The organism is Peijinzhouia sedimentorum, assembly GCF_049340005.1.
Classification (GTDB): Bacteria; Bacteroidota; Bacteroidia; order Cytophagales; family Cyclobacteriaceae; genus CAXBDP01.
Genome location: NZ_JBMPIY010000005.1, coordinates 1 through 230686 on the forward strand (window position 1 = coordinate 1; position 230686 = coordinate 230686).

General features: G+C 37.4%; 179 protein-coding genes and 1 tRNA gene (1 of these 180 cut by a window edge). 85 read left to right on the forward strand and 95 right to left on the reverse strand.

The window, feature by feature from the left end; translation table 11 throughout:
• Positions 1-907 precede the first annotated feature (907 nt).
• The 4 genes from ACOXY8_RS08815 (at position 908) to ACOXY8_RS08830 (ending at position 3494) form a co-directional block, all read left to right on the forward strand.
• Positions 908-2044, forward strand: coding sequence for a DUF4221 family protein (locus ACOXY8_RS08815; RefSeq protein WP_458331209.1), 1137 nt, complete (start codon positions 908-910; stop codon positions 2042-2044).
• Positions 1980-2438: a hypothetical protein gene (locus tag ACOXY8_RS08820; RefSeq protein WP_458331210.1), complete on the forward strand. Its 459-nt coding sequence runs from the start codon at positions 1980-1982 to the stop codon at positions 2436-2438. The genes ACOXY8_RS08815 and ACOXY8_RS08820 overlap by 65 nt, the downstream gene beginning before the upstream one ends.
• Before the next feature lie 338 nt (positions 2439-2776).
• The gene (locus ACOXY8_RS08825) at positions 2777-3112 is read left to right on the forward strand and encodes a type II toxin-antitoxin system HicA family toxin (RefSeq protein WP_458331211.1); all 336 of its coding nucleotides are present in this window, start codon (positions 2777-2779) and stop codon (positions 3110-3112) included.
• Positions 3113-3152: 40 nt separating this feature from the next.
• Complete coding sequence (locus tag ACOXY8_RS08830; RefSeq protein ID WP_458331212.1) at positions 3153-3494, forward strand: type II toxin-antitoxin system HicB family antitoxin; 342 nt, start codon at positions 3153-3155, stop codon at positions 3492-3494.
• 33 nt (positions 3495-3527) lie between these two features.
• On the opposite strand, the gene ACOXY8_RS08835 is transcribed toward ACOXY8_RS08830, so the two are convergent.
• Together ACOXY8_RS08835 and ACOXY8_RS08840 are read right to left on the reverse strand one after the other, a co-directional pair.
• Positions 3528-3902, reverse strand: a complete 375-nt coding sequence (locus ACOXY8_RS08835) for a hypothetical protein (RefSeq protein WP_458331213.1) — start codon at positions 3900-3902, stop codon at positions 3528-3530.
• Between the two features lie 5 nt (positions 3903-3907).
• Entirely contained in the window at positions 3908-6340 is a 2433-nt protein-coding gene (locus tag ACOXY8_RS08840) for a penicillin acylase family protein (protein ID WP_458331214.1), read from the reverse strand.
• A 187-nt stretch (positions 6341-6527) separates the two neighbouring features.
• Here ACOXY8_RS08840 and pseB point away from each other — a divergent pair, with 187 nt between their 5' ends.
• The 10 genes from pseB (at position 6528) to ACOXY8_RS08890 (ending at position 17569) form a co-directional block, all read left to right on the forward strand.
• On the forward strand, positions 6528-7535 hold the full coding sequence (pseB, locus tag ACOXY8_RS08845) for a UDP-N-acetylglucosamine 4,6-dehydratase (inverting) (RefSeq protein WP_458331215.1): 1008 nt from the start codon (positions 6528-6530) through the stop codon (positions 7533-7535).
• Between the two features lies 1 nt (position 7536).
• Positions 7537-8694: a UDP-4-amino-4,6-dideoxy-N-acetyl-beta-L-altrosamine transaminase gene (gene pseC / locus ACOXY8_RS08850; protein WP_458331216.1), complete on the forward strand. Its 1158-nt coding sequence runs from the start codon at positions 7537-7539 to the stop codon at positions 8692-8694.
• 95 nt (positions 8695-8789) lie between these two features.
• Complete coding sequence (pseF, locus tag ACOXY8_RS08855; RefSeq protein WP_458331217.1) at positions 8790-9482, forward strand: pseudaminic acid cytidylyltransferase; 693 nt, start codon at positions 8790-8792, stop codon at positions 9480-9482.
• A gap of 6 nt (positions 9483-9488) precedes the next feature.
• On the forward strand, positions 9489-10118 hold the full coding sequence (locus ACOXY8_RS08860; protein WP_458331218.1) for a pseudaminic acid biosynthesis-associated methylase: 630 nt from the start codon (positions 9489-9491) through the stop codon (positions 10116-10118).
• Positions 10115-11527, forward strand: coding sequence for a UDP-2,4-diacetamido-2,4,6-trideoxy-beta-L-altropyranose hydrolase (pseG, locus tag ACOXY8_RS08865; protein ID WP_458331219.1), 1413 nt, complete (start codon positions 10115-10117; stop codon positions 11525-11527). Before ACOXY8_RS08860 ends, pseG begins: the two co-directional genes overlap by 4 nt.
• Positions 11528-11599: 72 nt before the next feature.
• Positions 11600-12658 carry a pseudaminic acid synthase gene (pseI, locus tag ACOXY8_RS08870; protein ID WP_458331220.1) on the forward strand — a complete coding sequence of 353 codons (1059 nt, stop codon included), beginning with the start codon at positions 11600-11602 and terminating at the stop codon, positions 12656-12658.
• A 133-nt stretch (positions 12659-12791) separates the two neighbouring features.
• The gene (locus tag ACOXY8_RS08875; RefSeq protein ID WP_458331221.1) at positions 12792-13361 is read left to right on the forward strand and encodes a KdsC family phosphatase; all 570 of its coding nucleotides are present in this window, start codon (positions 12792-12794) and stop codon (positions 13359-13361) included.
• Positions 13342-14190, forward strand: a complete 849-nt coding sequence (gene kdsA, locus ACOXY8_RS08880; RefSeq protein WP_458331222.1) for a 3-deoxy-8-phosphooctulonate synthase — start codon at positions 13342-13344, stop codon at positions 14188-14190. The genes ACOXY8_RS08875 and kdsA overlap by 20 nt, the downstream gene beginning before the upstream one ends.
• Positions 14191-14246: 56 nt before the next feature.
• Positions 14247-15092, forward strand: a complete 846-nt coding sequence (locus ACOXY8_RS08885) for a polysaccharide biosynthesis/export family protein (protein ID WP_458331223.1) — start codon at positions 14247-14249, stop codon at positions 15090-15092.
• 5 nt (positions 15093-15097) lie between these two features.
• Positions 15098-17569: a GumC family protein gene (locus tag ACOXY8_RS08890; RefSeq protein WP_458331224.1), complete on the forward strand. Its 2472-nt coding sequence runs from the start codon at positions 15098-15100 to the stop codon at positions 17567-17569.
• Positions 17570-17666: 97 nt separating this feature from the next.
• On the opposite strand, the gene ACOXY8_RS08895 is transcribed toward ACOXY8_RS08890, so the two are convergent.
• Positions 17667-20078, reverse strand: coding sequence for a TonB-dependent receptor (locus ACOXY8_RS08895; RefSeq protein WP_458331225.1), 2412 nt, complete (start codon positions 20076-20078; stop codon positions 17667-17669).
• Positions 20079-20278: 200 nt separating this feature from the next.
• Entirely contained in the window at positions 20279-20728 is a 450-nt protein-coding gene (locus tag ACOXY8_RS08900; protein WP_458331226.1) for a hypothetical protein, read from the reverse strand.
• A 410-nt stretch (positions 20729-21138) separates the two neighbouring features.
• Between ACOXY8_RS08900 and ACOXY8_RS08905 the strand changes: the two genes are divergently transcribed.
• Together ACOXY8_RS08905 and ACOXY8_RS08910 are read left to right on the forward strand one after the other, a co-directional pair.
• The gene (locus ACOXY8_RS08905) at positions 21139-22227 is read left to right on the forward strand and encodes a site-2 protease family protein (RefSeq protein ID WP_458331227.1); all 1089 of its coding nucleotides are present in this window, start codon (positions 21139-21141) and stop codon (positions 22225-22227) included.
• A 101-nt stretch (positions 22228-22328) separates the two neighbouring features.
• Entirely contained in the window at positions 22329-24350 is a 2022-nt protein-coding gene (locus ACOXY8_RS08910) for a cation:proton antiporter domain-containing protein (RefSeq protein WP_458331228.1), read from the forward strand.
• Between the two features lie 262 nt (positions 24351-24612).
• Here ACOXY8_RS08910 and ACOXY8_RS08915 read toward each other — a convergent pair whose 3' ends face one another.
• Together ACOXY8_RS08915 and ACOXY8_RS08920 are read right to left on the reverse strand one after the other, a co-directional pair.
• Positions 24613-25320: a LytR/AlgR family response regulator transcription factor gene (locus ACOXY8_RS08915; protein WP_458331229.1), complete on the reverse strand. Its 708-nt coding sequence runs from the start codon at positions 25318-25320 to the stop codon at positions 24613-24615.
• On the reverse strand, positions 25317-26357 hold the full coding sequence (locus ACOXY8_RS08920; RefSeq protein ID WP_458331230.1) for a sensor histidine kinase: 1041 nt from the start codon (positions 26355-26357) through the stop codon (positions 25317-25319). Before ACOXY8_RS08920 ends, ACOXY8_RS08915 begins: the two co-directional genes overlap by 4 nt.
• 139 nt (positions 26358-26496) lie before the next feature.
• On the opposite strand from ACOXY8_RS08920, the gene ACOXY8_RS08925 reads away from it, so the two are divergent.
• The 4 genes from ACOXY8_RS08925 to ACOXY8_RS08940 all read left to right on the forward strand — a co-directional run bounded on the left by ACOXY8_RS08925 (position 26497) and on the right by ACOXY8_RS08940 (position 30007).
• The gene (locus tag ACOXY8_RS08925) at positions 26497-27321 is read left to right on the forward strand and encodes a DUF5694 domain-containing protein (RefSeq protein WP_458331231.1); all 825 of its coding nucleotides are present in this window, start codon (positions 26497-26499) and stop codon (positions 27319-27321) included.
• 228 nt (positions 27322-27549) lie between these two features.
• On the forward strand, positions 27550-27801 hold the full coding sequence (locus ACOXY8_RS08930) for a hypothetical protein (protein ID WP_458331232.1): 252 nt from the start codon (positions 27550-27552) through the stop codon (positions 27799-27801).
• Between the two features lie 265 nt (positions 27802-28066).
• Positions 28067-29281 (forward strand): PKD domain-containing protein, encoded by a 1215-nt coding sequence (locus ACOXY8_RS08935; protein WP_458331233.1) that lies wholly within the window; start codon positions 28067-28069, stop codon positions 29279-29281.
• A gap of 441 nt (positions 29282-29722) precedes the next feature.
• A complete protein-coding gene (locus ACOXY8_RS08940; protein ID WP_458331234.1) occupies positions 29723-30007 on the forward strand; it encodes a hypothetical protein in 285 nt (94 codons plus the stop codon).
• Positions 30008-30348: 341 nt separating this feature from the next.
• Here ACOXY8_RS08940 and ACOXY8_RS08945 read toward each other — a convergent pair whose 3' ends face one another.
• Both ACOXY8_RS08945 and ACOXY8_RS08950 read right to left on the reverse strand, forming a co-directional pair.
• Entirely contained in the window at positions 30349-31065 is a 717-nt protein-coding gene (locus ACOXY8_RS08945; RefSeq protein ID WP_458331235.1) for a DUF3307 domain-containing protein, read from the reverse strand.
• Positions 31062-31706: a hypothetical protein gene (locus tag ACOXY8_RS08950; RefSeq protein ID WP_458331236.1), complete on the reverse strand. Its 645-nt coding sequence runs from the start codon at positions 31704-31706 to the stop codon at positions 31062-31064. Before ACOXY8_RS08950 ends, ACOXY8_RS08945 begins: the two co-directional genes overlap by 4 nt.
• A gap of 289 nt (positions 31707-31995) precedes the next feature.
• On the opposite strand from ACOXY8_RS08950, the gene ACOXY8_RS08955 reads away from it, so the two are divergent.
• Positions 31996-32535: a hypothetical protein gene (locus tag ACOXY8_RS08955; RefSeq protein WP_458331237.1), complete on the forward strand. Its 540-nt coding sequence runs from the start codon at positions 31996-31998 to the stop codon at positions 32533-32535.
• An 86-nt stretch (positions 32536-32621) separates the two neighbouring features.
• On the opposite strand, the gene hutI is transcribed toward ACOXY8_RS08955, so the two are convergent.
• Positions 32622-33857, reverse strand: a complete 1236-nt coding sequence (hutI, locus tag ACOXY8_RS08960; RefSeq protein ID WP_458331238.1) for an imidazolonepropionase — start codon at positions 33855-33857, stop codon at positions 32622-32624.
• 63 nt (positions 33858-33920) lie between these two features.
• Between hutI and ACOXY8_RS08965 the strand changes: the two genes are divergently transcribed.
• Entirely contained in the window at positions 33921-35039 is a 1119-nt protein-coding gene (locus ACOXY8_RS08965; RefSeq protein ID WP_458331239.1) for a DUF3667 domain-containing protein, read from the forward strand.
• Positions 35040-35065: 26 nt separating this feature from the next.
• On the opposite strand, the gene ACOXY8_RS08970 is transcribed toward ACOXY8_RS08965, so the two are convergent.
• The 6 genes from ACOXY8_RS08970 to ACOXY8_RS08995 form a co-directional block, all read right to left on the reverse strand.
• Positions 35066-36127, reverse strand: coding sequence for an ABC transporter ATP-binding protein (locus ACOXY8_RS08970; RefSeq protein ID WP_458331240.1), 1062 nt, complete (start codon positions 36125-36127; stop codon positions 35066-35068).
• 19 nt (positions 36128-36146) lie between these two features.
• Positions 36147-37781 (reverse strand): ABC transporter permease, encoded by a 1635-nt coding sequence (locus tag ACOXY8_RS08975; protein ID WP_458331241.1) that lies wholly within the window; start codon positions 37779-37781, stop codon positions 36147-36149.
• Positions 37782-37805: 24 nt separating this feature from the next.
• Positions 37806-38843: a Fe(3+) ABC transporter substrate-binding protein gene (locus ACOXY8_RS08980; protein WP_458331242.1), complete on the reverse strand. Its 1038-nt coding sequence runs from the start codon at positions 38841-38843 to the stop codon at positions 37806-37808.
• Positions 38844-39095: 252 nt separating this feature from the next.
• On the reverse strand, positions 39096-39812 hold the full coding sequence (locus ACOXY8_RS08985; RefSeq protein WP_458331243.1) for a hypothetical protein: 717 nt from the start codon (positions 39810-39812) through the stop codon (positions 39096-39098).
• 260 nt (positions 39813-40072) lie between these two features.
• Positions 40073-40435, reverse strand: coding sequence for a DoxX family protein (locus ACOXY8_RS08990; RefSeq protein ID WP_458331244.1), 363 nt, complete (start codon positions 40433-40435; stop codon positions 40073-40075).
• Between the two features lie 98 nt (positions 40436-40533).
• Complete coding sequence (locus ACOXY8_RS08995; protein ID WP_458331245.1) at positions 40534-42126, reverse strand: M1 family metallopeptidase; 1593 nt, start codon at positions 42124-42126, stop codon at positions 40534-40536.
• Between the two features lie 123 nt (positions 42127-42249).
• Between ACOXY8_RS08995 and ACOXY8_RS09000 the strand changes: the two genes are divergently transcribed.
• On the forward strand, positions 42250-46017 hold the full coding sequence (locus ACOXY8_RS09000; protein ID WP_458331246.1) for a hydantoinase B/oxoprolinase family protein: 3768 nt from the start codon (positions 42250-42252) through the stop codon (positions 46015-46017).
• On the opposite strand, the gene ACOXY8_RS09005 is transcribed toward ACOXY8_RS09000, so the two are convergent.
• The 5 genes from ACOXY8_RS09005 to hisS form a co-directional block, all read right to left on the reverse strand.
• Complete coding sequence (locus ACOXY8_RS09005; RefSeq protein ID WP_458331247.1) at positions 46014-47033, reverse strand: glycosyltransferase family 2 protein; 1020 nt, start codon at positions 47031-47033, stop codon at positions 46014-46016. The two genes, ACOXY8_RS09000 and ACOXY8_RS09005, sit on opposite strands and share 4 nt — an antisense overlap.
• A complete protein-coding gene (locus ACOXY8_RS09010) occupies positions 47034-47366 on the reverse strand; it encodes a YbaB/EbfC family nucleoid-associated protein (RefSeq protein ID WP_458331248.1) in 333 nt (110 codons plus the stop codon).
• Between the two features lie 71 nt (positions 47367-47437).
• Positions 47438-50089 (reverse strand): T9SS type B sorting domain-containing protein, encoded by a 2652-nt coding sequence (locus ACOXY8_RS09015; RefSeq protein WP_458331249.1) that lies wholly within the window; start codon positions 50087-50089, stop codon positions 47438-47440.
• An 8-nt stretch (positions 50090-50097) separates the two neighbouring features.
• A complete protein-coding gene (gene hutH / locus ACOXY8_RS09020) occupies positions 50098-51579 on the reverse strand; it encodes a histidine ammonia-lyase (RefSeq protein WP_458331250.1) in 1482 nt (493 codons plus the stop codon).
• Entirely contained in the window at positions 51572-52933 is a 1362-nt protein-coding gene (gene hisS, locus ACOXY8_RS09025) for a histidine--tRNA ligase (protein ID WP_458331251.1), read from the reverse strand. Before hisS ends, hutH begins: the two co-directional genes overlap by 8 nt.
• Before the next feature lie 158 nt (positions 52934-53091).
• Between hisS and ACOXY8_RS09030 the strand changes: the two genes are divergently transcribed.
• A complete protein-coding gene (locus ACOXY8_RS09030; protein WP_458331252.1) occupies positions 53092-53247 on the forward strand; it encodes a hypothetical protein in 156 nt (51 codons plus the stop codon).
• 206 nt (positions 53248-53453) lie between these two features.
• On the opposite strand, the gene ACOXY8_RS09035 is transcribed toward ACOXY8_RS09030, so the two are convergent.
• The 3 genes from ACOXY8_RS09035 to ACOXY8_RS09045 form a co-directional block, all read right to left on the reverse strand.
• Complete coding sequence (locus ACOXY8_RS09035; protein WP_458331253.1) at positions 53454-54035, reverse strand: nitroreductase family protein; 582 nt, start codon at positions 54033-54035, stop codon at positions 53454-53456.
• A gap of 1 nt (position 54036) precedes the next feature.
• Positions 54037-54762, reverse strand: coding sequence for a pirin family protein (locus tag ACOXY8_RS09040; RefSeq protein WP_458331254.1), 726 nt, complete (start codon positions 54760-54762; stop codon positions 54037-54039).
• Between the two features lie 215 nt (positions 54763-54977).
• Complete coding sequence (locus tag ACOXY8_RS09045; protein WP_458331255.1) at positions 54978-55457, reverse strand: Mpo1 family 2-hydroxy fatty acid dioxygenase; 480 nt, start codon at positions 55455-55457, stop codon at positions 54978-54980.
• Positions 55458-55698: 241 nt separating this feature from the next.
• On the opposite strand from ACOXY8_RS09045, the gene arsB reads away from it, so the two are divergent.
• The 8 genes from arsB (at position 55699) to ACOXY8_RS09085 (ending at position 64475) form a co-directional block, all read left to right on the forward strand.
• On the forward strand, positions 55699-56739 hold the full coding sequence (gene arsB, locus ACOXY8_RS09050; protein WP_458331256.1) for an ACR3 family arsenite efflux transporter: 1041 nt from the start codon (positions 55699-55701) through the stop codon (positions 56737-56739).
• A gap of 434 nt (positions 56740-57173) precedes the next feature.
• On the forward strand, positions 57174-58325 hold the full coding sequence (locus tag ACOXY8_RS09055) for a glycosyltransferase family 4 protein (RefSeq protein ID WP_458331257.1): 1152 nt from the start codon (positions 57174-57176) through the stop codon (positions 58323-58325).
• Positions 58322-60190: a carbamoyltransferase family protein gene (locus tag ACOXY8_RS09060; RefSeq protein ID WP_458331258.1), complete on the forward strand. Its 1869-nt coding sequence runs from the start codon at positions 58322-58324 to the stop codon at positions 60188-60190. Before ACOXY8_RS09055 ends, ACOXY8_RS09060 begins: the two co-directional genes overlap by 4 nt.
• 1 nt (position 60191) lies before the next feature.
• The gene (locus ACOXY8_RS09065) at positions 60192-61442 is read left to right on the forward strand and encodes a hypothetical protein (protein ID WP_458331259.1); all 1251 of its coding nucleotides are present in this window, start codon (positions 60192-60194) and stop codon (positions 61440-61442) included.
• A 3-nt stretch (positions 61443-61445) separates the two neighbouring features.
• Positions 61446-61595, forward strand: a complete 150-nt coding sequence (locus ACOXY8_RS09070; protein ID WP_458331260.1) for a DUF5989 family protein — start codon at positions 61446-61448, stop codon at positions 61593-61595.
• Positions 61595-61960, forward strand: coding sequence for an SxtJ family membrane protein (locus tag ACOXY8_RS09075; RefSeq protein ID WP_458331261.1), 366 nt, complete (start codon positions 61595-61597; stop codon positions 61958-61960). Before ACOXY8_RS09070 ends, ACOXY8_RS09075 begins: the two co-directional genes overlap by 1 nt.
• Positions 61961-61963: 3 nt before the next feature.
• Entirely contained in the window at positions 61964-63688 is a 1725-nt protein-coding gene (locus ACOXY8_RS09080; protein WP_458331262.1) for a carbamoyltransferase family protein, read from the forward strand.
• A 52-nt stretch (positions 63689-63740) separates the two neighbouring features.
• A complete protein-coding gene (locus tag ACOXY8_RS09085) occupies positions 63741-64475 on the forward strand; it encodes a glycosyltransferase family 2 protein (RefSeq protein WP_458331263.1) in 735 nt (244 codons plus the stop codon).
• A 281-nt stretch (positions 64476-64756) separates the two neighbouring features.
• Here ACOXY8_RS09085 and ACOXY8_RS09090 read toward each other — a convergent pair whose 3' ends face one another.
• Both ACOXY8_RS09090 and ACOXY8_RS09095 read right to left on the reverse strand, forming a co-directional pair.
• Positions 64757-65884 (reverse strand): glycosyltransferase family 4 protein, encoded by a 1128-nt coding sequence (locus ACOXY8_RS09090; protein ID WP_458331264.1) that lies wholly within the window; start codon positions 65882-65884, stop codon positions 64757-64759.
• Entirely contained in the window at positions 65850-66788 is a 939-nt protein-coding gene (locus ACOXY8_RS09095) for an NAD-dependent epimerase/dehydratase family protein (RefSeq protein ID WP_458331265.1), read from the reverse strand. The genes ACOXY8_RS09090 and ACOXY8_RS09095 overlap by 35 nt, the downstream gene beginning before the upstream one ends.
• A gap of 212 nt (positions 66789-67000) precedes the next feature.
• On the opposite strand from ACOXY8_RS09095, the gene ACOXY8_RS09100 reads away from it, so the two are divergent.
• Together ACOXY8_RS09100 and ACOXY8_RS09105 are read left to right on the forward strand one after the other, a co-directional pair.
• The gene (locus tag ACOXY8_RS09100; RefSeq protein WP_458331266.1) at positions 67001-67942 is read left to right on the forward strand and encodes a UDP-GlcNAc--UDP-phosphate GlcNAc-1-phosphate transferase; all 942 of its coding nucleotides are present in this window, start codon (positions 67001-67003) and stop codon (positions 67940-67942) included.
• A gap of 146 nt (positions 67943-68088) precedes the next feature.
• Positions 68089-70011, forward strand: a complete 1923-nt coding sequence (locus ACOXY8_RS09105; RefSeq protein ID WP_458331267.1) for a polysaccharide biosynthesis protein — start codon at positions 68089-68091, stop codon at positions 70009-70011.
• 814 nt (positions 70012-70825) lie between these two features.
• Here ACOXY8_RS09105 and ACOXY8_RS09110 read toward each other — a convergent pair.
• Both ACOXY8_RS09110 and sucC read right to left on the reverse strand, forming a co-directional pair.
• Positions 70826-71668 carry a DUF6089 family protein gene (locus ACOXY8_RS09110; RefSeq protein WP_458331268.1) on the reverse strand — a complete coding sequence of 281 codons (843 nt, stop codon included), beginning with the start codon at positions 71666-71668 and terminating at the stop codon, positions 70826-70828.
• Between the two features lie 181 nt (positions 71669-71849).
• On the reverse strand, positions 71850-73058 hold the full coding sequence (sucC, locus tag ACOXY8_RS09115; RefSeq protein ID WP_458331269.1) for an ADP-forming succinate--CoA ligase subunit beta: 1209 nt from the start codon (positions 73056-73058) through the stop codon (positions 71850-71852).
• A 145-nt stretch (positions 73059-73203) separates the two neighbouring features.
• Here sucC and ACOXY8_RS09120 point away from each other — a divergent pair, with 145 nt between their 5' ends.
• Positions 73204-73863 carry an ABC transporter ATP-binding protein gene (locus tag ACOXY8_RS09120; protein WP_458331390.1) on the forward strand — a complete coding sequence of 220 codons (660 nt, stop codon included), beginning with the start codon at positions 73204-73206 and terminating at the stop codon, positions 73861-73863.
• Between the two features lie 5 nt (positions 73864-73868).
• On the opposite strand, the gene ACOXY8_RS09125 is transcribed toward ACOXY8_RS09120, so the two are convergent.
• From ACOXY8_RS09125 to ACOXY8_RS09135, 3 genes are all read right to left on the reverse strand, one after another.
• Positions 73869-74744 carry a DUF6089 family protein gene (locus ACOXY8_RS09125; RefSeq protein ID WP_458331270.1) on the reverse strand — a complete coding sequence of 292 codons (876 nt, stop codon included), beginning with the start codon at positions 74742-74744 and terminating at the stop codon, positions 73869-73871.
• A 63-nt stretch (positions 74745-74807) separates the two neighbouring features.
• Positions 74808-75770: a hypothetical protein gene (locus ACOXY8_RS09130; protein ID WP_458331271.1), complete on the reverse strand. Its 963-nt coding sequence runs from the start codon at positions 75768-75770 to the stop codon at positions 74808-74810.
• Positions 75771-75955: 185 nt separating this feature from the next.
• A complete protein-coding gene (locus tag ACOXY8_RS09135) occupies positions 75956-76405 on the reverse strand; it encodes a peroxiredoxin (protein WP_458331272.1) in 450 nt (149 codons plus the stop codon).
• A 121-nt stretch (positions 76406-76526) separates the two neighbouring features.
• Between ACOXY8_RS09135 and ACOXY8_RS09140 the strand changes: the two genes are divergently transcribed.
• From ACOXY8_RS09140 to ACOXY8_RS09165, 6 genes are read left to right on the forward strand one after another with little or no spacing between them, the layout of a single operon-like run.
• On the forward strand, positions 76527-77408 hold the full coding sequence (locus ACOXY8_RS09140; RefSeq protein WP_458331273.1) for a DMT family transporter: 882 nt from the start codon (positions 76527-76529) through the stop codon (positions 77406-77408).
• Positions 77392-78141: a YebC/PmpR family DNA-binding transcriptional regulator gene (locus ACOXY8_RS09145; RefSeq protein WP_458331274.1), complete on the forward strand. Its 750-nt coding sequence runs from the start codon at positions 77392-77394 to the stop codon at positions 78139-78141. The genes ACOXY8_RS09140 and ACOXY8_RS09145 overlap by 17 nt, the downstream gene beginning before the upstream one ends.
• 11 nt (positions 78142-78152) lie before the next feature.
• Positions 78153-79646, forward strand: coding sequence for a nicotinate phosphoribosyltransferase (locus tag ACOXY8_RS09150; protein ID WP_458331275.1), 1494 nt, complete (start codon positions 78153-78155; stop codon positions 79644-79646).
• On the forward strand, positions 79646-80149 hold the full coding sequence (locus tag ACOXY8_RS09155; protein WP_458331276.1) for an NUDIX domain-containing protein: 504 nt from the start codon (positions 79646-79648) through the stop codon (positions 80147-80149). The genes ACOXY8_RS09150 and ACOXY8_RS09155 overlap by 1 nt, the downstream gene beginning before the upstream one ends.
• 4 nt (positions 80150-80153) lie before the next feature.
• Positions 80154-80789 carry a bifunctional nicotinamidase/pyrazinamidase gene (pncA, locus tag ACOXY8_RS09160; RefSeq protein WP_458331277.1) on the forward strand — a complete coding sequence of 212 codons (636 nt, stop codon included), beginning with the start codon at positions 80154-80156 and terminating at the stop codon, positions 80787-80789.
• 46 nt (positions 80790-80835) lie between these two features.
• Complete coding sequence (locus tag ACOXY8_RS09165; protein ID WP_458331278.1) at positions 80836-81624, forward strand: PhzF family phenazine biosynthesis protein; 789 nt, start codon at positions 80836-80838, stop codon at positions 81622-81624.
• A gap of 84 nt (positions 81625-81708) precedes the next feature.
• On the opposite strand, the gene gap is transcribed toward ACOXY8_RS09165, so the two are convergent.
• Complete coding sequence (gene gap / locus ACOXY8_RS09170) at positions 81709-82707, reverse strand: type I glyceraldehyde-3-phosphate dehydrogenase (protein WP_458331279.1); 999 nt, start codon at positions 82705-82707, stop codon at positions 81709-81711.
• 196 nt (positions 82708-82903) lie between these two features.
• Between gap and ACOXY8_RS09175 the strand changes: the two genes are divergently transcribed.
• Positions 82904-82978 (forward strand) — tRNA-Glu (locus tag ACOXY8_RS09175).
• Positions 82979-83802: 824 nt separating this feature from the next.
• Here the strand turns inward: ACOXY8_RS09175 and ACOXY8_RS09180 are convergent.
• From ACOXY8_RS09180 to ACOXY8_RS09245, 14 genes are all read right to left on the reverse strand, one after another.
• Positions 83803-84339 (reverse strand): hypothetical protein, encoded by a 537-nt coding sequence (locus ACOXY8_RS09180; protein WP_458331280.1) that lies wholly within the window; start codon positions 84337-84339, stop codon positions 83803-83805.
• A 694-nt stretch (positions 84340-85033) separates the two neighbouring features.
• Positions 85034-87355 (reverse strand): AIPR family protein, encoded by a 2322-nt coding sequence (locus ACOXY8_RS09185; protein WP_458331281.1) that lies wholly within the window; start codon positions 87353-87355, stop codon positions 85034-85036.
• A 6-nt stretch (positions 87356-87361) separates the two neighbouring features.
• Complete coding sequence (locus tag ACOXY8_RS09190; RefSeq protein ID WP_458331282.1) at positions 87362-88357, reverse strand: PD-(D/E)XK motif protein; 996 nt, start codon at positions 88355-88357, stop codon at positions 87362-87364.
• Positions 88344-91058, reverse strand: a complete 2715-nt coding sequence (locus tag ACOXY8_RS09195; RefSeq protein ID WP_458331283.1) for a Z1 domain-containing protein — start codon at positions 91056-91058, stop codon at positions 88344-88346. Before ACOXY8_RS09195 ends, ACOXY8_RS09190 begins: the two co-directional genes overlap by 14 nt.
• Entirely contained in the window at positions 91051-92532 is a 1482-nt protein-coding gene (locus ACOXY8_RS09200) for an ATP-binding protein (protein WP_458331284.1), read from the reverse strand. Before ACOXY8_RS09200 ends, ACOXY8_RS09195 begins: the two co-directional genes overlap by 8 nt.
• Positions 92533-92534: 2 nt before the next feature.
• A complete protein-coding gene (locus ACOXY8_RS09205; RefSeq protein WP_458331285.1) occupies positions 92535-93824 on the reverse strand; it encodes a hypothetical protein in 1290 nt (429 codons plus the stop codon).
• Positions 93821-96049 (reverse strand): ATP-binding protein, encoded by a 2229-nt coding sequence (locus ACOXY8_RS09210; protein WP_458331286.1) that lies wholly within the window; start codon positions 96047-96049, stop codon positions 93821-93823. The genes ACOXY8_RS09205 and ACOXY8_RS09210 overlap by 4 nt, the downstream gene beginning before the upstream one ends.
• Positions 96043-97296, reverse strand: coding sequence for a DNA cytosine methyltransferase (locus ACOXY8_RS09215; protein ID WP_458331287.1), 1254 nt, complete (start codon positions 97294-97296; stop codon positions 96043-96045). The genes ACOXY8_RS09210 and ACOXY8_RS09215 overlap by 7 nt, the downstream gene beginning before the upstream one ends.
• Positions 97297-97807: 511 nt before the next feature.
• Positions 97808-99142: a DUF6371 domain-containing protein gene (locus ACOXY8_RS09220; protein WP_458331288.1), complete on the reverse strand. Its 1335-nt coding sequence runs from the start codon at positions 99140-99142 to the stop codon at positions 97808-97810.
• Positions 99143-99262: 120 nt separating this feature from the next.
• Positions 99263-100453: a hypothetical protein gene (locus tag ACOXY8_RS09225; protein WP_458331289.1), complete on the reverse strand. Its 1191-nt coding sequence runs from the start codon at positions 100451-100453 to the stop codon at positions 99263-99265.
• A 168-nt stretch (positions 100454-100621) separates the two neighbouring features.
• On the reverse strand, positions 100622-100912 hold the full coding sequence (locus ACOXY8_RS09230) for a helix-turn-helix domain-containing protein (protein ID WP_458331290.1): 291 nt from the start codon (positions 100910-100912) through the stop codon (positions 100622-100624).
• A gap of 122 nt (positions 100913-101034) precedes the next feature.
• A complete protein-coding gene (locus ACOXY8_RS09235; RefSeq protein ID WP_458331291.1) occupies positions 101035-102171 on the reverse strand; it encodes a hypothetical protein in 1137 nt (378 codons plus the stop codon).
• Positions 102172-102895: 724 nt separating this feature from the next.
• Positions 102896-103198: a hypothetical protein gene (locus ACOXY8_RS09240; protein WP_458331292.1), complete on the reverse strand. Its 303-nt coding sequence runs from the start codon at positions 103196-103198 to the stop codon at positions 102896-102898.
• A 12-nt stretch (positions 103199-103210) separates the two neighbouring features.
• The gene (locus ACOXY8_RS09245; RefSeq protein WP_458331293.1) at positions 103211-103516 is read right to left on the reverse strand and encodes a hypothetical protein; all 306 of its coding nucleotides are present in this window, start codon (positions 103514-103516) and stop codon (positions 103211-103213) included.
• 396 nt (positions 103517-103912) lie between these two features.
• On the opposite strand from ACOXY8_RS09245, the gene ACOXY8_RS09250 reads away from it, so the two are divergent.
• Positions 103913-104833 carry an IS256 family transposase, variant Zn-binding type gene (locus ACOXY8_RS09250; protein ID WP_458331391.1) on the forward strand — a complete coding sequence of 307 codons (921 nt, stop codon included), beginning with the start codon at positions 103913-103915 and terminating at the stop codon, positions 104831-104833.
• Positions 104834-105347: 514 nt separating this feature from the next.
• Here the strand turns inward: ACOXY8_RS09250 and ACOXY8_RS09255 are convergent.
• The 5 genes from ACOXY8_RS09255 to ACOXY8_RS09275 form a co-directional block, all read right to left on the reverse strand.
• On the reverse strand, positions 105348-105701 hold the full coding sequence (locus tag ACOXY8_RS09255) for a hypothetical protein (RefSeq protein ID WP_458331294.1): 354 nt from the start codon (positions 105699-105701) through the stop codon (positions 105348-105350).
• A gap of 98 nt (positions 105702-105799) precedes the next feature.
• Positions 105800-107083, reverse strand: coding sequence for a phage integrase SAM-like domain-containing protein (locus tag ACOXY8_RS09260; RefSeq protein ID WP_458331295.1), 1284 nt, complete (start codon positions 107081-107083; stop codon positions 105800-105802).
• 398 nt (positions 107084-107481) lie between these two features.
• Positions 107482-108522: a nucleotidyl transferase AbiEii/AbiGii toxin family protein gene (locus ACOXY8_RS09265; protein WP_458331296.1), complete on the reverse strand. Its 1041-nt coding sequence runs from the start codon at positions 108520-108522 to the stop codon at positions 107482-107484.
• Positions 108515-109129 carry a DUF6088 family protein gene (locus ACOXY8_RS09270; RefSeq protein ID WP_458331297.1) on the reverse strand — a complete coding sequence of 205 codons (615 nt, stop codon included), beginning with the start codon at positions 109127-109129 and terminating at the stop codon, positions 108515-108517. The genes ACOXY8_RS09265 and ACOXY8_RS09270 overlap by 8 nt, the downstream gene beginning before the upstream one ends.
• A gap of 504 nt (positions 109130-109633) precedes the next feature.
• Complete coding sequence (locus tag ACOXY8_RS09275; RefSeq protein ID WP_458331298.1) at positions 109634-111895, reverse strand: TonB-dependent receptor; 2262 nt, start codon at positions 111893-111895, stop codon at positions 109634-109636.
• Positions 111896-112204: 309 nt separating this feature from the next.
• Between ACOXY8_RS09275 and ACOXY8_RS09280 the strand changes: the two genes are divergently transcribed.
• Positions 112205-113059 carry a PIG-L family deacetylase gene (locus ACOXY8_RS09280; protein WP_458331299.1) on the forward strand — a complete coding sequence of 285 codons (855 nt, stop codon included), beginning with the start codon at positions 112205-112207 and terminating at the stop codon, positions 113057-113059.
• 58 nt (positions 113060-113117) lie between these two features.
• Here the strand turns inward: ACOXY8_RS09280 and ACOXY8_RS09285 are convergent, their stop codons facing one another.
• The 10 genes from ACOXY8_RS09285 to pdeM form a co-directional block, all read right to left on the reverse strand.
• On the reverse strand, positions 113118-116102 hold the full coding sequence (locus tag ACOXY8_RS09285) for a TonB-dependent receptor (RefSeq protein ID WP_458331300.1): 2985 nt from the start codon (positions 116100-116102) through the stop codon (positions 113118-113120).
• A gap of 198 nt (positions 116103-116300) precedes the next feature.
• Positions 116301-116642 (reverse strand): gliding motility protein GldC, encoded by a 342-nt coding sequence (gene gldC / locus ACOXY8_RS09290; RefSeq protein ID WP_458331301.1) that lies wholly within the window; start codon positions 116640-116642, stop codon positions 116301-116303.
• 152 nt (positions 116643-116794) lie between these two features.
• Positions 116795-117454, reverse strand: a complete 660-nt coding sequence (locus tag ACOXY8_RS09295) for a 3-oxoacid CoA-transferase subunit B (RefSeq protein ID WP_458331302.1) — start codon at positions 117452-117454, stop codon at positions 116795-116797.
• Positions 117455-117490: 36 nt separating this feature from the next.
• Positions 117491-118186, reverse strand: coding sequence for a CoA transferase subunit A (locus ACOXY8_RS09300; RefSeq protein WP_458331303.1), 696 nt, complete (start codon positions 118184-118186; stop codon positions 117491-117493).
• 24 nt (positions 118187-118210) lie between these two features.
• Entirely contained in the window at positions 118211-119146 is a 936-nt protein-coding gene (locus ACOXY8_RS09305; protein ID WP_458331304.1) for a bifunctional riboflavin kinase/FAD synthetase, read from the reverse strand.
• Positions 119143-119832 (reverse strand): tRNA pseudouridine(55) synthase TruB, encoded by a 690-nt coding sequence (gene truB / locus ACOXY8_RS09310; protein WP_458331305.1) that lies wholly within the window; start codon positions 119830-119832, stop codon positions 119143-119145. Before truB ends, ACOXY8_RS09305 begins: the two co-directional genes overlap by 4 nt.
• The gene (locus tag ACOXY8_RS09315) at positions 119829-120614 is read right to left on the reverse strand and encodes an undecaprenyl-diphosphate phosphatase (RefSeq protein ID WP_458331306.1); all 786 of its coding nucleotides are present in this window, start codon (positions 120612-120614) and stop codon (positions 119829-119831) included. Before ACOXY8_RS09315 ends, truB begins: the two co-directional genes overlap by 4 nt.
• Positions 120611-120826 (reverse strand): DUF3098 domain-containing protein, encoded by a 216-nt coding sequence (locus ACOXY8_RS09320; RefSeq protein WP_458331307.1) that lies wholly within the window; start codon positions 120824-120826, stop codon positions 120611-120613. Before ACOXY8_RS09320 ends, ACOXY8_RS09315 begins: the two co-directional genes overlap by 4 nt.
• 56 nt (positions 120827-120882) lie before the next feature.
• Positions 120883-121776 carry a cell division protein FtsX gene (locus ACOXY8_RS09325; RefSeq protein ID WP_458331308.1) on the reverse strand — a complete coding sequence of 298 codons (894 nt, stop codon included), beginning with the start codon at positions 121774-121776 and terminating at the stop codon, positions 120883-120885.
• Positions 121773-122468, reverse strand: a complete 696-nt coding sequence (pdeM, locus tag ACOXY8_RS09330; protein WP_458331309.1) for a ligase-associated DNA damage response endonuclease PdeM — start codon at positions 122466-122468, stop codon at positions 121773-121775. The genes ACOXY8_RS09325 and pdeM overlap by 4 nt, the downstream gene beginning before the upstream one ends.
• Before the next feature lie 100 nt (positions 122469-122568).
• Between pdeM and ACOXY8_RS09335 the strand changes: the two genes are divergently transcribed.
• The 5 genes from ACOXY8_RS09335 to ACOXY8_RS09355 all read left to right on the forward strand — a co-directional run bounded on the left by ACOXY8_RS09335 (position 122569) and on the right by ACOXY8_RS09355 (position 130241).
• Entirely contained in the window at positions 122569-124086 is a 1518-nt protein-coding gene (locus ACOXY8_RS09335; RefSeq protein ID WP_458331310.1) for a sodium:solute symporter family transporter, read from the forward strand.
• A 30-nt stretch (positions 124087-124116) separates the two neighbouring features.
• Positions 124117-125067, forward strand: coding sequence for an alpha/beta fold hydrolase (locus tag ACOXY8_RS09340; RefSeq protein WP_458331311.1), 951 nt, complete (start codon positions 124117-124119; stop codon positions 125065-125067).
• 458 nt (positions 125068-125525) lie between these two features.
• Positions 125526-128039, forward strand: coding sequence for a TonB-dependent receptor (locus tag ACOXY8_RS09345; protein ID WP_458331312.1), 2514 nt, complete (start codon positions 125526-125528; stop codon positions 128037-128039).
• Positions 128040-128171: 132 nt separating this feature from the next.
• Positions 128172-129014, forward strand: a complete 843-nt coding sequence (locus ACOXY8_RS09350; RefSeq protein ID WP_458331313.1) for an alpha/beta fold hydrolase — start codon at positions 128172-128174, stop codon at positions 129012-129014.
• Between the two features lie 33 nt (positions 129015-129047).
• Positions 129048-130241, forward strand: a complete 1194-nt coding sequence (locus ACOXY8_RS09355; protein ID WP_458331314.1) for a thiolase C-terminal domain-containing protein — start codon at positions 129048-129050, stop codon at positions 130239-130241.
• Positions 130242-130340: 99 nt separating this feature from the next.
• Here the strand turns inward: ACOXY8_RS09355 and ACOXY8_RS09360 are convergent, their stop codons facing one another.
• On the reverse strand, positions 130341-131885 hold the full coding sequence (locus ACOXY8_RS09360; protein ID WP_458331315.1) for a GNAT family N-acetyltransferase: 1545 nt from the start codon (positions 131883-131885) through the stop codon (positions 130341-130343).
• Between the two features lie 270 nt (positions 131886-132155).
• Between ACOXY8_RS09360 and ACOXY8_RS09365 the strand changes: the two genes are divergently transcribed.
• A complete protein-coding gene (locus tag ACOXY8_RS09365) occupies positions 132156-132593 on the forward strand; it encodes a hypothetical protein (RefSeq protein WP_458331316.1) in 438 nt (145 codons plus the stop codon).
• Here the strand turns inward: ACOXY8_RS09365 and ACOXY8_RS09370 are convergent.
• Both ACOXY8_RS09370 and ACOXY8_RS09375 read right to left on the reverse strand, forming a co-directional pair.
• A complete protein-coding gene (locus tag ACOXY8_RS09370) occupies positions 132590-133966 on the reverse strand; it encodes a GntP family permease (RefSeq protein ID WP_458331317.1) in 1377 nt (458 codons plus the stop codon). The two genes, ACOXY8_RS09365 and ACOXY8_RS09370, sit on opposite strands and share 4 nt — an antisense overlap.
• Positions 133967-133981: 15 nt before the next feature.
• Positions 133982-134749 (reverse strand): 3-hydroxybutyrate dehydrogenase, encoded by a 768-nt coding sequence (locus tag ACOXY8_RS09375; RefSeq protein WP_458331318.1) that lies wholly within the window; start codon positions 134747-134749, stop codon positions 133982-133984.
• A gap of 157 nt (positions 134750-134906) precedes the next feature.
• Here ACOXY8_RS09375 and ACOXY8_RS09380 point away from each other — a divergent pair, with 157 nt between their 5' ends.
• Positions 134907-135341 carry a DUF2147 domain-containing protein gene (locus ACOXY8_RS09380; RefSeq protein WP_458331319.1) on the forward strand — a complete coding sequence of 145 codons (435 nt, stop codon included), beginning with the start codon at positions 134907-134909 and terminating at the stop codon, positions 135339-135341.
• Between the two features lie 17 nt (positions 135342-135358).
• Here the strand turns inward: ACOXY8_RS09380 and ACOXY8_RS09385 are convergent, their stop codons facing one another.
• The 4 genes from ACOXY8_RS09385 to ACOXY8_RS09400 form a co-directional block, all read right to left on the reverse strand.
• Positions 135359-136282, reverse strand: a complete 924-nt coding sequence (locus ACOXY8_RS09385) for an endonuclease/exonuclease/phosphatase family protein (protein WP_458331320.1) — start codon at positions 136280-136282, stop codon at positions 135359-135361.
• Between the two features lie 21 nt (positions 136283-136303).
• Positions 136304-137377 (reverse strand): alpha/beta fold hydrolase, encoded by a 1074-nt coding sequence (locus ACOXY8_RS09390; RefSeq protein WP_458331321.1) that lies wholly within the window; start codon positions 137375-137377, stop codon positions 136304-136306.
• Positions 137378-137535: 158 nt separating this feature from the next.
• On the reverse strand, positions 137536-140604 hold the full coding sequence (locus ACOXY8_RS09395) for an efflux RND transporter permease subunit (protein WP_458331322.1): 3069 nt from the start codon (positions 140602-140604) through the stop codon (positions 137536-137538).
• A gap of 12 nt (positions 140605-140616) precedes the next feature.
• Positions 140617-141681, reverse strand: a complete 1065-nt coding sequence (locus tag ACOXY8_RS09400; RefSeq protein WP_458331323.1) for an efflux RND transporter periplasmic adaptor subunit — start codon at positions 141679-141681, stop codon at positions 140617-140619.
• Positions 141682-141898: 217 nt separating this feature from the next.
• Here ACOXY8_RS09400 and ACOXY8_RS09405 point away from each other — a divergent pair, with 217 nt between their 5' ends.
• The 3 genes from ACOXY8_RS09405 to ACOXY8_RS09415 all read left to right on the forward strand — a co-directional run bounded on the left by ACOXY8_RS09405 (position 141899) and on the right by ACOXY8_RS09415 (position 146175).
• A complete protein-coding gene (locus tag ACOXY8_RS09405; protein ID WP_458331324.1) occupies positions 141899-145060 on the forward strand; it encodes an efflux RND transporter permease subunit in 3162 nt (1053 codons plus the stop codon).
• Positions 145060-145479 (forward strand): hypothetical protein, encoded by a 420-nt coding sequence (locus ACOXY8_RS09410; protein ID WP_458331325.1) that lies wholly within the window; start codon positions 145060-145062, stop codon positions 145477-145479. The genes ACOXY8_RS09405 and ACOXY8_RS09410 overlap by 1 nt, the downstream gene beginning before the upstream one ends.
• Positions 145480-145854: 375 nt before the next feature.
• Positions 145855-146175 carry a DUF4221 family protein gene (locus tag ACOXY8_RS09415; RefSeq protein ID WP_458331326.1) on the forward strand — a complete coding sequence of 107 codons (321 nt, stop codon included), beginning with the start codon at positions 145855-145857 and terminating at the stop codon, positions 146173-146175.
• Between the two features lie 45 nt (positions 146176-146220).
• On the opposite strand, the gene ACOXY8_RS09420 is transcribed toward ACOXY8_RS09415, so the two are convergent.
• The 3 genes from ACOXY8_RS09420 to mtaB form a co-directional block, all read right to left on the reverse strand.
• On the reverse strand, positions 146221-146949 hold the full coding sequence (locus ACOXY8_RS09420; RefSeq protein ID WP_458331327.1) for a hypothetical protein: 729 nt from the start codon (positions 146947-146949) through the stop codon (positions 146221-146223).
• Between the two features lie 61 nt (positions 146950-147010).
• Positions 147011-148369: an amidohydrolase family protein gene (locus ACOXY8_RS09425; protein WP_458331328.1), complete on the reverse strand. Its 1359-nt coding sequence runs from the start codon at positions 148367-148369 to the stop codon at positions 147011-147013.
• A 64-nt stretch (positions 148370-148433) separates the two neighbouring features.
• Positions 148434-149750, reverse strand: a complete 1317-nt coding sequence (gene mtaB, locus ACOXY8_RS09430; RefSeq protein WP_458331329.1) for a tRNA (N(6)-L-threonylcarbamoyladenosine(37)-C(2))-methylthiotransferase MtaB — start codon at positions 149748-149750, stop codon at positions 148434-148436.
• 215 nt (positions 149751-149965) lie between these two features.
• On the opposite strand from mtaB, the gene ACOXY8_RS09435 reads away from it, so the two are divergent.
• The 7 genes from ACOXY8_RS09435 (at position 149966) to ACOXY8_RS09465 (ending at position 168555) form a co-directional block, all read left to right on the forward strand.
• Positions 149966-152128, forward strand: a complete 2163-nt coding sequence (locus tag ACOXY8_RS09435; RefSeq protein WP_458331330.1) for a glutamine synthetase III family protein — start codon at positions 149966-149968, stop codon at positions 152126-152128.
• A gap of 626 nt (positions 152129-152754) precedes the next feature.
• Positions 152755-153471, forward strand: a complete 717-nt coding sequence (locus ACOXY8_RS09440; protein ID WP_458331331.1) for a DNA alkylation repair protein — start codon at positions 152755-152757, stop codon at positions 153469-153471.
• 386 nt (positions 153472-153857) lie between these two features.
• Positions 153858-154019 (forward strand): DUF4372 domain-containing protein, encoded by a 162-nt coding sequence (locus ACOXY8_RS09445; RefSeq protein ID WP_458331392.1) that lies wholly within the window; start codon positions 153858-153860, stop codon positions 154017-154019.
• A gap of 350 nt (positions 154020-154369) precedes the next feature.
• Positions 154370-163054, forward strand: coding sequence for a GH36-type glycosyl hydrolase domain-containing protein (locus ACOXY8_RS09450; RefSeq protein ID WP_458331332.1), 8685 nt, complete (start codon positions 154370-154372; stop codon positions 163052-163054).
• 932 nt (positions 163055-163986) lie between these two features.
• Positions 163987-167463 (forward strand): chemotaxis protein CheB, encoded by a 3477-nt coding sequence (locus ACOXY8_RS09455; protein ID WP_458331333.1) that lies wholly within the window; start codon positions 163987-163989, stop codon positions 167461-167463.
• 12 nt (positions 167464-167475) lie between these two features.
• Entirely contained in the window at positions 167476-167922 is a 447-nt protein-coding gene (locus ACOXY8_RS09460) for a response regulator (protein WP_458331334.1), read from the forward strand.
• Between the two features lie 126 nt (positions 167923-168048).
• Positions 168049-168555, forward strand: coding sequence for a hypothetical protein (locus ACOXY8_RS09465; protein WP_458331335.1), 507 nt, complete (start codon positions 168049-168051; stop codon positions 168553-168555).
• Between the two features lie 45 nt (positions 168556-168600).
• On the opposite strand, the gene ACOXY8_RS09470 is transcribed toward ACOXY8_RS09465, so the two are convergent.
• The 5 genes from ACOXY8_RS09470 to ACOXY8_RS09490 all read right to left on the reverse strand — a co-directional run bounded on the left by ACOXY8_RS09470 (position 168601) and on the right by ACOXY8_RS09490 (position 172322).
• Positions 168601-170076, reverse strand: a complete 1476-nt coding sequence (locus ACOXY8_RS09470; RefSeq protein ID WP_458331336.1) for an NFACT RNA binding domain-containing protein — start codon at positions 170074-170076, stop codon at positions 168601-168603.
• 78 nt (positions 170077-170154) lie between these two features.
• Positions 170155-170916 carry an MBL fold metallo-hydrolase gene (locus ACOXY8_RS09475; RefSeq protein WP_458331337.1) on the reverse strand — a complete coding sequence of 254 codons (762 nt, stop codon included), beginning with the start codon at positions 170914-170916 and terminating at the stop codon, positions 170155-170157.
• Complete coding sequence (locus ACOXY8_RS09480) at positions 170913-171188, reverse strand: hypothetical protein (protein ID WP_458331338.1); 276 nt, start codon at positions 171186-171188, stop codon at positions 170913-170915. The genes ACOXY8_RS09475 and ACOXY8_RS09480 overlap by 4 nt, the downstream gene beginning before the upstream one ends.
• A gap of 2 nt (positions 171189-171190) precedes the next feature.
• Positions 171191-171571 (reverse strand): response regulator, encoded by a 381-nt coding sequence (locus ACOXY8_RS09485; RefSeq protein WP_458331339.1) that lies wholly within the window; start codon positions 171569-171571, stop codon positions 171191-171193.
• Between the two features lie 13 nt (positions 171572-171584).
• On the reverse strand, positions 171585-172322 hold the full coding sequence (locus ACOXY8_RS09490) for a response regulator (protein WP_458331340.1): 738 nt from the start codon (positions 172320-172322) through the stop codon (positions 171585-171587).
• A 71-nt stretch (positions 172323-172393) separates the two neighbouring features.
• On the opposite strand from ACOXY8_RS09490, the gene miaA reads away from it, so the two are divergent.
• Positions 172394-173326 (forward strand): tRNA (adenosine(37)-N6)-dimethylallyltransferase MiaA, encoded by a 933-nt coding sequence (gene miaA, locus ACOXY8_RS09495; protein WP_458331341.1) that lies wholly within the window; start codon positions 172394-172396, stop codon positions 173324-173326.
• Here miaA and ACOXY8_RS09500 read toward each other — a convergent pair.
• The 6 genes from ACOXY8_RS09500 to ACOXY8_RS09525 form a co-directional block, all read right to left on the reverse strand.
• Positions 173306-173548 (reverse strand): hypothetical protein, encoded by a 243-nt coding sequence (locus ACOXY8_RS09500; RefSeq protein ID WP_458331342.1) that lies wholly within the window; start codon positions 173546-173548, stop codon positions 173306-173308. The genes miaA and ACOXY8_RS09500 overlap by 21 nt on opposite strands.
• A gap of 79 nt (positions 173549-173627) precedes the next feature.
• On the reverse strand, positions 173628-174602 hold the full coding sequence (gene pfkA / locus ACOXY8_RS09505) for a 6-phosphofructokinase (RefSeq protein ID WP_458331343.1): 975 nt from the start codon (positions 174600-174602) through the stop codon (positions 173628-173630).
• A gap of 110 nt (positions 174603-174712) precedes the next feature.
• A complete protein-coding gene (locus ACOXY8_RS09510) occupies positions 174713-176209 on the reverse strand; it encodes a lipopolysaccharide biosynthesis protein (RefSeq protein WP_458331344.1) in 1497 nt (498 codons plus the stop codon).
• 22 nt (positions 176210-176231) lie between these two features.
• Complete coding sequence (locus ACOXY8_RS09515; protein ID WP_458331345.1) at positions 176232-177002, reverse strand: hypothetical protein; 771 nt, start codon at positions 177000-177002, stop codon at positions 176232-176234.
• Between the two features lie 102 nt (positions 177003-177104).
• On the reverse strand, positions 177105-179567 hold the full coding sequence (locus tag ACOXY8_RS09520) for a YfhO family protein (protein WP_458331346.1): 2463 nt from the start codon (positions 179565-179567) through the stop codon (positions 177105-177107).
• Positions 179568-179660: 93 nt separating this feature from the next.
• A complete protein-coding gene (locus ACOXY8_RS09525) occupies positions 179661-180398 on the reverse strand; it encodes a murein L,D-transpeptidase catalytic domain family protein (RefSeq protein WP_458331347.1) in 738 nt (245 codons plus the stop codon).
• A gap of 548 nt (positions 180399-180946) precedes the next feature.
• Between ACOXY8_RS09525 and ACOXY8_RS09530 the strand changes: the two genes are divergently transcribed.
• Positions 180947-182089: a 6-bladed beta-propeller gene (locus ACOXY8_RS09530; protein WP_458331348.1), complete on the forward strand. Its 1143-nt coding sequence runs from the start codon at positions 180947-180949 to the stop codon at positions 182087-182089.
• 48 nt (positions 182090-182137) lie between these two features.
• Here ACOXY8_RS09530 and ACOXY8_RS09535 read toward each other — a convergent pair whose 3' ends face one another.
• The gene (locus ACOXY8_RS09535) at positions 182138-183016 is read right to left on the reverse strand and encodes a sterol desaturase family protein (protein WP_458331349.1); all 879 of its coding nucleotides are present in this window, start codon (positions 183014-183016) and stop codon (positions 182138-182140) included.
• Positions 183017-183118: 102 nt separating this feature from the next.
• Here ACOXY8_RS09535 and ACOXY8_RS09540 point away from each other — a divergent pair, with 102 nt between their 5' ends.
• Together ACOXY8_RS09540 and ffh are read left to right on the forward strand one after the other, a co-directional pair.
• Entirely contained in the window at positions 183119-185884 is a 2766-nt protein-coding gene (locus ACOXY8_RS09540; RefSeq protein ID WP_458331350.1) for a PAS domain-containing protein, read from the forward strand.
• 77 nt (positions 185885-185961) lie between these two features.
• Positions 185962-187296 (forward strand): signal recognition particle protein, encoded by a 1335-nt coding sequence (ffh, locus tag ACOXY8_RS09545; protein WP_458331351.1) that lies wholly within the window; start codon positions 185962-185964, stop codon positions 187294-187296.
• A gap of 96 nt (positions 187297-187392) precedes the next feature.
• On the opposite strand, the gene ACOXY8_RS09550 is transcribed toward ffh, so the two are convergent.
• From ACOXY8_RS09550 to ACOXY8_RS09560, 3 genes are all read right to left on the reverse strand, one after another.
• Positions 187393-189855: a ligase-associated DNA damage response DEXH box helicase gene (locus ACOXY8_RS09550; RefSeq protein WP_458331352.1), complete on the reverse strand. Its 2463-nt coding sequence runs from the start codon at positions 189853-189855 to the stop codon at positions 187393-187395.
• 80 nt (positions 189856-189935) lie between these two features.
• Positions 189936-192470 carry a M1 family metallopeptidase gene (locus tag ACOXY8_RS09555; protein ID WP_458331353.1) on the reverse strand — a complete coding sequence of 845 codons (2535 nt, stop codon included), beginning with the start codon at positions 192468-192470 and terminating at the stop codon, positions 189936-189938.
• A gap of 77 nt (positions 192471-192547) precedes the next feature.
• Positions 192548-194143, reverse strand: coding sequence for an ATP-dependent DNA ligase (locus tag ACOXY8_RS09560; protein WP_458331354.1), 1596 nt, complete (start codon positions 194141-194143; stop codon positions 192548-192550).
• Positions 194144-194227: 84 nt separating this feature from the next.
• Here ACOXY8_RS09560 and ACOXY8_RS09565 point away from each other — a divergent pair, with 84 nt between their 5' ends.
• On the forward strand, positions 194228-194830 hold the full coding sequence (locus tag ACOXY8_RS09565) for a trimeric intracellular cation channel family protein (RefSeq protein ID WP_458331355.1): 603 nt from the start codon (positions 194228-194230) through the stop codon (positions 194828-194830).
• Positions 194831-195013: 183 nt separating this feature from the next.
• Positions 195014-195715 carry a hypothetical protein gene (locus ACOXY8_RS09570; protein WP_458331356.1) on the forward strand — a complete coding sequence of 234 codons (702 nt, stop codon included), beginning with the start codon at positions 195014-195016 and terminating at the stop codon, positions 195713-195715.
• A gap of 66 nt (positions 195716-195781) precedes the next feature.
• Here the strand turns inward: ACOXY8_RS09570 and ACOXY8_RS09575 are convergent, their stop codons facing one another.
• Positions 195782-196891, reverse strand: a complete 1110-nt coding sequence (locus tag ACOXY8_RS09575; RefSeq protein ID WP_458331357.1) for a phosphotransferase enzyme family protein — start codon at positions 196889-196891, stop codon at positions 195782-195784.
• A complete protein-coding gene (locus ACOXY8_RS09580) occupies positions 196878-198245 on the reverse strand; it encodes a Gfo/Idh/MocA family protein (protein WP_458331358.1) in 1368 nt (455 codons plus the stop codon). Before ACOXY8_RS09580 ends, ACOXY8_RS09575 begins: the two co-directional genes overlap by 14 nt.
• 293 nt (positions 198246-198538) lie before the next feature.
• On the opposite strand from ACOXY8_RS09580, the gene ACOXY8_RS09585 reads away from it, so the two are divergent.
• From ACOXY8_RS09585 to ACOXY8_RS09600, 4 genes are all read left to right on the forward strand, one after another.
• Positions 198539-199465 carry a ribose-phosphate pyrophosphokinase gene (locus tag ACOXY8_RS09585; protein WP_458331359.1) on the forward strand — a complete coding sequence of 309 codons (927 nt, stop codon included), beginning with the start codon at positions 198539-198541 and terminating at the stop codon, positions 199463-199465.
• 28 nt (positions 199466-199493) lie between these two features.
• Complete coding sequence (locus ACOXY8_RS09590; RefSeq protein WP_458331360.1) at positions 199494-200069, forward strand: 50S ribosomal protein L25/general stress protein Ctc; 576 nt, start codon at positions 199494-199496, stop codon at positions 200067-200069.
• 128 nt (positions 200070-200197) lie between these two features.
• The gene (pth, locus tag ACOXY8_RS09595) at positions 200198-200758 is read left to right on the forward strand and encodes an aminoacyl-tRNA hydrolase (protein WP_458331361.1); all 561 of its coding nucleotides are present in this window, start codon (positions 200198-200200) and stop codon (positions 200756-200758) included.
• 4 nt (positions 200759-200762) lie between these two features.
• Positions 200763-201056, forward strand: coding sequence for a thiamine-binding protein (locus ACOXY8_RS09600; protein ID WP_458331362.1), 294 nt, complete (start codon positions 200763-200765; stop codon positions 201054-201056).
• 8 nt (positions 201057-201064) lie between these two features.
• Here ACOXY8_RS09600 and metG read toward each other — a convergent pair whose 3' ends face one another.
• Positions 201065-203119 (reverse strand): methionine--tRNA ligase, encoded by a 2055-nt coding sequence (metG, locus tag ACOXY8_RS09605; RefSeq protein ID WP_458331363.1) that lies wholly within the window; start codon positions 203117-203119, stop codon positions 201065-201067.
• Positions 203120-203358: 239 nt separating this feature from the next.
• Between metG and ACOXY8_RS09610 the strand changes: the two genes are divergently transcribed.
• The 4 genes from ACOXY8_RS09610 (at position 203359) to ACOXY8_RS09625 (ending at position 206706) form a co-directional block, all read left to right on the forward strand.
• Complete coding sequence (locus tag ACOXY8_RS09610; protein ID WP_458331364.1) at positions 203359-203934, forward strand: NUMOD4 domain-containing protein; 576 nt, start codon at positions 203359-203361, stop codon at positions 203932-203934.
• 12 nt (positions 203935-203946) lie between these two features.
• Positions 203947-204624, forward strand: coding sequence for a DUF4159 domain-containing protein (locus ACOXY8_RS09615; protein WP_458331365.1), 678 nt, complete (start codon positions 203947-203949; stop codon positions 204622-204624).
• A 94-nt stretch (positions 204625-204718) separates the two neighbouring features.
• Positions 204719-205081, forward strand: coding sequence for a BlaI/MecI/CopY family transcriptional regulator (locus ACOXY8_RS09620; protein ID WP_458331366.1), 363 nt, complete (start codon positions 204719-204721; stop codon positions 205079-205081).
• Positions 205082-205299: 218 nt separating this feature from the next.
• Positions 205300-206706: a TonB family protein gene (locus ACOXY8_RS09625; protein WP_458331367.1), complete on the forward strand. Its 1407-nt coding sequence runs from the start codon at positions 205300-205302 to the stop codon at positions 206704-206706.
• Between the two features lie 549 nt (positions 206707-207255).
• Here ACOXY8_RS09625 and ACOXY8_RS09630 read toward each other — a convergent pair.
• The 4 genes from ACOXY8_RS09630 to ACOXY8_RS09645 form a co-directional block, all read right to left on the reverse strand.
• Positions 207256-207543 (reverse strand): DUF6520 family protein, encoded by a 288-nt coding sequence (locus tag ACOXY8_RS09630; RefSeq protein WP_458331368.1) that lies wholly within the window; start codon positions 207541-207543, stop codon positions 207256-207258.
• A gap of 98 nt (positions 207544-207641) precedes the next feature.
• Positions 207642-208091, reverse strand: a complete 450-nt coding sequence (locus ACOXY8_RS09635; protein WP_458331369.1) for a MauE/DoxX family redox-associated membrane protein — start codon at positions 208089-208091, stop codon at positions 207642-207644.
• A gap of 438 nt (positions 208092-208529) precedes the next feature.
• Entirely contained in the window at positions 208530-209726 is a 1197-nt protein-coding gene (locus ACOXY8_RS09640; RefSeq protein WP_458331370.1) for a hypothetical protein, read from the reverse strand.
• A 560-nt stretch (positions 209727-210286) separates the two neighbouring features.
• Entirely contained in the window at positions 210287-210514 is a 228-nt protein-coding gene (locus ACOXY8_RS09645) for a helix-turn-helix domain-containing protein (protein WP_458331371.1), read from the reverse strand.
• A 499-nt stretch (positions 210515-211013) separates the two neighbouring features.
• Between ACOXY8_RS09645 and ACOXY8_RS09650 the strand changes: the two genes are divergently transcribed.
• The 4 genes from ACOXY8_RS09650 to ACOXY8_RS09665 are packed head-to-tail and all read left to right on the forward strand — an operon-like array spanning position 211014 to position 218366.
• Entirely contained in the window at positions 211014-212357 is a 1344-nt protein-coding gene (locus ACOXY8_RS09650; protein WP_458331372.1) for a TlpA family protein disulfide reductase, read from the forward strand.
• A gap of 26 nt (positions 212358-212383) precedes the next feature.
• Positions 212384-213724, forward strand: coding sequence for a TlpA family protein disulfide reductase (locus ACOXY8_RS09655; RefSeq protein WP_458331373.1), 1341 nt, complete (start codon positions 212384-212386; stop codon positions 213722-213724).
• 26 nt (positions 213725-213750) lie between these two features.
• Complete coding sequence (locus ACOXY8_RS09660; protein ID WP_458331374.1) at positions 213751-216951, forward strand: SusC/RagA family TonB-linked outer membrane protein; 3201 nt, start codon at positions 213751-213753, stop codon at positions 216949-216951.
• A gap of 11 nt (positions 216952-216962) precedes the next feature.
• On the forward strand, positions 216963-218366 hold the full coding sequence (locus tag ACOXY8_RS09665) for a RagB/SusD family nutrient uptake outer membrane protein (RefSeq protein WP_458331375.1): 1404 nt from the start codon (positions 216963-216965) through the stop codon (positions 218364-218366).
• A gap of 484 nt (positions 218367-218850) precedes the next feature.
• Here ACOXY8_RS09665 and ACOXY8_RS09670 read toward each other — a convergent pair whose 3' ends face one another.
• Positions 218851-219744 (reverse strand): S24 family peptidase, encoded by an 894-nt coding sequence (locus ACOXY8_RS09670; RefSeq protein ID WP_458331376.1) that lies wholly within the window; start codon positions 219742-219744, stop codon positions 218851-218853.
• 386 nt (positions 219745-220130) lie between these two features.
• On the opposite strand from ACOXY8_RS09670, the gene ACOXY8_RS09675 reads away from it, so the two are divergent.
• The 5 genes from ACOXY8_RS09675 (at position 220131) to ACOXY8_RS09695 (ending at position 226248) form a co-directional block, all read left to right on the forward strand.
• Positions 220131-220388: a hypothetical protein gene (locus ACOXY8_RS09675; protein WP_458331377.1), complete on the forward strand. Its 258-nt coding sequence runs from the start codon at positions 220131-220133 to the stop codon at positions 220386-220388.
• Positions 220389-220559: 171 nt separating this feature from the next.
• Positions 220560-220931, forward strand: a complete 372-nt coding sequence (locus tag ACOXY8_RS09680) for a CoA-binding protein (protein ID WP_458331378.1) — start codon at positions 220560-220562, stop codon at positions 220929-220931.
• A 209-nt stretch (positions 220932-221140) separates the two neighbouring features.
• Positions 221141-223096 carry a DNA topoisomerase (ATP-hydrolyzing) subunit B gene (gyrB, locus tag ACOXY8_RS09685; RefSeq protein ID WP_458331379.1) on the forward strand — a complete coding sequence of 652 codons (1956 nt, stop codon included), beginning with the start codon at positions 221141-221143 and terminating at the stop codon, positions 223094-223096.
• Between the two features lie 141 nt (positions 223097-223237).
• On the forward strand, positions 223238-225421 hold the full coding sequence (gene ppk1, locus ACOXY8_RS09690) for a polyphosphate kinase 1 (RefSeq protein ID WP_458331380.1): 2184 nt from the start codon (positions 223238-223240) through the stop codon (positions 225419-225421).
• Between the two features lie 113 nt (positions 225422-225534).
• Positions 225535-226248: a PmeII family type II restriction endonuclease gene (locus ACOXY8_RS09695; protein WP_458331381.1), complete on the forward strand. Its 714-nt coding sequence runs from the start codon at positions 225535-225537 to the stop codon at positions 226246-226248.
• Here ACOXY8_RS09695 and dcm read toward each other — a convergent pair.
• Both dcm and ACOXY8_RS09705 read right to left on the reverse strand, forming a co-directional pair.
• Positions 226220-227470, reverse strand: a complete 1251-nt coding sequence (gene dcm / locus ACOXY8_RS09700) for a DNA (cytosine-5-)-methyltransferase (RefSeq protein ID WP_458331382.1) — start codon at positions 227468-227470, stop codon at positions 226220-226222. The genes ACOXY8_RS09695 and dcm overlap by 29 nt on opposite strands.
• A 127-nt stretch (positions 227471-227597) precedes the next feature.
• Positions 227598-228764, reverse strand: coding sequence for a trans-sulfuration enzyme family protein (locus ACOXY8_RS09705; protein ID WP_458331383.1), 1167 nt, complete (start codon positions 228762-228764; stop codon positions 227598-227600).
• Positions 228765-228954: 190 nt separating this feature from the next.
• Here ACOXY8_RS09705 and ACOXY8_RS09710 point away from each other — a divergent pair, with 190 nt between their 5' ends.
• Positions 228955-230686 carry the 5' portion of a site-specific recombinase gene (locus tag ACOXY8_RS09710; protein ID WP_458331384.1) on the forward strand. It continues 299 nt past the right edge of the window, so 1732 of the gene's 2031 nt are visible here — the first part of the coding sequence; the start codon lies at positions 228955-228957; its stop codon lies off the right edge, out of view.

The window sequence follows — 230686 nt, forward strand, 5'->3', positions numbered from 1 at the left end:
TAACAGGATTATTTTAAATTTGTAAATCTATTCTAGGACTTCATTTCAAACCTGTAAACTTATTTCAGGACGACACATTGAAAAAAATCATAGCCTATCAATTAATCATAAAAATCATAGTTCAGACAATTGCGATGGCTGTGGATGATTTGCTGGAAGATACCATCGGATTACAAATCCGATTTATCTGGAGCTCGACATTTCAAATGTCGAACAGTAGGTTTGATGGAGACCCCATTGGGATAGTTTTGTAAAGCTTTCCAATTTATTTTCCTTATCTATATAAGTGATGATGCAATTAGCCTAATAAAACTTTCTCTTTTTTTCGTTTCTATGGGCCTCTGAATTACAAATTCTAAAATTAAGATCTGCAAGCTTTACAAAAGCACGCTAGGAGATGGAAAACATTTAGGAAAGCCATAATCTCAATAATAAAAAGTCAAGTAAAAAGCGATAAAATGAAAGCTCATTTTAGTTAACCAGTAGAACTGGGTTCAATAATCTAGAATAGTAGAATTTTTTAACAGACTCTAAATAAATTCATTTAATTTTAAATTATTATTTTTTTTATTAAATTGTATTCTTATTGATGTTGTTTTTAAATGAATGTCTAATTTTAAATTGTTTATTTCTATGAAAACACTTAAAAAAAGATTGTTTGCTTTATCTATTGTATTGACTTTTATGTCTGTTGGGGCGAGTGGTCAATTCATAGGAAATTGTATCTGGGATGAGTATTTTCCAGGTAATTTGGGTTATTGTAACCATGAGGATAATGGGTGGTCTTGTATTTATGATGAGCAAGTATTTGATTGTCCATGGACAGATAATTATACTCCAAGGACTATCTTTCCCTAGTCATTTTAAAACGGCATCCTAAAAGATGTCGTTTTTAATTTTGCAGTATATGAAAGCATTTTTATCTATTGTCTTATTCCTTTTGGGGTTTGTCTCATGTAATACTAGCTTAACAAACCAAAGAATTGTCTTGGATATTGGAGAGGATGTAGTATTTGCTATTGATGATAGTACCTCTAATTATTCTTTTGCAGCTCAATATTTTGTTGACAGTCTTGGAAATCCTTATGTCTTTTCCATCAACTCTAATCTCAATCATTTAGATAAATTTGATTTTAAAAACAAATCATTAGTTCAAAAATTAGTATTGTCTCCAGATAATACCAAAGGCATTATAAGTAATCCAACTAAAGGCTTTAAAGTTATTTCTGAGGATCATTTTATGATTTTCTCAATGAATGCTCAAACTATTTATGAGATGGACTCATTATATAATTTCACCCAATTTTATAAGGGGGATGATCTTTCAAGATCATATTTAAATGTAAATGGTACGCAGCATATACAACTAGCAGAAAATGGGTTTGTATTTCCAAAGTATAGTTCACATACAACTTATAAGATGAATGTCTCTACATCAGTAGAAGTAGTTGATTTTAATGGTGAATTGCTTTACTCCATTAAATATCCTTCAAAGTATAATCAAGGTGTTTGGGGAATATTTAATAGTTATAGGTCATATCCTTTATTACTTTTAGATGGAGCTTTATTGGTAAGTTATGGGGTAACCGACTCAATTTTTAGATACTCTATTGATATGGATAATAAATATGGGAGGCCTTATTTAGCGAAAAGCGATTTACTCGAATTTAACAAAAGTGTTACAAGATCGTCCAGAAGGAGTATCCCCGAATTGCAATCGTATGAAATGCAGAATGGATGGTATGGACAAGTACTACAGGATCCTATCAATGAAAACATTATTAGGTTTGTTCATTATCCAATCGAAAAGCAGGCAATTAGAAATGGAGATTTTTCCTCTCAGAAAGTTGGTGTAATACTTTTGGATAAGAATTTTAATGTTTTAGGTGAGGGTGATTTTCCTGATGAATTAGGATTTTTTAGCTATTTTATTACACCGCAGGGAATTTATTTTTACAATAAGGAAAAAAGTATGAGTAATGAAAGGGAAATGGTTTTTAGTAAACTTTTGCTTGATAGTATTTCTGTCGGCATGCCAAAATAAAGAACAGGAATTATATAATGAAGTCCTTAGAGTATCTATAGATCAAATTATTTCTGATAGAACTTCTAATTTGGAATATATCATTTTGGTTCCTGAATCAGGGTGTCCAGCATGTTTAAAGTATGCTAGGGATTTTATGGAAGGTAATTCTAATAATGAAAAGTATGTTTTTATATTGTATAATATTAATGATTTAAAATCTCAACAAATAAAATTTAAATCAATTTTATATGAGGGTTCTCAATTTTTAATTGATAGAGATAATAAAATCGCTAAACTAGGTTATAATTTATCCTACCCAACAGTACTAAAAATTGATAATGCCGGAAAACTATTATGGTATGAGATAGCTTCTAGTGATAATTTTATTATTTGGGAGAAAATTAAATTGTAATTTATATAACTAGAAATTCTATTAGTCCTTAAATCAAAAAAATCCCTTCCCTCCCTTTAGGTGAGATAGTTCAGATAATTGCGATAGTGGTCATTGACTCAAAAAATAAAGAAAGTTGAGGAGATAGGGTGTTCGGCAGACAATGATTGATATCTTACCCTAATTTTTTACCGACTGTGCGGGAGGATAATTTGTACAATTCCATTATCCCACGGTTGAAACCGCGGACTATGGATGTTACGCTCCGATGGAGCTCGAACTAATGATTTTCTTTGAAATTGTCCAAATCCTAAAATCATCAAATCCTAAAAATCTTAATTCAGACAATTGCGATGGAGGTGAATGATTTGCTTTTGATTGATTATCGGATTGCAAATCCTCTTTATCAGGAGTGCGACATTGCAAATGTCGAACAGTTGGTTAGAGTGGATTTAATTGATTTGGAAAATGCAACTAAATGCAGTTACTTTGAGTTTATGTCTAGGAGGGAAAAACTAATTGCTAGGTTTTTAGGCATGCCATCCGATTTTCATTATGATGAGATGGTAAAACTGCTAGGTTATTTTGGTTTTGAGGAAGTGAAAAAAGGCAAGACCTCTGGTTCGAGGGTGAAATTTGAGAATGTAGAAGGCGTTCCTATTAGCTCCACAAACCACATCCAAGCGGAATCATGAAGCAATACCAATCAAAACAAATTAGGGAAATATTGGAGTTATGAAATATCTTGAATACAAAGGTTATACAGGCAGTATTGAGTATAGCCCTAAGGATAGCCTCCTTTATGGTAAAGTTCTGGGAATTAGAGGTCTGATCTCCTACGAAGGAGAAACCGGAAAACTTTTAGAGCAAGATTTTAAAGAAGCTGTTGACAGCTATTTAGCCGAGTGTAAGGCAGAGGGAAAATCTCCTGAAAAACCGTTTAAAGGGAGTTTTAATGTGAGAATACCAGCATCCTTGCACCAATTGGCGGCTCTACTTGCAATGGAAGACAAAGTCTCATTGAACAATTTTGTTGCAGAAGCCATCAGACACAGGGTCAGTAAAGAATCTGTTTGATTTTTCTAATACAGTTGTTGAGAACAAATATGCTTACTTATAATACCCGCCCGATCTACGTTTTTGCTCGAAAATTTGGCGGAGGGTTGTGCCTGTCAGTGCGCCAAATCCTCCCGCTATTCCACCAACTAGGCCAGTAACTAACACCAATAAAAGTGGTGCTGAGAGCTGGAAAATGGCAGCAACTTTTTTCGTTAATAAGGAACCTGATTCAAAATCTATCAACCAAGCCAAAGTGAACCACAATAATCCGATCGCTAAAAATCCGCTAACAAAAGAAACTAATCCTGAAGTACGAATAAGTAAGGAGCCAAGAAATGCAGCAATTACTACCGAATACCAAGGAAAGGATTGGCTGGCAAAGTAGGCTATGGCGGCAATAATGATTGTTTTTACTAAAAATTTCATAAGTCTTATTCGTTGCGAGGATCAATGATTTGTGTGAAGAGGATATTTTCTTGTTGCATCTCTGCAATCGGCAATGCTTTCAAATTCAGGTATTCACCTTTAGCCCAAATCTCAATCATATTATCATAAAATTTGGAACCTGGATTGCCCGATTGTCCGCCAGGATAAACGCCAAAAGCAGATGGCTTAGAGCCTAGCTCTACCACCATGCGCCATGATGCTCCGTGACGTGGTCCAGTAGCATTGATGATGCTTCGGTTGCCACCAACTTGCACACCGGAAACAGTGAATGGTGTAAGAGGTGGTAATAAATGCTGTACAGTTGTGTTTTTGAAATTCGCCCAAGCGTATTCTTTACCATCATTGGCAGCAGACCAGTTTTGCAATGAGTCGATTGCACTTAACAATGCTTGTTGCACTATCTCCTTAGCTGTTTCTTTTTGAGAAGTTTCTGGCAAATCGAAAATTTCATCCTCAGGATATTCAGCCAGCAATTCTTGAAATCTTCTTTCCCCTACAAGCTTTAGCGGTTTTGATGCAGTTCTAAATTTCTCATTAGACATTCTTCTAATCTTATCCCACCATATTTCCCAAACAGATGCTCCCTTAGAATCTACATCGTTGAAGAAATCCCAGTTTCTTGCAAGATCTAAGATATCACTTTGCTCGATATTCAAATTCATTCCTTCCGTCATTTGAATTAAAAGCGGGAGGGTTTCAGAGGCTTTTAAATTGAAGTTGTCATTTTGCAGTGCCATTATCTCCGACACTGAAATATTATTCATTTCAGTAAGTCTACTGTTGATTCGTCTATTTCTCCACGCTTCGAAATTGCTATCGAAACTCCAATATGGATAAGTAGTGTCGTGAGGGTGTTGGTTTGCCGAGCTTACAAATCCGCGTTCAGGATTAAGTACATGGGCATTTTGCTCCATTGGAATAAAGCCTTGCCAATCGTGATCGAGTTGTGTTCCATCCATCAGAAATTTGCCTTGACCTTCCCATTTGATTGGGAATTTGCCTTGTACCCATAGAGCGATGTCTCCTTGGTTGGATGCAAATACAAAGTTCTGAGCTGGGCTGCCATAATTCTTAAGTGCCTCAGTATATTCTGTGTAGTTTTTGGCTCTATTGAGTTGATGAAATGCAATTACTTCTTTAGAGCCTTGATGAGCAATCCAGCGCATTGCATAGCCAGTTAATTGCTCTTTTTGGTTGAAAGTATGATCATAAACCACCGGGCCATGATGGGTGTAAATTACCGTGTCAACATAAGCTTCTCCACCTAATACCTTCACTTCTTCAATTCTCATTTGGGTTTTGAGCCAAGTGTTGTTGAAGAAATATTCTTGACGAGATTCATCTCTAAACTGAATCTTATACCAATCTACCGCATCTCTTTGGGCATTGGTTACACTCCAAGCGATATTGTCATTGAAGCCAATGATAACGCCCGGTGCTCCCGGCAAACCAGCGCCCATCACATTGACACCTGGAGCATTTAAGTGCAAAGAGTACCAAATGGAAGGTAAGTTCAAACCTAAGTGAGGATCGCCTGCCAATATTGGATTTCCGCTTCTTGTTTTGGAGCCGGCAACGGCCCAGTTATTACTGCCGTTTAGTGGATCAGGCTTTTCATATATTTCATCTGTATTCGACCAAGGAAAGCCCTTTACAAGTGGCTCCTTCACTTCGATTGGTTCAAAATCGTAAACAGTAGAACTTGGGATAATTGGATCAGGATTGTCAAATACTTCAGGGAAAAGGAAGTCGTATCGCTCCTTGCCGAATAACTCAACAAAATTGGTGTTTTCCAGATCAGTCTCACTTGCTGAAAGCATATCGGCCATGTATTTCAGGAATAACGCCGATTTGTAAGGCGACCATTCCTCTGGCTCGTAGCCTAATAGTTTGTATTCAATCGGTAAATTTGCGTAGTCAAGGCTATTGATGTAATGATTTGCTCCATCAGAATAAGCTTGCATGATGGAGGTAAACTGCCCATCATTTTCTCCCTCTCTCAGAGAATTCTCAGCAGCGAATCCCATTCCCTTTCTTCTTTGTAGTCGGTCAAATTCAATGGCGTCCGGGCCGATTATTTCTGATAGACGACCCGCTGCGGCTCTGGTTTGGAATTCCATTTGCCAAAGACGGAATTGCGCCATTACATAGCCTTGAGCAAAGTAAAGGTCATAATCGTTGTTGGCATAAATATGCGGAATTAGGTTTTCGTCAAAAAGGATTTGCACCTGCTCATTTACTCCGGCTCCAATGCCAATATCGATAAATTGGTTTTCAGTTTTTTCAGCATTTTGCCAAAAACCACCCACAGGATTTAGGAACTTTCCTAATGGCGGAACCGAACCAAACTTGGTTTCAAGTACAAAAACTAAGGCAGCAGTAAGAGCTAGGGAGAGGAGAAATTTGAATAACTTCATAGAATTGATTTACCGAAAATCTATTTGAGTGTCAAAGATAATGGAAGGTAATTAAAATAAATTTTTTCAGACTAGCTTTAATTTTTTTCTTTCGATTGCAAATTTGGCCAATGCGTATGCTCAATGATGCATTTAAGCATCAATTTATCTATATATATATTACCTTCGTGTTCTTAGATTTTAGACTATGCTTGACGGAAAAAAGATTTTAATTACGGGTGGTACAGGCTCATTTGGGAAGCAATTTGTGAAAACGGTACTTCAAAAATATCCTGGTATTAAGCGCCTTGTAGTATTCTCTAGAGATGAATTGAAGCAATTTGAAATGGCTCAAGACTATGATCTCAATAAATATAAGCAGCTGCGGTTTTTTATTGGTGATGTCCGTGATAAAGATCGAATAAAAAGAGCCTGTGAAGGGATAGACATTATTGTTCATGCTGCCGCTCTCAAGCAAGTCCCTACTGCGGAATACAATCCGATGGAATGTATTATGACGAATATAATGGGTGCTGAGAATGTGATAAATGCGGCAATGGATTGCGGTGTAAAAGATGTTGTCGCACTTTCTACAGACAAAGCTGCTGCGCCGATAAATTTATATGGAGCAACAAAATTGTGTTCTGATAAGCTATTTGTAGCGGCTAATAATATACGAGGAACGAGAGATTTGAAGTACTCTGTCGTGCGATATGGAAACGTAATGGGCTCGCGAGGTTCTGTGATTCCATTCTTTATGAAAAAGAAACGGGAGGGTGAATTACCGATTACCGACCCACGCATGACTCGCTTCAATATCACTTTGCAAGAAGGAGTTGATATGGTGCTTTGGGCATTGGAAAATCATTGGGGAGGAGAGATCCTAGTTCCTAAAATACCGTCTTACAGAATTACAGATGTAGCAACAGCAATTGCACCAGAAGCTACCCAAAAGATTGTGGGAATTCGTCCAGGTGAAAAGGTTCATGAAGAAATGATCACCGAAGCGGATTCATATACTACATACGATTTGGGCAAATACTACAGTATCCTCCCGCAACAGCCGAATTTCAATTTAGAAAAATATATTAGCCATTTCGAAGCGCAATCTGTTGCGGAAGGCTTCAATTATAATTCGGGTAAGAACCCAGATTTTCTTTCAGTAGAGCAAATTCGTGAACTTATCCAAACAGATCTTCAATCAGAATTAGCCTAATATGCATATAATTCCTCATGGCAAGCATCACATTACCGATGCAGATAAGCAGGCAGTAATCGAAGCCTTGGAAGGCGAATTTATCACCCAAGGTCCTCGAATTGCCGAATTTGAAAATGCCTTTGCCGAATATGTAGGAGCCAAATATGCTATTGCTGTGGCAAATGGGACTGCTGCTTTGCATTTATGCGCTATGGCATTGGATGTGAAACCTGGCCAAAGAGTGATTACCAGTCCGCTTACCTTCGTAGCCTCCGCCAATTGCGTGAGATACTGTGGAGGAGAAGTGATTTTTGCAGATGTGGATCCTGAAACCTACACAATTGATCCAAAAAAGGTGAGGGAAATCCTTGAAGCAGATGCTGAAAATATTGTCGGAATTATTCCGGTGGATTTAACAGGCCGCCCGGCTGATTTGCCAGCATTGCGCGAAATCGCAGATGAATATGGTCTGTGGATAATCGAAGATGCTTGTCATGCCCCAGGCGGATTTTTCCATGATGCAGAAGGAAAGCACTACCAATGTGGAGATGGAAATTTGGCTGAGATGGCCATATTTTCATTTCATCCGGTAAAGCATATTGCTTGTGGTGAAGGAGGGATGATCACCACAAACGATCCTGAATTGGCTCGAAAGGCGAGATTATATCGAACGCATGGAATTATCAAAGATCCGGCAGAAATGAGCCAAAATGATGGTGGATGGTATTACGAAATGCAAGAGCTAGGCTACAATTATAGATTTACTGATTTTCAAGCTGCCTTAGGTACTAGCCAATTGCAAAGAGCTGTACCCAATTTGCAAAAACGTAGAGAAATCGCAGAAAAGTATGCTAATGCCTTTGCTGATGTCAAAGAGATAAAACATCAATCGGGCAACGTAGAAGGCCATGCATATCACTTATATGTGATCCAAGTAGAGAAGCGAAAGGAGCTTTATGACTTCTTGCGAGCGCATGGAATTCTCACACAGATTCACTATATCCCAGTGCATTTACAGCCTTATTATAAGCAGTTTGGCTGGAAGACGGGCGATTTTCCAAATGCCGAAAGTTATTACAGCCAATGCATCAGTTTACCAATGTTCCCAACCTTGACCGAAGCGGAGCAGGATTTTGTGATAGAGAAGGTTATTGAATGCTTAAAGTCATTCGCTTAATGATCTTTTGAGAGTATAGCTTTTTTGGATTAACCTAAATCAAAAGTGTCAATTCAATATTTTACCATAAATTTGAGAAACATCATTTCAAGCCTGTGAAGAATTTAGCCATCATTCCGGCGCGAGGAGGAAGCAAGCGAATACCCGGCAAAAACATCAAAGCATTTCTAGGGAAGCCGATCATTGCTTACTCAATTGAGGTTGCGTTAAAATCAGGGCTTTTTGACGAAGTGATGGTTTCTACAGACGATGACGCAATAGCTGAAATGGCTAAAAAATATGGAGCGAAAGTGCCCTTTTTTAGATCGCCAAAAAATGCTGATGATTTTGCCACGACCGCCGAAGTATTGGTAGAGGTGATTGACGAATATAAACGAATTGACAAGCGCTTTGCGATGGCTTGCTGCTTGTATCCAACAGCTCCGTTTGTTACTCCATTGCAATTGCAAAATGCTCATTCCAGAATGATTGACGAGGAATTGGATAGTATCTATCCGGTGGTTCCATTTTCGTATCCCATCCAAAGAGCACTAAGAATAAATGATGGCAGATTGGGCTTTGTTAATCCAGAATTTTCAACAGTTCGCTCGCAAGATTTACAAAAAGCCTATATGGATGCAGGGCAATTTTACTTCTTTCAAGTAGATGCATTTCTAAAATCAAAAAGCTTACTAATGCCTAAAACTGGCGCAATGATTATTTCTGAACTGACCGCTCAAGATATTGATAATGAAGTGGATTGGAAGCTTGCGGAAATGAAGTATTCCTTGATAAACAAACAAGATTAAATTCGAATGAACAAATCATATAGAACAGAGCAAGAAGAATTTTGGGCGGGTAGTTTTGGTGAGGAATATATCAAACGCAACCAAAGCAAGGAATTGCTAGCGTCAAATTTGGCACTATTTACCAAAATGCTAAAAACCGCCAAACCTGCTTCTATTATTGAGTTTGGAGCAAATATTGGGATGAACCTGCAAGCGCTAGAAACGCTGCTTCCAAATGCGACTTTATCGGCGATTGAAATCAACAAAACGGCTAGCGAGCAATTACAGAATTTGATGCCGGAGGTTGCGGTTCACAATCAATCTATTTTGGAATTCGATGCCCAACAAAGCTATGATTTGGTGCTGATCAAAGGTGTTTTGATTCACATAAATCCAGCTGAATTGCCACTAGTTTATCAGAAGCTTTATGATTCATCCTCCCGCTATATTTTGGTGGCTGAGTACTATAACCCTTCTCCTGTGGAGATTAATTACAGAGGACATTCTGGTCGACTTTTCAAAAGAGATTTTGCAGGAGAAATGCTCAATACTTTTGGGGATTTACGCTTGGTGGATTATGGTTTTCAATATCATAAAGATCCGATATTCCCAGCCGATGATATCACTTGGTTTTTGATGGAAAAAGTGAAAGCTTGAAAAGGATAGTTTTCATAAGGGCGGATGCAAGCGAAAAAATAGGGCTTGGCCATGTGATACGATGTTTTGCATTGGCTCAAATGATAAAAGATGCTTTCGAAATTCGATTCTTTTGCAAAGAAATCCCAACGCAATTAGCTGAAGAAATTTCCTCTGCAGGATTCACCATCGAGATAATTGAGCGGGAGGATGAGTTTGTAAGTCTGCTCAATACTAACTCAATAGTGATTTTGGATGGCTATGGATTTGGCTTGGAATATCAAGCGCAAATCAAGAAAAGTCGAGCACGTATTATTTTGATCAGCGATTTCAAAGCTCGAAATCCATTTGCAGACATTATACTCAACCAAGCGCCGGGAATACAAGCAAGCGATTACCAAACTTCTTTCTCCTCCCGCTTTTTACTAGGAGCTGATTATGCGCTTTTGCGTCCAATATTTTTTCGAACTCATCTGCAAGAGAAAATAGCCAATTCTGTTTTTATCTGCTTTGGTGGTGCCGATCCGTTGAATTTAAGTCTTAAAACATTAGAGGTATTATCCTCATTTCCCAAGTTTGACAAATGTACAATAGTGACTGGCGCAGCCTATCAATTCCAATCTGAACTGGAAGATTTCATCCATAATAGCCAGCAAAATATTGAGTATTTTCATGCAGTTGATGCAGAGAAGATGCATGAGTTAATGAGCCAAAGTGAGTTAGCTATAGTGCCAGCAAGCAGCATTATTTATGAAGCAATGGCCACAAATTGCCAGATTATTTCAGGCTATTATGTGGACAATCAAAAGCTGTTTTATGAAGGGTTGAAAGCGCAAGGTTGCTTTTATGATGCAGGAAAATTTGAATCTGAAAATCTTAAAAATGCTTTAAATTCCTTTTTCCATAAACCTGAGAAAAAAGCCAATCTGATAGATAAAAAGAGCCCTGATCGTATCAAGAAGGCAATTTTGCAATTAGCAATGTCACAAGATATCCGCTTGGAGAATATGCAAGCGGAAGATGTAGGTTTGACTTATAAATGGGCCACAAATGCTGAAGTGAGGAAATACTCATTTCAACAGAAGCCAATAAAAGCAGGTGAGCATAATGCATGGTTTGCTAAAAAAAATACGGATGAAAATGTGCTCTATTATAAATCCTTTTACAAGAATGAAATAATTGGTTCAGTGCGTTTTGATATAGCTACCACTGAAGCGACAATTAGTTATTTGCTTGATCCAAAATGTCATGGGAAAGGCTTGGCATTGCCGATGTTAATGGCTGCAATAGGCAAAATGGAACAGTCTAGAAGTAATGTAAAAAGAGTTGTTGGCTATGTGATGAAGGAAAACTTGGCTTCTATCTGTATCTTCGAAGCTTTAGGTTTTGTAGCCGTGGATCAAAATGACCGCTTTCAATTTTTCAAATGAAATATTTAGTATTAGGTTCGCAGTTAAATCTAATTGATTTTTTATAATATTAATTGAAAATATTTTTTAACAATGGCCACTGGAAAGTCCTTACGTATTGCAGATAGAGTAATTGGAGAGGGGAATCCTACTTTCATAATCGCTGAATTATCCGCTAACCATAATGGTAGTTTAGAAACAGCTTTAGAAACCGTAAAGGCCGCTAAGCGCGCTGGAACTGATGCAATTAAGCTTCAAACCTATACAGCTGATACAATAACAATCGACAGCAAAAATCCTGATTTCAAGCTAGATCAAGGAACAATTTGGGATGGCAAATATCTGTATGATTTGTATAAAGAAGCTTATACTCCATGGGAATGGCATGAGCAGATAATGAAAATTGCTGCAGAAGAAGGTTTGATTTGTTTCTCTAGCCCATTTGACAAAACAGCCGTGGATTTTCTAGAAAAGTTGAATGTACCAGCGTATAAAATTGCTTCTTTCGAAATCACTGATATTCCTTTGATCAAGTATGTGGCTTCCAAAGGCAAACCTGTGATAATTTCCACTGGAATTGCTTCTGAAGAGGACATTAATCAAGCATTGAATGCATGCCGTCAGCAAGGAAATAATGAGATCGTGTTATTAAAATGCACTTCTAATTATCCGGCGCCTATTGAAGAAGCTAATTTGAGAATGATCAATGACTTTGCGCAAAGATTTGGTGTAACGCCAGGTTTGAGTGATCATACAATAGGAATTGCTGTGCCAATTGCTGCCGCGGCGCTTGGAGCTCGTGTTATTGAAAAGCATTTTATTCTGAATCATGAGATTGGTGGGCCAGATGCAAGCTTTTCTCTTGATGAAAAGGAATTTGCAGATATGGTGGCTGCTGTAAGAGTGACTGAAAAAGCGATAGGGAAAATTGATTATCAGCCTACAGAAAAGCAAGTGAAGGCTCGCTCATTTAGTAGGTCATTATATGTGGTGAAAGATGTGCAAGCAGGAGATGTCATCAGCGAAGAAAACGTGAGATCAATTCGTCCGGGTTATGGCTTGCATCCCAAATATTTGCCTGATATAATGGGGCGAAAATTCCGCAATGACTGTGAAAAAGGAACCCGATTCTCAATGGATCTATTAAATTAATTTACCGTCATTAACATAAGCTAAGCTGATATTCGTTCTAAGCTTGAAATTTCGCATTTCGATCTGCATTTTATAAATATTAATTTATCTTAAATTCTCGACCTCTGCGCATTTAATCCTATCTTTGAGCCGTATGCAAAGTATCCTTTCTCAATACCCTGACTACATAATTTCCAAAGCTGCTCGCATCAAATTATTAGCTTTCGATGTGGATGGTGTACTAACTGATGGCGGCATAATCTATGACAATAATGGGCTGGAGTTTAAGAAGTTCCATGTGCGTGATGGACAAATTATTGCAGTACTCAGGAATATGGGATTTAAGCTTTGCGCTATTACAGGGCGTGATTCCAAAGTGGTAAAGCACAGATGTGAGGAGTTGAAATTCGATTATCACTATCATGGAGTTCAGGATAAACTGGGTGTATTGGACGTAATTCGCAAAAAGCTTCAATTGAGCTTTCATGAAATTGCCTATATCGGTGATGATTTGCCGGATATCAAACCCATATCCATTAGTGGTTTGGGAGTAACGCCTGCCGATGCGCCGGAATATGTAAAAGCACAGGCAGATTTGGTAACAGCTGCAAAGGGTGGTGAAGGAGTTTTGCGAGAGGTGGCAGATTTAATATTAGCTGCCCAAGATATGATGGATCAGATTTTACGAGATAATTATTATTTGAATGAAAATTTATACGGATAAGGTTTTTTTCACACCTAAAATGGAATTGGGGGCAGGAAAACCTATTTTACTTTCTGGGCCATGTGTTGTAGAGAGCGAAGATCTTTGTCTTGAAATTGCGGAGGAAGTTCAGAAGATTGCTAATGATTTGGGTTTTGAATATGTATTTAAAGCCTCATTCGACAAAGCAAACAGAACATCAGGATCATCATTTCGCTCATTGGGTTTGGAAGAGTCTCTTGTCATTTTGGACATGGTGAAAAATACTTACAATGTTCCAGTCGTTTCGGATATCCATGAGTCATATCAAGCTTCGGAAGTGGCCTCTGTGGTTGATGTATTGCAGATTCCCGCTTTTCTTTGTCGCCAAACTGATTTGCTAGAAGCAGCCGGCCGCACCGGTAGAGCAGTGAATATTAAGAAAGGTCAATTTATGGCACCGCAGGATATGAAATATGCTGTAGATAAGGTGAAATCGACTGGCAATCCAAATGTTACGTTAACGGAAAGAGGGACAACATTTGGTTATCAAAATTTAGTGGTAGATTTTCGTTCATTACCGATAATGCGTGAGTTTGCGCCCGTAATAATGGATGTAACTCACAGTGTGCAGCAGCCTGGTGGGGCGGGAGGTAAATCGGGTGGTTTGAGAGAATTCACACCCTATCTTGCCAATGCAGCTGCAGCGGTAGGAGTGGATGGCTTTTTTATTGAAACTCACCCAAATCCATCGCAAGCGCTGAGTGATGGGCCTAATATGATTCCATTAGCTCAGTTGCGCACTTTTCTAAGCTCAGTTAAGCAATATTGGGATATCCAAAACGCAATTAAAACCCTGAATTTGGAATAGCTTTTTTGGCAATGTAAGCCTTATTCTTATTTTTGAAATTGTTTTAGACAATGCACATGAAAGACCAACAAGCCTCAAGAAAATTCCCGGCTCTAATTTTAGTTTTATTAGTAATCGCTGCAGGCATATTTTCTTGTGTTCCCAACAAGCAAATTTCCTACGTACAAGATAAATCAGTGGAGGATATTAGCCTTCTTCCAAAAGACACAGTAGTTAAGACATTGTGGCTTAAGGAATTTGAGCACAGGCTTAAGCCAGAGGACATTTTATCGATCAGAGTAAGGACTTTGCTGGAAACTGAAGAGGAATTAAATTATTTTAATCTTGGAATGGGAGGAAGTCAAGGAGGCCAACAGCAAAATCAAATGATGATGGGCCCAGGTGCAGCAGCTCTTTCAGGTTATATTGTAGATAGCCAGGGAAATATAGATTTACCTGTACATGGTAAGCTTTATGTACAAGGGAAAACATTAGAAGAAGTAAAGAATGAAATTCAAGTAATAGCTAGAGAATCAATCGGTTCAGATGTAGTAGTGGATGTTAGAATGATGAATTTTCAGCTGTATATATTAGGCGCTGTAGGTCCATCAGCTATTTACCAAACATTCCTCCCGCGATTGAATATTCTTGAAGCACTTTCGCTAGCAGGAGGATTGCCAATAGATGCTGATAGAGAAAATATTAAACTTTACAGAAGGGATGGTTTGAAAGTTGAATTGATTATTATTAATCTGCTTGATGATAAATTATTTACCTCAGATTATTTCTACCTTAAGCCAAATGACATGCTTGTGGTTGATCCATTACCAGTACGTAATGTTACTTTGGCACAATCTACAGTCACCACGGCAATCGGTTTTGGTTTGACTATTTTCAACCTAATTCTTCTTTTATCCCGCTAATTAACATGGAAAATCGTCCTGTCAAAAAAGGCCCAGATGAATTAGAGATATTACGTAAAGTCTTATTTAAAACACTTTCAAGGTGGTATTTTGTCTTGCTTTCAGTAGGTGCTGCTTTAGGAGTTGCCTTTCTGATAATCCGCTATACTACGCCAATTTACAGAGTATCTGCTGAAATGATAAAAAAGGAGGTGAGAGAAGCCTCTGAATATATCTATGGACAGCAGCAAGCCCGAAGTATGTTCAAGCCAACCAATAATCTACATAATGAGATTGCTCTACTCAAAAGCTCTGGATTAATGGAGAATATGATAAAGGAGCTTGATTGGGAAACTTCATATTGGCTTGAAGGCTCAGTGAGAACATCTGAACTCTATAAGAACACTCCATTTATTGTCCAGTTTGAGGGAGAAAATAACACTATTCCTTATGGAGTAATGTTTAGGCTTAACTTAATTGATGTAAGTACCTTTTCTGCCGAGGTTGAAGGTGGGGCTTTTCAAAATGCTTTAGAAGGCAAAGTGTTTAAGTTTGGAGAAGAACTTGACTGGCTTGGATTTAAATTTAAGGTATTCCTGGTAAACCAAGAACAATGGGTGAGCTACGGAAGAGATAAGCTATTTTTTAGAGCAGAGTCCCCAGCTGGATTGGCGCGTTCCTATGGCAGTAAAATTTTTATTGAGCAAAAGATTCCAGAAGCATCTGTATTGACACTTACAATGAGTGGAGTGAACCCAGCTAAGGATATTGATTTTCTTAATAATTACATAAAAGCCTTTATTGATTATAATCTTGATGAAAAGAATCAGGTTGCAGAAAATACCATCCGTTTTATCGATCAACAATTAGTAGCCTTCAATGACTCATTGGGTTTATCAGAAAGCAAAATTGAAGATTTTAATGTAAGCAGAAGTACCATTAGTATTTCAGATGATGCTTCTTACATCTATGAGGAAATCAAAAGCGTACAAGAGCAATTGACTACTTTAGAAATTGAAACTAATTATTATGATTATTTAGAAAATTATTTAGTAGAAGAGGCAGAAACTACCCGCCCACTGGTACCCGCATCCGTTGGAGTGAACGATCCAATAGCTGCAGCTTTTCTTGAAAGATTAGTTGAATTGCAAACCCAGCTGAGACTAAATGAAGGTCGCAAAGAACAAAATCCTGTTGCAAATCAATTGTATGAAACCCAACTTCTTGAATTTGCAAGAATTAAGGAACAGTTACAAGAAAACATCAGAAATGTTCAGCTTAGAAGTGAGAATCAAAAGAGTATTTTGAATAGAGAGCTTGAGGGGCTTAAAAGTGAAATCCGCAAGATACCTGGGGCTGAAGCAGTTTTTCAGGGAATTCAGCGTGAGTTTAGGTTGAATGAAAATATTTACGTTTTGCTATTATCTCGCAAAACGGATTTAGAAATTCAAAGAGCTTCCAATACATCTGATTATCAATTACTAGAGCCTGCGGGTAATAGAGGTCAAATTAAGCCTCAACCAAATAGAATTTATATGATTGCAGGAGGTATTGGTGCTGCAATTCCATTCATCATTATCTTCTTGCTAGATTTCTTCAACAATAAGATTCTTTCCTTAGAAGACTTTAGAGCAATTAGTGATATACCATTTCTTGGTATGGTTGGTCACTCAGATATAGAAAGCAATCTAATTGTAATTGAAAAGCCAAAATCCAGTATAACAGAGGCCTTTCGAGTCATTCGTTCTAATATCCAATTTCTATTGGATGATTCGGCAGCGACTAAAGTGGTATTGGTAACTTCTACAGTATCCGGTGAAGGAAAGACATTCTCAGCCATGAATATTGCCAGTGTAATTGCAATTTCAGGTAAGAAGACGATTATAGTGGGTGCGGATATGAGAAAGCCTCACGTTTATAATAAGAACTTCAAAATGGATTCTCACAAGGGGCTAAGTAATTATTTGGCGGGGATGGCTACTGAAGAAGAAATAACCAATAAAACTGTTGTAGATAATCTTTACGCAATTACGCCAGGTGATATCCCACCAAATCCTGCTGAATTGATTATGAGCTCGAGGTTTACCAAACTGATGGATACCCTTAAAGCACATTATGATTTTATAATAATTGACTCAGCACCAGTGGGGCTTGTAGCGGATGGAATGGAGATTATGAAATACTCTGATGCTAACCTTTTCATGGTTCGTCAGGATCACTCTACCAAGCGAGCATTAGTTGGGTTGAATGAGCTTTATCAAACCGGTAAAATCAAAAATGTAGCGGTAATTTTCAATGACGTAGATTACAAGAAACTCGATTATGGTTATGGCTACGGCTACGGTTATGGCTATGGTTACGGCTATGGTTATGGCTATGGCTATGGCTATGGTTACGGCTACGGCTATGGTTACGGGTATTATTCTGAAGATTTCGAGAAGAAGGAGAGTGTATTGAAGAGGCTATTTAGAAGTAAGAAGAAAAAGACTAAAAAGTAAGAGAACATATTAATAAATGAAAAAGTCTGGCAAATCGAATTTACCAGACTTTTCCATTTTAGGAATATTAGATTCGGCTGAATCCAGTTAAAGAGATTTAGAATTGTGTTCGTATAGAAACGATGAAATTGCGACCTGGGGCTACAATTCCTGAGCTGTATGGCCTATATCTTTCATTTAAAATATTCTCTAACCCCATCATCAAACTAGTGCCATTATTCATCTGATATTGCGCTTTTAAGTTTAAGGTAAACCAAGATGGTGAAAATGGATTTCCATTATCATCGATGGCATACATGTACTCTTTGCCTTGTTCCTCAGGTGCTAATCTATCGTTTGGAATTTCACCATTGTACATAGCATAAAGTTCTGTACGTAAGCCACTCTTTTCGTAGCTAAGCCTTGTTACGCCAAAAGATGGTGGCGAATGCCTCAGAGGCGCTTCTGTTTCATCATCTAGCTCTTCGGTCCCCTTTTGCCAATTGTAGCGGGAGGATAAACCAAAACCAGATGGAAACGATACTTCCACACCCGCTTGGACACCAAATACTTTAGCAAAAGCAACATTCTGCACAGCTTGTACTCTACTTAATGCGCCATCATAAACGAGACTATCTTGGCCATTGAACTTGAAATCGCGCCTTACCAAAGCATTTGTTAGATAATTGTAAAAACCAGTTACATCTAGTTTTACAATATTTCCTATAGTGCGAGCAATCGCCAAATCCACATTGCTGGAATATTCGGGATTCAAATCCGGATTAGGAACGATCACAGTGCCTGGGCTTGAGTCGAAAACCTTGCCTATGTCATCGATATTGGGAGAGCGGAAACCGGTTGATAGATTGGTGCCAATTTGCCAATCCTCCCGCGGATTGTACACCACGCCCACACTACCAGTGAATGCGCCAGAGCTTATATTGGCATTTTCGAAAGGAAAAGGATAAAAGCTTCTGTCAAATTCTGCATTCAGCCCTACTTGATTATATCTACTAGAAAGCTGAACAGTCAATTGATCGGTTGCTTTATATTGATAACTCGCATAGGCAGCGTATGATTGCCAATCTGACCCATCAGGATAGCGGGAGGAGGCTGGAACTGTTTCATTCGTCTCAATATTTGTATCCTTACCAGTGGAGCCTATTGCATTGTAGATAAATTCCAATCCATAAAATAGTCTTCCATTACCATTCATTTTTTTCTCCATATCCACATTTGCAGAATAGGCATTCACTTGCTCCACTCTAGTTCGACGGTTTGGATTGTTCAAATCACGGTCTATTCTGCTTTCTTCAAAAAACTGATGTGCCAACCTTACTGTCATTTGATCAAACAAATTAGTTTGCTTAAACAGATTGATTTTCAATTTATTGAGCATCCAAACTTGTGGGCCATAAGCCCATTCTGCCGAGCGGAGTGTACTTCCTCTTGGCCTTATTAGTCTGTCGTAGCGTGAGTATGCAGATGTTTCAGAATAATGAAAGGAGTAATTGATATCCCATTTCTGATTTGGTGCGAAGCGTACTTTTTGCATGATATTATATTGATCATAACCTGATGGTACTTGCACCAAAGGATCAGGATTAACTACCACAGAATCTTGTCCATCAATTCGCCTTACATAGGAATTTCGCAGGTATTCTTCTGGGCCATTTTTGCCCATCCGCAAATTGCCATACGATGAATAGGTAAAACTGCTCAAGAAAGCCCATTTGTCTAGACCTATATTTACATCGGCGTGGACTGTTCCTTCATTATTGGCAGATGAGTATCTCATCGTTCCACTTCCAGTTATCAACTTTTCTTCTCCACTTGAGAGACTAGGAGTTAGTGTATAGAAGTTCATCACACCACCAATTGCATCGCTACCATAAATGGTAGATCCTGGACCAAAAACTACCTCGGTATTTTCCACTGCAAATGGATCGAGTGAAATCACATTTTGAACATTTCCACTTCGGAAAATGGCCGTATTCATCCGTACTCCATCTACTGTTATCAATACTCTATTAGTAGCAAATCCACGAATCATAGGGCTACCTCCACCTAATTGACTTTTTTGTACGAATACCATCCCTGTGGTTTCTAACATATCCGCTGCAGTCTGAGGATTTTGTAATTGCATCTCCTTTGAGCTGATGGTGGTAATCTTATTTGGTACATCTCTGCTCGACTGCTGCCATCTACTTGCGGACACTACCACCGTACTCAATGAGATATCTTCTATTGACAGAAAAACCCTGAAATTATTGGCTTCCAAAGCAGCATAGCTTCGAGTGATGCTACGATAACCAACGGAGCTGAACTGTATATCATTCGCACCTTTGAAAGCCGAAATGTCTGCCTCACCGTTTTCGTCGGTAAATATTCCCACGTCAAGGCTTGGGCTGTATATTGTCACCAACTCTAATGCTTGACGATCGTTATTGTCTCTTACGGTTACTATCTGTGCTATTGAGCTGTACCCCAGTAGCATTAATGAGAATAACCATAAATATTTGATTTTCATTTTTTATAAATTTATGGTTTTGAAATACAGATAATCATGGTGAGCTTATCCAATTTCATTTACAATGATTGAGTTATCCTTCCGCTTCGAATAAAATGCGGAAGGTATTGACCCTAGCATTGGGTATAGTCAATTAGGCTTTCACAGATTTATTAGATTTAATTATCCATTCTGCGAAAAGCGTTTAAACTAGCTAGGTTCTATATGGATAAACGAATCTGCGGAGGAGGGTTTGGAATTTCGCTTAAGATCGACTTGTAATGAATTGCCATTTCGAGCTGATCTGAATTTTCTAGTTCAGCGTAGTATTCAGCGAAATCAAGGTTATTAGCTGTAAAAATATAATTGGGATAAAGCCTTTCTAGCTTAGTTCCGGGCTCATGTGGTAATTGCTCATCTCCCCAAGCTTTCTTTTTGAGCTCATCCATTTTTGCATACAAAAGAGTTTCAGCCTCATCGTGAACCGCCCAATACCAAGTTTCATCGCCTTTGTCTTCCTGACGCACCACATCATACATATTGCCCTTGTAGCGGAATTCTCGAGAATGGATTCGCTTAAATGACTTATCTGGATTGGCTTCAAGTGATTTTGGAATCTTTACAAGAACCAGGTTTTCTTCGGTTTTTTCCTTTCTGATTCTATGCTCCATTGCATATTGCAATTGGCTGCGCTTAAGCCAAAATGAGATATAGGTGCCGCCCAAAGGGAGCATCAAGATGAATAAAAACGATATGGAATAAATGCGAACGGCCAAAGCAGCTTGTTTCCTCTAAGTTAATTTTTTCGTTTCGGATTATGTAGCTTATTCCATTAAGCCTGTGATAGAAATTATCAATGGCGTGTACTGTTTATGAATATTTACCAAATCTCAACTTTAGTCAGAACTATTTGAGCTGATAGGAAACATTATTAAGTATACATCCAGAATTATTTGCATTGGTTCTCCCATACGGCTCTAACTTCTTTACCCTCCCGTTTTTTTATTCGTTGATTTTTGGACTTATCTTGAAAGTGAGTTTTAATGGTATTAAAATTTATTCAAAATCTAAATTCACTGGAATGAAATGGTCACTTTATTTAGGTAAATATGCTGGGATCAAAGTTTTTATCCACTGGACATTCTCATTGCTACTTTTATGGATTGCGGTATCGGGTGTAAGATCTGGGCAAACAAATGAGCAAATAGGGTGGACAATTCTGTTTATCCTCGCTGTATTTTTATGTGTAACCCTGCATGAATTTGGTCATGCGCTTATGGCCAAAAGATTCAATTTCAAAACGAAGTATATCACCCTTTTGCCTATAGGTGGCTTAGCTCAAATGGAAAAGCTACCTGATGATCCAAAGCAAGAATTACTTGTAGCAATTGCCGGACCTATAGTAAATGTGGTTTTAGCGATAATTTTAGGATTAGCAGTAAGTGATTTTACAATGGAAGTGGAGGATCTGATGACTATTGGTGCGGACAATTTCCTAGTTTATTTAGTGACTGTGAACATTGTATTGGCTGTTTTCAATTTGATCCCAGCCTTTCCAATGGATGGCGGGCGGGTATTAAGAGCACTTTTGTCTTTTAAATTTAAAAGAGAGCAAGCCACTCAAATTGCAGCTTCATTAGGTCAATTTATCGCTATACTTTTTGTGTTTCTTGGGCTGTTTTACAATCCATTTTTAGTCCTTATTGGCATATTTATTTTTCTTGGAGCACAGGCCGAAAATAGTATGGTACAAACCCAAAGTGTGTTGAGAGGCTTTACTGTAAAGGACGTAATGATGACCGAATTTAGCGAATTGCAAGCCTCAGATCCTCTCTCACAAGCAACGAAGGCATTGTTGGATTCACAAAACACCGATTTTGTGATCATGGATAAGGGTCGTTTTGTAGGAATTTTGAGTCGAAATGAATTGATACAAGGAATTTCAACTTTGGGTTTAGAAGCTCCTATTTCCCAAACCATATCTAAAGAATATAAATCACTGACGATAGATCAAGCTCTTGAAGAGGTATTTCCAAATATGAAAGTAAAAGGACAAGGCCTAATGCCAGTAATGAATGGCGAGCAACTGATTGGTGTCGTTGATTCTGAAAATGTGATGGAATTTATCCTTGTCCGCGAAGCTATGCGCAATCAAGAAAAGCATATTTAGTTTTTCCCTTCTGCCGTGAGCAGGATAATTTAGCCTCTCAATTATTTTTCCTTCATAAAAGGAATCGCTTAATTCTTAACTTTAGGAATCAATAGTTTTTTATGATGCTTGCAGCAATTGAAATTCCCATGTTATCTGAAGTGGTAATCATACTTGGTTTAGCCACTTTTGTTATTGTCCTCTTTCGAAAATTCAAACTTCCAACAATCATTGGTTACTTACTTACAGGCATTATTGCCGGGCCTACAGGTTTCAATTTAGTAGGGAGTTCGGACGAGTTTGATGCGCTGTCTGAAATTGGGATCATTTTGCTGCTATTTGTAATTGGGATGGAGTTTTCTCTCAAAAACCTGGCAGCTATCAAAAATATTGTTTTGATAGGTGGGGGCATTCAGGTGTTGCTCACCATTGCTGTGGTGACAGGACTTACCGTATTGTTGGGTTTTGAGTTAAATACAGCGATTTTCATTGGCTTCTTATTTTCACTTAGTTCTACAGCCATCGTATTGAAATTACTGCAAGAGCAAGCCGAGATTAATAGTCCGCATGGGAAAATAGCCCTCGGTATTCTAATCTTCCAAGATATTGTAATCGTACCATTAATGCTCTTTACGCCAATATTGGCTGGCGTTGCGGAGAATGTCTGGTTGGAGTTGGGAATGCTTACTTTAAAGGGTGTGCTTGTAATTGCCGCAGTGATCTTCAGTGCCAAAAAGCTATTTCCTTGGATATTAGATCAAATTGCCAAAACCAAAAGTCAAGAATTATTTATCCTCAGTACGGTCGGAATTTGCTTTGCTGTAGCTTATGGCACTTCTGAACTTGGGCTATCGCTAGGTTTGGGCGCTTTCTTGGCAGGTTTGATCATTTCGGAGTCGGAGTACAGTCATCAGGCTACAAGTAATATCTTGCCCTTCCGTGAGCTGTTTATTAGTTTCTTCTTTGTGTCTATTGGGATTATTTTCGATGGGATGTTTATGTTGCAAAATCTCCCGTTTGTCATTGCCCTTACCGTAGGCACATTCATTATTAAAGGAGCTGTAGCCGCTTTTGCAGCGAGGGTTTTAGGGTATCCGTTGCGGACAGCTCTTTTGGCAGGTTTGTGTTTGTTTCAAGTTGGTGAGTTCTCACTATTACTTTCTAAGTCGGGCCTAGATTATGAGTTACTTACCCCAGAAGTTTACCAGTATTTCCTTTCAGTTTCCATTTTTACGATGGCCATTACGCCATTTGTCCTAATGAAGTTAGATAAGATCTCATATTTCATCATGAGGTCTAGACTCCTCAAAAAGATGAATAGGCCATTGGATAATGTAGGGAAGAAAGCGCGTGAAATTGAAAAGCCAGCAGAAGTGCTTGATGATCATTTGATAATAATAGGTTATGGTCTTAATGGCAGAAATCTAAGCCGGGCAGCTAAAAGTGCAGGAATCAAGTATGTGATTGTGGAGTTGAATGCTGAAACAGTAAAAGAAGAAAGTAAAAAAGGCGAGCCAATCCATTTTGGTGATGCCGTGAGTGGACATGTATTGCACCATATCCATGCAGAGAAGGCAAGAGTTGCAGTTGTGGCCATTTCTGATCCAGTAAGTACTAAGCGTATAGTGCAGCAGCTCCGTAGTATCAATCCAAGCTTACATTTGATTGTTCGTACGCGCTTTGTTGCCGAAATGGAAGAGAATTATAAGCTGGGTGCAAATGCTGTAATTCCAGAAGAGTTTGAAACTTCTATTGAGATATTTACTCGAGTTTTGAATAAGTATTTTATTCCAAATGCTTCAATAAATGAGTTTATTCAGAAAATAAGATCTGCCAATTATGAGATGCTTCGAGATATACCTGGAGCGGGAGGTTTAGATCGGATATCTGCCCAGATTCCTGAAATGAATGTTACGGCGATTCGAGTGCTTAAAGGCAAAAACGAGGTGGTAGGCAAAACCATGAAAGAAGCCCAAGTGCGCAATAAATATCACGTAACCATCATAGCTTTAAAGCGGGAAACAGAAACCATAACAGAGCTTGGTGGTGACACGCTAATAAAATGCGATGATATCCTCTATGTAATGGGTCGTCCACAAAATATTGAGGACTTTAGTAAGGTTGTGGCTGGGGTGGAGAGATGAAAATTTTATAGGTTATATAAAGTCCACAAACACTATTTGGCTAAAGCCATGATATTTTTTTGCATTTTATGAATGGGCTAAAGCCACATTCCTATTCAATTTCACTATTGAATTCCTAGGATAAGCAAAGTCATCAATTTATTCAGCGCCAAATCATTTTACAAAATTGAATTGCCTCTAGATTTATTGGGGTGAATGAGTTGGTGTGTTTTTGGCTTTAGCCTAATTTGCCTTTTTGGATGGTGAATGATAAAAACCATTTCTATTTATTCTTTCCATAAAACCATTCCTTTACCATATTTCTATACGTTTCGCCAATAGGTAGGTATTCGCCATTGGTCATTTGGATTTGGTTTCCTTCGATTACTTTAATTTTATTGAAGGGTATTATATACGAGCGATGGATCCTAACAAATTGGTTGTCAGGTAATTTTTCTAGGATGTCTTTCATGTTTTCCAAGAACATTATTTTATCATCATCGGTATGAATTCTAATATAATCCTTTATCCCTTCGATATACTGAATAGAATCGGTGTTGATTTTATAATGCTTACGATCTGCTTTTACAAATATATAGTTGTCAGCAGGCTCTTTTGGTTGGAAGTTGTTGAGCCATTGGCTGTACTTTTCGATACTTTGGTAAAATCGATTAAATGTGATGGGCTTTAATAAGAAATCGATAACATTGAATTGAAAAGCGTCCAAAGCATATTCCTGATAGGCAGAAGTGATAATGAAATTGTGGTTTTGATTAAACATTTGCATCAATTCAATCCCTGTCAGTTCAGGCATTTGAATATCTACAAAGAGTAAATCTATCTGTGTGTTTTGGAGAATTTCGATAGCTTTATATACTTCACTGCCCGCATATTGAATATTAAGCGTAGGAGCTTTTTTAGCGTAATCTTTAATTAATTCCACCGCAAAAGGTTCGTCATCTAGGATAATACAATTAATCTTTTTCTTCATCGCAATTGTATTTCGAGTTCGGCAATAAATACATTGTCTGTTTCGCTTAGCTCCAAATTATGGGATTTTGGATAGTACAACTCCAATCGTTTTTTCAGGTTCTCTAATCCAATTCCACCCAATTTATCTTTTTTATTTGTGGAGATTTCATTTTTCACTACCAAGTTTAAGGTGGTTTTCGTCCTTGTCAATTTAATTTCTATTGGGTTTTCAACCGTGGCTTTACCATGTTTCAAAGCATTTTCAACAAATGGAGATAAGATATAGGGTGGTATTTCTACTTGCGTTTCCTTGCTTGGCAAGTCCAGATTCACTGTGTATTGTTCTTCATGGCGTAATTGCTCCAGCTCGATATATGCCTTGATATAATTGATTTCTTCCGAGAGCTTAATTTTTTCCTTTTGTGATTCGTAGGTGGTGAATCGCATAATTTGACTTAATTTCTCGATAGCGGGCAATGATTTACCTGATTTGAAATAAACCATTGAGTAGATATTATTTAATGTATTGAATATAAAGTGCGGGTTGATTTGGGCTTTAAGAAACTTGATTTCAGTGTTCTTCTGCTCTTCAATTATTTGTTGATTATAATGTAAAAGCCTAATTACAAATATGATAATCCATAAAAAGGAACTAGCAATGATAGGAAAGCTTCCATAATAAATGTTGTCTAAAATGTAGAAAGCGAGAGAAAAATTATCATAATAGTTTTGAGTGTCAAATAGGGCAACCGTCAATTTTTGCTCGATTAGGTATCGGAGTACAATGAAAAATGCAAACAAGCTTACAATTGAAATTAGAGCCTTCGTCCATTTAAATGGTTTGAAAGTAAATGGCAAAAAGAATAGATAATTGAGATAGAATGTGAGAATGAAAATGATTGCTCCTGTTACCCCAAACAGGTCAATTTCCATTAGTCTAAGGGAATTCCCATTGGTTGTATCGAATACAACAAGAGTCAAATAGGCCATAAATGACCAAAAAAGTATATGGATTATGACTTCTTGTTTACGAGATAAGGCTCCTTTATAGATCATTAAATTATTTTTTGATAAAGGTACGTCTTTCACAAAAGCCTCCCTACCCGATACGTCGATCAACACTCCGGGTACGTCGATATAAGTTTACAGGCTGCGGCATTCTTCCAATGTTTGTACAACAAAAAAATAATTTAGTATGAAAAAGATCATTTTAGCTACCGCACTTTTATGTACAAGCGTATATTGTACAGCGCAACAAATCCAATTCAAAACGAAGTTTGATGACGCTATACCTGTCTTAAATTTTGGAACATTTCACATGGGATACACCCCAGATGCCAACAAAACAGAATTTGATGAGCACAATCAAGAGAATGTTCGACAGATCCATGAGATCGCGAGGATGTTGGCCGAATTTAAACCAACTGTAATAGTGGTGGAGGCAACTCCTGCCTATCAAGAAAAGTTGGAGGCCTTGTATCAGGCTTATTTGCAGAACCCTAAAATGAAATTTGAGAATCCGAATGAAATTGAATTGCTGGCCTATGAAATTGGTCGCTTAAGTGGGACAAAAAGGATTTATGGAGTTGATTATAAAGAAGGCTATAATTATATGATTGCCGCACAACTTCAAAATCAGATAGATTCGACCACTTTTAGGAAGTATGGTAAAATGATGGAGCAGAATGAGATAGAATATGTTGCCAGCAAGGGCGGTAATCTATCTCTCAAAGAAATGCTTGAAATGAGTAATAACCCTCTGTATCTGGATTATCTACTCAATATCAATGCTGATATGTTATTGCATTCGTCCACAAAAGGAAATGCTGAAGGTGCTGAGGAAGCAGCTAAATTTTACCATCGAAATATGGTGATGTATTCTAATATCAATCAAATAGAGCTTACTAAGGACGACCGAGTTTTTATCCTTATGGGTGCTACGCACACTGCATTTTTTAATGAATTCATGCAGCGCAGTCCGAAATACAAGCTTGTAAGTGTGTTTGACTATCTAAAATGATTGGTTAGATCAGTAAAATTCATTCATCAAGGATCATCCTTACAAAGGTAAGAATGCTGACTTCAACCTCCCGCTCCATTTTGGGAGAATGTAAATAGTGGGAGGTAATTTCTGCTCTCATTTTAGATCAAGCCTATTTCGTATTGTTGAGCACTGAGACCAAACTAAATCAAGCCCTAGTAGTTAGTAGAAAAAGTAATTTTATGAAAAGCTATCGATTTGGCGATTATGGTGGATGTATATGATAAGCTTCAATTCTCACAAGAGATACACCACATTATAAAGAAAAGCCAAAAACCCAATGGGAAGGTTTTGCTAATTAAATACCGAGGAGAAAATTCATCTGTGCAGATTAAGCTACTCCATAAAATGTCTGAAAAACAAGTTCGCAGAAGAATGAGGGCTCATCGATTTAAGCTTATTGAAGATGGTAAATTTATGGAAATCCAACATTCCTTGCTTTTTGAAATAGTTGAATAGAAGTTTACAATACCGATATCCAATAAGCAAAAGCCTGTCTTGCACCTGACACTTAGAGAGAATCTTTTCCTCCCGCATTTTTGTCAAAAGAGATTATGTTAATAAATTATTTGGCAGGGTTAGTAACGGTAAATAGCTAATTGATAAGGGAAATTGAATTTTCTTTATTAATTTAAGCTTAATATTTTCATGTTCTTTATCTATTAATAAATATATATTGATAAAGTATAAATTTTAAAGCCTAGTCAATCTTAATTTTCTTAGCATGAAAAAGTTGTCTCTATTCCTGCCATTACTTTTCTTAGCCATTTTCTTTTTTCAATCTTGTGAAAATGGGAGTGACGAGGAGGAAGATACCACGCCTCGCCCTACAGTTAACTTTAATTTTAGCCCAGAGAATCCTTCTATTGGGGAAACGGTAAATTTCACTGGGACTGCCACAAATTCCACAAGTTACCAATGGTCTTCAAATCCATCTGGATTGACAGCTAATGCTATTTCAGTTAGTTATGCTTTTGAAGAAGCAGGCACTTATCAAGTTACTTTTAGAGCAACGGGGCCAGGAGGTACAACAGAGCTCAGTAAAACTATAGAGATAACTGCGCCAGAGCCGAGTGCGGATTTTAGTTTTACACCTGAGAGTCCTAAAGTAGGTGAGACTGTAGTATTTACTAGTAGTGTAAGTAATGTTGATTCTTATGTGTGGTCTAGTGAGCCTGCCGAGTTTAATTCGACAGAAGAAAACCCAAGTTTTGCTTTTAGTAATACAGGCACTTATACTATTACCTTAGAAGCAAGTGGAGCGGGAGGAACCGCCACAGTGTCGAAAGAAATTGAGGTGCTTTACAATATAGTGAACAAAAGAAGCGAGGTTCTTTTGGAGAATTTTAAAGGGTTTAGAATAACGGATGAAGAAGAACCTATTATGTATCAAAGAGGAATTTTACAAGTTTTTGCCAATAGAGAGGATACGAACCAGCGTATATATTTTTTTCCTCCAAATGCACTGATGAAGGGAGTAAGCCCAACCGTAACTACAGATACCTCTTATGTATTCGAAGGTTTTGAATATGCCAACCCCTTTGAATTAAGCTATGGTGAAATCAAACCTTTTGTAGAATCTTTTACCAGTTCAGGAGGTGTGGATTTGTTCCCAATTCCAGAACCGACCGTGTTGCCAACTACCTCCGAATTAGTTAATGGAACTATTCTGAATTTTGACATAACTTTTCCTGCTGCACGTATTACCATAACCTCGCTAGCATCAGGTGATTCTATTTCATATTTGAGAAATGTCGAGTCAGATGGAAGAATGATTTTGGTTAGATCTGAAAATTTGGACTCTAGTAAAGGCTTCAAATTCAAAATTGCCATTAGCTATCGTTATGGGAATTCAGATCCAGATCAGAATGGCTGGACAAGAGTAAATAGAAGTGTTTCAACTTTCGAGTTTTATACAAAAATTCCTTCTGGATTGTAAATGGTAGTATAGAAGGTATACTCATATTTTGGGCCGATCCGCTAATGAGCTGGACCAACAGCTTCCTTCGAGTTCAGTCCTGCGAACCCTGAAGTAGGTCAAGAAGTAGTATTTACAAATACTTCAACCTATGCAAATACGTATCTCTATGGACTTTCAATTTGAATGGAGGAAGTGGCGTTCAAACCAATAATTCGGTTACTTCAACAGAAGAAAACCTGATTGTAATTTTCCAATTGAATGAACTTGGGAAGTGATCTTGATATAACAAGCTATAGAACCGGGAGGCACTGTAAGTAGCGAAAGCACTAGCATTCAAGTAACTCCTTTCCTCTAAAGGTGAAACCAATCCAAGCATCCAAACAATTAATGAGTACAATGTACAAGCGCAGGAAATAAAAGCAACAACCCGTACAAACTGTTTTTGGCTTTACTACCACAGTGGTCGTAGAAAGTGAATATGATAATTTTGGAAGGAAGCTTAAAGAATCAACCTATGATAAAAGTGGAGCCTTAAATGGGGACATTGTTACCAGTTACTTTGGTTCAACCTCTAATATCGACCGAATAGAAAATTTTAATGCTCCGGGTGTTCTTCAAAATCACACCACTTTTGATCAATATAATGGGGATGAGCATGCTGGAGTGCGTAATTTCAATAATGATACACTTGAAAGCGGTAGCACATTTATGTGGCGGAATTGTCAAACTGCAACTATTGAATAGTAGCAGCGAGTACAGGTGCACTTGTTTTAGAGCAATGAATCAATCAGTTTGGAAGCAATCTCTTGACAAGTAGTAGACTTCTATTGTGAGGGATACTAAGAGGGAAATGAGCAGACTGCAATAACTACTATTTTTATGATTGTGATTAAGTAGGCAACACCATTGTTAGGAAATCTTGATGAAATCTGAAACCTTTAACGAACTGTTGATGATTCATCCCTTTTGCGAGTTGTCAGTTGTTATTATTTGGAAATCAGAATTTTATAGATTGCCTCCAATTCTAACCGTGATTACTGTACAGAGTTTATATTCGTTTTATCCATTGAAATAAAGATATTTCCTCAACTTTTTATATTTAGTTCTAAAACGATCATTCCAGTGGTGATGGCAATTCCAAAGCTTAGTAGCGTACCAATCAATATATATTCGGTGAGTTTTCTGTCCTTAGATTCTTTTAAATCACCAAATCGAAAAACTGATTTGGCTGCTAATAAGAAGCCAATTGCTTCCCAATTGCCGGTTACCACAAAAGTGAAAACAAATAAGCGTTCCAAAATTCCTATATATTTACCCGCGTTATTCAGTGATTCTTCATTGCTGTCGTTCAATGCTTTAGACCAGTTGGACATTATAACATGGATAATAATGCCGCTTACTATGGAGATGAATAGGATGGCTGTCCCATATATCCAGATACTTGGGCGTATATAAATTTCATTTAGGTTTTTGATTGGATAAAACCAGTAACTCCATAAAAGCAAAATGCTGATGATATGCAAGCCTTGGTCTATCAGAAAACATTTTACTTTATTTTGTTCATTTTGAGCATATAGCTTTACTAGATCAATTAGCCCATGTAGAACCATAATTGATAATGCGAGTGGCCAATAATTGTAATCCCATAAAAGGATTAGTACCAACAATCCATGGAGAAGAATATGTAGGTAAAGTTTGATTGATTTTGCTTTCTTTATTTCTTTCTCAGCTACCCATGATTTTGATTGCAAAATGAAATCACCTATAAAATGAGCTAGAATTAATTTTAGGAGAATGATCATATCAGCAATTGTTTGATTTTTTGGCGATAAACTCTTTCAACTTCCAAAATTTCATCCGCATTTGCTCTGTTTCTCCTCCCGCTTACTGAGTTTTGTTTGATATCTAGAAGGCCTCCAATTTCTTCTTGCTTAATTTCGGGATTTTTCAAAATTATAGCAATGATTTCAGCGGAAGATACAGACCATCTGTCCATAAATATACCTGCCAATTTCAGATAGAGGTTTATTTCATTATCGAGAGATTGCAAAGGACTCTTGATCCCTAATTTTGTATTCTCTTTCTTAAGCTTATCGAATTTCTCTCCTGCATGAATAAAAGCGGAACCATTACTTTCTGATATTCTATCACCCGAATAGGTTTTCTCACCTATTCCAATCGCCATTCTTACATCAATCGGGCTGATATTTTTACGTTCATTAGAGGGTTCTATTTTTTTTATTAAGGCTTTAATCTCTAGTGCTCTTTTAAGGGCATCCTCAGGATTGGTAATTTCAACTTGAAAAAAATCACCCCATACTAATTCCCATTGCTTGGGTGTATTTCCCCATGTTGATAATAATGATTTTAGCGGTATTAACCATTTCTCTTGGTCTATCAGCTTTCTTGAAGAGACTATATCTCCTTTTATTATTGCAATCATATATTAAATATCGCTTATTAAAACGATAATTCAAAATATCGCTTAAAAAGACGATAATTTAAACTATCGCCTAATGCTAAGATATATTAGAGGCTTCATCCATCTCTTCTACTTAAATAAAAGCCTGTTAACCAGATTGGATATTTAGTTAGAATGGTTTATGTTTATGAATAAACAGTGAAAAAGATTTAATAATATGCTCGTTGATAAATGGAAATAGAGGAAGCTTCTCTCCCCTATGCCTTTGTAAGGTAATTACCATAACTGGATGATAACAAAAAGCTGCAAAATGAGATTACGAATAATAATAGTTCTGATAATAAGCTTTTCGTCCTGCAAAGAAAAACTCAAACAAACATCTGAACTAAACGAATTGAAAACCGAAACGGAAGTTGTTCAGAATGAAATGTTTGATTTGACTAACGTTCCTGATTCCTTGGAATTGATTGCTGACAAAAATCTGATAGGGGACTTTAATGGTGACAATAAAATAGATTTTGCTTCTTTGGTCAAAAGCAGGAACAATCAAAAAGTTGGTGTTTTAATAATTCATAATTCTGAAAATTACGAAAGCATCATTTTTGGAGCGGGAAAAGAAATTAACCAAATGACCGATTTGAATTGGATCGATGTTTTCGAAGTTATTCCAAAAGGAGAAGTAGTTGCGCCAACATTAGTAGATGAAAATACTGGAGATATAATCGGGTATGATGAAAGTCAAAATTTTGAGCTGATAGGAAACGGGATTTACATGAGCGTTGAAGAATCCCACGGTGGAGGAATTATTTTTTGGAATGGAAAAGAATATCAATGGTATCATATAGAATGAAATTACCATTAGGCGAGTAATTTTATTGACCCCGAATTCATCTCCCATCACCCATAACTCACTCAACCATAGCTCAAAAATCTCCCTTACCCAACTTGCCTTTTTCCTTTCAAAATTACCTCATCGATATGATTAGTGCCAAACATATAGAACATATAGTCTATAGTTGGGATTGCTTTGGTGATGATAAGGTTGGCAACTTTGCCTTTGGTGATGCTGCCATATTTGTGGGATAGCTCCAGTGCTGATGCCGTATTGATCGTAGCAGCATGAATGACTTCTTGTGGAAGCATTTTCATTTTTACACATGACATCGCTAGCAGTAATGGCATATTCCCTGTAGGCGAGCTGCCAGGGTTGAAATCCGATGCAATGGCTACCGGAAGTCCGGCTTCGATCATTTTGCGAGCGGGAGGGAAGGGCGCATTGAGAAACCAAGCAGCTCCTGGTAGTAAAGTCGGCATTACCTGCGAGTCTTTCAAAATAGCTATTTCTTTATCACCAGCTACCTCCAAATGATCTACACTCATTGCGCCTAGTTTCACGCCCACTTCTATACCTCCCGAGTTGTAGAGTTGGTTGGCATGGATGCGAGGTTTCAATCCGTATTTTAATGCTTCCCTACAAATATCTTCTGTTTCCTCAGCAGTGAAAAAACCCTTTTCGCAAAACACATCGCAATAGTCGGCAAGCTTAGCTTCTACGACTGCTGGCAGCATTTCATATTTAATTTGCTGTATATATTCCTCCCGCTTTTTGTTCCTTGGGATAGCATGCGCACCTAGAAAAGTGGTTTTCACTTCCAAATCTGTAAGCTCAGCGATTCTTTTTGCTACTCGCAGCATTTTCATTTCTGCTTCGGTAGTCAATCCATATCCACTTTTTATTTCTACTACACCTGTCCCTGTAGCTATTATTTCCTTTGCTCTTTTGAGCGATTGCTCAAGCAAATCCTCTTCAGAAGTTTGCCTTAATAGCGCTGCTGAATTATAAATCCCGCCACCTCTTGCGCCAATTTCTTCATAACTCAGCCCTTTGATTTTATCAACAAATTCCGTTTCTCTACTGCCTGCAAAGACCAGATGAGTATGGCTATCCACCCATGTAGGCATCACAAATTTGCCGGTAGCATCAATCACTTCTTCATTTTGTAGATTGGGCATTTGGCCCATTTCACCAAAATCTGCAATTAGGCCATTTTCTATTAATAGCCAAGCATTGGAAATGCTGTTGAGCTTAGCCATATCCTGTCCACTTACTCGCTCTATTGACTTATCTAATATTTGAATGAGTCCTTTTATATTTTTAATAATAATGCTCATACCTTTGGGCTGGATTTTATGTAATGAGATAATTTTAGCTAATTTACTCGGAGTATTAGCATTATGCCCAAAAAAAGAACAAAAACTGACTTTTGCCTCAATTGTGGCCATGAAACAGGCGATTCGGTAGAATATTGTCCAGTCTGTGGGCAGGAAAATCGCGATCAAAATTTACCTATTACCCAGCTAATAGGGGAGTTTCTTTCTACTTTCTTGGCGCTGGATTCGCGATTTGTATCTAGCCTTAAGCCCTTTTTCTTTAAGCCTGGCTTTTTGACCAACCGTTTTAATGAAGGTCAAAGGGTTCATTATTCCAATCCGGTTCGTTTGTACGTTGTAACGAGTGTGCTTTACTTTTTTGTAATTTCTCTTTATTTGGGAGGCATAATTATAGAAGGTTTAGAAAAGAATCCTGATAGCTTTATGAATATTGATTCGGGAAAAGCTTCACTTTTGGAGCGATGGAATGAATTAGAAACAGATTCTGCTAAAGTTAAATTATTGCCAGATAGTCTTCGAAGTCAATATACTGGAGTGCAATCTGCTGATTCATTGCTAGCCATGATCAATGAAGATTTTATGGCTGAAACTGGATATTCACTGTTTCAAATGGATTCGATCAGAGCTAGTAGAACTGAAACAGCTAAGAGTTTTATGGATCGTATCAAAGATGGAGAACTGACTGATGAAGAGTTGCTTAGTTCCATGGATATCGATCCTGAGAAGGATAGTCAATTTTTGGTTTTTGGAGCATTGAAACTGCGTAAGCTACTTAATAATCAAGCTTATTTTGTTGATTATGCATTCCGCAATTTATCCTTGATGATGTTAATTGCAATTCCGCTTTTTGCAGCAATACTTAAGCTTTTTTATATCAGAGGGAAGAGGCTTTATATACAGCATATTATTCATGGTCTGCATATTCATTCCTTTGGCTTCATTTTGTTTTCCGTTGCTACCGTGCTTATGTATAATCTAAATGCAAGCAATACAACCTTATTTTGGATTGGTGCTTTGTTTTTTATGTGGGTTACTGGCTATTCTTATTTTTCATTCAGAAGAGTTTATAAGCAAGGTTGGTTCAAGACCTTGATGAAGTTTTTATTCGTAGGGTATTTCTATTTTACAGCACTTATATTTTTATTGGTTGCGGAACTTTATGCAACATTTATGCTTTTTTAGCCATAAAATTTTTCAAGCTTATTACATCAAACTTTCTCTTTCTGAATAATCAGATTATCCGAAATCACCTTATATTGATTAAGGCTAAATGCCAATGTAGAAATACCATCGAATGATTTGTCTGGTGTAGTCTTGAGACTAATTCTTTTGCCTTGTGGATCGGCAAGTTTTACGATTTGGTGATCTCCAAAATAAGAAACTTTGAAAATAGCACCGCTTAATGGGAAATCTTCTCCGCTACCCAAACTTACATGCTCCGGTCGGAAAAGCAATTGTACCTCACCGGTATATTGATAGGCATTAGCATCCGGCAAAAAGCCAAATGGAGTAAGAAAACCTCCATCTTTTGCGCTTGCGATTATAGCATTTTGCTTGCCGAAAAAGTTGGCTACATAAGCATTTACAGGTTCTTCGTAGAGGCTTTTAGGAGTGCCAATTTGCTGAAGTAATCCATTGTGCAGTATAGCAATGCGATCGGCTGTGGATAAAGCATCGCGTGTGTCGTGGGTTACGAATACTGCAGTGACTTTAGTTTTCTTTATGATCTGCCTTATTTCCTCCCGCACCTGATCCTTGAGCATGGCATCCAAATTACTAAATGGCTCATCCAGCAAAATGATGGATGGATTTGGCGCTATTGCTCTAGCCAATGCCACTCGTTGCTGCTGACCACCAGAAAGTTGATGTGGATATTTTTTGAAATTCTCATGTAAACCGACCATTTGTAAGGTATCCTTGGCTACTTGGTCGGCATTAATATTTTTGCCTGTCAGACCAAATTTCACATTGTCGAGCACATTCAGATGAGGGAACAGAGCATAATCTTGAAAGACCATTCCCACTTTACGCTCATTGGCAGGAACTGATTTTTGGCCATTAACAATGCAAACGCCTGAAAGAGAAATATTTCCATCATTCGGATGCTCAAGTCCTGCAATTAGTCTCAAAAGGGTAGTTTTGCCAGAACCGCTTTCGCCTACCAAAGCTAGTATTTCACCGGACTCTACCTCTAAGGATACATTGTTTACTGCGAAGTAATCTGCCTTAGCGTATTTTTTGGTGATGTTATGAAGCTTCAGTATTGTCATTTTAAAAATCTAATTATGCTTATCCATTGCGCTTTCGGATCAATTTATTCAGGAAAATTATCGGTAAAATTCCTGTCAGTATAATCACCAAAGAGGCATTGGCCGATTCCGCGATCATCTCATTAGTTGCCATATCAAAAGCCTTTGTAGCTAGTGTATGGTAATTAAAAGGACGCAAAATCAGGGTCAAAGGTAATTCTTTTAGTACATCTACAAATACTAATAAGATGCCGCTTAGCATACTTGTTTTAATAAGCGGGAGGTCGATGTTCCACAATGTGCGCATGGAGCCTTGCCCTAATAGTCGGCTGGCTTCATTTACGTGGATGCCAATTTTCTGAAAACCAGCATCTAGCGGATTGTATCCTACGGCCATGAATCGGACGATATAGGCAAATACTAATGCAAATAAAGTTCCTGAGAAAATTAGCCCAACAGACTGTGGAGTGAAAACACTCATGAGCCATTTGTCCAAATTCAATAGCGGAATCATGATGCCAACTGCAATCACAGCCCCCGGAATTGCATAACCGAGTGTGGCTATTTTAGTGATGTTTTTCACCCATGCAAATGGACTCAAACGGAGAGCATATAGAAGGATTATCGATAAGACTACCACTGCGAAACCCGTGCCGGCGGCTAGAGAAAAGCTCCTGTAAATAAGTAAGAGAAAATCCCAACTTGCTACTTTGTGCCAAGTGAGATTTACCCAATAGAAGATCTGTAATAGAGGTAGTCCAAAGCTGATCAAAAAGATCGTGGTGCAAATGCCAAAGAATACGAATTTCATGCCCTTTCCAGCTTTGATTCGCTCGAATGGCTTGCTCATGGAATTGGCTTGGGCGTACTTTCTATTGCCTCTTTGCAGGCTTTCCAAGTACAATAATACCAGTACAAAGAGCATTAGAATTGCAGCTAAATAAATAGCAGTAGTTGCATCTCCCATTGAGAACCAAGCACGAAATATCCCTGTGGTAAATGTGTTTACGCCAAAATATTTTACGGTGCCATAGTCATTCAATACTTCCATGGAAGCCAAGGCAATTCCAGCCACAATTGCAGGCCGAGCCATTGGAAGTGCTACTTTTAAGAAAGTGCGCAATCGACTGCTTCCTAGCAATGCAGAAGCTTCTTGTAAAGTACGAGACTGTTGTAAAAAGGAGGATCGACTGATTACGAAGATGTAGGGAAACAAAGTAATTGAAAGGATAAAAATTGCTCCAGGCAAATTCATTATGTCGATCAAGCTTCCTTTGGTTACAATGCCTAAATTATTTCTTAGAAATGAATTGAGTGGCCCTGTATATTCTAGCATTCCGGTGTAAGTATATGCCATGATATAGGCTGGAAAACCAAGCGGGAGGATAAGCAGCCACTCAAAATATCTTCTACCGGGAAAATCATATGCTGATACGAGCCAAGCAGCACTTATGCCAATTAGCGATGCGAAAATGGCTACACCAAAAAGGAGTAAAATTGTATTTTTAAAATAGCCCAAAAGTTGGGTGTCCACCAAGTGATTCCAACTTTCGCCGGGTACGGCAAATAGTTTCACCAGAATAGTAAAAATGGGAATGGACACAAGCAGCAATACTATGATTGCTGCCAATGCCCATCTATTCCACCAATAATACCTTTGCTTGGCTAATTCCAAAATCGCTTCAATTATTCTATCTACTTATTTCCAACCCACACGGTCAAAAATCATTACTGCCTTTTGGTTGTTTTCGCCTAATACAGAAAGATTCAATTCATCTGATTTGAAGTTCCCCCAGCTTTTTAGTAATTCCGAATGTTCCACATTTGGGTTTACTGGGTATTCATAATTGATATTTGCCAAGGTTCCTTGAGCAGATTCGCTAGAAAGGAATTCAATTAGCTTGATGGCATTTTCTTTGTTTGGCGCATATTTCGTAACTCCGGCTCCAGAAATATTTACGTGGGTACCTCTATCGTTTTGATTTGGGAAGAAAATGCCAACTTGTTCAGCTGCTAATTTTTCCTCTGGATTCTCATCATTAAGCATAATACCGATGTAATAGGTGTTTACAATTGCAACATCACCTTCGCCAGCAGCAACAGCTTTCACTTGGTCTCTATCGTTGCCTTTAGGCTCACGAGCCATATTTGCTAATACATTTGAAGCCCATTGCTCAGCGACTTCTTCACCATTTGCAGCAATAATAGATGCCATCAATGATTGATTGTAGATGTTTTCTGAGCTTCTAGTTAAAATTCTACCTTTCCAGTTTTCGTTAGCCAAATCTTCATAGGTGCTGAGTTCTTCAGGAGTTACGCGTTCTTTGCTATAGGCAAGAATTCTTGCACGGTAGGTCAAACCAAACCAATATCCCTCAGGGTTTCTGAATTTAGATGGAATATTTTGGTTCAAAATATCAGATTGAACCGCTTGTAATAGGCCTTTTTCATTGGCTCTATGTAGTCTGCCTGCATCAACTGTAATTAGTACATCAGCAGGTGAGCCTTCACCTTCCAATTCTAATTTCTGGATAAGTTCGTCTGCACTTGCGCTTACTACATTCACTGCAATGCCTGTTTCGGTAGTAAACTGATCGAATAATTGTTGATCAGCTTCGTAGTGACGGTGCGTATACACATTCACAACTTCTTGTTCAGTTTCTTCAGTGGTAGTTTCGCAGGATACGATTGCCATCCAAGCAAAACCCAAAAGAACGATTTTAAATACTGATTTCATTTTCATGAGGTTTATGGTTTTTGTTTTTCTTTTGTTGGCTATAGATAAGTGTATCTAATCTATTGGTGGACAAAATTAAATGTTATTTAGATTAAATCTAAATTAAAACAATATTTTTCTACCCATTTGCGGAGAAATTTTAAGAATGGTTTAAAATAGAAATCAGCAATAAATTGCGAACGCAAATTAGCCGAGATGTAGATGTGAATTTATGCGTTTTGTCAGGAAAATTCTTGATTTGCAAAAGGAATATTACCAATTCAAGGAGTAATTTCCACCATTGGTGAAGGCAATACTTGCGCTCTCATTTCCCTCAAAAGTAAGAACTCCCTCATAGTTAAAAAACCTACCACTAATTGAGGCTCCACTGAAAACGAAATTGGCGGTGCCAGAGGATATTTCTTGTGATTCTCCGTCCACAATAATGTCAATTCCAACAAAAGATATTTTTCCTACATATCCATCTAGTATATCATTACTGGCTCTGTATGAGCCTTCTATATCGGTAATTAGATTTATCGTAAACTCATTCTCAAGATTGCTCAGTCCACTAAGATATATGCTGGTTTCGATTTTTTCATTGGCAGAAAGATCATTAGTTAAGTATCTTCGGTTGCCATCCAATATGCTTGTCAACTCAAATGGTTTATCTTCTAAATCACATTCATTTTCTAAAGTCCAGGTATAGCTATATGAATTTCTACTATTGATTACTTCATTTAGAGAAGAGTCATTAAGAACATCGCAACCTAAGTCTGCAGCAGTGAGCCCTTGTAATGCAGTTGCATTTATCTGTGAAATCAAACCTCCTGAATTAGGTAAGATTGCTCCTTCAATTGCCAATACTACATCCTCTTCCAAAATTGAAATTGGTTCAGGGGTTTCTTCTTGACATGAATTGAGGGAAAAGAGTAAAGCAATTACAACAATAAGAATATTTCTGTTTGATCGATACTGTTGAATAAGCATGTAATTCTTATTAAAAATTTTGTTCAAAATTAACGGTAGTATTCTTTGCAATCAAGGATTAAAAAAATAGCGGGAGGTTTATTTATGAAATTAGTTTTCAAGCTATTTTCAATTAACCACTCTCACCTATCCAACAACGATGAAATGATTAAATATTATACTGAATATAATATTGTGCTAAGTGTTTTGAACGGTATTTGTGAAAAGAAAAGCCATCCACTTTTTAATAAGCAGATGGCTCACATCATTTGTATAGTTACTTAGCTTTTGAATCTTCCCGAAAAATAAAATGCTGCACCCGATAAGGCAATGTCTTTTAAAAGGTTACTCATTGAGGCTTGGGCACCATCCATTGCTCCAGGCAGATGAACGGTAAGTGCAAATATCAAAAGCATAATACCCAGTAAAAGCATAGCAAGGGAGGTTTGGATTTTTAAAATCAAACTTAGGCTAGCTAAGATCAAACCAGCTCCTGAAATGTAGACAAAAACTGTAGGAGCAGGTAAGTAAGCGGGAACTATCCCAGACATTTCAGTGGCGTTCATAAAATGGAAAATACCAAAAATCATAATTGGTAAGGCAAATAAAAATCTGCCAATCATTGATAAGCTTTCTTCTTTCATGGTATACTTAATTTTGTTTTAAGTACAATTTACAGATTATTATTTTTACGTAAAACCAAATGAAGAAATTTTATAAGTTTAATTGATTGTATGTCAGACTATTTGTTAACTACTTTTCTCAAAAATATACCCTCTGGATCTACGGTAGGTCTTTGATTAGTTAGGATTGAAATTGGCTGTTTTGAAAGTTCCATAATCTTAACGCCATCGGCTGTGTGCACTTCCATAGGAATGCTGAAATTGATATTTGGGATGGAAATGCTGTATTCTCCGTCTTCACCCTCCCGCACAATTACTTCCGGTATTTCTGTAGTATTCATAAAAAAGGCAAAGAAGTTTGTGTAATCTTCTCCACTTTTCTTATTTACCAAATTCACAAAATACTCTGTTGTTATTCCATTCAGATATGTGCTTTCTGGTGTATTAGCGAGATCATACAAAATTCCAAAAAAGAGATCATCACCAAGCATTTGCCAAAGCATATGAAGGACAAAAGCGCCTTTACCATAAATATCCGGATGATAGGCCGCTACGGAATTCACCTGCCGCCCCATTACAATGGGTTTTTGGTTTGCTACATTATTTCTGGTTTGGCTCATCTTTTTCCAATATTCATCCCAGCCAAACTTGGTGTATAAATATAATGCGTCTGAAAACGCACAAATGCCTTCGTGAATCCAAAAATCTGCCCAATCGGAAGCTGTTACCTTATTCGCCCACCATTCGTGCCCCAACTCATGTAGCAGCAACCAATCATACGTTTTGCCTTGAGTTACTGTAAATCTGTATTCATTTCCATAGGCATTTATGGTTTGATGCTCCATCCCCAAATAGGGCGTTTCTACCAAGCCGAATTTTTCTTTTGCAAATGGATATTCTCCAAAATACTGCTCATGATGTTTTAAATTATCAATCGACAACTCAGCCATAGTTTGCAGTTTGTCTTCATTTTCTTCCAGCAAATACACATCTACTTTCACGGGATTATTGTCCACCGACGTGTAGGAAGTGCTGTAGTTTGCAAACTTGCCTATGGTAAAATTGATGCTATAATTATTAATTGGATATTGGGTAAACCAAGTATAAATGGACTGTTCGTTTTCAACTTCAACCACAGATTCTAGTAAGCCATTGCCAATGGCTTGGTAGCCAAAAGGCACAGATATACTCATTCGAACGGAGTCCGGCTTGTCGCTAGGTTGATCTTTGCAAGGCATAAAAATATCGGCGCCGTCGTTCTGACAACTCAAGCCAATCCAATGGTTACCATTTGGGCTTTTTTCGAAAGTAAAACCACCTTCCCAAGGAGGATTTGGCGCAATGGGTACTAGTCCTCCGTATTTCACTGTCAATTTCACCAGACCATTTTCGACTAAACTTCTATCGAAAGGAATGCTAATCTTGCCGTTTTCATGCTTAAATGAAAGAGATTTACTGCCTGAAATAATGCTTTCGATTTTGTAGGCACTTACCAAATCAAGTTCCCAGTGAGATTGATTGCTGAGCTGCTGAAAAACAATTTTTACAGAGCCGGCCAAGGTTTTCGTTTCCGGGTCGACCTTCAGATCAAGCTCATAGTATTTGATATCCATTGCTGCTTGCAATTCATTAAGCGGGCCACCTGAGCTTGGCCTTTGAGCAAGAGCAATTACAGGAAAACCTATAATTAGCAGAATTAGTAATTTCTTCATCTTTTGGCTTTTTGTGAAAGCAATTTACAAATTTGAATCCTTATTTCTTTTTAGAATTTATTTCTGGCTGCTTGAGTATAATTCCTTGCACAATCTGATTTTCATGCCTTAATTCAATCATAGATGAAAACAAACTGGAAAATTTGGGCGGATACCGGAGGCACTTTTACGGATTGCCTTGGTAAAATGCCTAGTGGAGAAATCCGACGTGCAAAAGTGCTAAGTGATGGTAGTCTTAGAGGAATTGCCTTACGATATGCGAATAGCAAGCTTTACATCAATCACAGATGGGAATTCAGTGATGAACTTATAATAGGTTTTAATTTCGCTTGGCTTTCTCACCCAAATATTGAACTGAAAATTACTCGAGCGAATTTGGCTGAAGGTTGGCTTCAATTAAATGAAGAGATTGAATTTTTAGAGTCAAACAGAGATTTTCAGATTTTTACCGGTGAGGAAGCTCCTGTATTAGCTACAAGATTAATCACAAATACTGCTATTCATCAATCGTTTCCGCCATTAGAAATGCGCCTTGGATTTACCAAAGGTACCAATGCATTGCTTGAGCGCAAAGGGGCAAAAGTAGCATTAATCACCAATATAGGCTTTGAAGATTTGCTCATTATTGGTGACCAGCAAAGACCTGATATTTTCGCCCTTAATGTTCAGAAGGCGAAGCCTTATTATTACATAGCATTTGGCATTTCTGCCAGATTGGATGCACAGGGAATTGAATTACAACAATTACCTATTGAAGAGGTAAGGCAAATTATTGCTGAACTTAAAGCAGAAGGGATTGAATCGGTAGCAATTGCAATGATGCACAGCTATCTGAACCCAAGTCATGAGCTGCAACTTGAAGAGTTGTTTAGAGAATCCGGCTTTTCAAGTATTTCGGTTTCGCACAAACTTGCCCCAAATATTAAGATATTATTTCGTGCGCAAACTGCTGTAATAGATGCATTTATCAGTCCTGTGATTAATGAGTATTTGAATGGAATTACCCTATCCCTTGGAGGTAGCAATATCAAAGTAATGACAAGTGCGGGAGGTTTGGTAGATGCTCAATTGTTCTTAGCAAAAGATAGTTTGCTTAGTGGTCCAGCCGGTGGAGTAGTTGCCTCTGCGGCAGCAGCTAATAGCCATAATATTACAAAGCTGCTCACCTTGGATATGGGAGGCACTAGTACCGATGTAGCTCGATACAGCGGGAGGTTTGATTATCGATTTCAAACCAATGTTGGCGAAGCGAAAATCTTCAGTCCTTCACTCCATATTGAAACTGTTGCAGCGGGAGGTGGTTCCATTTGCGATTTTGATGGAATCACACTCACGGTAGGCCCCGAAAGTGCAGGAGCCAAACCTGGTCCGGCCTGCTATGGTGCTGGTGGTCCTCTTTGTATTACAGACATCAACTTGCTTTTAGGTAGAATTGAGCCATCTTTTTTTGGCATTCCAGTTCACCTCCAAAAATCCGAAGAGGCACTAGATAAAGTGCTTACAAAGATGGGATCAAAGCTTGGTGCAAAGGAAAAGCGAGAGGATATTTTGGAAGGATTCTTATTGCTTGCCAATGAAAAAATGGCCGAAGCAATTCGCAAGATTTCCATCAACAAAGGAATTGATCCAGCTGAACATTCGCTTTTGGCATTTGGAGGAGCTGGCGGGCAGCATGCTTGTGCAGTTGCAGAAATCCTGAATATCAGTGATATATTGATTCCCTATGATGCAGGATTATTAAGTGCTTTAGGGATGGGAATGGCTCGAATTGAGCGCTTTGCCGAAAAGCAAATTCTACAAAAATATGAGCAGGTAAGTCAATCACTTGCTGAGATTATAAATGAGCTCGGAGAGCAAGCTTTAGAGGAATTAAGACAGGAGGTAAGGGATGAACCCGTTGACATTGAAGAGCAACAAATTGCGCTTAGATTCCTGGGACAAGAAAGTACTATTACTGTGGATTGGCAAGGCGAAGATCAGCTGATTGAAGATTTCAAGAAGGAGTATTTAAAGCTTTTTAATTACTGGCCAGCCAATAGAGAGATTGAAATAGAGTCCATTAAAGTAATTGCTAGGAGCAGAGAGGTTTCAGCTAAGATCCATTCGTCAAGCCTCAAATCGTATAAGCCCAAGGCAGATTTGGAAAGGGACAGTTTGATTGAAGGTAAGTGGCGAAAGATTGACATTTATATTTGGGAGAATCTTGAAGCAGGTGCAAGAATAAATGGACCTTCAATGTTGGTGAGCAAAAATTCCACATTGATGGTAAATGCCAATTGGCAATTAAATATAGCTCAAGATCGAGCTGCCATTTTGGAATATCAAGGTTATGAAAGTGCCTCCAATATCAGCCATTCTGAAAGTGTAGAATTGTCCTTATTTACTAGCCGATTTCAGTCCATCGCTGAAGAAATGGGAACGATGTTGCAGAGGACTTCATTCTCAGTAAATGTGAAAGAGAGATTAGATTTCTCTTGCGCATTGATGGATGCAAATGGCTATTTGATTGCAAATGCGCCCCATATTCCAGTGCATTTGGGTAGCTTGGGAATTTGTGTGCGAAGTGTAATTCAGCAATTTCCTATAGAAAAGGGCGATGTAATCCTTACAAACCACCCTGCTTATGGAGGTTCGCATTTGCCAGATGTTACGATGATTTGTGCTGCTTTTGATGAGGAAGGCAAGCGAATTGGTTATTTAGTAAATAGAGCGCACCATGCCGAAATTGGAGGAAAGAGCCCAGGCTCGATGCCAGCTGATGCGAAATTGCTGAAAGAAGAAGGCGTCATCCTCCCGCCTACTTATGTTTGCAAAGGAGGCGTCACTGATTGGACTGAGGTGATTTCATTATTGCAATCGCCACCTTTTCCAAGTAGGGCAATTCACGAAAATCAAGCTGATTTTTCTGCTGCACTAGCTTCATTAATGGCAGGAACCGAAGCTCTTCAGCATTTAGCAGAATCTTTCGGCACCGATAAGCTTTATTATTTCATGGAGAAAATCCTGGCTGAAACTTCTAGAAAGTTGCTAAATCGCTTATCCAAATATCAAGATAGGAAATTAAGTGCTCAAGAATTATTGGATGATGGTTCGGCGCTAAATGTGGAGGTTGGATTTACAAATAATGAGTGGCAGATTGACTTTAGTGGAAGCGCCCAAGTGCACAAAGGTAATTTTAATGCTACGCCGGCAATAGTACAATCTGTGATTTTGTATGTGCTGCGATTGATTGTGAATGAACCAATGCCACTGAATGAAGGGCTCATTCGTGGAATAAAAACTATTCTACCAAACGGACTTCTCAATCCCCCATTTGCTGAAATGGAAGGTAATGAACCTGCGGTAGTTGGTGGAAATACGGAAGTAAGTCAGCGATTGACAGACACATTATTGAAGGCATTTGAACTTGCCGCTTGTAGTCAAGGTACTATGAACAACCTGCTATTTGGTAATGAGAAGTTTGGTTACTACGAGACCATTTGTGGTGGTGTAGGAGCAGGCCCAGACTTTCATGGTGCAGATGCCGTTCATCAGCACATGACGAATACTCGAATTACTGATCCTGAGATTATGGAGCTTCGCTATCCGGTTCGCTTATTAGCATTTAAAGTACGAGAGAATTCAGGTGGCAAAGGTAAATTCAATGGAGGAAATGGAATTTCAAGGAAATTGAAGTTCTTGGAGGATGTTACGCTGACTGTTCTTTCCCAGCATAGGAATATTGCTCCTTATGGCTTAGCTGGTGGGGAGGGCGGTAAAGTTGGACGCCAAGTCTTGCAGCAGACAAATATGCCGGTGGAAGAAATGCCGGGTTGTTTCAGTAGGGAGATTTCGAAAGGAAGTGTTTTTACAATCGAGACGCCTGGGGGTGGTGGATATGGAAAAAATTAAAGCTTTAAGCTTTTAGTACTTTTCAAACCTTTAATAAAAACCTGATACACAATTGAGCCTTTGTAAATAGTTGGTATATCCTCGATTTTAGTATTTTTTCGAATGATATTCCTTTTCTCTCGAAACTTGCTTTTATTCTTAAAATAATCTTGATGTGCTTGGTATACAGCCTTAAAATTATCCCAGCTTTTGTCAACGATAAGAAATTTCAAAGCTGCAATTCCATCTAGAATAAGGCGGGAGGGAATTATATACCAGCTTTTATTGGCTGGTAGGTTTTTGTAAAGCAATGTCAATCCATTTCGAAAATTTAGATAGGTTTTCCTTGGGTTGTTATGCGAAAGTGTACCACCTCCTACATGATAGACAGTGCTTTGACCTACATAGGCAACTTTTAATCCTGCACTTTGAATCCTCCAGCAAAGATCAATTTCTTCCATATGTGCGAAGAACTCTTCTTCTAAACCACCAAGCTCTTTGTATACTTTGCTGCGAATAAGCATACAAGCTCCACTCGCCCAAAAAACCTCCCTCGAATCGTTGTATTGGCCTACATCTTTATCTGTAAGGTGAAACAGTCGACCTCTGCAGAATGGATAGCCGAGAGAATCGATAAATCCACCTCCTGCTCCAGCATATTCGAAATAGTCAGGATGGCTGTGAGATAGTATTTTGGGCTGAACTGCGGCAACTTGAGGGTGATCGTTTAGATAATCTACCAATGTATCTATCCAGCCTTCACTCACTTCCACATCACTATTAAGTAAGCAGAAATATTCGTGATCTAATTGAGCGAGCGCTCGATTATATCCACCTGTAAATCCATGATTTTCTGTAAGAATAATGGTTCTTACTTGTGGAAAATGCTTTGTTAGAAACGCAATAGAATCATCGGTAGAAGCATTATCGGCAACTATCACCTCATGACCCTTGCTATGTTGGAGGACGGATGGTAAAAACTTTTCTAAGTATTTTTCACCATTATAATTGAGGATGACGATTGCCGTTTGACTCATTTACAACATACTGCTTAAGTCCATGCCAGGGATGTTTGGCAACATACCATCCGTGGCTTTCTTCATTTCCTCTTTACCCAATGCTTCTGCTTCTTGCAGTGCTTTATTAGTGGCGGCCACAATGAGGTCTTGAAGCATTTCTGGATCATTTGGGTCGATCAGGCTTTTATCGATTTCAAGCTTTATTAATTGCTTCTTTCCATTGGCAGTGGCTTTTACCATTCCTGCGCCAGATTCGGCAGATACTTGTATAAATTCTAATTGCTTCTGGGCTTCTTTCATGCGCTCCTGCACTTCCTTGAGCTTGCCCATCATTTTCATCATATCAAACATGGTATTAATCTTTAAGAAGGTTAAAATTGAGGCTAAAATCTAAGATAGCCAACAAAAAAAGTGGATTAGGATTATTTAATTAAGAGGACGGTACCTGATTGGTTGAATCGCCTCCCTCCTAGATCAATCATACTGACTTTGTAAACGTAAGATCCCTGCTGAACCAATTGCCCATTATATGTACCATCCCAACCTTCATTAATATTTTGGCTTTCGTAAAGCAGCTCTCCCCATCTGTTAAATATTTGGATATTATACTTTCCGAAAAATTCGCCAACAGGCTTGAATTCATGATTTGGAGGAGTACTATTGGGAGCAAAAGCATTTGGAAAGGCTAGATTTATTCCTGTGCTGAAACAAATTGGAGTGCCGATTTCTGACTCTAGCAAACATTCGTCTTTATAGGTAATATAATAGCATACTTGGGAGCTTTTAGTTTGAAGATCCCGATCTGTAAAGCTCAGATTTTGGGTGCTATCAATCAATGCCCTTTTGCCAGATTCTTCTCTGTAGATATAAAATAACTGAGGGTTTTCTAAGGGATTTGCCCACGTTATAGAAATTCCTTCGAAACTAGGCAAGAGTTCTTTTCCATATACTGAGTCCTGTGGAATCAAAGCTCGAGTAATATGATCTATTTCAAGAGAACTACTTGTTTTACCGTCATTATTTATTAAGTGGACAGAATAGGAACTAGTTACATTGCATGTAACATCAGAGTCTACAAAGGAATTATCAGGAAAACCACCTTCTTTTATTAGCTGGCCATCTCTGAATATCCTGAAAAACGAATTGGCCAATTCAGCTGTTTCCCAAGTTAAACGGTTTTGTTTATGCTCTCCAATTACTTGTAATTGAATGCTACAAAATTGGTTAGAGATAGTTGGAACATTGCCACATTCATCAAGTGTTAAAATTCTAAAACAGTAATAGTTGTCTGTTGGATTAAGATTGCTAATTATTGCTTTGCCAGATTCTGGAAAACGTGCATTCGCTGGGCCAAAGGTATTTGATCCATTTTGAGCAAATTGGATTACATACTTATTGTTTGGAGAAGCGTCAAAACTTAAAACTATTTCTTCATTTTCGTCAATTACTATTGACTGAATATCAGCTTTAGGTAATGTTTGCGATACTTCAACTAGTTGATTAAATGTATTACAATTTATATTAGAGCCAATTTCAAAAACTCCCTTTGCCTCAAGATTATAAGTGCCTGAATTCTGATAAGTATAGGTAATATTCTCATTTGCATTTATATATTTTGGACTAGAACCATCTCCGAAATTAATTAGAACCCGCTGAAAGGGGCTAGATAAACTAGGTGCGTATGACACATTAACTGAATTTGCTGAACAAGTAATAATCTCAATTTTAGGTGCTTCCGGATTGAAAACTCTAACTTCTAATGATACTATTGGCAGGTTCGAAGCTATTTGCCTCACAAAGTATTCGCCAGGCTCTTCAAATGTGTATGTGATTGTTTTGCCAATTTCTCCTAAGCCTCCTCCTATTGGTGGAGAAGCAACTGATGAACCTTTTCTGACAATCTGATATTGAACAACCTCAGCCTCTACTAAGTTTGTAATAGTAATCGTATGAGGACTACACCCTTCAACAAAATCTATTTCGAATCGATTCTCAGCTATTAGGAACAAAGGCTCAACGTAATCAAGATAAATATCATGCCTCCATAAAGTTAAGTCAGGTACATTATCATTTGTTACCATGCAAGTATAAACTCCTTTATCCTCTGGCTGTGGGTCATTTATGGTTAATGTTACTGTCTTTGTCCCTTTAATTCTGTCTGTGTCTTGTATTGGCACACCATCTTTGTACCATTGATGCACATCAATGGTGCCATTAGCTTCAGAGTTCATTATAATGGGTTCATTTTTGGCAATTTTGTCATTCAAATCGACGGTATATTCTTCGTACAGGCTATCTTGTCTAAAGTATCGATTGCTCAACGGGAAAAACGACATATTTGGCTCTATATCTCCAAAATCAAATTTACAGTCACGAACATTCAAATCTTCTAAACTCTCCATTACATTAAAATTCGGAAGAGTATTTAGTTTCGGGTTATTATGAATATCTAAAACCATCAATTTTTTTAACGAAAGTAATTCTGTAGGAAAAGCACCTAAAAAATCATTTGAGTGAATCCTTAAGCTTTCAAGGTTAGATAGATCTGCAAAGGCAATCGGAATATTTCCTTGAAATTTATTTGTTGAGAGATTAAGGTTTTTAAGGGATTTCAAACTATCCATTTCAAATGGAATAGACGTAAGTTCGTTGATATTTAGACGGAGAACTTCTAGGTTGCTTAACTTGGTTAGCTCGTAAGGAATCGGTCCAAACAAGTTATTTGCAGATAAATCTAAAACCTCTAATGTGTCTAGTCTTTCTAATTGAGGTGGTATTAACCCCGTTAACCCTCTATTAGGTAAATGAAGCTCTATTACTTTTCCAGTTTGATCCTGAAGAACCACTCCGTTCCAGCTATAAACTGAAAAATCTAGCCAATTGCCTTGAAGTGTCCAGTTTGGTCCATCTGTTGAAAAATATATTCTTGATAAAACTAATGAATCACCTATGTGAACTTTGGGTGGGGGGGTTATAGCTTGACTAAATGAAAAAGTTGGCGCTAATATCAATATGTATGTCAGAAATGACATACATAGGATAGGTACTTTGATATTTTTTTTAAACCAAAACATTATTCATATTAAGGTAATAAATATAACTTAGTGTTCAAAATATCAATCTGAAGATTCCTGTCCACCGACAAAAAAGGAACTACTTTCCTATAACTGTGAATTTTATGTTCTAGTTCTGATGAAGTTTGTATAGGTTTTCTAAACTCTAACGCCTGACAGGCAGTCATCCATTCTATTGATAGAATTGTGAGTAAATTATCTACTACTTTATAAAGTTTTGTAGCAGAGTTTGCACCCATACTTACATGGTCTTCTTGACCATTGGATGAAACAATTGAATCTATAGAAGCTGGCGTGCATAATTGCTTGTTTTGGCTTACAATAGATGCAGCAGTATATTGAGGAATCATCAAGCCCGAATGCAAACCAGGCTTAGCTACCAAATAAGGCGGGAGGTTTCTTTGGCCTGAAATTAATTGGTAAGTTCTTCGCTCTGAAATACTTCCTAACTCAGCCAAAGCAATAGCAAGGAAATCCATTGTCAATGCCAGTGGCTGACCATGAAAGTTTCCTCCAGATATGATCAAATCATCATCAGGGAATATATTTGGGTTGTCTGTTACGCTGTTTAATTCTGTCTCTATAATCCTTTCGGCATATTCTATGGCATCCCAACTTGCGCCATGTACCTGTGGTATGCATCGGAAGGAATATGGATCTTGCACATGCTTTTTGGCTTGGGTTAGGATTTCACTTCCTTCAAGCCAATTCAGTATTTCTTTTGCGCATGTAACCTGTCCTTTGTGCGGACGAATTTTTTGTAATAATTGGTGAAAAGGTTCTGGTCGGCCATCGAATGCATCGAGCGATGCAGCTCCAATCATATTGGCCAGCCCTAGGTACTTCTTAGCTTTGCTCACAGCCCATAGCCCAAATGCCAACATAAACTGCGTGCCATTGAGTAAGGCTAAGCCTTCTTTTGCCTTTAGTGTGATGGGTTCAATATTTAGCCTTTGGTGCAGTTCGGCACCTTTCATTTTTTCACCCTTGAAATAGACTTCACCTTCGCCAATTAAAGGCAAACTTAGATGAGCTAAAGGAGCCAAATCTCCGGAAGCACCTAGAGAGCCCTGCTCATAAATAACAGGTGTGATGCCTTGATTATAAAAATAGACAAGCCGCTCAACTAACTCGACTCTTACGCCTGAATGGCCAAATGCCAAACTTTTGATTTTTAGTAAAATAATAAGTCTGACTATTTCTTGTGGAATTTCCGCACCCGTTCCACATGCATGTGAGCGAACCAAATTCTGCTGGAGACTTTCTAGTTCGGACTTGCTGATTCGTTTCCCATACAAAGAGCCAAAACCAGTATTGATACCATAAATAAGGTCTTTGTTAGTGGAAATTTTGTTCTCCAAATACTCCCTGCATTTTTGAATAGCTTGAACACTATCCTCTGCCAAAGCCACTGAACGGCGGGAGGTAAAAGCAGTAAAAAGCTCCTCTGCAGAAATATTATCAGTCGATATGTAAAAGGTATTATCCAAGCTTTGCTATTATTTGATTCAGTGTTAAAGACTCTTGAACTCCAGTTTTCAGGTCTTTCAAACCAAAAACTTCATTTTGCAACTCCTCTATTCCAGTCATCAATAGGTAAGGAATGGCTTTTTTTTCAGCATAAGTAAATTGCTTTTTCAATTTATCTCCATCTGGGTAAATTTCAGCAGCAATTCCGGCATCTCTAAGTGATTTCAAAATGCCTAAAGAACCTTTGAGCGATTCATCACCAAAATTAGCTAAAAGAACTTGGGTAGGAGTGAGGCCTTCAGACGGAAAAAGATTGAGTTCTTCAAGCACATCATAGATTCTATCTACACCAAAAGAAATTCCAACACCAGACATATTGTCCAATCCGAAAATACCCGTAAGATTGTCGTATCTACCTCCCGCTGTTATGGTGCCCATTTTCACAGAAGTAGGCTTCACTTCGAATATTGCACCCGTATAGTAACTTAAGCCTCTTGCTAGTCTTGGGTCAAATTCTATTTTGGTTCCATCATCACCAAAGGCTTCTAAAAGCGAGATTATTTCTTCAACCTCCCGCAATCCATTTTGGCCTTCTTCATTGTTGGCAAATAATTGGTGAAGCTGCTCAATCAATTCCTTATTGTTTCCTTTCAACTCAAGAAATTGTCTTGTTTTATCTAAAGTGTCGGTTTCAAAACCTCTTCCAGCCAATTCTTCTAATACTTTGTCTGTGCCTATTTTATCTAGCTTGTCAATCGCCACACATAGATCTGTGAATTTATCCTTTGCATTCAAAATGCCGGCGAGGCCTTCCAGCACTTTTCTGCTACTGAATGTGATTACATAATCTTCTAACCCAAGTAGCTTGTAAGCCTCCTTGATCATCAAGATAATTTCGGCTTCACATATTATGGAATCTGTGCCGATAATATCTGCATCGCATTGATAAAACTCGCGATAACGCCCCTTCTGCGGACGATCAGCTCTCCAAACTGGCTGGATTTGAAAGCGCTTGAAGGGAAAATGAACTTCGTTGCGGTTCATTACTACGTACCTTGCAAATGGTACTGTTAGGTCGTAACGTAAGCCTTTTTCGGTGATTTTTGGTAACAATCCTTTTGCACCTTCCGCAATATCAGTCGAATCAGTTTTGGACATGAAATCACCAGAATTCAAAATTCTAAATAATAACTGATCGCCCTCGTCGCCATACTTGCCTGTGAGTACGGAAAGGTTTTCCATGGCGGGTGTTTCCAATGGCATAAAGCCAAATTTGCGAAATACAGATTTTATATTGTCAAGGATGAAATTTCGTCGAGCCATTTGCTCAGGACCAAAATCTCTTGTTCCTTTGGGTAGCGTTGGTTTTTGCATTGCCTAAATATCCTAAATTTTAAGCAAAACTAAGGTTTTTCCTGCTTTGTAGGCAATGGCAATTTTCAATAGATTAATTTTGTGATGCTTTGGGATTTGAATTCATTTTATTTACCTTTGCAATCATTTTTCGGGATAAAGTCTAAAAATATAGAACAATGGCAGTTACAAGGTTAATGAGAAAAGCTAAAAAGAATATAGCTAGACAAAAGAACAAGCTTAGAGTAATCAAGCAATTGAATTATAAGCCTGCTTTGAAAAACGTGGATATTGAAGAATTGAAAGCTTCATTTCCAAAGAAGTCTGATAAATAATCCTATCAAAATATTTAAGCTTTAGCTTAGAAAGCAGGTGTTTCACCTGCTTTTTTTGTTTTACTGGTTGTTAGGAAGGTTTTTAAAAGGCTAATTAAAGCTCCATTAAACTGTTTTTTAAAATGAAGGCTCGCAAAGAAAATCAACAGCTAAGCTGGTTTTCTTTGCGAGCCTTTTGTGATTTAGACACTTTTATGGTTGCCTAATTACACATCATTTTTAGCATATATCTCCGCAATTTCATCTACAGCCTTTCTGCTCCTTGGTGCCAATTCTCTGCTTTTAAAAGGTTCTTCTAATTGCTCTGCATCACCCAGATAACCCAATGCGATAAAGCAAATTGGAACTTCATTTTCTGCTAATTTAAATTGGGTTCTAGTTTTATCAGGATTGAAGCCGCCAATGAAATGGCTAAAAATGCCCATCGAAATGCCTTGCGTTACCAAGTTTGCATTAGCCAGTCCTACATCATGCATAAAGGTTTTATTCTCGGCACCATTTTCATAAGTTTTTATACCTATGCTTAGTATAATTACTGCTACTTTATCTGTCCAAATCTGATTGCCGGGCATCATACATTCCCACATCTTCTGAAAAGTTGCTGTTCCTTTTTGTGCTGCCACATATCTCCAAGGTTGTGCATTCATGGCACTTGGCGCCCAAGATGCTGCTTCTAGCAAAGTTTTAATCTCTTCCGGCTCTATGGAGTCATTAGAAAATGCTCTTGGGCTCCAGCGCCTTTTTATGAGTCCATGTATTGGAGTTTCTGTTATTGCTTCTTTTATCATTTTATGCTGTAATTTCCATTGGTACTTCCATCAACAATAATTTTGCGTCATCGCTCAAGGAAGTGAATTTTACTTTATCTGTATCCCAAATACCATAACCATCTCTCTTGTTCAATTGTTGACCTTCTACCTCTACACTGCCTTCTAATACAAATATGTAAAGTCCGTTTTCGTGTAATTTGAAAGTATAATCCTTCTCTATTCCTTTATCCAATTCAGCTAAATGGAACCAAGCGTTTTGATGAATCCAAACTCCATCATCATCAGCATTCGGAGACAGAATTTGTAGAAACTCATTCTTCATTTTAGTTTGATCGAGCGTCAATTGATCGTAGCGTGGCTGTACATTTTTGCGATTTGGAAATAGCCATATTTGCAAGAATTTTACTTCCTGATCTTTGTTTTTGTTCATCTCACTATGCTGAATGCCAGTGCCAGCACTAAGCACTTGAATGTCGCCTTGCTTGATTACTTGCACATTGCCCATGCTATCTTTATGTTGCAAATCACCTTCCAAGGGAATGCTGATGATCTCCATATTATTATGTGGATGCATTCCAAAGCCCATCCCTGGAGCTACAGTGTCGTCATTCAATACACGTAGTACCCCAAAGTTCATTCTGCCGGGATCGTAGTAATGGGCGAAACTAAATGAATGATAAGAATTGAGCCAGCCATGATTTGCATGACCACGACTATTTGCTTTGTGTAATATGGTTTGTGCCATGATTATAATATTTACGAACAAAAATGATGTATATACATTAAAAGTTTCGACATTTAAAAATTCAGCAATATTTCTATCTGGAATTCACGCTGGAAATAGGCGGGAGGAATTTTGGGTTTGGAGAAAATCAGCTTGTAATCTGTATTAAAAGCAAAAGACCTTCAGGATTTTAAATCAAAGAAGGTCTTTTGTTTCTATTTAGAAATAAGTTTTACCTAATAAGCTATTCCCATCTTTTTGAAAATAAAGTGCATAAGCCAAGCAGGGCCAATCATTAAGAATTGGACATCTTTCAAGAAACTGGGTTTTTTGCCTTCTACTTTGTGACCATAAAATTGACCGATCCAAGCAGCTACAAAAATAATAAGCGAAACCAACCATAGAGGCGTGGCTACATTCATATCTACCCAATTGGCGGCAAATGAAAATACGGCTACCACTACCAACATGCCCAAAAATAGCGGAAAGGAGAGCCGAACGTAATACAATAATGTGATTACCAATAACACTGTAGCCCAATTGGCATAATTACCCATTGATGGGAAAGTTGACTTTAAAATCCCTGCCGGAATAGACCAAATCAAACCCACAATGCTAAAGAAAATTAAGGGTACACAAATCCAGTGAATGGTTTTGTTGAGTCCGTTTTGATGGCTTTCGCCATATTCATTCAGGAGGGCATCTATCTTTCTCATTTTGTTATTTTTTCGATTCGATAAACAATATAGGAAATTATGCATATCCAAATCAAGCATCTATAAATTCTGCTGGCTCAGCTGCTAACAAATCAATATCCCTCCCGCCATTTTTGTCTGAATTGGGCAAAAGGATAATTTCCATTTCCAATTTATACCGAAATGCATTTTGACTTTATTCTTTATATGTAATTTGTCTTCTGATTTTAGATTCATTCATTGTTGAATTCATTGAAATATCATGGCTGAAAAAAGACAAATAGCATTTTTTGAGAGGTACTTAACTGTTTGGGTGATATTATGTATTGGCGTGGGTATTCTCATTGGCAATGTAGCTGGTGATTCGATGGCCGTACTTAGCAGTATGGAATTGTATAAAGTAAACATTCCAATTGCTATTCTTATCTGGATGATGATTTATCCAATGATGCTTCAAATTGATTTTTCGAGCATTAAAAGTGTTGGCAAAAAGCCCAAAGGAATTATTCTAACTGTTGTGATCAATTGGGTGATTAAGCCATTTACCATGGCTTTTTTCGCTTGGATATTTTTTGCTAAGATCTATGCAGCTTTCATTTCGCCCGAATTAGCTGGTGAATATATTGCTGGTGCTATTTTGCTAGGCGCAGCTCCATGTACAGCAATGGTTTTTGTTTGGTCTTACCTTACCAATGGCGACCCGAATTATACTTTAGTACAGGTGTCGGTAAACGATCTTATTTTGCTCGTAGCTTTCGTTCCCATTGTTGCTTTTCTACTTGGGATTACGGATGTGGTAATTCCATACGAAACTTTGATCATCAGTGTGCTAGTTTATGTAGTAATTCCACTAGTAGCTGGAGCGATTACTAGTAAATCATTGATTTCAGCGAAGGGAGAGGAATGGTTCAAAAATGAATTTCTACCTAAGTTTAAGCCGGTAAGTATCATCGCATTATTGCTTACTTTGATATTGCTTTTTGCTTTTCAAGGCGAGAATATTCTTAGCAACCCATTGATTATTGTATTCATCGCAATTCCGCTTATTATCCAAACCTATTTTATCTTTTTTGTGGCATGGTATGGCGGGAGGAAACTTAAACTCTCACATGCTATTTGCGCACCAGCAGCTTTGATTGGTGCAAGCAATTTCTTCGAATTATCAGTTGCAGTGGCCATCGGCTTATTTGGTTTGGATAGCCCAGCTGCATTGGTTTGCGTAGTTGGCGTATTAGTAGAAGTCCCCGTTATGCTATCATTAGTGGCTTTCGCCAATAAGCAATTACCGAAATTCAGCAGTTAGGTAAAATTGGGTTTCACTTAAGCATATAGCCCTTTTAGGTATTTAACCTCTGTTTCAACAATGGTTTGATTAAATAGATAGTTCTTTGAATAAATTTGAGTAATGATATTTATAATAAAATATTGAATAATAATAGATTATTCAATAAACAATTAAGTAAGGAAATAGATAAATAAATTGTAAGTCAATCGATTGTAACTATAGTCCATGGTTTAATTCGTGGTCTATAGTGGTCAATTACGAACCCAAAACCGTTTTAGCGGTTTGGTAAATGCTCCAACCATTTAAATTTGAACATTGCCATTCCAAAAAGGCATGATTTACAAAATCGGCCAAATGACATTTATCAACCATCAACATTTTCTCTCATCCCTACCCATTTTACCCATTAAAAACCCTACTTTTACAACTGGGTCAATTTCTATTTTAGCTACTTGCATACAAAGCCGAAAATATTGGTATTTATCGATTGGTTTTACCCTGGATTTCGTTCTGGAGGGCCCACACGCTCGGTTTGGAATCTGATCCAAAAGCTCAAAGATCAATTTGATTTTTACGTGGTCACGCGTAATATTGATTATTGTGAGGAAACCCCTTACCTAAATGTAATTCCTGATCAATGGCAGGAGGTTTTCGAAGGCTTGCAGGTATATTATCAGGATCATAAAAAGCTTAGTGCTGCAAATATCAAAAAGCATATTCAAAAGATCGATTGGGATTTTTGCTATATAAATGGATTGTATTCTTATTATTTCTCTATTCTTCCAACACATTTCACCAAGCGGATTATCAAAGGGAAAGTAATTGTTTGCCCTAGAGGAATGTTATCTGATGGTTCCATTTCAGTAAAAGGCACCAAGAAGAAAGCCTTTGTTAATATTGCTCAAAGGTTTGGCTTGTATAAACATGTAACATTTCACGCTACCAAAAAGCAAGAAGCTGAGAATGTGAAAAAATGGCTTGGTAGTGATAATGCCGAAGTAATCCCAAATTTTCCTTCTGAAGTTTTCGAAGAGAAATTATCATTTCCTATTAAGGAAAAGGGCTACCTGAATTTGATATGGCTGGGCCGAATATCTCCTGAAAAGAATCTGGATTTTGCCTTGAAGCTTCTGAGAAATACTCGCTCGGGCAAAATCAATTTTATGTTGTATGGTGTCATCTATGATAAAGCCTATTGGGAAGATTGCCAAGAGATTATAAACAAAATGCCCTCCCGCATCCATGTAGAATACAAAGGTGTACTCAATCCTGAAGAAATACCTCGAACCCTTACGCAATTCCACTTTTTCTTTTTACCCACAACAGGCGAGAACTTTGGACATGCTATCTTAGAGAGCCTGTTATCAGGTACACCTGTTATTATAAGCAATACTACACCTTGGACTAATTTGGTAGATTTGGGTGTGGGTTGGGATCTACCGCTTTATGAGCCTCGGTCTTTTCTCAAAGTATTGCGCGACGCTACAAACATGGAAGGCAAGCAATATTTAGAATTAAGAAAAAGAGTGATGCGATATAGAGAGAAAATTTTGGATATTGAGCCTCAAATTGAAGGATATAATAAATTGTTTTCGAAAGAATGACTAATATAATACTGGGAATTTCGGCCTTTTATCATGATTCTGCAGCTGCATTGCTGATAAATGGAGAAATTATAGCTGCTGCTCAAGAGGAGCGCTTTACAAGGAAAAAACATGACCCAGGTTTCCCAAGCAATGCAGTAAAATACTGCTTAGAGGAGGCTGGTATTGACTTATGTCAAATTGATGCAGTTGCATTTTATGATAAGCCATTGCTAAAGTTCGAGAGGCTTTTGGAAACGTATTATGCCGTTACCCCAAAAGGACTGAAATCTTTTATTTCGTCCATGCCCGTTTGGATGAAAGAAAAAATGTTCCTGAAAAAGTTGATTAAAGACGAGCTAAAAGAAATTGGAGAGCTTGATTTAAGTAAAACTAAATTGCTTTTCCCTGAGCATCATCTATCACATGCTGCTAGCGCATTTTACCCAAGTCCGTATAAGGATGCAGCAATTCTCACAGTAGATGGAGTAGGGGAGTGGGCAACAGCTTCTATTTGTCACGGAGAAGGAGAGAAGATCACTATTCTCAAAGAACAGCAATTCCCACATTCTTTGGGCTTATTATATTCAGCATTCACATATTTCTTAGGCTTTAGAGTTAATTCAGGCGAATACAAACTGATGGGTTTGGCTCCATATGGAGACCCTACCAGTGAGGAAGTAAAGAATTTTGTTGCCCTGATTAAAGAGCATTTGATCAATATTCGTGAGGATGGTTCTCTTTGGCTAAATCAAGAATATTTTAGCTATGCAACAGGCCTCAGGATGGTGAAGGATAAAAAATGGGAAAAGATTTTTGGTTTCCCACGGAGAGAAATGGAAGGGGAATTGGAGCCTAAGCATTGTAATTTGGGCTTAGCTATACAGCAAATTACGGAAGAGCTTGTAATTTCAATGGCTAAAGAAGCGAAGAAGTTAACGGGCTCTAACAATCTGTGTATGGCGGGAGGTGTGGCATTAAACTGCGTAGCAAATGGTAAACTTCATGACGAGAAGATATTCGACAATATATTTATCCAACCTGCTGCAGGTGATGCGGGAGGTGCATTAGGCGCAGCCCTTACAGCCTATCATGCCTATTTTGAAATGCCTCGAGTGGTTACAGATAAATTAGATACGCTTAAAGGGTCTTATTTGGGGCCAGCATTTACAGCTAAGGATATTCAAAAAGTACTCAATAAATATCAAGCTGTTGGAAACAAAGCTAATGGAGAAGAAGCCTTCTTTGAGGAGGTTTGTAATTACATTAAGGATGGAAAAGTAGTAGGTTGGTTCCAAGGCCGAATGGAGTTTGGCCCACGTGCATTAGGCGCAAGAAGTATTTTAGGTGATCCACGCAGTGCAGAAACACAAAAGAAGCTTAACCTGAAAATAAAGTACAGAGAATCATTCCGTCCTTTTGCTCCATCGGTGCTCGCAGAAGATGTAGCAGAATATTTTGAACATAAGGATATTTCACCCTATATGCTAATGGTAAAGCCTGTTGCACAACAACGTAGAGTTGCATTGCCAGACAACTACCATTCAATGTCTATCCGAGATAAGCTTTATACCCTACGTTCGGATTTACCATCCATTACGCATATTGATTTTTCAGGTAGAATCCAGACAGTCCACAAAGAGACTAATCCAAAATTCTGGAATTTGATTAATACCTTCAAAGGAATGACTGGATATGGAGTCGTGGTGAATACCAGCTTCAATGTCCGTGGCGAACCAATTGTTTGTACGCCCGAAGATGCTTATCGCTGCTTTATGCGTACAGAAATGGATGTGCTTGTAGTAGAAGACTATATCTTTGTAAAAGAACAACAACCGGAATGGAAAGAAACTGATAATTGGCAATTAGAATTTGTTTTAGATTGATATGAAGAATTTCCTAATCAACACTTTCTTGATTCTGATCAGTTTGGCTATAGGTGTTTATATAGTAGAATTGATAGCACGTAAAATTGAGCCAAAAGAAGTTTTTGAAGGATCAGGGGGTAGCTATTTGCAGCATGAAACGCTTGGTTTTGTCCCTAAGCCAGGGAAAGGACGCGTAATTACCAATGAATTTGATGCCACATACATTGTGAACGAAGATTATATGAATGACCTTCCTCTAGAAGCACCTCAACTTGTTGATTCTGGAAATGTAATTGTACTTGGCGATTCTCATACCTTTGCTTTAGGTGTGAACCGGGAGCAAACCTTTCCTTGGGTATTAAATGATCTGGTGCAATCTGAAGGGCTAATAAATGGTAAGGTTTGGAATGCTGGATCTATCGGCTACAGTTTAAGTCAGTATTTACTAAAATACCGTGAATTAGCTCCAAAAATTAATGCTGATTTGGTTGTAATAAGTTTCTCCCAAGCCACAGATTTGTATGACCATATTCCACCATCTAGAGGTGGTTTTATTTATGGGTCAACCTTTGGTAGAATTTACCATGATCTCGATGATAAAGGTCGGTTAATCGAAAAGACTGAATTGGTTGGGAAGTATAGCGCAGATGGTAGTTTTTCTGAAGTGAAACAATCTGCTGAAAATACTAACTCTAATGAGCAAGCTCAAACTCAGCAAACCACCAATAAAGTTAATCGTCTTCAAAAGTTTAAAGATAATCTACATTATCGCTCGGCACTTTATAGGATGTTGAAAAGATCTAAAATTGCTATGTGGGTAGCTACAAGGTTTCGACCGGGTGGGCAATCATTATGGCCAGGCTTAGATACAAGTCTTAAGATAGAATTAACAGAAGACGATCAATACAGAATGGACTTGGCAAAAGCATTAATAGCTCAAATTGCAAAAGAGGCAAAAGCAAATGGTAGTGAAGTCCTTTTTGTAAATATACCCTATATTGCAACGGTTTACGATGATGTATGGGATGCCTCATTTGGTTCTCAGCCAAAAGTATATGATCGTTTTTTAGGTAGCTCAAGGATGAAGCAGATTTGTGAAGAAGTTGACATTCATTACCTAGATCTGACGAATGCTTTTATTACTGAAGTTGAAAGTAAAGGTAATTGGCTTCACTTCCCAATTGATGCACATCCAAATATTGCTGGCCATCAGTTAATTGGAGAAGAAATATTGAATTTTGTTAAAGTAAATCAGCTAGTAAAACAGTAATCCATGGAATTTCTAAGAGACATGTTAAAATTTATGGGTGAGCGGAAAAAATTCTGGCTTGCACCGATAATCATTGTATTAGTGTTATTAGGCTTATTAATTGTCATAGGTGGCGGTTCTGCCGTTGCGCCATTCATCTACACAATATTTTAATGAAAGCTAGCAATACTACCTATAAGACCCTGTTGGTCATGATCACAGGCTTATTGGTTTTTTTCTATTTCTTACAGATTGATATTTTAGTTTATATCTCTTTGGGTATCGGGCTTGCTGCTATTATTTCCTCCCGCTTGGCTGCTGGTATAGAGTGGCTATGGCTTAAGCTTGCGGAAATTTTGGGGTGGATAAATTCTCGGATACTTTTAAGTATTGTGTATTTTATATTTCTTTTTCCTCTAGCCTTATTTAGAAGGATTTTCCAAAAAGAAACAAACTGGAAGCTCAATAAAGGGAAGAAGAGTTTTTACGTAGAAAGAAACCATACTTACACCAAAGAAGATCTAATTAACCCTTGGTAATTCATGTATATTTTAGGTATTAACGCCTACCACGGCGACTCCTCAGCCTGTATCATAAAGGACGGCGAAATAATCGCCGCTACAGAGGAGGAAAGATTTACACGTATTAAGCATTGGGCTGGATTTCCCGAATTGAGCATTAAGTTTTGCCTAAAAGAAGCAAATATCGAGGTGACTCAATTAGACGGAATTGCCATTTCGAGAGATCCTTCTGCCAATATTCATAAGAAAATAATGCATGCGGCCAAGAAAATGGTAAGCATCAAAAGCCTTAAAGATAGACTATCGAACTCCTTGAAAGTAGGTAATGCCAAAGAGCAATTAGCAGACTGTTTTGGAGTAAATGTAAAAGATATAAAAGCAAAATTATATCAAGTAGAGCATCACCGCAGTCACTTAGCAAGTGCATATTTTCCTTCTCCCTTTCCTGAAGCAGCATTGCTTTCTATTGATGGTTTTGGAGATTTCACTAGTACCATGACTGGTATTGGCAAAGACGGCCAAATTACCGTTTTTGATTCAGTGATTTATCCTCATTCTATAGGGATTTTCTATACAGGGCTTACTCAATACTTGGGTTTTCCGAATTATGGTGATGAATACAAAGTGATGGGTTTGGCGCCATATGGTGAGCCTAAATATTGTGATGAATTAAAGAAGGTGATTTTCCCAACCAGCGATGGACTTTTTAAATTAGAAACCAAGTACTTCAAACACGCTAAGGAAGGTGTAAGTATGTCATGGGAAGGTGGAGAACCCCATATTGATCCGATCTTCTCGCCGGAATTGGAAAATCTGCTCGGTACAGCTAGAAAAAAGGGAGAACCATTAGAGCAAAAGCATAAGGATTTAGCTACCTCGGTTCAAAAGGTAACAGAAGATATCATTTTTCACCTGATGAACTCATTGCACGCCAAAACAGGCCTAGATAGTATATGTGTGGCGGGAGGTGTAGCACAAAATTCAGTTGCTAATGGAAAAATTACGCGCAATACACCATTCAAAAATATATATGTCCCATCTGCTGGACATGATGCAGGGACGGCTGCTGGAGCTGCTATGTATGTGTACCACCAAATTTTAAAGCAACCTAGAGTTGCTCCAATTTGGCATGCATATACCGGATCAAAATTCTCTGATAAGGAAATTAAGGAAGTACTAGCTCAAAATAATATAAGCTATCTAGAGCTTACAGATGAGGAATTATACGACAAAGTAACTAACCGCTTGATAGATTCTGGCGTTGTGGGATGGTTTCAGGGGAGAGCTGAGTTCGGACCAAGAGCCTTAGGCAACCGCTCAATTTTGGCGGATCCCAGAAGAACTGATGCGAAGGATTTGCTCAATGAAAAAATCAAACGTAGAGAAAGCTTTAGACCTTTTGCGCCATCGATACTTGCAGAATATGTAGAGGAGTACTTCGAGGTAAATGATAAGGTGCCATTTATGGAGAAGGTTTTTCCAATCAAAGAAGAAAAACATTCTGTAATCCCAGCAGTGACCCATGTGGATGGCACAGGTCGTTTGCAGTCTGTGGATAAGGAGTTTTCACCCAGATACCATGCCTTAATTAGTGCTTTCAAAGCAAAAACAGGAGTACCAGTTTTGTTGAATACATCTTTCAATGAAAATGAGCCGATTGTAAATAATCCGCAAGAAGCACTAAATTGCTTTCTTCGTACCAAAATGGATATGTTGGTTATGGGCAATATTGTAGTCGAAAGATAATTTCATAAAGCTCAATCCAGTTCCAATCTTTTACCATCAAAACTCAAGAGCATTGCTGATATCTCTGATCACTGTTTGCTACAATTCAGCCCAAACGCTGGAACGAACCATTCAATCAGTGGCTAGTCAGACTTATGCTAATTTTGAGTACATCATTGTAGATGGTGCTTCTACTGATGGTACGATTGAAATTATTAAGGCACATTCTGATTTTGTGTCAAAATGGATTTCAGAACCAGATAAGGGAATTTACGATGCAATGAACAAAGGCATTGACATGGCAACTGGCGAGGTAATTGGTTTCCTAAATGCGGATGATGTATTTGCCAATGATAGTATCCTAGCCCAAGTAGCTCAAAGTTTTGATGATGCTCAGCTCGAAGCAGTTTTTGGGGATATAGAATTTGTGAAAGATGGGAGAGTAGTAAGGAAATATTCCTCCCGCCATTTTCAGCCTCACAATTTTGCGGATGGTCTGATGCCGGCGCATCCAAGTTTCTATGCCCGTAAATCTCTTTATAATCGTTCTGGTAATTTCAGGACAGATTTTAAAATAGCCGCTGATTTTGATTTATTGCTACGTATGTTAAAAGTCCATCAAGCGAATTTTAAATACCTGCCAATCACTTTTGTAAAGATGGCGCCAGGAGGCGTAAGTAATCAATCTTTCAAAAGCCGCATTTTACTCAATAAAGAAATCATGCAATCCTGCAAAGAGCATGGTGTGAAAACAAACACTCTCAGAGTCTATTCAAAATACCTCAAAAAGATTTTCGAATACATTTAAACAATCTGCGTAAATCTCCGCGCGCTCTGCGGTTTTGAGAAGAGGAATTTAAACGCAGAGAAACGCCAAGGGAAGACGCTGAGTTCGCAGAGAAAAATTCACCATTCCTAATCCATAATCAAGCCATATTACTCCCTCCCTGACGCTGAATTCGTAGAGAAGAAACACAATCCTTCGCGCCCTCTGCGTAAATCTCTGCGCGCTCTGCGGTTTTGAAAAAAGAAGAGTTTAATCGAAGAGATGCCCAATTGAAGAAACTAATCCCATTAAAGAAAATTGATCTATTCAGCTTCAATCTCTCTTCCCAACTCTTCAAACAACTCCTCATGCCTCTCAGCAACTTTATCCCAAGTAAAATTTTCTATCACCCGATTATACGAGTTTTCACCCAGTTGCTTCTTACTTTCGCCTGATAAATTCTTAAAATCAATTAGTGCATCTGCAACTAATTGGGCATCTCGCGCTTCTAGCAAATATCCGTTGTTACTGTCGACCAATTCTGCCGTAGCGCCTACATCTGAAACGATAATGGGCTTTGAAAATGACATGGCTTCCAGCACAACTGTAGGCATGCCTTCAAACCAAGTTGGAAGTAAAAATATATCACAATCAGCATAAGCTTGGTTGAGCTCTTCATCAGAAAGAAATCCATGACAAATCACATTTGGCCATGGATTGCCAGTCGAATAGTGATCAAACAATGGCCCTTTGCCTACAAGATGAAATTCAAAGTCGACTAAAATTGATCTTCGATTTAATAGCTCAACAGCCTCGAATAAGGTTCCTATTCCTTTATTGTATGCAAATCTGCTTACAAAAAGGACTTGAATTTTGGAGTTAGCTTTTGGTAAGACTTTCTCTTTTGGTATCACGCCATTCGGCAATACTACTACAGACTCACTTTTTTTGATATTCTTTTTAAGAATATGACTCAATTTGCCACCTAAGGAAACCACATGCCTGCTTCTATTAAAGAGATATTTAAAAACCTCCCGAAAGACAAAACCCATGATATTTTCCTTAAAGCCTTCTACTTGGAAGGACTCAAGTCCATGTGGATTTAAAATTAATCGATGGCTGAATTTTCTAATATTAAACCAAACAGATAAGCCTTGAGAATATATAATAGCTTGATTATCAATTTTATCGATCTCATGGGCTACTCTTCTGGAGTATTCGTAACACTGTTTAAGGTAGAATTTTTCAGGATCAATTGGCTTAATTTGAATTTCAGTAATCGCATCAAATCCATTGAAAATGTTTTCATTATGCGGATGAATCACAAATAACTCTACATTATTTCTTTGAGCTAGCGATTCTGCAAGCAATCGGGAATGTCGCTGCATACCCCCAACCGAATGAGGAAAAATACCATCAGTGCATAGAATAACTTGGAGCTTTCTCTTCATTCATTAAATCTTTGATGCCTTCGGATAAGTTTATTTGTGGTTTCCAGCCAGTTTTTTCAATTACTTTTGAAATATCGGCCATTAAATGCATTCTTTCTACTTTTCGAATTCGCGCAGGATTTTGCTCCACGGTAATTTTTTCTTGAAGCGCATTTTCAAATTCTGCCACCACTTCCAAAACTGAATATTCTATTCCGCTCCCGATATTATATGTATCCAAACCAGCGGGAGGATTGAAAACCAATCGACTCACAAATTCCGCCATATCAGAAGTATGAATGAAATCTCTCTTCGGCTCAAGGTTACCCAATTGGATTGTTCTTTTGCCTTCCTTTAACTGCTTTTCTATTTCTGGGATAAGGTGCGGGTTTGTTTCATTCGGGCCAAAAGCATTGAAAAACCTTCCTACTACTGTTGGCACTCCTGTCATTTGATGAAAATCTGCACAAAGATATTCGCCTGTAATTTTAGATAAACCATAAATATCCAAAGGATCCTTTTCATCAGTTTCACGAATTGGGTGATCTATTATTGGATACACAGCAGCTGTAGATGCGAAAAATAGGCAATCAAGATTATCTAATTTAGCCGCAGCCTCCAAAATATTCTTGGTTCCTTGTATATTGGTTTTACTTGATTCGAAAGGGTATTTATTGCAGTCAGGAATAAAGTGAATGGCCGCTAAATGAATAATGATATCTGGAGAAATATCGCTAATCACTTTTATGATATATTCCTTATCCAAAATATCAAGCTCATGAAATTTGTCTTCATCAATGGTAATAAAATCTTTGTTACCATAAGATAGGTTGTCAATTACATAAATATCATGCTCATCTGAAAGTTTATTCACTAAGGCTGAGCCAATAAAGCCAGCACCGCCAGTAACTAATATTTTTCCCATCTATTTAATTGTGCTTTTATGGCTTCAAATTACTAAGATCATTTGCCTTGTCATAGCAAATTTTAGTTTTTAGCTTAATTAGAAATTTTATACAAGGATGAGAACTTATTTTCAAGTAATTTTAATTTATATTAATATAGTCTAATACTGACTCCACTCTTCAAATTTCGATTTTTAGATTGTACCTTCGACTTGCGTAATTCACATCATTAATGAAGTATTTTTTCGTAATTATTGTGCTGTTTATTATTGAGCTAGTCTATTTTAGAATTGCCAAACAGTACAAAATTGTAGATGTACCCAATAGCAGGAGTTCCCACAAAGGTGAGATTGTAAGGGGCGGGGGAATAATATTTGCATTAAGCGCCATTTGTCTCGAAATCTATTTAGGCTTTCCCCATCCTTATTTTATGGCAGGTCTAATCATAGTCTCCTTTATAAGTTTTGTAGACGATATTCACTCATTGCCAAACAGAGTACGGCTTTTAGTGCATTTTCTTGCTGTGGCTTTAATGTTTCTCGATACTACAATTATAGAATCTCATTGGTGGTTATTGATTATTATGGCTATAGTGGTTACCGGTTTTTTGAATGCATTTAATTTCATGGATGGAATTAACGGTATCACTGGAGCTTATGGTCTTATCACCATTATTTCGCTTACTATTATCAATGAGTTTTTTATACCCTTTATACCTTCTGAGTTGGGTGTATTTGTTTTACTGGGGCTGTTGGTATTCAATTATTTTAACTTTAGAGTTAAGGCGAGATGCTTCGCAGGGGATGTAGGAAGTATTTCGCTCCCCTTTATTATTGCCTTTTTTATTTTGAAACTCTACTTTATTTCACAAGCACCCATCCTGATATTATTATTGGCAGTTTATGGAGTAGATTCAGTTAACACTATATTAAAAAGGGTGCTTATTGGAGAAAATATTTTCATGCCTCACCGCACGCATTTATACCAGATTCTTGTACATAAAAAGCAATTTAGTCATCTACAAGTATCTACAATTTATGCTTTTGTTCAATTAAGTATCAATGTGCTTGTAGTCTCATTAATGGACATCCCATTCAATACACAGATAGTAATTTCAATTAGTGGATTACTGTTTTTGACAGCTATTTACTGGGTACTGGTAAGACGCTTGTGAAAAACTTGGGTATACATTTGTCCTTGCTTAAATTGAAAATTATTAGATATGCTAAATAATTGTTAATATTATTACTCCAATCAAGCTTTAATACATTTTTTTTGTAATTTTATTGATTACTCAACCAACCAACCACAATAAAACCTATGTTCTTCAAGCTTTTAAGTAGTTTGAAAATTCTCCCTAGATGGATCATTGTAATAATTGACCTTACATTGATTCTTATCTCCTCATTAATTGCCTATTCACTTCGGTTCAATTTTGATGTAGCCGAATTATATAGAGTCAATTTTTTGTATGGAGTTGGTTTATTTACCCTTGCTGGTGGACTTAGCATACTTGCCACAAAAAGTTATCAGGGTATTATCCGGTACACTAATATGGAGGATAGTATTCGAATTTTTGGTACATGTACCATCACCACTTTGATAGCTCTTACCTTTCAATTAATATATTTTGGCGCACTGCATCTCTTTTTCTTGCCAGTATCTGTATTGCTTATTTCCTATGCCCTCTCTATTATATTCTTGGTAAGTTATAGAGTATTAGTCAAATACCTATTCACTTATTATACTCAGAATTTTAAGAAGAAATCAAATATCATTCTCTTTGGTGCTGGTAATTCTGGTCGGATTACTCAGCAAATACTAGAACATGATAAAGGTTCTCGTTTTAAGGTAATTGCCTTTTTGGATGATGACCCAAATAAAATTGGGAAGAAGATAAATGGTGTAAAGATTTACTCTGCTAAAAGGAAGCTGGAAACTACATTCGAGGAATTGAACATTCATGAATTAATTATTTGTGTACAGAATCTCTCCTTGGAACGTAAAAATGAAATCGTAAAAAAATCTCTTAAACGCAAGATTAAGATTAGGACTGTTCCTCCAGCTGATCAATGGGTAGAAGGTTCTTTTAGTCTTCTCCAGATTAAGGATTTGCGAGTGGAAGACTTACTAGGTCGTGCTCCAATTACATTGAAGGACGCTAACATTGGTCGCGAACTTAAAGGAAAGTCTATCCTCGTAACGGGTGCTGCAGGTTCAATTGGCTCTGAGATAACAAGACAAGTATTAGAATACGACATTAGCAATATCATTATGGTAGACCAAGCTGAAACAAGCTTGTTCGATTTGGAAGCAGAATTGAAACAGAGATTCAAATCTTCTACCAAGAAAATGAATTTTGTTTTAGCTGATATTAGAAATTTGGATCGGATGGAAAAGATTTTCATTCAATTCCAGCCAAATGTGGTCTTTCATGCGGCAGCCTACAAACATGTACCAATGGTAGAAGCGCACCCCTATGAAGCAATACAATGCAACATAAAGGGAACCATGCAGTTGGCTGATCTGTCATCCAAATTCAAGATTGAAAAATTTGTGATGATTTCCACCGACAAAGCTGTAAATCCAACCAACGTAATGGGAGCCAGCAAAAGAGTGGCAGAGATTTATGTTCAGTCTCTGAATAACTTTATGAGGAGTTCTCAAAGTGAGATCGGAACGCAATTTATTACTACTCGCTTTGGGAATGTCTTGGGTTCAAATGGTTCTGTCATTCCTACTTTTCGTAAGCAAATAGAAAAAGGTGGTCCTCTTACTGTTACACATAAAGATGTCACTCGCTATTTTATGACAATTCCTGAAGCTTGTCAGCTAGTGCTTGAGGCGGGTTCTATGGGTAAAGGCGGTGAAATATTTATGTTTGATATGGGTAAGCCAATCAAAATTGTAGACTTGGCTAAGCTGATGATCAAGCTGTATGGATTTAGTGAGGATGATATCAAAATTGAGTTTACAGGCTTACGTCCAGGTGAGAAGATAAAGGAAGAGTTGCTAACCTCTGCAGAAAAATCGTTACCAACTTATCACAATAAAATTACAATTGCCCAAGTAACCGAGTACGATTATTTAGAAGTTCATCGCAAAATCTCTGAACTAGTTTGTGATTCATCATGCGATGAATTTGAAATGGTGAGCAAAATCAAATTACTAGTGCCAGAATTTAAATCTAATGTCTCTCGCTTTTCTGCATTAGATAGGGATTCAAAGGCTATAGCTAATTGATGATTTTCACTTCACACTTTTCATAAAATTTCCAGTCTACTTTCCGCTAAGTTTGAAAATTGAGTATTCTATTCTTATGAGATTACTTTCCGGTAGAAATTAAAATATATTTTAATTTCTACAATTTCATAATTGATTTCTGGACACTTTTCTTTGGTGTAACTAGGCTTCATCGAATTGCATTGCTCATGTGTCCAAACTTGACTTGAAAACATTATTGTTTCTACCAAAGCATCCCGTGAAGAAAAGGCAAAACATAAACAAATACTTGGTTTACACGATTTGTTCAAGTCTCCATTATGCATGAAAGTCAATAAATAACTCTTCAAAAAACCAATTATACATATCATCACTAGAAATATGTCGGTAAGTATAAGGTGCTGAAGATTGAATTCTAGCGAATGTTTTATAGCCAAAGTGGAGCTTTGTCCATTCATTAGTAACAAAGCAATCCATTATATGAGATCCTTTATGCCAAAAACACCATGATTTTGAGCTCCCTTTAAAGGGTCAATAAATACTATCTGCTTGTCCCTGAAATTTGGATGTTTGTGAATTTAGCAAATTGAAGTGCTGTTAAGCCGGATTCTATTATAGCTATACTGCACTTTATTTCATAACAAGAAAGCAGATATTTAAGGCTTTTGTTTTAAATGAAGTATCCAACTGACAAATAAAATTCAGCTTAGTTATTAATTTCCAGAATATTAGAAATGTTATGAAGACTGAAGTAGAAAACTATCATTCCATTAAAATTTAAGCACAAAAAAAGGGAAGCATGATCGCTTCCCTTTCAATGTTTTATATAGGTATGTTATCTAAATTTCTCAGTTGATTTCTTACGAGATAGTTTCTGAGTGAAAGAATAAGGTAAGAAATACTCAAGCTTGAAGTTCACAAACCAATAAGAGTCATTGTTTGTAGGATTACCTCTAATTTCACTATAGTTTCCTCTACCAGTAGTTCTTCTATCAGACAATTCTTTATGGACTGGGTCTGAAAACTGATCTAGTGGCCTGTAAGTAGTACTTACGTCATCTAAATAATCTGTGTCAGTTACTCTATAAGCTACCTCAAAACCAAAGTCCAATTTTTCACTTAACTTATATGTCAAACCAGTACCCATTGGGATTACCCTTACAAAAGCAGGATAGCTATTACCTTCCGTTTGTATTGGTCTTAATTTATGCCACTCCCCTTGATACTTTCCTTTTGCATTCATCGTTGTCATACCAATACCTGCAAAAAAGTATAGGTTGAAACCAGGTCTTGTATAATAACTATAATCAGGAAACAAATGGAATACGCCCATTATGGCACCTTCAAAGTTGTCTGCTTTGAAAGATAGGTTTCGGTTACTTCTGCCAATGTCAGTTGTATTTCTGTCATCACCCTTGATGTTGTAGAAAGTTAAATCACCTCTGAGTGAAAACATTGGTGCAATTCTTTGACGAATACCAATGCCGAATGTTAAACCTGGATCTAGATTGTCACCTATTTCCCATAGGTCACCTACGTATTGAGTACCTCCAGCATTTAGAAATACTGAGGTCTTTCTCGGTTCGTACATGGAAAGGCTGTCATTTTTTGATTGTGCCGTTGCAAGCAAAGACAAAAAAATGGAGCAACTGAAAACTAGGAGTATTTTACGAGCCATGATGGTAAAGTTTGGTCATTTGTTGGTTTGGTATTAAGAAATTGCTCTTTTTCAATAACTAAGGTAAAGGTAAGTAAAGATAAATCCAAATGTTGATTCTATTTATTAATCAATTATGGAAGAATTTAATAAACCAATAAAATTCGGATTTATCTTTTATATACAATCAATTGTAAATCAATTATAAAGCCTCTTTAACTAATTTGGCAGCATCTTTTAGAATAATAGCAGATTTTACCTTTAATCCACTTTGTTCTATAATTTGTGCTCCTTCTTCGGCATTGGTTCCTTGCAATCTTACAATGATTGGAATGTTGATTTCACCAATATTTTTATAGGCTTCAACGACTCCTTTTGCTACTCTATCGCAACGGACAATGCCACCAAACACATTAATTAAGATGGCTTTTACATTTGGATCTTTTAGGATTATTCTAAAGCCAGCTTCCACAGTTTGTGCATTTGCTCCACCTCCCACATCTAGGAAGTTAGCGGGTTCTCCACCTGATAACTTAATGATATCCATAGTTGCCATAGCAAGTCCGGCTCCATTCACCATACAACCTACGTTTCCATCAAGTTTTACATAATTCAGACCTGCCTCACCGGCTTCTATTTCCAATGGATCTTCCTCGTTTTTATCTCTTAAGGCAGCCAAATCAGCATGACGATAAAGCGCGTTATCATCTAGACCAACCTTAGCATCTACTGCTAATATCTTATTGTCAGAAGTTTTCAGTACTGGATTTATCTCAAATAAAGCTCCATCAATATTGTCATAAGCATTATAAAGTGCAGTAATAAATTTCACCATTTCTTTATGCGCTTGGCCTTCTAATCCTAAAGCAAATGCTACTTTACGAGCTTGGAATCCCTGCAAACCTACTTTTGGATCTATCCATTCCTTAATGATTTTCTCAGGAGTATTCGCTGCAACTTCTTCTATGTCCATACCACCTTCGGTAGAGGCCATTATCACATTACAACCTTTAGCTCTATCCAATAATACGCTTAGGTAATACTCTTTTGGCTCAGATTCGCCAGGATAATAAACGTCTTGTGCAATAAGCACTTTGTTTACCTTTTTGCCTTCAGGATCAGTCTGGTGAGTTACTAATGTGCCGCCAAGTATTTTGCCAGCTTTTTCAGAAACTTCAGCCAATGATTTTGCTAGAACTACGCCATTCGATCCTGTTTCTTGAACTTTCCCTTTTCCTCTACCTCCCGCATGTATTTGAGCTTTTATTACAAACCATGAAGTGCCAGTTTCTTTGTTAAGTTTTTCAGCAGCAGCTTGTGCTTCTTCCGGCGTCGATGCTACAATTCCTTCTTGAATTTTGACACCATAGGTTTTTAGGATTTCCTTGGCTTGATATTCGTGAATATTCATTCTAATCTTTATTCTTTTGTTAAACGAGTTTAAAATAAATGGGTAATTTTAACCCGCACGAATTTACGGCAATCTCTTTCATTATTCAACTGGATTGTGGTTTATATAATGCCGTTAATCAAATTAAGCAATTGGTACTATGTCCATTTTAATAGCAAAGGGTATTTCTAAGGCCTATGATAAATTAAAAGTTATCAATGACATTAGTTTAAATATAGAAAAGGGAGAAATTGTTTCGATAATTGGAGCTTCAGGCGCTGGTAAAAGCACACTTCTCCAGATTTTAGGAACATTGGATAATACTGATAGCGGGAGGGTAGAAATTAATGGTCAAGCAGTTTCGGGTCTCAATGGTAAATCCCTAGCTAATTTCAGGAATAAGCACTTAGGCTTTGTCTTCCAATTTCATAATCTATTGCCAGAGTTTACTGCTGCGGAAAATGTAATGATGCCATTGTTAATTGGAGGAACGGCATTAAAAAGTGCCTCTAAAAAAGCGGAAGAAATGCTGCAACTTTTGGGTTTGGCTGAGCGAGTTCACCATAAGCCCTCGGAGCTTTCAGGTGGTGAACAGCAAAGAGTTGCAGTAGCTAGAGCGTTGATTAACAATCCAATGATTGTGTTTGCAGATGAGCCAAGCGGCAATCTTGATTCGAAAAACAGCCAAGATTTACATAAGCTATTTTTTAAAATTCGAGATGAACTGAATCAGACCTTCCTAATCGTAACTCATAATCCAGACCTTGCAAATATGTCTGACAGAATATTGGAAATTAAGGATGGGAATATTGTGAAGGTGAAGTAGTGTGTCTATCTGAATACGTTTTTTGCTTTTTGTTTTTTCGTGCCGATTCCTTCTGAAAACAAGTTGTTTGGCAGGTAATATTGCACCTTGATGCTCATTATAAAATAGCCATCCTTATTGCTTGGATCGCCTCTTTGATCTCCGACCACCTTAGGCTGTGTTATGCTTCTGTCTGAAAGGGAAACTGCTGGAAATTCAGTGTGTTGTATATAAACAGTACTCACATCATCAAGGTAATCAGTGAATGTAACTCTGTAGCTTCCTTCCAAGCTCACGTCGAAAGCATCATTAATTTTTGCGCGGACTCCACCACCCATAGGCATCACAAAGGCATATTTTCCATATTGCTCACCTTCTAAGGCTAATGGCCTAAGCGAATAAAGATCTCCATTTAGTTCAGCTTTTGGATCGTTTGTTGTGACGCCAAATCCGAAAATTGCGAAGGGAACAAACCCGGCTCTTCCTTCAGCATTTGAGCTTTTATTAATAAAGTGAAAAATACCAACAAGGCTTAGCTCAATATTCCTTGCTCTAAAAGATAAGTTTCGTTCAACTTTTCCAAATTCGCTCGAAAGGGAATCTGCCCCTGCTATTTGATACCATAATAACTCAGCCCTAAGGTGTACTCTATCATTGATTCTTTGCTGTAGTCCTGCTGAAAAGTTTGGCGATATTCGTATGCCACTTGAAAAACTATTATCGGTAAGATCACCAACATAGTAATTTGCTCCAAAGCCTGCAGTAATAGCTGTAGATACTCTTGCGGTACTAAGTCTAGACTTGTAAGAGCCACCTACATTATAAAATGTTTGGGCAATCGCATCAGTTCCTATTAGCAACAGTAGGGGTACTAAAATTGAGATAGTAAGATGATTTCTCAAGGGTGCATATTTCGACAGCACAAATTAGAATAATTAACAAGGAATTTAAAATTTTTCTGAATTCTACCTGAAAGTATTTCTTGGTCGAGGCTGAGTGAACTTCTGTAGATCACGCTTGCTTAAATAATGGAACCATTTTACTTGGACAATAAAAAAGCCATCGTTATCGGTAGGGTCACCTCTTCGTAGGGTTACGCCAGAAGTTGCCGCTCTTTGCCATTTAGACATTAATCCAATTTCTGGCCTTCTATCTTGTAATCTCAGGGCAACCGGATCCCCACGAAAATTACTTGGGTCTATATATTCGTCGCTGACATCATCTAAATAATCAGTGAAGGTGAATCTATAACCTCCTTCTATACCAATATCGTTCTTGTAATTCCATTTAACTCGAAAACCTAAACCTGTAGGAAATGTCAAAGTTACTGGTCCATATTGTACTCCTTCAGTTTGGAGAGGTCTAAGACTGTAATATGTGCCATCAAGTTCAGCTTTTGGGGTGTTTGTAGTTAAGCCCAAACCAAAGAATATGTATGGTGTGAAGTTAGGTCTAAAGAAACTGTTAACCGTTGGTTTTACTCTCCCATTTTTTCTTGAAACCGCATAAGAATAACCATAAGTTGGGATCAAATCAATCATAGCCGTGGCAGAAACTTCGAAGTTATTTGCTCTAAATGATAAATTTCTCCCTCTTCTATCACTTTCAGGGTCAAGCTCCTTTCTTTCCTCAAAATAGGAAAGTTTATCATCTCCCTTCAATTGATAATAATTAACCTCTCCTCTTAAATAAATTCTCTCATTTATTCTTCTGAGGTAAGAAATTGATGCACTTGGACCAACTTGCATTGGCTTATCCAAACTGGGTCTGAACATATCGCCATAAAGCATACTACCTCCTATACCACCAGAAATAATATGTGGCCTATCTACTCTTTGGAAATAAAAGCTTTGTCCAATACCGTCAAAAGCAATAATTGCTGTTAATAGTAAGGCTATCGCTAGGGATGTAAAGTTTTTTATTTTCATCTCAAAAAGTAAATATATATAGTTGAGCCGCTAAAAAGAAACTATTTTCTGTATAAAAACTGAAATTAAATTCCTAAATCTCTTCGAATTATCCAAACAAAGGTAAAAAAGAATCAGACTGACAACGATGTTTGTGATAAAAAAATTGCTGTTGGTGGTTTTTTGTCTACTTCCTTGAAGCCTTTTCACTTCTCCAAGGCTTCCAACATTGCTCTCAAATGTTCAGTTGATCCAAATAGATTACTGTAGGCAGCTTTTATTCGATGATTTTTATCTAATAGGTAAGTGATGCGCTTCGGCATTTTTACTATTGGAATTAAAGCTTTATACCTCCCGCAAACCTTTCCGTCTTTATCGCTAAGTAACTCAAAAGGCAAATTGTTAATTCTTTTAAACTCTTGATGAGTTTTAATACTGTCTCTACTTATACCAATTACAGGTATATCTAGATCTTTGAGTTCAGCAAAGTGATCTCTAAATTCGCAAGCTTCTTGAGTGCATACTTTGGTGAAATCTTTTGGATAAAAGTAGATAATCAGAGCCTTCTCCTTCATATTCTCCCGCAATTTGAAAATACTTCCATTTGTAGAAGGTAATTCAAAATCAGGTGCTAATTCTCCAATTTTTAATGCCATAGATTTTCAGTTAATTTCAAAGCTACAAAAATCAATTGAATCCTGTATTTTATCTTCTTCTTCTAACAATCTAAACCAAGGCATGTTTCAAAATATCTATATTTGTCCTTAATCTTTCTCTATGGCATTATCACCTGGCTTGCGATACATGCTTATCGCCACGGTTTTCTTCTCGTTTATGAATGTTACCGTCAAATTGGTTCCTCATATCCCAGCAATTGAAATCGTATTTTTTAGGTCTGTAGTTTCTTTTATTATTAGTTACCTTCTACTCAAAGGCAAATCTATTCCCGTATTTGGCAATAATAAAAAGCTACTGATTGGCAGAGGTATTACAGGCGCTATTGCGCTAATTTTATATTTCACCACGCTTCAGAATGTGCCATTGGCTAGTGCTGTTACACTACAGTATCTTTCACCCATTTTCACTACTCTTTTAGGGATTTACTTGGTGAAGGAGAAAATTAGGCCTCTTCAGCTTTTCTTTTTTGTGGTGTCATTTGGCGGTATTATTATGATTGAAGGCTTTGATGCGAGACTCTCCCTTTTTTACTTATTAATAGGAGTGAGCTCTGCGTTTTTCTCTGGTATATCATACAATATTATTCGCAAACTAAAGCAAACTGAGCATCCATTGGTCATTGTATTTTACTTTCCATTGGTTGCAGCACCCATTGCGGGTATTTATTGTTTGTTCAATTGGGTGCAGCCGATTGGCTGGGACTGGCTAATCTTAATCTCAGTAGGTATTTTCACTCAATTTGCTCAATATTATATGACTAAGGCTTATCAGTCTGAAGTTTTAGCCAACGTTGCAAATCTCAATTATCTAGGAATTATTTATGCTCTAGGGCTTGGTTACGTGTTTTTTGGCGAAACCTTCAATTTGATGACCTACCTTGGAATGACATTAGTTTTGGTAGGGGTGATTTTAAATGTAAATTATTCCCATCAAAAGAATAAGAAAATATTGAAGGAGGTAGAAAATGGCAGGACACAGTAAATGGGCAAATATTAAAAGAAGAAAAGGTGCTCAAGACGCTAAAAGAGCAAAAATATTCACCAAGCTGATAAAGGAAATTACCGTGGCAACGCGGGAGGGAGGGGACGATCCGGATGCAAATGCTCGTCTTCGATTGGCCATTCAAAATGCCAAAGGTGCCAATATGCCCAAAGACACCATAGAAAGAGCTATTCAGAAAGTAGTTGATTCAGACTCAAATACATATATAGAACCAACATACGAGGGGTATGGCCCGCATGCGGTACCAATATTCATCGAATGTGCTACTGACAATTTGAATAGATCGGTACAGAATATACGCTCCATCTTTAGCAAAAATGGTGGAAGCTTGGGCACCAATGGCTCGCTTGATTTTATATTTGATCGCAAAGGCGTTTTTGTAGTGAATCTCCCAACCGAAACTGCAAAAGATAGTATCCTGCTCAAATTGATCGATGCAGGAGCAGAAGAAATAGAGGAGGATGAAAATGTTCTTCATATAACTTGTCCAATGGAAGCATTTGGCGACCTAAACAAAACAATTGAAAGCCTTGAGCTTGAGACGGAATCAGCCCAATTGGAGCGAATTCCAAATTCTTACTTAGTGCTTGAAGATGAGCCTTTGGAGGATGTAATGAAATTAATTGACGCTTTGGAAGACGATGATGATGTGCAAAAGGTGTATCATAATATTGAGTTTACGGACAGCCAAATGGAGAAATATAGTTCCTGAAAAATATCTTAATGGATAGAAAATCAAATTCTGAAAATCCAATTTATAAGGGCAGTCTGGCATTGCTCACGGATTATTATCAAATCACCATGGCCTATGCATATTGGAAAGCAAATAAGGCTGATCAGAAAGGTGTATTCCATTTATTTTTCCGTAAAAACCCTTTTGCGGGAGGATATACTATTGCTTGCGGCTTAGAATACGTAATAGATTATATAGAGAATTTCAGCTTTCAGCCAAGTGACTTGGATTACCTTAGAAATCAAACTGACGCAAGTGGTCTTCCAGTTTTTGATGAAGGGTTTATCGAATATTTAGAGAATCTTAGGTTCACTTGCGATATAAAAGCAATGCCAGAAGGTACGATTTGCTTCCCAAACGAACCAATGCTGAGAATTTCAGGCCCATTACTACAATGCCAATTATTAGAAACGCCACTTCTTAATATAATCAACTTCCAATCGCTGATTGCCACCAAAGCTGCAAGAATTTGCCAAGCTGCACAAGACGATCCGGTAATGGAGTTTGGCTTACGAAGAGCACAAGGAATGGATGGTGGATTAGCGGCAAGTAGAGCTGCCTATATCGGAGGCTGTGCTTCCACAAGCAATGTATTGGCAGGGAAGCTATTCGGTATTCCAGTTTCAGGTACACATGCGCATAGTTGGATTTTGTCATTTCCTACTGAGAAGGAAGCGTTCGAAGAATACGCCAAAGCTTTTCCGGAGAACAGTCTTTTTCTAGTCGATACTTTCGACACGCTTGAAGGTGTGCGAAAGGCCATAGCTGTGGCTGATGAGTTAAAGAAAATTGGCAAGACATTTAAAGGAATCCGAATTGATTCTGGTGACTTAGCCTATTTTAGTCAACGCGCTAGACTGTTGCTAGATGAAGCTGGCTACCCAAATGCCAAAATCGTAGCAAGTAATGATTTGGATGAATACATCATTCATAGTCTTAAAAAAGAACAAAATGCAGCCATAGATATTTGGGGCGTTGGCACCAAGCTGATCACTGCATTCGATCAGCCTGCCCTTGGAGCTGTTTACAAATTATCAGCCTTGCAAGAGCCAGATGGCACTTGGGTAGATAAAATCAAGCTTTCAGAACAATCCATCAAAATTAATAATCCCGGTATGCAGCAATGCAAGAGATATTTTAGTCTGAGTCAAGGGATTTTTGTGGGCGATATGATTTTCGACGAAAGGGATGAACTGGCTAAGCAAAATCTAATGATAGATCCTGCCGATGCTACTCGAAGCAAAACTATGGGCAAACAAGGTCTCAATCATGTAGACCTGTTAGAAGATATCTATCAGGACGGAGAGTTAATTTACCAGAAACCCAGTTTGCTCGAAATACGCGATCGAGTGCAGACCCAATTAAAAGCTTTGGATCCAACGATTAAGCGATTTATCAATCCGCATATTTACACAGTTGGACTGGAGCAACAATTGCATCATCGTAAAAATGAGCTCATAATAAACTTGCGAAAAACCAATTGATGACTTACACATATAAATATCCTCGACCTGCATTCACGGTTGATGCTGTGGTAATAGATTTTTCTGGAGAGAAAGTACTCTTAGTAAAAAGAAAAAACGAACCCTTCCAAAACCAATGGGCATTGCCTGGTGGATTTGTAGAAATGGATGAGCAAGGAATTGAAGCAGTAAAGCGGGAGGTAAAAGAAGAGTGTAACTTAGATGTGAATCCACTAATCGAAATTGGATGTTTCGATCAAGTAGATCGAGACCCACGCGGTAGAGTTATTTCCTTGGCATTTCTTTGTGAAATAGCTAATACAGCGAATCTCGCAAAAGCTGGTTCAGATGCAGCGGAAATTGATTGGTTTCCGTTTAGCACTTTACCCAAACTTGCTTTCGATCATAGCCGTATTATTGAGCAAGCCTTGGTAAAAGCAAACAAGGAATTGATTTTCCTTAATTATCAAAATTTACCAATTCCACTATCCATGAAAAGCGTTGTAAGCAAGAGTAAAAAATAGCCCTATGAATGAAAATGAAGCTTTAATAATTGTTGACATTCAAAACGACTTTTTGCCTGGTGGGGCTTTGGCTGTAAAGGATGGAGATGCAATAATTCCTATAGTAAATCTATTAGCTAAATCTTTCAAACATGTATTTGCTACCCAAGATTGGCATCCGGCAAATCATGGGAGTTTCGCGTCTAATCACTCGGGAAAGCAAATTGCTGACTTTATAGATTTATATGGTATTAAGCAAATCCTTTGGCCGGACCATTGTGTTCAAGGCACAAGAGGTGCTGAATTTTCACAAGAACTTAAAAGTCAGTATATTCAAAAGGTTTTTGAAAAAGGGACTAACCCCAAAGTGGATAGCTATAGCGGGTTTTATGACAATAATAAAATGGAATCCACAGGTTTGTTGGATCACCTGCAAATACTAAAAATTGATACTGTCTATGTGGTGGGGTTGGCTGCTGATTATTGTGTAAAATTCACGGTATTGGATGCTTTGGAAGCGGGATTGAAAACATATCTTTTTACCGATGCAACAAAAGGCGTGAACCTCTCGGCCAACGATACTGAACTAGCTTTTGCTGAAATGGAATCAAAAGGAGCCATTCTTATCAATTCAAGAGAATGGCTAGGTTCCAAAAAATAAACTGACTTCTCTTTAAATAAATGATTTCTCCTTTGAATTAAATAAAATGAAAATATACCAAGTTGATGCTTTTACTGATACTAAATTTAAAGGCAATCCAGCTGCAATTGCCATAACCCCTCGCCCGATCGAAACTTCTCTTATGAAGTCCATCGCAAGTGAGATGAATTTGAGTGAAACGGCATTTATCGAACCTGTGGATGGCAATACATTCAATCTGCGGTGGTTTACTCCCACACATGAAGTTACACTTTGCGGTCATGCAACTTTGGCTTCGGCGCATTTGCTTTTTGAAAAAGAATATGCTGATGCAAAAGAGCGAATTGAATTTATGACATTGAGCGGCCCTTTGCTAGTGAGCAAAAAGGGCGATATTATATCAATGGATTTTCCTCGTATCCAGACTCAAAAGGTGGAAATACCACATATTTTACAAGAAGCTTATCCAGGAGTATTTCTCGAAGCATGGGGCTCTGAGCTTGATTTAATCCTTAGAGTAAAGTCTTCCAAAATTGTGGCTGATTTCAAGCCAAATTATCATGTGCTTTCGGAGCCTGAGTATAGAGGAATTATCATTACTAGTGAGGGAGACGAAGATGGAATCGATTTCGTATCAAGGTTTTTTGGCCCGAGAGTAGGTGTGCCTGAAGATCCAGCTACAGGTTCGGCCAATGTCCTTTTAGCTGATTTTTGGCATCGCAAAACGGCTAAGCTTAAGTTTTCCTCCCGCCAATTGTCCAAGCGAGGTGGTGAGATGACTTTGGAATTAAACGATGAAAGAGTAATTATAGAAGGTAAAGCTATAACTGTATTGAAAGCGGAGTTGTATATCTGATTTTCAATCTATCAATAGCAGTTCGAAACAAAAAAAAGAGGTGCTAAAAAACACCTCTTTTTCATTTATATCTATCACTAGGAATTACATATTCCCTACTTTTTCAATCAAGTCAGCTGTTCTAGCAGAATAACCAGCTTCATTATCGTACCAGCCTACTACTTTGGCCAAAGTGCCATTTGCAGAAGTAAGCTCAGAATCAAAAATACATGAATGCTTATTACCGATAATATCAATACTTACTATTGGGTCAGTTTCGTATTTCAGTATGCCTTTCAATTCATTATCTGCTGCTTTTTTAATTGCGGCATTAATTTGCTCAGCTGTTACTTCTTTTTTCAATACCACCGTGAGGTCAGTCAAAGAACCATCAGGAATTGGAACCCTCATAGCGATTCCATCCAATTTGCCTTTAAGGTGTGGCAATACTAGTCCAACAGCCTTCGCAGCTCCAGTAGATGTAGGCACAATAGAATAAGCAGCAGCTCTCGCTCTACGCAAATCCTTATGCGGCGCATCCTGCAAATTCTGATCGGCTGTGTAAGCATGCACAGTTGTGATATACCCTTTTTCTATACCAAATGCATCGTCCAACACTTTGGCCATTGGAGCCAAGCAATTGGTAGTACAAGAAGCATTCGAAATGATGGTTTCATCTCCGGTAAGCGTATCGTCATTTACACCAAGTACAACGGTAGATAGATTACCTTTTCCCGGTGCTGAGATCACCACTTTGCGTGCGCCGGCTTCAATATGACCGGAAGCACTCACGTCGTCTACAAATCGACCGGTAGATTCCAATACGATATCTACACCAAGTTTTGCCCAAGGGAGATTTTTTGGATCCCTTTCAGCAGTAATGCCAATAGCTTTACCGTTTACTACAAGGCTGTTTCCGGATACTTCCACGGTGCCATCGAATCGCCCATGTACAGAGTCGTACTTCAACAAATGCGCTAAGGTGAGCGGATCAGTCAAATCATTGATGGCAACAACCTCAACATTTTCCTTTTCTAGAAGATATTTGAAAGTAAGTCTTCCAATTCTTCCGAAACCATTAATAGCAACTTTTACCATTGACATATTTTTAGAGCTTTTGGAACATTAAAATTTATTGCTGCGAAGTTAAAACCAAAGCAATCTAAAACCAATTATTAATCTTTGTAAAGCGCAATGAAGGCGGGAGGCAAAGCGGGAGGATAAAATATTTCAAATAATTTTAAAGCAAGGTTTGCAATTAAAAAGGCAACGGCTATATTTGCACCACCAAAAGCGATTTGGCCCGTTCGTCTAGGGGTTAGGACGCATCCCTTTCACGGATGAAACAGGGGTTCGATTCCCCTACGGGCTACCAAAAACCCTCTTTATGTAATGTAGAGAGGGGTTTTTTGTTTTTGGTGGATGCTTTCGTGGATGGTTTGCGGTTTATGGACTGTTTTTATTCAATGAAGGTGTGTTGTTTGTTGTGAAATACCTCAATATAGTAAACCAGCTCATATGATTTCATGCATAAGGTAGAACGCCTTCATACCTTGCAAAACATAACTCAAAATACAACGTTGATTTTTACCTATCAAACTGATTTTCTCGCTGTGTAAAAAGTGTTTTTTAGGTGAAAAAACACTACCACAAATAATAATATAAAATATAATTGTAATAATTACTTTCAATTTTAGTTTATTATTTTGTTGTAAAACGTAATAATTAAAGTTATTTTCTAATTTATATTAGTAAGTTTAATTAAATGGCTTTTATTACATCAAATTAAGGTTTTTGGAACTAAAAGAAAATTTAATTTCCAGCTTCAAATTAGGTAAATTTTAACTAGACTGAAAATTTATACTATAGTTACTAATATATTATAATACCAATAATATATTTATTATTATTGACTATTAGTCAAGTAATTTAAAGCTTTAATTAAAATTTTCGTATTTTTTCAGACGGTTTAAGCTTTTATCAATATATGCTATGAGAATCACAAAAACTGCTTCTAAAATTTTGAAAAATTACTGATTAAGGGAGTCGAAAATTTATCTTTTATTCTAGAATTCGTAAGTAACAAGTTGTACCATTAAAAATGTGAAGGTAGGAAACAGGCTTAATATAAATAAGTCTTAGATAATATTGACACTGCCTTGAAAAGTATAATAACGGAATTTAGGGATTGTGTGTTAATTACCCATATTTCTCATTCATTTTTTGAACCCATTCATTTAAATCTTCAATAAAAGTTTTGTAAGTTGATTCTAGAGATATTAAGTACTCGTCCCAAAATTCTACTTTGGCCATTACAGAGCTCTTCAATTCTTCTGATAAAAAATGTATGTTAGGACAACTGCTAGCCACTTTTGTAATAAAGTTATTTTTCAATCCTTCTACGCCATAACCATTTATTTTATCACAATAGTCATTAAGCCACATTAAATCACATTCATCTATTTCTCTAATTTTTAAATACTTAATCCTAAGTTCGACTAATCCAGTAAATGAATATTCTGATTCTATAAAACTAGTTCTTAGAAACTTTTGAGCTTTTTTTTCTTGGTTGTTGGAATATTTTTTTATCTCGATTTCTTCCTTTTTTCTAATTGCCTCTTCTTTCGCAATTTGATTTTTCAACTCTTGATATGGTCTATAGTCTGGGCCACTGATAGGTTCCCTTTTAAAATGACTATCAGCGGTGTAGAGCCAGGTTTTTTTAATTGAAGCCATTTGTTACAACATTTTGGAAGAAATAATTGAAACCCTTAACACTTTACAATATGATTTAGTAACAGATTGACCTAAATATAATACCTGTTTTAGATTTCAGCAAGTAGGTATTGTATTGAATATGTTCACGATACTAGCTTAGGTTAAAGGTCAAATTGAAATTTGCCTTGGTCCGTTCATTCTTGTTCCCACTCTAAACCTATTTTATTTTCAATAATTGGTTTCATTAACAAGAGAAATTTAGTGATGATGATGACGTTTAGTACCGTTTAAAATCAGCAGGTACCTTTAGTTAAATCAAGTGGATTTGAGGCAAATATTAAGTTCTTAACTAGGGAGGCCTTAGAATTTATTCGTTAGAAATCCACCCAAGTCATTGTAGTCATGTTTACCGAAAGGCCTACAGAGGTCTTACAAAATGATGAAGAACCAAGGGTCAGGTGATTCTAAAATTTGAAAGGATGCTATGCTAGACGTATATTAAAAGTAGAGTTGAGGTGTAGTTTTTGTAAAGTGCGGCTATAATTTGCTAGACAAGCCACCCAATTACTCGTATTACGGGGTGGTTTAAGAGGAGCAAGGTGGACTTATGACTCACAGCTAATAACTCCACTAGCCAATCGTCCTTTTTTTCGTTCGGTTTTCAGTTTTGAATGGTAAAGCTTGACCATGTGTGTGGCTGTTATAAATGGTATTACCTAAAACCATACTTTTCTACAGTTTTTAAATTAAGTCTCGCAAGAAATTTATTTCTGTCTGTTAATTCTTTTTTTCCTTCTATCAGATCAGCCATAAAGCGGTACTTATAGACATCTAGTCTTTTATTTTTTTTGTCCCATTGTACAATTCTCTCAATTAGTTCCATAGTAATTTCAACATCTTCATTTTTTTTACTGATGTCGTCATTAAAAAATTCATCCATATCAAAAAATAACTCGGGGTTAAGTTCAGTAACGACATTCAAAATATCTTCTCCTTGATTGCGCTCAATCTCAGAAATAGCTCTATTGTTTCTTATTTTGCTGCTCAGGGTAGAAGCCATGTCATACTGATATTGACTAAGATTTTGAGTTTCTCTTCCCCAACCTTCTATTTTCTTCCAAGTTTTTGTGTGTATAGATCTTAGTCGATTTAACGAGGCTTCGATTTCTGCATTTTGAGTTTCATCCTCCGTTATTTTTTTTCTTTTTTCGGATGATTTATTTTCTACGTCGGCTTTTAAATTTCCCAAATCAATACCAAAACTCTCACTCTTTATCGCGGCCCAACATTCTTCTTTTTTCGCCCACTCTCCATACAAGGAACCAGGTGCTTGGCTTTTGATGTAATCTTCAATTCTAGACATTATCTCGTGTAGCTTACTCTTGAGAGTATCACTTAAAGATTGTTGTTTCCAAATTTTATATAGATCAATTTTATAATTCATTTTAAAACCTAACCAAGCTAAAGAGTAAGGAACAGTGATGTAACGCATATCGCCAATAGAATTAGGTTTTACGCCATATACCTTTTCGGCAGTTGAAAATAAAATTGCTTTAGCTATGGCATCTTCAAACCAAATATTATCAGGTTTGAAACTGAAATTATAATTTAAAAATTGGGCGTAATTTTTTTGACTTCCTCTAACAACAATATGAGGCCCTATCGCTAATTTTTTTCCATTGTAAACTTCTTCATAAGAGTTAATATATTTAGCTAATGATTCTTTAGTAAACATTTGACTTCTTGGATTTTGTTTGTCAAATAGTTTGCGTTTTGATTGGGTTATTCCAAATCTTAAACGTTCATTTTTGTACTGCCCCCTTGACCGCTCAAAAAACCAGCGTGTTTGAGTAGTTTCACCAGAAATTGGTGGAGCCCAAATAGTCCGTGAGAGTTTTTCAATTAAGACGTGATTTTCTTTGTTAGAACTCAAATCAGAGGCTGACACTCTATTTTGCGTATTAGCATATTCTGCAATGCGACCAACTATTTCAGAAAAATTCTCTCTATTTTTTACAATAGTAAGTTTAACAGGAACAAATACATTACTTATGTCAACTTTGTCTTTTTTCCAAGTGTGATAAACTGAGGCAGTGGTTTGACCACCATTTACAATTTGAAAATCCTTCACTTGAGCAACAGCTTTACCTTGATTATTTGGCAAATCTGTAATGGTAACTTCTTCGGCAGTAGCAGCAATACCATTATTGAAAGCCATAAACATGTGTTGCTCTTTTAAAATAGTGTTACGAATTCCTTTGTTTATTTTACCTGTGAATTGCAGAAATGAACGGACATTTTGTTCTAAAAGCCTAGCCCCATATTGTTCATAAATATCTGCTAGTGCAAGACCTGGAATAATTGCAAGCCAAGATTGATAATCAGAATTTTCAGTTTCATTCACAATACAGGGAACTTTATACCCTGACTGTTCAAAGTTGATTTCAATAGGTACTCTTGATTTGTCTGAAAGATTGAAAAGATAGTTTATATCAATCGTTCGATAAAAAACTGTGTACCCTGCAACTGTATCAGAAGTTTTTAAATCAGCTTTTACTTCACCATTAGTAATTAAGAAGATATTTACTCGAGTTAGATATTCTTTAACTTCTGGAACATTCGCTAAGGTTTGAGCAAGGTCAAATATTTCTGAACTTTCCTCAATTTCATTTACATAATCTTTATAAATCGCATTTCTGAAAAACTTAACAGCTCTATCAATAGTCTTTTCTGCATCTCCTTTTGTAATGCTTTGTATGGAGGAATCACCATTATATATGGTAACAAACAAATCAAGTGTTTCATAATTTTCATACAGAGAATAGCCGTTGATTTTATGTTCAACACCTCTTTTGCTAATTTTTTCATCAAAACAAACTCGATAGTTTTCAGTCTCACCGGCATCTGATAAGAAAGACAATGCTAGTTCTGAAAAAACTTGCTCAGGGTTTGTCCCTTCTTCCTCTGTAATTAAGGTCGAGTTAATCTCTTCTTGAATGTCTACATAGAACTTTTGTATTTCTTTGTTTTCCATAAAATGCTACTTTATCTCTTTAAAAAGAGTTTCATGACTAATTCTCCATTCCTCTGATTCTGATAGAACAATAGAATATCTTACATCTCCAACACCTATAGGAATTAGATTTTCAGTTATTCTTGGGAAATTACCTGAAACCTGATAGAGGTTTTCTTGACGAATAGTGTAACCTCTCTCATCGTATAGAGGTTTATGAATATCGTAATATCCCGATTCCAATAACTTTAGCTTAAATAGGTTGGAAGCCATTGTATTATCATTCAATATTTCAGAAACATCCTCAATTAGTATATTCAATGATTCTCCATTTCCCACTCTTACATCTAGCGAAAGATGAAATAAAAATATTTTTTCAATGATCGAATCGTCTAACTGTCTTTCACTCGTGATATGAATTTTTTGATGATTATTACCGTGGGTAGTTTTTATTTCTACCGCCCAATTAGAATATTGAAAGTCTTGTATAGATTTTTCAGGACCAACCCAAGATTTGAGGCAATAGTTTTTATCAGATGAATTGTTCAAGAAAAAACGTAAAAAATAAACCTCTCCATAAAGACCTCTTTGTGCTTCGTCTGATAAACCTTGCTTACCAACTTTTTCAAACAAGGATTGCCATTTAGCTAATCGCTCAAATAATTTTTCCGCTAAAGTTTCTTCGGTTGTTACATCCGATACTCCAAAAATCAAATCTTCACAAAGGGTTGAGAATATGTTTTTATGTTGTTTATTTAGAAGAAGGATTAGTAAAAACTTTTTTGCTTTATATTTTTCATCAGGTATTGTTTCAATCTTGATGTCTTTGAGTTTGTTCCAGTGGGTTTCATTAAACGGGAATGTAGCACTTATTCTAAATGCGATACACCTTAATTTTTCTGGAGCTTTTAATGCAATAAAAATATCAGGCAACACTTCTGCCGAATACCGCTTATAGAGCAGACCGAAATGCTTAGAAGTTTCACTTTCTAAACCAATCCAAATATTTTCAATCTTCGTCATAATTGTAATCCTCTTCTGTCTCCTCCCAATCTAGATAGTCAATTAATTGGTTGTGAGCTGCATACCTAACTTTAACATCACTTGGACTTTCTGGAAAGCTAAAAGCGAAAGCAACAAGTGGCACATTGTGATCTAAATCGATGTATTGTGGATCCAATAGATATATCATTAGTAGGCCTGTCCTTGGGTCTCTTAAGTTTCTAATTCTACGGCCCGTAGGGTTCTTAGGAAGTGACTTAAAATCAACGAATTCGTGTCTAGGTGAAATAATTTGCGAGTTGTTTACTAAAAAGAGATTGTCCTCTATCGGATAAGTATTCTCTTCACTACTCCTTTTTGTTAATCCAATATCATAAAATTTATTACCAGTATTCAAGGGGAAATTAATTGCACTTTTGTCTTGGCTACTGAAAATCGCTACTGTCCAATTTGTTAATTCGTTTTTGGAATTACAACCTGAAATATATTTATTTAATAATGGGACATTGATAGTTTTCAAATCTGAATGAAATTCAAAATTTGATATGAATTCATCTATCAAAATACTTACATTAACATTCTTAAAAATTAAAGCATTTTTATCAAATTTTGGTTCTTCAAGTTTGCCAATGAAACTTTTAAGAATATTTAAATTTCTTTCTGCCTGTAATTTTCTTGGGAAAAGAATAGTTGTTTGAACTAATCTGCCTGAGTAACTTAAATCAAAATAAACAACATTTTTGAGTTTGTTAAGTGAGGTAACTAGTAATGTGCCTGGGAATGTCCTCACTTTTAAGGCATACTTTTCTGGTGTTGATTTAGCATCTTCAGACATGTACTCAAATTCCTGTCGCAATTCATTAGAAGCATCTGTAATTTGGCAATACCACCTGTTTAATTCCACACTTGTAAAGAGCCTACACAGATCTACATAACCTCCTCGGTAACCAAACCAACGACCCATTTGCATCAAAGTATCGTACATTCTTGATGCTCTTAAATAATAACTAACGGAAAGCCCTTCCAAAGTTAATCCTCTAGAAAGTTTGTTGCCACCAACTGCAATTACTGAAAGACCATTTTTGTGATCAAAATAGTCTAGTGCTTCTCCTGAACCTCCATGAATTGATTTAACTACGATTCGCGAAGAGGCCTCATTCAAATGCTGTAAAACTTCACTCCATTTATGAACTTGAATTTGTGAGTCTAAATTTTTTAGATCAGAATTTAAAATTTTTTTAGAAATAGAAACATATGATTTGTTTTCGGTTTCATCTTGTTCAAATGTTGACTTTAATTCACTCAAAATTGCTGAGTCATTTTGGTCAATTCCTCTTCGATAATACATGAATTGATTGGATACCAATTCGGTAATATGATCCTGCCACCGCATAAAGCGTGAGACATGAACTAACATTGAATTGTGTACAGTGGTTTGACCTCTCAATCTTCGAATGGCACAAGTAATTATAAAACAGCGGATAGCCTGTTTTAAGGAATCAGGTAGAGATGATGGTAGTTGGTCATCTTTTTTATGTTTATCAGGAACAAACTCATTGTAGTCACTTATTCTATTTACAATTGGCAAAACTGTATTTGAGGCCTCATCTTCTTTTAATGGACTAAATCCAAATACTTTTTCTGGTCCAATATAGTTTGAAGGAGCAGGTATGTTTTTTATAAAATTTCTAGGGAATAAGTTTTGGTCATCTAAAGGAATAAAAATATTAGCAAAAGGAGTTGCTGTATAACCTACATATGCATTTTTCCCAAATAAGTTAAGAATTTGAGTAATCCAGCCATTTATAGAACTCTGCCTAAAAGGGTCGTTAGAAATATTAATAGAAGCATTATCTGCTTCATCATCAATCAACAGCAATGATTTATTGCGAATTACTCGACTTAGCTCTGTGTCTTCATCTGCCTGAGCAGCCAACCATTGATAAATTCTTCTAAGTACGTGTGGATTCTTTTTAATGACAGCAATAATTGGATCTGGTGTGTCAAAATTTAGACCTAATGCATTTGCAGCCCCTTGTGTAAAATCACCTTTTTCAAGACTTGAAGTTAATGAGTGTGCAACATTTGATTTGCCAAAACCTGGCCTTCCAACACCAATTTTTATGCTTTTTTGATCAAAAGCTCTTGTATGTTGTGTGTCAAAACCAAGAAAACTTTCGTCAATCCTAATTTGTGTCTGACTTCTCAAATTATTGTGAATACCCGCCATCACGATTATTAATCCAAACCCTGCATCAGCAGCTTTACATATAAGACCTGTATAATTAGCTGTTTTACCTGATTGAACTTCGCCAACTACAAGCCCCTTTTTATTCACTTTAATTTTTTCAGTTGGGTCAAATAAATTATCAAGAATACTATCAGTTATCCTATCGAGTTTGTTGATAACATCTGGTGCGAAGTTTTTTTCTTCTTCAAGGTACTGTCTGTAACAACCCCAAAAACCATTTGCGAAATCAATTTTAGCTCGTTTTTCACTCAACCAAGGTAAATTCTCATCTGCTTTTTCAATAGATCTAAATTCATCTTGCCGGATTGTAAAAAGTTCTTCTACCTTTCTAATTAACATTTCTCTTGAATCAGAGATAGGTAGATTCATTTTCATAAAAGTATCAACAGCGGTTTCGACCTCTTGAACAGTGACAGAAGTCTTTCCAAAAAGTAATTGACGAATTATTTTTATGGGGTCTATGTTACTCATTGGCTATGAATTCTAGGTATTCGGGATAAAAATTAAATGGTTCTGTATTAAGAATTCTGGCTTTTGCCTTTTCAACTGATAATCCAGTGGAAACAAAATCACTGAAAAGCTTTAGCATTGTTTCTTTTATTGCATTGTGGTCTATGCCTTCGAAAGGTTGTCCGTGTGGTTTTTCATTTTCGCTTTCTTGAAGAGTGATTAAGGGAACTGGAATTGTTTCCTCAATGAACTGAATTACCTTTTCAATATCATTTTTCATATCGCCAGCTTTGGCAAGCAATCCATTTAAAATAGGATGGTTGCGATTGATTTTATAAAAACGCTTGCCATGTCTAGCCCTTTCTTCCCAAAAGGGAAAATATTCATCCGAAGCCAATTTACGTTTTAGGACTTTTCCCTTGTGTCGATATACTTCTACTGCCTGATTTCGAACCTCCTTTGCAAGTGATAAAATCTGTTCACGGTAAATTGAAGGGGGTCTTGCAATAGATTTCTTGATGTCAATTTGCCAACTCTCATCAAAGTTATTTGGTAAATCTATTTGAATTCTACAAAGGTCATAATGCCCTTCCCTTTTAAAAAGTCCAAGCCAGTCACCTGCAACTAGCAATCTCCTATTTCGATAAACATAAAAACCTTGATGAGCAGTCCAGCTATCTTTTGGCCCTTTACCATAATTATACTGTTCGGCTGAAAGTTTAGAACGGTGTGGTAAAACAAAGCCTTTGATTCTTATTGAGCCGCTTTCCAATTTGGTTTCTGGCTTGGTTTGCAGACCATCAACTCCAATCATAAATGGATCCCAAGGCTTTATTTGACGGTCACGGAAAAAGATTTTTAAACCTTCATCCATATATCTATGAAAAACCATTGATAAGTGAGATTTAACATAATCCATGGTTTCCAAAAACTTACTTTTTGCTTCTTCACTATCTTCGGAAGTATCTTTTGTAAGTCTATCTAAATCCCACCAAATAACACAAGTACCAGTTTCTACGGTATTAATTATTTGAATCCAATTTTCTTCGTTTCGAATAAATCGAATTAGTTTCCAAGCTTGTTCTTGGTTTACGTAATCTAAATCCCATGTCCAAAAGGCAGGCTTAAAATCCTTTGATTTTGAAAAGACTGTAAACCGTCTTGATTGTGAAAAAGAAGCCGTCTTTAATCCTAATCCAAAGCGACCTAAATCGTCATGACTTCTGATATCTAAAGGATTTTTACTTCCAGGCCGCATTGCTTGAATAAGTTGTTCATTATTCATTCCTATTCCATCATCCAAAATGGATAGGGTAGTCATTGAGCCCTTCCAATCATAATCAATCCATATATTTTTAGCACCAGCTGTTATTGAATTATCAATAATATCAGCAATTGCAGTTTCTATAGAATAACCAATTGCACGAAAGGTTTCTATCATTGAACTTGCTTCTGGCTCAGCAAAAGTGGATTGAATGTTGGAGTAGTCAATCATTGTTAAAGTATTTGTGTTATCCCAAGTCTACTAGAATAACTACTATATTCAACTTGTATTTCTGAAAGTAGCTCCTTGTTAAAGATTTTAATATTCTCAAATCTGTCTAAAAATATTTTCTCTGGAACAGAAAAACTGTATCTGAAATCAAACATTATTGTTACATCATTTAACAAGTCTGAAAAATACAAGTGCTCATACTTTTTTAATGAGTCGGGAAGATTGAGGTTGTTGAAATTAATTTCATTTTTTCTTTTTCCACTAGGATTTCTAAAAGCATTATATATGATTATTCCGCTTAATAATTTTATATTTTTACCAAATTTTTTTTGAGCAATGTCGCAAGGTCTAGAAATAACTAATACTATGTCTTCTATTTTAATATTATTTTGATTTTGAACTTCAAAGAGTTTAATCAGTTTTGGGTCGTCTTGAATAGAGTATAGTTGTTTAAAAAAGCGATGATTGTTTTTAGAAATTAAACCTGGAGTTATGATACTCTGAGAAACCTCATTGTCAATTTTAAAATGAAACCAACTGTTAAGTTCTTTGTCTGCATCTGAATTATTAACTTCTTGAAGATTATAGAGAGATTGTTGATTTAACTCGCTTATTACAGTATTAACATTCTTTTTTGTATTTGAAATTAAAACGGTATCTAAGGCATCAAACAAAATACTTCTTTTGTATTTATAGTCATTACTTTCTTTTAGTGATGTCCCACCGTGAGAAATTATAACTTTCTTTAACTTGTCGACAAGGGAGTTTGGATTTTTCGTCAAATTCCCTATGATTTCGTTTGAGGATTGCTTAACAGACTTTTTCCAAATTAATATTTCTTCTAATGCAGGAGTAGCTTCTAATTGTCTGTTTAAATCTTCGATTAATATGTCAAAATTGTATTTATTTTCATTAGGTACTTGAAAATCTATTTTACTTTTTACAATTGTTAAAAAGGGAGTGCAATTATGTGTTGTTAATAGTTCTGAAACTTGTATAGCTTTGCTTTGGTCTTTTGTCCACATAATCAATATAAAGAATGATTTTTGCTTTACAATTTGCCTTACCCAACCTGCACATAATTCAGAATCAAACACATTTGAATAATGCAAATCTAAAAATATCAAACTGACATCAGAGTATGGTGACAAGGGATATGAATCCCCATCAACTAAATCAGGATTGAATACTTTACAACCGATTCCTTTTTGTGAGAAGAACTCATAAATGCCTTGAATTTCTTCTCGAACATCATCAACAATAACAACATTCGGCTCTAGGTAATTTATCATATTTGTCCTTTATTAAACACTAATTTCACAATTGCCCCATCAAACTTTAATGGAATTCCTAATTCGTATGCATCCTCATTGTCTGATATGATATCAAATTTCCCATATTTTAGCATAATAGTATCAACTAAATAAAGACCTATTCCAATTCCATCTGCTTTTCGGGAGAAAAATGGTCTAATTAATTCTGAAATGTCATCTTTAAATCCTGGGCCGTTGTCTGCTATTAGTATGATAATTGATTCATTTTCTTTTATAGTCTTTAAATAAATCTCTTTTGTGTCCTTATAGACAGTGTCAAGCCAATAAATACTATTATCAATAAGATTCATCAGAACTGTAATAAAAAATCGTTTGTCGCATTTAAGAGTTTTAATTGACTCGTCTATATCAATGTTATAAGTAATTTTCCTATCTAATAATTTTAGTTTATAGTTATTAAATGCACGATTTATAGACTCTTTAATATCTAAATCTTTGTCGCCACCTTTTCTTAGAACTGAAATAATCCCTTCTGTGTACTGTTTTAATTCTTCAACTTGGTCTGCAATGACTTCTTTTTTTAATGGATTTGATTTAACGGTCTCTTCCATTCTAGGCACTAATTTTTCTATTTCGTGTAAAGCCACAGAAGCAGTCATTCCAACCCCAGCAGGTATTAAAAGAATTTTTTTATCTTCTTCATATTTTTTTTCGATGGATTCAGCTTCTTCTAAAATACGTTTCTTTTTTTCATCATTATTTAAATCTGTGTCATCAAGTAACTGTTTAAATAAACTAATCTTATCATCAAAAAGTAGTTTAGTTTTCTTTTTATTCAATCTATACCATCTTTCTCTATCTTTCTTTCTTTCGGATTGAAATTGAATTAGGGTATAATCAAGGATGTGCTTAAAAAGGAGAAATGATTTGTTTTCAACGAACCCTTCTCGGTTAGTCTTTTCTACCAAAGAACTTGATTTTTCAGAATCAAGATAAACGTATCCTAATACCAAGTTATTAGAAAACCAACTTGGGTCTTGTACCCTTTTTAAGTCAATTCCCAACCAATCATTTCCTTTTTCACCGTAATCAAAGACCCTTAAATCTCCTTTATAGACCTTAATTCCTGAATTTTCTTTTAATATCTTTTTTATGACTTGTGGTTCATCTGTATAATCTCTCATTGAGTCAGAATCTAAGTCGAAAGTATTTAATTCAAACATTAAACTGCCAAAAGGTATTTTTTCTTCTTTGTCAAAATCTATAAGAATTTGTTCTAATTGCTCTTTTGGATACTCTTTTTGTTCTAGCTCTTTTCTTATGAATGGTTTAATATTTCCTTTAATATTCTTCTCGTACAAAGAAGGGTTCTCTTTTTCATTTATTTTTCTAGTTCCTATTTTTGAATTGTTTTTTAAAGAAAACTCGTATTCGAAGCTAAGATTATATTTATCATCTATTAGAGCGTACAATTTGAAAGGAGATTCATTTAGTATGTTACTAGCACTTGGGAAATCTGTAAGCCATTGATTATCGAAACTGAGATTTATTTTAAAATTTGATTCTGAGACTTTAGGGGATAACATTGAAATAGTATGACCTTTTAAATCTCTAGCCATACCTTTAGTCCAAGTCTCTTTTAAGCCACTCAAATGTATATACGTTCCACTCGCATTTTTAAATCTAAAGGTTGTTTTATCTTTTCTTATCTTCCACTTAATTGGAATATCTGATAAGTGTCTGGATTGATTAAAGTCTTTCCAGTTTATAAATAACTCGATTTCATAGTCTGCTAATTCTTTTGAAATTATTTTTTTGCCATTTTCATCATGTTTTATTAATAAAGGTCTAGATATCAATAATATTTTGGTGCTCAATTTATGAACTGCAAATCGACCAACCCCTTTTTCACCCATAGGGATTCTGTTAAAAATTGGCGATTTTGATATTTCCCTTATACCCTCTTTGTTTACAGGTTTTCTAAAGTCAGAGCCTGGTTCAAGCCAAACATCTTCTACAATTTCACTTGTCATTCCAATCCCATCATCTTCCACTACTATCGAAGCTTTTTCCAGATTATCAACATCCCGAAAATATACATCAACCTTATTAGCATCTGCATCATAGCTGTTTTTAACAAGCTCATATATTGCCATTACTGGACTTTTAATAAGCTCTTCTCCAAGTAATGTAAGAATATGTGCCTTTGGCTTAAAATGTTTCTCTTTAAATTCTTCTAACATAAAATTTCTTTTATTTTCTCTGCAATCGCTTTCGCCATCAAAGGTGGTACAGCATTGCCTATTTGTTTAAATGCAGCTGTTCTATTTGCTGCTTCCTTTTCTCCTTCAAAATAATAGTCATCTGGAAAAGATTGAAGGCGAGCAGCTTCTCTTACGCTGATTGACCTATTTTGCTTAATATCAGGGTGAATATAGTAATGACCGTCTTTGGCAATATGGGCTACTACTGTTTGCGAGTAGGGTAAGTCAGAAGCAACCACTTTAAATCTATCAAAAAATGAAGTGCGATTTTGATGAGTCTTTAATCTTTCCGGTAAATCATTGTAGTTTAAACGTTCCTGTTTTTTCTTCCATTTCTGAACGGCAATTTTGTAAATTTCTTTATCTTGATCTCTATGTGGTCTTGCAATATGTTGGGTTAAAATATCAATACCATTGCGTAAAGCGTGAGATTTTAAATATTCCGTTGTTTCAGTTTTGTATTTTAAAAATCTGTCTGCTCCTTCACCAGCTTTTATTACAGGTAAATCGTCCAATAAATCTTTAACTAAATAATTGTTATCACTTGTAATTTCTTCCAAGTTTGGTATACTGATATTTTCGTTTTTTTGCCAACCAAGAATGATAATTCGTTTTCTGTTTTGTAATACTCCAAAGTTTCTTGCTTCAACTGTATGCAATTTTATTTGATAGCCTTTTTTGTTAAAAATCTTTTCCATCTCTTCGAGATAGTATCCACCTTTTGCAGACTTTAATCCCAATACATTTTCAAATACAAACAACTTCGGTTTGTATTTTTCTAAATATTCTGCGTATTGAATAAATAGATAATTTCTTGGGTCACCCTCCATTTTTGTTTTCGATCTAGATCTTCCTACTAATGAATAAGCTTGGCAGGGAGGCCCTCCAATTATTAAGTCAACCTTTCTTTTTCCTAAGCTTTTCTTTATTTGGTGGTGAATAGTTTCATTGTTTTCATCTCCAATAGGAAGATTAATTACAGAATTCAAGATTTCCTTAGGTACACTTAAATACAACTGTTCACGAGTTATCTCACCTTTTAAATAAGAAACATAAATTTTGTATTCATTGTTGGTTTTCAAGTAATGGTAAGCCGCTCTTGTTCTCAAAGTATTACAAGCTGAATTTTCAATTTCAACGTGAGAGATAGGCTCAAAACCAGCTTGGATAAATCCCTCAGAAAGTCCTCCTGCTCCCGCAAATAAGTCTATGAAATTGTATGTCATTATAATATTTTTCTTTGCCTTAAATTTACTTGTTTATTCTGTCAAATCGAGAAAATTCATTTTCTTTTGGTTGCGAAGCGGTCGCTTTTGCGACTAGGTAAACAAATGTTCCTGAATGTGAGATTGGGATTTTATGTCTGTCGTTCTTTTTGTTCACTGTTAATATCTTTTTACAATGAGGTATAGAATTTTTATTAACGCAACTGTTGCGTTTATTCCAATTTATCAGGCGCAGTGTTTTTATTATTTTTCAATGTTTATCTTTAAATTTAATGTATAAATTTTGAATAAGCAATGGGTGTGAAATTAAAGAGAATTAAAATCTCTTGTAGGAAGACTTGGATAAAAAGCAAAGACTTTTGAATGAAAGGGACTGCAAAGGGAAAATAAAGACCTTGTCATGTAGTTCGAGAAACAAGGTTATCACCTGATAGTTGAGGATAAAATTATGTACAAGAGGCAGAATCTATCAAAGAGAAGAAATAAAAAAGGTTAAGGAGGCTTATTATTTTTAATAATTGGTCTTCACATATTCAAGAAGTTCAGGGTACCTGGCTAGCTTTATAATAAATGATTTGGTTTTTTCGTCTATCATTCTACAATCTTTTGTAGTATCCCATGTAGCCGGATATCCATGATCATTTATCAAAATCCCATCTTTAAAGTGTAGTCCCTTGATGTAGGCTTTAAATGTATCGAAATCGGGTTTTGTGATTGAATGAATACAGGAAAGAACTTTTGCTTGCGGTGTTTCGCTATTTCTATTCAGCTGTAGTTGATTTTGTTTCCCTGATTGCCAAGTCCTGAAATTTCTACAATCAAGTTTAATCAAATAGTCTCCAAGATCGTTTCCTTTATTTTTATCCTCAATCGGTGCTAACTTCTCTAATAAGTCTGAAAATATAAAATGTGTGCCAGGCAATCTACTTTCGTACTCAAGGGCTTTATTTTGCCATTCAGTAAAAGTTTTACCATCTTTAGATAAGTCAGGAAATACATAAACAGAACGCCCTTGCAATACCTTGAGTTTATCAAAAGAGAAACTACTCTTATTGTAAACAGCCATCCAAATAAGATTTTCAGCTTGTTCAGGAAACCCAAAATATAAGGTTCCATATATTGCTGTTTTGGGAGCTTCTACCAATGCAATTGGGTTAGTTGGAAACATCGTTAGTAAGTGCTCACCAAATAGACAGGAAACCCGTTTATCTTGGGCCAAATAAGACTCCAACCATTCAGGAAAAGGCTTATTGTTTTGCCTATGGTCTTTCTCAATTATCGAGTGTAAAAAGTCTGTTCCTGTAGTGTGGTTTTTTGTATCGAATTGCTTCACCTGAACAGCTCTAATATTTAATCCCTTATCAATAAATGGGAATGTCACGGCTCCTTTCCTGTAACCTTTCGCAATGGTGCCTAAATAGTACAATGAAATAACCTTTTCAATCGCTTTCGCTTCAAATGGAAAGGGAATGTTTTTCAGCAAGTTTTGAATAAAGATATTCTGACCATAGCGTTTCGGGTTAAGTGTTTGTTTGTAGGTTTCTGTATCAAAATTTATAGGTTTATTTTGTTGAATGGACGGTATAGCTTTTTTAGGCCTTGCTTTCCATTTAGTTGTAAATTTTGAGTGGTCGCCCTGTACTTGTCCTTGTATTTCTTTTACATACCCATCCAAGTATGGGTTGAGGTGGAGCGAACATTTACTTTCACGGTCGCATCGTCCGTATTGATCAGGTAAATACTTGTTCGTTTCCGTATCAATGTACCGTACCAACGTCTTTTTATTACAGTATGGACAAAGATGCTTTTTACTGCCTTTTTCAAGAATGTATCTGTATTCAGTCATTACCTAAACATCTTTGTAATTTGCAAAGGCTTATATAAGGGATTGCAAACTTGCAAACGTGAAAGGATATTTGCAATATCGCCTTGCAATCGTGCTTTGCAAGCTTGCAAACGGTTGATTTTAAAATACTTCACTTGAAACTAATTTATAGTATAGTGTTTTTTCTTTAACCTCTTTATAAAGCCTACAGCTTTCTCCATTTTGATTGAGAATTTCAATATTAGAACCTATAATTTCCTTTAATCTATCTTCAATAGTGCGAGGACTAGCTTGAAAATTCTTGCATAGCTTATCAATGAGTTCGCCTCTAGTAATTGTAGTCCCATCACCCAAATACATTTCAATAAATTCGATTATATCCTCGTTTCGTGCTTTATGTTTTCTGTTATTGACTACTGTTGAAACCTCTCCTGCATCGGCTAGAATAAGTCCTTTTGCTTCATTACAGTATTTCATATAGAATGGTGTATGCCTTGCAGTACTTCTGCATTTCAGATACTTCACTCTAATTATTTCAGTATCATTTTGATTGGCATCCTTTTCAAATCCGACTTGAATTACAGTACTTGCTTTATTCATTAATTCAGTACCAAAATGCCCTCTTGCTTTATCACTTTTTGGGTTTTCGTGTATGAGGCAAAGGAAAATAACATTATGCTCATTGATAGCCATATTCATAAGGTCTATAAGCTCCATGCTCTTATCAGTTTTGTTAAAATCCTCAATACAGTCGGTTGATACATCGAGTACAATAAATAAAGGGTTGTCGGTGATCTTCTTTAAATAATTTAAGTATTCGTCTAAAGCAGAAAATCTTTCTTTTCGATTAATTTGCAATAAACTTATGTACTCAAAGTTTATTGGGTGGTCAGTTTTATCATACCCAGCTTTTAATTGAATTGATTGTAATGCAAAAGGTAACTGTTCAAATAAGTTCCTTTCCGTATCTACATATACGATTGTATGGGTTTGATCAATATTCAAGCGGTTAAATCCAAGTAGTTCGTTTTGATTTCCTTTCAACTTGAGTAATGAAGCGCAAATATTTTCGGCTAACCTACTTTTATGCACACCTGCTTGTCCTTGAATTACATTTATAGTATGTGGAAATATTACTGCATTTTCACCCTGCCTTAAAACTGGTTCTGAAAATTTAATGTCCTTTGCTTTTAACTCTTTTAATTTTTCATGAGTGGCAATAAGTGTGGTGAGGTTTTTTGAATGTTTTGTTTCTTTCAGGTCATCTACGTGCTTAATAATGGTTTCCGGCTTATTAAGATCATCAAATTGAGGGTTCAAATCCGTTTTCATAACAAAACGGCCTCCTGCCCGAACTGATTTATTTCATGGTCTAGAATTGAAATATTTCGTGGTATTTCCGTATATTTATGTACTGTTTTTGATTGGAGACTCAAACAGAGGGTGGCATCAAAGGGAACTATTCCGATTGGTGCCATTTTTTTTATGGCTGTCATAGGATTAGTATTTGACTGTTTTTGTTTTGTGCAAAGAGGCTTCTAATTCTTTTGCTTTATAATAAACCCTCCCGCCAATTGAATAAGATTGTAGTAGTCCTCTCCGGGTCCAGTCATTTAAACTTACGAGACTGATTTTTAAAATTTCTGCAGCTTCTTTTCTGCTTAGTATTGTTTCAGGCTCAAGGCTTGCATTGTTTGGCATCAATGTGATAGCATCTTTAACTGCGGAATCAATCATTCCTTTTATTTCCTCTGGAGTGAATGTCGAAAATATTAACTGGTTAGCTTTCATTTATCTTATTTGATTAGTTTAGACAAATCTGATAATTTGAAATGCGTCAGTCGTGCGCTAAAAATGCGATTTTGCGCTAAAAATGCGCTAAGACTTAAAGTGTTGGAATTCAGTGAGAAATTTTAATGATATGGGTTTCTAGTCTTTATAAAATTCTCAAAATCGGTTATTTTATACTTTTTTGGAAAAATCGCAAGGACTAATTCAAAGAGACTTTTAGGTAGTTTTTCTTGGTCTCGGATATTCTTGTATAGCTGTTTAAAATTCCATGAAATAAAAGTTTTATTAGTCTCCACTTTGACAATTGGATAATTAATTTCTGGAACTATCAAACCATTGGAAAAGTAAGAAGTAACCCATTCAATAATGTTTTTATATTCTTGGTCCATTACAGGTATTTTATCATACCGCGGACACTTTTTTTCTAAAAATGTTAATCCTTTTTTTACTTTTAACTCAATGCTGTTGATGGATATTTGTTCTTTTACCTCTCTTACATATTCAATAGACCAATCATTTATATGATATTGATGGTCTATAAAATTACGTCCTAAAGGAAGACCTTCCTCTTTTGATAGTTTGTTTACAGACCATTCTCTATAAACTTCCTCCCAATTTTCTGGTAAAATCAATTCTTCATTGCTTAAATATTTATCGACTTTATCTAACGTACTTTCAAAGTCTTGTTTACTGTTCTCCCTCCATAGTCTTAAAGATTCGGAAACCTCCCTTCGTGTCTCGGATATTGGATTTAGAGTTTTTCTGAGTTTAACTATAGTGAGGTAATCCAACCAATTAATTAAGAAGGGTGCTTTTTTTGAATCGAGCCAATCTTTCAGGTTTAACTTTTTCGGTGTTCTGATTTTTATATAATCTTCATATTTATAATGTTCTAGCCATTTATAGTCTGAGAAATTTTCACTAATTCTGATGCCCTTTAGTGCAGGTCTGAAGGTTTTGAACCCTGTTTTTTCTTCTAATTTATTCTCATTTCCACTTATTAAATTCTCAATCTCAACATCCTTAATGACATCACCTTCTTCATTGAGCATATTTTTCACTTCAGAAGTAGCAATAATGGATAGTGCATTCAATAAAGTATTATAGGCCTCATTAAAGCATGCTTCATTGAAGTCTCTATTTTTGCCAAATGGATCATCTGCAATCATGTAGCTAGTAAATGCAGCTACATCACTATGCACATAAAACCAACCTTTCATTTCCTCGATAGATGGGCTAATTTTATTCTTCTTCTTCATAATCAATTTTTTAAATTGTTTCAAGGACAAAATAAGGAAATTTTGTCTTTTGCCTGATATTATCCTTTAATCCAATGTTTCCAAAAGAGTATTGGGTAGTTTAGTAAATCTGAAGCCTATTATGAAAAAAATAACCTTTCACAAAAAAGAAACTCTGGGACAGCTTGCTGGAGACTGGAGGAAGCGACAAAAGCAAAACGAAAAACTTATGTTGCAGTACGCAAAGCAAGGGATGAACGTGATAATAGAGGACGAACCTATGTATGAGAGGCAAATCAAACCGAAGACAAAAAAAAGTAACTGAACTCTCTGTTATATAGGATACATTGGTTGATATACTTGTAAAAGACTTGGCTGCCTAACTTCTTTACTAAATAATTGACTCAAACAGTTCTTACCTTATCTTATTATCGCTTTTAATTTCTAATTTAGTTTAACAGGTGACTTAACACCTAACTTATAAAACCTTCTCACAATCAGCGATTGTTTTATCAGTGAAGTTCCCCCTTTCAATTCCTTCCAGATTATCATTGCCAGTTGTTTGATCTGGATATATATTTAAGCAATCCATAATGTGGTCTGAGTTATTGTAGTCGCCCCTTTTTCTTATTGAGATTAGTCTTCAATAACCCACCATTTGGCAGATATCCCAGAAGTCTCTACTGACAATATATTATTGCTTGTATTTAGCATCATTGACCATCGGCTTCTATTTCTGAATTAATTAAAAATCATTATAATCCTCATCCTCAAATTTTTCAAGATAAAGAGGGTAATCTGCGTCGCCAATTATTGTCTTTATTTCTTTCCTAAGACGATTGATATACATTTTCCTTTTTTCAGCAATAATCCTTAATTCAACCTCTCTTTGTTTGGTGCTTTTATGTAGGTACTTTTCTTTCTCTAAATCACCTTTTGCTGAAAAATATAGCAAAGCATAATTAACTGTAATTAAAAGAATTACTAAGCAAATGAGTAATGGGATAGTACTTATTATAAAATCTATCCAAAATTCAAATTCAGTCATGATTGTATTTATTTATAAATCACCATAATATTCATCTTCAAATTCGTCAAAATGGACAAAGTAATCGGAGTCGCCAGTCATACATTCTATTTGTTCTCTAAGACTTTTAATGTAATTATTTCTTTTTTTAACAGTATCTCTTAATTCATCCACTCTTTCTTCGGTGTGTTTACGTTTGTACTTTTCTTTCTCTAAAATATTTTTTACTGAAGGATACTGAATGGCATAAATAAAAAAAAGTATAAAAGTAAATCCAAAGTAAATAAATAATGGGATATTACTTAATATCGATTCTGTCCAAATTTTAAATACTTCCATGATGACTATATTTAATATAATTTTCTTTTTGAAAGACCTATTTTTTTAACCCTTATAAGGTTTTCATAAACTCAAATGCTGAACTTCGTATCTGAATGAAATGTCAAAGACATGGAAGCTATTATTGCAAGTAAAAATAAAGAAATAAATTTACCGTTCAAATAGACTTACTTGAGGAGTAACTATGTTCTATTAAAACAAATCTCATCATAAATATATTATAAAATTAAATTTTTATTTAAGGCATTATACTGAAAAATAGTTGGTGAAACCTCTCTAGCGGCTTTGACTATCAATAAGTTACGAAGAGTTTACTGAAAGCGGTTTCAGTAAACTTTTTTTGTATATGAAAACTCAAAAAAAAGTAGATGCTGGGCATGCGGAAGTTTAGATGTAATTCGATGGGGAAAGCAAGCAGGGAAGCAGCGTTTTAAATGTAAAAACTGCGGTATTTTTTCTACCCGAAACTCCAAAGAGCAAACCCTTCGAAATCGGTTTGTATGGTTTAGAAAATGGGTACTTGAGCGGCAGACTTTTACCCATCTTTGTCGAGATAGTGGCCTTTCTAAAGACACGCTCCAAAAGGTATTTTACACATATCTTTCTCGTTCTCCTTCGGTCAAAATCATCAAGCGGAAGGAAGTAAATCTAAGAATAGACGCTACCTACTTTAAACGGTTTTGCGTGGTCTGCTATCAAGACAATGAAGATGGTTATACGCAGCTGATACGCTTTTCTAGTGGAGAACATTATGAAGAAATCAAAGAAGATCTAGACAATCTTATTCGCTTAGGAATTCACTTGGAAAGTATTACCACCGATGGGCATAAAAGTATTTTGAAAGCCATAAAAAACGTTCTTCCTGATGTGACTGTACAGCGCTGTTTGGTGCATATTCAGCGTATGTGCTTGATTTGGCTGACAAAATACCCAAAACATATCGCGGGACAAGAACTACGTAAGTTGGTGTTGCTCTTACTCAAAATCAAAACAGCAAACGATCAACTTGCCTGGACAAGAGCTCTTGAACAATGGTATCAACGCCATAAAGACTATCTCAATGAAAAAACGTATCAACCAGAAACAGGGAGATATTGGTTCACACACAGGCTACTAAGAAGATCCTATCAAACGATAAAAAGAGCCTTACCTAATATGTTTCATTACTTGATCAATCCAAAAATACCCTTTACTACAAATGGAATCGAAGGTTACTTTAGCCACTTGAAAAACCATCTAGATGTTCATCGCGGCCTGAGCTTGCAGCACAGGATAGACTTCATTAAATGGTACATATATCTATCCAATAAAAAATGAGTTTTTCTAGCCATGAAGCATACCAAAAAAAAGGAAGGTCTGGCAGAATTTTACCAGACCTCTTTTTTCGTTTATGCACTGACCTTATTGCTGATAAGTTGGTCTCCACCAGAGCTTATTTCCTCTTCAGGTCAGCGGCGGATATCACGGAATATTAAGTTAAAAGTCACCAACTATTTTTCAGTACATTACCTTATTTAACCATTTTGAATAGCTACTAATTAATCAATCAACCGAAAGGTTTTACACTTAAATATTAACTAGTTATTAACTTTAAATTCTGTGTTCAACTACTAACTAGTTGACTAAAATTAATTAATTGTATCTCAAAAGTATAGATAACCTCTTTAACGATTTATGATTACCGAAGGCGAATAAATTATAATTATCTAGCTACCAGGTTGAGAGTCCATCTTTAGGCTTTAACCGTGAATGGTTGCATCAGTTAAAAAGCAGGTCTTACAAATTCTGCCATACCATTGACTGAAACAGTTCTTAACATATCCTAAAATCTCTACTTATTGGCTTTATTTGAGTCCTGCCATTCTCTCCTTAAGCTCCCTATTTTGCATAAGGTGTTCTTCATTTTCACCTTTTCATGGACACTTGGTAATAGATTTCCGCCTCTGCCAAAACCTTCTAATCCCTGCACATAATGTTGAATCTCGTGAACGAATAATCTTCGCAAACCGTTGAGATTTTTCGTTCCTTTAAGGATTTCGCTATTTGATTTACCTTTTGCGAAATCTTGGGATTTGACGGTTTTGATTGTTTCCGTGGATTTGTCGTATGTGGCTTCTGTGGTTCTGTCTTTTTCATTTTGTATTAATTTGAATTTTAAACCTGATATTTGAGGAAAGGAGAGCACAATATTAGTGTTTTGAAAAAAAATTCTCTATAAGTTCTTTCTGCATCATCCTTAAGCCCTTGGCTTATTTGTGAAGTGTCCAGAATTTTTTACTCATGTCAAACTACTTGTAAATAAGTATCTCTCCAAACGTTCTGTAGTCTTTTCGCGGCCTCCTCCGGTGTCACTTTGATATATTTCAAAAAGGCCTGTTCTGTCTTATGACCTGTTATTTGCATGATATCAAATGAAGTCATCAATCCTTGTTTGTATATATTGGTAGCAAATGACCGTCTTGCCGTATGGGTGGTTACTAATTGCCATTTAGGGATTTTACGATTGATTTTCTGTCCTCCCTCTACTTGATCCACTTCGATAATTTGCTGTAGGCTTGGCACCATTGCAGTAACTTCTTTCAAATATTGGTTGGTCTTTTGGTTACTTATTGCTTTTGGTAGTCCCTCATTTCTGGTCATTATTTCCTCTACAATAGGATGGACAGGAATAATGACAGGTTGTGCCGTTTTCAAGGTTTTAATTCTGAAAAAGCCATCCTCAATATGTTTCTCATTTAATCGTGAAAAATCGCTATACCTGAGGCCTGTATAGCACCCTACAATGAATAAATCCCTTATAGGCTCCAATCTCTTGTCGGTGGACAGATCGAGGCTCCAAAGCTCTGCAATTTCCTCCTCATTCAAGTATATTGAGAAACCAGTAATTGAGAAAACCTTAAAAGTGGATTTTTGAAAACTCATGTTTGAATTGTAGCCATTTTCCGTGGCGTATTTCATGAAAGTTTTAACTACCTGTATATATTTTCCAATGGTATTGGGTTTGTAGTTATGTTTATTGAGAAACTGTAGAAATTTCTTGTAGAAATTTTGGTCAATGGTGTCAAAGTCTAGAAAGTATTTTCGGCCAAACTCTTTTAGTCGTGTTTCTGTAGTTCTGTATTTTTTAATTGTTAATTGAGTAAATCTTTCTCCTGTATCTTTCAATCTTTCTCCTGTTTCTGATTCTTTAATAAACCTGGCAAACAGTTCCATGAATTTGGGCTTGGTAGCAGATTCACTATTCGGTTGAGGAGCATCCGGATTAATAGCCTTTATAATTTCCTCTTTGAGCTCTTTCGCGGTTGGAGGCCTCTGCAATTCCTTCTCAATATCAATTAAACATTTTTTAGCTGATTCTTTTATGTAGTCTAAAATCTGATTGAAAATTTTACCCTGAGGAAAGTCCTTTACTAATCGGGCTTGCTGTTCTGCTTTATTCCAAAACCTAGGGTGGATAGATTTTCCAGTAGATATTTTAAGCTGCTTGTTTTGGTGCCATATAACGAGTTGAATCGGACTTTCTTTTTCTGCTTTGGGTTCTCTAAGGTAGAGAGTGAATTTTGCCATGATTATCTTTCTTTTGGTTGGGTACCTAAAGATAATCAAAAAATATCTCGTGGATGGTTTCGTGGATGGTTTTCTTTAATGTCTTTTAATTATTCTGAATCTCATCTTACTATAAAATGTTGTAAACTATTGTAAATAAATGCTTTATAGTAAATTGAAATAAAATGAAATTAAAAGGTTGTAGCCCCCTACGGGCTACCAAAAACCCTCTTTACATACTGTAGAGAGGGTTTTCTTTTTTGGCGGATGTGTTATCAGAAAATACACGCTCCTTTCTCAGTTTTCAGACAGACAGTTTGTTAGGTGAATAGGGTTTCAATGAAGCAACCAAGTGAAATATTTCCTTAGCCTATTTGTTGCTGTCGTAAAAAACAATCATCCAATTATGTGTTATTCAATTAGGAAATAGGAATGGGAAATATTAGTTCAAACTCCCAATTAACCGCTTGAAGTTGGGTTCTTAAATCTATTAAATTATTTATCAGGTCATCAAAAGAAGGCTTGCTTTCTTCGTATATCATATCTTCCTTCATTTTGGCGTAATCAGCTTTCCAATTGGTTATCACATCTTGTGGAGGAATGGGATTCAAAGTTTTGGGATGATGATTATTGTAATCTACTTCACCAACTCTTGAGAACTTGTATCGGTGGGCGACAATTGTTTCGTACAATTTTTTATCATTGACTATTTTTTTAGCTATCCCAGCTTTGGAGAGATAATATACATCGTATAAATGCCTACTCAATCTATCCACTCTTATTTTTTCTTCTGGACGGTGAAATTCTTCATGTAGTAGGAATAACTTTTCTAAAAAAGTGCGTTCAGGATTTACTGTAGGGACTTGAAATAATGGCTCAGCAAAGTCTTTATCTACATACACTTCATCTACCAATGAGCCAAAAGTTTGGATAGAAAATGGTTCTCTTAAAGACCTACAGCTCACTTCTATTTGAACCCGAGGTAATATATATTCGGTAGGTTTGGATATAATATTTGGATAGTATATTTCAATAATTCTCGGATCCTGGTCACTGTCTTTTGCATCAATCACTTTAAATTTAAGCGCATTAAAGCCTTTTTCTTGAAACTCTTTTTGCAATTCTTCAAAGAAAGTCCCTGTGGTATAAATTCCTGCAACCTTTCTTAGCTTGGTAATTTTTGATTTAGAAATATCCCCTTGATAACCTTCAAAAAATTCCTTGTCAATCGCCAAATCTATATCTTCTGAGAAGCGATGTATCAATTTCCATGCTTTACTTAGCGATGTGCCACCTTTGAATACCAAATGTTTGGCTATATCCATCTGAAAAATGATTTCCAAGGTGCGACTTACCCACCAATCTTTCTCTACAGCAAAGGCTGACATGCCGGTTTGTTCAGCTATTTGTACATAGGCATTTCGTTTGGTGCTTTCAGGAATATTTAACCATTTAATCATTATTATTTGTGTTTAAAGCTTTACGCATAATGATTCTAATCCATTCAGGGGCTAATTTGATGTCATGTTCTAAGCGGTAGGGTTCTTCTTTTTTTAGATGCTCCAAGATGATTTTTATCTCATCTTCAGTTGCTTTATCTTTTCCTAATTCCTTTAGTGCTTGTATAACCAAAGTGCTAATTTTACCTATAGTTGCTAAATTCCTCGGAGTGGTCTTCTTAAATACAATCTTCCTTTTTCCCAAATCTATTTTTCTTGCCGAACCATCTGTATAGTACACCACATTTATCGGCACTTGCGTAGAAAGCCCCAAAGCATTTAAGGCTAAACCACCTGTAGGTACTATCCTTGCGTTATCTCTTCTGCGAATGGCTTCGGCAATTTTTTCTGTACTTGGCTTTAATAGTCCTAAAATTGGATCTACCGCCAAGCGGGAATAAATACCCCTTGCAACCCGGTGGAGTTCTTCTCTTTGCACCAAACGTTCTAATGCTTTTGCAACGGCTTTAGCACTTCCTAGATATACAAAGTCATCAACAAAGAATAGCGAACCCTTACTCGCTTTCTTTATTTTTATAAGTATTTTATCATCAATGCTTTGTAACATAATTAGTATTTATTATGTCGCAATAATAGCAAATATTTGCGACACATTATGTTTGTTTGTTGTCACAAATTTTGTAACAACCAGAATTGCCTAATTACCGTCTCCATCACCAATCGGCTTCCGAATTTTAATATTTTTCCAACTGAGACTTCTTACCACCTTTGATTTTCAACGCTTCTGCTCTGAGCAAATTTCTTTTGCAAGACCAATGAATTATCATCGACATAAATGATTCTGTTATATCAATCTTATATCCTCTAGAGGTATTAATTATCACCTCACACGCTCAATTTCCATTTTATCAAAATGAATGAGCAAATATCTCAGATGCTAAATTGGAGTGGTTTGCAAAGGCTAATTCCAGTGGGTATTTTCTTGGTGCCACTCAAATTGAAATTTTATATTTCGGCTTTTGTTGAAAGAGGATCAAGAAAATGGCTGTTCATCACAACTGTAAAATCATGGAAAAAACACCTGTTTATTGATGAATGTTTCGGCTTTCCTTTAAAAGAAAAAAGTAAGTCCAGCTCTAATAAATAGTGGGTCGCCAGGAGTAAATGTAAGTTCTGAAATACCTTCAGCTTCGCCAATAAGTCTTGTTTCTGCATCGAACTGTGCTTCGTTCCAATCTTGATTGAGAATGTTCATAGCATTGAGACTTATTTCATATCTTGGCCTAGTGAAGGAGACTCCTCCATCCAAAAGGAAATATCCTTCGGCAGTTACTGAATTATCTTCATTGGCGGGCCTGTCTCCTACATAACGATAGCGTAAGCTTGCTTTCAATCCATTATTCCATGAGCCGGTAAGTCCTGCAATGCTAGTAAACCTTGGAGCAAGCGGAATATTGTTCTCACCTTCTGCTTCATCAACCAAGCGTCCTTTGGCATAATTCCCATCGAAATCTACAAATAGCCAAGGCAACGCTTGGTATCTAATTGATAGATCCGCGCCATATCGTTGTGTTCTCCCGCCAGATTCCACTACGGCTTCGTCACCTACAAAAATCAACTCGTCTTCCAATCCCAATTGCCAAATTGCAGCATTGATAAATAAGTTTTTTCTAGGTTTCACAAAAACGCCCAAGTCTGTGCTAATTGCTCTTGGTAGCGTATTGCCAGAACCCTCTTCAACCACTACTTGAGCTTGATTGGAGTGAAATCCACTGCCTGATTTGAAATAAATCTGCAAGTTCGAATTTACATTATAGTAAAGATTGAATTTTGGATTTAGGATAGAAGCGCTTGCTGTTTGCTTTTGATATAGGCTATCTAGTTTATCAGCCAATTGGAAGGAAAATGCATCAGCTCGCAAACCAATATTTACATTCCATTTTGGACTTATATCGTAAAACAAGTTTGTGTAAAGTCCTGCATTTGTTTGATCTATATCACTCAGCACTCTTGCATTGAGGAATGTATAGCGAGCCTTTACATTTGATAATTCACGATCGCTGATATCATCATAGCGTATGCTGAGTCCTGTTTCTGTTCTAAGTTTTTTACCATTCACCAGAAAGTCATTTTGGTAGGAGCCATTGTAACCATAAATGTTTCTACTCTCCTTTTGCACTATGGCATCACCATCAATTTCATCGTTCAGAAAATAGGTAAAGTTGGAAAATAACTCAAAATTGTAATTACTAAAAAAGACTTGATTTCTAAAAGTCGATCCATCCTCATTCACTTTTGTCACTATCACATTTGCATTGGTGCGGTCGGTATACCCGCCTTCTGTATCGTCAATAGCACCAAAACGACTGATTAGTCCTTCACGCACTGCTCTTACGGGAATTTGACCGGAAGCATCCCATTCGCTTTTGAAAGTGGAAAATGACATTGAAACTGTTTTATCGTTTCCAATAATGCCATGATATTTCGCCATAAGATTTATACGATTGAAGTTTTGTGGACTATCAAAAGGGCCGTCAGTCATGCTGTAATCAGCAGCGATATATGCATTTTGGTTTTTGCTGGATGAACCCAATAAGTCAAGTAATGCTACTGTTCTAAAGGAGTTGAAACGTCCAGCTTCCATTTTAATGCTACTATTCTCCAGAGCATTCTTGGTTTGAAAATTTGCATAGCCAGCAGTATTGAAATCGCCAACATTGCTCGAGTATGGCCCTTTGTTAAAGTCAACATAATCAATCAATTCTGGAATTACAAAGTGCAAGTCGGCATAGCCTTGTCCGTGAGCATGTGAAACCATATTCACAGGCATACCATCTACCGAAAGTGTAATGTCCGTTCCATGATCTACATCAAATCCTCGAAGAAAAATTTGCTCAGCTTTGCCACCTCCCGCATGTTGAGCTGTAACCAAACCTGGAATCATCCGAAGCACATCTTGCGAGGACTTAACTGGTCGCAAGGCAACATCAATTTTCGAAAGCGTAGTCATTATTTCTTCCTTCGAATTTGGGCTAACAATTACGATTTCTTCTAAGTTGGTACTGCTAGGATCTAGATTTATTTCAAAAAATTTTGTTTCAGTACCATCAATAGCAACATTCAATGTTTGAGAGTTATAAGCGATATAAGATACTTTGATTTGGTATGTACCAGCAGCTAAATTTGAAAACTGAAAATTACCCAATGCGTCCGTAGAAATAATCTGTTGATTGTCATTTAAAATCACCGAAGCTCCAACCAAAACCTCTGAAGATACTGCATCAGAAACTTTTCCTTTTATGATAGAATTTTGGCCAACTGCACTGAATTGAGCAAATGCGAATGTTGTCAGGATTAAAACTATTGCCTTCATTAAAGTTTAATTTGAAATATTGATTCAAATATATGGTACCTGATAAAAGCAGTTTACTTCTTTTAGATAAATGGAAAATCGGGATGTTGTAAGATGTTATTTTGTATGATTAACTTAATCTGATATTTAGCTCTCATACAACTTAGGTGAGGACTTGAATTTTCACTTTCATATTTTATATATTATAACACTTTATCAAAGCAATTGAATTGTGCGCTTTAGATTTTTCTTATTAGAGATTACAGGATAGACTAAATTGAAACTGTTTTAAATCATTTAAATTTGTAATAGGATTCCAAATAAATGAATATGCAATTGAAAAAAATAGTAAAGATATTGTCGATAAGCATTGGTGTGATTTTCATTATTCTGCTAGCTCTTTTCTTTTGGGCGCATGGTCAATTGCATAATCGAAATATTCCGGAATTGGCTGAAGATAGGCGGGAGGAATTCAGTACCGTAATGACATTTTTCCCACACCCAGACGATGAGATTGCCGTGTCGGGCACCTTGCATGAGCTTCGGAAATCAGGTTCGAAACTTATACTAGTTTGTATTACAAAAGGAGAAGCAGGGCCAACTGGCGGTTTGGTGGAACAATCGCAATTGGGCAAATTAAGAGCTCAAGAATTGACAAATGTTGCGGAACTATTACAAGCTTCTAAACTGGAATTATTAGATCTGCCGGATGGCGGATTGATTGATCTGCCATTTGATTCATTAAAGACTTTGGCTAAGAATTTTATCGATTATCATCAGCCGGATTTGGTAATTACTTACGATTCCGAAGTGGGTTTATATGGTCACGATGATCATTTGCTTACCGGGAAAGCAATGGAGGAAGTATATTTGGAGAATAAGGGTAATCCAGGTTTTCCTGTAAAGGAGCTTTGGCAAGTAACACTTAGTCCTAATCAGATTAAAATAGCCTTAAAATTATCAGAAGGTTTCAAAAATAGATATCCTCAGGATGGGGAGGAAGGTTTGCCTTTGCCTAGTTTTTACATTTATACCCAGTCAAATTTTCATCTAGTAAAACAAGGAATGGAACTGCATAAAAGTCAGCGGGAGGTTTTTCAGGACTTAATGCCCTATTACGATCAAGTGCCAGCTTTTATTTATAGCCGTTTGTTTGATCGAGAGTATTTCTATCGGGTGGAATGAGAGCAATAAAAAAGCCACCTCGATTGAGGTGGCTTTTGTTTATGTTTAAGATCGTTGCTTAGTTCAAGAACTCATCAAAAGTGATAGAGAAGTAATACATTGAACCAACTGATGGGTTACCCCAAGCCTGTGTGTAGCTAGGACCGAAAAGGTTAGATCCACCTAATTTGAAGATAGATTTCAAGCTTTTCACTTTATAGCTTACTTGCGCATCTATAGTGCTGATTGAAGGTATTACACTCAATCCAGCAGTGTTAACAGCTGGCGATACGAATGAAGATTGCCATACAAATTCATCCTGCCATCTCCATACGATATTGAATCCAAAGTTTTCGAATACTTCTCTATTAGCAAAAGTAAGGTTCGTTCTGTATTCAGGAGTGTTGAATGAGGTTATAAAGCCTTCTAAATCTTCTTGGTTTGTTAATGCATTGTAAGATATGTTACCGCCAAGTCTGTAGCCTTGAGGCAAAGCGTAATCTAGTCCAAGTGCCCATCCTTCAGATTTAATGTCTTCTTGACGATTCACAGGCATAGAATACACTTGACGAGTATTAGCACTTAACAAGTTCAAACCTAAATCAGATGCTGGGCCTGAACCAGGATTTGCATCTTGAACCAGGATTTGACCACCATTGAAATTCTCGAATGTGCTATTGTAATAATAAGCATCAATCAATAATTTGTTTGCAATCAAACTCTTATAACCAATTTCGTAAGTTTTAACTCTTTCTGGTTTCCACTCAGAGAATTCATAAGGAGTCAAAAGTTCCTGATTTGCCGTAGCGGCAAGAACTGGAACTAATTGCGGTACTAAAGCAGCGATTGCAGCAGGTGCATTTTCAGGAGCGATTTGGCCCGCCTGAACCTGTTGCATTACCAAGGCAGTTGCTTGAGCAACGGCTTGTTGTTGTAAAGCTGGGTTTGCAGCAGAAGCTTGTACAGCACCACCAAATTGAGTTACAGTGTTAAGCGTATAAACTGGGTTTGAGTTGAAGTTGTAGCGTTCTCTGAACAATGGTAAACCACCAATCAAACGAGCCTGCGGAGTCGCAAGGTTTATATACTGATCCTGTGTAGTAGGAATACGGAAACCAGTTTGGTAAGACAATCTGATGTTGTTTGTATTAGCAAATGTATAAACAGCAGATGCTCTTGGAGACCATTGTCCTTCAAAGTTTTCATTCTTGTCATAACGAGCAGAAGCAGATAACTTTAATGCATCACCCAATAATTTTTTGGAGCCTTGAATATATCCACCATACTCATTGATGGTGAATTCACTTCCATCTGTGTCTGTTGCAAATAGAGTTCCTTCTGAATTAAGAGCATATTGACGAACATTTGCACCAACAATGAATTCAGCAAAACCAATTTCATTTTTGAAGTTGTACATACCTTCACCATGGTAAAGGTTTGTCTTATCAACGAATTGAGCACCTACACCTTGAGCATTGCCAGGAATTGGCCTGCCTTTGATCGCATCAGCAGCTTGGTCAAATGCACTTGTGCCTGGCTGCAGTCTGTTTCTGTCAGCAAATGCTCTTGCCGCAGCATGAGCAGCATTAGCATCGCCAGTAGCGCCGAATGCTTGAGCATAGGCTCCAACATATTCAGGGAACCACATCTGACTAGGGTTGTAAGCTTCGTTTATACCTTGACCTAAAATACCTACTGCATAAGCATCGCCAGATCTCTCTTGAGTAGTATAACCTCTCAAATACCAGTTATCACCTCTTAATTCAACTTTGTACTGACCCATGCTGAAGTTTGCAATTGAATATCTGTCAGCACCTGTATAAACAGTAGTACCCATACCATAATTACCTTGAAGTATTGCTTCAACTTTGTTAGTAATTCTATAATGTAAGGCACCGCTTAGCTTTAATGATTCAGTATTGTAATCGGCCAAATCTCTTTCAAGGTATCCGGTTCTTGTTAAAGAAGTACTTGGGATAATTGCTAAAGCTGCTTCAGGTAATGCTCCCGCAGCCACCATACTTTGTGCAACAGAAAACATATTTACTGCATTTTCATCACCATAAATATTTACACCATTGTAGCCTGGATTAGCTCCTCTGTTTCCTGATTGTAAATTATAGCCATTGGCAAAGCTTTGATCGCGGAAATCATTTGCTTGCCAATCATCAGCTGTCAAATAGCCAATGTTTGCTTTGAAAGCAACTTTGTCACTGAATGCCTTAGCATATCGAGCAGCAAAATCATAAAAACCAGTATTTGGAGTTGATCTTCCTTCTTCTGCCATTATACCAGTTTTCATTGAAGCAGATAAGCCTTGATATTGAAAAGGGTTTTTACTATTCATCAGTAGAATACCATTGATTGCATTCGGGCCATAAAGGGCTGAAGAAGCACCCGGAAGTAATTCCGCACTCTCCAAATCTAATTCCGAAATACCCACAATGTTACCAACTGAGAAGTTCAAGCCTGGAGCTTGGTTATCCATACCATCGATCATCTGAACAGTACGAACGTTGCCATTAGCATTGAATCCACGAGTGTTGAATGATTTAAAGGTGAGGGACTGTGTACTCATCTCCACACCTTTTAGGTTTGCTAATGCATCGTAGAAACTTGGAGAAGCAGCTTCGCGAATAGCAATGATGTCCATTTTCTCAATTGAAACAGGTGATTCAAGAATACTTTCTTCAACTCTAGAAGCAGAAACAACTACTTCTTGACCCAAGATGTAGCTTTCTTCCATTTTGATATTCAATCCTGTAACGCTTGTTGTAGTGATCTCTAGCTCCTGCGTACGATAACCAACAATCGAAAATACTAATGTAAGTGGGGGTTCTTGGTTAGCTGTAATCGAGAAATTTCCTTCGATATCGCTTATGGTGCCCGTTACTCTACCCTTTACATAGACGTTTGCACCAACAAGTGCTTCGCCTGATTGAGCATCCGTCACTTTACCCGATATAGTGGTAACTCTTTGCGCCTCTGCATTTTGCCATCCAAAAGCTAGGCACACAAGAAGCATAATGCCAAGCTTTTTAATTAATGAGTTTACGTGTTTCATTTTTTAGGGTGTTTTAATTGGGATTGTGTTTTTTCATTCTCGTTTAACCGAAATCTATATTTTCGCATTAATTTAGATTATTTTTCGAAAAGATAAGACCCTTAGTTTAAATTTTTCAAAAACTATTTATTCCAAATTAATATTTGCTTTCCTTAGGAATTGCCTAATCAATCGAAATTATAGTCGTTAAATTAATTTTCAACTACCTTTTTTCTCCTCTTCCTTTAAATATTGCACCAATCGATCGCATAGCTCATTTGTTTCTGCAGCCATGTATTCATCACCAGTGCTATTCAAAATACTTTGAGCCAAACCTCCTACCGTGTCTATGAAGAATCTTTTCATTTCATCTACAGGCATGTCCTTAGTCCAAAGATCAATTCTTAATGTATTCCGATTCTCATGATCCCATATATTAAGATTGATAGCATTGGTTTCTAAGGGGCCGGGAGTATCCTTATCATCAGCATCCCAAGTGATTTTCGACGGGATATTATCTGCATCCAGCTCGACAAGTAGTTTGATTTCTGATTTTTTCATCTTTTTATAATTTGAGCTTTTGTTGTTTTCTCTTGTTAACCTTCACTTTAATAATTAAAAGCAATTTCTGCCTTTACATAACAAAAGGCTCTGTTTTAGATATAATTATCCGCAAACAAAGCCTTATTTCCTATTCAAGAAGTGAATTATGTTTAATTGATTTCCATTTCAGGAATTTCACCTTCCACAATTAATCTACCAGCTGTAGAAGCAATGATGTGGTCAACACTTACCCCAGGAGCTCTTTCGATTAATTTAAAGCCACCCTCAGGCAATACATCAATTACAGCAAGTTCTGTTACAATTCTCTTCACACAGCGGATTCCTGTGATCGGTAATGTGCACTCTTTTAGCAGCTTGGATTCACCATGCTTGTTTACATGTTGCATTGCTACAATAATGTTGTCAGCTGAAGCTACCAAATCCATAGCACCGCCCATGCCTTTCACCATTTTGCCAGGAATTTTCCAGTTGGCAATATCTCCATTTTCGGCTACTTCCATAGCGCCAAGAATCGTCAAATGCACATGACCACCTCTGATCATGGCAAAACTCTCTGCTGAGCTAAATAATGAGGAGCCGGTCGCCATTGTTACTGTTTGCTTTCCTGCATTTATCAAATCAGCATCAACATTTTCTTCTGTAGGGAAAGGCCCAATACCCAATAGTCCATTTTCAGATTGGAGTACCACTTCCAAATTGTCTGGGAGGTAGTTTGCAACGAGGGTAGGAATGCCAATTCCCAAGTTTACATACATCTTGTTCTTTACTTCCTTGGCTATTCTTTTTGCTATTCCGTGTTTGTCTAGCATAATTTCAAATTTTGTAGTTTTAGATAAGGGAAGGCCTTATGACCTCACCGTTCTTTGCTCAATGCGTTTTTCGTAGTTTTCCCCTTTGAAAATTCGCTGAACATAAATGCCTGGGGTATGGATTTCATTCGGATCCAATTCACCAGCGGGTACCAATTCTTCTACTTCGGCGATGGTGATTTTACCAGCCGCAGCCATCATTGGGTTGAAATTACGTGCGGTGCCTTTGTAGATAAGATTGCCCGCGGTATCGCCTTTCCATGCTTTAACCAATGCAAAATCTGCTTTAAGACAAGATTCTAATAAGTACAGTTTACCATCAAACTCTCGAACTTCTTTGCCTTCGGCGACTTCGGTGCCTACGCCGGCAGGTGTAAAGAAAGCCGGAATTCCTGCTCCTCCCGCTCTTATTCGTTCTGCCAATGTGCCTTGTGGTATCAGGTCAACTTCTAATTCTCCACTAAGCAATTGCCTTTCAAATTCGGCATTTTCACCTACATAGGAAGAAATCATTTTCTTTACCTGGCGTGTTTTTAATAATAAACCAATTCCGAAATCATCTACGCCGGCATTATTAGAGATACATGTAAGGCCTTTTACGCCAGACTTCAATAATGCTTGAATACTATTTTCGGGTATACCACACAAGCCAAAGCCTCCTAGCATCAATACTGCATTTTCGGGGATATCTGCAGTGGCTTCTATGGCGTTTTTTACAACTTTATTTATCATGACGATTTATAATTTCATTGTTGCCTAAAAATATGGCTTAAGAAAGGATTTTACTAATATTTGATCTTGCTCAAGTTGTTCTTTTAGCTGTTCTACATTTTGGAATTTGAGTTCAGCGCGCACTCTTTCAATTAATTCCACTTTGATACTGCTATTGTAAATATCTGTCGAAAAGTCGAAAATATTGCATTCGATGCTGCGTTTAGCATCGCCAATTGTTGGTCGGTTGCCTATGTTGAGCATTCCTTGAAAGATGCCTTCAGCCAACGATACTTTTACAGCATAAACTCCATCTGCCGGCACAAGTTTAAATTTTTCGGCTATATCAATATTGGCTGTAGGGAAGCCTATTGTCCGGCCAATCCGATTGCCTTCTACTACTTTGCCGTTAAGAGAATAATGCTGACCTAGATAGCTATTTGCTGTTTTCACATCACCGGTTTCTAAGGCCTTTCTGATTTTCGTAGAGCTTACAGCTATATTGTCAATTTCTTGTTTGGAGATTTCCTCGACTTTGAAACCGTATTCTTTTTCATTTGCCTTCAAATGCTCAAAACTACCTTCTCTATTTTTACCAAATCTATGATCGTAGCCAATTACCAGCCTTTTTGTACCGATTTTCTCCAAAAGCACTTGTCGCGTAAATTGCTCACTTGTAAGGTTCGAAAATTCCTTGGTGAAAGGAATTGCCACCAAATGATCTATACCCAATTTTAGTAATATTTCTGCTTTTTCTTCAAAAGTGCTGAGCAGTTTCAGGCTATCATCATTCGGAAATAAAACTAGACGTGGATGTGGCCAAAAGGTAACAACAACCGTTTCGCCTTCAATTTTCGAAGCAATCTCTTTCAACCTTTGAAGGATTTCCTGATGCCCAATATGCACCCCATCGAAAGTGCCAATGGTGACCACCGCATTTCGAATAGGTTGTATGGAGTCCAGGCCTTTGTGAATTTTCATGCTTTCTTTAACTCCTCTATTTTTTGAATTAAATCATCCAATTGCCAAGCATCTTCTAATTTGAAATCTCCAATTCGGGTGCGACAAAGGCCGGATAAATATGCGCCAACGCCCAATTCTTTTCCAAAGTCATTTGCTAAGCTTCGAATATAAGTTCCTTTGGAGCAAACTACACGGAAATGAACTTGTGGTAAATCAATTTTAGTGATTTCGAATTCGGATATCGTTACCTGGCGAGATTTCATAGTTACTTCCTGCCCAGCGCGCGCCATTTCATAAGCGCGTTTGCCATCTATTTTCACTGCTGAATGGGCGGGAGGATATTGGGTGATTTCGCCTATAAAAGGTTTTGTTGCGGCCAGAATTTCATCCTCCTTCAAATGATCAATGGGCTGATGATCCACCGCTTCTGTTTCGGCATCGTATGAAGCAGTGATTTTCCCTAATTCAAATGTGCCTGTGTATTCTTTTTCTTGTGCTTGATATGTATCTATCTCTTTAGTTTTTTTGCCTGTACAAATAATCAAAAGGCCAGTAGCTAATGGATCGAGAGTGCCCGCATGACCTACTTTTTTGATGCCAACTTTATTGCGCACCTTTTTCACCACGTCAAAGGAAGTCCACGTATAAGGCTTGTTAATTAGCAATATAGCGCCTTCCACAAAATTGAATGATGAATTGGTCATAGAGATGAGATAATGGCAATAAGGCCGACAATTACACAATAGATGGCAAAGTAGCCAAGCTTGCCTTTTTTAACAATGCGAAGCATGATAGAGCAGGCGAATAATCCTGATATAAATGCAGCAATAAAGCCAACTAGCAATGGTATAAATGCACTGGAGGCTTCAGATCCACCTTCGTTTTTAAGAATATCTAAAAGGTTGGCGCCAAGGATGGGTACCAATACCATCAAGAATGAGAATCGAGTCGCTTCTTCTTTATTTACGCCCACCATCAATGCAGTGGCAATAGTGGCCCCTGAACGAGAAATACCTGGAATTACCGCAATAGACTGTGCAATACCGATAATAAATGCTTTCAGAAAAGTGATGCCGCCCAACTTTGGTTTGGCTAATTGACTCGCACCTAGCAAGACAGCAGTTACCAACAACATAAAACCAACAATCATAATATTACCAAAGAAAATTTCCTCCAATTGATCTTTGAAAAAGAGTCCGATGATCAGAACGGGGATCATGGAAACTGCCAATTGGAGAATATAAATAGTGGAGGGATTGAGCTGGAATTTGAAGGCCTCCTTAAGAAGGGACCAAATATCTTTTCGGAAAACGACTATAGTGCTTAATACTGTAGCACCATGCACTACTACGGTAAAGCTCAAATCTTCTTGAACTTCTACGCCCAATACGGCTTTGCCTAATTCGATATGTCCACTACTGCTTACCGGAAGAAATTCAGTCAAGCCTTGCAAAATGCCAAGGATGAATGCTTCAAATACACTCATTTTTCTTCTTTGGCCTTATAGAGGATTGCATACAATTGAAACAGAAAGCCTACCATCACGACAATAGGGCCTAATGTAAGGCCAATAAAGCCAAAGCCGTGAGGTTCAGTATCCAAGTTCATTATGATGAATCCTGATATTAGAATGGCTAAGCCAATCAACATCAAGTGATAGTTTTTTCTTTTGAATCCGAGGTTTCCTGTCTTCTTCATTGTTTCAATTTATTTTCCCAAACGCTTAATTGCTTATTTCGCTTGGGTATTTAAGATCAATATAATTCGTCTAATGACATCTTTAAATACTTGCGTACAGCATATAAAGTGCTGAACAAAGCTATAAATATTCCCACTAGCAATAAAGCACCAAACAGAATTAAGGTTTTTTCTTGGTCTTGTACCAGCTCAAGCTCAGGCAAAGCACGAAGCGCATAAGTTAGCAATGCAGCAAGTAATCCCCCCGCTAGTAACCCTGAAATCAATCCATACAACGATGCTCTGGTGATAAAAGGCCGAATAATAAATCCTTGAGTGGCACCCACTAATTGCATACTTCTAATCAAAAATCTTTGAGAAAATAAAGCTAGTCGGATGGTGTTATTAATAAGTGTGCTTATGGTGAATAATAGGAGTAAGGCGCCTACAGCAAGCGCTATGGCTATTTTTGTGCGGTTTTTATTAATGACCTGAGCCATGCTTTCAATGTAAGTAACTTCATACACTTCGGGCATTGCTTCAAGCTCTTCCTTGATTGTATTCAACTGACTACTATCCTGACTTTCGATTGCTATCTTAAAGGTGATTGCATCGCGAAGTGGATTATCGCCTAGAAATGTTAGAAAATCCTCACCCGTTTGTGCGATCAAATCTTCTGCAGCATCTTCCTTTGAAATGAAGTTCATCAAAGCAGAATCTCCTTTGTGGAGTACATAATCTTTCTCACTTATCTGGGACTGAAGCCTGTTTGCTTGATTTTCTGTAACATTGCTATTTAGGTAAACCTGCATTTCGAGGTTTTCCTGTATATACTCTACCAATTTGTTGGTATTAATCAGTAGCATGCCGAATAAACCAAGCAGAAACAAAGCTAAAGTGGTACTGAAAATCACACTTAAGTATGGATAACTGCCTACTTTGGTTCGCTTATATTTCTTTTGGGCTTTCAATGTTTTTTGCCTTGCTTTATTTTGATCTGTATTATTTTGTCTTCTACAATGGCAAATATAGAAGAACCATTGGTAGCATTGATATTTGCCGTGCCTGTAAATGCGCCAAAAGCCGGTAAAATTCCAAAATTGGTATTGAAATAGAAGCAAGCTAAGGTCATGCCTTGCCTCCCGCTTCCTTTTATGTAAATAGATGGATGTATATGACCAGCTAAATTAAACAGTCCTTCCGGAATGTCTTTTTGTAGTATTGGCGAGTGACTCAATAGAAACGGTTCAAGTACCAAATCCTTGTTTATGTGCTTGAAATTCTCAGCTTCGTATTCTTTTGCGCCCAATATATCATGGTTTCCCATTACCAATATAAACTGTGTGCTTTTGAAATTCTTAATCCAATTTTTAAAACTAAGCCACTCCAAATTCAATTTACTGTGAAATAGATCGCCCAATAAATAAACCTTTTCAACTGCATACTTTTCAATTAAGCTAGCTAGTTTTTTTAAATCTGTATCATGGATGGTGGAAGGAATAGGAATCCCTGCTTTGCGAAAATGCCCCGCTTTGCCCAAATGTAAATCGGCAAGTAACAAGCAATTTTTTTCTGGCCAATAAACTGCCTTTTCTGGAAGCAGCCAAACGGTAGTGCCAGCAATATCAATTGTAAGACTTTTGTTTACAGTCAATTTTGTCATTCGAATTTACAATCAGAATTATTTATACTAAATTGCATTGGTTTTTAAGGTCAGTGGGTTTCATTTTGTTTACAGCAATTTACATTTTTAACCCAATCCTATGAACCAACTTGCTTCGTCCGAAATGGTGATAGCTACGGCTATCCTTCTCACTTTATATGCTGCGCTTATTTTGTTTTTCGTCGTGCGTGGCGCATTAAAGATCAAAAGTATTTCTGATTATGCAGTAGGAAACATCGCTTTTTCTCCTGTTGCAGTGGGCTTGTCATTGGCTGCTTCGATGACGAGTGCCGCCACATTTATTATCAATCCCGGTTTTGTGGCATTATACGGAATCAGTGGCTTTTTGTCTATGGGCATTGTGCTCCCGCTTGCTGCTTTATTCTCACTTTATTTCCTAACAAAAGGTTTCCGTAAGCATGGTCAAACGGTAAAAGCACATACAATGGCGCAATGGATGGGATCGATGTTCAAAAGCCAAACGTATAGTGTGTTTTTTGGTTTCTTGTCGCTTCTGTTAATCACCTTTATCATCCTGATTGTAGTCGGACTTACGAAAGTGATCTCCAGTTCTTTGAATGTAGAGGAACTATATGTAATGATCGGCTTGGTGGTTTTTATTTTTGGCTATATGATGTTTGGTGGTGCCAACTCGATGGTATATACGAATGCGCTACAAGCCGGACTTATGCTCATTGTTGCGGTTGCATTACTCGGTTCTGGTTATGAGCATTTTGCGGGAGGGATAAAAGGTTTTCTTGGCAAACTTACCGCCATCGACCCGGCATTGGCCAAACCTACCAATCCGGATAGTTTTTTATTCAGAGATTACTTCGAGATTATATTTTGCCAAATAGTAGTTGGTATTGCGATCGTTTGTCAGCCACATATTATTACAAAGTCGCTGCTATTGAAAAATGACAGTGATGTGAAAAAGTATCTTTGGGTTGGGCTTTCTGCTGAGTTATTATTCTTCTTTGTGGTTTTCGCAGGCTTATACGCTCGTATCACTTTTCCAGATTTGACCATCAATGGCTCAGCCATGAATGTTGATAGTATTATGTCGGCTTTCGTGGTAAGTGAATTCCCGGTTTATGTGAGTATTATTTTGGTGTTAGGATTGATTTCGGCTGGCTTGTCCACGCTGGAAGGACTTATTCAATCACTTTCGACAACCATCACTTCGGATATTCTGAAGCCGCTATTAGGTGCCAAACTAATAGAAGGCAACCCAAGCGCCAAACTCAATAGAGAAGTTATAATCAATCGTTTTGTGATTGTTGGGCTAGCCATTGTAACAGGTTTTTTATGTTATGATCAATTGATCAATCCTAATTTAAGTGTAGGTATTTTCGCTCAAAATGGAGTATATGCCTACTTCTCAGCAGCTTTTGTTCCTGTGCTTGTGGGTACTTTTATGCGTAATGCCGTTCCTTTAATCGTGCCTGTGGCTTCTTCAATCACAGCAGTTATTGTGCATTTTTCGATTTATTACGGAGGACTCACTTCATACATGCAAGGGCCAGTTCGTAATCCGGGTATTGCTGCAGCTATTGCCATTCTTGCATCAGTTGTGGTCGGCCTCATTTTCTACTTTATTACTAAAAAGAGAAACTAAATTCATTGCGATTATTAAAACCCGTTTTATATGAAAACTTTAATAGCCTTAATATTCCTTCTACTTCAATCAATTTTTTCTTGTGCTCAAGTAGAGCCTGCGGAGTCAGATCCATTTCAAGAGATTCAATACTTTGCGGAGGTAGAAAAAGTAAGTCTTTCTGATAATATCGAAATTGCTTTTACCGATACGGGTGAAGGGGACAAAACATTGATCTTTATTCATGGGCTTGGTGGTTATCTGAAGCACTGGCAATACAATGTGCCTGACTTATCCAAAGAATTTCGTTGCATTGCAGTGGATTTGGCTGGCTACGGCAAATCCTCCAAAGGAGATTACTCAGGCTCCATGATTTTTCATGCTGAGGTGTTAGCTGAGTTTATTGAGAAATTGGATCTGCAAAATGTATGGCTAGTTGGTCACAGCATGGGTGGGCAAATTAGCATGACTTTGGCTCTTGAAAACCCATCTCTGATTGAAGGATTAGTATTGGCTGCACCTGCCGGGATCGAAACTTTTACTGAAGTGCAAAAGGGTCTTTTTAGAAATACGGTAACTCAAACTACCATAATGAGCACTTCTGATGAGCAGATAAGAGCCAATCTTAAAATAAACTTTTTGGAGGAACACCCTTTTATTAATGAAATGGCAAATGACAGGATTGCAATCAAAGAGTCACCCTTATTCGCATCGCATGCAAAAACTGTGGCTGGAGGTGTAGCCGGTATGGTAAATGAACCTGTTTTTGATCGCTTGGGCGACTTGATTCAACCATGTTTGGTTATATTTTCTAGCGATGACGCCCTTATCCCAAATCGGTTTATGAACCCAAATTCCTCAGCTCAAATATTAGCGAATACAGCAAAGGAACTTATCCCAAATGCGGAGATAAAAGTGATTTCCGGTGCAGGTCATTTACTGCAAGTAGAAAAAGCATCGGAGTTCAATTCTATTTTGAGAAATTTCATTATTTCCAGATAGCATCCGTTCTGAGTATAAATATTCAAAGCTATCAAATTTGATTTTTTCTAATAATAAGAATCTTTATATTTTAAGTAATTTCTAGTTGAGATATTGTAAAATTACCAAAATATAGCTTTAAGTAATGTTTTTCATTCCTATTGATCAGAAATTACAGTAAATCTTCAATATAAATATTCTAATATTTGCTCTTTTTTCTTATTTATAAACTGTCTAAAGAGTATATAAATATTTTAATATGGCCATTTTTACCATTTAAAGATATCTCTTGTAACTCGCTGATTTTCAATTGTTAACAAAGTTGTTTTTCTTCAAGTTGCAGAGTTAAAATATCTAAAAATTGTATTTTGGCAGAATTTTATCTTTAAAAATCATTTTTCATCAAAATTATATTTTGCAATTCAATTTTACTTTAAATAGCTTTCGATTGCTGTAAATAAAATTAAACCCTAAAAATTATGATGAAGAAATACCTTATGTTGACCTTACTGCTATTGGTAATTTCAGGCTCTGCATGGGCTCAAACTGCCAGTATTAAAGGTAAGATTGTCGATGCAGAAACCGAAGAGCCATTGATTGGCGTGAACCTTAAATTGGAAGGCACCTCTCGAGGAGCGGTCACTGATTCCAATGGTGATTTTGTGATTGCCAATGTACCCACGGCAGTTTATAAATTGGTAGCAACCTATGTTGGATATGCTACTTTTTCCAGCGTAGTAGCAGTGTCTACTTCCGATGTTGATCTTGGCCAAATAAGCATGGGTCAAACCTACTTATTGGGGGAAGAGATTGTTGTGTCAGCAACAAGACGTCCTGAGAAACTTACCGAAGCTCCAGCAGCCATAAGCGTAATTACAAGTAGAGATTTAGAAGAGTTGCCATCTTTTAATGTGGGTGAATTGTTGAATAAAGTGCAAGGCGTTGAAGTTGTTCGTTCAGGTGTGATTGGCATTGGTATCAATGCACGTGGATTCAATAGCGCATTTAATGTGCGCATGTTCCAAATGAATGATGGCAGAAATGGGATGCTCCCAGGTGGTACAGGATTGCCAGCCGGTTTCTATAATACCATTATCAAAGAAGATATCGAAAGAGTAGAAGTGATTTTAGGTCCGGCATCCGCACTTTATGGACCTAATGCACATGCAGGAGTTGTTAATACGATCACAAAGGATCCTCGAGCAAGTGAAGGTACCACAGTAGTATTGGGAGCAGGTAACCAAAATGTTCTTTCCACCCGCCTTCGTCATGCTCAAGTATTGAACGATAAATTGGCTTTCAAAACAAACTTCGAATATACCAAAGGTACTGACTTCGAATTTGTTGATTCTGTTTATGTAAACAATGTAGGCGTACCTGAATTAGATCCAAATTTTGATTTTGAAAGCTTACGATTTGGCAGTGCACTTTATTATAGTGTAAATGATGATGCAGATATCATTGTAGATTATGGTTTTGGTCGTGGATCAAACATAGGTGTGACTAACCTTGGTCGAAACCAAATCGAGGATTGGACATTCAGTTATCTACATGGTAGATATGTTTCGCCAAGAATATTTGCGCAAGTGTATAATACTTGGAATGATGCTGGAAATACAATTCAAATCAATGGTAGAACAACCAATTATTACACTTTGCTAGCTCAAGGTAAAACACAAGCAGAAGCCCGTGAATTATCTACTAAACCAGTTTCAGAAGGTGGAGTTGGTTTCCCTGGCTTTATCGATAATAGCTCTCGCTTAAATGGTGAAGTGCAATACAATAACAATTACGAAGGCTTCAATTTTATAGTAGGCGCAAGCTTTCAGCGTGATCAAGCATTTAGCGATGGCACTTATCTTTATGATGTAAATGGAGATATAATCATCAATCAGTTTGGTGGAGTTGTTCAGGTAGAGAAAGATCTTACAAACAACTTGAAATTCACAGGTGCGGCTCGTGTAGATAAGCACGACTACTACGGTACACAATTTAGTCCTCGTCTAGCTTTGACAATGAATGGAGCGGGAGGTACTTTCCGTACTACTTATGGTCGAGCTTATGCTGCTCCATCTATTCAGTTCTTGGAGTTTTTGTTCCCATTTGCAGGTGGTGCAATCATCGGTTCTGGTCAAGGACTTACTGTGCAGGAGTTTAGTCAAAGCTTAATTACTGGCGAGACTACATTGGGAGCAACACGTGAAATCGATCCCTTGAAGCCAGAAAGTGTACAAACGGTAGAGTTCGGTTACAAAGGAAGTCCTGCTAAGAATGTATTCTTTGACGGTACATTATGGTATTCAGCTTCAAGAGATTTTGTAAGCCCTGCAGTAAGCTTATTCGCTGTAAATAATCAAACATTTGCTATTGAAGGCGAAAAGATTATTGCAAGAGGAGATACTCCTATACCTGCAGAATACGGAAATTTACATATTACTTACTTAAACTTCGGACAAGTGAATAGCTGGGGAGCTGATTTTGGTGTAAACATCGGTTTGAATGATAACTACAGTATCGGTGTGAAATACTCATACTTTGATTCTGATATTACTGATGATGATAAATTTGAAGATGATGAGAATCTTCAAAGAGTATCTCCAGCAGTAAGAGAATCGCTTAGATATTTAAATGCAGCACAAAACCGCTTCAATTTCAACTTCAGTGCTAGAAATTTGATGGACGATAAGCTTTTTGCATCATTAAATGTGCGAGTAGTTCCTGAGTTTGATTTCCGTTCTGGGCAGCAAATAGCTACTGCAGCTGGTGCAAATTCAAGAGTTCCGGGCTCGCTTTACAACTACGGTCCGCTTGGTGGATTCACTTCAGTAGATTTATCTGCCGGATACCAAATTAGCGATTATGTAAGTTTTGGGGCAGGAGTTTCCAACTTGTTCGATGTTGATCAAAGAGAATTTGTTGGTTCGCCAATGATCGGCAGATTATTCAGCGCCGAATTGAAGCTGCAATTGCCTCCAATCAAAAGAAAAAATTAATTGTAAATAGGGTTTCTGTAAATTGAATGGAAGAAAAGTACCGATATACTTGTCGGTACTTCCTTTCAGTTTTGCAATGAGTTTTATTGACTTAATAGAATTCCTTGCTTGATTTTTAAATAATCGAAAGCGATGCAATCAAAATATATTCAAACAAATGGTGTAAGGCTTCATTATTTGGAGGCGGGGCGGGGTAAGCCTATAATTGTGATGCATGGTCTAACGGCAAATGCAAATGCTTTTGACGGACTTATTACGCATGGTTTTGCAGATTTAGGTCATATCTATTCAGTTGACTTGCGAGGAAGAGGCAAGAGTGAACAACCTCCCGCTGATTATTCGATGAAAGCCCATTCCAAAGATATTATCGGGATGATGGATTTATTGGGTTTGGAAAAGGTGATTCTTGTTGGGCATTCATTTGGAGCCTTAATGAGTTGGTATTTATACAGTCTAATTCCTCACAGAATAGAGAAAATTGTTTTTATTGATGCAGCTGCTAGACTACACCCTGATACTCGAGAACTACTCCAGCCTACCATGAGTCGCTTAGGTAAAATTTATACTTCTTACAAAGAGTATATGAATTGGGTTCGTGAAGCACCATTTTTAGCAGATGCATGGGATGAGGATATGCAATCGTACTTCGATGCCGATATTGAGTTTTTAGCTGATGGACAAGTAACATCAAGATCAAAACCAGTGCATATTATCGAAGCCGTAAATGGTGTATTTGAAGAAAATTGGGAGCCATTGATTAGAAACACGAGTATCCCAAGTTTGCTTATAAATGCAACTGGAGCCTATGGAGATGAAAATTCGCCACCTTTGCTGCCAAAGGAATTAGCCAAAGAAACTGTAGAAATGATGCCAAATTGTCAATATTTGGAAGTTGAGGGCAACCATCAAACAATGATGTATGGCAAGGGAGCAAAACAGATAGTGCATGCCATCAAAGATTTCTTATCTAAATAAGTTTTCCTACATTTCTGTAAATGATTACTTAAGATGGAAAAGCCGGTTCAAATAATTGGAGCTTACAACACCAAATTTGGTAAGCTTGAAGATCAAACCCTCTATTCGCTTTATGCAGAAGCTGCTATTGGAGCGATTGAGGATGCAGGAATTGAAGCCAAGGACATTAATGGCATATTTGTAGGAAATTATAGTGGTGGAGCATTTAATAATCAAGAACATATTGCGCCATTCGGAGTGAATATATTGCCTGAGCTTAGGCATAAACCGATGTATAGGACCGAAAATGCTTGTGCATCTGGAAGTTCAGCAGTGCATATGGCCATTATGGCTATTCAATCAGGAATGATGGATACGGCATTGGTAATTGGTGTAGAAAAGATGAACACCCTCAATACCAAAGATACTACCAGAGCTTTGTCTATGGCATCCTACTGGCCGATTGAGGGGAATGAGCAATACACTTTTCCAGGGCTATTTGCCGAATATGCCAAAGGCTGGATGGCAAAATTTGGATACTCTGAAACCCAATTAAGGAATTGGCTAGCACAAATATCAGCTAAAGCATATACCTATGCTGTGGACAACCCTTTAGCTCATATTCAAAAAGCTCGTACTGCCGAGGATATTTTGGCTTTGCCAGACGAAAAAAATCCAATGATTGCCTATCCACTACGCTTACACGATTGCTCTTTGATATCAGATGGCGCCGCTGGAATAGTAATTTCAAGGGAATCTAGATTAAATTTGAAATCTAGTGTAGAAATAGCTGGATTTTACAATGCTTCTGATTATCTTGACCTCGTAAATGGCAAAAGACCAAATTTTCTACTTGAAGGAGCAGCTTTTGCAGTAGAAAAATCTTTAAAAATGGCGGGTGTCAAAATTAAAGATATACAGGTAGCTGAAGTGCATGATTGCTTCACAATAACTGAGCTCCTTATATATAGCGCTATGGGTTTAGCAAAAAGCGGGAGGGAGTTTGAAGTTTTAGAAAGTGGAGATGTTTTTTTGGGTGGCAAATGTGTAATCAACCCTTCGGGAGGTTTAAAAGCAAAAGGTCATCCAGTTGGAGCTACTGGAGTTTCAATGCATGCCCTCATTTATAAGCAATTGCTAGGTGAAGCCATTGGCAAGCAAGTAAAAAATGCTGAAATTGGAATGACGCTAAATGTCGGAGGTTCCGGAGCGTCTAATATGATATCCGTAATGCGGAGGATTGCCTAATAGAATCCATTTTTTGCCCAACATGATTGGATTTCTTTAAAGGGTAGTTTAGGGACAGGAGAGGAAGTTGCGAAATTTCCTCTCTCTGTGTCCTTAAATTTAAACCAAGTCGATTTCTATACCCGTCTTCGTTCTTACTTCAAACAAATCAGTTCTTCTGTCAAGCAAGTTTCTTACACTTCCTTGTAAGTGCAATTCCTTCAAAAGATCTAAATCTACATCTACAATCAAGGTCATCTCTGTATTTGGCGTAGTTTCCGCCTTTACTGCATTGGTAGGAAAGGCAAAATCTGATGGAGTAAATACCGCTGATTGAGCATACTGAATATCCATGTTTTCTACATTGGGTAAGTTACCCACGCAACCTGCGATAGCTACATAGCATTCATTTTCAATTGCTCTTGCTTGAGCGCAACGTCTTACACGCATATAGCCATTTTGAGTATCAGTAAGGAATGGTACAAAGAGAATTTGCATTCCCAGCTCTGCATAAAGTCTAGCTAATTCTGGAAATTCCACATCATAGCAAATCATAATTCCGATTCTGCCACAATCCGTGTCGAATAAGCGAAGTTTATTGCCGCCAACCATACCCCAGGAGGTAATTTCACTTGGTGTAATATGAATTTTATCATATCGTTCAACGCTTCCGTCTCTACGACATAAGTAACCCACATTTAGTAATTTGTTTTCCTCTAGCAGAGGCATGCTACCTGTGATGATATTTACATTGTAGCTCACCGCAAGTTCGGCAAATCGCTGTCGAAGTGGTTCGGTGTATTTTGCTAATTCACGAATTGCTTGTGCTTCGGACAAGTTATTGTAAGGAGCCATCAATGGAGCATTGATGTATTCAGGAAAAAGGATAAAATCTGACTTGTAGCCACTTATTGCATCCACAAAAAACTCTACTTGGGTTACAAGCGCATCCAAGTCCGGGAATGAACGCATTTGCCATTGTACCAAACCTAGTCTTACAACCGATGGATTTCTATTAAGAATCGGCTCATTTTTTTCGTAATAGATATTGCTCCACTCCAAAAGTACAGCATATTCTAGCGAAGATTTATCGCCTGCTAGATAGTTTTTGATAATCTTTTTTGGATGAAAATCATTGGCCAATTGAAAGCTCAACGTAGGGTCGAAGAGTTCTTGTTTTTTTACCTTTTCGATGTATTCTCTAGGAGTCATTTCATAAGAATACTTGCTATAATTAGGAATTCGGCCTCCCATCATTAATGAGCGGAGGTTCAGGTTTTCGCAAAGCTCTTTTCGAGTATCGTACAGTCTTCTGCCCAAACGCATTCCTCTATATTCCGGATGAACGAACATCTCTATTCCATATAGTACATCTCCTTTTGGATCGTGCGTATCGAAAGTGTAATTGCCCGTAATTTCCTTGTAGGAATGGTTTTTCTCAGCAAGTTTAGCATTTACAATTATCGAAAATGCACAAGCCACCGCTTTTCCATTCACAATCACACAAAGTTGCCCTTCTGGAAACACGTCCATCAATTTTTCTAATTGGCTTTCCCGCCAGTATTGTTCCTGCATACTTGGGTAAGCCTCTTTCATTGTCTCCTTCAAATCGAGATAATCGTCTAATTGAAGGTTTCTTAACTCTATATTTAATTGATCTGTCATAATCTCAAATTTAAAATACGGGAATCTCAAGCATTCATTTTTAGCTTTTGAGCAAACTCCTCCCGCTTTTACAAAATTACTTCATTTATGATGTATAAGATTTATTATCTATCATAAACTTTGCAATTGAAATAGGAATAGGTTCAATTATTATATTTTCGCAATTCCTAAGGTTTTAAAATAAGAATCTAGAGCCAAAAAACCAATTTTGCTTGGCTTAAGCATAATCGGTAGGAGAATTAATGATGCATTTGTAAATTAGAACTTCAAATGCCACAAATTGCTTTTATGGATATTTTATATGCAAAGAATGTCGTCGAAATTTTACTAAATAAGGAGCATTCTTATTTGCGGATCAATTGGGAAGGAAAAGTTGCTAAGCAAGATTATATCGACGCTTTGGAATTTTGCATTCAGTATTTGCAAGAGCGTGATATTAATAAAATTTTGGTCGATCAGCGGCAAATCCTCCCACTTACACCCGATGAGCAAGCGTGGCTTGTAAGATCATGGTTTCCAAGGTTTTTGGATCCAATTGGTGGCAGAGCCTATTTGGCAATAATTTCTTCTCAAATGACTTTTCGGGATTTGTCGAGTAAAAGCATTGCGAAAAGACTTTTGGATAAATACCATGATTTGACTATTCAGTATTTTAGTGCGGAAACTCCTGCGATTAAATTTATCGAGAATCCTGAGTTGCAGGATTAGATAAAAAAGCCAGAAAAAGCAAGCATCAAAGCCAAGGTAGATAGTGGAATCACTAAAGTAGCCACGCCAATATCCAGATAGGATTCCTTATGGCTCAAACCACAAATGGCTAATAAAGTAATGACCGCTCCATTGTGCGGGAGGGAATCCAGGCCGCCACAAGCCATTGATGCTACTCTATGCAATAGCTCAGGGTCGATGCCTTTTTCTAGAGCTAATTGATAATACTGATCGCCCAATGCTTCCATGGCAATAGACAATCCACCCGAAGCAGAACCAGTAATCCCAGCCAAAATATTTACTGCTACTGCTTCGCTGATCAGCGGATTTTCTGGTGAAAGCGACAATACCCAATTTTTGATAATGGCAAAGCCCGCCAAGGAAGCTATGGTAGCTCCATAGCCAACTTCCGATGCTGTATTGAAAATGGGCAAAAGTGATCCATTTGCACCTTTTACTAGTGATTGGTTAATCTTTTCTAACCTCCCGCCTAGACTAATTAGCAAAGCTATTATCCCAGCCACCATTGCTAATATCATCGCCCAAAGTCCGCTTATACTTTCGGCTGAAATACTGCCAAAAGCAGTTTCATTCAGAAAACTCAAATTCCAAGAAGGAATCACATAATTCGCCAAAAGGTAATTGGCAATGATAATTACTGCTACAGGTAAAACTGCTAATGGAAATGCAGGTAGTTTGGAGGAACTTTTTGGCTTGTCAATTTCTGCATGCTCTCCATATCCCTCGCCCTTTTTTCTTGCAGCTTTTTCTCGTCTGGCAAACCAATATAAACCCACTGATAAAATGATAGCTGAGGCAATAAGACCAAAAATTGGAGCAGCGAAAGCATTGGTTTGGAAATAGGGCATAGGAATCAAATTTTGGATTTGAACCGTTCCTGGTAAAGCAGTCATCGAGAATGTGAAAGCGCCTAAAGCAATGGCTCCCGGAATAAGTCTTTTAGGAACATTTGCCTCACGAAAAAGAGCTGCTGCCAATGGATATATTGCAAATGCTACTACGAATAAGGATACTCCTCCATAAGTGAGGACTGCACAAGAAAGAACAATCGCTGCAATTGCATTGGAATTTCCTAGTCGCAACACAATCGCTTTGGCAATGCTACCGGCTGCGCCTGTTTCCTCCATCAATTTACCGAAAACCGAGCCTAACAGAAATACAGGAAAATATTTGATAACGAAGCTACCTAAACCCATCATAAAAATTTGGGTGTAAAAGGCAAGTAATTTGCCTTCGCCATTAATTGCTACAGCCAACAAAGCAAGTATTGGCGCGATGATAATTACACTGTAGCCTCTGTAGGCTAAGTACATCAAAAGTAGCAGCGATATTAAAATCCCGATTATCTCCATTGAAGCTTGGATTTCTTATTGAGCTGTCCAGCCGCCTTCAACTGGAATACTGGCTCCTGTTATCATTTTAGCTGCATCAGATGCAATAAACATAGCCAAAGCTGCCAGATCATTTATTTCCACAAATTCCTTTATGGGTTGTTTGGTCAACATCACATTTTGGATCACCTCTTCTTCAGTCATGCCATGTGCCTTTGCTTGGTCGGCGATTTGCCCTTCCACTAGTGGAGTTTTGACGTAGCCGGGGCAAATAGCATTTACCGTAATTCCGCAATTTGCGCCTTCAAGTGCCAGCGTTTTGGTAAGGCCCGTTACGCCATGTTTGGCCGCCACATAAGCGCTTTTAAACGCGGAGGCTCTTAAACCATGCGCAGAGGTAATATTTATAATTCGCCCCCAGTTTCGAGTTTTCATTCCTGCCCATACAGCCTTGCTAGTATGAAAACAAGAAGTCATATTCACTCCAATGATCGCGTCCCATCTCTCGGTTGGGAACTCCTCAATAGGTGATACAAACTGAATCCCAGCATTATTTATTAGCACATCTACTTTTCCAAAAGCCGTTTCTGCTTCGGCCACCATATCATAGATTTGTGCGGGCTCGAGCATATTAGCAGGTGAGTAGATTGTTTGCACTTCAAATTCATCCGAGATGGATTTTGCGATTTCAACTCCATTTTTCTCAAGCCCATTCAGCAGTATGTTATTTCCAGCTTTCGCGAAATATCTGGCGATGCCTAGGCCGATGCCACTTGTGCTTCCTGTTATTATTACGTTCTTCATGATTGTCGATTAAAAGCTTTAAAATACCATCAAAATTGCGGTTTTGGTAGCTTTTTTGCATAATTGGATAGAAGGTTGATTGGTGAATCTTTCGAAGAAACACTTTTTAAACAATTCCAATATTTCTTTCTTTACTAGGTATAACTATTTTATGAAAATGATTCGATCAGCTCTTTTTGCACTAACAATTATTTTTTTGACTTCTTTCACAAATAATCCTGATGAGGAACTGATTGGCGTTTGGTGGAATACTGAAAGGGATGCGAAAATTGAAATCTATAGATGTGGTGAAGAGCTTTGTGGAAAAGTTGTTTGGCTGAGAAACCCAAAGGACGATGATGGAAATCCCGTGAAGGATGAGAATAATGTGAACTCTGAAATGAAAAGGCGGGAGGTAATGGGTATGAATGTGCTTGAGGGATTTAGCTTCAATGGAAAAGATCGCTGGGTAGATGGGGAGGCTTATGACCCTAAAAGTGGTAAAACTTACACTAGTTATATCAGTCTTAAGGATAAAAATACTCTAGAGCTTAGAGGCTATATAGGAACTCCTCTTTTAGGTAAAACTGTGGTTTGGAAAAGAGATAGATAGAATGCTGAAATCTATTTTCAGTATTCTACAGTTAATGTAATTGGCAAATGATCTGAGCCTATTTTTTGGCCTTTAGTTCTGATTAGCACATTGAATTCGCTGCTAAACAGTGCGTGGTCAATTGGGAAAGCAGCAGGAATAAATAGAGCTGGCCAAGTTGCTTGAATCCCAAAGCCTTTTCGTGAATCTCGCAAATTTGTTTCAGCTAGAAGATTTTTGAAATGTGGTGAATAGGGACTGCAATTAAGATCGCCTATAAGCATGATTGAACCTTCTATTTCATTGATATATTGAGTCATATTTTTAAAATGCTCTGTTCTTAATTCCAATCCATTTGGGTGTTTTGGCGGATAAGGATGCGTAGCAATTAGATTAATCTTCTTTCCATTCTGAGTAAGTTCAGCTGTAAAACTAGGATGGCCGGTTTCAGACCAAATATGCGTTTGGATATTGTGTAAAGGGATTTTGCTATAGATCCCAAGGCCGAAATTATCGGTGCGTACATCCTCCCGCCATTCTAGGAAGTTGTTTTTAAGCGAACTCATTGCCTGTGCCCAAGAAGGTGTCAATTCTACAATAATTAGAATATCAGCATCTTCAGATCTGATAAAATTCTGAACTCTTTCATAATTCGAATTGGCCGACCAAACATTTATCAATTGAACCTTGAGTTGGCTAATTTCGCCTTCTACTTCAATCTGCTTAGTTGGCAACATTACCAAGAATACTTGTAGGGCAGGAGGGATAATGAAAAAGAATGCAGATAGGGTAAAAATCTTTACTTTTTTGAAAAGAAATATAAGTGCAAACAGTGCAAATGCTATCGCAAATTGGAGTTGGAAATTGACCAAAACTTCTCCCAACCAGAGCCAATTGGCAGTGTAACTCAGAAGGTATAATATGGCTAAAATCGCAAAACTAACCTTCAGGAATTTGAGCATCAATATGTATTTTTAAGAAAATTACTTTTCTGTGGATTTCAAAAATTCAGCTAAATACTGTCCCCACACAGCGGGAACTGAATGTGTACTATGGCCAATTGTTTCATCTGTAATTGGCAAAAGGATAAATTTGCCATTAGGCACTCTATCAATCACTTGCTCGGTGAGTTCCAATTCTGGCGGATTTACCTGATCATCAGCTGAATTGATAGAGAGTAGTGGAGCCTTTATTTTCTCCAAATGAAGGCTAGGATTATAATCTCTCGAAGCATCAAATGCATAAATCAAATCGTTTGGATCAATTGCACTGAAATAGCTATCAACTCTTTGCTTCAAATAGGCTTCGGCACTTTCTCTAGTAGGGTAATTTTTTTGCCATTGTAATGGTGAACTTGTCATCATTATTAAAGTGTGCATTGCTTGTTTATGTCCAAGCGGCTTTGTTTGATAATTACCATTTGCCCAAGTTGGATCGTCCATTATGGCATCCATCATCATTTTGCGCATCATCCTATTACGACCGGCAATTTCTACAGGTGTGCTTGCTAGTGGCATAAGCGCATCCATAAAATCTGGATATAGATAGCCCCACACCCAAGAATTCATTCCACCCATCGAAGTGCCCATTACCAATCGCAAATGATTCACTCCAAGTCCTTCCGTAAGCATTCTATGCATCAGATTTACCATGTCGTCATAATTGTAGCGAGGGAAATTCATGCGTAGTCCATCACTAGGTTTGCTACTGCGTCCATGACCAATTGCATCTGAGAGAATGATGAAATATTCATTAGCATCTAAAATTTGGCCTTTGCCAAAGAGATTACCTGCGAAGCGATCCGACAAAAAGCTGGAGCCAGATCCTGTTGTGCCGTGCATTATGAGTACTGCGTTGGTAGCTTTGCCATTTGCATCCTTTTTGAGTGTGCCAATGGTTGTGTAGCCAAGCTTCACCAAATCCATTTTCTCACCAGTATGGAAAGTGAAATCTTTAACCTCAATTATTCCCTGCTTTGGACTTGGGTAATTGTTTTGAGCTTGAGCAATACTATAAAGCCCAAGTAGTAAAGCAAAAGTGAAAATGTACTTCAGCATGATTTTATTCCTTTTGGGTAAAGCTCTTGAATGAGTCTGAATTGGTTTCGATCTCTTTGAGCCTTGTAATTACGCCAAGTACGGTTGCTTTTGCAATAGCAAATTGACTATCGGTACCGTTAGCGTAGCGATAGTCAATTTGAAATATGCTTTATAGATTAGGCTCTTTTCTTTTGCAAGAACCAATAAGCTAGAGGAATGAAGAATATCGCTGTAAAAGTACCGATAGTTAAACCGCCAATTACTGAATAGACCAACGGTCGCTGCAAATCAGCACCCAAACCAGAAGAGAACACTACTGGTAGTAAAGCAAGAATTGTAGTTATTGATGTCATCAAGATTGGCTTTAATCGGATCGTTCCAGCACGCAACATAGCTTCTTCGAGAAGTTGATTATAAAATTCGCTTGTTGCAAGTTTTCTGCTGAGTCCTTGAGCTTGAAGTTTTTCTTGCATATAGCGATTCATGGTGTCCACTTTCAAAATGGCATCATTTACCATAATACCAAGCATTACAATCATACCTATGGAGCTCATAATATTCATACTCTCGCCCATTGTAAGCAATACTAAAAATGCTCCACCCAAACCAAGCGGGAGGGTAAGTACAATAATAATAGGTTGTGAAAATGACTCAAATTGAGCAGATAAGATAAAATAGAGTAGTACAACTGATACAATGAGAATAAAGATTAGCTGACGAAGGTTTTCCTTATCATCGAATATTCTGCCTTGGAAATCTACTAGCAAATTATTGGTGCCTGCGAGTTTTACTAATTCATTTGAAAGATCTTCTTCATTTTCAAGCTCATCCCAAATAATGGAGTGGTATACACCATTATCTGAGGCAGTTAAATACTTATAATCTTGAGTGAATTCGTAGTCAATGAATTGATCAAGCGTGTAAATTCCATCTTGATTATTGCGAACAGTTACTCTTTTTAGCGTATTACTTAAGTCATCATTTACATCTCGAATCACCACAGGTGTAACTTCCCCAAATCGCTTTATCTCAGTAACTAAGTAATTACTAAAGCTATTTTTGATTTTTTCCTTTACATCATTCTCGCTCAAATTGTAAAGCCTAATTCTATCGCTATTGATATTAAGTTGCAATACTGATTCTCTGATTAAACCATCTCCAAATATGGGTACAGAATCGTTTGTAAACTTTGCAGCTTCATAAGCAAGGGGTTCAATTTTCTCCCACTCAATCAGTTCACCACGACCTAGATTTCTAAATCTAGCTTCGAAATATGGTTTTTCAGAAGCAAATAATTGATCAAATGCATTTGGTGCATCTTCAATTTGGATGGTCGCAAGTGGGAATCTCAAACTGAAATATTCACGAAAATATTTCTCTGCTTGCTGCTTTTCATCCATATTCGGAAACATGAAATAGATAAGCGCATTCTCCACGCTATTATTTCCTTGGAAAAGAAGAAATTGATTTATCCCTATATCGCTTTCAGAGATTGATACTTCGTAAGGAATAGCATCTAAGAAATTCATCACTCTTCTGCGGTTTTCATCTACCTCTATTGGCTCATTCCAATTAATAGTAACCTGGGTTTCCGTCTTCTCTATTTCTGGTAAACCAGCTGTAGGTAAAAATAGGCCTAGAAGAATGGCAAATGGAATCAATAGAAAAAGAATGATAAATACAGGAGCCTTGTAGCGTAGAGTAAATCCAAAAGCCTTTTTGTACAGCCTGTGAATAAATAGGAAACCCTTGCTGTCATCCGCATATTTCTTTTTGCTATTCTCGAAGAACAATCGGTAAAGTAATGGCAATACGATAAAGGCAACCAAGAGTGATACACCAAGTACAATTGCTACCGACACTGCCTGATCGAAAAACAATGCTCCCGTAATGCCGCTAAGGAAAATCAATGGTACAAATACAGCAAGGGTAGTTAATACGGAGCTGATAAGTGCAGACATTACCTCATTAACACCTTTCACACACGCATCGATAAGTGGAAGGCCTTCTTTACGATGCCTCGTAATATTATCGAGTACAATGATGGAATTATCAATAAGCATACCCAAGCCCAAAGCCAAACCACTCAATGAAATGATATTGATGCTTAGACCAGTTACTCTAAAAAGTAAAAAGCTAATAACAACAGAAAGTGGGAGAGAAATACCAATAATTATTGGCAGGCGAACACTGCCAATAAATAGAAACAACACGGCGAATGCGAATGCACCACCAAATAATAAACTCGTTTGTAAGTTGCCAATACCTGCATTCAGTAGGATAGATTGGTCTTGAGTAACTTCAAAATCAATATTTGGGTAATCGTCTTTGAAATACTCAATTGCCTCATAAATACGCGGCATCAATTCATTCATTTTGGCACTGGCTTGTTTATGCGCTGTAATGACCAAGCCAGCATCTTTACCTATTAGGTGGTAGCCAAGTATTTTTTCTGAGCCAATGGAGATTTTAGCAACATCTCTCAATTTCAATATAGTACCATCTCTTGCTCTTACTGGAAGGCTTTCAATTTCTTCAGGGTTGTCAAGACGGTTGGCTACTTTGAGGAAATAGCGGTATTGACCATCAGCTACGGATAGAGTAGAGAGTTCAAGGTTAGCTGTTTGGATGGTTTGAGCTATATTAGCTTCTGTTAGACCGAGGGCTAGTAATTTCTCTCGATAGGGTTCTACTTGGATTAAGCTTCTTTGTAGGCCGTTTACATCCACCAAACTCACGCCTTCAAGCTGTTCAATTCTCTTTTTGAGTACCTTCTCAGTAAGTTCTGATACATCGGTAAGGTCTGCTTCGCTGCGAGGTTTTACTTGAATGCGAATTACAGGAATATCAGAAGTGTTGATTCGAACTATTTGTGGACGAGTAATATCTCTGGGTAAGGTTTCGGATAACCTATCCATTTTCTCATTTACATCGATGTAAGCTAGATCCATCTGAGTGCCATAGGCAAATCGCAGATGAATGGTGCCGGTTTCGCTGCCAGCTTTGCTTTCTAAGTATTCTAGTCCCGAAACCGTCCTCAATCGCTCTCTAATAGGCTTTAGGATATTATTTTCCATGATTGATGGTGAGGCATTTGGGTAATTTGCCTTTACCACAATTTCAGGAACATCAATTTCAGGCAATAAGGAAACAGGTAATTGTAGAGCGGAAAGTACACTGAAAATGATCACCAAAATGGTTGTCATAATCACCGCAATAGGACGTTGGATTAGAAATTTTACCATGAAGTAAAAAGCTTAGTTTTCAGTTTGGACTGTAGCAGGAGTAACAATTGCCACTTCCGCATCATGAGCAAGTTGTAAGTTGTTGGTTAGGATTACCTGAGCTCCAGCTGAAATACCTTCTAGGATTTCTATCTCTACGCCATTGTCAAGACCAGATTCTACATAATTCCATTTAGCTTTTCCATTTTCAATAGTGAATACAACCTCCCGCCCTCCTCGAACGGTCACTGCTTTTTTAGGGACAATCACATTTGCCGTTTGCGGTACATGAATCACAGCATTGGCATTCATTCCTGGTATCAAACTGGAACTATTAGCAATGGCGATTCTCACCGTTACTAACCCATTTTCATTTACAAAAGGATTTATCTCCTTTACAGTACCTACAAAGCTTCCCGAATTTCTTGATACAGGATATACATCTACCTTTTGCCCAATTTCCACAAGCGAAACATCAGATTCTAAGATATTAGCATCCAAAACCAATGAATTAGGATCATAAATTCTGCAAAACTCATTACCACCGCTTGCCATTCCACCTTCACGAGTCATCAGATTGGCTACAACTCCAGAAATAGGTGCTTTTATAAATGTTTTTTCTAAGTTCAATTCGGCTTCTTCGATGTTCAGCCTAGCACTTACAATATTATTTTTCAACTCCAGATTTCTTTTAATAACCTCGGTGAATTGGCCACTTCCATAATTCAATGAGTCGTTTTGGAAATTCACATAACTTTGATCATAACTCATTTTAGCCTTTCTAAGCGCCATTTTCTCATCCTCATTCTCAAGCTCTGCCAAAGTTTGGTTTTCCCTTACTACTTGGGCATTGACCACATTCAGTTTTTTGATTACAGCACTTTTTTCAAAAGGAAGAATGATTTCTCTATTTGCTTCTATCTTACCTGACGTATTTACGAGGTATTCAAAATCTTTGATTTGGGCAAAACCAACTTCTACTTCAGTGGCTCGCAATTCCTTACGAAGTTCTTGTGGATCTACTTCTGAGCTGTCTTCTGTTTCTTCTTCACAAGCGAAGAAAAGAGGGAGGATAAGTAAGCAAAGGATTTTTTTCATGAGTTTATGGTTGTGTTCTTCATTTGCATTCTTGATGCTTATTTCACTTTAATAGTTTTAAATAAAAGCATATTCAGATAAACTTTCTCAAAAAAACATTTTTTTTATTAAAACTAAAAAATAAATTAGCAAAAAGATTTTAAAGTTTATCTTTTAATAAAACTATTTCTTAAAATGGATCATCCGTAAATCAGTTTGTCCTTTCGAAAAGCAATCAATGAACGACTTTTTTAGCCCTTTCCGCACGGTTATTCTCTTTTTGGCTTTGAGCTTTGCTGGTTTAGCGCTCATACCCAAACTTTCCGTAGATTTTCTGCCTACTCCGCCGGACCCGAAAATTCAGGTGACTTATTCTATGGCGCGGTCATCGCCTGAAATTGTAGAGCGATTGGTGACTTCACCTTTGGAGAATACACTCTCTCAAGTAAGTGGGCTCAAAAAGATTTCATCAACGAGCAGGGATAATAGCGGTACTATCACGCTTGAGTTTGAGAAGGACGCAGATATTGGTTTTAAGAAATTTGAGGTAAATACCCTTATTCGAAATGTGTATAGCAAGTTGCCAGAGAATGTGTCATATCCATTTGCACAGCAGTTTGGAGGAGATGATAATAGTAGGCAGACCAAGGGTCCATTTTTAATTTACACGATTAATGCTCCTTTTGCTCCGTTTAAAATAAAACAGGAAGTGGAAGACGTAATTCGTAAGCAGCTTATTCAAATGCCTGAACTAGAGGAAGTGGTGATTTCAGGAGCTAGGGATTTGCAGATTACTGTTGATTTAGATTTAGCCAAGCTCATTCAATATAGAATCGATGTAAATGATGTTTCGGCAAGTATTCGTAACAGCACAGGTAGTGAGTTTCCAGGTTTGGCAACGACATCAGCTTCTCAGCAGTTTTTTATTCGAATAGACAAAGAGCTTGTTGATATTGTAGAATTAGAGAACATAATTCTAGGATACTTTGAGGGCAAGGAAATAGCGATAAAGGATGTGGGTAGGATTTTCATGGAAGAGCAGGAGCCCAATAGATATTTTAGAATTGATGGTAAAAATGCTATTAACCTTAGCATTACCCCTCGCGATGGAGTGAATAAAGTAGTTGTAGCGAATGCAGTGAAAGAGGTTGTGAACAATTCTATCAATTTGCTTCCGGAAGGTTATTCATTATTTCTGCAAACAGATGAGTCGGAGTTTCTTCAAAAGGAGCTTAATAAGATTTATAAGAGAACGGGTCTTTCTGTATTGATTCTAACAATTTTCATTTTCTTAGCTAGTCGCAACCCTCGTTATCTCTTAACCATTTTTGCTGGGTTATTTGTAAACCTCAGTCTTGCTGCAATTTTGGTTTATTTTCTGGAGGTTAATATTAATTTATATTCATTAGCAGGTATTACCATTTCCTTCGGATTGATAATGGATAATGCCATAGTAATGGTGGATCACCTCCATAAAAAAAAGAATGCAAAGATATTTCTGGCTTTGTTGGCGGCATCCTTGACGACAATTATGGCCTTGCTGTCAGTATTTTTATTGCCAGAGCAGCTTCAGCGTAACTTAATTGACTTTTCAAAAGTGGTGGCAATTACCTTGGCTGTTTCTTTATTTGTTGCTTTGTTCTTCACGCCGGCTTTATATTTTTTACTATTCAAAGAACGCCTCAAAAGGAACAATCTGCATACTTATCCAAAGCTGCGCAAAAAGGTGAGACTGTTTAGAGGATATTCAAAAATGATTTATTGGCTTGCTAATAGAAGAAAACTGGTAGTTTTTTTGATCGTTTGGCTTTTCGGTTTTCCAATATTTATGCTACCAACCAAATGGGATGGCCAAGAATGGTATAATAAATCTCTCGGAAATGAAAAATATCTTGAGCATGTACGACCATGGGTGGATAAAATTACTGGTGGCTCATTTCGAATGTTCAAAAGAGGGGTTTATGAAAGATCCAGCTATCGTGAGCCAGAGAAAACGCGCCTTTATTTGCGAGCAGGGATGCCATATGGTACTACCCTAGATCAAATGAATTATGTAATTAGCTTTTTTGAGGACTTCTTAGTTGGTTATGAAGGAATTGAAAAATTTGTAACCTCTGTAAATTCAGGGCAAAGTGCTTCTATTGATATTACTTTCTTAGAGGATTATGAGTTTTCGTCAATCCCGTATCAGCTAAAAGGCGAGCTCATTGCGCGCTCACTAGATTGGTCCGGTGTCAATTGGAATGTATATGGAGTAGGCCAAGGGTTTAATACAGGGAGTAGTAATCAGATTCCCAGCTACAGTGTCGAAATGTGGGGCTATAATTTTGATGAACTCGCTGTGCAGGCACAAATTATGGCTGACAAACTTTTAGAACATAGGCGAATTCAAGAAGTGGATATTAATGCCTTATCTGGTTGGCAAGACCGCTCGATGGATGAATACATTCTTTCTTTCTCGCCTTCAAAGCTTGCTTTGAACGGAGTAAATCAAGGTCAATTGCTGAGCATGTTGCGCAATATGAGTAAAACAACTTCTGCGTCTGGATCCATCGAGTTTGATGATAAGCTATATCCTATTTTTGTGAAAACCACAGGCTCTGATAATTTCTCAAGATATCAAATGATGGAAAATGCATTGCCATTGGATACATCGAGGTTAGTAAGAATAAAGGATTTGGCGGAGTTAGAATTTGTGAAAACGCCGAATACGATTTACAAAGAAAATAGGCAATACAAACGGATGGTTCGTTTCGACTATTTCGGTTCTAGTAAGTTTGGTGCCGAGTATCGAGACCAAGTTTTGGAGGAAATGAAAGCAATAATGCCAATTGGCTATACCGCAAAAGTTGGTGGTTATGGTTATTGGTTTGGTAACCAAAGTTCAAATATTCAGTACGGATTAATTGTGCTATTGATGTTTGGCATTTTCTTCATTTGTGGAATTCTATTCGAAAATCTAAAGCAGCCATTCCTAATTATCATTTCTATTCCAGTTTCCTTTATAGGCCTGTTTTTAATTTTCTCTCTGTTCGATTTCAATTTCGATCAAGGTGGATATGCTGCCTTTCTGATGTTAGGTGGCTTAGTGGTAAATGCCGCAATATTTGTCGTGAATGACTTCAATAATTTGCCAATAGCAAATCACAATCGAAGAGTAATAAAGGCAGTTACGGGCAAATGGATTCCGATTATTCTCACAGTATTATCCACCTGCCTAGGTTTGGTGCCATTTATTATTGAGGGTCAAAATGAAGTGTTCTGGTTCTCATTGGCTATCGGAACTATTGGCGGGCTTATATTTTCTATGGTAGCGATTTTTATTCTTTTGCCGATATTCTTGGTGAAAAAGGCTGAATTGGTTTCCACTAAAAGGAAAAGCATTCAACCAGTAGCTTAATGCTTAAATGCATTTGTTACCTCATTTTCATTTCAGCTCTAATGGCTTGTCATTCTGAAAAGGAAATCAAAGTTGTAACAGGTGATTTAAAGGATTTTAAGGTAGATGATATCATATTGGCATTGGATGAGTTTTCAACAGGCAATTCCCAGCTATTCCAGTATAGTCAAATTGGGGATAGTGAATATCTGTTGATGGTAGAGACAGGAGGGATTGGTTCTACCAAAGGTCCAAATATTGATCTTTACGATTTGAGTGATGGAGAAAAGCTGAAAAGACTGCATGTGCCTAGAGAAGGCCCAAATGGAGCGCCAATGCCACCTAAAGTATGGATGCTTAATTTGGACTCATTACTTCTTATTACCAAAAGGAAGAGGTACGTAATGAACTGGGAGGGTGAAATTATTAATGAAATTTAACTGGAAAATTTCATTGAATCGACAGAAGATAAATATCCACAAATCTCTAACTATGCCCATCCAATATTTCTTAATGATGAAATAATTATCGGACTAATGCCAGGGTTATGGGAGTCTGAATTATGGCTGCCTGATAAAAGGTTTATAAAATTATCTACTAAGGAAAATAGGGTTTCAGGATTGATAAATTATAGCTACTCGGAAATCTACAAAGAGTATGATAGAGATATAAATTACATTAAAATGTTTTCTCAGTAAGTGGGAGAGGATGTTTTTGTCTCATTTGCTCTTGGCGATTCCATTTACAGGCTGGATGGACAATAACTTAAGCCAGCTTTTTCTCTTCGATCTTTAAATGATCCTAAGTTTCATTATGTGCCAATTGACGAATTAAAGGGAGGTTTAATTACCATTACTGCGGGCTATTCTGCGGCATATGTTGCTATGCTTTACGATCCATATAGGAAATTATTTTACAGAATTATGAGTCAGGAGAATCTTAGTGCCGGCAATGATATGAGCAAAAGGAAGTATAGTGTTCTGGTGGCTGATTTAGAAGGAAATTTCTTAGCTGAATTAGAATTTTCAAGAAATGAATATCTATTCCACAGCGGATTTATTCATCCCAAAGGCCTTGTTCGGGCAGCAATTAAAGAAAAGGATGATGAACTGGGATTTGATGTTTTTGATATTTAAAAAGCTTTAGATCAATGAGTTTGGTGCCTCCTTCTATAATCGAAATTACTTTTTCTTAGCCGGTAACTTCATCGTCACTCCCAAATTGAAATTAAAAGGATCTGCATTCAAATCATTATTGGTAAAAGGACCGCTAAATAGTAATTGTCCTTCAAGCTTTACATAATCCCAACCTAAACGGAGTGTAAGACCTGGCTCCCAAAACAAATTTCCTTGGTTGTTGCGGATGTATTGAAGCTCTTGTTGTACAGTTTCTGGTAGGCCAATTATATTGGGAGCTTCTCCAAAATTAATATATGAAAAGCGGGAGGTGAAAGCTAGATCCACAACCTTTGTAGTCAATGCAATTTGAGGTTGAGCAAACAAGCGCAAATAGTCGGTGTTTACTTTAATTTGTCTTTCACCATCTTCAGTATAATATTGGTTATTGAGACTTCCATAGCCTAAGCCGCCGTATGTTTCGAATACAAAATGTTTGCCCAAAGGCCTAAAGAGACCATAACCTGCTTCACCAAAATATCCACCACCACCATTTTCTAAATTTATAGCATGCACATTTAGCATTACTGCTCTATCTTCTGTTATAGCATGAGCTCCTTGTAATTCAAAACCAGTTTGGTATAATCCGCCTGAAATTCTTACGCTAGCATGGGTTTGTCCTTGCTCCGTAAACAAAGGCACATTTTGAGCGTTTGGCACATAGTAGGTAGGCCCACAAGATGAAGCAAGAACTGAAACAATTCCGATTAAAGCGATGCTTGAAAATACTCTCATGTAGTTCACAGATTAATTAAGAAAAAAAATCAGAACAAAGTAAAGACTTATTAAGAGAATCTCATTCTTTATTTGCTTCAATAATTTCCATTTTCTTTTGATTTAGGGTTTCCTTAGTTATAAACTTCCCTTGTACTATAGCCCCTTCAATTGTCTGGAAATTTTCAACAGCTTCCAATGGATTCGCATTTAGCAAAACTAGGTCTGCATCAGCACCAACCGTTATTTGTCCAAATGTTTCTTTTTGCTCAAAATATTCAGCAGCGTTCACGGTTCCAGTTTTATAAATCTCAAATGGCGACATTCCAGCTCTTGCAAGTGCAGCCATTTCATGATGCGTTGCCACACCTGGTACATTCAATATTTGTGGTGAATCAGAACCTAGCACAAATGGAACTCCTGCATCATGCAGCATCATTAGCATTTCTCTACGGAAGGCCAGATAATCCTCCAATTTCTCTTTATTCGGTTGCGAATTATCAAACATGCGCTTTTGGCGAAACCAATTAGCTCTCGTTCCAACCGCCATTAGCTTAAATTCTTCCATCTGTTCAAATTCCTGAGCTGATGCAGGTCCCATCCAGCGCTCAAAAAGGCTTTGGGTGGGTACAATCCAAGTTTTTTGAGCTTTGGTCATTTTCACCAATTCATCCATTTTATTTCTGTCGATATGCTCAATCAGATTGACACCAAATAGACCTGAAACTTGTGGATCGAGCAATGATTTGTCGCTTACCAAAGCTTCGATATAACCATCCATGTGCTCAATAGAACGATATCCTCCCGCCAATGCATGCACCAAACCTACATCTACAGATACATGTCCGCCATAAAAAATATCTTCATTTTGAGCTGTTTCGGCGATAGCATCAAATTTCGGCTTATCTAAGCCAGGGTGTAATTTTAGGTGATCATAATTAGCAGCGGCTTGGTCTTTCACCATTTGGCGCCCCTTTTCTGGATTCTCTACCGAAGTGCCATTAAGAGATGGTCCAGCAGCAAATATTCTTGGACCAACTAGTTCGCCATTGGCAATTTTCTCTTTCAGCACCAAATGATTTGGATGGCCGATCATTCCTCTAACTGTAAGCACACCATGCATCACATACAGCCACATGGTTTCCTCTGCGAGCTCCATGTTATTTGGAATGTGTGAATGAAATTCGGATAAGCCAGGGATTAGATACTTTCCTTTGCCTTCAATTATTTGATAGTTTCCATTATTTTGAAAATCAGCAGAATTGGAGATGGATTCGATTTTTCCATTTGAAATTAGAACCGTCTGATTTTCCAGCAATATCTCCCGATCCATAGGAATAACATGGACATCTGTGATTGCTATTTTCTGTGAAAAAGCGGGAGGTAAAAAGAGGATTACTGCAAGTAAACTAAGGGTGAGAATTTTGAAGTAAGCTTTCATGTCAGTTGGATTTTATACCAATTTACGAAAGCTTACGGATGAAATGTTATCTAATTTTAAAAATTCAATGTTTGGCGTATTCAAATACTTCTTCCACTTCCACCAAGCCTTGAGGATTGATTTCTCTCAAAAGTACTTTTTTAGTTTCGTTGATCAGCAGCGGATCATAATTGGCCATTATTCGAATGTAGTTCTCAGTAAAGCCCTGCATTTTTCCATCTTCCACATCCTCTTCGAAGAGCACAGTGAATTCTTTGTCTAAATTCTCTTCGTAGAATTTCCTACGCTTTTTGTCAGATAAAATCCGCAACATTTTGGAGCGCTTCGCTCTTTCCTTCGGTTCCACAAATCCCGCCATCCTTTCCGCCAAGGTATTTGGTCTTTCGGAATAAGTGAAAACATGCAGATAGGAAATGTTGAGAGCATTTAAAAACTCATAAGTTTCCAAAAAATCAGTTTCAGTTTCGCCTGGAAAGCCCACGATTACATCTACGCCAATGCAGGCATGCGGCATGTAAGATTTTATGCTATTCACCTTCTCTACATATAATTCACGCTGATAACGCCTGCGCATCAGCTTCAAAATCTTGTTGCTACCTGATTGTAGCGGCACATGAAAATGCGGAACAAAGCTTCTAGACTTTGATACAAATTCAATAATAGGATCGGTCAATAGATTTGGCTCTATGGATGAAATCCGGAATCTCTCTATGGAATTTACAGTGTCAAGTTGCTTTATTAAGTCAATAAACTTTTCCTCCCGCTTTCCTTCGTTCCAGCCAAAGTCGCCAATATTTACACCTGTGAGTACTATTTCTTTTACGCCTGTTTCGCCAATGGATTGTGCGCTTTTTACAATATTTACAATCTTATCACTTCGGCTTTCTCCTCTCGCCAATGGGATGGTACAGAAAGAACAAGAGTAATTACAGCCATCTTGTACTTTCAAGAAAGTACGTGTGCGATCGTGGATAGAATGCGCTGCATGAAAGGTGTTAGCTTCCGCTATTTCAGAAGCTAATATTATGGACTCAGGTTTTTTCTCAAAAGCGGGAATCAAATCTAAAAGCTGAAACTTCTCCGCCGCCCCAAGTACTGCATCAACACCGGGAATTTCAGCTATTTCCTTTGGCTTTAGTTGAGCATAACAGCCGACTATAGCCACAAAAGCATTCGGGGATATTTTTTGCGCCTCCTTTACAATCTTCTTGCATTTTTTATCTGCATTGTCTGTTACAGAGCAGGTATTGATAATAAATACATCAGGAGAATCGGTGAAATCTACCTTGCGGAAGCCTCTATCTTCAAATTGCCTTGAGATGGTGGAGGTTTCTGAAAAATTGAGCTTACAGCCTAGAGTATAAAATGCCACTTTTCGCATGGCGCAAAGGTACAAAAAAGCTATTTATATTTTTCGCGGGGCTATTTTTAAACCAAAAGGAGTGATTTTTTAATCGACTTTTCAAAAATGACCATTTTTCAGACCCTACAATTTTTAAATTTTTGTAAAAATTTCAGATGATGGGTTAAAAAAATATCCTATAGAGTATTTTTAGACAAAAATTCTCGTAGCTTTGGGTAAAATTTTAACCAACAATGTCAAATCTACGATTCCAAGCAATTGCTCAGCTCCAAAAGAGACAAAAAGTAGTGGTAACACCACCATCAGGTAAAATTTCCGATTACTTCGGAATGAACGTATTTGGTTCAAATCAAATGCGATCTACACTTTCGCCCGATGTTTTCAAAAAAGTAGAAAGTGCCATCAAGCATGGCAAAAAGATTGACCCTGAAACTGCCGATGCGGTAGCAGCAGCAGCCAAATCTTGGGCGATGTCCAAAAATGTAACTCATTATACCCACTGGTTTCAGCCCTTGACGGGACTTACTGCTGAAAAGCACGATTCGTTTTTCGATGCTTCTTCAGGTATTGAGAAATTTAAAGGTAGCACATTATTGCAGCAAGAACCGGATGCATCATCCTTTCCACATGGTGGCATCAGAAGTACCTTCGAGGCACGCGGCTATACAGCTTGGGATCCAAGTTCGCCAATGTTTATTTTCGATGGTACATTATGTATCCCAACCATATTTGTGTCATATACTGGTGAGGCACTAGATTATAAAGCACCATTGCTCAAAGCGATTGATTTGGTGAGCAAAGCGGCAGTAGATGTAGTAAATTACTTTGATCGAGCGGCTACAAAGGCGATTCCACAATTGGGTTGCGAGCAAGAATATTTCGTTGTTGATAAGGCTTTATATTCTGCTCGTCCAGATCTGGTGATGGGTGGCCGTACGGTTTTTGGTCATAATCCAGCTAGAGGACAGCAGCTTGAAGATCATTATTTTGGCTCTATTACTCCTCGTGTATATGACTTTATGCGCGATTTTGAAATAGAATCTTTGAAGCTGGGAATTCCAGTAAGTACACGTCACAATGAGGTGGCTCCAGGCCAATTCGAAGTGGCTCCATTATATGAAGAACTGAATCTTTCATCCGATCACAATAGCTTGCTTATCGACGTTATGAGCAAGGTTGCTGACCGTCATGGGTTGAAAGTATTGTTCCACGAAAAGCCATTTGCAGGTTTGAATGGGAGCGGAAAGCATAACAACTGGTCATTGGTGACGGACACAGGAATCAACCTTTTCCAGCCAAGCAGCAGTGCAAAAGAGAATTTACTGTTCTTGACATTCTTTGTGAATACAGTGAAGGCTGTTTTCGAATACAATGATTTGCTAAGAGCTTCAATTGCTTCTGAAAGCAACGATCATAGATTAGGTGCAAATGAAGCACCTCCCGCTATTATGTCGGTATTCCTAGGCTCTACAATGAGTAGTGTATTGGATGAGCTTGAAGAAAAAGGCAATGTGAAAATCGAAAAAGGCGATAATATGTATATGAAGTTGGGTATTGATAAAATCCCTTCTATTATACTCGATAATACAGATCGTAATCGTACTTCACCATTTGCATTTACTGGCAATAAGTTTGAATTCAGAGCAGTTGGTTCTTCTGCCAACGTAGCAGGACCTATGACAGTGCTCAACCTAATTGTAGCTGAGCAATTGACGCAATTCAAGAAAGAAGTGGATGCCTTAATTAAAAAAGGTAGCGATAAGCGATTGGCAATTGTAAAAGTGCTTCGTGAGTATATCAAATCTTCAAAAGCGGTTCGTTTCGAAGGAGATGGCTATTCTGATGAGTGGGCAAAAGAAGCTGAGAAAAGAGGCTTGAAGAACATCAAAAGTACACCAGAAGCATTTGATGTATTTAATGATAAGAAGACCTTGGATCTATTCACGCGTAATGGAGTGATGAACGAGCGGGAGGTACATGCCCGTACCGAAATCATGCTCGAAAGCTATGTGAAAAACGTTCAAATCGAATCGCGTATGATGGGTGATTTGGCATTGAACCACATTATTCCAACAGCGATTGCTTATCAGAATATTTTGATTCAAAACGCAAATGGCCTTAAAGGTTTGGGGCTTGACAATTCAGCTGTTGTGGAATCCATTCAGACTATTTCAAAGCACATACATGCCATCAAAGTGGATGTGGATAAGATGATAGACGAAAGAAGAAGAATCAATAAGATTGAAGATTCTAAAGAACGAGCACTTGCTTATTGTCATGAAGTGAAGGAGAGATTTTTCTCTGAAATCAGATACCATGTTGACAAGCTCGAACTATTAGTAGATGACGAACATTGGCCACTTGTGAAATATAGAGAATTACTTTTCTTAAGATAATTTGATTGGGGTTTTATAGCAAAAAAGCAGACTGGGGAGTCTGCTTTTTTTTTTTTGGTTAATCTCTTCTTTTTGAAGAGAAATAATCATTAAAGGTATAAATAGGAGTCAACATTTTAGGGGAATTACTTATCGTTCAAATAATCATTGCAGGTGGGTTCGTTTCGTTCATGACACCCTTTCTTCTTAATTCAGGTGGTTGTGCGAGTCTGAATGCCGTAGGTAGTAGGCTCATCTACGGTCGGTAAATTGATTTTGTTGGAAAGACAGCAGGAACTAAAAGTGAATTTTTTTTAATGAGTGTTTCATTTATTTTGAAGATTTGTAATCCTTTCCTTTGCGGTCAAATGTATAAAAACCAGAAAGCTTAAACTCCATAGCTGTAGTTTATGTATCAGGTGCTTGTTACCCCAAACCATTGTAAGGAATACTAATAAGTCTTTGATGGAAAAAGAATATTAGAATAGTTTTCAATTTGTCTCGAAAAAGATTGAATTTGTTTGAAGAAGGAAATACAGCCAAAAAGGGAGACAAATGGGATCACGTGTAAATGTGCGTGAGTAGAGTTGAAAGATCTTAATGTCCTGCTCAACTACAAAAAGGAAATTTTTTAAACATTTATCTAAATGAAAGAAAAAATTATAGACAAAATCAGATTGATCCTACAAAAAGGCTCTGATAATAAAACGCGTGAATCTTCGAGCCGTTTTTTCAAAAAAGGAGAGAAAGCATTAGTCTATGGAGTAAAAACAGCCCAAGTCCACAAAATCGCAAAGGAGTTCCTTGAACAGATAAAAACGTATTCCAAGGAAGATATTTTCGCTATTTGCGAAGAACTTTGGAAATCCAAATATCTTGAAGAGGCAATTGTTGCTTGTAAATTTACAGAGTCTTTAAAAAATCAATATGAACCTTCTGACTTTAAAGTGTTCGAAGGCTGGGTCAATAAGTATGTAAACAATTGGGCAGATTGCGATACGCTTTGTAATCATACGATTGGAACTTTTATTATGATGTATCCCGAATATCTTAGCGAATTAAAGAAATGGGCCAAATCACATAATCGATGGACAAAAAGAGCTTCTGCAGTAACATTGATAATACCTGCAAGAAGAGGGCTGTTTTTAGAGGAGGTTTTTGAAATAGCAGACACCCTTCTTTTAGATAATGATGATATTGTACAAAAAGGCTATGGTTGGATGTTGAAAGCTGCAAGTGAAAGTAATCAAAAGGAGGTTTTTGATTATGTGCTATCTAAAAAAGAAGTAATGCCAAGAACAGCCCTTCGCTACGCAATTGAAAAAATGCCTATCGAATTAAAAACCATGGCAATGAGGAAATAGAAGAGACTGCCCATAACAACTCTGTTTGCTTTGGACACGAATATTGTCTAATTCAGAAACCCACTCCTATAACATTTATGATGTTGTTTAAAAAGCTTTAAGTAATAGATAGACTCGTATTGGAATAGTGTTATGTTTCAAAAACCTTGTCTCGCTGGGAATTTTATCGGTATAAAAATGAGCCCTTCAAATTGGTCGAAAGATAAATTTTATTCTGACTAATCAGATAATTCATCTCAAATAATAATTAGCCTCCCAAATAAGAAATGAGAGGCAATATTTTTTACCCAAAAATTTACTTTGGGTTTGTGCCAAAACCGCTCATGGGCAATGTTACACTGTTTTCGTAGATTTTAAAAAAGGTTGACGGATCTATTTCCAAGAAAATAGTCAAAGAGAACCAAACAGATAAAGGCTGCAGCGGATTTGACAGCTGGAAGCATTGGGTGTCGAAGCTTTTCTGCCATTTCGTCAAGAGTACTTTGGTACGAGATATCTCCACTGGTTTACACTTTGTCATTAGTGATTTAATCATCCTGCATTGCTAAAGCTGCCTCTAAATCTAGTATTGGTTATCAAGACAAGCGCAAGGATACAAACTTATTCAAACATCTTTATTTTTCTCTGTTGAATAGTTTAGGATATCAGACTTCATTGAAGCTATTTAATCTCAAGATTAAAGGTACTGTTTACTTGTTAGAAGCACTGATACCTACTGAAAACCTGCTTTTTGAGAATAGAATTGATCTGCGTCTTTGAAAACTTACTCATTGTGATAACAACGAGCTAAAGATTCTTTAAATTTAGAGAGCCTGAATATTTCAGCTCAGTTCCAATCCATACTATTTTCGATTCACAATATGGGTAAAGGACGCTGTATTCAAAAAATGAAATTTACATGAAAATGAAACAAGCAGCGCACGATCTCATTTCCGAAATGAGAGCTTTCCTTAAAAAAAATAATTTTGAACAAAGCTACCTTGACGATGAGCTGTTAAATGCAGAGTTGTTTAGCTATGAACAGATGGATCGTTTTGGGAAAACACTGGCTAAAACTCACATACTTAGTCCAAAACCTGCGCAAGACCATTTACTCAAAAGGCTTACGGATAATGAATTAATACTGAATCAGGTTCGAAAGCTGATTAGCGATGCTATAAAAAAGAAATACCAAATTTCTCCAGCCAGTGAGTGGCTGATTGATAATTTCTATTTGATAGAAGAGAATATCCGCAATGCCAAAATCAATTTTCCGAAGGGTTATAGCGAAGACCTGCCTCAACTCTCGGGTGCAGCTTCTGGAGGCATGACACGTATCTATGACATCATTCAACAAGTGATTGCTCACAGCGATGGAAGAATAGATATAGAAAGCCTAAGTGGTTTTATTAAATCATATCAGACGATTACCCATCTCAAGCTTGGAGAATTATGGGCAATCCCAATCATGTTGAAGCTTGCATTAATTGAGAATCTCCGACGTATTTCGACTAGGATTGCAATAGATAGGATGGATGCTAACGTAGCGAATTATTGGGCGCAGGAAATGATTGAAACCTCCGAAAAGGATCCAAAGAACCTGATACTTATTATTGCTGATATGGCTCGGTCTAATCCACCAATGGTGGATGCTTTTGTTGCTGAATTGGTTCGGCAACTACAGGGTAAAGGTCCTGATTTGGCATTATCGCTAAACTGGATTGAGAAGAAATTAGCTGAAAGAGGTTTGACCTGCGAAGATCTTGTGAATTCGGAAGTTCAAAAGCAGGCAATCAGTCAGGTGTCTATGAGTAATAGTATTGGTAGTCTTCGATTACTTGATGCAATGAACTGGCGAGATTTTGTTGAGGAACATAGTATTGTTGAGCAAACGCTTCGCAAAGACATCAATGGCATTTATGGATTAATGGACTTCGCTACGCGCGACAGATATCGGCACGTTGTTGAGCATATTGCTAAAGAAAGCAAAATTGAGGAATATGAAGTTGCAAATATCGCCATCCAACTTGCTTATGAAAATTCAGCTGCCAGTGCTACAGATAATCGCTATTCCCACGTTGGAAACTTTCTCATAGGAGAAGGAATTCGTCAAACTAAAAAAGCAGCAAAAACTCCAGTCTCATATATTCAAGCAATTGAATCATTCTTAAAAAGACACAGATTCTTTTTTTATCTGTCATTTGTTCTCTTCACGACACTTTCAATCAGCGCTCTCATTTTAATACTTGTGAATGGAGTGGTAAAAAATAATTGGTTGCTTTTAATAATTGCCATTCTTGCTTTGCTATCATCAAGTCAACTTGCAGTATCAGTTGTCAATTTTATTTCCACATTATTGGTTAGGCCTCATCTGCTGCCTCGAATGGATTTCTCTAAAAAAATCCCTGCTGATTCCCGTACGTTGGTAGTCATCCCAGCAATGTTATCTGACATAAAGGAATTAGAAAACTTAACCGAGTCACTGGAAATTCGATTTCTGGCAAATCGGAATGAAAATTTGCATTTCGGATTATTAACTGATTTTACGGATGCAGAGCAAGAAACACTTCCGAAAGATCGAGAACTTGTTGAAGCTGCAATACAAAAAATTGAAGCCCTAAACCAAAAATATAAAAGAGAAAATAGTGATTTGTTTTTTCTCTTTCATCGTCCGAGACGTTGGAATGCTCAGGAAAATGTATGGATGGGTTATGAAAGGAAACGCGGAAAACTAGCCGATTTGAATTCCTTTTTACGTGGCAATGCTAAAGATAGATTTTCGCATGTCATTGGCGACCAATCTGTGTTTCCGAACATCAAATATGTGATTACTCTAGATGCTGATACACAACTGCCAATGGGCACAGCTTGGAAATTAGTCGGTACAATGGCTCATCCATTGAATCGTGCTTGGTATGATGAACAGAAAAAACGCATCACTATAGGATATGGCATACTTCAGCCCCGTGTTACAAACAGCTTGCCGGATGAAACGGGCTCACTTTACGCTCGTATGCACGGAAATGAGCCAGGAATTGACCCTTACACTCGAGCATCATCCGATGTTTATCAAGATCTGTTTGAGGAAGGTTCTTTTATTGGTAAAGGAATTTACGAGGTGGACATATTTAGAAAAGTATTGGAAGGAAAGTTTGCCGAAAACAGCATTCTAAGTCACGATCTAATTGAAGGTTGCTTTTTGCGATCGGGACTCGTAAGTGATGTACAGTTATTCGAAAAATACCCAACCCGCTACGATTCAGATATAAAGAGGCGTTCTCGTTGGGTTCGAGGTGACTGGCAGATTTTCTCTTGGTTTTTGCCGTTTGTTCACTTGGCGGATGGATTGTGGCACAAAAATCCAATTTCAGCACTGTCCCGCTGGAAAATTTTTGATAATATCAGACGAAGTGTAGTTCCTTTAGCGCTTACTATTCTACTGATTTTAGGATGGCTGATTTTGCCAACTTCCTTATTGTGGACTCTTGTAGTAACAGGTATTATTGTTTTTCCTATCATATTTTCTTCAGCGTGGAACGTCATCCTTAAACCGAAAGATGTTAACATCGCTCGACATGTTATAAATTCCGCAAAAAGTATTCTGGATATCTTTTATAAAACGTTGTTTGCACTAGTCTGTCTGCCCTATGAAGCTTATGTAAACACAATAGCCATTATCCGCACGATTTGGAGAAAGCTGATTACCAAGAAGCATTTACTCGAATGGAACCCTTCGGGAAACCCAAAGAATATTAATAGCATAAGTCCAAGAGCATCATATTCGAGCATGTGGATTGAGATTGTTCTTCCCGCAGTTTTAATATTTTATTTTTTGAATACAACTCCCGAAAAGGTAATCACCGTAGGGCCTATCGCTTTGCTGTGGTTACTTGCTCCACTGATTACCTGGTGGATGAGCAAGCCATTAGCGAGAAAGGCGGCGGCTATCTCCGAAGCTCAAAATATTTTTCTTAGAAAAGTGGCAAGAAAAACCTGGGGTTTCTTCGAACAGTTTGTCGGACAGGAAGACAATTGGCTTCCTCCAGATAATTTTCAAGAACAACCACTTGAAGTGATAGCCCATCGAACGTCTCCCACTAATATTGGACTTTCTTTACTTGCCAATTTAACTGCCCGCGACTTTGGTTATATCAATACTAGACAACTAATTGAGCGAACTGAAAATGCCTTCAACACCATGAATAGGATGGAACGATTTAGAGGTCATTTTTTTAACTGGTACGACACACAATCGCTAACTCCATTATTTCCAAAATACATTTCAACAGTGGACAGTGGCAACCTAGCCGGACATCTGCTTGTATTGCGTCAAGGCTTAATCATTATTCCATATCAAAGAATATTTAGCCCGAAAATTTTTGAAGGTATTCAGGATACTTTCCGTGTGCTAACTGATAACTTGTATGAACATAATGATGAAATATTACAAGATTTCAAAAAGAAATTAAAAAGTGCCTGCAAACAAGATTTCAATAATAATATTATTGAAGTAAAGCAAAAAGCGGGAGAATTGATGCAAACCTTTTTGGTTGTTAATGATCAGTTAAACAGTGATATAGATAGTGAGGCCTCTTGGTGGATGGAGCGGCTAAAATTACAATTGGAGGGTTTGAACGAAGAGATGCAAATTTTCTCACCTTGGGAGCTATTGCAAACTGCGCCTTCTACATTCAAGAGTCTCGTTTCATCAAACATACCTTCAACTCTGACCGGATTGTTAAAGACCTCCCGGGAAATTCAAGAAGAAATAGTAATTCTACAAACATCGACTCACACGATCGATGAATTGGAATGGCTTGAATCATTTCGTACAGCCTTAATACAGTCCATTCAGCAAGCAGAAATGCAAATTTCAAAGGCTGAATATCTTGCTCAACATTGTAGCGAATTGGTGGATTTGGAATGGGATTTTTTGTTTGATGAAACATGTAAGCTATTTACCACTGGCTACAATGTGCTGGAACGATATGCAGATGCTAGTTATTACGACCTGCTGGCTTCGGAAGTCAGACTAGCAGTTTTCACAGTCATTGCTCAGGGTAAACTACCAGAAGAAAGTTGGTTTGCCTTAGGGCGCTTATTGACCAGCGTAGATGGCTCGCCTGTTTTGCTTTCTTGGAGCGGCTCTATGTTCGAATACCTTATGCCGCTTTTGGTTATGCCCACTTACGAAAACACGTTGCTCGATCAAACAACTAAAGTTGGGGTAGATAGCCAGATTAATTATGGCAAAAAGACTGGAAAACCCTGGGGTATTTCGGAGTCTGGATATAATATGCTGAGTGCTGACTCTCATTATCAATACAGCGCATTTGGCGTTCCTGGTTTGGGATTGAAGCGAGGGCTCGAAGGTGATTACGTAATAGCTCCCTATGCTACCGCACTTGCACTGATGGTGTCTCCAAAAAAGGCTTGCAAAAACTTAGAACTACTTCAAGAAAGAGGCTTTGAAGGAAGATATGGATTTTATGAAGCCATTGATTTTACACCATCGCGTTTGCCTCGTGGGTTAAATCATAAGATTGTATATTCGTTTATGTCGCATCACCAAGGAATGAGTTTGCTCTCAATTGCGTATCTATTGCTTGACAAACCCATGCAAAAATTATTTGAAGCGGAACCTCAGTTTAAGGCAGCTCTTTTATTACTTCAGGAGCGCATACCTAGATCTACCACCTACTTTGCACATACAGCGGATGAAGCCGAAATTAGTTTTGAACCAGTTACCATTGAACCAAGAATATTATTCACTCCAGACACCCCTGTTCCCGAAGTACAGTTACTTTCCAACGGTAAATACCACGTTATGGTCACCAATGCGGGTGGTGGTTACAGCCGCTGGAAAGATTTTGCAGTTACTCGCTGGCGAGAGGATGTAACCTGCGATAATTGGGGAACATTTTGTTATATCCGCGATTTGGATAGCAACGAATTCTGGTCGAATACAAGACAGCCAACACTTCAGAAGGGAGAAATTTATGAAGCGGTATTTGCTCATGGCCATGTAGATTTTCGTACATTAAATAACGAAATAGAAACTCATACTGAAATTGTAGTATCTCCAGAAGATGATATTGAGATGCGGAGGCTTCGTATATCAAACAACTCTTCCATCAAGAGAAGTATTGAGATTACCAGCTACGCAGAGGTGGTGCTCGCTCCTACCGCTTCCGATTTGATGCAGCCAATTTTTAGCAATCTTTTTGTGCAAACGGAAATTATCCCACATCAAAATGCTATTCTCTGCACACGAAGACCACGATCTAACCAAGAGAATCCTCCGTGGATGTGCCATTTAATGACAATGCATGGAAAAGTTCCAAAAGCCATATCCTGTGAAACCGACCGTACGAAATTTATAGGTCGCGGAAATTCAATTGTTAATCCGCAAGCTATGATTAATCCAGGGCCATTGTCAGGAACATCGGGAGCTGTATTAGACCCAATAGTGGCAATCAGATATAAAATTACACTAGCGCCGGATGAGACCATTACGCTAGACATAGTTACGGGTGTAGCTGAAACAAAGGAGGCTTGCAAATACCTGATCGAAAAATATCAGAATAAATATCACAAAGACCGTGTATTTGAGTTAGCTTGGACGCATAGCCAGGTGGTGCTGCGACAAATCAATGCATCGGAAGGAGATGCGCAATTGTATAACCGGCTTGCTGGTTCAATCCTGTTTACTAACCCATTATTTCGGGCAGCCAACGCTATTCTTATTAGCAATTACCGTCAACAATCAGGACTTTGGGGTTATTCCATCTCAGGAGACTTGCCTATAGTATTGTTGAAAATTGAGGATCAGGCTAATATAAAATTAGTGAGGCAGTTATTACAGGCGCATGCTTACTGGCGTTTAAAAGGGCTGGCTGTTGATTTGGTAATATGGAACGAAGACCATGGAGGATATCGACAGATTTTTCAAAATGATATACTTGCATTAGTTCCAGTAGAATTACGGGACAGACCGGGAGGCGTTTTTGTAAGAGCGGCAGATCAAATTTCCAACGAAGACAGAATCTTGTTTCAAAGTGTTGCTCGTATCAATATTTCTGATAGCGGAGGCTCATTATCTGAACAGCTTAAACGCAATGCACCCGCTAAGCTGGCAATTCCTTATCTTACAATGGAACAAAATTATTCTCAAGTATTTACGGAAATTCCCTTACCAAAAAATCTGAATTTTTATAATGGAATTGGTGGCTTCTCTCCCGACGGAAACGAGTATGTCATTGTCACGGATCGTAAAAAGATAACTCCTGCGCCCTGGGTGAATGTCATTGCTAATGCTGGTTTCGGAACGATAATTACTGAAAGCGGAGGCTCTTACACTTGGATTGAAAATGCACATGAATTAAGATTAACACCTTGGAATAACGACCCAGTAAGCGATACTTCAGGTGAAGCCTATTATCTTCGAGATGAAGAAAACGGGCACTTTTGGTCTGTCTCTCTGCTACCTGCAGGTGGAGCTTCGTCCTATATTACGCGCCATGGATTTGGATACAGTGTTTTTGAACACAATGAAGACGGTATTTATTCAGAAATGACGGTATATGTTGATTTGGAAGCAGCTATCAAATTCACAGTTATTAAAATTCGCAATCAATCTGGAAGAATGCGTAAGCTATCTGCTACTGGATATGTAGAATGGACCCTTGGGGATAATAGGGCAAAAACTGCAATGCATATCCGTACTGAAGTGGATGTAGACACTGGAACAGTGTTTGCGAAAAATCCTTATAGCACTGAATTTTCCAACCGTGTGGCATTTTTTGATACTGACGCCAAAAGGAAGACTTATACGGCTGACCGCACGGAATTTATTGGTCGCAACGGAACCTTGCGAAATCCTGATGCCCTGTATCGACAAAAGCTGTCAGGGAAGTCTGGACTAGCTTTAGACCCTTGTGCTGCGATACAAACGCCTTTTGAATTAGCGGATGGTGAAGAAAGGCAAATTATTTTCACCCTTGGTGCAGGAAAGAACAATCATCGTACAAGAGAACTTGCACAGAAATTTCGTGGAAAAGAGGCAGCGTCAGAAGCTTTTGAAAAAGTGAAAAACTATTGGAAACATACCCTCGGTACCTTGCAAGTAGAAACTCCGGATGCGGCCATCAATGTGATTACAAATGGCTGGCTTACTTATCAGATACTTTCATCAAGGCTTTGGGGTCGTAGTGGATTTTATCAGTCGGGCGGGGCATTTGGTTTCAGAGACCAGTTGCAGGATGTGATGTCATTACTTCCAATAGCTCCACAATTGGCGCGTAACCAAATATTGCTAAGTGCATCACGTCAATTTATAGAAGGAGATGTACAGCATTGGTGGCATCCTCCCATTGGTCGTGGTGTCCGCACTAGGTGTTCAGATGATTTTCTCTGGTTGCCTTTTGTAACTGCTCAATACATTTCCTTTACTGATGATAGAGCTATTTTAGATGAGCCTGTGAAATTTTTGGAAGGAAGATTACTAAACCAGGGTGAAGAATCTTATTACGACCTTCCAGTTCAGTCCAACGATACGCTACCACTTTATGACCATTGTGTTCAGGCAATCAAACATGGATTTAATTATGGTGAAAAGGGATTGCCATTAATTGGTGCCGGTGATTGGAATGATGGTTTAGACAGAGTAGGAGATAAAGGCAAAGGCGAAAGCGTTTGGATGGCATTTTTCTTTTATGATGTTCTGATCCGCTTTGCAGAAGTTGCCAGGATGAAAAACGACGCTGTGTTTGCCGATGAATGTGAAAGACAAGCCTTGAACCTGAAACAAAATATTGCCTTGCATGCCTGGGATGGAGAATGGTACAAACGCGCTTGGTTTGACGACGGAACCCCACTAGGAAGCTCACTTAGCGAAGAGTGTAAAATTGATTCGATTTCGCAAAGCTGGTCTGTTTTATCTGGAGCGGGAGGCACGCAGCATTCCCTCATAGCGATGGAGTCGGCGTATGAAAATCTGGTGAAAAAGGAAATTGGAATTATTCAACTGTTAGAGCCGCCTTTTGATAAATCTAATGTCTATCCAGGATATATTAAAGGCTATGTGCCTGGTGTGAGAGAGAATGGTGGGCAATACTCGCACGCGGCAGTATGGCTGATTATGGCATTTGCTAAATTAGGTGATAATAAAAGGGTTTGGGAATTATTGAATATGATCAATCCGGTGAATCATGGCAAAACTCCTGAAGAAATTGCTGTGTATAAAGTAGAGCCGTATGTTATAGCCGCTGATGTGTATGCAAACGAATCCCATGCCGGGCGTGGTGGTTGGACTTGGTACACAGGCTCAGCAGGTTGGATGTATCGATTGATTGTAGAATCCTTCCTTGGACTGAAACAGGAAGCTGGTAAACTAAAACTTGCCCCTTGTATCCCAAAAGAATGGGAGTCATTTAAAATTCACTACCGTTTTAAAAGTGCAGTTTACCATATCACGGTTACGCAAAAATCAGGAATTCCGACTATGCAGGTTGTGGTAAATGGAGAGGTGCAAGAAGATAATATGATAAGACTGAATGATGATGCAGCTGAACATGATGTTCAGGTGGTATTAGTTACAGAATAAGAAGGGATAGATTTGAAAACATTCACTTTAATGAAACCTTCTTTTCATGTTTTCCTTTAACCGGAACTGTGGTTTTCTTTGTTCAGATGGTTTTTTATAAGATCGCTCTGAAGTTTCAGTATTATTATCTGATCCTTTCTGAGTAGAAACTGTACTACCTTTGGCTGGTTGATTTATTGACTTGTAATCATATTGCTGATTTTGGTTGTCAGTCTGGGTATTATTCATTTCAGTATCCCTTAAAATAGTGTAAACAAAAGTATTTGTAATTTCATAAATAGACGTTACATGCTTTTTTGAAAATGTTGCTTAATTCACAGGTTTTTCACTTCTATTTCAGCTGTTAAAAAAGATCAATTTCTTTTTTCAAAAAAGCTTTTTCAAGGTATTAATAACTGTTATTATCAGCTATGGTCTGGAAACAATCTGGGTTAAAAAATGAATTTGGAACAATCTAGAAATGTATTGAATTCTAGATTTAGAAAAGCTGTTGTTCTATACAGATTTTGTAAATGTAGAAAGTAGTGAACTGGCAAAGGATTGTAAAAGTGGAATTAAACTCCCCAATTTAATTTTTTTGACTACCTATATCTTAGGTGGAAGGTGGATTATTTTTTTGGTTTAAATGCGCTTGTAATCTACTTAAACCTCCCGCTTTTTTATATTTAAAGAAGAGCCAAAAGCAAAGATATGTGTTTGCAAAATTTGTAAAGTATTACATCTCCATGCTTGTTCAAATTTGGAATTAAAAACTTGTTAAATAAACACTTACCGTTTTTATCAACATAAAAACCCTTTAACCTTCAAGAAAAATTTTAGTATTACAAGAGTTGCCGTTATAATTTCTGATATTACTAAAAGTTAATCGAGTAGATTAAATTATCTGCCGGATGCTGTTCGATTTCTACAATGAGATTACCACCTGAATGAACATGAAAGAGAACAAATCAAAACCTGCTACCTCTAGTACGAGCCCGAAATCAAGAAGGAAATTTCCTGTAGTGGCTATTGGTGCGTCAGCGGGAGGATTAGAAGCAATGATGGAGCTATTAAAACATCTTCCAGCAGACACAGGCATGGCTTTCATTTATGTACAGCATTTAAGCCCTGATCACAAAAGTATGCTGACTGAGATATTGTCTAAAAAGACAAGAATGCTAGTGCAGGAGATAGATGACATGGATAAAATCACGCCCAATAATGTTTTTGTGATTCCGTACAACAAAGGAATTGAAGTAACTGATGGACATATAAAATTAATTCCACGATCAGAAAGTAGCGTAGCAATATCGATTGATATCCTTTTCTCTTCACTTGCACATGCACAGAAAGAAAGAGTGATAGGCATAGTTCTTTCAGGTAGTGCAAGCGACGGCACATTAGGTTTAAAGGACATCAAGCATGAAGGCGGATTAACTTTTGCTCAAGATGATAGCGCAAAATTCACCAGCATGCCTCACTCCGCAATTTCCGCAGATGTGGTAGACTTTGTTCTGTCACCAAAAGAAATTGCACTAGAGCTAGCACGACTAAGCAAACATCCATTTGTTAAAACTGAGTCTACAAAATCGAATAGTGAAGACTTAATTGACAATAGTAACCCTGATTTAAAAATTATTCTCAACCAGTTGTATAAAGCTACAGGTGTTGATTTTAGTGCCTATAAAATGAACACTATCAAAAGGCGGATTATTCGTAGAATGTTACTCTATAAAATTGCTACGCTCAAACAATATGCAAAACTGTTGACCCAAAAGAACGAAGAAATTGACATTCTTTATCAGGATTTGCTTATTAATGTTACTAGCTTTTTTCGTGATACTGATTCACACAAATATTTGAAATCCAGTTTGTTTCCGAAATTACTTAAAAGGAAAAACTCAGGAGAGCCACTCCGTATTTGGGTGCCGGCATGTGCAACAGGCGAAGAAGCTTATTCGATAGCAATGATATTGCTGGAGATCCAGGAAAGCCTGACTACTAATATCCCTATTCAGATTTTTGCGACTGACCTAAGTGGAAATGCAATAAACAAGGCTCGCATTGGTGTATATTCCAAGCAGGAGTTACAAGCCGTTTCGCCAAATCGCATTAAGCGTTTCTTCACAAAGACAGACAATAGTTTTCGAGTGAATAAGGTAGTGCGCGAAATGTGTGTCTTTGCACAACATAATATTTTAAGTGACCCACCTTTTTCGCGTCTTGATTTTATCAGCTGTTGCAACCTCTTTATTTATTTGGATACTGCGGCACAAAAAAAAGCGGTCAACACTTTTCATTATGCGTTAAACGAGGATGGATTTTTAATGCTTGGCAAATCAGAAAACATAACCCAATCAGCCAATCTATTTACGATAGTAAATAGCAAGTTTAGGATATTTTTGAGAAAAATTAATTCAGGTTTGAAGCGGATGCCTGAACTTTCCCCCCGCTTTGGACAACATACTGTATCTGATAAAAGAATACCATTAGGAAGTCGAAGTAAATCACAAATAAATGTTTCTGTTTCGCAACAAGGACTGGACGATGCCATTGATAACATTCTTGTTTCAGAATTTCTACCTGCATGCGTTGTTATTAATCACCATCTGGAAATTGTTCAGTTTCGTGGTACAACCGATTTATATCTGACGCATCCAAAAGGAAGAGCCACTTTTAATATTTTGAAAATGGCACGGCCGGAAATAGCTTTTGAATTGCGTAATGCTATTTCAAAAGTCATAAAAACGAATCAATCATATCGCAAAACTGGGATTGAACTGAAAATTAATTCGGATGAAAAGATTATAAGTCTAGAAATTGTTCCACTTGAAATAGAATGGAGCGAACCTTTAATTCTAATCATTTTTACCGAGCATGATCAAGTAGAGATTTATGCGCTTCAAGAAAATAGCGAGAAAAGTAATTCACTCGCGAAAGATCGAAGAATTAAAAAATTAGAGCAGGAATTAGCCACCGCTCATGCGGATGCTCTATCTATCGCTCAAGAACAGGAGGCATTTACCGAAGAATTGCAAAGTGCCCATGAAGAAGTGGTTTCGAGCAATGAAGAGCTACAAACCGTAAATGAGGAGTTGGAGACTTCAAAGGAAGAGATAGAGTCGGCAAATGAAGAACTCTCTACCACCAATCAGGAATTGCAAACTCGCAACGATCTGCTTTCTGAATCTTATGAATACTCGGATGCCATAGTTTCCACTATGCATGAGCCTATGCTTGTTTTAGGAAAGGATCTTCGGGTTAAATCAGCAAACAAAGCATTTTACGAAAAATTCGGCGTCACTGAGGATCAAACCCTTGGTGTGCTACTTTATGATTTGGGTGACAAACAATGGAATATACCTGCATTAAGAGAATTGCTTGAAGACATTATTCCAAAAAATTCTCAATTCTATAATTACGAAGTTAAACACACCTTCTTGGATTTGGGTGAAAAAATAATGTCGCTCAATGCAAGTAGGGTAATTCAAAATACTCATCGCGAACAATTAATTCTTCTCGTGATCGCAGATATTACAGAAGTAAGAAATCTAATAGTAGAGAAAGAATTGAAAGAAAAGGAGTTGCTTAATAAAGAAATAAGCGAACGGAATTCGGAAAAATTACTTTTAGAAAAAGCTGTACAGGAAAGAACACGGGAATTAAAAGAAGCCAATGAATCACTTGAAAATAAGAACAACGAACTTTTAGCGATAAACAAAGAGCTAGAATCATTCACTTATGTTTCAAGTCATGATTTGCAGGAACCGCTCCGAAAATTACAAATATTTGCAGGTATTATTTTAGAAAAGGAAAATCATAATTTATCTGAGAAGGGAAAAAGCTATTTCCATCTTATGCAGCAATCGGCCGAAAGGATGCAGCAACTTATCCATGATTTACTTGCTTTCTCACGTATAAGAGATGCTGAAAGAAAATTTGAAAAAACTGATCTGAATATAATTATTGAAGAAGTAAAGATTGAATTGAAGGAAGCCATTGCTGAAAAAAAAGCCTTAATAGAAGTGAAGGATATTTGTGAGGTCAATATCATTCCATTCCAGTTTCGGCAACTTATGCATAATCTTGTAGTCAATGCGCTTAAGTTCTCCAAGCCTCAAACACCGGCTCACATAATTATAGGTTCCAGAAATAGTATGTCTGAAAAATTAAAGGTAAAGGGGCTTTTGCCCAAAAAGGAGTACTGCCATATCACTGTAAGCGATAACGGTATAGGTTTCGAAAAAGAATTTAGGGAAAAGATCTTTGAGCTCTTCCAAAAGCTTCACGGAAAGGAAGAATATGCTGGTACGGGGATAGGCCTTGCTATTGTTAAAAAAATAGTTGATAACCACAACGGCATTATCACTGCGACTAGCGTAGTGAATAAAGGAACCTCATTTAATATTTATATTCCAGCTTCTACTTAAAACATATTCACCGTGAAAAACGAACCATTCCTTATTCTGATTGCTGATGATGACGAAGCTGACCGTATGGTTTTTGCCGAAGCATTTTCAGAATTGAAAATTAAAACTGTTGTCCGTACTGTAAATGACGGAATGCAACTAATGAAATGGTTAAGTGAGAGAGAACCTCCATTACCTCATTTCCTTTTTCTAGATCTCAACATGCCGCGTAAAAATGGACTAGAATGTTTGAAAGAAATACGAGAAGATGAAAAGTTAAAGGATATTTTCGTAGCCATTTATTCAACATCTGATAGTGAAGATGATATTGAGGAAACATTCCTTTCTGGAGCGAATGTGTATATTACTAAACCCAGTAATTTTAATGTCCTCAAACAACTATTGCATAAGGTTGTTTCGGCTACTTTTATATATGAAGGAAACACCTTTAATAGGAAAAATTTTTTAATGCGGGTTTAAAGATTTTAGAGCTTTAATACATGGGATTCAGCTACTAATGCGGCTTATCAAAGGCTCAAATTATTTGCTTTTGTTTATGTAAATGATTTTTTGGTGATACTATAACAATGTAAACTCCTTTGATGTATGAAAACAAAACTTATTTCAATAGCGCTGATCTTCTTTGTAATAAGTTGTAATGCATTGCAAGAAGACACCAAAGTGGATAGTGAAAAGGATGAGGAAATCACTATCAATCCAGATAGTATTGTGGTTGAAGAATCATTAGAAGCGATCTGGAAATACGACTTTAACGAACAGACTGAAGAATTTGAAGTAAAGCAATTAAGGTCGATTGAAAGTGATGCCATGTCTGGTGAGATTTTAGAGGAAATTATTAATAAATCATGGCCGAGAGTTCAGATTGAATTTACTAGAACTTCTAATGACACAGTATTTATTTCTATTCCAGACAGTGAAGCACTAACACAACAAATGGGCAGTGCAGGAGCGGAGAGTTTTATGATTTCGACTACATTTTCCTTTACTGAATTAAAAGGAATTAAGTATGTTTCTTTCGATTTTACCGAAGGAGACCACGCTAGACCAGGTGTTTATAGTCGGGAGTCGTGGAAAGGAATTAAAGTTAAGTAGAAGAATGTCATTATTGAGGTTAATAAGAACCGTTATCACAGACTCTCAATTATGAGGAGAAGCGGGAGGGACAATCAACACTTCCTCTCTATCCACCATTACTTGCCCAGGAGCACTTCCTTTGGGTTTTCGTATATATTTTCTGCTGGTATAAATTACAGGGCAGAGCGTGTCTGATTTAGCCTTAGAATAATAGGCTGCCAAACCAGCTGCTTTTTCTATTACTTGCAGGGGTACTGGCTTATTGCCTTGCTTTTTGATAATCACATGTGAGCCAGCTACCCCACGAGCGTGGAGCCAAATATCATCTTTATGTGCATATTTTTGCGTAAGCTCATCATTTGATTTAGAATTCTTGCCCACCCAAACTTGATAACCATCAATTTCAAATTCTTTGTAAGGTTTAATCTCGATTTTTGCTTCTGCTGATTTTTCTTTTGTAAATGCTTTCAATCCTCGCATTGCTTCAGCATTAGCAATTTCTTCCTCCCGCTTTTTCCAATCTTCAATCTGCGACTGCTTCAGCAAGATATTTTCTTCTAGTTTGGCTATTTCAATTTTTCTATTCTTTGATTTACGATAGTAGTATTCTGCATTTTTTTGGGGACTCAAGTCTGGTTTCAACTTTATTGTAATTGGCTGATTTCGATAAAAATCATCCAGTGTAACTTCCTTTTCGCCCTTTTTAATCATGTGTAAGTTAGCCATGATTATATGCCCAATTTCCTCAGGTACAATGTCGTCTTTGAGCGAATTTAACCTTATCTCATTCTTTTGAATATAGCTGAGTCCACTTTTTATTTTCTTTTGGATATCACCCAGAAGCGACTTTTTTTGTTGCCTCAATCCACCCACAGACATGGTCTTTTGGTTATAGAAGTTGAGTGCTTCTATTACATCAGTAAACTTATTATAATCAGCTGTTTGTGGCCAAAACCCTAAAGTGATTTTATCATTGATTTGCTCAATAAAAAATTCATTTTTGCTACTCATCGATTGGAAGAAATCTTCCAATGATTTACTTCTATCTACAAGGCTGAGCTCCTGCCAATTATCATTTATAATATACTTAGCCAAAGTATTATCAAGCACTGGAATCGCCTTTTTTAATGACTGAATATCTTCACTCTGAGCAGCAGCTTCCAAATCAACATTCCCAGCTAAGCTTTCGATGGTGATTTCATTATCGGCTTCCATCGAGTTTTTGAACAATGTGATCACTTTGCCATTTTCTATTCCGAGCAAATTGCTTCTTCGCCCATGCATTTTGAACAGCAGCGATTTACCCTCTTCAAAATGAATAATAAACGAGCGATCGAATGGTACCATTTCTATTCTGAGGATTCTAAGGTCTAGAAACTCTTGAAACAAATCGACACTATTTCTACCCTTTCGAGCGAAGTCTGATGGAAATGAAAGTCCGGTTAGTTCTCCATGTAAATTAGCACGGATGGTGAAATCAGCCTCATTATTGGCAAATTGTAGAATCAGTTCCTCCTTATTTTGTGAGAATGCAGCCATCAGTTTCATTCCGATAAGTATGGTCTGAAGCCTATGCACCAGAAGCTGGAGAACGAAATAATTATTATTCATATAGACCTAAAGGTAAATCGAAAGGCCGTCGTAACCTAAGTGGATGTTTTCAGGCAACTTAGCTTCTACATCCTTATGGCGTCCAAGTTTGTGAGAAATATGAGTGAAATAGGTTTTCTCAGCCTTCAATTCTTGAGCAAGTTCTATGGCTTCATGCAAAGTAAAATGCGAAATATGTGGTTCATTTTGTAGTGCATTTAATATCAGCACTTTGGGATTCATGCACTTCTCCTTTTCCTCATCTGATATATAATTGGCATCAGTGAGATATACGAAATCATTGATTCTAAATCCGAATACGGGTAGTTTGTAATGTAAGACTTCAATAGGAGTGATGTTAATTCCCTCCACTTCAAATTCCTGATTGGTGATTTCAAAAGTTTTCAATCGAGGTATTCCAGGATATTTGAACGCTGCAAATATGTAAGCAAATTCTTGTCTTAGTTGCTCAATTACCTGTTCCCTGCCATATACAGGCATGTCCTTGTTGTACTTGAAATTGTAAGGACGCACATCATCTAAGCCAGCGGTGTGGTCTTTATGTTCGTGCGTAAATACTACAGCATCCACCCGCTCTACTCTATTTGTGAGCATTTGCTGTCTGAAATCTGGGCCTGTATCTATCACAATACATTTGCCTTCAATTTCAATCAATGCTGAAGTACGCAGCCGTTTATCTCTAAAGTCAATAGAAGAACAAACCTCGCAATGACAGGTGATTACTGGAATACCTTGAGAAGTGCCCGTACCAAGAAGAGTTACCTTCAAAATTTAAGTTCTGTTTGTATTATTTCATCGTAAAGTTTACGATTTGATAAACTGAAGTTTACCGTACTAGGTTCTATCTCTCTAAGTATTTCTATTAGGCAATTCACTTTTCCTTCCAGAGGATAATACTTGTTGACCACAGCTACTTTATTCTGTTTCAAAAGACAATAACCTGATTTGAAATTGCCTTTTTCATAACGCAATATGTAGTCGGATTCCGCAAATATATCCTCTAGTTTACTTAGGAAGGATTTAGTGTACTTGATCTGCATTATTATGCATCCACATATTTTTTAACGTATTCTACCATTTTATCAAAGTTCAATGGCTTTTGCAAATATTCATTTACACCAGCATTTTTGAAATCTTCAGGTTGATAGTTTTTGTAATTACCAGTGATTACAATAATTGGAATGTTGGCAATTTTTGGATCTTTATGCGCACGGATCGCTTTTGTGCATTGCATGCCATCCATTACTGGCATATTGATGTCCATAAGGATTACATCAAAAGTCTCATCTTTTAGTATATCTAAAACTTCCTGACCATTACGAGCTACGACTAAATCGTATTTTTCGTATTCCATTATCTTTTTGGTAAGATTTATAATAATGGAACTGTCTTCTGCAATAAGTACTTTTTTAGATTTCTCCATTTCATTAGTTTTATTAAGTCAATAAATTTCGATAATTAATTCTGAATTCTAAAAAAAAGTCTTCAAGTTCTTGAAAATGCTGTCTCCAATTTTCGAAATTATTTTCTTTTGTCCTAGTTTCCAGCTTTTTAGCGCAAGTGCTCAGTTTGTCTGCACCTACACTTCCTGCATTTCCTTTTAACGTATGTAAGATACTTTTAGCAATACTAGCTTCTTTATTTGGTTCTACCTTCTTGAGTTGCGAAATAAGTGCACTGGTTTCTTCAACAAAATTCTCATAGATCGGTAACAAATCAGCTTTCCCACCATATTTCGAAAGCTTTTGAACCACCGTTTGATTTAAGATAGCCATTTTTTGATTTACCGACTTAGTCCGGGAGGATTGGCGGATTGATTTATTTCCTAGTTCTATTACTTCTTTAATATTTATGGGTTTTACCAAAAGCTCATCAAAACCAGCTTCCTTCAGTTTTAATTTCTGATCTTCACTAAAGAAAGCGCTATTGGCAACCATAATTGGTCGTTCATTGGGATCCAATTCATTTATTAACTTCACAGCAGTTAAACCATCCATAAATGGCATCTGAATATCCATTAGTACTATGTCAAATTCTTGATTTTTAATATGCTGAAATGCTTCATTTCCATTTGCCGCTAAGTTTACTTCAAATCCAGAAGTTTCCAATAGTTGTTGTACAATCTTCCTATAATTAAAATCATCATCTACTAATAATAAGGAAATTCTCTTCATTATATTAAATTCAGTAATTTTGGGTTTGTCTTTAATTAATCATTTAGCTAAAAGTAAACCACCAACTTCAATTGATTTTCAATAATTTTGAAAAACCTCTTTTGGTTATCATTAGTGGACCTACCGCTGTTGGCAAAACCGACTTGACCATTGAATTAGCAAAATTTTTCGATACGGAAATAATTTCGGCCGATTCTAGGCAGTTTTATAAAGAATTAGAAATTGCAACTGCAAAACCTTCCAGCAAGCAATTGTCCGAAGTTAACCATCACTTCATAAACTCGCTGTCCATTCATCAAAAATATGATGTGATCGATTTTGAAAATGAATCTCTTGCTACAATAGGTAAATTATTTAAAACTAAAAATATTGTCCTGGTTTCTGGAGGATCCGGCCTTTTTATTCGAGTACTATGTGAAGGTTTAGACCCTTTGCCAGAAGTCCCCGATATTGTAAGAGCCATAATCAATCAGGAATATGAGGCGGGAGGATTAGATTCGCTTCAAAAAGAACTAGCCCAAGCTGATCCAGAATATTATGCGGAGGTCGATATTAATAATCCACAAAGAGTTATAAGAGCTATTGAAATTATAAGAACTACCGGTCAGAAATTTTCATCATTTCGAAAAAAGAAGAAAGTAGAGAGGCCATTCCGTGTACTCAAAATTGTGCTTAACAGGGACAGAGAGGAGCTGTATGAGCGTATTAATATGCGGGTGGATATGATGTTTGAGCAAGGCTTGCTGGACGAAGCTAAAGAGTTATTATCCCTCAAAGATTTGAATGCCCTACAAACTGTTGGATACTCTGAGCTTTTTCCTGCCTTACAAGGGGAATATTCTATTGAGGAAGCAGATCGTTTGATCAAACGTAATTCACGGAGATATGCCAAGCGTCAACTAACTTGGTTTAAGAAGGAGCAGGATTCTCATTGGTTTCATCCCGATCAAAAGGAGGAAATTATCAAGCTTATTCGAGAAAATTTAGACGGTTTTGTAGCCTAAAGCTTTTGCGAGAAAACGTGTTGGAGCTTTTGTTATCATTTCATTGTAAACTCTGCTTTCAATAGCCAAGCTTTTCAGGAGTTTCTGCTTATCCGCTTGTAAGTTGTTTAAAGCCATTTGAGCTTGATTTTGCTGCAATATATCCTGATTAGACTTTTCATAAGAATCAATTTCAGTAATAGCACTTCTCAGCGACTTTATCATTTCAAGTCTTTTTTTCATCTGAGTAGAATTGAAAAGACTCCAAAGCAAAATGAATCCACAAATAGCAACAATAGCAGGTATAAATCCCATAGTTTTTCTAAATACTTAATATCTCAACCATACGAATAAGATCCTGGTTCAATGGTTTTTCCTTATTTATACAATCTTCAAATGACGTGTAAACTAATTCATTATTTACAATTCCAGCCATTACATTTTTCTGCCCATTTAGTAAGCCTTCGATGCCAGCCAAGCCTAATCTCGACGCCAATATACGGTCATGTGCAGAGGGCGAACCACCACGCTGTATGTGACCTAATATCGAAATACGGTGATCTTGAATTTCGGGACAAGCTTGTTTTACTTTTGCAGCAATCTCTATGGCATTTCCTTCTTCATCACCCTCGGCTATAACTATGATTGAGGAAGATTTCGCACGATTCCAGCCTTTTTGTAAGGTGTTTATAACTCCTTTTATTGAGGTTTTGGTTTCGGGTACCATTACGATTTCGGCACCACCGCCAATTCCTGATTGGATTGCTATATAACCTGAATCTCGTCCCATTACCTCAATGAAAAACAGTCTATCGTGACTATTTGCTGTGTCTCTAATTTTATCAATTGCTTCAAGTGCTGTATTTACTGCCGTGTCAAAACCAATTGTGTAATCACTTCCATAAAGGTCATTATCAATGGTGCCAGGAGCACCAACTGTAGGGATGCCAAATTCTTCGTAGAAGAGTTTGGCTCCAGTGAAAGTGCCGTCGCCACCAATAGCTACCAAGCCATCAATATCAAACTTCTTTAACTGTTCGTAAGCCTGTTTACGGCCTTCATATTCAAAAAACTCTTTGCAGCGGGCTGTTTTGAGAATTGTACCACCTTTTTGAATTACGTTACTTACTGATCTAGAGTCCATTGGAAAAATATTTCCTGAGATCATTCCTGCATATCCATACTTGATCCCGAAAATTTCAACTCCATGATAGATACTGCCACGAACCACAGCACGGATACAAGCATTCATGCCCGGTGAATCACCACCTGATGTAAAAACTCCAATTCTTTTCATAGCCTCTGTTGATATGTCATTTTTTAATGTGCCTAAATTTAGTCTTTCATATCGAAATTTAAGCTTTCTGAGATTGAATTAATCGAAAAATAACATTCTTGTTTGCTTATTTAATCTCTTTTTTTAGTCTTGCTCTTCAAAATTGAAAAACCTTGGTTTATCAAATCGTTGGTGTCTTTAGATACTTTGCTAATGTAGATGAGGAATGTGAAAATAAGAACCAAAACAGTGCCTCTAAGAATGATGTCTAATGCCAAATTTTCCAGCTCTGGTATGATGTAAGCTAATCCTCCCGCCGCTACACCAAAGAAGATTACGATGATATGAGACACCTTATAAGGCATCATCTCGAATTTTCTGTAAACAAATACTATCCTTAAGATATTGAAAATAACCACACCCAAAAAAGTGGCAAACGCTACTCCACTCAATCCATAATCCTTAATCAAAATAAAAATAAAACCGATTGTGCTGACCAGCAAAACTCCGATTAGCAAACTGTTGTATCGGTAGAATTTAGAATAGGCGATTATTCCATCTACGGCACCACCGGACATTCGCACCAAATTGCTCAGTGCAATCCAAATTACGACCCATTTGCCAGCAATATATTCGGCAGGTAAAATGCGAAAGACATTATCCAAATTGCTAATTAAGCCTGCCACGAGTAAAGTGCCTGCGATAAGTTGAATAATGCTCGTTTTTTCGTAAACATCCTTTACTTTTTTCAGGTCATTTTGAGTGATACCATCGGATACTACAGTGTATGAAATGCGATTGATAACGCGGGAGGGAATAATCACCAGTGTGCCAAAATAGAACGTTGTAGTATAAATCCCTGTAAAGGCTTCGTTAAAGTATTCGTTGATCAAAATGCCATCGATGCGTTGCAATGACAAAGCCGAAAAACCCACCAATAATCCATACAAACTTACTGAAGTGAGATCTCCTAAGCTGGTGCGATTTTTATTATTGGGTTTAGCCGCAATATAAAAATTGTGAATACTTGTAAGGTAAATGATAAGGATAAACGTGGTAATTACAATTGCTGCAGCATAATAATAAATGTACTGATCGAAGGCAATAAGCTCGAAAATGACAGCTGTAAACGGAATAAGAATTAAAATCCGCTGAATGAAATCCTTGAGGAATACTCCAGCTGCTGATTTGTAAATGGCATTTGCGTAAGCCTCCAAATTGTAAAATAGCAAATGCGCCAAGGAAAGTGGAATTATCAGGAAAAAGTACTTTACGAAAACGGGTGAGCTTTCTCTGTTTGATTCAAGCAGAATAGGTTTCATAAATAAATAGCCCAGAAAAAAGAAGACAACACCGATAAGGCTGGCGATTATTATAATTGCAACAAAACCATTATGCCTTCCATCTTCTGTTCTATACTTCGGGAAAAATCGGATAATGGCACTTGGGAAACCTAAAGTGCCCAATTGACCCAAAATCATGCTGTAGGAAATCAACAGATTGATGGCGCCAATTTCGGCAGGAGTGAAGTACTTTGGAAATAGTATGGCAACAGTCGCAAAGCCTAATAATACCCCTGCGTAGGAGTAAATAGTGCCTTTGATAGATTGTTGTTTGATGAGTCCCAATAGCTGAAATTATTTCACGAATTTATGATAGTTTTCGCTCGAATGCATCAATAAATGAACCTGGAGTTAGGTTGATAATTCTTTGGCCTTTTTTCTTGGCGAATTTTTCAAGCGTAAAATAGGCTTCAAATGATATCACAAACTTTTGAAGTACCTCATGTAATTTTCGAGTGTCCTGGCCTTTTTTATACATTGGGTTGGCCTTGGCGCTAGCTTCGTCGTAGAAGTGCTTCTGCCTAAGCATCACCAGATTATTGTTATCTACCCACAAGTCTTTAAGCCAAGAATGATCGGCTCCTATCAAATGGATTTTTTCGTAACCCATTCGCAAAGCCATGATGATGGTAGGAATAAGGACATTATGTGGTCTTGGCATTCCTAGGCCATTATTAATAGCCCAATGGGTAAGACCTTCAAATCCTTCCACCGGAGTGTTATTATAATAATTGACATGGATCTTATTATTGCCTTGAATCTGCTTTTTCCAATGGCTATATTTTTTAGCTTCTACAGGCATAAATATTTCCAAATCCCACTGGGTATTATCGACAAGACCTTTGTAAAAGCCCGGGATAAAATCTCTGTAGAAATCATTAAGCTTTTCCAAGTAAAATTCGGGTGCAGCAGCTACCAAAAATCGCGGTTTCAATTGCGTGTACTCTTCAGTGGTACAGAAGAAATTGACAGTGAATAAATCTGAATTGGCAAGTAAAGTTTTGTGCTCTTCGATACTTTGGGTTAGTGAAGGTCCGTTGCCAAGAATAACGCATTCACGCTTTGTCTTAGCCGACAAGGGAAGTTTATTTCCAAATTTGCTCAGCAACAATATTTTAGGAATGCTCAAAGTCGATAAGAGCATTCTCTCTGCGAAAAGTTGCGGAGCCGATTTCATGGATTAGGCCTCTTGTTTTTTAGTCTTTTTCAATTCCATCATTATGCCGATCATAATCAAGGCAATTACTAGGAAATTGGAAATATTCGCCACTTGGTTGCCCGTATAATATGATTGCGGGTGGAATTTGAACTCAATACTGTGCTGTCCGCTAGGAAGCTCCATTGCCCGTAAAACGTAGTTCGCGCGGAAATGAGGAGTTTCTACTCCATCGATATAGGCTGTCCACCCTTTAGGATAGTATATTTCAGAGAAGATTGCCAAACCATCGCTAGCGAGATTACTCTCATATTTCACAAAGTTTGGTTTGATTTCAAGCAAACTGATTGTGCCATTTGCAGTGTAGCTTTTGTCTGCATCCATTTGGCTTGAAATCGCTTGATTTCTCAAATCAAGTTGTCCAAGTGCCGCTAATTCCTCATCAGCATTTTCTGCTGCATATAAATTTTCTACCAACCAAGCATTCCCATAAGCATTTGAATTGGTCAATACTGCACGTGCCGAACTACCTGCAATGAGATACTTGGTATTGAGCATATCCAAAACCGGCGTGATGGGTAGGCCAATTCCTTGGTTCTGCAATGAATCAACAATTTCTATATGCTCATCTCCCATATAATAATCGATTAGATCTTGATATCTGCGCAACTTGGCACCATGATATCCGCCCACACTTGGATGGTGATAGGATACTCGAGCATCGTTCCAAGGGTTTTGCAAATTGATAACTCTAAAGTGACCTTTGTCTTGGGAGATGAAATTATTGGCTTCTGTTTCTTGAAAAAACTGAGATTGAGTATTTGTAGAGTAATTTTCTTCATTCAAATATCTAGAGCCAACAACCAGCAAATCAGCAGAAACAAATAAAATGAGACCTATAAATAGATAGGACTGTTTCAGTTTACCAACCATAGCTACATAAATGATTGCAATACTCAACCCAATAAAAATAAGGCTTCGTACCCAATCGGATAGATACATGGAAGCTCTATCTTTTTGCAAAGCATCTACATACCAATCTGGGTATCCATTCGCCATTAATTGCTCATCAATTGGCGCACGGAAATCGAGGATTAGATATAGCAAGAACAAGATGCCTAAAATTCCTAATGTGGTAACTGAAGCTTTTTTAAAGATGGCCATTTTCAAATTACTACTTTCGATACTTAGTAGTTTTTCTAATCCTAAAATTCCTAGGAATGGAATTGTCATTAATGCAACGACTACTGCCATGGAAACGGCCCTAAACTTGTTGTATCCTGGAAAGAAATCGAACATTGCATAATTGAAGAATTCTAGATTTTTGCCCCAAGCAAGTAGAATCGAAAGGATAGTGCCAGCTATTATCCAATTTTTCTGTCTAGCGGGTAAGGCAAAAAGTCCTAAAATAAATAGAAAGCAAATAATTGCTCCTGCATATACAGGCCCTGCAGTGCTGGGCTGATCTCCCCAATAAGTAGGAACACCTTGTAGTCCTTCTTGTATCTGCTGTGGAGGGACTCTATTTTGGGTAAATACATTGAACATTTCTGAACTTTCATCGAGATTTTCAACGCTCCCACCACCATAGAAATTCGGCAGTATCAAAGTGAGTGTTTCCATCTTACCCCAGCTCCAATTAAAGGCATATTCCTTATCCAACCCAGAGCCACCTTGTACTGCAGGGTCTTGGGCAGTCAATTCACTTTGTCCGCGGATAGAATAGGAGCTATATTCTGAGGTAGTCCACAAGCGACCAAGCGACATGGTTACAGCTAATATTGCAGCAATTACTAGTAGGCCAATTGCCGGAATTTGCTTCTTCAACTGATTGTCTTTAATCATATAGAAGAGCTGAAAACCACCATATATCAGCAATAGTAAAAATAGGTAGTAAGTGACTTGCAAGTGATTCATCCGGATTTGGATACCCACAGCAATAATAGTAGCGATAAAGCCCCAATAGCGATTTCTGAAGAATGTAGAATGCACTGCTCCTAGTACCAAAGGCATAGTTGCGATAGCGCCAACTTTCCAATTGTGTCCAGCTTCGATACTTATCAAATTGAAGCTACCAAAACCATAGGCAATTGCGCCAACAATGGCCAAATAGGGTCTTACTTTGAAAACAACTAATAAAAAGTAAAAACTTAGCATTGCCAAGAAGGTGAAATTGGCCGGAGTAGGCAAATTGAGAGTCAATACATCTCTAATACCTGAAATAAACCACTCTCCATAATGGCGTGTATTTATCAAGTAAGCAGGCATTCCGCTAAACATGGAATTGATCCAAAGGCCTTCCTCACCTGTTTCAGCTCTATAATCGGCTATTTCGGTGCCAGCTGCAATTCCTTGGAGGGCATCATTCTGAAAAATCGTTTTATTCTCAAATACTATTGGTGAATAGAAGAATACACAGAGAATTGAAAAGATTAAAACGGCAATAAGATGAGGAAGAATCTGCTTTTTGAAATCAATTTTACCCATGGTGATTATTCAATTTCCTGCAAATTAAAAAAATACCGACTTACAGATGGATATTTTTAAATTAAAGATTTCAAATTGAAAAATGCGGGAGGATTATAGGTCGAAGCTTTCTAATGAAATATGCGATAAATCAGCTACATAATTGTCGATGATTTCATTAGGAGAATAGATAAATAAGAATTGATTATTAGCAATGGTATTTATTAGAGGTTCAATTATTTCGTTTGGTACAGCTGGGCATCCGAGGCTTCTGCCCAATCGGCCATTTTGCTGAGCGAACTCCTCAGTGGCATAATCCGCACCATGGATTACTATTGCTCTTTCCATGGCTTTATCGTTTAATCCTTTTTGCAAGCCATTAAGTCTTAGCGAAATTCCATGCTTGCCTTGATATACATTTGCTGTTTTGTAAAAACCTAAACTGCTTTGATAGGATTCGGGAGTGTTGGAAAATTTCTCAGCCATTAAATTTCCGCTATTGCGACCGTGAGCAACTACGGTGTGAATTAATACCTCCCGCTTTTTCAAGTCAATTACCCAAAGTCTTTTGTCAGTTGAAGGTAATCTGAAGTCGATTAGCGTAATAATATATGTGTTTTTGAATTCACCTTCTTCTGTCAATTTTATAAAGCCTTTGATTCCTTTTTCAAATAAACTGAAACTCGGCTTTTCACCAATTAGGCTTTCGTATTGGCTATTGATATAGTTTGTGATCAATCTCTCATTTGAAATTTCAAGTTCGTCTGGATTTGTGTTTGAAGCTTTGAATGAGGAAAATCCATGTAATCCTAAGAAGCATAATGCGAACAGGGCGATTCTAAATTTCATCATAAGGTTGAGTTTTTTAAATCGGTGTATGTTTAATGTATATAGCTAAATTATACTACTAAGAAATTTTTAAAACATGCCTATATTTTGCTATATATGAGGTATTTAGTTTTGAATCAATCCATAATAACCATGCTAATAAGTTCGTTTCTTTACAAGTATTTTGACATCTATGAAAGTCAATGAACCAAAGAAATACTTTAAATCATTTACTATTTAAGAGCCTTTAACTTAATGAAAATTTGAGGAATTTAGTTCAGCTCATAAATTAATCAATGATTACTTGAATTGAATGCCTGTGATAACGAGTAGAGAGACAAATGAGTATTGCAGAAGATGAATATTGTAAAGGAAATTTTATCTTTAAGATGCTTTGGCAAGTTTATGCATTTTATCAAGTAAATTTCAACATCAAACTAATTAAAAAATAGAAGCTCAGCATATTTAATTGTGAGAATGGGTGGTAAAAAAGAAAAGGCTTATTGGAGTTATTAAGTGCTCTGCATAGTTTCACTTCAGATAATTAATTTATAATTAAATATATATTGGTTATGAGATTGCTTATTTTATCAGCTATATTTTCAGTATTCTTTCAATGTACAAGTAATGAGACGAGCACTTCAGAAAGTACTATTGAAGTCGAAATGATTGATTTCAATAAATATGATCACCGGGAGTATTCTGGCTCTTTACCGGATGAGTTGGTGGCTAGCAGAAAATATATTTTACTTGAGAATAACACTATAGAAAGTCAACTAACTTACATTGGTAAGTTAAGATTGAGGCAAGGAAAGATTTATGTAATGGATCTGGTTAATCCAAACCTTTTAATATTTGATATGAATGGAAACCTTCTTCATAAATTTAATAGAAAAGGAGAAGGTCCTGGTTTTTACCAACGCATATCTGATTTTGACCTTGATGAATTGGGTAATTTATATATTCTTGACGGAGTCGTAAAACAAATATTGGTTTTCGATAGAGAATTAAATTATACATTTTCGAAGCGTCTTTCTGTAGATGCTGAAAGAATAGCTTTTGTAGATCAGGATAAATTTCTATTAGGTCTAGCACCATGGAATGTATTAGACTGGTCAGGATTTAGATTCGCATTGGCTGACAAAGATTTTAATGTAAGAGAAGCATGGCATAAATATGAAGACGATATTGACCCGAACGTTGTATTTGACTTTAATTTTGTAAAATCTGGGAATCAAATAACCTTTAATCGACCGATTGATAACAATGTCTATGTACTTTCAGATGTAGGGAGAAATCTAAAAGTTTACAACTTTGATTTTGGCTCACAAAATATGCCTGATGAGGTTAGAAGAGATTTAGAGACTCATTCAAATAGCCTGTGGAAGTATCGTTTTCTAACTAATTTAGTAGCGATTCATCATAATTACATCATGGGCACCATTGGGGAGGGGCTTATGCGCGAAAGAAACTTCCTATTAGACAGGTCTAGAAATCTCGTTTTTTTCGAAAAATCAACTGTTTCTCCGGCTACTACTGACATGACCATTCGGCAAGACTTATTATTTACCCTATCGGATATTGATGGAGATAAGTTGGTTTCATTTTTACATCCAGATAGTTACGAGAGGGCACAGGAATACGGACTTCCTCAAGAGGTTATTTCGCATTTAATGAATGAAGGCTATGTAATTTGTTTGGAAGAGTTGAAATGATCGGTTCCAATTTTCAAAGAATAGCAAGTGTCATCACATAGCTATTAGCTAAGATTTTCGCTTTTTTAACCCATGCAAATTTTGACCAATAAATCCCTTTGGAAACTCTTCAACGCCTGGGAAGCCTAATTTAATATCTCGTCCATCAGAAGGTATATATGCGGTACCAAATAAATAATCCCAAAGGCTTAACGTGATGCCAAAATTCACTCCTGTTTGATGCTCTTTTGGTAAATGATATGCATGATGCCACATATGCATTTTTGGGTTGTTGAATATGTATTTTAAAGGCCCAATATTTACCCAAAAATTGCTATGATTCCAATGCCCAACTGCGAGGGTGAAAATATGAATGATAAAGAAGTTTTCCAGATTGATGCCAATTAAAGCAAGCGGAAGGTATTCCAGTGTGCGATAAACCACGTTTTCCATCCAATGGTAGCGCAAATGAGCGGCAAATCCCATTTCCTCTACAGAGTGATGTACCTTATGAAATTCCCAAAGTCGGGGTGATTTGTGTAATAGCCGATGCACCCACCAATGAATAAAATCTCGTGCTACAAAGCCAATCAGCAAAATTGCCCAAATGGGAAGTTCTTGCACATTGATTGCCACCAAATTGGTAATGCCAATACTTGCCAAACCATCTTTAAATAAATTAACCACAACTTCTGAGGCGGCGTTATAGATGATGAGCGAGAAAAGAAAAAAATTGAAGAACATGTAAAATACATCAAGCCAAAAGTCCTTTCTAAACTTTGGCTGGTTTTTTCTCCAAGGCTTTAGCCATTCCAGCAACAGAAAAAATACTGAGATGCCTATTAGCCAATAAAAATAGTTGTAAGGGCTAGGATTTGTTATTTCATTCCAGAAATAGTTGGCATAGCCAATCCACGCATCTTTGAAAACATCTATGTATTTTAGCATTTTCTGTAAGTTACCGACCTAAAAAGGATTACTTAACTAGTTTGGTTCAGACTGGTGTGGGAAAATGTAAAAATGAGTTTTGATTTGCCTAAATTTCAAGTGATGTCGAAAGAGAAAATAAAGGGAAGTGATGCAATATCATTGTTGAAGCTGGGTAAAGTGGGAGAGGATTTTCTCGGTAAGCTGCCAATGATTATCTACACAATTAATCTTCAGACGAAAGAAAACACCTATTCCAATAAGTATTTCTATGGAATGCTTGGCTATAAAAAGGATGAGTTTTACAGCAAGCCTGTAGGGTTTCTATTAAAACAGATACACCCTGAAGATAGATTGAGGGTGTGGAAGCATTTTCAAGAGTTTGTGCTAAATAGTGTAGATTCTGTTAAGGAAATTCAATTTAGAATAAAGCAAAAGTCAGGTAAATATATATGGTTGCAGTCTAGAGATTTGCCATACGAAACTGATGAAAGTGGCCAAGTAGTTAGTGTAATTGGCTTTGGACAAGATATTACAAAGCTCAAAGAGCAGGAGTTAGAATTGAGGATTTCTAAATTATTGACTGACAAAACTATCAATAGCATAGACCAAGTAATATATGCGATGGATATGTCAGGCAAGTTATCATTGATCAGTAATAAAGCGGAAATTGTATTTGGCGCTTCATCAAAGGAGTTGATTAAGAAAATTGATTGGCTAGATGAATTTATCCTTCAAAAAGATTTGCCTTCGAGAAGAAAGGCTTTCTCTGAGTTAAGTGACACAGGTAGTTTTGTATTAGAATATCAGATCAAGGACAAAAATGGAGAGCTTAAATGGATTCAAGAGTCAGCAAGACTATATCCCGATGAAATTGATCTGAATCAAAAACAAATATTTGGAACTTTTGAAGATATTACTTCTAAGAGAAGAGCGGAAGCTCAATTACAAGAAAGCAGACAAATTTTTGAATTGGCAGCAAAGGCATCAAACGATGGGCTTTGGCAATGGGAGCCAAGTACAGGTAAATTTTACTACTCAGACAGATGGAAAGAAATACTAGGATATGATGGTGACGAGCTAGCAGATGACTTGGCAACTTGGGAAAGCTTGATACATCCGGACGAATTGAAACAAGCGAGGGAGGAAGCATTATCTGCACTAAAAGGCCGTGACAATCGCTATATTTCATTTCAGCGAATGCGCCATAAAAAAGGCCATTGGGTGTACATTATTTCCAGAGGTTTTCTAATCAGAAATGAAAACGGGTGGGTGGAAAAATTGGTTGGAGCCATCACGGATATTTCTGATATTAAAAAGTCCGAAGAGAAAATTAGAATATCAGAAGAGAAACTGAAAGACGCACAAAAGCTAGCTAAAATTGGTTCCTGGGAATTTGATGCAACAATAGGGAAAATAGATCTCTCGGATTCCTTTTTTGAGGTATTTGGTATCATGGATAAAGATGTGAGGAATCAAATTATTGACGATGATAATAAGTTCTATGAGTTTGTGCACCCTGAGGATCATGACAAACTAAGATCCGTACTTCTTAATTTTACTGATAACAATAACGATTGGGAAACGGAGTATCGAGCAATAGTTGGTCACAGAATTATTTTCATATCCTCTCGCGCTCATTACGTATTTGGACCTGATGGAAATTTGGAAAAAATTCTAGGGACCATTCAGGATATCACCGAACGTAAAATGAAAGAACTAGAACTGCTTTTTGCCAAAAAGGAAGCTGAGGATGCTTCCTATGCAAAAACGCAGTTCTTAAATATAATGAGTCATGAAATACGGACCCCCCTTAATGCTGTAATTGGGATGTCCTATGTGCTATTGAAAGATCAGCCTAAGCCTGAACAAATTGAGAATTTATCAATTCTACGTAAATCTGCAGAGCATCTTTTGGACCTTATTAATAATATTCTTGATTTCAATAAAATTGAATCAGGAAAAGTGAGGTTCGAAGAGGAACCTTTGAGAATGCCTGAGTTTTTATCCTCAGTTCACAAAGGCTGGCTTGCTTTTGCACAAGAAAAGGGAATAGAGTTAAATCTGATAAGCGATGAAAAACTGCCCGAATTTGTGCTTGGCGATGAGGGCAGGCTGACACAAATTCTCAATAATCTAATTAATAATGCGCTTAAATTCACAGAAGAAGGTTCAGTAACTATTAGAGTTGAAGTGCTGGAAAATTTAACGAAGAAAGTATCCATCCGATTTTCTATTGAGGATACTGGGATTGGAATTGCGAAATCAAAGCAAAACGAAATATTCGAAATATTTTCTCAAGTATATTCCACACATTCACGGAGATATGGTGGCAGTGGCTTAGGATTAGCTATTTGCGCTAAGCTTCTTGAATTTCAAGGTAGCAAGGTGAATGTGGAAAGTGAAGAAGGGGTAGGTTCCAAGTTTTACTTCGACCTTACTTTTAATAAAGTAATCGAATCTAATATCCCAAATGAATGGATGGAGCCTCGAATTGAGGGATTCTTAGAAAGTCTTGCAGGGCTAAAAGTACTTGTGGTGGAGGATAATAAAACAAACAGACAAGTAATCAAGTTATTTTTAGACGGATGGAAAATCGACTACAGGTTGGCAGAAAATGGACTGGAAGCTGTAAAAATGGTTCAGAATTTTCGTCCAGATATCATTCTAATGGATATTCAAATGCCTATTATGGATGGCTATGAAGCTTCAGAGAGAATTCGTCAATTAGAAGATCCTTATTTTCACAACTTGCCGATAATTGCTCTTACAGCCTCTACAATGATGGATAGTCGCGATAGAATCATTAGCTCAGGTTTGGACGGTTATATAGAAAAACCTTTCAATCCTGAGAAACTTCACAAAATTTTGTCGAGTTATAAAAAGTGAAATGTTAATTCATTGAATTAAACCTCCCGCTTATTCAGTCATTTTAGTTAATTTTGCACAAATTTTAAGGAAGCTCTATGTTCGACAGTCTCAGTTCCAAATTAGATAAAGCATTTAAGACCCTCAAAGGTCAAAATAAGATTACCGAAATCAACATTGCCACCACTGTGAAAGATATTCGCAGAGCATTGGTCGATGCCGATGTTAATTATAAGGTTGCAAAAGATATTACGGACAAAATTAAGGACGAAGCACTTGGTAGAGATGTCCTAATTTCTGTTTCTCCCGGTCAGTTGATGACCAAAATTGTGCAGGAGGAGCTTACCCAGCTAATGGGTGGCACTAAGTCCGATATTAACACAAAAGGTGATCCAGCCATTATCCTTATCGCTGGTTTGCAAGGTTCTGGTAAGACTACATTCACTGGTAAATTAGCTTCCTACCTCAAAAAAAATGGTCGCCAAGTATTATTAGCAGCTTGTGATATTTACCGTCCAGCGGCTATCAATCAGCTTCAAGTTTTAGGTGAGCAAATAGGAGTAGAGGTATATGCTGAACCTGAAGTAAAAGACGCAGTAGCTATTGCCAAACGTGCAGTAGAGCATGCTAAGAAAATAGGAAAGAAAATTGTAATCGTCGATACTGCTGGTCGTTTGGCGGTAGATGAGCAGATGATGAATGAGATTGCTGCTCTCAAGGATTTCCTTAAGCCATCGGAAACGCTTTTCGTTGTGGATGCTATGACTGGTCAGGATGCTGTAAATACAGCGAAAGTCTTCAACGATCGATTGAATTTTGATGGTGTTGTCCTTACCAAATTAGATGGTGATTCACGTGGTGGTGCAGCTATTTCTATTAAATCTGTTGTAAATAAGCCCATTAAGTTTATTTCCACGGGTGAGAAAATGGAAGCTCTGGATGTTTTCCACCCGGAGAGGATGGCAAGCAGAATCCTTGGTATGGGCGATGTGATTTCCCTTGTAGAGCGTGCGCAGCAGGCTTTTGATGAAGATGAAGCGCGTAAGTTGAATCAAAAAATGCGTCAGAATCAATTCGATTTTGATGACTTCCTCAACCAATTGCGTCAGATCAAAAAGATGGGTAATGTAAAGGATTTGATGGGAATGATTCCTGGCATGGGTAAAGCCTTAAAAGGTGTAGATATTGATGATGATTCTTTCAAGCCGGTAGAATCCATGATCTTGTCCATGACGCCATACGAAAGACAAAATCCTGATGTGATAAATGGAAGTAGAAGAAAGAGAATTGCAGATGGTGCGGGAAGAAATATTACGGAAGTGAATAATCTTTTGAAGCAGTTTCAAGATATGCGTAAAATGATGAAGACCTTCAATAAAATGGGTGGTGGCAAAAGAGCATTATCTGCCATGAATCCTTTTGGTAAAAAGTAATTCTATTGAATTAGAAATTTGGAATAGAGCGGGAGGTTGTCAATTTTGACAGCCTCTTTGTGTTTTCGAGCCAATTATATTAAGTGATTACTTCACTCAAAGTTTTTCTAATTCGGCCTGTAGTTTCGCTACTCGTTCTTCAATGCTCTCCGAACTCAATCTATCTCTCAATCGATCTACCATTATTGGGAATGCAAATGGCCCGGGTTGTAAAGTGTTTTTAATCACAATTTTCTGTTGGTTTATCCTATGAACAGCCTCAAATAGACGGGTTTTATTAATTTGCAGATTGATTACTTCCTCCCGCGCTTGTTTCAAAAGCAGGTTTTCAGGATCGTATTCTTCAAATACATCGAACAGTATTCCGCTACTTGCGTGAAGGTGTTTGAAGGAAATATTTTTGCCAGGAAAGCCTTGAAAAATCAATCCTGCAATTGTAGCAATATCTCTAAAACGACGCTTTGCGAGGTCAGTATTATTAATCGTATGGATTAAATCATCATCCAAATTTTCCTCACTAAATAGATCCAACTCCAATGCATCTTCAATAGGTATGGGAATATCTGAAAGTAGCTCAAAGCCATAATCGTTCATGGCTATAGAAAAGCTAATAGCTTGACTTTGGGAAATCCGATAAGCAATAATTGAAGCGAGGATTTCGTGTATAAATCTACCCTCAAAAGGGAAAATAAAAACATGATATCCTTCTTTGGTTCTTAATTTTTCAATTAGCAAGACGCTCTGTTCGGGAATAATAGATTGAGTTTGCTGCCGAATGAGCAATGGGGCAATAGTTTTCAATTCTATATCATTTGCTTGATCATGATATGCTTCTTGCAGTTTATTTCGAATCAGATTTGATAACAGTGAAGATAAATTCATCCTCCCGCCCATCCAACGTGGCACTGTGTTAGTCTTCCGTTTTGATCTTTTTACAAGTACCGTTAAGTCTTTCACCTGTATGAATTCCAAGCTTCTCCCTGCAAACCAAAATACATCTCCTTTTTTGATCAGGGAAATAAAACTTTCTTCAATTGTACCTAGAAAACCACCAGTCAAATACTTCACTTTCAGGATTGGATCGCCGACTATAGTGCCCATCGAAAGCCTATGGCGCATAGCTGTTTTTCTATTTTCCACTCTAAAAATTCCAATTTCGTCAGGCTCTATTTTGCTAAACTCCTCATAGCTACCCAAACTTTCTCCACCACTAATAAGAAACTGCAAAATCCAGCTCCATTCTTCGTTTTTTAGGTTTTGATAGCAATAGGTGCTTTTCACCTCTTTGAAGGTGTCGTTTGGATCAAACCCGTCGCCAATGGCCAATGTCACCAGATATTGGATTAGTACATCGAAGCAATTGATCAATGGTTTTCGGCCTTCCATGAGTCCTTCATCTATTGCATTACGGAGTGCCGCAGCTTCAATCAATTCTAGCGAATGTGTTGGTAGAAAGTAAATTTTGCTTGGTACACCCGGTTGATGGCCTGCTCTACCCGCGCGCTGTACAAAACGAGCAATTCCTTTTGGTCCACCAACTTGAATGACCGTTTCGACAGGTCTGAAATCCACGCCCAAATCGAGACTACTTGTGCACACAACTAATTTCAGTTTGCCTTGATGCAGGCGGTCTTCCACCCAATTGCGTATGGTGCTGTCTAGCGAGCCATGATGCATCGCCACCAAACCCGCCAATTGCGGCGCCTTTTCCATTAATTGCTGATACCAAATCTCCGTCTGAGACCTGGTATTGGTAAACATCAGCGTGCTATGGCTTTTTTCAATGATTGGCAGAATTTTATCGAGCATTTTGATACCCAAATGACCTGCCCAAGGATATTTTTCGATTTCATCCGGCAAAATGCTTTCAACTTCGATTTGCTTTTTAATATTTGAACGGACGAATTCTCCACCGGAATTTGGGCCTAAAAGCACTTCCATTGCTTCCTCCATATTACCAATGGTTGCAGAGATTCCCCATATTTGGAGCGTTCTTTCAGCGAGGTTGGAATCAGCGGTAGGTTTGGCGTATTTCTTTAAGCGTGAAAGAGCCAGCTCTAACTGAACGCCTCTTTTTGTACCCAGCAATTCATGCCATTCGTCAGCGACGATACATTCCAGATTTTCGAACCATTTGGAAGCCCCTTTTTGGCTGAGGAGCAAGTGCAAACTTTCTGGGGTAGTGATCATCGCATCTGGTGGATTTCGCTTTTGTCTTTGGCGCTCCTTAGTGTCGGTGTCGCCAGTTCGCATGGCTATTTCCCATGGGAGGCCTAACTCATGCACTGCTGATTGCATAGCAGCATGTATGTCAGCTGATAATGCTCTTAACGGCGTTACCCAAATAATTTTAAGCCCTTTTCGGTAAGTGCGCGTATTATTGAGGTAGGGAAGAAGGCAACCTAACCAAATCGCATAAGTTTTGCCACTGCCTGTAGGAGCATTTAATACACCGCTTTTTCCACTATAAATAGCTTCCCAACAGGCTTCTTGAAATGCTTGACTCTTCCAATTTTTTGTTGAAAACCAATCTTTTAATTTGCCTAAGGAATCGCTCATTGATTGATAAAAAAGCAGATGATTAAGTTACGAATTCCTTAAACGAACATTGTATTTCATGCAATGTTTGTTCTCATTGATTATTTCTCAATCTCCTTTTTCCACAAAATAGCTTCTGCTCTAAACACTGGGTCAGCTGCTTGCAATAGCTTTTGCTTTAGACGAGGATTGAAATCAGGATGATCTGCCAAAAACTGACGAATTAGGTCAGCAGCTTCCTTGCTATTATGCCCGCTAAATGAAGCATCAAGCCATGCCTTCGGAAAGAAAATATCGCCTGTGATTTGAATTTCTTCTAGTAGCAACAAAGCTTCCGGTAGATATTCCAGTCCTTGAGTTTGTCTGCTTGGATGATTCAAATAGCCCATTGCTTGCGTTACCCAAGGTTCATATTGGCGATTTTCCGCATTTTTTAGTGATTCAAAGAATGCATTTCTGACCTCAATGTTAGGACTAAGTGCTTGGCTTACAAATTCGAATCGTTTGCGATTGTCAGGGTTTTTGATTCTTTCTGGTTGCTTTGCGAGTATTTCTTCTGTCGCTTCCACCTCCCTCAATGCGATCGCTGCCGCAAGTGAGGTGACATCGCTTTCGCTAAGACTAAGTCCCAAAACAGGTTTTTCCTCCCGCCACCATTTTTCCATGTTTTTGGCTGCTGCCTCACTTATAGCCATTCCTGTATAACTTGAATACCAAGTGCTTTTATCCCCTTGTGCTTCTGTTGATTCCCATTTATCTAGAATGAAACTTTCCCATTCCGTAGCGATTTCTTCTCTCTCACTTTCTCTCAAATATCTCCAATAGATAGACGAAACCATTCCTAATAACCTACTAGTTATCTGCTGCTCAGTTTCTACAGTAAGCCCTTCTTTGAAAATCGTAATTGCTTGAATTGGCGAATACTCATTATTCAATACACTTTCATACAAATTGATGTAGGCTGAAGCTCTTAAAATGGGGTCTTCGAGTGCCGGGATAAGGGAAATTGATTCGTCCGATAGAGGAAAATATCCATATCCCATTCCATCAGCATTTGGGATAATGTAAGAATACTCTTGGCTGAGTGGAATGGAAAAATTGGCATTTTGAATATCAACAGTTATATCCTCCCGCTTACCTGCATTAATGAGCGCAACGGTGAAAATCTGCGGGAGGAATTTCCCATCTGGATGATTTACAATCAATTGACCATTTTCTTGCTTAATTTCTATCTTTGGAAATATAGCATCTTTTACCCATAATTCACTCCAAAGCTTTATGTTCTCATCACTTTGCTCATCGAGTATTTCCACCAAATCATCCCATGTTGCATTACCATGCCCAAAGGTCAAAAGATATTTTTGTAAGGCTATTTGAAATTTATCTTCACCAAGTTTAGCCTCTAATTGTCTCATCATTATAGGTGCTTTTTGATAAATTATTGGTCCGTATAGATTGCCTGCTTGCTTGAGATTTTCTAATTCCTGCTGGATCGGATGCCTACCTTCAGTGCGATCTACACTCATTGCTGCGGGGTGATGGGCGAGTAAAAACCTAAGGTTGTGATTGAGTTCTGGAAATGCAGGATTTACAATTTTGGCAGCCATAAAGTTGGCGAAAACTTCCTTCATCCACACATCATCGAACCAGTTCATCGTCACCAAATCTCCAAACCACATGTGTGCTGTTTCATGAGCAATAAGACTTGCCCTGCCAAGCAATTGCTGTTGGCTCGCATTTTCATCTTGCATTAGGCTAGATGCTCTATATTGGATAGCTCCAACATGCTCCATACCACCATATTGAAAAGGTGGAATCAGCGCAAAATCAAATTTCTGATATGGATAAATGATGCCTGTGTAATCTTCAAGCCAATTCAGAGCTTGCCTATGTAATTTGAAGATTTCCGAAATATTACGTGTGACTTTTGCGCTATCACTTTCACGATGTAACATGGTCATTGCTCGGCCACCGTCGGCATTCGTTACAGATTGGAAATTACCTGCAACAAATGAAAATAAGTAAGTTGGAATTTTTTCGGTTTCTTTATACTGGATCGTTGTTCTTCCATTTTCTGTGGTTTTGCTCCGCAATGGCCCATTTCCCATTGCCTCCCATGCTTCTGGAATTGTTAAGGAAAGCGTGTATTTGGCCTTCATATTCGGCTGATCGAAGCTTGGAAATAAGGTTGATGCGCGATCTGGAACGAGCAATGTGTATAGAAAATCTTCACTGCGATTGAGTGATCTTTCGCCTGCTTCAAATTCTATTTTAATAGCATTATTACCAAGCTGCAAAAATTTACCACTTACAATGATATGTTCCTTTTCATGGACAACCTCAATGCTTTCGCCATTGGCAGTTACGGTTTTCACTTTTTCTGCGGTCTCATTAAAATCTATTGGCAATTGGTCTATTTCATTCAAAAGGTCGAAAGAAATATTAACACTAGCAGGGATTGGATTTTCATTATTCTTAGGAATGTCAAAATGAAGTTGATAAGTTACATTTTCTAAATTTGTTTTTCTGAATTGGGCAAGCTCCCAAGATATACCTGGTTCAAGTGCAGGACTTTTAACTGGGCTTGAACAAGCAAATATGGTAATTGATAATAGGAGGAGGAGTATGTTTCTCATAGAGGCATAATTTGAGAAAAGGTAATAAAAATATCTGTTGGGTGGAAGTAGTATTTTAGAAGAGGCGGGAGGTGAAATTATTTGCCATATTGATCTAATAATTCCTGTAAGTCAGCGAGCTTATTGGCTTCGGTTACTTTTTTATCGTGTCGCCAGCGGAGGATTCTAGGGAATCGTAGTGCAATTCCAGATTTGTGTCTTTTTGATTCTTGAATTCCTTCGAATCCAATTTCAAAAACTAATGCTGGAGTAACCGTACGTACTGGACCAAATTTCTCAAGGGTATTCTTTTTTACATATTGATCTACTTTCCTGATTTCTGCATCTGTAAGCCCGGAATATGCCTTGGCAAAAGGTACAAGTTGATCATTATCCCAAACGGCCAAAGTATAATCGGTGTAGAGATTGGCGCGTCTGCCATGACCTTTTTGAGCATAAAGCAAAACTCCATCGATGGTTAAAGGAGCAATTTTCCATTTCCACCAATCACCTCGTTTGCGGCCAGTATGGTATGAAGAGTTTTTATGTTTTAGCATAAAGCCTTCAGCCATATATTCTCTAGATTTTTTATGGAGTTCGCTTAGGCTATCCCAATTACTGGCTGGCACTGGCTTAGATAAATTCCATTGATAGTGCTCCTCGAGTTGAGCATCTAATTGTTCTAAATGTTTTCTGCGAATTTCAGTAGTTTCAGCGCGAAAATCTTCTCCTTCAAATTCGAGCAGATCATAAGCCATAAAAGCTACTGGAGCATCTTGGAGTAGTTTTTTACTCACTGATTTTCTGCCAATTCGAGTTTGTAATATGCCAAATGGAAGTGGGACTCCATCTTTGAACGGAATGATTTCGCCATCCAAAACAGTTCCATTTGGTATGGAATTTAAAAGCGGATGGAGTTCTGGGTATTTATCGGTTACTAACTCTTCACCTCTTGACCAAATATAGAACATATCCTTCCGCTTGATCAATTGCGCCCTTATGCCATCCCATTTCCACTCAACTATCCAATCTGCTAATTCGCCTATTTCATCTGACTTTTTATCTAATGAATGAGCTAAACAAAAAGGGTATGGTCTTGACAGATCTTCATTCAAATCTTCTTCTAAAATCAACTTTTGAAAAGTAATGAAATAGGGGTCCCAATTGCCCATAAGCCGATGCGTGATTTTAGCAGACTCAATTTGATACAAGTCGGCAATAGCTTTGATTAACAAGTTTTGAGAAACGCCTACTCTAAAGCCACCAGTGATCAATTTTGTGAATACGAATCGCTCTTGCTGTGTCATTTTATGCCAAGAATTGATAATGGCATTTTTCCGTTCCAGCTCATCTAGTGGAGAAAGTGCCGAAAGAAATCCCATCCATTCACTCAGAGTTCTATCCTCCGTTGAACTGCTATCGGGGATAAGCAAAGAGATGGTTTCAGCTAAGTCTCCCACCACATTGTAGGCTTCATCGAATAGCCAATCTGGCAAATTGGCCAATTCTGCAGACCATTGTCTAAGTTGAGTGGTTTTTACAACTCTTTTGGGTTTGCGTGAGGTAAATAGTGCAATTGCCCAAACCTTATCAGCATCAGAAACTCTCTCAAAATACTGTTTGAGAGCAGCTACCTTTTCAGTGGTTTTGTTTGTTTGGTCTAGTTGTAAAAATAGTTGAGCAAAGGACTTCATTTAGTTTTAAACTTAGCAAAAAGTTAATAGTTTATCTTATATAAAAATTGGCTAAAATTGCATTATTAAAATTTAGAAAAGCCAATGGATATTCAATATATATTTGAGCTTTGTGGAACATTTGTATTTGCCATTTCTGGTGCATTGGCGGTGCAACACCGTGAGCACGATTTGTTTGGAGCGGGTTTCACAGGCTTTATTACAGCTATTGGTGGAGGTAGTTTGCGTGATATTTTACTTGGGAGCTATCCATTAGCTTGGATTGGCGATATCAATTTTCTCTATGCAATATTGGTTGGAGTTTTAGTCACTTTTGTATTTTTTAAAATGGTAAATAAGCTCCGTCGCACCATGTTTCTGTTTGATACATTGGGTATTGGCTTTTTTACTGTTTTGGGAGTTGAGAAAGCTCTTTCTCTTGGAGTCAAGCCAGAAATTGCTGCAATTATGGGAATGTTTTCTGCTGTAATGGGTGGTGTCATTCGAGATACATTGACCAACGAAGTTCCAATACTTTTCAGAAAGGAAATATATGCATCGGCATGCCTGGCAGGAGCAATTATGTATCTTTTATTTAATGAATTAGGGATGGCTCGTGAGTATAATTTGTTTGTTTCTATGAGCATTGTGGTGGCTATTCGATTATGTGCTGTAAAGTTGAAATTAAGTTTACCAAGGTTGAATTAATCAAATTTAAAAGTATTTGAATCTTTAAGAAATATATTGCGTACACTAATAAATTAGGTGTTTATTAATGTGAATTTGATTCTCATTAATATTATTAAATCACTGCTTCAATACTAATGAATGTAGTTTATTTAGATTAGGTTTTTGTTTGATAGGATTTACCCAATATTTAAAACTTTGGTTATGAAAAATAAGTTATCATTTCTATTCATGCTTCTTTTTATGGTATTTCAGTCACTTGAGTCTTTCTCGCAATTGACTGGTATTGGATCCGTGATTGATGTAAATGGAAATAAAACTAGAATGAACTATAGAGCTGGTGAAGCAGTGTCAAATGATGCAATTCTTAAACCCTATTTGAGTGAAAATTACCGAGAAGGTGTGGTTACTTTTACTGATGAGTCAACAAAAAAAGGAGCATTTAGATATAAAGTTGATGAGGAGTTGCTTGAATTTCAAGACGAGTCAAAAAATTACGTTAGGAATACTATCCTGAAATTTGAATGGTTAAATCCCGATACAGGTAAAATTGAATATTATGAAAATTTAAAGAAGATTTGGCCAAAATCTGAGTATGGTGGGTTTGTAAGAAAGATTAGTGATAAAGTAATGGCTAAGGCCTTGATAGATTATGTAGCTCCAACGCGTGATCCCAGTTTCGATATGGGGGATCCTAAATCTTATTTAGTGGTAGCAGAATATTATTTTGCATTCATTGATGGTAAACTGGTGGAATTGCCTAAGCCTAAAAATGATTTCTTCAAAATTTTTGGTAAGCATGAAAAGGAGGTGAAAAAGCAAGCCTCTAAAGCTAAATTAAAGCATACTAGTGATGAAGGAGTTATTGCTATTATTGATATTTATGAATCCTTAAACAATAAGTGAATTTAGGAACTTCTAAGTGATTTGTAATCCAAATTGAAATTTCGGTTTGGGTTTTATTTTAGAGATTTAGTTCTTAAAATTATTGTTGATTATTTCTTTCCAAACCTTACCTTTCTCCTCCAATATCTCAACCAATCTAAATTGGTTTCTGGCTCGTATTAGATTATGATTTTCGTATTGTGTTGGATAATATACATCTCCATTTAGGTAATCGGTCAAAAAGCGTAAGCCAATAATTAGGCACATATATTTTGCCCCATTTAGCAATTCTTCTTTTTCATCCTTAGTTATAAGGGTTTTTACTTCTGTTGAATATCCTCGACAAATAGCTTCAAAATATTGTTCGTCAATATTTATTTCACCTAAATTTTCACAATCCTCGTTTGCAGCATTCGATATGGTTCTTACCATATCGCCAAAGTCGAATAGCATGCTTCCTGGCATTACTGTATCTAGGTCAATTACACATTTTACCTTTGGTATACCGCTGTAAAACAATATGTTATTTAGCTTGGTGTCGTTGTGTGTGAGGCGAGCTGGTGTAATCCCGTTTTCAATTTTCTGGGTAATTGATATTAAAAGTTTACTTCTCCTTTGAGCAAATTCAACTAATCCCGTCGCTTCCAATTTTCTATTTGGATTTGCTTTAATTAAAGCTTTTTCAAACTCATTCCATCTCCTTTTCCCATCATGAAAATCAGGAATGGCAGAATGTATGGAAGAAAGCGGGAGGGAGGAAAGGATTTTTACAAAGCGTCCAAATCCCTGAGCTGCTGCGAAGGCATATTCGCTGTTGGGAGCTTTATCAAAACTCTCGCTGCTGTTAATCCATTCAAAGGCACGCCAATAATGAGCATTTTCTTTAAATAAGGTTTTAGAAACTGATTTCCTGAGCTTTAGAAAGCTCATTCCTAAATCATCAAGATCAGATGAGTGCGTGAAATGCTCCTCAATTATTCTCAAGTTATTTTGCAATTCATCCACCATTGGAAATACATTGCTATTAATTCTTTGCAGGAGCATTAAATCAGTTTTACTTCTCAACTGAAAAGTTTGATGAATATGTCCTGAGCCAATTTTTTGAAAGGATTCAATTGATCCTTCTAAATTAAAATGATCTGCGAGTTGAATTAAAAGCGGATTGTCAAGCTCAATGATTGAATTAATACTCATCATTCAATGCAAATGTGGGCTTGCGATTAATCCATTGTCCTCTTGTAAAATCTGGAAATTCTACCGCACTGCTTCCTTTCTCTATTGATATTTCTGAAAGCGGAGATATTGCACTCCATGACGCAGCGTCATAGGCATCGAGTGGAGTTGGCGCTTTCCTTTTTACAGCTTCAATAAACGCGTGAATTACAAAAAAATCCATTCCACCATGTCCTGCACCGATTGCTCTTTGCTCATATTTCTTCCAAAGCGGGTGATCATATTTCTCAAAGTAGCTGGAAGTATCTTCCCATCGGTGAGCTTGTGGACTGGTACCTTCAAGATAGATTGATTTATTTAAGTCCATCCAAATACCTTTTTCGCCCTGAACTCTAAATCCCAGTGAATAGGGTCTTGGTAAATTAGTGTCATGTGTTACGATAATAGTTTCGCCGAGAGCTGTCTTGATTTGAGTAGTAACTACGTCGCCCAATTTCCATCTCACTTTAGCATTTGGGTGATTTTCACCTCCTTTGTCAACTATATAATTGTGCAAGCCTCGACTTTTTGAGGCCATAGAAACCAAGGAAACAAATCTATTGCCTCGGTCAATATTCAAATAGGTGGCTATTGGCCCAATTCCGTGCGTAGGATATAAGTCTCCATTTCTGTAAACAGAATGGTTTGTTCTCCATTTGGCTTCGCTAAATCCTTTTTCACCAAACTCCACTCCACCGCCATAAGCCTGCTTGCCATTATTGAATTTCACTTCCCGTAAATCATGCTGATAGCCACATTCAAGATGAATCAATTCACCAAACATGTTTTGGCGGACCATATTCAGCACGGCCATTACATCTCTACGATAACAAACGTTTTCCAGAATCATGCAGGGCATTCCGGTTTCTTCATAGGTATTTACTAAGTCCCAGCATTCTTCTAATGTATTTGCTGCTGAAACTTCGATGCCAGCGTATTTTCCATGCTTCATTGTGGCTACAGCCATTTTGGTATGCCATTCCCAAGGTGTGGCTATTATTACCGCTTGTATATCCTCCCGCTTCAGTAAATTGAGATAGTCGAAATCATCCTTGCCATAGATTTCCGGTTTTGTTTTACCTGCTTTCTGAACCATATCAAGTGCTAAATTGGTGGCAGCAGGGTCAATGTCGCATATTGCTTTTACGGTACAGTCATCTCGTCTTAATAGCAAATCCAAATGGTTTCTGCCTCTTAAACCTACGCCAATCAGGCCTATGCCGACCAATTTGTCATCTTTTTTATCTGCAGCAAAGCTAAATTGAGGCATACTTGCAAGCCCAAGTCCCAATCCAGCAGCAGCAGTTTTCTTGATAAAATCTCTTCTATTATCTTTCATAAGTTTGGTTTAAGTAAATTGAAAATCGACGAGAATTAGCTTTTTACATAAATGGTATTTGCTATTGCCTTTACAAAGTAAAATTCTGCCAAATCTAATTTCGTTAAAGCAATATTGGTAAATATAAGTTAGACCTTTAGAATGTGAAATCGAAATTACATTTTGTGGTTGTTGAAGATTCGTTAATAGAAGAATTATTGCTGAATGTGAATGGATTGTAATAAAGAATTTTATTCTAAGTTTAGAAATACCTACTTTTGTGGCTCAATTTTTCCAAGCATCAATTTCTCAATATGTCCATTGTAAAAATCTTTGCCGGAACGAATTCTCACGATATGGGTCAGAAGATTGCAGAATCTTATGGTACATCTTTAGGAGGGTTGACAATTTCTAAATTTAGTGATGGAGAAATGTCTCCAAGTTTCACTGAGTCTGTACGTGGGTGTCATATTTTCATAGTACAATCTACCAATCCTCCCGCAGATAATTTGCTGGAGCTTTTGTTGATAATTGATGCTGCAAGAAGAGCAAGTGCTAAGTATGTGACGGTTGTTACTCCATATTATGGATATGCAAGGCAGGACAGAAAGGATAAGCCAAGAGTTTCAATTGCAGCTAAACTTGTTGCAAATTTGATTACCTCGGCTGGTGCAGATAGAATTATGACTTGCGATTTGCATGCAGGCCAAATTCAAGGGTTTTTTGATATCCCGTTAGATCATCTGGATGGCTCATACATTTTCATTCCTTATTTGAAGAGTTTGAAATTGGATAACTTGATTTTTGCTGCTCCAGATGTAGGTGGAGTCGGCAGAGCTCGTTCATTTGCAAAGCATATGGAAACCGAAATGGTGGTTTGTGATAAGCATAGAAAAAGAGCTAATGAAGTAGCCTCTATGCAAGTGATTGGAGATGTAGAAGGGAAAAATGTGGTGTTGGTAGATGACATTGTTGACACAGCGGGTACAATTTGTAGAGCTGCTCAACTTTTGAAAGAAAAAGGAGCAATTTCGGTAAGAGCTATTTGTACTCACCCAATATTATCGGGTAAGGCTTATGAAAATATCGAAAATTCTGTTTTGGAGGAATTGGTGGTATCTGATTCGGTTACTTTAAAGCAACCATCTGATAAAATCAAAGTTCTGTCTGTTGCAGATATGTTTGGAAAGGCAATTGGTTCGGTGATTGATGACCGAAGCATAAGCTCTTTATTTATTTGAGTTTTTTTAATTTTTAATTTATATACAAATGAAGTCAATTGAGATTATAGGGTTTAAAAGAGCAAATCTCGGCAAAACCGAAGCTAAGCAGCTTCGTCTAGACGGTAATGTGCCATGTGTGCTTTACGGAGGTGATTCACAAATTCATTTTCACACACCTGCGATTCTTTTCAGAGAATTAGTGTACACTCCAGAGGTACATTTAGTGAAACTTAATGTTGAAGGCGATCTTTATGAAGCAGTTCTTCAAGATATTCAGTTTCACCCAGTAAGTGAAATGATTCTTCATGCAGATTTCTTATTGCTGAAGGCTGGTAAAATTGTGAAAATCGATATTCCTGTGAAGTTAACAGGTACTGCTCCAGGTGTAATTAAAGGTGGTAAGCTTCAAATCAAATTGAAAGCAATGAAGGTTAAAGGTCTTCCAAAAGATCTTCCTGATTTTATTCCAGTTGATGTAAGTAAGCTAGATCTTGGTAAGTCAGTGAAAGTAGGAGAGGTTGAAGTTAAAGACCTAGAGGTTTTAACAAACTCACTTGTTACGATTGCTACAGTAGAAATACCTAGAGCTCTTAAAGGTAAAAAAGGTGACACTGAAGAATAGTATCACAAGTCTATATAAAAATCCTGCTTCATGCAGGATTTTTTTTGTCTAAATTTCAGCATTCATTCCTTTAAGATTCGTTTGAACTCTTTTTTGAATTGCTATTAATGGTTTTTAACTATTTGATAATGAAATATTTAATTGTTGGGCTAGGGAATGTGGGTGTGGAATATGAGCTCACTAGACATAATGCAGGCTTTTTGGTGTTAGATAGATTGGCCGATGAGCATAAGACAGATTTTAGTTTGGAGCGATATGCGCATAAGGCAGAAATAAAGGTGAAGGGCAAGAGTATTCATCTAATAAAACCAACTACTTATATGAACCTAAGTGGAAAGGCAGTAAATTATTGGATGCAAGAACTTAAAATTCCTATTGAGAATGTGCTTGTAATCACTGATGATATTGCCTTACCATTTGGCAAATTGAGAATGCGACCAAAGGGATCTGATGCTGGGCATAATGGATTGAAAAATATTGCGGAACTGCTCAAAACACAGGAATTTGCAAGACTACGATTTGGTGTAGGGAATGATTTTGCAAAAGGAAGGCAGATAGATTATGTACTTGGGAATTTCCCAAACAAAGAGCTGGATGAGATAGTACCTATTTTGGATAAAGCCTGCCAAATGGCGATCTCATTCTGTACTGCCGGCATTCAGAATACCATGAACAATTTTAACGATTAATTATATGCATCATATCATCCATGCTTCTGTACAGTTTGTGCCGATTTCAACAGAAAATGAACCTTATGCGCTTATAGATAAGGCTCTCGAAGTATTCCAGCAATCAGGGTTATTTATCCAGATTGGTCCACTTGAGACATTTATAGAAGGCACATATGAAGAGGTGATGTCTGTCATTGCTGAAGCCAAAAACACCTGTCTCCAAGCAGGAGCTCAGGAATTGGTAATTAACCTGAGGCTCCATTGCAAAAGAGACTTTGACGTGTCTATTGAAGAGAAAATTGGCAAGTATAAATAAGCGACTGATTAGCTGATTGTAGAGCCAGCTGCAACTTTTTGCTCTGGCACCAAAAGACGGAGCTTGCCGTCCAAATCTTCAGCCATCAATACCATTCCTTGCGATTCCATTCCCATCATAGGTCGTGGAGCCAAGTTGGCCAGCACCGTAACTTGCTTGCCCACTAATTCCTCAGGATTGAAATGTTGCGCAATCCCACTTAGAATTGTTCTTTGATCTAATCCTGTATCAACCAGAAGTTTTAGTAGCTTTTTCGATTTTGGAACGGGCTCAGCAGATAGGATTGTCCCGACTCTCAGATCCATTCCAGCAAATTGGTCGAAAGTGATTATTTGCTTAGCTGCAGGAATAGTTAATTCTGCATTGTTAGCAATATTTTGAGTCTTCGTGTTTTCCAATTTTTGAATTTGGTTTTCGATTTCTGAATCTTCTATTTTTTGGAATAGCAATGTTGCCTCAGCGATGCGATGTCCTACGCTGAGGATTTCATGACCTCCCGCTTCATTCCAAGAGAGGTTTGGTTGGTTAAGCATTACTTTCAGTTTAATGGCTGTTTGAGGTAAGAATGGCTCTGATAATATTGCCAAATTACCCACTACTTGATTCGCCAGATACATTATTGTAGCGGTTCTTTCAGCATCCGATTTAATCAATTTCCAAGGCTCATTTTCTGCCAAATATTTATTTCCGGTTCTAGCCAAATCAATCAAAACTGCCAATGCTTCTCTAAATCTAAATTGATCTAATGAAGCCGTGATTTTTGCAGGAAATTCTGAAATAGCTTTGATCAGATCTTGATCATTTTCTGAAAAACTACCAGGTTTTGGAATAGCGCCATCATAATATTTATTGGTGAGGACGACTGCTCTATTTACAAAATTGCCAAAAATGGCCACTAGTTCATTATTGTTTCTGGCTTGAAAATCCTTCCAAGTGAAATCGTTATCCTTCGTTTCGGGTGCATTGGAAGTGAGGACATAGCGTAAAACATCTTGCTTGTCTGGAAAATCAATCAAGTATTCATGCAACCAAACTGCCCAATTGCGGGAGGTTGAAATCTTATTTCCTTCTAGGTTCAAAAACTCATTTGCAGGAACATTATCTGGTAGTATGTAATCTCCATGTGCTTTAAGCATACTAGGGAAAATAATGCAATGGAATACAATATTGTCCTTACCTATAAAGTGGACAAGTCTTGTATCATCCTTTTTCCAATAATCTTCCCAGTTTTTGCCAGTCTGCTCTGCCCACTCACGAGTGGCAGATATATAACCAATCGGCGCATCGAACCAAACGTATAATACTTTGCCTTCGGCTCCTTCCACAGGAACAGGCACTCCCCAATCCAAATCGCGAGTAACCGCTCTTGGCTGCAAGCCTTGATCTATCCAGCTTTTGCATTGACCGTAAACGTTGGATTTCCATGCTTTATGGCCATCAAGAATCCATTCGCGAAGCCAATTTTCGTATTTGTCAAGCGGTAGGTACCAGTGTTTAGTATTCTTTTTGATGGGCTTGGCGCCACTTAACATAGATCGTGGATCACCCAATTCATCAGGACTTAGTGATGTGCCGCATTTTTCGCATTGATCGCCATAGGCATCTGGATTGCCACATTTGGGACAGGTACCCATTATGTATCTATCGGCGAGGAATTGATTTGCACTTTCATCGTAAAACTGTTCAGACTCTTTTTCAATGAATTCATTTTTATCATTGAGATTTTTGAAGAATCCTGATGCGGTATCATGGTGAGTTGGAGATGATGTTCGAGAATATATATCGAATGCAATACCAAACTCCTTAAAAGACTGTTGTATTTGTGTATGATACTTGTCGACGATAGCTTGCGGAGTGGTTCCTTCTTTTTGCGCTCTTAATGTAATGGGTACTCCATGTTCATCAGAGCCACAAATGAATGCCACGTCGTCTCCTTTACTTCTCAAGTATCGCACATATATATCTGCTGGAATATATACACCTGCCAAATGCCCAATGTGTACAGGACCATTTGCATAAGGTAGGGCAGCAGTTACTGTAGTTCTATTAAATTTTTTTGCCATAATGCTGCAAATATAGCTAAATGGGAGCGTTTGAAAGGATAAAGAACAGAAATTCCTCCCGCCTAACAACCGTTTGTATGCTCAAATCAAAAACCAAACTTTATAATGAGCCGATTATCAAATAGAGTAAGCTGAAAACAGTTATTAAATAGAACTGGAAAACATTTTTATCTATTTTTAGATACCAAAATAACCAACGCCATGATCACATTTTATCAAGCAGAAGAGATTAATTACACATGACGAAGATTAAGTCGCATTACAACGAAAAGTGGGCTATTGTTCCGATGGAACCTGGTCTGCTCAGAAAAAAGTACGCTGTATCCAATTACGGCAGAGTAATAAGTTTTACCTCGGAAGTATTAGAGGGAGATTTGATTAAAGGTACTATCACAGGAGGTTATCCAACCCTCAATTTAAAACCCAAAGGCAGTTATCTCACTTTGTATATTCATAGAGTTGTAGCTGAATTATTCCTTCCTAAGCCATCCGATGATCACCGATTCGTGATCCACCTTGATTATAATAAGAAGAATAACCTGCTTACTAATCTGAAATGGGCTACCAAAGAACAAATGGAAGTTCACCAGCAAGGTAGTCCGTTTGTAAAAGAAAGCAGGAAGAAGCGCCTAGAAAAGCCAGGATACAAAGGACATAAACTTACAACGGCAAAGGTGCGTATGATTAAGAGATTGATAAATGACCCAAACAGAAAAACTCGCATGAGAATGATTGCAAAGCAATTTGGAATCAGTGAAATGCAGTTGTATAGAATAAAATCTGGGGAGAATTGGGCTCATATTACAGACTTTTAATAATGGAACTTTATGAGTAATGCTAAAATCAAATATCTAATTTCTCTTTTTCTGATTTCATTACTTTTAGTTCCAACACTTCATGCTCAATTTGCTTCCTATAAAATAGCCAAACTGAAATATGCGGGAGGGGGTGATTGGTATGCGAACAAAACGGCTTTACCCAATTTAATCTCCTTTTGTAATGAGGAGTTGGGTTTAAACATTTCTCCACAAGAAGATGAAGTGGAAGTAGGAAGTGCCGAATTGTTCAATTATCCTTATGTATATATGACAGGGCATGGTAATGTATTATTTAGCCCTTCAGATGCAGCAAATCTTAGGTCTTACCTGATTTCAGGAGGCTTTCTTCATATTGATGATAATTATGGCCTGTCCGAATTTGTAGTTCCTGAAATGCGAAAAGTATTTCCAGAGTTAGAATTTGTAGAGCTTCCTCCTGACCACCCTATCTACAATACTAAATTTAGCTTTCCTGAAGGTATTCCTAAGATTCACGAGCATGATGGATTGCCTCCACAAGGTTTAGCTCTTGTTTATGAAGGGCGAGTTGTATGTTACTTCAGTTACGAAAGTGATTTAGGTAATGGCTGGGAAGATCAGAAAATCCACAATGATTCTCCAGAAGTGAGACTTAAGGCACTAAGAATGGGTGCTAATATTCTGACGTTTGCCTTTACGCAAATATAATTTCTGTTTTTTTTCTTAAAATACTATCAACTTAGTTTGCAAACTAACCGGATAGTTTTATATTTGGATATTATTTAATAAGTCAAGTAAAACTATGAGAGTATTAACAAGAGCCGAGGAACAAGTAATGCAACATTTATGGGATCTTGAAAAGGGTTTTGTAAAGGATATTTTGGAGAGGTTTGAAGAACCTAAGCCTGCATACAACACTGTTTCTACCATTATCAGAATTTTAGTACAAAAGGGTTTTGTAGACTACAAAGCTTACGGCAAAACCTACGAATATTATCCAATTATTGATAGGGATGCTTACAAGTCTTTCTATTTGAAAAGATTTATATCGGGATATTTCGAAGGATCATTTTCAAGCCTAGTATCATTCTTTGCTAAGGATGAAAACATGGATATAAAAGAAATTGATCAGCTTATGAAGGTCGTTAAAAACGACATCGACTAAGCAGAAAGAATTCTTTGTAAAGGCTGCTTTATGCAGCCTGTAACAATTTATTTAACACCTTAAACATTAAGATTATGGTAGCTTTTTTGATGAGCTCCACTATCTGTCTGGTTGTTTTTTATCTTTTTTACATTTGTATTTTATCCAGACATAATAGTTTTCTGCAAAATCGAATTTATTTATTAGGCTCTTTATTGTTGTCTTTTATAATACCGATTTTGGAAATTCCAACCACACAAAAAAGTGGTGATTTACCAATTTTTGTGAGTACCACCCAGACTCTCAGCGAGGTGGTGATTTATGCGGAAAACGCATCCCCCTTACTGAATCCCTATACAACAGCACTGTTGGCAACGTACTTAATTGGGTTTATGATAATGGGGATTAAGCTTACCTACAGATGGGTTTCTATTCGGCAATTGCTTTTCGATAAAGACCGAAGACTTAGATATTATAAAGGTGCGTGGGTAATAGATACGAATGGCCAATTACCCACTTTCTCTTATATGGAGTATATCTTTTTTGATAACTCCGTGCCTATGGATGAGGCAGACAAAAATCGTATTCTAGACCACGAATTAGCTCATTCCAAACAAGGGCATACCTATGATTTACTTTTGGTGGAGTTCCTTAAAGTTCTATTATGGTTCAATCCACTTATCTACATGTACTCTCATAAAATAGAAGAAGTGCATGAGTACCTTGCTGATGACAAAGCTACACAGGATGGAGATATTAGCACATATTCTCAACTCCTTGCCAAAATGGCACTTCGAAATTTCTCAATAGGCTTTGCTAGGCATTTTTCTAAAATTAAAACACTTAAAAGAATTAAAATGATGCAATTGCCAAAAAAGAAATATGCAGCTTGGAGAATAGTATTTGCCTTGCCGTTAATAGCCTTTATGGTTACCGTATTTTCATGTGAGCGAGTAAATGAGATGGATCAAATAATTGAAGTAGAGGACAACGCAGTATTACAAGTGCCAACTGGTGACTTTAATATTAATGTTTCCACTGCACCTGAACCGGAAGCAAAGGATTTTATGATGTTCAAAAATGGTTCAATGGAAGCTAAAGCTGGTAAGTACTTGGTAGTAGGTACAAACCTAGACACCAAAGAAAAAAATGCTTTGGCTACATCCTTTGTAGAAAGACTTCGTCAAAACCCTGATTCATTCCAAATGATAGAAGTGAAGGATGGAAAGGTTTATGAGCTTGGCGAAGTTTCTGAAATGCCTTCTTCTATGGAAATGCCCAAGTATATAGAAGTTCCAGTAAAGCAGCAAGCGAAGCCTAATAGTGATGGAATTTATGATTCATTCAGATTGGAAGTGCAACCTGAGCCAGAAGGAGGGTTGAGCTCTTTCTACAACTATGTAGGTACTAATATTCAATATCCACAAGCGGCCAGAGGCCAAGGGCTTGAAGGGAAAGTATTTTTGGTGTTTATCATCGATACTGATGGTTCCATTGGCAATGTAGAAGTACTCAAAGGAGTGTCAGAGGATATCGACCGTGAAGCGATTAGAGTAGTTGAAAATGCACCAAATTGGAAGCCAGGTATGCAAAACGATGCTCCAGTAAAAGTAAGAATGAGATTGCCAATTACGTTTAAATTGTAAATATCCCTAAACTGTCAATTAAAGCTAGCTAAAATTATTTGGCTAGCTTTTTTTTATGAATCAAATCAATATGTAATTTGGTGGAACAATTGAGATGAAATAAGTGTAAATTTGATGTCAAGAAATTCTCAATTTATTGGAAATCATTCAAGTATAAAAGGAAAGACGAAATGAAGAAGACATTGTTGATATTACTAGTCGTAGGCTTGTTTGCAAGTACAAGCTGCACCAAAAAAGAAGATATTACACCAGGCCGTAATCAACCTGAGATGATTCCTGCCCCTTAATTCATTGTCAGCCTTTTAAAATCTACCATATCGGAATGAAAAGTAGATTGACTTCCTTGTGTTTATAGAATCAGGAGGAATTTTTAGAATACTGAAGAGAAGCTGAAATAATTTAGCTATTAAATCTGAACCAACTTGAATACAGCTGTTACCTAATAGATAGTGTAGGTTTTTTTTGAACAAAAAAGAATAACAGGCACCTAAAAGGTGCCTGCGTTCACTGAATTGGAATTCTATCCCTCCAGAAGAATCCCTATTTCAGTTAGTATAAGAAGAAATTACCTGGTTGCTGTGTGCCACCTTGTTCGATTCCCATTACTGGATCATCATTGACCAATTGGGAGGTACAGGTTTCACTTGGGTTTTCAAAGCAAGTATAATCTTCTCCTTCTTCGAGATCAGTCACTTCGATCCATGTAACCGCTTGGGTAATTGGGTCGATTTGCTTGCCAAATAGCCTTACATTCTCATCGCTGGAATGCATAGCTTGGGCAAGGAAAATTGCCATAACAAAGGCAATTGTTGCTAGGATACTTTTTAAATGTTTCATAATAGTGGAAGCTTTTTAAAAAAAAAGCAACAAAACTTTAGTTAAAAATTTGCCTACTCTATTTCAGGTTTTCAGCGTTTCCCTCATCGAATGGCCATTCAAATATTTTTCAATAATTCGCTCTTTTTCAATCTGTTGTATGAGAAATATGATGAAAATATGAGGAGGGTTATAATTGAATTCAGAACCAAGTGTTGTTCCCAAGTAAGAGAGCGGATAATGCCTCCACAGCTACATGGCACATGGCTAAAATCATTAAAGAGAACGACAGCAACGTAGGTCGTAAAGCAGGCCATAAGGAAACCGCTTGCTAGCAATGCCTGCTTTTTGGTGTACTCAATGATTAAAAGGAGAGCAATAAGAAGTTCAAGAAACGGGATTAGGAAAGGCAATAGTGGCTTTACAAATTCTGGCAGCAATTGCTGATTCATTTGTTGAACTGTATTGGCCCAATTGATTAGTTTGTCAAAGGCAGTATATCCAAAGAGGAATATTACTATATATCTTACTAATTCGAAGTAGACATTTATGATTGCAAATCGCTCCATTTCAAGTCAGTTAATTAATGTCAAAAGAATAACCTTAGGTATTAAATGGAGGGAATAAATTCGATTAACAGCAGCTAATTCTAAAAAAAGGAGGGATAAAATATTTAGTCATGGGAAGTCGGACTAATACCTACTTCCAAAAATTTCATATAAACATGGCCTAATCATGGCTTCTGGGATACCCGATAATTGAGCAAATTCTGATACGCTAATTTTTTGCGAATGCACTTTCTCATAAAATGCTTTCATTTTCTTTAAAGTCATCTAGGAACATCGAAGACTTCTACCAATAACTCTTTGGATATCATCTTCGTAAATGCATATTCTTTTAGTTTTCACGAATTGAAGAATTTGTTATGCTTATGAATTTAGATATTTGCAAATCAATTTCAAATTATAATATTATAGTAGTTTTCGAAAGGTCTGTAATTCAATTGACTAGTCTTTATTAAAATTCTCAATGTATTCGATACACTTAAGTAGTTTTTGTTTTAGGTCTTTAAGGTGTTTTTCGGAGACATCCTTTTGATTTGTTCTAAGGCTGATCGGTGAGAAATTTTTTCCCTTAGTTGTGAGGAAATACTTAGCTAAAAATCTATTATGCAGAGACTTATTATTAACATGAAAAACATTTGTTTCAATGAAGGCTTCAGTTAATACACTTAGTTGACCTACCGAAAGGTTAGTGGTAATTGTGTACTCTGATAATTCAGCTGATTTATTTGAGGTGTTAGACTGGCTTTTGGATTCTATTTTTGTTTGTATTTTGTTGATTTCCTGTTTGAGCCACTTAGCCAAAAATATACTTGTTGCTTCAAGGTTAGGTACTAATATTCTATCCTTAAGCACATTCAATTGTTTTAAAGAAATTAATAAATCATTTGCCTTTTGGAGACTTGCTCCCATCGTTTCTGGTAAATAAATTTCCTCTAAAAAATTCTCTGTTGCATACTCGTAGAATTCAAGAGTATTAAAATTATGGAAAATGCACCATGTATATAAGTTGCTTTCAGTTTCTGTACCAACTGTGTTGAAGCAAATTTCTCTCAGAAGTCTTTTTAAGTGAATGAAATCGAAATTGCTGGTTTTGGGAAAAGAAAGATTTGAGAAATTTAAAAATGCAGAAAATACGACTCGTTTTAATATTTCATCTCCAATAAATTCTTCAAGCTTGTCTTGTAACAAAGGAATGTGCTCTACTATGTATCGTTGAGAAATTACTGAATAGATTCGATCTCTTAAGAGGTTTTGTGATTGGGTATTATTTATAAAGCTTTCGTAGAAACTCAATAAATCTTCAAGAGAATTATAGAAGTGAAGATTCAAATTCAAGTAATTGTGTTCATTGCTAATTGAATTGAAAGGCAATGAATGATGAGGACTAATGTCATCCCAAAGCTCACCCATTAATGCTACTAAATTTAGGATTTGAATATTCTCGGTTTCTTTATTGTGGTTGCTAATTGGACTGTCTGATAAATATTCAATATATGTCTCTCGAGTTCTCAATAACTCATCATTCCATTTTTGTAATAGATTGGAAAATTCAGAAGCATCCATCTCGGTGCTGAAGGAATTATTGGCTAAGGCGTAGCTTTGATAAATCGTGTATAGATTATTGTATATATTATTCATACTGGTAGGGTTTTAATAAATATTGTTAAAGTAGTAAATATCATAATGTTAAAAAATTACATTGTAGTAAATTTTATTTTAATACAGGAATATTTACTATTCAAATTTTAGATATTAAGAGGATATAAGTGATTTGGTTATATTTTGGAGAGGGGGTGGAGGAAGAATGGTTGATGGAAGAGTTGACGGTTGACGGAGGACGGTTGAGGGGAAGTTGAGGGAGAATGGAGGATGGAGTGTTAAAGAGAAAGTCTCCTCTTGAGAGGAGGTTGGAGGTGTGTTATTATTTGGGAAGATGGAGAGTATTTGATTGGGGATTAGGGCTTGGTTGAGGTAGGATGGAGTGCAGTTGATGGCGTATTATCTCAGATTCAGACGATTTTGCGGGAGGCTCACCTACGGTCGGTAAATTGATTTGTGCTGATCTATTATCCCACGGCTGCTCCTTGGGCTATTATGATGCCATTCCTTAGGAGCTGGAGGAAGTGGGAAGATGTTGATGTAGGATGATTGTTTTGTTGAAGAAAAAGAGTTGAAAGTTGATGGGAAGCGGGATTGAGTTAGTTTCCAGTTAGTTGGAGGTCGCTGCAGATTAGATTGAGAAGTTTGCATGGGTCTGCATCTATTGCTTTGGCTATTAGATATAATTCATCTGCTTTTATTCTTGCATCTTCATTTTTAGCGAGTTCAGAAATTCTATTTTTTCCTATTCCTGTCATTCTAACTATTGCAGCTTGGTTGACAGCTCTTGTATCTAAAAATTGACCCAGCTTAGATCTTTGCTTCATGTTTGACATCAAATATCGATTAAAATTGCTTTTAAGGACGGAAAGTTACTAAAAATGGATATTTATCCTGAAAAATAGGAGAATTATTTTTGCTTTATACTTTTAAACAGTATATTTATCCCTATTAAAGGGAAGAATATGATTTACTTTAATAAAGACTTACAAAAAGTCGAAGTTCATTTAAAGAATAAAGATTTGAGCGACATAGAACGATACTACAATTCTATACTATCTATTCTCAATAAAATAGAGCTGCAAAGCTGTAATGAGGATGATAAAAGTCATATCCAATCTATCTATGAACTTTTGGATGTCTTAAATAAAAATGAGGTCAAGAATGCTTAGAGCAAGGCTCCATATTATCCACCTTATTTTGCCTTCCCGGTTAATGACATTGAATGATGCCCGAGTAAATGTCATTAAAAAACCTACCTGAAAGAGCCTTACGAACTCAATCAATTTAAAAGACACAATTAAATTTTAACCAAACATTAGAAGTATGAAAAAGATAAGCATTTTATGTTTACTGGCACTGCTATGCCTTGTAGTAAAGGCACAGTCTCAGGAGCAAAGCAATAGCATTACCAGTACAGAGGTTACTCCCATAGAAATTGGACAGCAGGTACCCCCAATAGTTATGCAGGAGGTTTTAAATTACGATCAATCAGAATTGAGCCTAAACGATTATTCGGGGAAGGTAATTATTCTGGATTTTTGGGCTAGCTGGTGCGCTCCCTGCATACAAATGATGCCCAAGAACAATTTACTGCAAGAGAAGTATAAAGACAATTTGCAAATAATTCCTATCACGTATGAAGATGCTGCTACTGCGACTAAAGCCATTAGCAGAATGGAAAAAGCCACAGGTACAAGCAACGAATTGCCTTTGGTGGTAAATGAAAAATATGCTCATCTCCTATTTCCTCATCAATCATTACCTCATTATGTGTGGATTGATCATACAGGAAAGGTGCTATCTATCACTAGTTTAGATGGAGTCAATGAAGAAAATATAGAAAGAGCAATAAACCAAAATCAGGTGATAGCTAATGCAAAGGAGAATAGAAAACTTGTAAAAGTCTATAGTGATGAGCCCTTAGTGATGGCTAATACGCATATTGAGGACAAGGAAGTTTTGATGCAGTCCACATTGATGGGGTATATAGAGAATGCTGGACCCATCTGGTCCTATCAGCCTTTTTTTCCGGAAGAAGGGGAATCTCAACGAGTGTATGCGGTCAATTGCAGCATTTTAAACCTATATACCATGGCTTATTCCAAAGCCCAAAAGAGTTTCAATACAAGTAAGATCCGCATAGAAGTCGAGGATCCTGACCCTCTCAACAAGGTAGATGATCAGCAATCTTGGCCTGAATGGATGGTTGATAATTCCTTTTCTTACGAAATTATTATTCCACCTAATCAAACGCATAGAACCCATGAGTTGATTATGGAAGATTTAGCAAGGTATTTTCCGCAGTATACAGTAAAAACAGAAATGCGAGTGGAGGAAGTCTGGGCTTTGGTTCGAACCAGTGAAGAAGAAAAATTTGCGAGCATTGTAGACGATCCTAATGAATGGGACTTATCATTTATGCCCTATAGGGCTTATCTGAAAAACCACAATATGAGTAGGCTTGTGTATGAATTGAACGAAAAGTACTTGAATTATACACGGGTTCCGGTGATCGATAAAACGGATTATGAAGGTAGAGTCGATATCCTATTGGAGGCGGAATTAGGTAAAGTCGATTTGCTCAGAGAGGCCTTGGCTGCTTATGATTTGGATCTGGTGAAGCAGATGGCTGAAATCGAGGTAATGGTCATTAAAGACAGTAAGTGAAGATTAACCCAAAAGGACACAAGAAAATGAGAAAGATATTTTTACTTTTTTTGATTATGCTGAGTACCCAAAAAGGTTGGGCATTGGAGCAAAGCAATAGCATTACCAGTACAGAGGTTACTCCCATAGAAATTGGACAGCAGGTACCCCCAATAGTTATGCAGGAGGTTTTAAATTATGATCAATCGGAATTACGTTTAAACGATTATTCTGGGAAGGTTATTATACTGGATTTTTGGGCCAGCTGGTGTGCTCCCTGTATACAAATGATGCCCAAGAGCAATTTGCTACAGGAGAAGTATAAGGATGATTTGCAAATAATCCCGATCACGTATGAAGATGCTGTTACCGCAACTAAAGCCATTAGCAGAATGGAAAAAGCCACAGGTACAAGCAACAAATTACCTTTGGTTGTAAATGAAAAATATGCACATCTCTTATTCCCTCATCAATCTTTACCTCATTATGTGTGGATTGATGGTACAGGAAAAGTGCTTGCGATCACTGGCTTAGATGGAGTCAATGAAGAAAATATTAAAAGGGCCATAAGCCAAAATCAGGTGGTAGCTAATGCAAAGGAGAATAGAAAACTTGTAAAAGTATATAGTGATGAGCCCTTAGTAATGGGTAATACGCATATTAAGGACAAGGAAATCCTGATGCAGTCCACATTGATGGGGTATATAGAGAATGCAGGAGGTATCAGGTCTTATCAGCCCTTTTTTCCAGAAGAAGGGGAATCGCAACGAGTATATGCGGTCAATTCCAGTATTCCAAATCTTTTTAGCATGGCTTACCTCCCAACCCAAAAGAGTAGTTTTAATACTAGTAAGATCCGCATAGAAGTCGCAGATCCTAGTCCACTCACCAAGGTCGATGAGCAGCAATCTTGGCCTGAATGGATGGTCGATAATACTTTTTGTTATGAGATTATTATTCCGCCGAGTCAGACTCATCGAACCCATGAGTTGATTATGGAAGATTTAGCAAGGTATTTTCCGCAGTATACAGTAAAAACAGAATTGCGAGTGGAGGAAGTCTGGGCTTTGGTTCGAACGAGTGAAAAAGAAAAATTTGCAAGCGTTGTAGACGATCCGGATGAATGGGACTTATCATTTATGCCCTATAGGGCTTATCTGAAAAATCATAATATGAGTAGACTTGTGTATGAATTGAATCATAAATACCTGAATCATACACGGGTTCCAGTGATAGATAAAACGGATTATGAAGGTAGAGTCGATATCCTATTGGAGGCGGAATTAGGTAAAGTCGATTTGCTCAGGGAGGCCTTGGCTGCTTATGATTTGGATCTGGTGAAGCAGATGGCTGAAATCGAGGTAATGGTCATTAAAGACAGTAAGTGAAGATTAACCCAAAAGGACACAAGAAAATGAGAAAGATATTTTTACTTTTTTTGATTATGCTGAGTACCCAAAAAGGTTGGGCGCAGGAGCAATTATACCCCATTTCCGGTACGGTCACGGATGAAAATGGCCTGCCTTTAGTTGGAGCATACATATATGATGAGGATAGAAAATTAGGCAGTATAAGTGATGAGGCAGGTTGGTTTTCGATGGAAGGCCCAGCAGGAGATTATTTATTACAAGTAAGTTTTGTGGGTTATGAGCAGCTTGAGAAAGCTGTAAGTGTTCCACTAGATAAGCCATTAGCACTTATCCTTAAAAGTAGTACCACAGATTTAGCAGGAGTAACCATATTATCTTCTGGCTACCAGGATGTGCCAAGAGAGCGAGTGACTGGTTCTTATTCTTTTGTAAATGAGGAACTAATTAATAGAAGAGTCAGTACCAATTTGCTGGATCGCTTAGAAGATGTAACCAGTGGGCTTATTTTGCATCGTTCGGAAGCAGGTTTTATCGACCCAGTAAGTATTAGGGGTAGAAGTACATTGCTTGGAAATGCAGAGCCTTTAATAATTGTAGATAATTTTCCTTACGATGGTGGGTTAGAAAATATAAATCCGAATGATGTGGAGAGTATCACCATTTTGAAGGATGCTGCCGCTGCATCTATTTGGGGTACGAGAGCAGGTAATGGCGTAATTGTAATCAATACCAAAAAGGGTTCTTTCAATCAGGATATTAAAGTACGATTCAATTCTAATATCAATGTGACCTCCAAGCCTGATTTGCACTATGTGCCACAAATGAAAATTGGTGACTATGTAGATTTGGAGAGGGAGCTATTTCTCGAAGGAGCTTTTGCAGGTGATGTCAATGCGCAAGATAATCGAGGCTTAAGTCCCATCGCAGAATTGCTGATTGCTCATGAAAATGGGCAAATCAGTGAGAGTGAATTGGAAGCTAGTATGACTGCACTGAAAAGTCAGGATTTGCGGCAAGATATGGAGGATTACCTATATCGGGAGCGTGTAGATCAGCAATATAGCTTGAGCCTTAGTGGAGGAAGCAATCGACATCAATTCAATTTTGGCCTGGGCTATGATCATAATCTTGCTAGTATAGTGGGCAATACTAGTGAACGAATAACGCTAAACACAGGGCAGAGCATGCGTTTTTTCAAAGATCGACTAAGGTGGAATACATCCATCTATTACACTGAGCGTTTGCAGAATACCCCCAACGAAGCGCTTACCAATTTGCAATTATCTCAAGGCCGCAACCTCCCGCCTTATATGGCTTTGGCAGATGCGCAAGGTAATCCGATTAGGGTTACAAGAGACTATAGAAGGAGCCTTTTGGATCAAGCACAAGCAGATGGGCTTCTGAATTGGGATTATTTCCCACTTAGTGATTATCAATTTATTGAAAAGACTAATCAAACCCGTGATTATAGAATAAACACTGGATTTAGTGTGGACATTTTACCGGGTCTCACAGGAGAGCTTCAATATCAATACTGGCGGGCAAATATCAGCAATAGGGATTTATATGGTGAACAAAGTTTTTATGCTAGGGACTTAGTAAATCAGTACAGCCAAGTAGATGGAGATGGAAATATTAGTCGTGCTATACCTGTTGGAGGCATACTAGACAGAAGCGACAGAAGCAGTTACAGTCATAATGGACGCGGACAATTACGGTATCAGCAGGCTTTTGGCAATGAGAAGCATCAAATAAATGCATTGGCCGGTTATGAGGTGAAGGTGTTGAATAGTGGAGGAAGTTCGGCCAGATATTACGGTTATAACGATCGAATTGCAGCGAGTTTGCCTGTAGATTTCACAGGTAGATTTCCTTTGTATCATCGAAACACGGAGAGCAGCATTCCTTTGCGCCAAGGGCATAGCGAGCTGAGCGATCGATTTATTTCATACTACGGCAATTTGGCCTATAATTTTGAAAAGAGGTATGATGTTACTTTAAGTGCACGAAAAGATCAGAGCAATTTATTTGGAGTCAATAGCAATCAAAGAGGCGTACCACTTTGGTCTGCTGGTGCAGGGTGGACACTCAGCGAAGAGGGATTTTACTCTTCCCAGTTGATTCCATATTTGAAATTGAGAGCGACATACGGCTTTAATGGCAATATTGATAAAAGCCTTACCGCATTTACAACAGCTCGACGAGTGGGAGTATCTTCAGTAAGCCAATTGCCTTATGCTGAAATCCAAAATCCACCAAACCCAAATTTAGTTTGGGAGCGAGTGGAAATGATGAATATTGGCCTTGACTTTGATGGATTTAATGACCGTGTTAATGGCTCCTTTGAGTTCTACACCAAGAATGGCTTAGACTTAATTGGCCTCATCATTCCTCTTCCATCTACTGGTTTGTTGCGCTATAGAGGCAATACTTCTGATTTGAAAAGCCAAGGTATAGATGTGATTTTGAATTCGGTAAATCTCGATAAAGTAGTAAGATGGGAAAGCCAGTTCCTATTTAGCAGCCAATGGGATAAGGTAGGTTTTTATGATGAAAACCCTTCTTCCATACAATTGCTGCAAAACTCACATCGAGCGATATATCCATTAACAGGATACCCACTATTTGGTCTTTTTAGTATTCCTTGGGCGGGGCTAGATGGCCAGACCGGTGACCCTCAGTTTATACGGGAGGGTGAGGTCTCTACCGACTATACCGATATCTATGTAAATTCCGAACATGAAGACTTAAGGTTTCATGGAAGTGCAAAACCGAGGAGTTTCGGGTCGTTGAGAAATACCTTTAGTTATCAGGGATTTACACTGTCCATGAATATTAGTTTCAGGCTAAATTATTACTTCAGAAGGGCTTCAGTTAGGTATGCTGCAACAAGAGGGTTGGGTACCCACGGCGATTATTATAGCAGATGGCAGGCTCCTGGTGATGAATTGATCACCGATATACCCTCAGTTTCTTTAACGAATAATTTTCTTAGAGATGAGCTTTACACCTATTCATCATCCCTTGTAGAGCCCGGTGATCATATCCGCTTGCAGGATATCCAAGTTAGCTATCTATTTGATCAAAGCCGCATTAAGCATTTGCCATTTAAGCGTGCTGAGCTTTATGCCTATATCAACAATGTGGGATTGATTTGGAAGAAAACGGACATTGATATTGACCCTGATTTTCTTACTAATCGACCATTAAGATCTATTGCAATGGGATTGAAAATTGATTTTTAAACACAGACACAATGAAAAGAGAGAACACATATAAAATCAAAGCAGCAAACTGGAAGATGAAGGTATTAGCTAAGGCGAAAGTATACTTGCCATTGCTGTGCATATTTCTGATGACTTCCTGTGAGGATGAATTTCTAGATATTAAGCCAGACAAGGCCTTGCTCGTACCGGAAAGCATTGAAGATCATCAAGAACTTTTAAATAATATTAGCATGCTGAACGTGGATCCCATACTAAATTTTATAATAAGTGATAACTATGTAGTTTTTGATCGGTATTACAATTTCATGGCCACCCCTACTGAGCGAAATGGCTATATATGGGCTGAGGACGTCTATGAAGGGCAAGCTGTAGCAGAATGGACAAATTTATATCGTCAGATATTTTATGCCAATGTTGTTTTGGAAGGATTAGAAAATACTGATTATTCACCGCAAACAGAAGATCGGTGGAATATGGCACTGGGTTCGGCTCTATTTTTCAGAGCTTATGGCCACTTCAATTTACTACGCATATTTGCACCACTATATGACCCAGGTGATTCAGAACAATTGGGGATACCCTTAAAATTAAATTCATCAATAAGTAATACCCCGCCTAGGTCGAGTTTAGTGGAATGTTATGAATCCATATTTGAGGATTTAGCAATGGCATCTGAATTACTACCTGAGCAGTCTAGTTCAATTAATCAGCCTTCTAAAATGACAGTGGATGGTTTGCTAGCGAGAATTCACCTTTTAAGAAGAGAATATGATATGGCTGGAGAGTACGCACAAAGAGTGCTACAACGAAAGTCGAATTTGGTAGACTTTAATGATTTGAATGTTCACGCATCCATGCCATTTAACAATCATTTTGCAGAGAGCTTTTTCTACTCCCTAGGAGTAAGCTATAGCTTGTTGAATTTAGCGTCACTATCAACAGAACTATGGGAAAGCTACGATGATAATGATTTGAGAAAGTATGCTTTTTTTCTTAATAGAGGTGGCGGTTTTGTCACTTTAAAAGCTACCTATTCTGGTAATAGAAATTTCTATAGCGGTATGGCTACGGATGAGTTTTACTTAATATATGCGGAAAGTTTAGCTAGAGCCAATGATGTACAAGGAGCTATGAACCTAATTAATACCCTTTTGGAGAAAAGGTATGCAACAGGCACCTTCACTCCCATAAGCGCTGCCAATGCTGATGAGGCATTGGATATTGTACTGCAGGAGCGCAGAAAGGAATTAGTCTATAGAGGATGGCGAGGAGATGATCTAAGACGGTTGAATAAGGAGTCGCGCTATGCGAAAACACTAATGAGGGACTTAAATGGCGAAAGCTATACTCTGCCTCCGAATGATCCTAGGTATGTTTGGCCCATTCCCGACATAGAAGTTAGACAAGCTGGATTGGTTCAAAATGAAAGATAAGGTTTAGTGTAGGTTAATTTTGCAGGCCTCCATGGATGTTCTATGGAGGCCTTTTTTTGATGGAGGAAGAGGCGAGTGGTTTTGGGATGATGAGTTGGAATTGTTGACGGTTAACGGGGGACAGTTGAGGAAGAAGCTGATGGGGGATGAAATAGAAGGTTATGGGTGATGGTTTTTGGGAAAAATCATAATTCTGATAATTTATGAAGGAAAAGTTGATGGTGGACAGAGGAAGATTTAAAAAGAAAATTCTGTGAAATAGATTAATCCGCTTAATCCCTAAAGGGTAGGCAGGATTGATTCAGACAATTGCGGGAGGATGATTTGTGCTATTCCATTATCCCATGGTTGAAACTAAAGTCACAGTGCTTCTGGACTATTTTTTTTTTGCTACCCATTGTAGTACCTAACGGCACGAAGGTGATGGCTATTTTTTGCTACTTATTGGTCGTACGGAGATAAGGCTGAATTATTTCTAAAAAACCTATTTTTGCTCTTTCTTACTTTTAAAATGCTCTATTTCCGTTTCCAGAGCATTAATGCGGGAGTAGATGTCTTGTGGACTGCTGAAATCGCTACTCATGAACATTTTAGCCTCCCAAATTTCGACGATTTGATCTGGAGCTATTTTGAGGTTTGGGTAATTGCTTCGGTTATCTATGCTGTCACTTTTGGCGGTAATGAAGCCATATTTATCTATATTGTTTATCAGTCGTTTAACTAATACACCATCGTGTGCTGTGACTACTACATATATACCATCGTCAGTGATGTGGGCAAAATCCTGGACAAATTGGGCGAATACTATATCACCGTGATTGATGGTTGGTACCATCGATAGACCTTCTATCTCGAAAGCTCTAAATATGCCATTATCTAGCTTAGGAACATTGTAAACGGGTAATTCAGCAATATATTCGGGATTCTTGTATCCTTGAAGGTAGCCTGCCCTATCACGTACAGATACCAGTGCTATATTGTTTTTTCCTTTACTATCTACCGTTACGACTTTAGGAGCCTGAAATGAGCCCTTCTGGTTAGCGGAAGTCGCATTTTCCAAATTACTATAATGGGTATTATCATTTTCACTTACCACCGAGCTTTTGTCCTCTTCAATGGAGATAGAGCTATTGTCATTTATTGGAATTGTAATTGACCCTTTACCTGAGAGAAGCCATCTCAAATTCAAATGTTCAAACAGGTTTGAAATATCAGTAATAATATCTGCGCTGGGTTTGGCATTTACCTTACGATCTAGTCTATACAACTTCTCAGCACTTGGATATCCCAAGCGTTTAGCTAATTCATGAGGATTTTTAATACCTTGCAAATCAGCATAATACATTAATCTTTCAAAGAAGCTTGAATTATCTTTCAAAATTGTTTGCAAATTTTCAAATAGGTTTGTATTTTTGAATTATCACGGACACTAAAGATGGACAAAGATAAAAATAAAAGAATAGGAAGCACAAATAATAGATATTCGCTTACAAGAGTAGAGCATTCCAAGCTGCTCAGTTGCTCAGTGAGTTATGAGAAGAAGTTCAGAGCAGGGCTATGCGTATTAAGCTCTAAGAGGGTAAAGTCGCTATGGACAATCTTGCCTATGAGAGCGATGAAGACAGAACTTGAATTGCTAAGGCTCAGGTATAATGAAGTATCTAAACGACATATTGTGCATCGAATATAATGAGCTAATACCTGATGTAAAAGGCAAGCCATTGGATGATTACGCTAACGTTTTTCATTAAAAATACAAATGCTATGCAAACCCATAAAGATGAAACAAACACTATTTGCAAAACCTGTGAAGCTCGGAGGAAAGAATCCCTAAAGGTCATTTTAGATGATTTTTTTACTCTCAATTCCGTTGAAAGCTTCAAGGAAGAAATGTGGAATTGGTTTATTGCAGCCATGTCTAGTGAGGATATCGGTGATTGGTCTGGCAAAAAGCGATCTAATTTAGCCATACTTTATAAGGATTTGGTGGAGCTAGTGGAGAGATTAGATGGCATTAGGTGAGGGTAGGGGTATTGTGGGAGGGAAGAATGGTTGATGTAGGACGATTGCTTAGCGATTGTGAGTTGTAAATGCCTAGTACAAATTTGACTGAATTTCGGTGATAAATGGGGTAGAGAACTTTGTGGCTTCAAGTGGATGTTATGAGTTGTATTTGAAATAAAACAGAAATACTTGAAAAATCAGAGAACAGTAATTGTAGGAGCAAGTACTAATCCCTCCCGCGTTTCGTACAGGGCGGCTTATATGCTGAAAGAGGAGGGAATAGATTTCGTGCCAGTAGGTATCAAAAAAGGCGAGTTGGCAGGAAAGCAAATTTTAGATCTTAGACAAAAACCTGAAATAAAAGATGTGGATACGGTGACTCTTTACATAGGTCCACAAAATCAACCTGAGTGGTACGAATATATTTTTTCATTAAATCCACGTAGGATCATTTTTAATCCCGGTACAGAAAATTCCGAGTTTATCAAAATGGCTTCTGAGAAGGGTATAGAAGCTGAAATAGCCTGTACGTTGGTGATGCTAAGTGTAGGAAATTACTGAAGTTCAAAGGATGGGCTAGTGCTAACTAAACGCAGTAGACCCTCGCTCAAATCATTAGCAATTTGTAATCGAAGGATATTCGATAGCCAATTGCCTATTATCAATTTATACCTATCTACTAATAGCCAAATTCTTTTGGTTTCTTTCCAATAATAGCATGCGAAAACGGTCAAATTTTCGTATTTTTGGCTTTTTCCGAATTATTAGAAATGAGCAACGATAAAAGTAACAAGCAACAGTATTCTGCGGTAAATATTCAAGTGCTGGAAGGCCTCGAAGCCGTACGTAAAAGACCTGCCATGTATATTGGTGATGTTGGAATTAAAGGTTTGCATCACTTGGTATGGGAAGTAGTAGATAACTCCATAGATGAGGCAATGGCTGGACATTGTGATGAAATATGGGTGGATATCAATGATGATAATAGCGTAACGGTAAGAGATAATGGTCGTGGTATTCCTGTGGATATGCACGAGAAAGAGGGCAGATCTGCGTTAGAAGTTGTAATGACTGTACTTCACGCAGGTGGTAAATTTGATAAAGACACTTATAAAGTTTCTGGTGGTTTGCACGGCGTGGGTGTGTCATGTGTGAATGCACTATCTACCGATCTTAAAGCCACTGTCCACAGAGATGGAAAAGTTTACGAACAAGAGTATAAAATTGGTATTCCACAGTATCCAGTAAAGGAGATTGGCGATTCAGATATCACTGGTACGGTTATCAAATTCAAGCCAGATGAAAGTATTTTCATAGTTTCCGAATTCAAATACGAAACGATTGCTACTCGCATGAGAGAGCTATCATTTTTGAATGCCGGGATCAAAATTCATTTGCAAGATTTCCGCGAAATGGATGATAATGGCGAGCCAAAAGGACAGACTTTCTTCTCAGAAGGGGGCTTGGTAGAGTTTGTGCAATATCTCGATTCTACGAGAGAATCATTGATAGCATCGCCAATTAGCATTGAAAATGACAATGGCAGTACTCCAGTGCAGATTGCCATGAATTACAATACGTCCTTCACGGAAAATTTGGTTTCCTATGTAAATAACATCAATACCATAGAAGGCGGTACGCACGTATCGGGTTTCCGTAGAGCGATTACACGAACACTCAAAAGCTATGCAGATAAATCTGGTCTGCTGAAAAATGTGAAGCTTGAAATTAATGGTGATGACTTCAGAGAAGGACTTACAGCCGTAATTTCGGTAAAAGTAGCGGAGCCACAGTTTGAAGGACAAACCAAAACCAAATTGGGTAACTCGGATGTGATGGGTGCAGTAGATACCGCTGTAGGCGAAACACTTTATGCCTACTTGGAGGAGCATCCAAAGGAAGCAAAAATAATCGTAGATAAGGTGATCTTGGCTGCTCAGGCGAGACATGCAGCTCGTAAGGCTCGTGAAATGGTGCAGCGTAAAAATGTGCTTTCAGGAACAGGCTTGCCAGGTAAATTGGCTGATTGTGCAGAGAAAGATCCGGCTTTGTGCGAATTGTACTTAGTGGAAGGGGACTCAGCGGGAGGATCTGCTAAGCAAGGTCGTCACCGTAATTTCCAAGCTATTCTGCCGCTAAGAGGTAAAATCTTGAACGTAGAAAAGGCTCAAGAGCACAGAATATACGATAATGAAGAAATCAAAAATATGATCACAGCTTTAGGTGTATCCTTCGGAAGGGAAGATGATGCAAAAGGCTTGAACATGGATAAGCTTCGCTATCATAAAGTAGTGATTATGACCGATGCAGACGTCGATGGAAGTCACATCCGTACCCTGATTTTGACTTTCTTCTTCCGCTATATGCGCGACTTGATCGATAAAGGATATTTGTATATCGCATTACCTCCATTGTATTTACTAAAGAGAGGTAAAACCGAGAGATACGTTTATACCGAAGATGAAAGAGCAAGAGCCGTAAGCGAAATGGCTAAAGATGGCAAAGAAGAATCTATTCATCAGCAACGATACAAAGGCTTGGGTGAAATGAACCCTGAGCAGTTGTGGTCTACTACAATGAACCCGGCTACCAGAACTTTAAAGCAAGTAACTATTGATTCAGCTGCTGAAGCGGATCACTTGTTCTCCATGCTTATGGGAGATGAGGTAGCTCCACGTAGAGAATTTATCGAGAAGAATGCTCGATACGCAAAAGTTGATGTTTAATTAACATTGAATTTATAATCTTCCTTCAGGTTTTTGCGTAATTAACATGCAATTATCTGAAGGAAGGATTTAAGGTTATTTCTATTGTACCTCCCGCCTTCAATTCCGATTAATTTTTAAAAGAACTTAAAAGCCATAGCTATGAAAGCTTTAAAGGATAAAACACTTACACTCATTGAGCAAAGTAGCCTGATAAGCAGGGATTTAAGTTGGCTTAAATTCAACCAGCGTGTGTTGGATCAAGCTCGTAATAGTGATCGTACACTTTTCGACCGACTCAAATTTATGGCTATTACATCATCTAATCTAGATGAGTTTTTCCAAATACGAGTTGGGAGTTTGTACAATTACCTTGATTATGGAAAAGAGCGAATTGATTATTCGGGACTTAGAGAAATTCCATTTAGAAAGAAATTGCTTGAAGAAGCACAGGCCTTTACTCGAAGACAAAATGATTATTTCAGAAAGACTTTAAGGCCATTATTTGCGGAGAATGGTTTTCAGATATTAAATAATGGAGACCTTAATGATGAGGAAAAAGAGAAGGTAGAGAATTACTTTAAGAAGACGATTTATCCGATGCTTACTCCCATGGTGTATGATTCGTATCATACATTTCCGGTGCTGATGAATAGTATTATAATTTTGGCTGTCGTTTCAAGGATTCCTCATGAATCGATGGAGAATAAAAAATTATCCTTTGTTCAGATTCCACAAAATATTCCAAGATTTTTTGCAATAGAGCGGGAGGATCAATTGGTCTTTATCCCGATAGAAGAAATAATAAAAAGTCATATTCATTGGCTATTTCGCAATATCGAAATCCTTTCTGCCGATGCGTTTAGAATCATTCGTAATGGTGACTTTACACTAGAAGAAAGTGATGATATCGAAGCGAATTTCTTGGAAGAACTGAGAGCTAAATTAAAGACGCGTAAAACTGGTAGAGTGGTTCGTTTGGAAGTGAGCGATCATTTCAACTCTTGGGTATTGAAGGTGTTGAAAAATCGCTGGATGCTTGAGGATGATAATGTGTTCAGAGTTCCAAAAGATAGCATATTTGATTTTAGTGGATTGATGCAAATAGTTGGTCATCATGAGTTTAGTGATAGTGTGAGTACATTGCCTAAGCAAGTGCCACCGCTAAGTTATCCTTCAGACTCTGAAGATATTTATGATGTTTTGAATGATCAAGATGTATTGCTGCATCACCCTTATAATAGTATTGAGCCGGTTCTTAATTTACTTGAGAAAGCCGCTGAAGATCCCAATGTATTAGCGATCAAAATGACGATTTATCGTTTGGCTAAATCATCAAGGGTAACAGAAGCATTATTGAAGGCGGCTGAGAATGGTATTCACGTTTCGGTGCTTTTTGAAGTAAAGGCTCGATTCGATGAAGAGAATAATATGCGGGAGGCGAAAAAGCTGCAAAAAGCCGGCTGCTTCGTAATTTATGGGTTTGGAAATTATAAGACGCATACCAAATTGATGATGATTGTGCGTAAAGAGGAGGAGAAAATAACTCGTTACGTCCATTTATCTAGTGGTAATTACAATGAGAAAACAGCCAATTTATACACCGATTTGGGCTTGCTTACGACCAATGAAACCTATGCAAATGATGTTTCGGAGTTTTTCAATGTAATTACAGGTCACTCACTTCCAAGCCAATATGACTTGCTGATTACTTCTCCACGTGATATGCGTCAGCAGTTGATCTCGCTTATTCGCAAAGAGGCTGAAAACTCTAAAAATTGTTTGTCAAGTGGGATCGTAATTAAACTTAATTCACTAGAGGACAGTGAAACTATAGAAGAGCTTTATAAGGCTAGTCAAGCAGGTGTAAAGATCAAATTGATTGTACGCGGAATTTGTTGTCTAAGGCCAGGTAGGGTGGGCTTGAGTGAGAATATTTCAGTTATTTCAATAGTTGGGGACTTTCTCGAGCACTCTAGAATTTTCTACTTTCACAATAATGCGGCGCCATTGGTTTACACAGGAAGTGCCGATGCAATGGTAAGATCATTCGATCGTAGAGTAGAGTCTTTGTTTAGCGTAATTGACCCGATGTTGAAGCAGCAAATTATCAATTTGTTGTACTACAATTTAAAGGATAATGTAAATGCCTATATCCTAAAAGAAGATGGAAATTACCATAAGAAAGCTTTAGGAGGCCATGTGCCATTTAATGTTCATAAGGAATTTTTCAAAGTAAAAATTGCTGATATTTATAAAGCTAAGTTATTTCCAGATAAAACTGAAGCTCCTAAAGTAGCAGTGAGCAATTCGGAAGAGGTGAAGAATGAGGCATTGGAAGGTTGAGTTGAATGTTTTTCAATCTGTCTATATCGATGTTATGAGCTTCTTGAATAAATCTATTGTATCAATTTTGAAAGATTGGAACTAAATTTTATTGTAATTGCATAAATTGCACTATGACAGATAGGGAACTTGCAATTCGTATAGTCGAGTATTTCGAACGCTATATTTTCAAAAATCATATACGAGCTTCATTAAAGACGCATTCGAAGCTTAAATCTTACAATATCAATCCAATTGTTGTAAAGTATCTCTCAAAAATTCTTGTAGGTGAATATTCTCCGGAAGGTGTTGCAAAGGCATTATACTATCCTAGAGTTTTGGGTACTTCAATTAACACTTCTTTTGGCACTCGCATTCAAAGTATGTTTGTTGAGTTAGGAATTGCAGAAGGCTCGCTTATAAAAGGAATGGACATTGAGTTTATTGATAAACTTGACAATAGAAGAAAATGGTGTCAATTAAAATCAGGACCAAATACGATTAACTCTGAGGACGTAAAACCATTGACTAGGAAATTTACTAACACAATTAATTTGGCTAGGACAAATAGTGCTTTCAAAGGAATTAGCAATACCGATTTCATTGTAGGAGTATTATATGGTGAGTCTAATGAATTAAGTATGCATTATAAACTTATAGACCAAACTCATCCAGTCTATATCGGTAAGGAATTTTGGCATAGGGTTACTGGTTTTCCTCACTTTTACGCCACATTAGTAGCAGCATTACACACAAGTATTAATAATATTGATTCAGAAGATTTAATAAATAAGGGCTGTGAAGAGTTAGCCGAAGAAATTAGATCATCACCGCTTTTTGACTTTTAACTTTATAATACTGGTTTAAAAATTTAACGATTGAGTAGCCCACTTCTTCTCCTAAATTCACTGGCACTGCATTACCAATTTGCTTGTATTGCTGAGCCATAGATCCACTAAATTTCCAATCATCTGGAAAGGTTTGTATTCGAGCATATTCTCGAACAGTGAAAGGTCTTGTTTCATCAGGATGACACCTTTCAGTTTGTTTTTGAGCTGGACTACAAGTTAAAGTAAGTGATGGCTCATCCCAGCCAATTCTTCTTGCCATTCCTGTTTTTCCTCCGCCTAGGTAGAAACTTCCACCCATATATTCTTTTTGGATTTCTATTGGTAAATCTCTCCAATAGCCTTTTGGAGGAATCATATCAAGAACTTTCTTCTTATATTCTGGATAGGTTACACCCGCAGATTCTGGTACATCAGAATCATAAAGTTCACCTTTCTTTAATGCATCTTCAAGTGTAAAAATTTTATGATGCGGTTGAGGGTAATTATACTCTAAATCAATATCCTTTCTTATTCCAACTAAAATAAGTCGTTCTCTTTTTTGGGGAACTCTGTAATGAATAGCTTTTAATACTTTTACAGGAACAACTTTGTACCCTATTTCATTTAAAATAGAAACCATTCCTTGCAAGGTTTTACCCTTATCATGACTCAAAAGTCCTCTTACATTTTCACCAATACAAATAGACGGATTTACCTCTTGTACAACTCTAGCAAATTCATAAAAAAGAGTTCCTCGGGCATCTTCTAATCCTAATTTCTTTCCTGCGTAACTGAATGCTTGACATGGAAAGCCTCCAGTAACTACATCAACTTTATTGTGATAATCACGAAAATCAAAATTTTTAATATCACCCTCAAGTACATTCCAGTTGGGTCTATTATTTCGGAGCGTATTGCAAGCCCATTTGTCAATTTCATTCAATGCAATACATTTTAAACCTGCTCTTTCTAGCCCAACTGCCAATCCTCCTGCTCCTGCAAATAGTTCTAAAACGGAATACTCATTTTCAGCATTAACTCGGTTAGAAACATCATCAATAAGTATATCATTAAATAATGATCCTAATAATTTTTGAACATCTGATTTCCTGTAAACTCTGTAATTAGATACTGGCTCTCTTACAGCCTTTAATATACCTTCATTATCCCATCGCCTCAAAGTCTCCTTACTTTTGCCAATCAATTCTGAAGTTTCCGTCAACGATAAATAATTATTCATAAAACCAAGTTAGTAAACCTTACACAATGGTTATAAATTTAAGAGATAATTTTTATCTAAGAAAAATTTCTGACAGATTATTTTTTTGGGCATACAGTATCAACTTTGAAGGCAACCCCCAATTCCCTCAACCAACAACCCTCTCCAAATCACTGATAATATCTTCTGCATTTTCTAAGCCTACAGAAAGTCTTAATAAGCCATTGGTGATATTTACCCTCCCGCGGTCTTCTTGCGAAAGTTTAGAATGTGTGGTGGAGGCAGGATGTGTTATGATCGTTCGAGTGTCGCCAAGGTTGGCTGATATCTTAATCATTTCCAGCTTATTGATCTTCTCAAATAGACCAGCTTCACCTGTTTTCAATTCAAAAGTAACCAAGCCTCCACCCATTTTCATTTGCTTGCGAGCAATCTCATAGTTAGGATGAGTAACTAGAAATGGATATTTAACCCATTTCACATTGGGATGATTTTGTAGCCATTCAGCAATTTTAAGGGCATTTTTGCAATGTCGATCCATTCGCACATGGAGTGTTTCCAAGCTTTTGGAGAGAATCCAAGCATTGAATGGTGATAGCGCAGGACCCGTATGACGGCTTAGGAAAGTAACTTTTTCGATCAACTCTTTCGATGCCAAAACCGCTCCGCCAAGCACCCGACCTTGCCCATCTATAAACTTCGTGGCCGAATGAGTAATGATATCAGCGCCAAATTTTTGTGGATTTTGCAGATAAGGTGTGGCAAAGCAATTGTCGATATTCATCAATATTCCTTTGCGCTTACACAGCTCGCCCATAAATTCCAAGTCGAGCAAATCGAGCCCAGGATTACTTGGTGTTTCTGCAAAAAACATTTTGGTATTAGGCTGGATTGCCGCTTCCCAAGTTTCGGGCTTGTCTATATCTACATAGGTTGAAGTGATGCCCCAACGAGGTAAAAGCTGCGTGAGAATTTGGTGGGTAGAGCCAAAAAGTGATCTTGAAGCCAACACATGATCGCCCGATTCCAAAAAGCTAGCAATACTCAAAAACATGGCGGACATTCCTGATGCAGTTGCAACGCCTGCTTCGGTTCCTTCCAACAAGCAAAGTTTTTGAATAAATTCGTTCGTATTGGGATTAGAATAGCGCGAATAAATATTGCCTTCAATGTCGCCATTAAACATATCGCGAGCCATTTCTGCCGTTTCGAAAACAAAGCTAGAGGTGGGAAAAATTGGAGCAGAATGTTCTTGATAAATGGTTCTGTCCATTTGGCCTCTGATGGCGTCTGTTTCAAAGTGCTTTTTATTCATTCCAATTCAATTTCTTATTTGACGGCAAATTAGTCCATTTCTAAAATTTAATCTTAGTTAACATCCAATTTCTTTATCGGATTATAATTGCCGCTGGCTATTCTTAACCAACATCATTTAATTGGGAATTTTAACAATTGAATCAAATTCAAATTGTATCATTGTAAAAGGCGTTTTCTATAGCCCTATTATGAAAGAATTATTAGACAAAATACATATACAGGCTGAAACAGGTAAACCAGAATTACTTATTGAACTGGTGCAGGAGATACGGCCGAGTAGTGTAAATAAGCATGAAAATGCAGATAAAAGGCTTAATGCCTTGATATCAATATTAGAGGAGAATGAATATTTAAGACGATCATTGAGGAGGTATTTGCGGGAGGTTTTTATGACTAATGATCCCGTATCGTTACTTACTGAAACAGGTATTTTATCCAACAAAGGTTTTTTTGCTGAGGGATTTCAGAAATTTGCACAATACTTCCTCCCTGCTGCCAAAGAAGAAAATGTTCTACAAGGCATATTGAATGAAAGCTTCCATCGCAAGACTGATTACAGATGGATTGAAAAAATTCCTTCCAAAACGTGGGAGCACTTATTTGAATTGCTTTCACTTGATAAAGAAGCCAAATATTCGTTTTTGCAAAAGGAGCTTTTCCACTACAATAATGCATTAGAAATCATCTCCCACCGAATAGCTGGTATCAGCCTCGATCCGGATCTGATCGATCGTTTTCCATTACTCGAAAAGCCAGAATCTCCTTTCCTGCTTCAAAACAGAAAAATTGTTTTGCTCCTCAATAAAATCACTTTAGGTGGAGTAGATTCCTTTTCATCTGGTGATTATAAGGAGATTTTGGAAGTGCTAGAGAAATGCGAGGAAGTCATTACCACCCTTCGCCATGAGCAACATGAAAAGGGTGCTGAATTATCATTGACTTATCTAATCCAGCGGTTGCATCAGCATACGGATAGGCTCAATGTGCTTTTGGAAATCCTCTATCATCAGCGTGAAAAGGACAAAGTATTTCCACTCGTTTTTTTATTCAAAAAATTAGTAAAAGCTGAAAATCGTAAGAATAATCTAATAGACCATTTTTACGCAAACGTGGGCTTACTGGCATTTCAGATTACCGAACATGCAGGAAAAACAGGAGAAAAATACATAACCCACGATTGGAAAGGCTATAGCAAAATGCTGTTTTCCTCAATGGGTGGAGGTTTGATCGTTGGGATTTTGAGTTGCATCAAAGTGCTAATCTACTACCTGCGATTGGCGCCATTTGGTGAAGCATTTTTGTATAGCATGAATTACTCATTGGGCTTTATTGGAATTCACTTGACCAAAACTACCCTTGCTACCAAGCAACCGGCCATGACTGCCACCAAGATTGCGGCTTCATTGGATGTAAAGGGAACGGAGAGGGAGGCACTTTCCAGTCTATCCAATTTGATAGTAAAGGTGTTTAGAAGCCAGTTTATTGCGTTTGTAGGCAATGTGGTAATTGCTTTCCCAGTCGCATTTTTGGTGGCTTATGGCTATGCTAGCTACTTCGGTGAGCAAATAGCGAAAGACGACAAAGCGATGCAATTGATTACTGAAATTCATCCATGGGAATCATTATCCTTGTTTTATGCCGGGATTGCTGGTGTTTGTTTATTTCTATCAGGAGTCATTTCTGGCTATTATGACAATAAAGTAGTTTTTGCCCGAATTCCACAGCGATTACGAGAGCATAAGAAACTAAAGGCAATCATGTCTGAAAAAACTTTAGAGAAGTTTAGCAATTATATTGACAATAATCTTGGCAGCCTTACAGGTAATTTTTTCCTAGGGATATTCTTAGGTTCTATGGGCACCTTAGGTTTTATATTCGGGTTGCCACTGGACATCCGTCACATAACATTTGCTTCTGGTA

Excerpts from the sequence above, each read along its gene's own strand:
- ACOXY8_RS08815 (WP_458331209.1), top strand. The coding sequence starts at position 908 with ATGAAAGCATTTTTATCTATTGTCTTATTCCTTTTGGGGTTTGTCTCA.
- ACOXY8_RS08820 (WP_458331210.1), top strand. The coding sequence starts at position 1,980 with ATGAAAGGGAAATGGTTTTTAGTAAACTTTTGCTTGATAGTATTTCTG.
- ACOXY8_RS08830 (WP_458331212.1), top strand. The coding sequence starts at position 3,153 with ATGAAATATCTTGAATACAAAGGTTATACAGGCAGTATTGAGTATAGC.
- ACOXY8_RS08835 (WP_458331213.1), bottom strand. The coding sequence starts at position 3,902 with ATGAAATTTTTAGTAAAAACAATCATTATTGCCGCCATAGCCTACTTT.
- ACOXY8_RS08840 (WP_458331214.1), bottom strand. The coding sequence starts at position 6,340 with ATGAAGTTATTCAAATTTCTCCTCTCCCTAGCTCTTACTGCTGCCTTA.
- pseB (WP_458331215.1), top strand. The coding sequence starts at position 6,528 with ATGCTTGACGGAAAAAAGATTTTAATTACGGGTGGTACAGGCTCATTT.
- pseC (WP_458331216.1), top strand. The coding sequence starts at position 7,537 with ATGCATATAATTCCTCATGGCAAGCATCACATTACCGATGCAGATAAG.
- ACOXY8_RS08860 (WP_458331218.1), top strand. The coding sequence starts at position 9,489 with ATGAACAAATCATATAGAACAGAGCAAGAAGAATTTTGGGCGGGTAGT.
- pseI (WP_458331220.1), top strand. The coding sequence starts at position 11,600 with ATGGCCACTGGAAAGTCCTTACGTATTGCAGATAGAGTAATTGGAGAG.
- ACOXY8_RS08875 (WP_458331221.1), top strand. The coding sequence starts at position 12,792 with ATGCAAAGTATCCTTTCTCAATACCCTGACTACATAATTTCCAAAGCT.
- kdsA (WP_458331222.1), top strand. The coding sequence starts at position 13,342 with ATGAAAATTTATACGGATAAGGTTTTTTTCACACCTAAAATGGAATTG.
- ACOXY8_RS08885 (WP_458331223.1), top strand. The coding sequence starts at position 14,247 with ATGAAAGACCAACAAGCCTCAAGAAAATTCCCGGCTCTAATTTTAGTT.
- ACOXY8_RS08890 (WP_458331224.1), top strand. The coding sequence starts at position 15,098 with ATGGAAAATCGTCCTGTCAAAAAAGGCCCAGATGAATTAGAGATATTA.
- ACOXY8_RS08895 (WP_458331225.1), bottom strand. The coding sequence starts at position 20,078 with ATGAAAATCAAATATTTATGGTTATTCTCATTAATGCTACTGGGGTAC.
- ACOXY8_RS08900 (WP_458331226.1), bottom strand. The coding sequence starts at position 20,728 with ATGGAGCATAGAATCAGAAAGGAAAAAACCGAAGAAAACCTGGTTCTT.
- ACOXY8_RS08905 (WP_458331227.1), top strand. The coding sequence starts at position 21,139 with ATGAAATGGTCACTTTATTTAGGTAAATATGCTGGGATCAAAGTTTTT.
- ACOXY8_RS08910 (WP_458331228.1), top strand. The coding sequence starts at position 22,329 with ATGATGCTTGCAGCAATTGAAATTCCCATGTTATCTGAAGTGGTAATC.
- ACOXY8_RS08915 (WP_458331229.1), bottom strand. The coding sequence starts at position 25,320 with ATGAAGAAAAAGATTAATTGTATTATCCTAGATGACGAACCTTTTGCG.
- ACOXY8_RS08920 (WP_458331230.1), bottom strand. The coding sequence starts at position 26,357 with ATGATCTATAAAGGAGCCTTATCTCGTAAACAAGAAGTCATAATCCAT.
- ACOXY8_RS08925 (WP_458331231.1), top strand. The coding sequence starts at position 26,497 with ATGAAAAAGATCATTTTAGCTACCGCACTTTTATGTACAAGCGTATAT.
- ACOXY8_RS08930 (WP_458331232.1), top strand. The coding sequence starts at position 27,550 with ATGGTGGATGTATATGATAAGCTTCAATTCTCACAAGAGATACACCAC.
- ACOXY8_RS08935 (WP_458331233.1), top strand. The coding sequence starts at position 28,067 with ATGAAAAAGTTGTCTCTATTCCTGCCATTACTTTTCTTAGCCATTTTC.
- ACOXY8_RS08945 (WP_458331235.1), bottom strand. The coding sequence starts at position 31,065 with ATGATCATTCTCCTAAAATTAATTCTAGCTCATTTTATAGGTGATTTC.
- ACOXY8_RS08950 (WP_458331236.1), bottom strand. The coding sequence starts at position 31,706 with ATGATTGCAATAATAAAAGGAGATATAGTCTCTTCAAGAAAGCTGATA.
- ACOXY8_RS08955 (WP_458331237.1), top strand. The coding sequence starts at position 31,996 with ATGAGATTACGAATAATAATAGTTCTGATAATAAGCTTTTCGTCCTGC.
- hutI (WP_458331238.1), bottom strand. The coding sequence starts at position 33,857 with ATGAGCATTATTATTAAAAATATAAAAGGACTCATTCAAATATTAGAT.
- ACOXY8_RS08965 (WP_458331239.1), top strand. The coding sequence starts at position 33,921 with ATGCCCAAAAAAAGAACAAAAACTGACTTTTGCCTCAATTGTGGCCAT.
- ACOXY8_RS08970 (WP_458331240.1), bottom strand. The coding sequence starts at position 36,127 with ATGACAATACTGAAGCTTCATAACATCACCAAAAAATACGCTAAGGCA.
- ACOXY8_RS08980 (WP_458331242.1), bottom strand. The coding sequence starts at position 38,843 with ATGAAATCAGTATTTAAAATCGTTCTTTTGGGTTTTGCTTGGATGGCA.
- ACOXY8_RS08985 (WP_458331243.1), bottom strand. The coding sequence starts at position 39,812 with ATGCTTATTCAACAGTATCGATCAAACAGAAATATTCTTATTGTTGTA.
- ACOXY8_RS08990 (WP_458331244.1), bottom strand. The coding sequence starts at position 40,435 with ATGAAAGAAGAAAGCTTATCAATGATTGGCAGATTTTTATTTGCCTTA.
- ACOXY8_RS08995 (WP_458331245.1), bottom strand. The coding sequence starts at position 42,126 with ATGAAGAAATTACTAATTCTGCTAATTATAGGTTTTCCTGTAATTGCT.
- ACOXY8_RS09000 (WP_458331246.1), top strand. The coding sequence starts at position 42,250 with ATGAAAACAAACTGGAAAATTTGGGCGGATACCGGAGGCACTTTTACG.
- ACOXY8_RS09005 (WP_458331247.1), bottom strand. The coding sequence starts at position 47,033 with ATGAGTCAAACGGCAATCGTCATCCTCAATTATAATGGTGAAAAATAC.
- ACOXY8_RS09010 (WP_458331248.1), bottom strand. The coding sequence starts at position 47,366 with ATGTTTGATATGATGAAAATGATGGGCAAGCTCAAGGAAGTGCAGGAG.
- ACOXY8_RS09015 (WP_458331249.1), bottom strand. The coding sequence starts at position 50,089 with ATGTTTTGGTTTAAAAAAAATATCAAAGTACCTATCCTATGTATGTCA.
- hisS (WP_458331251.1), bottom strand. The coding sequence starts at position 52,933 with ATGCAAAAACCAACGCTACCCAAAGGAACAAGAGATTTTGGTCCTGAG.
- ACOXY8_RS09030 (WP_458331252.1), top strand. The coding sequence starts at position 53,092 with ATGGCAGTTACAAGGTTAATGAGAAAAGCTAAAAAGAATATAGCTAGA.
- ACOXY8_RS09035 (WP_458331253.1), bottom strand. The coding sequence starts at position 54,035 with ATGATAAAAGAAGCAATAACAGAAACTCCAATACATGGACTCATAAAA.
- ACOXY8_RS09040 (WP_458331254.1), bottom strand. The coding sequence starts at position 54,762 with ATGGCACAAACCATATTACACAAAGCAAATAGTCGTGGTCATGCAAAT.
- ACOXY8_RS09045 (WP_458331255.1), bottom strand. The coding sequence starts at position 55,457 with ATGAGAAAGATAGATGCCCTCCTGAATGAATATGGCGAAAGCCATCAA.
- arsB (WP_458331256.1), top strand. The coding sequence starts at position 55,699 with ATGGCTGAAAAAAGACAAATAGCATTTTTTGAGAGGTACTTAACTGTT.
- ACOXY8_RS09060 (WP_458331258.1), top strand. The coding sequence starts at position 58,322 with ATGACTAATATAATACTGGGAATTTCGGCCTTTTATCATGATTCTGCA.
- ACOXY8_RS09065 (WP_458331259.1), top strand. The coding sequence starts at position 60,192 with ATGAAGAATTTCCTAATCAACACTTTCTTGATTCTGATCAGTTTGGCT.
- ACOXY8_RS09070 (WP_458331260.1), top strand. The coding sequence starts at position 61,446 with ATGGAATTTCTAAGAGACATGTTAAAATTTATGGGTGAGCGGAAAAAA.
- ACOXY8_RS09075 (WP_458331261.1), top strand. The coding sequence starts at position 61,595 with ATGAAAGCTAGCAATACTACCTATAAGACCCTGTTGGTCATGATCACA.
- ACOXY8_RS09080 (WP_458331262.1), top strand. The coding sequence starts at position 61,964 with ATGTATATTTTAGGTATTAACGCCTACCACGGCGACTCCTCAGCCTGT.
- ACOXY8_RS09090 (WP_458331264.1), bottom strand. The coding sequence starts at position 65,884 with ATGAAGAGAAAGCTCCAAGTTATTCTATGCACTGATGGTATTTTTCCT.
- ACOXY8_RS09095 (WP_458331265.1), bottom strand. The coding sequence starts at position 66,788 with ATGGGAAAAATATTAGTTACTGGCGGTGCTGGCTTTATTGGCTCAGCC.
- ACOXY8_RS09100 (WP_458331266.1), top strand. The coding sequence starts at position 67,001 with ATGAAGTATTTTTTCGTAATTATTGTGCTGTTTATTATTGAGCTAGTC.
- ACOXY8_RS09105 (WP_458331267.1), top strand. The coding sequence starts at position 68,089 with ATGTTCTTCAAGCTTTTAAGTAGTTTGAAAATTCTCCCTAGATGGATC.
- ACOXY8_RS09110 (WP_458331268.1), bottom strand. The coding sequence starts at position 71,668 with ATGGCTCGTAAAATACTCCTAGTTTTCAGTTGCTCCATTTTTTTGTCT.
- sucC (WP_458331269.1), bottom strand. The coding sequence starts at position 73,058 with ATGAATATTCACGAATATCAAGCCAAGGAAATCCTAAAAACCTATGGT.
- ACOXY8_RS09130 (WP_458331271.1), bottom strand. The coding sequence starts at position 75,770 with ATGAAAATAAAAAACTTTACATCCCTAGCGATAGCCTTACTATTAACA.
- ACOXY8_RS09135 (WP_458331272.1), bottom strand. The coding sequence starts at position 76,405 with ATGGCATTAAAAATTGGAGAATTAGCACCTGATTTTGAATTACCTTCT.
- ACOXY8_RS09140 (WP_458331273.1), top strand. The coding sequence starts at position 76,527 with ATGGCATTATCACCTGGCTTGCGATACATGCTTATCGCCACGGTTTTC.
- ACOXY8_RS09145 (WP_458331274.1), top strand. The coding sequence starts at position 77,392 with ATGGCAGGACACAGTAAATGGGCAAATATTAAAAGAAGAAAAGGTGCT.
- ACOXY8_RS09150 (WP_458331275.1), top strand. The coding sequence starts at position 78,153 with ATGGATAGAAAATCAAATTCTGAAAATCCAATTTATAAGGGCAGTCTG.
- ACOXY8_RS09155 (WP_458331276.1), top strand. The coding sequence starts at position 79,646 with ATGACTTACACATATAAATATCCTCGACCTGCATTCACGGTTGATGCT.
- pncA (WP_458331277.1), top strand. The coding sequence starts at position 80,154 with ATGAATGAAAATGAAGCTTTAATAATTGTTGACATTCAAAACGACTTT.
- ACOXY8_RS09165 (WP_458331278.1), top strand. The coding sequence starts at position 80,836 with ATGAAAATATACCAAGTTGATGCTTTTACTGATACTAAATTTAAAGGC.
- gap (WP_458331279.1), bottom strand. The coding sequence starts at position 82,707 with ATGTCAATGGTAAAAGTTGCTATTAATGGTTTCGGAAGAATTGGAAGA.
- ACOXY8_RS09180 (WP_458331280.1), bottom strand. The coding sequence starts at position 84,339 with ATGGCTTCAATTAAAAAAACCTGGCTCTACACCGCTGATAGTCATTTT.
- ACOXY8_RS09185 (WP_458331281.1), bottom strand. The coding sequence starts at position 87,355 with ATGGAAAACAAAGAAATACAAAAGTTCTATGTAGACATTCAAGAAGAG.
- ACOXY8_RS09190 (WP_458331282.1), bottom strand. The coding sequence starts at position 88,357 with ATGACGAAGATTGAAAATATTTGGATTGGTTTAGAAAGTGAAACTTCT.
- ACOXY8_RS09195 (WP_458331283.1), bottom strand. The coding sequence starts at position 91,058 with ATGAGTAACATAGACCCCATAAAAATAATTCGTCAATTACTTTTTGGA.
- ACOXY8_RS09200 (WP_458331284.1), bottom strand. The coding sequence starts at position 92,532 with ATGATTGACTACTCCAACATTCAATCCACTTTTGCTGAGCCAGAAGCA.
- ACOXY8_RS09205 (WP_458331285.1), bottom strand. The coding sequence starts at position 93,824 with ATGATAAATTACCTAGAGCCGAATGTTGTTATTGTTGATGATGTTCGA.
- ACOXY8_RS09210 (WP_458331286.1), bottom strand. The coding sequence starts at position 96,049 with ATGTTAGAAGAATTTAAAGAGAAACATTTTAAGCCAAAGGCACATATT.
- ACOXY8_RS09215 (WP_458331287.1), bottom strand. The coding sequence starts at position 97,296 with ATGACATACAATTTCATAGACTTATTTGCGGGAGCAGGAGGACTTTCT.
- ACOXY8_RS09220 (WP_458331288.1), bottom strand. The coding sequence starts at position 99,142 with ATGACTGAATACAGATACATTCTTGAAAAAGGCAGTAAAAAGCATCTT.
- ACOXY8_RS09225 (WP_458331289.1), bottom strand. The coding sequence starts at position 100,453 with ATGAAAACGGATTTGAACCCTCAATTTGATGATCTTAATAAGCCGGAA.
- ACOXY8_RS09230 (WP_458331290.1), bottom strand. The coding sequence starts at position 100,912 with ATGAAAGCTAACCAGTTAATATTTTCGACATTCACTCCAGAGGAAATA.
- ACOXY8_RS09235 (WP_458331291.1), bottom strand. The coding sequence starts at position 102,171 with ATGAAGAAGAAGAATAAAATTAGCCCATCTATCGAGGAAATGAAAGGT.
- ACOXY8_RS09240 (WP_458331292.1), bottom strand. The coding sequence starts at position 103,198 with ATGACTGAATTTGAATTTTGGATAGATTTTATAATAAGTACTATCCCA.
- ACOXY8_RS09245 (WP_458331293.1), bottom strand. The coding sequence starts at position 103,516 with ATGGAAGTATTTAAAATTTGGACAGAATCGATATTAAGTAATATCCCA.
- ACOXY8_RS09260 (WP_458331295.1), bottom strand. The coding sequence starts at position 107,083 with ATGGCAAAATTCACTCTCTACCTTAGAGAACCCAAAGCAGAAAAAGAA.
- ACOXY8_RS09265 (WP_458331296.1), bottom strand. The coding sequence starts at position 108,522 with ATGATTAAATGGTTAAATATTCCTGAAAGCACCAAACGAAATGCCTAT.
- ACOXY8_RS09270 (WP_458331297.1), bottom strand. The coding sequence starts at position 109,129 with ATGTTACAAAGCATTGATGATAAAATACTTATAAAAATAAAGAAAGCG.
- ACOXY8_RS09275 (WP_458331298.1), bottom strand. The coding sequence starts at position 111,895 with ATGAAGGCAATAGTTTTAATCCTGACAACATTCGCATTTGCTCAATTC.
- ACOXY8_RS09280 (WP_458331299.1), top strand. The coding sequence starts at position 112,205 with ATGCAATTGAAAAAAATAGTAAAGATATTGTCGATAAGCATTGGTGTG.
- ACOXY8_RS09285 (WP_458331300.1), bottom strand. The coding sequence starts at position 116,102 with ATGAAACACGTAAACTCATTAATTAAAAAGCTTGGCATTATGCTTCTT.
- gldC (WP_458331301.1), bottom strand. The coding sequence starts at position 116,642 with ATGAAAAAATCAGAAATCAAACTACTTGTCGAGCTGGATGCAGATAAT.
- ACOXY8_RS09295 (WP_458331302.1), bottom strand. The coding sequence starts at position 117,454 with ATGCTAGACAAACACGGAATAGCAAAAAGAATAGCCAAGGAAGTAAAG.
- ACOXY8_RS09300 (WP_458331303.1), bottom strand. The coding sequence starts at position 118,186 with ATGATAAATAAAGTTGTAAAAAACGCCATAGAAGCCACTGCAGATATC.
- ACOXY8_RS09305 (WP_458331304.1), bottom strand. The coding sequence starts at position 119,146 with ATGAAAATTCACAAAGGCCTGGACTCCATACAACCTATTCGAAATGCG.
- truB (WP_458331305.1), bottom strand. The coding sequence starts at position 119,832 with ATGACCAATTCATCATTCAATTTTGTGGAAGGCGCTATATTGCTAATT.
- ACOXY8_RS09315 (WP_458331306.1), bottom strand. The coding sequence starts at position 120,614 with ATGAGTGTATTTGAAGCATTCATCCTTGGCATTTTGCAAGGCTTGACT.
- ACOXY8_RS09320 (WP_458331307.1), bottom strand. The coding sequence starts at position 120,826 with ATGAAGAAGACAGGAAACCTCGGATTCAAAAGAAAAAACTATCACTTG.
- pdeM (WP_458331309.1), bottom strand. The coding sequence starts at position 122,468 with ATGACAAAATTGACTGTAAACAAAAGTCTTACAATTGATATTGCTGGC.
- ACOXY8_RS09335 (WP_458331310.1), top strand. The coding sequence starts at position 122,569 with ATGAACCAACTTGCTTCGTCCGAAATGGTGATAGCTACGGCTATCCTT.
- ACOXY8_RS09340 (WP_458331311.1), top strand. The coding sequence starts at position 124,117 with ATGAAAACTTTAATAGCCTTAATATTCCTTCTACTTCAATCAATTTTT.
- ACOXY8_RS09345 (WP_458331312.1), top strand. The coding sequence starts at position 125,526 with ATGATGAAGAAATACCTTATGTTGACCTTACTGCTATTGGTAATTTCA.
- ACOXY8_RS09350 (WP_458331313.1), top strand. The coding sequence starts at position 128,172 with ATGCAATCAAAATATATTCAAACAAATGGTGTAAGGCTTCATTATTTG.
- ACOXY8_RS09355 (WP_458331314.1), top strand. The coding sequence starts at position 129,048 with ATGGAAAAGCCGGTTCAAATAATTGGAGCTTACAACACCAAATTTGGT.
- ACOXY8_RS09360 (WP_458331315.1), bottom strand. The coding sequence starts at position 131,885 with ATGACAGATCAATTAAATATAGAGTTAAGAAACCTTCAATTAGACGAT.
- ACOXY8_RS09365 (WP_458331316.1), top strand. The coding sequence starts at position 132,156 with ATGCCACAAATTGCTTTTATGGATATTTTATATGCAAAGAATGTCGTC.
- ACOXY8_RS09370 (WP_458331317.1), bottom strand. The coding sequence starts at position 133,966 with ATGGAGATAATCGGGATTTTAATATCGCTGCTACTTTTGATGTACTTA.
- ACOXY8_RS09375 (WP_458331318.1), bottom strand. The coding sequence starts at position 134,749 with ATGAAGAACGTAATAATAACAGGAAGCACAAGTGGCATCGGCCTAGGC.
- ACOXY8_RS09380 (WP_458331319.1), top strand. The coding sequence starts at position 134,907 with ATGATTCGATCAGCTCTTTTTGCACTAACAATTATTTTTTTGACTTCT.
- ACOXY8_RS09385 (WP_458331320.1), bottom strand. The coding sequence starts at position 136,282 with ATGCTCAAATTCCTGAAGGTTAGTTTTGCGATTTTAGCCATATTATAC.
- ACOXY8_RS09390 (WP_458331321.1), bottom strand. The coding sequence starts at position 137,377 with ATGCTGAAGTACATTTTCACTTTTGCTTTACTACTTGGGCTTTATAGT.
- ACOXY8_RS09395 (WP_458331322.1), bottom strand. The coding sequence starts at position 140,604 with ATGGTAAAATTTCTAATCCAACGTCCTATTGCGGTGATTATGACAACC.
- ACOXY8_RS09400 (WP_458331323.1), bottom strand. The coding sequence starts at position 141,681 with ATGAAAAAAATCCTTTGCTTACTTATCCTCCCTCTTTTCTTCGCTTGT.
- ACOXY8_RS09405 (WP_458331324.1), top strand. The coding sequence starts at position 141,899 with ATGAACGACTTTTTTAGCCCTTTCCGCACGGTTATTCTCTTTTTGGCT.
- ACOXY8_RS09410 (WP_458331325.1), top strand. The coding sequence starts at position 145,060 with ATGCTTAAATGCATTTGTTACCTCATTTTCATTTCAGCTCTAATGGCT.
- ACOXY8_RS09420 (WP_458331327.1), bottom strand. The coding sequence starts at position 146,949 with ATGAGAGTATTTTCAAGCATCGCTTTAATCGGAATTGTTTCAGTTCTT.
- ACOXY8_RS09425 (WP_458331328.1), bottom strand. The coding sequence starts at position 148,369 with ATGAAAGCTTACTTCAAAATTCTCACCCTTAGTTTACTTGCAGTAATC.
- mtaB (WP_458331329.1), bottom strand. The coding sequence starts at position 149,750 with ATGCGAAAAGTGGCATTTTATACTCTAGGCTGTAAGCTCAATTTTTCA.
- ACOXY8_RS09435 (WP_458331330.1), top strand. The coding sequence starts at position 149,966 with ATGTCAAATCTACGATTCCAAGCAATTGCTCAGCTCCAAAAGAGACAA.
- ACOXY8_RS09440 (WP_458331331.1), top strand. The coding sequence starts at position 152,755 with ATGAAAGAAAAAATTATAGACAAAATCAGATTGATCCTACAAAAAGGC.
- ACOXY8_RS09450 (WP_458331332.1), top strand. The coding sequence starts at position 154,370 with ATGAAAATGAAACAAGCAGCGCACGATCTCATTTCCGAAATGAGAGCT.
- ACOXY8_RS09455 (WP_458331333.1), top strand. The coding sequence starts at position 163,987 with ATGAAAGAGAACAAATCAAAACCTGCTACCTCTAGTACGAGCCCGAAA.
- ACOXY8_RS09465 (WP_458331335.1), top strand. The coding sequence starts at position 168,049 with ATGAAAACAAAACTTATTTCAATAGCGCTGATCTTCTTTGTAATAAGT.
- ACOXY8_RS09470 (WP_458331336.1), bottom strand. The coding sequence starts at position 170,076 with ATGGCTGCATTCTCACAAAATAAGGAGGAACTGATTCTACAATTTGCC.
- ACOXY8_RS09480 (WP_458331338.1), bottom strand. The coding sequence starts at position 171,188 with ATGCAGATCAAGTACACTAAATCCTTCCTAAGTAAACTAGAGGATATA.
- ACOXY8_RS09485 (WP_458331339.1), bottom strand. The coding sequence starts at position 171,571 with ATGGAGAAATCTAAAAAAGTACTTATTGCAGAAGACAGTTCCATTATT.
- ACOXY8_RS09490 (WP_458331340.1), bottom strand. The coding sequence starts at position 172,322 with ATGAAGAGAATTTCCTTATTATTAGTAGATGATGATTTTAATTATAGG.
- ACOXY8_RS09500 (WP_458331342.1), bottom strand. The coding sequence starts at position 173,548 with ATGAAAAAAAGACTTGAAATGATAAAGTCGCTGAGAAGTGCTATTACT.
- pfkA (WP_458331343.1), bottom strand. The coding sequence starts at position 174,602 with ATGAAAAGAATTGGAGTTTTTACATCAGGTGGTGATTCACCGGGCATG.
- ACOXY8_RS09520 (WP_458331346.1), bottom strand. The coding sequence starts at position 179,567 with ATGGGTAAAATTGATTTCAAAAAGCAGATTCTTCCTCATCTTATTGCC.
- ACOXY8_RS09525 (WP_458331347.1), bottom strand. The coding sequence starts at position 180,398 with ATGATGAAATTTAGAATCGCCCTGTTCGCATTATGCTTCTTAGGATTA.
- ACOXY8_RS09530 (WP_458331348.1), top strand. The coding sequence starts at position 180,947 with ATGAGATTGCTTATTTTATCAGCTATATTTTCAGTATTCTTTCAATGT.
- ACOXY8_RS09535 (WP_458331349.1), bottom strand. The coding sequence starts at position 183,016 with ATGCTAAAATACATAGATGTTTTCAAAGATGCGTGGATTGGCTATGCC.
- ACOXY8_RS09540 (WP_458331350.1), top strand. The coding sequence starts at position 183,119 with ATGTCGAAAGAGAAAATAAAGGGAAGTGATGCAATATCATTGTTGAAG.
- ffh (WP_458331351.1), top strand. The coding sequence starts at position 185,962 with ATGTTCGACAGTCTCAGTTCCAAATTAGATAAAGCATTTAAGACCCTC.
- ACOXY8_RS09550 (WP_458331352.1), bottom strand. The coding sequence starts at position 189,855 with ATGAGCGATTCCTTAGGCAAATTAAAAGATTGGTTTTCAACAAAAAAT.
- ACOXY8_RS09555 (WP_458331353.1), bottom strand. The coding sequence starts at position 192,470 with ATGAGAAACATACTCCTCCTCCTATTATCAATTACCATATTTGCTTGT.
- ACOXY8_RS09560 (WP_458331354.1), bottom strand. The coding sequence starts at position 194,143 with ATGAAGTCCTTTGCTCAACTATTTTTACAACTAGACCAAACAAACAAA.
- ACOXY8_RS09565 (WP_458331355.1), top strand. The coding sequence starts at position 194,228 with ATGGATATTCAATATATATTTGAGCTTTGTGGAACATTTGTATTTGCC.
- ACOXY8_RS09570 (WP_458331356.1), top strand. The coding sequence starts at position 195,014 with ATGAAAAATAAGTTATCATTTCTATTCATGCTTCTTTTTATGGTATTT.
- ACOXY8_RS09575 (WP_458331357.1), bottom strand. The coding sequence starts at position 196,891 with ATGATGAGTATTAATTCAATCATTGAGCTTGACAATCCGCTTTTAATT.
- ACOXY8_RS09580 (WP_458331358.1), bottom strand. The coding sequence starts at position 198,245 with ATGAAAGATAATAGAAGAGATTTTATCAAGAAAACTGCTGCTGCTGGA.
- ACOXY8_RS09585 (WP_458331359.1), top strand. The coding sequence starts at position 198,539 with ATGTCCATTGTAAAAATCTTTGCCGGAACGAATTCTCACGATATGGGT.
- ACOXY8_RS09590 (WP_458331360.1), top strand. The coding sequence starts at position 199,494 with ATGAAGTCAATTGAGATTATAGGGTTTAAAAGAGCAAATCTCGGCAAA.
- pth (WP_458331361.1), top strand. The coding sequence starts at position 200,198 with ATGAAATATTTAATTGTTGGGCTAGGGAATGTGGGTGTGGAATATGAG.
- ACOXY8_RS09600 (WP_458331362.1), top strand. The coding sequence starts at position 200,763 with ATGCATCATATCATCCATGCTTCTGTACAGTTTGTGCCGATTTCAACA.
- metG (WP_458331363.1), bottom strand. The coding sequence starts at position 203,119 with ATGGCAAAAAAATTTAATAGAACTACAGTAACTGCTGCCCTACCTTAT.
- ACOXY8_RS09610 (WP_458331364.1), top strand. The coding sequence starts at position 203,359 with ATGACGAAGATTAAGTCGCATTACAACGAAAAGTGGGCTATTGTTCCG.
- ACOXY8_RS09615 (WP_458331365.1), top strand. The coding sequence starts at position 203,947 with ATGAGTAATGCTAAAATCAAATATCTAATTTCTCTTTTTCTGATTTCA.
- ACOXY8_RS09620 (WP_458331366.1), top strand. The coding sequence starts at position 204,719 with ATGAGAGTATTAACAAGAGCCGAGGAACAAGTAATGCAACATTTATGG.
- ACOXY8_RS09630 (WP_458331368.1), bottom strand. The coding sequence starts at position 207,543 with ATGAAACATTTAAAAAGTATCCTAGCAACAATTGCCTTTGTTATGGCA.
- ACOXY8_RS09635 (WP_458331369.1), bottom strand. The coding sequence starts at position 208,091 with ATGGAGCGATTTGCAATCATAAATGTCTACTTCGAATTAGTAAGATAT.
- ACOXY8_RS09640 (WP_458331370.1), bottom strand. The coding sequence starts at position 209,726 with ATGAATAATATATACAATAATCTATACACGATTTATCAAAGCTACGCC.
- ACOXY8_RS09645 (WP_458331371.1), bottom strand. The coding sequence starts at position 210,514 with ATGAAGCAAAGATCTAAGCTGGGTCAATTTTTAGATACAAGAGCTGTC.
- ACOXY8_RS09650 (WP_458331372.1), top strand. The coding sequence starts at position 211,014 with ATGAAAAAGATAAGCATTTTATGTTTACTGGCACTGCTATGCCTTGTA.
- ACOXY8_RS09655 (WP_458331373.1), top strand. The coding sequence starts at position 212,384 with ATGAGAAAGATATTTTTACTTTTTTTGATTATGCTGAGTACCCAAAAA.
- ACOXY8_RS09660 (WP_458331374.1), top strand. The coding sequence starts at position 213,751 with ATGAGAAAGATATTTTTACTTTTTTTGATTATGCTGAGTACCCAAAAA.
- ACOXY8_RS09665 (WP_458331375.1), top strand. The coding sequence starts at position 216,963 with ATGAAAAGAGAGAACACATATAAAATCAAAGCAGCAAACTGGAAGATG.
- ACOXY8_RS09675 (WP_458331377.1), top strand. The coding sequence starts at position 220,131 with ATGCAAACCCATAAAGATGAAACAAACACTATTTGCAAAACCTGTGAA.
- gyrB (WP_458331379.1), top strand. The coding sequence starts at position 221,141 with ATGAGCAACGATAAAAGTAACAAGCAACAGTATTCTGCGGTAAATATT.
- ppk1 (WP_458331380.1), top strand. The coding sequence starts at position 223,238 with ATGAAAGCTTTAAAGGATAAAACACTTACACTCATTGAGCAAAGTAGC.
- ACOXY8_RS09695 (WP_458331381.1), top strand. The coding sequence starts at position 225,535 with ATGACAGATAGGGAACTTGCAATTCGTATAGTCGAGTATTTCGAACGC.
- dcm (WP_458331382.1), bottom strand. The coding sequence starts at position 227,470 with ATGAATAATTATTTATCGTTGACGGAAACTTCAGAATTGATTGGCAAA.
- ACOXY8_RS09705 (WP_458331383.1), bottom strand. The coding sequence starts at position 228,764 with ATGAATAAAAAGCACTTTGAAACAGACGCCATCAGAGGCCAAATGGAC.